197 protein-coding genes, 2 tRNA genes and 3 pseudogenes (2 of these 202 cut by a window edge) are annotated in these 230,686 nt (G+C 62.3%); 95 read left to right on the top strand and 107 right to left on the bottom strand.

The genetic code is table 11. The features are described 5' to 3' along the window. The 4 genes from B0G71_RS29755 to B0G71_RS29740 all read right to left on the bottom strand — a co-directional run. Positions 1-1,011, bottom strand: partial view of an isoprenylcysteine carboxylmethyltransferase family protein gene (locus B0G71_RS29755; protein WP_116146274.1) — the 5' portion only. It extends 258 nt beyond the left edge of the window; 1,011 of the gene's 1,269 nt are visible here — the first part of the coding sequence; it begins with the start codon at positions 1,009-1,011; its stop codon lies off the left edge, out of view. Between the two features lie 78 nt (positions 1,012-1,089). After that, complete coding sequence (locus tag B0G71_RS29750; RefSeq protein ID WP_116146273.1) at positions 1,090-2,799, bottom strand: collagen-like triple helix repeat-containing protein; 1,710 nt, start codon at positions 2,797-2,799, stop codon at positions 1,090-1,092. Positions 2,800-3,080: 281 nt separating this feature from the next. Then, a complete protein-coding gene (locus tag B0G71_RS29745) occupies positions 3,081-4,241 on the bottom strand; it encodes an iron-containing alcohol dehydrogenase (RefSeq protein ID WP_116148999.1) in 1,161 nt (386 codons plus the stop codon). Next, positions 4,241-4,549: a putative quinol monooxygenase gene (locus B0G71_RS29740; RefSeq protein ID WP_116146271.1), complete on the bottom strand. Its 309-nt coding sequence runs from the start codon at positions 4,547-4,549 to the stop codon at positions 4,241-4,243. The genes B0G71_RS29745 and B0G71_RS29740 overlap by 1 nt, the downstream gene beginning before the upstream one ends. A 500-nt stretch (positions 4,550-5,049) precedes the next feature. Between B0G71_RS29740 and B0G71_RS29735 the strand changes: the two genes are divergently transcribed. The 7 genes from B0G71_RS29735 (at position 5,050) to B0G71_RS29705 (ending at position 12,106) form a co-directional block, all read left to right on the top strand. Beyond that, complete coding sequence (locus B0G71_RS29735; RefSeq protein WP_116146270.1) at positions 5,050-5,721, top strand: RNA polymerase factor sigma-70; 672 nt, start codon at positions 5,050-5,052, stop codon at positions 5,719-5,721. Between the two features lie 128 nt (positions 5,722-5,849). After that, on the top strand, positions 5,850-6,089 hold the full coding sequence (locus B0G71_RS29730; RefSeq protein WP_106278652.1) for an MbtH family NRPS accessory protein: 240 nt from the start codon (positions 5,850-5,852) through the stop codon (positions 6,087-6,089). An 87-nt stretch (positions 6,090-6,176) separates the two neighbouring features. After that, entirely contained in the window at positions 6,177-7,199 is a 1,023-nt protein-coding gene (locus B0G71_RS29725) for a TauD/TfdA family dioxygenase (protein ID WP_116146268.1), read from the top strand. Further along, a complete protein-coding gene (locus B0G71_RS29720) occupies positions 7,196-8,062 on the top strand; it encodes an ABC transporter ATP-binding protein (protein WP_116146267.1) in 867 nt (288 codons plus the stop codon). The genes B0G71_RS29725 and B0G71_RS29720 overlap by 4 nt, the downstream gene beginning before the upstream one ends. Continuing rightward, a complete protein-coding gene (fhuB, locus tag B0G71_RS29715; protein WP_116146265.1) occupies positions 8,059-10,167 on the top strand; it encodes a Fe(3+)-hydroxamate ABC transporter permease FhuB in 2,109 nt (702 codons plus the stop codon). Before B0G71_RS29720 ends, fhuB begins: the two co-directional genes overlap by 4 nt. Next, positions 10,167-10,982 (top strand): siderophore-iron reductase FhuF, encoded by an 816-nt coding sequence (gene fhuF, locus B0G71_RS29710; RefSeq protein ID WP_116146263.1) that lies wholly within the window; start codon positions 10,167-10,169, stop codon positions 10,980-10,982. The genes fhuB and fhuF overlap by 1 nt, the downstream gene beginning before the upstream one ends. A 26-nt stretch (positions 10,983-11,008) precedes the next feature. Beyond that, complete coding sequence (locus B0G71_RS29705; RefSeq protein ID WP_116146262.1) at positions 11,009-12,106, top strand: ABC transporter substrate-binding protein; 1,098 nt, start codon at positions 11,009-11,011, stop codon at positions 12,104-12,106. 118 nt (positions 12,107-12,224) lie between these two features. On the opposite strand, the gene B0G71_RS29700 is transcribed toward B0G71_RS29705, so the two are convergent. Further along, entirely contained in the window at positions 12,225-12,665 is a 441-nt protein-coding gene (locus B0G71_RS29700) for a YciI family protein (RefSeq protein WP_116146260.1), read from the bottom strand. 232 nt (positions 12,666-12,897) lie between these two features. Next, positions 12,898-14,667 (bottom strand): cyclic peptide export ABC transporter, encoded by a 1,770-nt coding sequence (locus B0G71_RS29695; RefSeq protein ID WP_116146259.1) that lies wholly within the window; start codon positions 14,665-14,667, stop codon positions 12,898-12,900. Between the two features lie 280 nt (positions 14,668-14,947). Between B0G71_RS29695 and B0G71_RS29690 the strand changes: the two genes are divergently transcribed. The 4 genes from B0G71_RS29690 to B0G71_RS29675 all read left to right on the top strand — a co-directional run bounded on the left by B0G71_RS29690 (position 14,948) and on the right by B0G71_RS29675 (position 32,096). Next, positions 14,948-24,637, top strand: a complete 9,690-nt coding sequence (locus tag B0G71_RS29690; RefSeq protein ID WP_116146257.1) for a non-ribosomal peptide synthetase — start codon at positions 14,948-14,950, stop codon at positions 24,635-24,637. A 34-nt stretch (positions 24,638-24,671) separates the two neighbouring features. Continuing rightward, positions 24,672-29,696, top strand: a complete 5,025-nt coding sequence (locus tag B0G71_RS29685; RefSeq protein ID WP_116146255.1) for a non-ribosomal peptide synthetase — start codon at positions 24,672-24,674, stop codon at positions 29,694-29,696. 115 nt (positions 29,697-29,811) lie between these two features. Continuing rightward, positions 29,812-31,182: a lysine N(6)-hydroxylase/L-ornithine N(5)-oxygenase family protein gene (locus tag B0G71_RS29680; RefSeq protein ID WP_116146254.1), complete on the top strand. Its 1,371-nt coding sequence runs from the start codon at positions 29,812-29,814 to the stop codon at positions 31,180-31,182. A gap of 71 nt (positions 31,183-31,253) precedes the next feature. Continuing rightward, positions 31,254-32,096 carry a formyltransferase family protein gene (locus B0G71_RS29675; protein WP_116146252.1) on the top strand — a complete coding sequence of 281 codons (843 nt, stop codon included), beginning with the start codon at positions 31,254-31,256 and terminating at the stop codon, positions 32,094-32,096. A 71-nt stretch (positions 32,097-32,167) separates the two neighbouring features. On the opposite strand, the gene B0G71_RS29670 is transcribed toward B0G71_RS29675, so the two are convergent. Continuing rightward, on the bottom strand, positions 32,168-33,886 hold the full coding sequence (locus B0G71_RS29670) for an MFS transporter (protein WP_258875692.1): 1,719 nt from the start codon (positions 33,884-33,886) through the stop codon (positions 32,168-32,170). A 127-nt stretch (positions 33,887-34,013) separates the two neighbouring features. Between B0G71_RS29670 and B0G71_RS29665 the strand changes: the two genes are divergently transcribed. Then, on the top strand, positions 34,014-34,952 hold the full coding sequence (locus B0G71_RS29665) for a LysR family transcriptional regulator (protein ID WP_116146249.1): 939 nt from the start codon (positions 34,014-34,016) through the stop codon (positions 34,950-34,952). Here the strand turns inward: B0G71_RS29665 and B0G71_RS29660 are convergent. Then, the gene (locus B0G71_RS29660) at positions 34,949-37,132 is read right to left on the bottom strand and encodes a TonB-dependent siderophore receptor (protein WP_116146247.1); all 2,184 of its coding nucleotides are present in this window, start codon (positions 37,130-37,132) and stop codon (positions 34,949-34,951) included. The two genes, B0G71_RS29665 and B0G71_RS29660, sit on opposite strands and share 4 nt — an antisense overlap. Before the next feature lie 414 nt (positions 37,133-37,546). On the opposite strand from B0G71_RS29660, the gene B0G71_RS29655 reads away from it, so the two are divergent. Next, complete coding sequence (locus B0G71_RS29655) at positions 37,547-39,775, top strand: NADP-dependent isocitrate dehydrogenase (RefSeq protein WP_116146246.1); 2,229 nt, start codon at positions 37,547-37,549, stop codon at positions 39,773-39,775. Positions 39,776-39,882: 107 nt separating this feature from the next. On the opposite strand, the gene B0G71_RS29650 is transcribed toward B0G71_RS29655, so the two are convergent. The 5 genes from B0G71_RS29650 to B0G71_RS29625 all read right to left on the bottom strand — a co-directional run bounded on the left by B0G71_RS29650 (position 39,883) and on the right by B0G71_RS29625 (position 46,493). Continuing rightward, on the bottom strand, positions 39,883-40,113 hold the full coding sequence (locus B0G71_RS29650; protein ID WP_106278622.1) for a hypothetical protein: 231 nt from the start codon (positions 40,111-40,113) through the stop codon (positions 39,883-39,885). Positions 40,114-40,505: 392 nt separating this feature from the next. Beyond that, positions 40,506-41,324: an alpha/beta fold hydrolase gene (locus B0G71_RS29640; RefSeq protein ID WP_116146242.1), complete on the bottom strand. Its 819-nt coding sequence runs from the start codon at positions 41,322-41,324 to the stop codon at positions 40,506-40,508. Between the two features lie 181 nt (positions 41,325-41,505). After that, a complete protein-coding gene (locus B0G71_RS29635; protein ID WP_116146240.1) occupies positions 41,506-42,894 on the bottom strand; it encodes an MFS transporter in 1,389 nt (462 codons plus the stop codon). 141 nt (positions 42,895-43,035) lie between these two features. Further along, complete coding sequence (locus tag B0G71_RS29630; protein ID WP_116146239.1) at positions 43,036-45,288, bottom strand: acetate--CoA ligase family protein; 2,253 nt, start codon at positions 45,286-45,288, stop codon at positions 43,036-43,038. Between the two features lie 8 nt (positions 45,289-45,296). Continuing rightward, entirely contained in the window at positions 45,297-46,493 is a 1,197-nt protein-coding gene (locus B0G71_RS29625) for an acyl-CoA dehydrogenase family protein (RefSeq protein ID WP_116146237.1), read from the bottom strand. Between the two features lie 164 nt (positions 46,494-46,657). Here B0G71_RS29625 and B0G71_RS29620 point away from each other — a divergent pair, with 164 nt between their 5' ends. Next, complete coding sequence (locus B0G71_RS29620) at positions 46,658-47,509, top strand: IclR family transcriptional regulator (protein ID WP_181916845.1); 852 nt, start codon at positions 46,658-46,660, stop codon at positions 47,507-47,509. 99 nt (positions 47,510-47,608) lie between these two features. On the opposite strand, the gene B0G71_RS29615 is transcribed toward B0G71_RS29620, so the two are convergent. The 3 genes from B0G71_RS29615 to B0G71_RS29605 all read right to left on the bottom strand — a co-directional run bounded on the left by B0G71_RS29615 (position 47,609) and on the right by B0G71_RS29605 (position 50,544). Next, positions 47,609-48,949, bottom strand: a complete 1,341-nt coding sequence (locus B0G71_RS29615) for a DUF3443 domain-containing protein (protein WP_116146235.1) — start codon at positions 48,947-48,949, stop codon at positions 47,609-47,611. A gap of 30 nt (positions 48,950-48,979) precedes the next feature. Next, positions 48,980-49,495, bottom strand: a complete 516-nt coding sequence (locus tag B0G71_RS29610; RefSeq protein WP_181916844.1) for a DUF2844 domain-containing protein — start codon at positions 49,493-49,495, stop codon at positions 48,980-48,982. Between the two features lie 155 nt (positions 49,496-49,650). Beyond that, a complete protein-coding gene (locus tag B0G71_RS29605) occupies positions 49,651-50,544 on the bottom strand; it encodes a LysR family transcriptional regulator (protein ID WP_116146232.1) in 894 nt (297 codons plus the stop codon). Positions 50,545-50,644: 100 nt separating this feature from the next. Between B0G71_RS29605 and B0G71_RS29600 the strand changes: the two genes are divergently transcribed. The 5 genes from B0G71_RS29600 (at position 50,645) to B0G71_RS29580 (ending at position 55,213) form a co-directional block, all read left to right on the top strand. Next, complete coding sequence (locus B0G71_RS29600; RefSeq protein WP_116146231.1) at positions 50,645-51,949, top strand: CitMHS family transporter; 1,305 nt, start codon at positions 50,645-50,647, stop codon at positions 51,947-51,949. Between the two features lie 29 nt (positions 51,950-51,978). Beyond that, positions 51,979-53,337: an acyclic terpene utilization AtuA family protein gene (locus B0G71_RS29595; RefSeq protein ID WP_116148993.1), complete on the top strand. Its 1,359-nt coding sequence runs from the start codon at positions 51,979-51,981 to the stop codon at positions 53,335-53,337. 1 nt (position 53,338) lies between these two features. Further along, positions 53,339-53,653 carry a hypothetical protein gene (locus B0G71_RS29590; RefSeq protein ID WP_116146229.1) on the top strand — a complete coding sequence of 105 codons (315 nt, stop codon included), beginning with the start codon at positions 53,339-53,341 and terminating at the stop codon, positions 53,651-53,653. Positions 53,654-53,745: 92 nt separating this feature from the next. Then, positions 53,746-53,871, top strand: a complete 126-nt coding sequence (locus B0G71_RS42155; RefSeq protein WP_258875691.1) for a hypothetical protein — start codon at positions 53,746-53,748, stop codon at positions 53,869-53,871. A 232-nt stretch (positions 53,872-54,103) separates the two neighbouring features. Then, positions 54,104-55,213 carry an alkene reductase gene (locus tag B0G71_RS29580; protein WP_116146227.1) on the top strand — a complete coding sequence of 370 codons (1,110 nt, stop codon included), beginning with the start codon at positions 54,104-54,106 and terminating at the stop codon, positions 55,211-55,213. 132 nt (positions 55,214-55,345) lie between these two features. On the opposite strand, the gene B0G71_RS29575 is transcribed toward B0G71_RS29580, so the two are convergent. From B0G71_RS29575 to B0G71_RS29565, 3 genes are all read right to left on the bottom strand, one after another. Then, positions 55,346-56,362: a LysR family transcriptional regulator gene (locus tag B0G71_RS29575; protein ID WP_309546274.1), complete on the bottom strand. Its 1,017-nt coding sequence runs from the start codon at positions 56,360-56,362 to the stop codon at positions 55,346-55,348. A 13-nt stretch (positions 56,363-56,375) separates the two neighbouring features. Next, the gene (locus B0G71_RS29570; protein WP_181916843.1) at positions 56,376-56,525 is read right to left on the bottom strand and encodes a hypothetical protein; all 150 of its coding nucleotides are present in this window, start codon (positions 56,523-56,525) and stop codon (positions 56,376-56,378) included. A gap of 86 nt (positions 56,526-56,611) precedes the next feature. Further along, on the bottom strand, positions 56,612-57,322 hold the full coding sequence (locus tag B0G71_RS29565) for a FadR/GntR family transcriptional regulator (protein ID WP_106279158.1): 711 nt from the start codon (positions 57,320-57,322) through the stop codon (positions 56,612-56,614). A gap of 421 nt (positions 57,323-57,743) precedes the next feature. On the opposite strand from B0G71_RS29565, the gene B0G71_RS29560 reads away from it, so the two are divergent. The 3 genes from B0G71_RS29560 (at position 57,744) to kdgD (ending at position 61,553) form a co-directional block, all read left to right on the top strand. Continuing rightward, a complete protein-coding gene (locus B0G71_RS29560) occupies positions 57,744-59,075 on the top strand; it encodes an MFS transporter (protein WP_116123014.1) in 1,332 nt (443 codons plus the stop codon). Between the two features lie 132 nt (positions 59,076-59,207). Further along, on the top strand, positions 59,208-60,557 hold the full coding sequence (gene gudD / locus B0G71_RS29555; RefSeq protein WP_106278608.1) for a glucarate dehydratase: 1,350 nt from the start codon (positions 59,208-59,210) through the stop codon (positions 60,555-60,557). Between the two features lie 78 nt (positions 60,558-60,635). After that, positions 60,636-61,553, top strand: a complete 918-nt coding sequence (gene kdgD, locus B0G71_RS29550) for a 5-dehydro-4-deoxyglucarate dehydratase (RefSeq protein ID WP_116146226.1) — start codon at positions 60,636-60,638, stop codon at positions 61,551-61,553. Positions 61,554-61,697: 144 nt separating this feature from the next. On the opposite strand, the gene B0G71_RS29545 is transcribed toward kdgD, so the two are convergent. From B0G71_RS29545 to B0G71_RS29535, 3 genes are all read right to left on the bottom strand, one after another. Then, complete coding sequence (locus B0G71_RS29545) at positions 61,698-63,206, bottom strand: MFS transporter (RefSeq protein WP_116148989.1); 1,509 nt, start codon at positions 63,204-63,206, stop codon at positions 61,698-61,700. Between the two features lie 303 nt (positions 63,207-63,509). Beyond that, positions 63,510-63,965, bottom strand: a complete 456-nt coding sequence (locus tag B0G71_RS29540; RefSeq protein WP_116146224.1) for a type II 3-dehydroquinate dehydratase — start codon at positions 63,963-63,965, stop codon at positions 63,510-63,512. A 61-nt stretch (positions 63,966-64,026) separates the two neighbouring features. Continuing rightward, positions 64,027-65,403: an MFS transporter gene (locus B0G71_RS29535; RefSeq protein ID WP_116146223.1), complete on the bottom strand. Its 1,377-nt coding sequence runs from the start codon at positions 65,401-65,403 to the stop codon at positions 64,027-64,029. 234 nt (positions 65,404-65,637) lie between these two features. On the opposite strand from B0G71_RS29535, the gene B0G71_RS29530 reads away from it, so the two are divergent. Further along, complete coding sequence (locus B0G71_RS29530; RefSeq protein ID WP_116123017.1) at positions 65,638-66,420, top strand: IclR family transcriptional regulator; 783 nt, start codon at positions 65,638-65,640, stop codon at positions 66,418-66,420. Here B0G71_RS29530 and B0G71_RS29525 read toward each other — a convergent pair. From B0G71_RS29525 to B0G71_RS29515, 3 genes are all read right to left on the bottom strand, one after another. Beyond that, a complete protein-coding gene (locus tag B0G71_RS29525) occupies positions 66,394-67,500 on the bottom strand; it encodes an SDR family oxidoreductase (RefSeq protein WP_116146221.1) in 1,107 nt (368 codons plus the stop codon). The genes B0G71_RS29530 and B0G71_RS29525 overlap by 27 nt on opposite strands. A 51-nt stretch (positions 67,501-67,551) precedes the next feature. Further along, a complete protein-coding gene (locus tag B0G71_RS29520) occupies positions 67,552-68,415 on the bottom strand; it encodes an intradiol ring-cleavage dioxygenase (RefSeq protein WP_116146219.1) in 864 nt (287 codons plus the stop codon). 107 nt (positions 68,416-68,522) lie between these two features. Next, positions 68,523-69,200 carry a hypothetical protein gene (locus tag B0G71_RS29515; protein WP_106278594.1) on the bottom strand — a complete coding sequence of 226 codons (678 nt, stop codon included), beginning with the start codon at positions 69,198-69,200 and terminating at the stop codon, positions 68,523-68,525. A 461-nt stretch (positions 69,201-69,661) separates the two neighbouring features. On the opposite strand from B0G71_RS29515, the gene B0G71_RS29510 reads away from it, so the two are divergent. The 3 genes from B0G71_RS29510 to B0G71_RS29500 are packed head-to-tail and all read left to right on the top strand — an operon-like array spanning position 69,662 to position 71,084. Then, positions 69,662-70,114 (top strand): type VI secretion system tube protein Hcp, encoded by a 453-nt coding sequence (locus B0G71_RS29510; RefSeq protein WP_116148987.1) that lies wholly within the window; start codon positions 69,662-69,664, stop codon positions 70,112-70,114. After that, positions 70,111-70,503, top strand: a complete 393-nt coding sequence (locus B0G71_RS42730) for a DUF3592 domain-containing protein (RefSeq protein ID WP_116146218.1) — start codon at positions 70,111-70,113, stop codon at positions 70,501-70,503. Before B0G71_RS29510 ends, B0G71_RS42730 begins: the two co-directional genes overlap by 4 nt. After that, positions 70,500-71,084, top strand: a complete 585-nt coding sequence (locus B0G71_RS29500) for a hypothetical protein (RefSeq protein ID WP_116146216.1) — start codon at positions 70,500-70,502, stop codon at positions 71,082-71,084. Before B0G71_RS42730 ends, B0G71_RS29500 begins: the two co-directional genes overlap by 4 nt. 269 nt (positions 71,085-71,353) lie before the next feature. Here B0G71_RS29500 and B0G71_RS29495 read toward each other — a convergent pair whose 3' ends face one another. Continuing rightward, complete coding sequence (locus B0G71_RS29495) at positions 71,354-72,235, bottom strand: NmrA/HSCARG family protein (RefSeq protein ID WP_116146214.1); 882 nt, start codon at positions 72,233-72,235, stop codon at positions 71,354-71,356. A gap of 115 nt (positions 72,236-72,350) precedes the next feature. Here B0G71_RS29495 and B0G71_RS29490 point away from each other — a divergent pair, with 115 nt between their 5' ends. Further along, a complete protein-coding gene (locus B0G71_RS29490) occupies positions 72,351-73,235 on the top strand; it encodes a LysR family transcriptional regulator (RefSeq protein WP_116146213.1) in 885 nt (294 codons plus the stop codon). A 55-nt stretch (positions 73,236-73,290) separates the two neighbouring features. Here the strand turns inward: B0G71_RS29490 and B0G71_RS29485 are convergent, their stop codons facing one another. Both B0G71_RS29485 and B0G71_RS29480 read right to left on the bottom strand, forming a co-directional pair. After that, positions 73,291-73,923 (bottom strand): DUF5074 domain-containing protein, encoded by a 633-nt coding sequence (locus tag B0G71_RS29485; protein WP_116146211.1) that lies wholly within the window; start codon positions 73,921-73,923, stop codon positions 73,291-73,293. A gap of 32 nt (positions 73,924-73,955) precedes the next feature. Beyond that, positions 73,956-75,176, bottom strand: a complete 1,221-nt coding sequence (locus B0G71_RS29480) for a helix-turn-helix domain-containing protein (protein WP_116146210.1) — start codon at positions 75,174-75,176, stop codon at positions 73,956-73,958. A gap of 107 nt (positions 75,177-75,283) precedes the next feature. On the opposite strand from B0G71_RS29480, the gene B0G71_RS29475 reads away from it, so the two are divergent. The 3 genes from B0G71_RS29475 to B0G71_RS29465 all read left to right on the top strand — a co-directional run bounded on the left by B0G71_RS29475 (position 75,284) and on the right by B0G71_RS29465 (position 79,188). Further along, positions 75,284-76,051 (top strand): DUF899 domain-containing protein, encoded by a 768-nt coding sequence (locus tag B0G71_RS29475; RefSeq protein WP_116146208.1) that lies wholly within the window; start codon positions 75,284-75,286, stop codon positions 76,049-76,051. A 203-nt stretch (positions 76,052-76,254) separates the two neighbouring features. Next, complete coding sequence (locus tag B0G71_RS29470; RefSeq protein WP_116146207.1) at positions 76,255-77,892, top strand: methyl-accepting chemotaxis protein; 1,638 nt, start codon at positions 76,255-76,257, stop codon at positions 77,890-77,892. A 267-nt stretch (positions 77,893-78,159) separates the two neighbouring features. Further along, complete coding sequence (locus B0G71_RS29465) at positions 78,160-79,188, top strand: porin (protein WP_258875690.1); 1,029 nt, start codon at positions 78,160-78,162, stop codon at positions 79,186-79,188. A gap of 58 nt (positions 79,189-79,246) precedes the next feature. Here the strand turns inward: B0G71_RS29465 and B0G71_RS29460 are convergent, their stop codons facing one another. Further along, entirely contained in the window at positions 79,247-80,593 is a 1,347-nt protein-coding gene (locus tag B0G71_RS29460; RefSeq protein ID WP_116146204.1) for a sorbosone dehydrogenase family protein, read from the bottom strand. Between the two features lie 175 nt (positions 80,594-80,768). Here B0G71_RS29460 and B0G71_RS29455 point away from each other — a divergent pair, with 175 nt between their 5' ends. After that, on the top strand, positions 80,769-81,662 hold the full coding sequence (locus tag B0G71_RS29455; RefSeq protein ID WP_116146202.1) for an SDR family oxidoreductase: 894 nt from the start codon (positions 80,769-80,771) through the stop codon (positions 81,660-81,662). 225 nt (positions 81,663-81,887) lie between these two features. After that, entirely contained in the window at positions 81,888-82,595 is a 708-nt protein-coding gene (locus B0G71_RS29450) for a dienelactone hydrolase family protein (RefSeq protein WP_116148985.1), read from the top strand. A gap of 127 nt (positions 82,596-82,722) precedes the next feature. Here the strand turns inward: B0G71_RS29450 and B0G71_RS29445 are convergent, their stop codons facing one another. After that, positions 82,723-83,469, bottom strand: coding sequence for an SDR family NAD(P)-dependent oxidoreductase (locus tag B0G71_RS29445; protein WP_116146200.1), 747 nt, complete (start codon positions 83,467-83,469; stop codon positions 82,723-82,725). A gap of 52 nt (positions 83,470-83,521) precedes the next feature. Then, on the bottom strand, positions 83,522-84,418 hold the full coding sequence (locus B0G71_RS29440; RefSeq protein WP_116148983.1) for an alpha/beta fold hydrolase: 897 nt from the start codon (positions 84,416-84,418) through the stop codon (positions 83,522-83,524). A gap of 195 nt (positions 84,419-84,613) precedes the next feature. Here B0G71_RS29440 and B0G71_RS29435 point away from each other — a divergent pair, with 195 nt between their 5' ends. Together B0G71_RS29435 and B0G71_RS29430 are read left to right on the top strand one after the other, a co-directional pair. Then, on the top strand, positions 84,614-85,513 hold the full coding sequence (locus B0G71_RS29435; protein ID WP_116123032.1) for a LysR substrate-binding domain-containing protein: 900 nt from the start codon (positions 84,614-84,616) through the stop codon (positions 85,511-85,513). Between the two features lie 76 nt (positions 85,514-85,589). Continuing rightward, entirely contained in the window at positions 85,590-87,185 is a 1,596-nt protein-coding gene (locus B0G71_RS29430) for a S9 family peptidase (RefSeq protein WP_116146199.1), read from the top strand. A 128-nt stretch (positions 87,186-87,313) separates the two neighbouring features. On the opposite strand, the gene B0G71_RS29425 is transcribed toward B0G71_RS29430, so the two are convergent. Beyond that, entirely contained in the window at positions 87,314-87,916 is a 603-nt protein-coding gene (locus B0G71_RS29425) for a phosphatase PAP2 family protein (protein ID WP_116146197.1), read from the bottom strand. Positions 87,917-88,062: 146 nt separating this feature from the next. On the opposite strand from B0G71_RS29425, the gene B0G71_RS29420 reads away from it, so the two are divergent. Further along, entirely contained in the window at positions 88,063-89,304 is a 1,242-nt protein-coding gene (locus tag B0G71_RS29420) for a Zn-dependent hydrolase (RefSeq protein ID WP_116146196.1), read from the top strand. Next, positions 89,286-90,158 carry a GNAT family N-acetyltransferase gene (locus tag B0G71_RS29415; protein WP_116146194.1) on the top strand — a complete coding sequence of 291 codons (873 nt, stop codon included), beginning with the start codon at positions 89,286-89,288 and terminating at the stop codon, positions 90,156-90,158. The genes B0G71_RS29420 and B0G71_RS29415 overlap by 19 nt, the downstream gene beginning before the upstream one ends. A 74-nt stretch (positions 90,159-90,232) precedes the next feature. Here B0G71_RS29415 and B0G71_RS29410 read toward each other — a convergent pair whose 3' ends face one another. Both B0G71_RS29410 and B0G71_RS29405 read right to left on the bottom strand, forming a co-directional pair. Beyond that, positions 90,233-90,538, bottom strand: a complete 306-nt coding sequence (locus B0G71_RS29410; protein WP_116146193.1) for a panthothenate synthetase — start codon at positions 90,536-90,538, stop codon at positions 90,233-90,235. 128 nt (positions 90,539-90,666) lie between these two features. Further along, the gene (locus B0G71_RS29405; protein ID WP_116146191.1) at positions 90,667-91,299 is read right to left on the bottom strand and encodes a methylated-DNA--[protein]-cysteine S-methyltransferase; all 633 of its coding nucleotides are present in this window, start codon (positions 91,297-91,299) and stop codon (positions 90,667-90,669) included. A 290-nt stretch (positions 91,300-91,589) separates the two neighbouring features. On the opposite strand from B0G71_RS29405, the gene B0G71_RS29395 reads away from it, so the two are divergent. Together B0G71_RS29395 and B0G71_RS29390 are read left to right on the top strand one after the other, a co-directional pair. Next, positions 91,590-92,927 carry a leucine-rich repeat-containing protein kinase family protein gene (locus B0G71_RS29395; protein ID WP_116146188.1) on the top strand — a complete coding sequence of 446 codons (1,338 nt, stop codon included), beginning with the start codon at positions 91,590-91,592 and terminating at the stop codon, positions 92,925-92,927. A 79-nt stretch (positions 92,928-93,006) separates the two neighbouring features. Beyond that, on the top strand, positions 93,007-93,996 hold the full coding sequence (locus B0G71_RS29390) for a substrate-binding domain-containing protein (RefSeq protein ID WP_116146186.1): 990 nt from the start codon (positions 93,007-93,009) through the stop codon (positions 93,994-93,996). A 71-nt stretch (positions 93,997-94,067) separates the two neighbouring features. Here the strand turns inward: B0G71_RS29390 and B0G71_RS29385 are convergent, their stop codons facing one another. Beyond that, positions 94,068-94,499, bottom strand: coding sequence for a PRC-barrel domain-containing protein (locus B0G71_RS29385; RefSeq protein WP_106278552.1), 432 nt, complete (start codon positions 94,497-94,499; stop codon positions 94,068-94,070). 279 nt (positions 94,500-94,778) lie between these two features. Here B0G71_RS29385 and B0G71_RS29380 point away from each other — a divergent pair, with 279 nt between their 5' ends. Both B0G71_RS29380 and B0G71_RS29375 read left to right on the top strand, forming a co-directional pair. Continuing rightward, positions 94,779-95,951: a glycosyltransferase family 9 protein gene (locus B0G71_RS29380; protein ID WP_116146184.1), complete on the top strand. Its 1,173-nt coding sequence runs from the start codon at positions 94,779-94,781 to the stop codon at positions 95,949-95,951. A 105-nt stretch (positions 95,952-96,056) separates the two neighbouring features. Beyond that, complete coding sequence (locus B0G71_RS29375; RefSeq protein WP_116146183.1) at positions 96,057-96,467, top strand: ester cyclase; 411 nt, start codon at positions 96,057-96,059, stop codon at positions 96,465-96,467. A 74-nt stretch (positions 96,468-96,541) separates the two neighbouring features. On the opposite strand, the gene B0G71_RS29370 is transcribed toward B0G71_RS29375, so the two are convergent. Further along, the gene (locus B0G71_RS29370; protein WP_116146181.1) at positions 96,542-97,768 is read right to left on the bottom strand and encodes an NAD(P)/FAD-dependent oxidoreductase; all 1,227 of its coding nucleotides are present in this window, start codon (positions 97,766-97,768) and stop codon (positions 96,542-96,544) included. Positions 97,769-98,007: 239 nt separating this feature from the next. On the opposite strand from B0G71_RS29370, the gene B0G71_RS29365 reads away from it, so the two are divergent. Then, the gene (locus B0G71_RS29365; RefSeq protein ID WP_116123046.1) at positions 98,008-98,469 is read left to right on the top strand and encodes a MarR family winged helix-turn-helix transcriptional regulator; all 462 of its coding nucleotides are present in this window, start codon (positions 98,008-98,010) and stop codon (positions 98,467-98,469) included. Between the two features lie 132 nt (positions 98,470-98,601). On the opposite strand, the gene msrA is transcribed toward B0G71_RS29365, so the two are convergent. The 3 genes from msrA to B0G71_RS29350 all read right to left on the bottom strand — a co-directional run bounded on the left by msrA (position 98,602) and on the right by B0G71_RS29350 (position 100,054). Continuing rightward, positions 98,602-99,108: a peptide-methionine (S)-S-oxide reductase MsrA gene (gene msrA / locus B0G71_RS29360; protein WP_116123047.1), complete on the bottom strand. Its 507-nt coding sequence runs from the start codon at positions 99,106-99,108 to the stop codon at positions 98,602-98,604. 162 nt (positions 99,109-99,270) lie between these two features. After that, a complete protein-coding gene (locus B0G71_RS29355) occupies positions 99,271-99,543 on the bottom strand; it encodes a hypothetical protein (protein WP_116146180.1) in 273 nt (90 codons plus the stop codon). Between the two features lie 85 nt (positions 99,544-99,628). Then, positions 99,629-100,054 (bottom strand): Ohr family peroxiredoxin, encoded by a 426-nt coding sequence (locus tag B0G71_RS29350; RefSeq protein WP_116146178.1) that lies wholly within the window; start codon positions 100,052-100,054, stop codon positions 99,629-99,631. Between the two features lie 288 nt (positions 100,055-100,342). Between B0G71_RS29350 and B0G71_RS29345 the strand changes: the two genes are divergently transcribed. Beyond that, positions 100,343-101,479, top strand: coding sequence for an FUSC family protein (locus B0G71_RS29345; protein ID WP_116146176.1), 1,137 nt, complete (start codon positions 100,343-100,345; stop codon positions 101,477-101,479). 39 nt (positions 101,480-101,518) lie between these two features. Here B0G71_RS29345 and B0G71_RS29340 read toward each other — a convergent pair whose 3' ends face one another. Beyond that, on the bottom strand, positions 101,519-102,430 hold the full coding sequence (locus tag B0G71_RS29340) for a LysR family transcriptional regulator (protein WP_116146175.1): 912 nt from the start codon (positions 102,428-102,430) through the stop codon (positions 101,519-101,521). Between the two features lie 162 nt (positions 102,431-102,592). Here B0G71_RS29340 and B0G71_RS29335 point away from each other — a divergent pair, with 162 nt between their 5' ends. Then, positions 102,593-103,693: a nitronate monooxygenase family protein gene (locus tag B0G71_RS29335; protein WP_116146173.1), complete on the top strand. Its 1,101-nt coding sequence runs from the start codon at positions 102,593-102,595 to the stop codon at positions 103,691-103,693. Between the two features lie 42 nt (positions 103,694-103,735). Here B0G71_RS29335 and B0G71_RS29330 read toward each other — a convergent pair whose 3' ends face one another. From B0G71_RS29330 to B0G71_RS29300, 7 genes are all read right to left on the bottom strand, one after another. Further along, entirely contained in the window at positions 103,736-103,972 is a 237-nt protein-coding gene (locus B0G71_RS29330) for a 4-oxalocrotonate tautomerase family protein (RefSeq protein WP_116146171.1), read from the bottom strand. Positions 103,973-104,030: 58 nt separating this feature from the next. Beyond that, positions 104,031-104,741 (bottom strand): SDR family NAD(P)-dependent oxidoreductase, encoded by a 711-nt coding sequence (locus tag B0G71_RS29325; protein ID WP_106278532.1) that lies wholly within the window; start codon positions 104,739-104,741, stop codon positions 104,031-104,033. Between the two features lie 219 nt (positions 104,742-104,960). Continuing rightward, the gene (locus B0G71_RS29320; RefSeq protein ID WP_116146170.1) at positions 104,961-106,124 is read right to left on the bottom strand and encodes a patatin-like phospholipase family protein; all 1,164 of its coding nucleotides are present in this window, start codon (positions 106,122-106,124) and stop codon (positions 104,961-104,963) included. A 198-nt stretch (positions 106,125-106,322) separates the two neighbouring features. After that, positions 106,323-106,706: a hypothetical protein gene (locus tag B0G71_RS29315; RefSeq protein ID WP_116148981.1), complete on the bottom strand. Its 384-nt coding sequence runs from the start codon at positions 106,704-106,706 to the stop codon at positions 106,323-106,325. A gap of 77 nt (positions 106,707-106,783) precedes the next feature. Then, on the bottom strand, positions 106,784-107,227 hold the full coding sequence (locus B0G71_RS29310) for a hypothetical protein (protein WP_116146168.1): 444 nt from the start codon (positions 107,225-107,227) through the stop codon (positions 106,784-106,786). Between the two features lie 178 nt (positions 107,228-107,405). Continuing rightward, positions 107,406-108,230 carry an oxaloacetate decarboxylase gene (locus tag B0G71_RS29305; protein ID WP_116146166.1) on the bottom strand — a complete coding sequence of 275 codons (825 nt, stop codon included), beginning with the start codon at positions 108,228-108,230 and terminating at the stop codon, positions 107,406-107,408. A gap of 387 nt (positions 108,231-108,617) precedes the next feature. Then, entirely contained in the window at positions 108,618-109,490 is an 873-nt protein-coding gene (locus B0G71_RS29300) for a LysR family transcriptional regulator (protein WP_116148978.1), read from the bottom strand. A 191-nt stretch (positions 109,491-109,681) separates the two neighbouring features. Here B0G71_RS29300 and B0G71_RS29295 point away from each other — a divergent pair, with 191 nt between their 5' ends. From B0G71_RS29295 to B0G71_RS29250, 9 genes are all read left to right on the top strand, one after another. Next, positions 109,682-110,647: a sugar ABC transporter substrate-binding protein gene (locus B0G71_RS29295; protein WP_116146164.1), complete on the top strand. Its 966-nt coding sequence runs from the start codon at positions 109,682-109,684 to the stop codon at positions 110,645-110,647. 73 nt (positions 110,648-110,720) lie between these two features. After that, a complete protein-coding gene (locus tag B0G71_RS29290) occupies positions 110,721-112,334 on the top strand; it encodes a sugar ABC transporter ATP-binding protein (protein ID WP_116146163.1) in 1,614 nt (537 codons plus the stop codon). A 2-nt stretch (positions 112,335-112,336) separates the two neighbouring features. Continuing rightward, positions 112,337-113,341: an ABC transporter permease gene (locus B0G71_RS29285; RefSeq protein ID WP_116146161.1), complete on the top strand. Its 1,005-nt coding sequence runs from the start codon at positions 112,337-112,339 to the stop codon at positions 113,339-113,341. Positions 113,342-113,528: 187 nt separating this feature from the next. Next, entirely contained in the window at positions 113,529-114,461 is a 933-nt protein-coding gene (rbsK, locus tag B0G71_RS29280; RefSeq protein ID WP_404935489.1) for a ribokinase, read from the top strand. Positions 114,462-114,582: 121 nt separating this feature from the next. Further along, complete coding sequence (locus tag B0G71_RS29275) at positions 114,583-115,686, top strand: nucleoside hydrolase (RefSeq protein ID WP_116146158.1); 1,104 nt, start codon at positions 114,583-114,585, stop codon at positions 115,684-115,686. A 583-nt stretch (positions 115,687-116,269) separates the two neighbouring features. Further along, entirely contained in the window at positions 116,270-118,042 is a 1,773-nt protein-coding gene (locus B0G71_RS29270; protein ID WP_116146156.1) for a CHASE2 domain-containing protein, read from the top strand. 2 nt (positions 118,043-118,044) lie between these two features. Further along, positions 118,045-118,434: a hypothetical protein gene (locus B0G71_RS29265; RefSeq protein WP_116146155.1), complete on the top strand. Its 390-nt coding sequence runs from the start codon at positions 118,045-118,047 to the stop codon at positions 118,432-118,434. A gap of 74 nt (positions 118,435-118,508) precedes the next feature. Then, positions 118,509-120,146 carry a M48 family metallopeptidase gene (locus B0G71_RS29260; RefSeq protein WP_258875689.1) on the top strand — a complete coding sequence of 546 codons (1,638 nt, stop codon included), beginning with the start codon at positions 118,509-118,511 and terminating at the stop codon, positions 120,144-120,146. A 466-nt stretch (positions 120,147-120,612) separates the two neighbouring features. Beyond that, entirely contained in the window at positions 120,613-120,957 is a 345-nt protein-coding gene (locus B0G71_RS29250) for a hypothetical protein (RefSeq protein ID WP_147308718.1), read from the top strand. Between the two features lie 36 nt (positions 120,958-120,993). On the opposite strand, the gene B0G71_RS29245 is transcribed toward B0G71_RS29250, so the two are convergent. Then, positions 120,994-121,578 carry a nuclear transport factor 2 family protein gene (locus B0G71_RS29245; RefSeq protein ID WP_116146150.1) on the bottom strand — a complete coding sequence of 195 codons (585 nt, stop codon included), beginning with the start codon at positions 121,576-121,578 and terminating at the stop codon, positions 120,994-120,996. Positions 121,579-121,693: 115 nt separating this feature from the next. Here B0G71_RS29245 and B0G71_RS29240 point away from each other — a divergent pair, with 115 nt between their 5' ends. Beyond that, a complete protein-coding gene (locus tag B0G71_RS29240) occupies positions 121,694-122,236 on the top strand; it encodes a MarR family winged helix-turn-helix transcriptional regulator (protein WP_116146149.1) in 543 nt (180 codons plus the stop codon). A 65-nt stretch (positions 122,237-122,301) separates the two neighbouring features. Here the strand turns inward: B0G71_RS29240 and B0G71_RS29235 are convergent, their stop codons facing one another. Then, positions 122,302-123,525 carry an IscS subfamily cysteine desulfurase gene (locus tag B0G71_RS29235; protein ID WP_116146147.1) on the bottom strand — a complete coding sequence of 408 codons (1,224 nt, stop codon included), beginning with the start codon at positions 123,523-123,525 and terminating at the stop codon, positions 122,302-122,304. A 276-nt stretch (positions 123,526-123,801) separates the two neighbouring features. Between B0G71_RS29235 and B0G71_RS29230 the strand changes: the two genes are divergently transcribed. From B0G71_RS29230 to B0G71_RS29180, 11 genes are all read left to right on the top strand, one after another. Then, positions 123,802-124,332: a flavin reductase family protein gene (locus B0G71_RS29230; RefSeq protein ID WP_116146145.1), complete on the top strand. Its 531-nt coding sequence runs from the start codon at positions 123,802-123,804 to the stop codon at positions 124,330-124,332. A gap of 32 nt (positions 124,333-124,364) precedes the next feature. Next, entirely contained in the window at positions 124,365-125,843 is a 1,479-nt protein-coding gene (locus B0G71_RS29225; RefSeq protein ID WP_116146144.1) for a 4-hydroxyphenylacetate 3-hydroxylase family protein, read from the top strand. A gap of 40 nt (positions 125,844-125,883) precedes the next feature. After that, positions 125,884-126,270 (top strand): cupin domain-containing protein, encoded by a 387-nt coding sequence (locus B0G71_RS29220; protein WP_116146142.1) that lies wholly within the window; start codon positions 125,884-125,886, stop codon positions 126,268-126,270. A 2-nt stretch (positions 126,271-126,272) separates the two neighbouring features. Further along, positions 126,273-127,616 (top strand): amidase, encoded by a 1,344-nt coding sequence (locus B0G71_RS29215; protein WP_116146140.1) that lies wholly within the window; start codon positions 126,273-126,275, stop codon positions 127,614-127,616. A 60-nt stretch (positions 127,617-127,676) separates the two neighbouring features. Continuing rightward, entirely contained in the window at positions 127,677-128,912 is a 1,236-nt protein-coding gene (locus tag B0G71_RS29210) for an ABC transporter substrate-binding protein (protein WP_116146139.1), read from the top strand. A gap of 55 nt (positions 128,913-128,967) precedes the next feature. Then, positions 128,968-129,657 carry a DUF2848 domain-containing protein gene (locus tag B0G71_RS29205; protein ID WP_116146137.1) on the top strand — a complete coding sequence of 230 codons (690 nt, stop codon included), beginning with the start codon at positions 128,968-128,970 and terminating at the stop codon, positions 129,655-129,657. A gap of 49 nt (positions 129,658-129,706) precedes the next feature. After that, positions 129,707-130,477 (top strand): ABC transporter ATP-binding protein, encoded by a 771-nt coding sequence (locus B0G71_RS29200; protein WP_116146136.1) that lies wholly within the window; start codon positions 129,707-129,709, stop codon positions 130,475-130,477. Further along, positions 130,458-131,228: an ABC transporter ATP-binding protein gene (locus B0G71_RS29195; RefSeq protein WP_116146134.1), complete on the top strand. Its 771-nt coding sequence runs from the start codon at positions 130,458-130,460 to the stop codon at positions 131,226-131,228. The genes B0G71_RS29200 and B0G71_RS29195 overlap by 20 nt, the downstream gene beginning before the upstream one ends. Before the next feature lie 14 nt (positions 131,229-131,242). Further along, entirely contained in the window at positions 131,243-132,127 is an 885-nt protein-coding gene (locus tag B0G71_RS29190; RefSeq protein WP_116148976.1) for a branched-chain amino acid ABC transporter permease, read from the top strand. An 8-nt stretch (positions 132,128-132,135) separates the two neighbouring features. Next, positions 132,136-133,182 carry a branched-chain amino acid ABC transporter permease gene (locus B0G71_RS29185; RefSeq protein WP_116146133.1) on the top strand — a complete coding sequence of 349 codons (1,047 nt, stop codon included), beginning with the start codon at positions 132,136-132,138 and terminating at the stop codon, positions 133,180-133,182. 185 nt (positions 133,183-133,367) lie between these two features. Next, on the top strand, positions 133,368-133,628 hold the full coding sequence (locus tag B0G71_RS29180) for a hypothetical protein (protein WP_116146131.1): 261 nt from the start codon (positions 133,368-133,370) through the stop codon (positions 133,626-133,628). Positions 133,629-133,646: 18 nt separating this feature from the next. Here the strand turns inward: B0G71_RS29180 and B0G71_RS29175 are convergent, their stop codons facing one another. The 3 genes from B0G71_RS29175 to B0G71_RS41520 all read right to left on the bottom strand — a co-directional run bounded on the left by B0G71_RS29175 (position 133,647) and on the right by B0G71_RS41520 (position 136,107). Further along, positions 133,647-134,984 (bottom strand): HAMP domain-containing sensor histidine kinase, encoded by a 1,338-nt coding sequence (locus B0G71_RS29175; RefSeq protein ID WP_116148974.1) that lies wholly within the window; start codon positions 134,982-134,984, stop codon positions 133,647-133,649. A 108-nt stretch (positions 134,985-135,092) separates the two neighbouring features. Further along, positions 135,093-135,827 carry a TetR/AcrR family transcriptional regulator gene (locus B0G71_RS29170; RefSeq protein WP_116146130.1) on the bottom strand — a complete coding sequence of 245 codons (735 nt, stop codon included), beginning with the start codon at positions 135,825-135,827 and terminating at the stop codon, positions 135,093-135,095. A gap of 124 nt (positions 135,828-135,951) precedes the next feature. Next, a complete protein-coding gene (locus B0G71_RS41520) occupies positions 135,952-136,107 on the bottom strand; it encodes a hypothetical protein (protein ID WP_181196497.1) in 156 nt (51 codons plus the stop codon). Positions 136,108-136,347: 240 nt separating this feature from the next. Here B0G71_RS41520 and B0G71_RS29165 point away from each other — a divergent pair, with 240 nt between their 5' ends. The 5 genes from B0G71_RS29165 (at position 136,348) to B0G71_RS29145 (ending at position 141,861) form a co-directional block, all read left to right on the top strand. Then, positions 136,348-136,554, top strand: coding sequence for a hypothetical protein (locus tag B0G71_RS29165; RefSeq protein WP_116146128.1), 207 nt, complete (start codon positions 136,348-136,350; stop codon positions 136,552-136,554). A 319-nt stretch (positions 136,555-136,873) separates the two neighbouring features. Next, positions 136,874-138,385, top strand: a complete 1,512-nt coding sequence (locus tag B0G71_RS29160) for a sugar ABC transporter ATP-binding protein (protein WP_116146127.1) — start codon at positions 136,874-136,876, stop codon at positions 138,383-138,385. Positions 138,386-138,402: 17 nt separating this feature from the next. Further along, positions 138,403-139,428, top strand: coding sequence for an ABC transporter permease (locus B0G71_RS29155; RefSeq protein ID WP_116146125.1), 1,026 nt, complete (start codon positions 138,403-138,405; stop codon positions 139,426-139,428). 85 nt (positions 139,429-139,513) lie between these two features. Continuing rightward, complete coding sequence (locus B0G71_RS29150) at positions 139,514-140,452, top strand: ABC transporter substrate-binding protein (protein WP_116146123.1); 939 nt, start codon at positions 139,514-139,516, stop codon at positions 140,450-140,452. 110 nt (positions 140,453-140,562) lie between these two features. Then, positions 140,563-141,861, top strand: coding sequence for an L-fuconate dehydratase (locus tag B0G71_RS29145; protein WP_116146122.1), 1,299 nt, complete (start codon positions 140,563-140,565; stop codon positions 141,859-141,861). A 69-nt stretch (positions 141,862-141,930) separates the two neighbouring features. Here the strand turns inward: B0G71_RS29145 and B0G71_RS29140 are convergent, their stop codons facing one another. The 3 genes from B0G71_RS29140 to B0G71_RS29130 all read right to left on the bottom strand — a co-directional run bounded on the left by B0G71_RS29140 (position 141,931) and on the right by B0G71_RS29130 (position 145,049). After that, a complete protein-coding gene (locus tag B0G71_RS29140) occupies positions 141,931-143,001 on the bottom strand; it encodes a rhodanese-like domain-containing protein (RefSeq protein WP_116146120.1) in 1,071 nt (356 codons plus the stop codon). Positions 143,002-143,193: 192 nt separating this feature from the next. Then, positions 143,194-143,850: a peroxiredoxin gene (locus B0G71_RS29135; RefSeq protein ID WP_106279132.1), complete on the bottom strand. Its 657-nt coding sequence runs from the start codon at positions 143,848-143,850 to the stop codon at positions 143,194-143,196. Positions 143,851-144,206: 356 nt separating this feature from the next. Further along, positions 144,207-145,049, bottom strand: a complete 843-nt coding sequence (locus B0G71_RS29130; RefSeq protein ID WP_116146118.1) for a DMT family transporter — start codon at positions 145,047-145,049, stop codon at positions 144,207-144,209. Positions 145,050-145,175: 126 nt separating this feature from the next. On the opposite strand from B0G71_RS29130, the gene gcvA reads away from it, so the two are divergent. Next, positions 145,176-146,069: a transcriptional regulator GcvA gene (gcvA, locus tag B0G71_RS29125; RefSeq protein ID WP_116146117.1), complete on the top strand. Its 894-nt coding sequence runs from the start codon at positions 145,176-145,178 to the stop codon at positions 146,067-146,069. 413 nt (positions 146,070-146,482) lie between these two features. Here gcvA and B0G71_RS29120 read toward each other — a convergent pair whose 3' ends face one another. Both B0G71_RS29120 and B0G71_RS29115 read right to left on the bottom strand, forming a co-directional pair. Then, positions 146,483-147,085, bottom strand: coding sequence for an isochorismatase family cysteine hydrolase (locus tag B0G71_RS29120; protein WP_116146115.1), 603 nt, complete (start codon positions 147,083-147,085; stop codon positions 146,483-146,485). 243 nt (positions 147,086-147,328) lie between these two features. Continuing rightward, on the bottom strand, positions 147,329-149,005 hold the full coding sequence (locus B0G71_RS29115; protein ID WP_116146114.1) for an alkaline phosphatase family protein: 1,677 nt from the start codon (positions 149,003-149,005) through the stop codon (positions 147,329-147,331). Positions 149,006-149,488: 483 nt separating this feature from the next. On the opposite strand from B0G71_RS29115, the gene B0G71_RS29105 reads away from it, so the two are divergent. The 4 genes from B0G71_RS29105 (at position 149,489) to B0G71_RS29090 (ending at position 153,468) form a co-directional block, all read left to right on the top strand. Then, entirely contained in the window at positions 149,489-149,929 is a 441-nt protein-coding gene (locus tag B0G71_RS29105) for an SET domain-containing protein (RefSeq protein WP_116146110.1), read from the top strand. A gap of 59 nt (positions 149,930-149,988) precedes the next feature. Further along, the gene (locus tag B0G71_RS29100) at positions 149,989-151,761 is read left to right on the top strand and encodes an ABC transporter transmembrane domain-containing protein (protein ID WP_116146109.1); all 1,773 of its coding nucleotides are present in this window, start codon (positions 149,989-149,991) and stop codon (positions 151,759-151,761) included. An 85-nt stretch (positions 151,762-151,846) separates the two neighbouring features. Continuing rightward, the gene (locus B0G71_RS29095) at positions 151,847-153,061 is read left to right on the top strand and encodes a phytanoyl-CoA dioxygenase family protein (RefSeq protein ID WP_116146107.1); all 1,215 of its coding nucleotides are present in this window, start codon (positions 151,847-151,849) and stop codon (positions 153,059-153,061) included. A gap of 161 nt (positions 153,062-153,222) precedes the next feature. After that, a complete protein-coding gene (locus B0G71_RS29090) occupies positions 153,223-153,468 on the top strand; it encodes a hypothetical protein (RefSeq protein WP_116146105.1) in 246 nt (81 codons plus the stop codon). Between the two features lie 132 nt (positions 153,469-153,600). On the opposite strand, the gene B0G71_RS29085 is transcribed toward B0G71_RS29090, so the two are convergent. From B0G71_RS29085 to B0G71_RS29060, 6 genes are all read right to left on the bottom strand, one after another. Next, the gene (locus B0G71_RS29085; RefSeq protein ID WP_116148972.1) at positions 153,601-155,361 is read right to left on the bottom strand and encodes a winged helix-turn-helix domain-containing protein; all 1,761 of its coding nucleotides are present in this window, start codon (positions 155,359-155,361) and stop codon (positions 153,601-153,603) included. Further along, on the bottom strand, positions 155,358-156,647 hold the full coding sequence (locus tag B0G71_RS29080; RefSeq protein WP_258875688.1) for an MFS transporter: 1,290 nt from the start codon (positions 156,645-156,647) through the stop codon (positions 155,358-155,360). The genes B0G71_RS29085 and B0G71_RS29080 overlap by 4 nt, the downstream gene beginning before the upstream one ends. Before the next feature lie 294 nt (positions 156,648-156,941). Further along, positions 156,942-157,445, bottom strand: coding sequence for a lipocalin-like domain-containing protein (locus B0G71_RS29075; protein WP_258875687.1), 504 nt, complete (start codon positions 157,443-157,445; stop codon positions 156,942-156,944). A gap of 136 nt (positions 157,446-157,581) precedes the next feature. After that, entirely contained in the window at positions 157,582-159,819 is a 2,238-nt protein-coding gene (locus B0G71_RS29070; RefSeq protein ID WP_116146100.1) for a xanthine dehydrogenase family protein molybdopterin-binding subunit, read from the bottom strand. A gap of 24 nt (positions 159,820-159,843) precedes the next feature. Continuing rightward, on the bottom strand, positions 159,844-160,851 hold the full coding sequence (locus B0G71_RS29065; RefSeq protein WP_116146099.1) for a xanthine dehydrogenase family protein subunit M: 1,008 nt from the start codon (positions 160,849-160,851) through the stop codon (positions 159,844-159,846). A gap of 11 nt (positions 160,852-160,862) precedes the next feature. Then, the gene (locus B0G71_RS29060; RefSeq protein ID WP_181916842.1) at positions 160,863-161,411 is read right to left on the bottom strand and encodes a (2Fe-2S)-binding protein; all 549 of its coding nucleotides are present in this window, start codon (positions 161,409-161,411) and stop codon (positions 160,863-160,865) included. 386 nt (positions 161,412-161,797) lie between these two features. On the opposite strand from B0G71_RS29060, the gene B0G71_RS29055 reads away from it, so the two are divergent. Further along, positions 161,798-162,085: a DUF1330 domain-containing protein gene (locus B0G71_RS29055; RefSeq protein WP_116146097.1), complete on the top strand. Its 288-nt coding sequence runs from the start codon at positions 161,798-161,800 to the stop codon at positions 162,083-162,085. A 35-nt stretch (positions 162,086-162,120) separates the two neighbouring features. On the opposite strand, the gene B0G71_RS29050 is transcribed toward B0G71_RS29055, so the two are convergent. The 6 genes from B0G71_RS29050 to B0G71_RS41515 all read right to left on the bottom strand — a co-directional run bounded on the left by B0G71_RS29050 (position 162,121) and on the right by B0G71_RS41515 (position 166,839). Further along, positions 162,121-162,555, bottom strand: coding sequence for a YciI family protein (locus B0G71_RS29050; protein WP_116146096.1), 435 nt, complete (start codon positions 162,553-162,555; stop codon positions 162,121-162,123). 143 nt (positions 162,556-162,698) lie between these two features. Then, positions 162,699-163,943 carry a citrate synthase gene (locus B0G71_RS29045; protein ID WP_116146094.1) on the bottom strand — a complete coding sequence of 415 codons (1,245 nt, stop codon included), beginning with the start codon at positions 163,941-163,943 and terminating at the stop codon, positions 162,699-162,701. A 107-nt stretch (positions 163,944-164,050) separates the two neighbouring features. After that, on the bottom strand, positions 164,051-164,440 hold the full coding sequence (locus B0G71_RS29040; RefSeq protein ID WP_116146092.1) for a VOC family protein: 390 nt from the start codon (positions 164,438-164,440) through the stop codon (positions 164,051-164,053). A gap of 25 nt (positions 164,441-164,465) precedes the next feature. Then, on the bottom strand, positions 164,466-165,782 hold the full coding sequence (locus B0G71_RS29035) for an MFS transporter (protein WP_116146091.1): 1,317 nt from the start codon (positions 165,780-165,782) through the stop codon (positions 164,466-164,468). A 54-nt stretch (positions 165,783-165,836) separates the two neighbouring features. After that, positions 165,837-166,595 (bottom strand): SDR family oxidoreductase, encoded by a 759-nt coding sequence (locus B0G71_RS29030; protein ID WP_116146089.1) that lies wholly within the window; start codon positions 166,593-166,595, stop codon positions 165,837-165,839. Position 166,596: 1 nt separating this feature from the next. Next, complete coding sequence (locus B0G71_RS41515) at positions 166,597-166,839, bottom strand: hypothetical protein (RefSeq protein ID WP_147439569.1); 243 nt, start codon at positions 166,837-166,839, stop codon at positions 166,597-166,599. Positions 166,840-166,909: 70 nt separating this feature from the next. Between B0G71_RS41515 and B0G71_RS29025 the strand changes: the two genes are divergently transcribed. After that, positions 166,910-167,872: a D-glycerate dehydrogenase gene (locus B0G71_RS29025; RefSeq protein ID WP_116146088.1), complete on the top strand. Its 963-nt coding sequence runs from the start codon at positions 166,910-166,912 to the stop codon at positions 167,870-167,872. A 157-nt stretch (positions 167,873-168,029) separates the two neighbouring features. Here the strand turns inward: B0G71_RS29025 and B0G71_RS29020 are convergent, their stop codons facing one another. Then, positions 168,030-168,503 carry a PRC-barrel domain-containing protein gene (locus B0G71_RS29020; RefSeq protein WP_116146086.1) on the bottom strand — a complete coding sequence of 158 codons (474 nt, stop codon included), beginning with the start codon at positions 168,501-168,503 and terminating at the stop codon, positions 168,030-168,032. 465 nt (positions 168,504-168,968) lie between these two features. Next, positions 168,969-169,088 (bottom strand): annotated as a pseudogene (locus B0G71_RS42150) (haloacid dehalogenase type II); the annotation flags it as partial. Positions 169,089-169,141: 53 nt separating this feature from the next. Here B0G71_RS42150 and B0G71_RS29005 point away from each other — a divergent pair. Further along, positions 169,142-169,651: a hypothetical protein gene (locus B0G71_RS29005; protein ID WP_116146084.1), complete on the top strand. Its 510-nt coding sequence runs from the start codon at positions 169,142-169,144 to the stop codon at positions 169,649-169,651. A 27-nt stretch (positions 169,652-169,678) separates the two neighbouring features. Here B0G71_RS29005 and B0G71_RS29000 read toward each other — a convergent pair whose 3' ends face one another. From B0G71_RS29000 to phaP, 3 genes are all read right to left on the bottom strand, one after another. Then, complete coding sequence (locus tag B0G71_RS29000) at positions 169,679-170,005, bottom strand: H-NS family nucleoid-associated regulatory protein (protein WP_116146083.1); 327 nt, start codon at positions 170,003-170,005, stop codon at positions 169,679-169,681. A gap of 1,048 nt (positions 170,006-171,053) precedes the next feature. Continuing rightward, positions 171,054-171,593, bottom strand: a complete 540-nt coding sequence (locus B0G71_RS28990; RefSeq protein ID WP_309546273.1) for a hypothetical protein — start codon at positions 171,591-171,593, stop codon at positions 171,054-171,056. 153 nt (positions 171,594-171,746) lie between these two features. Continuing rightward, complete coding sequence (phaP, locus tag B0G71_RS28985; protein WP_116146079.1) at positions 171,747-172,241, bottom strand: TIGR01841 family phasin; 495 nt, start codon at positions 172,239-172,241, stop codon at positions 171,747-171,749. Positions 172,242-172,656: 415 nt separating this feature from the next. Here phaP and B0G71_RS28980 point away from each other — a divergent pair, with 415 nt between their 5' ends. Further along, positions 172,657-173,145: an NUDIX domain-containing protein gene (locus B0G71_RS28980; protein WP_116146078.1), complete on the top strand. Its 489-nt coding sequence runs from the start codon at positions 172,657-172,659 to the stop codon at positions 173,143-173,145. A gap of 135 nt (positions 173,146-173,280) precedes the next feature. On the opposite strand, the gene B0G71_RS28975 is transcribed toward B0G71_RS28980, so the two are convergent. Beyond that, positions 173,281-174,573, bottom strand: a complete 1,293-nt coding sequence (locus B0G71_RS28975) for an NRAMP family divalent metal transporter (protein WP_116146076.1) — start codon at positions 174,571-174,573, stop codon at positions 173,281-173,283. Positions 174,574-174,980: 407 nt separating this feature from the next. Here B0G71_RS28975 and B0G71_RS28970 point away from each other — a divergent pair. The 3 genes and pseudogenes from B0G71_RS28970 (at position 174,981) to B0G71_RS28960 (ending at position 177,805) form a co-directional block, all read left to right on the top strand. Continuing rightward, a pseudogene (locus B0G71_RS28970) lies at positions 174,981-175,786 on the top strand (transglutaminase family protein). Between the two features lie 427 nt (positions 175,787-176,213). Continuing rightward, positions 176,214-176,750, top strand: a complete 537-nt coding sequence (locus B0G71_RS28965) for a hemerythrin domain-containing protein (RefSeq protein ID WP_116146074.1) — start codon at positions 176,214-176,216, stop codon at positions 176,748-176,750. Positions 176,751-176,827: 77 nt separating this feature from the next. Continuing rightward, on the top strand, positions 176,828-177,805 hold the full coding sequence (locus B0G71_RS28960) for an IS5 family transposase (RefSeq protein ID WP_116140668.1): 978 nt from the start codon (positions 176,828-176,830) through the stop codon (positions 177,803-177,805). 306 nt (positions 177,806-178,111) lie between these two features. Here B0G71_RS28960 and B0G71_RS28955 read toward each other — a convergent pair whose 3' ends face one another. Continuing rightward, positions 178,112-178,621: a phasin family protein gene (locus B0G71_RS28955; RefSeq protein WP_181916841.1), complete on the bottom strand. Its 510-nt coding sequence runs from the start codon at positions 178,619-178,621 to the stop codon at positions 178,112-178,114. A gap of 103 nt (positions 178,622-178,724) precedes the next feature. Continuing rightward, positions 178,725-179,000 carry a hypothetical protein gene (locus B0G71_RS28950; RefSeq protein ID WP_116148966.1) on the bottom strand — a complete coding sequence of 92 codons (276 nt, stop codon included), beginning with the start codon at positions 178,998-179,000 and terminating at the stop codon, positions 178,725-178,727. A 306-nt stretch (positions 179,001-179,306) separates the two neighbouring features. Between B0G71_RS28950 and B0G71_RS28945 the strand changes: the two genes are divergently transcribed. From B0G71_RS28945 to B0G71_RS28920, 6 genes are all read left to right on the top strand, one after another. Then, positions 179,307-180,173 (top strand): SDR family oxidoreductase, encoded by an 867-nt coding sequence (locus B0G71_RS28945; RefSeq protein ID WP_116146070.1) that lies wholly within the window; start codon positions 179,307-179,309, stop codon positions 180,171-180,173. Positions 180,174-180,472: 299 nt separating this feature from the next. Further along, positions 180,473-181,513 carry a cytochrome c oxidase subunit II gene (coxB, locus tag B0G71_RS28940; RefSeq protein WP_116146069.1) on the top strand — a complete coding sequence of 347 codons (1,041 nt, stop codon included), beginning with the start codon at positions 180,473-180,475 and terminating at the stop codon, positions 181,511-181,513. Positions 181,514-181,546: 33 nt separating this feature from the next. Next, entirely contained in the window at positions 181,547-183,574 is a 2,028-nt protein-coding gene (gene ctaD, locus B0G71_RS28935) for a cytochrome c oxidase subunit I (RefSeq protein WP_116146067.1), read from the top strand. Position 183,575: 1 nt separating this feature from the next. Next, entirely contained in the window at positions 183,576-184,220 is a 645-nt protein-coding gene (locus B0G71_RS28930; protein WP_116146066.1) for a cytochrome c oxidase subunit 3, read from the top strand. Beyond that, a complete protein-coding gene (locus tag B0G71_RS28925) occupies positions 184,217-184,648 on the top strand; it encodes a hypothetical protein (protein WP_258875686.1) in 432 nt (143 codons plus the stop codon). The genes B0G71_RS28930 and B0G71_RS28925 overlap by 4 nt, the downstream gene beginning before the upstream one ends. 98 nt (positions 184,649-184,746) lie before the next feature. Beyond that, a complete protein-coding gene (locus B0G71_RS28920; protein ID WP_116148964.1) occupies positions 184,747-186,045 on the top strand; it encodes a cytochrome c in 1,299 nt (432 codons plus the stop codon). Positions 186,046-186,912: 867 nt separating this feature from the next. Here B0G71_RS28920 and B0G71_RS41510 read toward each other — a convergent pair. After that, on the bottom strand, positions 186,913-187,419 hold the full coding sequence (locus B0G71_RS41510) for a hypothetical protein (RefSeq protein WP_181916840.1): 507 nt from the start codon (positions 187,417-187,419) through the stop codon (positions 186,913-186,915). Positions 187,420-187,459: 40 nt separating this feature from the next. Then, on the bottom strand, positions 187,460-188,143 hold the full coding sequence (locus tag B0G71_RS28910; protein ID WP_116146061.1) for a Crp/Fnr family transcriptional regulator: 684 nt from the start codon (positions 188,141-188,143) through the stop codon (positions 187,460-187,462). Positions 188,144-188,682: 539 nt separating this feature from the next. On the opposite strand from B0G71_RS28910, the gene B0G71_RS28905 reads away from it, so the two are divergent. Next, entirely contained in the window at positions 188,683-189,087 is a 405-nt protein-coding gene (locus tag B0G71_RS28905) for a 3TM-type holin (RefSeq protein ID WP_116146059.1), read from the top strand. Positions 189,088-189,385: 298 nt separating this feature from the next. Here the strand turns inward: B0G71_RS28905 and B0G71_RS28900 are convergent, their stop codons facing one another. The 14 genes and pseudogenes from B0G71_RS28900 to B0G71_RS28835 form a co-directional block, all read right to left on the bottom strand. Beyond that, positions 189,386-190,093, bottom strand: coding sequence for a Crp/Fnr family transcriptional regulator (locus tag B0G71_RS28900; RefSeq protein ID WP_116146057.1), 708 nt, complete (start codon positions 190,091-190,093; stop codon positions 189,386-189,388). 260 nt (positions 190,094-190,353) lie between these two features. After that, positions 190,354-190,429, bottom strand: a tRNA-Thr gene (locus B0G71_RS28895). Between the two features lie 14 nt (positions 190,430-190,443). After that, positions 190,444-190,518 (bottom strand) — tRNA-Thr (locus B0G71_RS28890). Positions 190,519-191,284: 766 nt separating this feature from the next. Beyond that, positions 191,285-192,009 (bottom strand): annotated as a pseudogene (locus B0G71_RS28885) (IS6 family transposase). 66 nt (positions 192,010-192,075) lie between these two features. Beyond that, a complete protein-coding gene (locus B0G71_RS42550; protein ID WP_116148962.1) occupies positions 192,076-193,608 on the bottom strand; it encodes a methyl-accepting chemotaxis protein in 1,533 nt (510 codons plus the stop codon). Positions 193,609-193,621: 13 nt separating this feature from the next. Further along, positions 193,622-195,223: an aldehyde dehydrogenase (NADP(+)) gene (locus B0G71_RS28875; RefSeq protein WP_116146056.1), complete on the bottom strand. Its 1,602-nt coding sequence runs from the start codon at positions 195,221-195,223 to the stop codon at positions 193,622-193,624. A gap of 112 nt (positions 195,224-195,335) precedes the next feature. Further along, entirely contained in the window at positions 195,336-196,439 is a 1,104-nt protein-coding gene (locus B0G71_RS28870; RefSeq protein WP_116146054.1) for an Ldh family oxidoreductase, read from the bottom strand. Positions 196,440-196,514: 75 nt separating this feature from the next. Further along, complete coding sequence (locus tag B0G71_RS28865; protein WP_116146053.1) at positions 196,515-197,852, bottom strand: MFS transporter; 1,338 nt, start codon at positions 197,850-197,852, stop codon at positions 196,515-196,517. A gap of 142 nt (positions 197,853-197,994) precedes the next feature. Continuing rightward, a complete protein-coding gene (locus B0G71_RS28860; RefSeq protein WP_116146051.1) occupies positions 197,995-198,753 on the bottom strand; it encodes a ribonuclease activity regulator RraA in 759 nt (252 codons plus the stop codon). Between the two features lie 42 nt (positions 198,754-198,795). After that, positions 198,796-200,007, bottom strand: coding sequence for a porin (locus tag B0G71_RS28855; RefSeq protein ID WP_116148960.1), 1,212 nt, complete (start codon positions 200,005-200,007; stop codon positions 198,796-198,798). Positions 200,008-200,157: 150 nt separating this feature from the next. Then, positions 200,158-201,354 (bottom strand): L-2-hydroxyglutarate oxidase, encoded by a 1,197-nt coding sequence (gene lhgO / locus B0G71_RS28850; RefSeq protein WP_116146050.1) that lies wholly within the window; start codon positions 201,352-201,354, stop codon positions 200,158-200,160. 152 nt (positions 201,355-201,506) lie between these two features. Then, entirely contained in the window at positions 201,507-202,208 is a 702-nt protein-coding gene (locus tag B0G71_RS28845; RefSeq protein WP_116146048.1) for a FadR/GntR family transcriptional regulator, read from the bottom strand. Positions 202,209-203,242: 1,034 nt separating this feature from the next. Next, positions 203,243-204,694, bottom strand: a complete 1,452-nt coding sequence (locus B0G71_RS28840) for a PLP-dependent aminotransferase family protein (RefSeq protein ID WP_116146047.1) — start codon at positions 204,692-204,694, stop codon at positions 203,243-203,245. 64 nt (positions 204,695-204,758) lie between these two features. Beyond that, positions 204,759-206,015 (bottom strand): EAL domain-containing protein, encoded by a 1,257-nt coding sequence (locus tag B0G71_RS28835; RefSeq protein ID WP_258875685.1) that lies wholly within the window; start codon positions 206,013-206,015, stop codon positions 204,759-204,761. 546 nt (positions 206,016-206,561) lie between these two features. Between B0G71_RS28835 and B0G71_RS28830 the strand changes: the two genes are divergently transcribed. Then, positions 206,562-208,013, top strand: a complete 1,452-nt coding sequence (locus B0G71_RS28830; protein ID WP_116146044.1) for a PLP-dependent aminotransferase family protein — start codon at positions 206,562-206,564, stop codon at positions 208,011-208,013. A gap of 14 nt (positions 208,014-208,027) precedes the next feature. On the opposite strand, the gene B0G71_RS28825 is transcribed toward B0G71_RS28830, so the two are convergent. The 14 genes from B0G71_RS28825 to B0G71_RS28760 all read right to left on the bottom strand — a co-directional run bounded on the left by B0G71_RS28825 (position 208,028) and on the right by B0G71_RS28760 (position 223,728). Then, positions 208,028-208,807: a sensor domain-containing diguanylate cyclase gene (locus B0G71_RS28825; RefSeq protein ID WP_404935412.1), complete on the bottom strand. Its 780-nt coding sequence runs from the start codon at positions 208,805-208,807 to the stop codon at positions 208,028-208,030. Between the two features lie 474 nt (positions 208,808-209,281). After that, positions 209,282-210,700, bottom strand: a complete 1,419-nt coding sequence (locus B0G71_RS28820) for a hypothetical protein (RefSeq protein ID WP_147308716.1) — start codon at positions 210,698-210,700, stop codon at positions 209,282-209,284. Between the two features lie 386 nt (positions 210,701-211,086). Beyond that, the gene (locus B0G71_RS42135) at positions 211,087-211,215 is read right to left on the bottom strand and encodes a hypothetical protein (RefSeq protein WP_258875683.1); all 129 of its coding nucleotides are present in this window, start codon (positions 211,213-211,215) and stop codon (positions 211,087-211,089) included. After that, positions 211,212-211,928, bottom strand: coding sequence for a DUF2968 domain-containing protein (locus tag B0G71_RS28815; RefSeq protein WP_158608189.1), 717 nt, complete (start codon positions 211,926-211,928; stop codon positions 211,212-211,214). The genes B0G71_RS42135 and B0G71_RS28815 overlap by 4 nt, the downstream gene beginning before the upstream one ends. A 131-nt stretch (positions 211,929-212,059) precedes the next feature. Beyond that, positions 212,060-213,097, bottom strand: coding sequence for a rod shape-determining protein (locus tag B0G71_RS28810; RefSeq protein ID WP_181916839.1), 1,038 nt, complete (start codon positions 213,095-213,097; stop codon positions 212,060-212,062). A gap of 366 nt (positions 213,098-213,463) precedes the next feature. Continuing rightward, entirely contained in the window at positions 213,464-213,685 is a 222-nt protein-coding gene (locus B0G71_RS41505) for a hypothetical protein (RefSeq protein WP_116146039.1), read from the bottom strand. A gap of 3 nt (positions 213,686-213,688) precedes the next feature. After that, the gene (locus B0G71_RS28800; RefSeq protein ID WP_116146037.1) at positions 213,689-214,030 is read right to left on the bottom strand and encodes a hypothetical protein; all 342 of its coding nucleotides are present in this window, start codon (positions 214,028-214,030) and stop codon (positions 213,689-213,691) included. A 25-nt stretch (positions 214,031-214,055) separates the two neighbouring features. After that, the gene (locus B0G71_RS28795) at positions 214,056-214,304 is read right to left on the bottom strand and encodes a hypothetical protein (RefSeq protein WP_116146036.1); all 249 of its coding nucleotides are present in this window, start codon (positions 214,302-214,304) and stop codon (positions 214,056-214,058) included. A 43-nt stretch (positions 214,305-214,347) separates the two neighbouring features. Then, complete coding sequence (locus B0G71_RS42130) at positions 214,348-214,479, bottom strand: hypothetical protein (RefSeq protein WP_258875682.1); 132 nt, start codon at positions 214,477-214,479, stop codon at positions 214,348-214,350. 170 nt (positions 214,480-214,649) lie between these two features. After that, positions 214,650-214,913 (bottom strand): DUF6447 family protein, encoded by a 264-nt coding sequence (locus tag B0G71_RS28785; RefSeq protein WP_116146033.1) that lies wholly within the window; start codon positions 214,911-214,913, stop codon positions 214,650-214,652. Between the two features lie 152 nt (positions 214,914-215,065). Continuing rightward, positions 215,066-217,345 (bottom strand): DUF4214 domain-containing protein, encoded by a 2,280-nt coding sequence (locus tag B0G71_RS28780; RefSeq protein WP_116146032.1) that lies wholly within the window; start codon positions 217,343-217,345, stop codon positions 215,066-215,068. Between the two features lie 1,751 nt (positions 217,346-219,096). Further along, positions 219,097-220,566 carry a TolC family outer membrane protein gene (locus tag B0G71_RS28770; RefSeq protein WP_258875681.1) on the bottom strand — a complete coding sequence of 490 codons (1,470 nt, stop codon included), beginning with the start codon at positions 220,564-220,566 and terminating at the stop codon, positions 219,097-219,099. 1 nt (position 220,567) lies between these two features. After that, a complete protein-coding gene (locus B0G71_RS28765; RefSeq protein WP_116146028.1) occupies positions 220,568-221,932 on the bottom strand; it encodes an HlyD family type I secretion periplasmic adaptor subunit in 1,365 nt (454 codons plus the stop codon). Between the two features lie 14 nt (positions 221,933-221,946). Continuing rightward, a complete protein-coding gene (locus B0G71_RS28760; RefSeq protein ID WP_116146027.1) occupies positions 221,947-223,728 on the bottom strand; it encodes a type I secretion system permease/ATPase in 1,782 nt (593 codons plus the stop codon). A 210-nt stretch (positions 223,729-223,938) separates the two neighbouring features. Here B0G71_RS28760 and B0G71_RS28755 point away from each other — a divergent pair, with 210 nt between their 5' ends. The 6 genes in view from B0G71_RS28755 to B0G71_RS28730 are tightly spaced (at most 26 nt apart) and all read left to right on the top strand, a layout consistent with a single transcriptional unit that may run on beyond the window. Continuing rightward, positions 223,939-225,144 (top strand): glycosyltransferase family 1 protein, encoded by a 1,206-nt coding sequence (locus B0G71_RS28755; RefSeq protein ID WP_116146025.1) that lies wholly within the window; start codon positions 223,939-223,941, stop codon positions 225,142-225,144. Between the two features lie 22 nt (positions 225,145-225,166). Next, on the top strand, positions 225,167-225,970 hold the full coding sequence (locus B0G71_RS28750) for an ABC transporter permease (protein WP_241974816.1): 804 nt from the start codon (positions 225,167-225,169) through the stop codon (positions 225,968-225,970). Between the two features lie 26 nt (positions 225,971-225,996). Then, complete coding sequence (locus B0G71_RS28745; RefSeq protein ID WP_241974815.1) at positions 225,997-227,211, top strand: ABC transporter ATP-binding protein; 1,215 nt, start codon at positions 225,997-225,999, stop codon at positions 227,209-227,211. Between the two features lie 5 nt (positions 227,212-227,216). Further along, entirely contained in the window at positions 227,217-228,521 is a 1,305-nt protein-coding gene (locus tag B0G71_RS28740; RefSeq protein ID WP_116146022.1) for a methyltransferase domain-containing protein, read from the top strand. Next, positions 228,518-229,549, top strand: coding sequence for a glycosyltransferase family 4 protein (locus B0G71_RS28735; RefSeq protein WP_116146020.1), 1,032 nt, complete (start codon positions 228,518-228,520; stop codon positions 229,547-229,549). The genes B0G71_RS28740 and B0G71_RS28735 overlap by 4 nt, the downstream gene beginning before the upstream one ends. Continuing rightward, positions 229,476-230,686, top strand: the 5' portion of a protein-coding gene (locus B0G71_RS28730) for a glycosyltransferase family 4 protein (RefSeq protein ID WP_258875680.1). It continues 1,303 nt past the right edge of the window; only the first 1,211 of its 2,514 coding nucleotides appear in the window; the start codon lies at positions 229,476-229,478; the stop codon falls past the right edge of the window. The genes B0G71_RS28735 and B0G71_RS28730 overlap by 74 nt, the downstream gene beginning before the upstream one ends.

Genomic DNA, 230,686 nt, shown 5'->3' with positions numbered 1-230,686 from the left:
TCCCGAAGTAATGATCCCGCGATTGGTCAGATTCGAAAACCGCAAACCGAACGAGATGGTCGCCAGCGCATAGCACAGCAGCAATGCAACGATGACCGTACCCCACACGACTCGCACAACCGGCATCGAAATAAGCCAGTTGTCCCAGAACACCGAACCTTCGTAGCGAATGTACTGGTTCGAGATGAGCGACCAGAACGGCTGATAGCAGACCAGCGCGACGAGCCAACCCAACGTCGTCGGCTCTGCGCTGCGCACGTGACTGTCGAGTATGCGCAATGTGCACAGGTAACCCACAGTGCCGAACATCAGGTCCATCGCGAACGACAGGTCATACATAAACCGGAATGTCGCGAGCGAAAACGGCGCATTCAGCGCGGCCGTCAGCGACGCGTTGAGGTGATCCGCATTGGTGGACAGGTAGACGATCATCAGCGGAAGGAAAAATGCCTTCACCATCCACCCCGCCAGCATTTCGCGCACTGGGCGCCAGTTCGCCGGACGCTCGCCGCGAATTAGGAAGCGCGCCCATAGCAGGTACGCGTCGTCGGTTTCGCGTTGATACCGGTCCATCCACGCGAAGTAGAAAGGCGCCGCGATAAGGACATACGGCGCGAGCGTACCGAGCAGCGACCAGTACGGGTTATAGAAGGCGCCGTGATACTCGGGCAGCAGCCAGTAGAGTGCGCCGATGCCCGCGTACACCGAGGCGAGCGCCGCGAGGCGCAATTCCACGCGCACGATGCTCAGCGGCCGCAACGCATGTCTCGCGAGGCCGGCGCTCGGGCGCAAATAGACGCGCGCGACGAATAGCTCGTAAGCGGCAATGGTCGCGATGATTGCCAGACAGGCAACGGTGCTTCGCGTCGCGCCATCGAGCGAACTGCTGTCGCGCAGCAACCAGAGCGTGAGCAGTCCGACGGCGATCCCGAGCAGGCCGATCGAAAAAGGTGTCGCCGAGCGCGGCCGCGGGTCGTGCACGCGCGCGACGGTATGGAAAGTGGAGTTCATGTCATCCCTCGTCGTCATGACATTGAAGGCGGCCGGGTTATTGATTTTTTGGTGCCCGGCCGCGTGCCTGCGTAACGCTTATTTGCCGGCCGCTGCGACGCCGCCGAGCAGTCCGCCGACCAGGTTCGTCACCGGCGCGAGCGGATTCTTGCTACCGGAGCTGTTGCTGCCCGAGGCGCCGGCCGAGCCGCCAGTCAAACCGCTGATAAGGCCCGTCACCGGATTGCCGGCCGTGCCGCCCGACGAACCCCCGGCGCCGACACCGCCTGTGACGCCGGCCGTCAACGACCCGACCACGTTGACGACAGGCGCCAGCGGACTGCTCGTGCCCGACGTCCCGCCAGGCGAACCGAGCTTGCCGAGAAGGCCGGTAAGCGGCGCCAGCAGGCCGGCCGCGCCGCCGGCGCCACCCGTGCCACCCGCTGCGCCGCCCAGCGATCCGAGGTTGCCGATCAGTCCGGTCAACGGCGGGATGGAGGTGCCGCCCGAGCCACCTGCGCCGCCCAGGCCGCCAATTCCGCCGAGCGGCCCGAGCAGGCCCGTGATCGGCGCGAGCGGATTGGTGGTCGTGCCGGTGAACAGTCCGCCCGTGCTCATCACGGTTTTGCCCAACTGGCTCACGACGCCGCCGACGTCCTTGCCGACCTGATCGCCGGTGGCGCCCGACACTTTGATGCCGGCCACGTTAAGTCCGTTGCCGAGCGTGCCGAGCAGATTGTTGAGCGGCGCGCCGAGACCTGTCGTGTTGCCGAGCGTCTGCGTCGTGTTGGAGACGGTGGTGGTAATCGGGTTGATCGCCGAACTGAACTGCGTTTCGATCTGCTGGACTGGCGCACTGGTGAGCGCGGTATTCAATCCCGAGCCCACTGTGTTGACGCCGCTGCCCACGCCGCCGACGACGCTGCCCAGCGTCGACGTCACCGGGGAAAGCGGTTTCAACGGGCCGCTGCCGAGACTGTTCACCACGCCGCCGAGCGCGGTCACGGCGGCACCGGTATCGGCGACGACACCGGAAGTCGAAGTCAGCGTCGGGCCGAGCGGATTGGCGGTGCTGCCGACCGTGCCGAGGCCCGCGGCGGTGCCGTTGCCCAGCACCTTCACGCCGTTGCCGACATCGGTGATCGCGTTGCCGAGGTTCGAGGTCGTTGCGCCGTTGACGCCGGGCACCGAGGTGCCGGTGATCTTGGTGCCGGTATCGGCGGCTGTCGTGCCGACGGCGGTGATTAGATTGCTGGCCTGAGTGATGATGTTGCCGACCGGGGTGGAAGAAGTGCCCGAAGTGCCCGAAGTGCCCGAAGTGCCCGAAGTGCCCGAAGTGCCCGAAGTGCCCGAAGTGCCCGAAGTGCCCGAAGTGCCCGAAGTGCCCGAAGTGCCCGAAGTGCCCGAAGTGCCCGAAGTCCCCGAAGTGCCGGAAGTACCCGAAGTACCCGAAGTACCCGAAGTACCCGAAGTACCCGAAGTACCCGAAGTGCCCGAAGTGCCGGAAGTACCCGAAGTGCCCGAAGTGCCCGAAGTGCCCGAAGTGCCCGAAGTGCCCGAAGTACCCGAAGTGCCCGAAGTGCCCGAAGTGCCCGAAGTGCCCGAAGTGCCCGAAGTACCCGAAGTACCCGAAGTGCCCGAAGTGCCCGAAGTGCCCGAAGTCCCCGAAGTCCCCGCCCCCGACGTGCCGCCCAAACCGCCCCCGCCAAGCCCGGGACTTGGCGTGTTAAGCGTCGATCCGCATCCATACAGCGCGAGTAATGTAGACGTCGCCACTGCGATGGCTGTCCGACCAGCAAATTTCTTCATGATGTCCCCGTTGAACGACTATTGACGGGGACACTGCTGCAAGTTACACGCCAAATGCTGATTATTGCTCGATCATCCGATCAAAGCGAAGGTATATCGAAAAAATCAAACAAAATAAGAATTTATCCCGGCAGAATCGCGATTTTGCGTCTCAACGCAAATCCGTGTTCCGCGAGCGTGCTACGTAACGCGAGCGGCCGCCGTAACGATACGAAGCACGCCGTAATCCATCAAAGCAGCACCTTCGCATCGGAACGGCCGGCTCACGCCGCAAACCCGCATCAAAACGCGGCCGTATAAATCGTTAGCGCATCGGCCTCCGTCACTGGCCGCGGATTATTCACCAGCAACCGCGTCTGCAACATCGCATCGCTCGCCATTCGCTCCAGCCCGCCTTGCTCGATGCCGACGTCGCGCAGACGCGCGGGAATCGCCGTCGCCGCAATCATCTGTTCGAGCCGTTCAATCAGGGCCTGCGTTTTGCTCTCGTCACTGCCGGTGACACCGGGCACGACTACCTCTGCGAGTTCCGCGTACAACCGCGCCGCCGCTTCCGCATTGAACCGCAACACATGCGGCAGCACGAGCGCGTTCGAAAGACCATGCGGCACGTGATAAATGCCGCCGATCGGATACGCGAGCGCATGGACCGCGGCGACCGGCGAATTCGCAAACGCCTGGCCCGCGAAGGTGGCGCCGAGCAGCATCGCCTCACGCGCGTCGCGGTTGCCGCCGTTCTCGCAAGCTGGCAGCAGGTTGCGCGACAACAGGTCGAGCGCCTTCACCGCAAGCAGGTCGGAGACCGTATTCTTCAGATGCGCGGACGTGTACGCCTCGATGGCATGCACCATCGCATCGACGCCGGTCGCCGCGGTCGCGGCAACGGGCAGGCCAAGCGTGAGTTCGGCGTCGAGAATCGCCAGATCCGCGATCAGTTGCGGCGCGACCACGCCCATCTTCTTCGCTTCGCCCACCGTCACGATCGACACGGCCGTGACTTCGGAACCGGTGCCCGCGGTGGTCGGTATCTGCACGAGCGGCAGACGCGCGACCGTGATCTTGTTGACGCCGTACATCTCGCTGAGCGCCTGCTGTTGCTGCGGTGCGAGCACGGCGATCAGCTTCGCCACATCCATCGACGAACCACCGCCGAGCCCCAGCACGATTTCCGCACCGGCGGTCCGGGCCCGCGATGTCGCTTCGAGCACGATGTGTTCGGGCGGATCGGCGATCACGTCGTCGATCACGGTGGCGTCCCAGCCGTGCGCCGCGAGATCGGCGAGCGCCGGATTCAACAACCCGCTCCTGTGCAGAAAACCATCGGTGACGACGCACACCCGCGACAGCGCCGGAAATTGCGCGCGCAACAAAGCGCCGAGGCGGCGCGCGGCACCGAACTCCACAACTAACGTCGGTACTGTTTGAAACCGGAACGGGTTCATCATGGCGCGTCTCCGGACACTATATGGCTCTCGACTTCGCGCCGGTCGAGTAGCGGAATGATGGTGCCGAAGCCGAGCCGCTGGAAATGCTCGGTTTCGCGATGATCGGCGAGCCCGTCGGCGTCGCTGTACTTCTCGAGAATGACGAAGTGGTCCGGCTCCAGCGGCGAGCGGAAGAATTCGTAGTAAAGGTTCTTCGGCTCTTTCCGGGTTGCGGCGGCGAGTTCCGTAAGCGGCTTCACGATCGCGTCGCCGTTGCCAGGCTTGGCGAAAAAATGCGCGATCACCTGCAGGTAAGCATGGGCCATCAGTCACTCCAACGGGCTGAGTACATGAACGTTTTCAACGTTCAGGATCCGGATTTCACTACTCGCTGTCGCGGGGTCGAGACCGCGACAGCGCCGTCCTTCATGGGCGCAGACATCAGTTGTACCAGATTCGGAGCGGCTTGCTCCAGTGTGTCGACGCTGCGGGCAAATGTGGGGCGTTCCGTCGCGAAGACTTCGATGCATGCCGGGCGTCCCACGCGTGGGAGGGCAAGAGAGCCCCACGCGATGGCTGGGGACCAGCGCACGTGTTTCCGCTATTGCGCGGCTATCTCGATCCACGCGCTTCGTCGCCAATGATACGGATGCCTACATAATTTCACGCCTGCTAGCCGAGCCAGAAAAGGGCCGATGACCGTTATGCATCTGGAATGCATCAGACAAAGCTATTGAAAATTGTAAGGTTATTCTAAATCTTGATTGAGAATGATTCGCGTTTACGTTAGATTGGCGCTCCATCCTTGAGACAGCGGAGCGAATCTATGGCTGAGGTGCTCGTTCGGCGAGAGCCTTCAACAGCGATGCCGATATCGGTTCTCAACGCCGCAGGCGCCTGTCCACCGGTTTCGCGGCGCCCGCGCAATCACGCGCGCGCGGTCGATTGGAAGAAGGGCACGCTGCTCGACGTGCTGATCGACAACCGGCCGATGCTCGTCAATCTGGCGCGCGGCTTCGTGGGTTGCGCGAGTCTCGCGGAAGATGTGGTGCACGACGTCTTCATCAAGCTGGTCGACCTTCACGATCAGGACGCCGTGCGTCAGCCGGTCGCCTACGTCACGCGCATGGTGCGCAATGCGTCGATCGACGCCTTCCGCCGCCAGAGCCTCGAAAACACCTATCACGCCGACGAAGACGACGGCCTGCACGTGCCATCGCCGGAACCTTCGCCGGAGGCGGCGCTGCTCGTGCGCGACACGCTGCGGCACGTCTACAACGCGCTGGAGCAACTGCCGCCGCGCAGCCGCGCCGCCTTCGAAATGGTGCGCCTGCGCGAGGAAACGCTGCAAAACACCGCGCGCGCTCTCGACGTCTCGCAGACGCTGGTGCATTTCATGGTGCGCGACGCCGAGAAGCATTGCGTCGATTGCCTCGACGCCTGCAATCGCGGCGTGGCGGGCCCCGCGTTCTGCAGCGGCCGCGCGCGCCGCCGGTAAAAAAGCGCGCGCATCAAACGTCAACTGATTAGAACCAGTGCGTGAGCGAATGCCCGCGCCGCGGTGCCGGGACATGCCAGTGGGCGGTCCGGGCGCTTCCTGACCTTTCATCGACTGAGCCTTTCATCATGACGCAAGCACAGCAGACTTCCAGCGCGGCAGCCGGCGAGGCGGACGACCTCGTCTACACCGTCGTCATCAACGACGAAGAGCAGTACTCGATCTGGCCGACCTTCCGTGACGTGCCGGCCGGCTGGCGCGAAGTGGGCGTGCGCGGCCAGAAGGCCGAATGCCTCGCGCACATCGAGGCCGTGTGGACCGACATGCGTCCAGCCAGCTTGCGCAGACACATGGACGCGACGGCCTGAAGAACGCGACCGCCTAAAGCACGCGCAGTGCCATTGAGCGGATCGGCTGTGTGCCAACCGCGCCGCTTCAGCAAAAGGATTCAGAGTATGACCATGCTTTCCATGCCGCTGCCCACGCTCGCCGATTTATCGATCGAGCCGGGCTTGCCGACTGTCGTCTCGCCGCGCGCGGGCGCCGAGATGTCTTTGGAGGAAGCGGCGCCGCTTCTACGTTCGATCGTCGACGACACGCTCGAGCGCGCGGGCGGCGTGCTGTTCACGGGTTTTCGCGTGGCCTCGATCGACGCGTTTCAAAGTTTCGCGGGCTCGTTCGGGCATCCGCTGATCGGTTATGAGTTCGCTTCGACGCCGCGCAGCCAGGTGGAAGGCGCGGTCTATACCTCGACGGAATATCCGCCGCATCGCTCGATTCCTTTGCATAACGAGCAGTCGTACACGCGCGAATGGCCGCTGCGTATCTGGTTCCACTGCGCGCTTGCCGCGCACAGCGGTGGCGCAACGCCGATCGCCGATAGCCGGGCGATCTATCGCGCAATCGATCCGGCGCTCGTCGAGCGCTTTGCGAAGCGTGAACTGCTTTACGTGCGCAACTTCGGGCAAGGGCTCGATTTGCCGTGGGAGCAGGCGTTCGGTTCGGACGACCCGCGAACCGTCGAGCGGATTTGCCGCGCGCGCGGCATCGAATGCGAATGGCGCGACAGCGAAGACGGCGAACTGCTGCTGCGAACGCGCGAGCGTTGCCAGTCAGTAGCGCGCCATCCGCACACCGGCGAGCGTGTCTGGTTCAATCAGGCGAATCTGTTCCATCTTTCGTCGCTTGACGAAGACATGCAGGAGGCGCTGATCGATTCCGTCGGCCTCGAAAACATACCGCGCAACGTCTATTACGGCGACGGCGAACCGCTCGAAGCCGACGCGCTCGCGGAAATTCGCGGCGTGCTCGATCAGCAACGGATCGTGTTCCCGTGGCTAACCGGCGACGTGCTGATGCTCGACAACATGCTGACGGCGCACGCACGCGATCCGTTCGAAGGCCCACGCAAAGTCGTGGTCGCGATGGCGCGAAGCTACAGCGAAGCCGAAGGCGAAAAGCGGACGGCCGCGCAATGACGAAATCGCAGGGCGCGGCGCTTGCAGCGCATTCGCTGACGGTTGGCTACCGCGATCACGTCGTGCTCCACGGTCTGAATCTGAACATCGCGGCCGGCCGCGTCACGGCGTTGTGCGGACCGAACGGCTGCGGCAAAAGCACGCTGCTGCGCACGCTTGCCGGCTTGCAACCGGCGCTGTCTGGCAGCGTCGAAGTCAACGGTGTGCCGCTCGCTTCGCACCGGCGCCGCGCGTTGGCGCGCACGCTGACCATGCTCGCGCAGTTCAACCAGATACCCTCCGGCCTCACCGTGCGTGAGCTGGTCGCGTATGGCCGTTACGCGCACGGCGGCTGGCTGCGCGGACTCTCGCGCACCGACCACGCGGCGATCGACGAAGCGCTCGTGACCAGCGGTCTCGCCGACGACGCCGCACGCGATGTCGCCGCACTCTCGGGCGGCGAACGGCAACGCGCGTGGATCGCAATGGCGCTCGCGCAACAGGCGCCGATCGTGCTGCTCGACGAACCGACCACGTATCTCGACATCCATCATCAACTGGATATTCTGCGTGAATTGAGGCGCCTGAATCGCGAGCGCGGTTTGACGATCGTGTGGGTGCTGCACGACCTGAATCAGGCGGCGGCCTATAGCGACGAAATCGTGCTGATGCGCGCCGGCCGTATCGTCGCACAAGGCTCGCCTGATGCAATGCTCGACCCGCGTCACTTGAACGAGACCTTCAGCGTGCCGATGCTCAAGATCGCCCACCCGCAAACGGGCGCGCCGATGTGCGTACCGGCGTATGAAGGCGACTTCATGGACAACCACGCCGACGCCGCCTCCGTCCGCGAGGAAACGATGAGCAAGGACGTCGCCGCATGACGACGCTTGCCGCACGCAAACGCCTGCGCCATAGCACGCCAGCGATGGACAGCTATCGCGCGCCTGTCAAAAGCCGCGTCACGACAATCGGCGCAGCACTCGTCGCGTTGATCGTCATCGTGGCGGTGATGCGGCTTGTGCCCGGTTTCCGCACATGGCTTGCCGCGCCCGCGGGCAGCGATGCCGCGCAACTTGCCGGCATTCTGCTGTTCGACCTGAGCGTGCCGCGCATTCTGGCGGCCCTCGTGGCGGGCGGCTGCCTCGCGGTGGCCGGCACCTTGTTTCAATCGCTCACGCGCAATCCCTTGGCTTCGCCGGATCTGCTCGGCATCACCGGCGGCGCGCAACTCGGCTTGCTTGCCGCGATGCTGGTGCCGTCGCTCGCGGGCGTGGCGTCCGTGCCGCTGCTGTTCGTGTGTGGTCTCGGCGCGGCCGCGTGCGTGGCCGCGGCGGCCGGCGGCTGGCGCGCCACGCCGTTGCGGCTCGTGCTCGCCGGCAGCGTCTGCATGCTGCTGTTCTCCGCACTGACTACGCTGATTCTCGCGTTCTTCGAGCAGAGCATCGTCGGCGTGTCGTTGTGGGCGAGCGGCAGTCTTTATCAACCCGGCGCGGCGGGGCTCAAGATCGCCGCGTCCTGGCTCGTGCTGCCGCTGATCGCGTTGCCCTTCGTGATTCGTCCACTCGATCCGCTCGCCCTGGGTGACGACGCCGCAGCGGCAGCCGGCGTTCGCGTGGATGCCACCCGGCTCGCGGCGATGGTGGTCGCGGTGGGCTTCGCGAGCGTCGCGGTCAGCGTTGCCGGACCGCTGTCGTATGTCGGCCTGATCGCGCCGAACCTGCTGCGTCAAATGCGTGGCGCGAAAGCGTCGCGGCTGGCCGCGCTCGTGCCCTTGTCGGCGCTGGTCGGCGGCGCGCTGGTGCTCGTCACCGATAGCGCCGTGCAGGCGCTCGATCTCGACGCGACGCTTTCGACTGGTGTGGCGATTGCCTTCGTCGGCACACCGCTGATGCTCGCGATGATCCGCAGCGGCGCCGCGTGGTCGGGCGCGTTGCACGCCGGTCAGGAGCGCGCGGTCGCGCGAGCGGGCACGCGCTTCGTGCGCGCGATCGATGCGTGGCCGTGGCCGCTGACAGCATGCCTGTTGGTGCTGCTCGGCGTCGTGCTCGTCTGTGCGGGCGCATCGTTCGGCCCCACGACGATCGGTGTGCAGCGCTGGCTCGCAGCGTTCGATCACCGCGACGAACTCGCGCGGATGTTGCTCGACCTGCGCTTGCCGCGCCTCATCTGCGCATTGCTCGCAGGCGCGCTGCTCGCCGCGAGCGGGGTGCTGATGCAAAGCATCGTGCGCAATCCGCTTGCCGGACCGGAGGTTCTCGGCGTGACGCAGGGCGCGGGCCTCGCGACGCTCGCCGCGCTCGTGATGTGGCCGCTTGCCGCCCATTCGACGCTGGCCGCCGCTTCGCTCGCGGGTGGCGGCGTCACGCTGGCCCTGACGCTGCTGCTGAATCGCCGGCATCGCTATGCGCCGCTCGCGGTCGCGCTGACGGGCATCGTCATCGGCACGCTGTGGACGACGCTGTCGCAATGGCTAATCACGCAGCAAAGCGTGCAGCCCGCGCGCTTCGTCGTGTGGCTGGTGGGCGGCACGTACGGGCGCAGTTGGGGCGAAGTGACGACGTTGCTGCCATGGTGCGTGCTGGCCGTGCCGGTGTTCGCGCTGCTCGCGCGGCCGCTCGATCTGCTTGCCTTGGGCGACGACCAGGCCGCCTCGCTGGGCTTGCCGATCGGCGTGTTGCGTCCGCTGGTGCTGACCGTGGCGATGCTTGCCACATGCGCCGCCGTGGCCGCGGTGGGACCGGTGGGCTTTATCGGCTTGATGGCGCCGCATCTGGCGTCCATGCTCGGCGCGCGGGCTCATCGCACGCGCTTGTGGCTCGCGGCGGCGTGCGGGGCGCTGGTGCTGGTCGTGGCCGATATCGCGGCGCGTACGCTGCTGGCGCCGCGCGAAATTCCCGCTGGCGTGCTGACCGCGTTGATCGGCGCGCCTTATCTGCTTGCGCTGCTGATCGTGGAGGCTCGGCGCGAGAAGCGGGGCAAACGGTGATGCGGCAACGCGACGGCGATCAGCGCGCGCAGTGCTTCGCGCAGTTTGCGCCGGAGTCGATCGCGCATTATCTCGAGCATGTGTGGCTCGGCACGCCGAACGCGATCGAGGAAGCCGCACTCGCCGGCGACGCAACCGCGTCGCTGAGCGTGATTCGCGTCAGCGAGTTGGCCGGGTATCGCGCTGAATTGCTCGATGCAATGGTCACGCTCTACGGCGGCGAGCGCGAAACGCATGCACGCGCGTTGTTGTCGCAATGGACCAAGTACTACTTCGGTTTTGCGGCGACGGCCGGATTCGTTGCGGCAGCGTTGCTGCGTCGGCCGCTTGCGATGTCGCCGGATAAAACGCATGTCGTGCTGCGCGACGGTCTTCCCATCGCAGCGTATTTCGCGCCCGACGCATTGCAGCCGGTTGAGTGCGATCCGGCACGCCGTTTTGCGCCGCTGGTTGATCATCTGGATTCGGTGATCGAGACGCTGTGCGCAATGACAAAAATCGCGCCGCGCGTGTTGTGGAGCAACGCCGGCAATCTGCTGGACTACCTGTTCGAACAATGCGCGCCGCAATTCGATCTGACGGGCGACATCGCGTGGCTCTTCGGTCCGATCGCTGCCGATGGCGCGACCAATCCGCTGCGTCTGCCTGTGCGCCTGGCAAAACCGCGCGCCGCGAGTCTACCGAATCCGTTCAGCGCACGGCGCGTGTGCTGCGTACGTTATGAAATTCCTGTAGAGACGCAATTGTGTGGACGCTGCCCCCTGCTATTGACGATGAGCGATGCGGAAATCGCATTGCAGGCCGCTGCGCATTGACAGTGATTAAGTTAAGGACGCCCCCAATGCCACGGTCGCGACGCGAAAAGAAAGCACCGCGTTTCAGGCAGCTTTGCGCGCATGCTGTGGTGGCGGCCACGCTGTTTTCCAACGCGTATGCATTTGCACAAGGTAGTAGCGGCGCAGCGGCCACTGCAGGCACAAGCAGCCCGACTTACCCAAACACAGCACAAGCGCAGCAGCAAACCTGCAAGCCGCTCGCCGACAACCCGATCGTCTCGCAAGCCAGCCCGTCATTGCCTGCAAAGCCGAAGCGCATCGTCGTCCTCGAATTCATGTTCGCCGAAGACCTCGCAGCCGTCGGCATCACGCCGGTCGGCATGGCCGATCCCGAGTATTACCCGGTGTGGATCGGTTACGACAATGCGCGTCTTGCGTCGGTGCCCGATATCGGCACGCGTCAGGAGCCGAGTCTCGAGGCGATTGCGGCGGTCAAGCCCGATCTGATCCTCGGCGTCGGATTGCGTCATGCGCCGATTTTTGTTGCGTTAGAGCGCATTGCGCCGACCGTGCTGTTCAAATACGGTCCGAACTTTACCGAAGACGGCTCCCGCGTCACGCAACTCGATTGGGGCCGCAAGATTCTGCGCACCATCGGCTGTCTGACAGGACGCGAGGAGGCGGCGCGCGCCGTCGAAGCCAGGGTCGACGCAGGATTCGCCCGCGACGCGCAGCGCCTCGCCGAAGCGGGCCGTCGCGGCGAACAGGTAGCGTGGTTGCAGGAACTGGGCTTGCCCGATCGCTACTGGGCGTTCACCGGCAACAGCACGGCAGCGGGTGTCGCGCATGCGCTCGGGCTCGACTTGTGGCCCGCTGAAGCGACGCGCGAAGGCACCGCGTACGTGAGTTCGGAAGATCTACTGAAGAAGCCGAAGCTGACCGTCCTGTTCGTCAGTGCGACTGAAACGGACGTCCCGCTCGCCACCAAACTCGATTCGCCGATCTGGCGTTTCGTGCCGGCTCGCAGCGCGGGACGCGTCGGGCTTGTCGAGCGGAATATCTGGGGTTTTGGTGGACCAATGTCGGCGCTGCGGCTTGCCGACACGATGACAGATACGTTGCTGTCGTTGCCGGCGCCGGGTGTCAGGAAGCAGGAGCGCTAATTCGACGATGGGCCGGTTCGTGCAGAGGCCAGGCGTGGGAATCCAGCCAGCCTCCAACACGGTCCTGCCACTCCGTCCGGTAGTCGGTCCGCAATCCAATCTGCTCGGACACGAATCATCAACGGCGCTGTCTACCTTGATTGGATTCGATCTGCTGTCGCAACTGCGCCTCGCTTTCGTGAAGTTCGGACGTGAACGCTTCTCCAAAGTCAGCGGCCTCGTAGAAGGGACGAATTTCGATTTCCGAGTCGCTCGGCATCGGGTTCGGGCAGCGGCGCACCCATTCGATTGCTTCTTCCATGGACTGCACTTGCCAGATCCAGAAGCCGGCAACCAGTTCCTTGACTTTGGCGAACGGACCGTCGACGACGCTTCGATCCTTGCCGGAAAACTTCACCCGCACGCCCTTCGAACTGGGCTTCAGACCGTCGCAATCGACGAGGATGCCGGCCTTGACCAGTTCATCGTTGAATCGGCCCATCGCCGCGAACTCTTCCTTGCTGGGCAGTTGACCCGTTTCGGATTCGGGGGTTGCCTTGACCATGACGATCACGCGCATTTCGTTTCTCCTGTCAGAAAGGTCGGTCACCTGTTTCGTCGGAGGACATGCATTCGGTGACTTCAACATTACGACGATCGAATGCGCACGGAATCGACAGGCCAATGCAATGAAGGTACAAAAAAATGCGTGGAGCAAGCCGCGAAGGCGGACGATACGTCCCTATCGTTACGCGAGATACGTAAGCCCGCCGAGAGCCGGACCGCCGGCGCGTGGCGAGCCATCCTTCAGATCATCGCCCCATCGTACCGTTGGCCACCGCCGGGTTTTGCACCGCTTGTGCCGAACCATGCGTCTCGCTGACGATACTGCCGTTCTCCAGCTTCAACACACGGTCCGCGAGATGGAAGTAGCGGTCGTCGTGGCTGATCACCAGCACGGTCTTGCCGCGCGAGCGCAACTCCGGCAGCAGTTGCTCGTAGAACACCGCTTTGAACTGCGGGTCCTGATCGGCGGCCCATTCGTCGAACAGATAGAACGGCCGGTCTTCCAGATATGCGACCACCAGCGCGAGGCGTTTGCGCTGACCGGTGGAGAGCGCCCGCGTGGAGAACGCGCCGTTCACGACCTGTACCTTGTGATCGAGCGCGAGCTTCGCGACCAGGGCGTTGGCGCGGGCATCCGCCTGCGCGCGTGAGGCATCGTTCGGATCGACGATGCCAAGCAGCGCGTCGAACAGATGGAAATCGTTGAACACCGCCGTAAAGCGCTGACGATACGCGGCGCGTTCCGCGAAGCCGACCCGCTTGCCGTCTAGTTCGATCGTGCCGTCTTCGGGTTCGTAGAGACCGGTCAGCACTTTCGCGAGCGTCGTCTTGCCGCTGCCGTTTCCGCCGACGATGAACACCAGCTCACCCGGCCTGAAGGTCAGATTGACCGGCCCGACCCGGAACATCCGCTCGTCGCGCTCATGAAAGTACGAGTGTGTGACGTTGCTGAGCGTGAGCGTGCGATACGGCGCGTGCGAAGCATTTTCGTCGGGCGGCGGCGAGGTGCGCAGCGCGCCGAATTCGCCCATCACTTTCTCGATGCGATCGAGCGACACGCGCGCCGCATTCAATGTCGGCACGTTGTTGAGCAGGCCGTCCAGCGGCAACAGCATGAACAGGAACACCACCACGTAGCCCGATGCCGACGGCGCATCGGCGTGCACGCCGAGTGCCGGCCAGAATGCCGCGACACCCAGGAACACATAGAACAGGAACACGATCCAGCCGACCCCGACCGCATACGCGCTGAATGCGCGGCGCCGGTGATCTCGCACCTCGTCGATGGCCGAGCCGAGCTGGCCGTCTACGAATTGACGCGAACGCGCCTGATGCAGCTTGAGTTCCTTCGCGCCGGTGAAAAGCGCGCCGAGATAGACGAACAGTTTGTCCTGCGAGCGGCCCGCGGCTTCGAGCGAGGCGATCGCGCGCTTGTCGCCGGCGTGATAGCCGAACGAGCCGACCAGGATCGCGGCGACCGCAAGCAGGCAAACCGGCCACGACAGCCACGCCAGATAACCGAGGCAGCCGAACACGATCGAGCCGTGCATCACCAGATTGGGCAGCGCGAAGAACAGCATCGACACGTTGGTGGCGTCGTCGGTCAGCACGGACTGCACGGGCGCCGCGCCGATTCGTTCGACATCGCGCAGCTCGGCCTCGGCGACGCGCCGCGCGACGTGCTCACGCAATTGCGCCATCGTGTCTTGTGAGAGGCGTGCGAACAGCACGCCGGTGATTACGCGCGTGACGAGCGCGACGACGGCGCACACCGCGAAACGCATGGCGAGCGACATATCGGCGACGCCTGTTTGCGACAGTGCGCGGCTCAAGGTTGCCACGAGCAGCACGCTGGCGATGCCATTCAGCACGCAGGCGGTCAGCGCGATCGCGAAGGCACCACGAGAGCGTTTGAGCAGCGCCACGATCAGGCGCATGGCGGGCTTGCCCGCGGAGTGGGAGGGAGGTGAAGCGGACGAGGGTGGCGCGTCGTAGCGCTCGTTGGCAGCGGTCATCGGCAATGTGTCGCAGTGGGTCGCAATGGATCGGTGAAGGGCGGCGCATGCGGGCGTGCGGCCATCCAGCGGGGCGCAAAGACACGCCCCTCGCCTGATAGACGAATGGGCGAAGCAAACATTTACCGCGCGCGCTCATCTGCCACATCAAAAAGATGCAGTCCAAATAAAAACAGCGCAGGCGGTAAAGATTTGCGATTGCGGATCGTCACACCAATGAAGCGGCCCATTGCGGCCTGCGACTTGGCCTATGCGGCCAGTTCTAACGGATTTCATGCCCATGACGAGCTTCCCGATTGCGTTGCACCACCAGATCCACGCGATGGCGCGCATCGATCCCGATGCGCCCGCGCTAGCGTCGTTTACGCCACATACCGTGCGGCTGACGCGCGGCGAACTGGATAGCCGCGCGGCGCGCCTTGCCGCGCAACTGCGCGCGGCGGGCGTGACGACTGAAGTGCGCGTGGGCGTTTGCGTCGCGCGGTCGTGCGATCTGTTCGTCGCGTTGCTCGCTGTACTGAAGGCGGGCGGCGTATTCGTCGCGCTCGATCCGCGTCATCCGGCGGCACGCCTCGATTGGGTCGCGCGGGACGCGGGGCTCATGCACGGCATCGTCGACGGTTCCGCCGATGCGGCGATGCGCGCGCGCTTCGCGCAATGCTTCGACGTCGCAAGCGCTGCTGCGACAGATGCGGCAGCACCGCGTTTCGACGGCGATGAAGAAGAAGCGCCGGTGCATCCGCGCGCGGCGGCCTACATGATCTATACATCGGGTTCGACGGGTACGCCGAAAGCTGTGGCTGTCGAACACGGACCGCTCGCCGCGCACGGTGAAGCGCTGGCCGACTCGTTGCCGATCGGTGCAAATGACCGCGTGCTGCATTTCGCATCGGTCAATTTCGACGTTTCAATCGAAGCATGGTTAGTACCGCTAGCCGTCGGCGGCAGCGTGGTCATTAGCGACCCGCCGCCGTTCGCGCCGGAAACCACGCATGCGTTCATACTGCGCGAAGGCATCACCAATACGACACTGCCGCCCGCTTATGTGCGCGAGTTCGCGAACGTTTGCGAGCGCCTCGGCGTGCCGCCTTCGCTGCGCACGCTGCTGTTCGGCGGCGAAGCGATGTCGCAAGACAGTTTCGACGAGATTCGCCGCGTGTTCCCGGCGGTGCGTCTGGTCAACGGCTACGGACCGACCGAGGCGGTGATTTCGCCGATGCTGTGGCCCGTCGATCCGGGCATGACACCGGCGCTCGACGATGGCAACGGCTTTGCATCGCTGCCGATCGGTTGGCCAATCGGGCGGCGCGTGGCGCGCATCGACGGCGCGGCGCAACGGGGTGAAAGCGCTGAGTTGTTGCTGGGCGGCGTGTGTCTCGCGCGTGGCTACCATGGTCGCGCGGCACTCACCGCTGAACGTTTTCTGCCGGACCCGAGCGGCGAACCGGGCGCGCGGATCTACCGCACCGGCGACCTCGCGCGTGAACGCGCTGACGGCTCGTTCGATTATCTCGGCCGGATCGACGATCAGGTTCAGGTGCGCGGCGTGCGCGTCGAACCGGGCGAGATCGCGGCTTGTCTGCTGACGCATCCGGCAGTGGCCGATGCGGGTGTGCTCGCCGACACGGCTGGCGGCCGAACGCAACTGATCGCCTGCATCGTGCTGCAAGACGAACTCGACGATGCCGCGCTGCAAGCGCATCTCGCCGCGCATCTGCCGCAGGCGTGGATGCCGCATCGTTTGGTGCGCTTCGAGCGCCTGCCGTACACATTGAATGGCAAACTCGATCGCGCGGCATTGCGTGACTTCATTGCCACGATGCCGGCCGTTGTCGATGTGAATCACGTCGCGCCTCGAACCGCCACGGAAGCGCGACTCGCCGCGCTCTGGCAAACCTTGCTGAGCGATCCGGCGCCGATCGGTTGCGGCGACCGCTTCTTCGCACGCGGCGGCGATTCGCTCGCGGCGATGCAATTGCAGGCGGCGATCCGCATCGAATGGCGCGTGAATCTGCGTCTCGACGCGTTGTTCGACGATCAACCGCTGGAAGCACTGGCGCGTTTGATCGATGACAGCGAGACCGAAACGTCGGTGGGTTCGCATGCCATCGCCGTGGTGCAGACCAGCGACGCGCCGTTCGTCGACCGTGCCGCCTCGTTCGCGCAGCAGCGGTTCTGGGTGCTCGCGCAAACGGAGGACGCCGGCGCGGCATATCACGTCGCCGTGCAATGGGACGTGCAGGGCGCGCTGGAGATCGGCACGCTGCAGCGCTCGCTCGATTGTCTGATCGCGCGTCATGAGGCGTGGCGAACCACGCTGGTCGAATCCGACGACGGTATCGTCATGCAGCGCATTCATGCACGCTTGCCGGTGCCGGTCGCGCAAATCGATTTGCGCGTTCTCGGCGAGGCCGAACGCGCGTCGCGATTGGTGGAGTTGACTGAACAGCAAGTCGGCGCGGCTTTCGATCTGTCTAAAGGTCCACTCGTGCGGGCCGCGCTCGTCACGCTCACCGACAACACGCAGCGTTTCCTGCTGACCACGCATCATTCGATCAGCGACGGCTGGAGTTCACGCCGCGCTTTCGACGAACTGCGAGCCGCTTGCGCGGCGTTCGCAACGGGAAGCGAGCCGCAATTGCCCGCATTGTCTGTCCAATACGCCGACTACGCACAGTGGCAACGCGACTGGCTCGCAGCCGGTGAAGCCGACAGGCAACTAGCGTACTGGCGCGACGCATTGCGCGATGCACCCGAAGCGCTAGCCTTGCCGCTCGACCGGCCACGCTCGCCGGAACACGACTATCGCGGCGGCCGTGTCACGCTGCGTTTGCCCGTCGCGCTTTCCGAGGCCGTGCGCGAAACGGCGCGACGCGCGCAGGCATCGCCGTTCACTGTGCTGCTCGCCGCCTTCGACGCCTGGCTTTACCGATTGACCGGCACGACCGACATAGTCGTGGCCGCGCCGATCGCGCATCGGCAACGCGTGGAGACCGCGCCGTTGGTGGGTCTTTTCCTCAACACGCTTGCGCTGCGCGCGCGTGTCGCGCCGGATCGATCGTTCGCCGCGCTGCTCGACAGCGTGCGCCGTTGCGCATTCGACGCGTTCGCGCATCAGGATGTGCCATTCGACCAGGTGCTCGACGCCGTCAAGCCGCCGGTGCGGCGCGGCGACGCGTGGCTCACGGTGAAGTTCGCGCAGCAGTTCGATCTGGAGCTGTCGGCTGAATTGCCGGGCGCTTCGGTGCACATGTCGCCGGGTCTGGACCTTGCCGCCCGCTTCGACTACGCACTCGATTTCACCGACGATCCGCGCGGCATTGAACTGGTCGCCGCCTATGCGCTCGACGGTATCGAGGAAGCGACCGCCCGCGCGTGGCTGCACAGCTATGCCGCGCTCGTCGCCGATGCCGTGCGTGATCCGCGGCGCGCGATTGCCGAACTGGATTGCGCGGATGGCGCTGACTATCGCGCCGCACGGCGTGGCCGTGAATTCCAGCCGGCGGCTGACAACGTGATTGCGTTATCCGCGCGGCATGCACGTGACACGCCGGATCGCCTGGCGCTCGCGGATGCCGAGACGCAACTCACGTACGCCGAAGTCGATGCTGCGTCCGACCGTATCGCATCTGCTCTGCGGCAACGTGGGGTCGGCGTGGAGCAGCCGGTGGCCGTCTGTATCGAGCGTTCGGTGCGCTTTGCGGTTGCGCTGATCGGTGTGATGAAGTCCGGTGCTTACGTCGTGCCGCTCGATCCTGCCGCGCCGCATGAGCGTCTGGCTGCTTCCGTCGAGGCATGCGGCGCGCAATGGATTCTCACAGCGGCTAAAACGCAAGCTGAGATGCCAGTGGGCGCAGCGACCGCGCTCGACTTCGATACGCTCACACAAGCTTCTTCGTCAGCAAGTGCGGACGACACGATCGCGCACACGTCACCGCTAGCGAACCAGGCCGCCTACCTGATTTTCACCTCCGGCTCGACCGGCACGCCGAAAGGTGTCGTCATCTCGCATGGCGCACTGGCCGACTACGTCGAAGGCATGCTCGATGAACTCGCATTCGCCGCCGACGCATCCATGGCAATGGTCTCCACCGTCGCCGCCGACCTCGGCCACACGACGCTATTCGGCGCGCTCTGTTCGGGCCGCACGCTGCATCTATTGCCCGCGCAATGCGCATTCGATCCCGATCGATTCGCCCACGAAATGCGCACGCGCCATGTCGGCATTCTGAAGATCGTGCCGAGCCACTTGCATGCGTTGCTCGACGCGCAGCATCCGGCCGACGCGCTGCCCGCGTATGCGCTGGTGACGGGCGGCGAGACGCTGCCGTGGTCGCTGGTCGAGCGGATTGCGGCACTGAAGCCGGCCTGCCGCGTAATCAATCACTATGGCCCGACCGAAGCGACGGTAGGCGCGTTGACGTGCGACACGTCCGCGCCCGCGCAAGCCGCATTGCGTGCGTTGAGTGCGCGCAACGCACAAGCGGTGCCGCTTGGTCTGCCGCTGCCGAACGCATACGCTTGCGTGCTCGACAGCCACGGCGCGAGCGTACCGCCAGGCGCGATCGGCGAGTTGTATCTCGGCGGACCGGGTTTGGCGCGCGGTTATCTGGATCGCGCCGCGGCGACCGCTGAGCGTTTCGTGCCGAATCCGTTCGCGCCGGGCGAGCGTCTGTATCGAACGGGTGATCGCGTGAGGTTGCGCGCCGATCGCCGGCTGGATTTTCTGGGCCGCCTCGACGATCAGGTCAAGATTCGCGGCTACCGCGTCGAGCCTGGCGAAGTCAGTGCGGCACTACGCACGCTCGACGGCATCGCTCAGGCTGAAACGCTTGCCGTGGAGCATGAAGGGCGCTTGCGTCTGGCATCGTTCGTCGCCTTGACGAGTGGCGCCCGCTTCGACGAAGCCGCATTGCGCGCGGCGTTGAGCGCGCGCTTGCCGGACTACATGGTGCCGGCCGTGTTGCAGCATGTCGCCGCGCTGCCGGTGACCGCGAACGGCAAGGTGGATCGTGCGGCATTGCGGGTGCTGGCGGCTGCACCGGCGCCGTTGGTGGCTGCGGGCGATGCGCCGCAAAACGCAACGGAAGAAGCGCTCGCCGCAGTGTGGAAGGACGTGCTCAAAGCCGAGCGCGTGGGCCGCGACGACAACTTCTTCGAGTTGGGCGGCGATTCAATTCTGGTGTTGCAGGTGATCGCCCGTTCGCGCAAGCGCGGTGTGCGCTTCACACCGAAACAATTGTTCGATGCGCCAACGTTAGCGCAACTCGCACGTGTCGCAACGACAGTGGATGTCACCGCGCAGGCTGCGCCGGGTGTGCCGAAGTCACAGGCCGCACCCGCCAAAGGCGAGCTCTCCGCTACGCTCACGCCCGCGCAACTGCGTTTCTTCGCGCTGGATATTCCGCGGCGTGGTCACTGGAATCAATCCATCGAACTCGATACGCAAGCACCGTTCGACTTCGACGCTTTTGCGCGGGCATTCGAAACGCTGCTGACGCATCATGAAATTTTCCGTCAGCGTTTCACGCCTGTCGGCACGCAAGGCGAATGGCGTCTCCAACTGGCCGAGCGCGCATTCGAAACACTGCCGCTTGCCGCGAGTTCCGCATGCGACGAAGCCGACGCGCTAGCCCAATTCGACGCCTTGCAAAGCACGCTCGATCTGACGCATGGTCCGCTCGTCTGTGCGCTGGCCGCGCTGCTGCCAGACGGCACGACTAAGCTCTATCTGGCGATCCACCACATCATCGTCGACGGCGTGACGTGGCGTGTGTTGCTCGACGACCTGGATGCCGCCTATCGCGCCGCCTGCGAGCGTCGCAGCGTGCGTCTCGCGTCGACGGGAACAGGGGCGCAGGAATGGGCGGCGCGGCTCGCACGTGCAGCGCTCGACATGACTCACTCGCCGTTTGCCGCCGAACTGCCGTATTGGGCCGCGCTCGCCGCGCCCTACGACGATCTGCAACTCGACCGTCCGCAAGCGAGGGCGACCAACGCCGACGCGCAATCCGTGATCCAGACTATCGGCGCCGATCTGACACGCGCCGCATTGACGGAAGCGAATGCCGCATACCGCACGCAGATGATCGAGTTGCTGATCGCGGCCTTGGCGCAGTCGCTCGACATGCCCGTGTGCCGTATCGAACTCGAAGGCCACGGCCGCGAGGCTTTGTTCGACGATGTCGATGTGAGCCGCAGTCCTGGCTGGCTCACGAGTCACTATCCGGTGCAGTTCACGCTTGAAAGCACGCCGGCGGCCACGCTCGGCGCGATCAAGGACACGCTGCGCGCGGTGCCGAACAAAGGTCTCGGTTTCGGTGTGCTGCGCCACTACGGCGGCCCGGCCACGCGCGCGACGCTTGCCGCCGTGCCGCGTCCGCATGTGACCTTCAACTATCTCGGCCAGTTCGACGCGCCGCGCGAAGCGGCGCTCGTGCCGCGTTTCGGCGGCGCAGGCTGCGAACGCGATCCGGCGGGACCGATCGGCAACGCGTTGGCGATTCACGCCTATATCGACGGCGACGCCACGCGCACGCTCAAAATCCATTGGGTCTACGGAGCGACGCAATTCGAGCGCGCTACCGTGGAGGCCATCGCGCAGCGCTTTGAAAGCGCGCTCGCGGCATTGACGGCGGCATGCGCGGCGCGTCTCGCGCAACGCGGCGGTGGCGCGACGCCCGGCGACTATCCGCTCGCACGCGCGGGCGGCTTGACGCAGGCCGCGTTGGAACGCGTGCCGCTCGACTTGCGCAGCGTCGACGATGTCTATCCGCTTTCGCCGATGCAGCACGGCATTCTGTTCCACTCGCTGTTCGCGCCCGAGCAATCCACCTATGTGAACCAACTGGTCGCGACCTTGATCGAGCCGGACGTGGTGCGTCTGCGCACTGCATTCGAAGCCGCCGTGCCGCGCCACGACATTCTGCGCACCAGTTTCACGCCGGACGAAGCGACGCCGATGCAGATCGTGCATCGGCAGGCGCGTATGCCGGTGGAGATTCTCGATTGGCGCGAGCGCGGTGCGCACGCGCACGATGCATTCGAAAGCTGGCTCAGCGCCGACCGTGCGCGCGGTTTCGATCTGACGTCGCCGCCGCTGATGCGCGTCGCGCTGATCCGCATGACGGACGACGCCTGGCGCCTCGTCTGGACACGTCACCATTTGCTGCTCGACGGCTGGAGCACGGCGCGTTTGTTCGCCGACGTGCTGCGCGACTATATCGAGCCGCCGCGTCCGCAACCGTTCGCGGCGCCCGCGAAAACGCGCTATCGCGACTTCATCGCGTGGCTGGCCGCACGCGACGCCGACAGCGAGCGCGCGTTCTGGCTGCAACGTCTCGCATTGCTCGACGAACCGACGCGGGTTGCCGAGCGCGAGTCCACGAGCGGCCGCGAGCCGCAGCATCTCACGCGGCGTGAAACGATCGACGCCGCGACCACGGGGCGCCTCACCGAAACCGCGCGCCGTCTGAAGGTCACGCTCAACACGATGGTGCAGGGCGCGTGGGCACTCGCGCTGCAACGGATAACGCATCACACGGCGGTCGCCTTCGGTGCGACTGTCGCCGGCCGTCCAGATGCGTTGCCGGACGTCGATACCGTGCTGGGGCTTTTCATCAACACGCTGCCGGTGATTACCGCACCGTTGCCGCAACGCCGGGCATCGGCGTGGCTGCACGATTTGCAGCGCGACAACGCCGCGGCCGCGGAGCATGCGCATACGCCGCTCTATGAAATCCAGCAATGGGCGGGACAGGGTGGCGGCGCGCTGTTCGACACACTGGTCGTGTTCGAAAACTATCCCGTGGATGAAGCATGGCAAGGACGCGACGAGCGCGCGCTCAAACTGCGTGAATTGCGCAATATCGAAGCGACCGACTTCGCGCTCACGCTGGTGATCGAAGCGGGCGCGACGCTGACGATTGATTATGGTTACGACGCGGCGCAACTCGACGAAACGCGTGTCGCCGCGTTGCATCGCGCATTTGCCGCGTGCCTTGCGGGCTTGATCGCCAATCCGGATGCACCGCTCGGCACGATTTCGATTTCCACCGCCGACGATCTGGCCGCGCCGGCGCGTTTCAACTCGACCGCGCAAGTGTGGCCGGACACACAGCAGCAGGCGCTGCATCGCCAGTTCGAACAGAAGGCATTGGCGTTGCCCGACGCGATTGCGCTTGAATATGTCGACGCGCAAGGGCGCACGCAGCAGATGACCTACGGCGAACTCGATGCGAGCGCCGATCGCGTCGCCGCCTCGCTCGTCGAAGCCGGTGTGCGTGCGGACACAGCGGTGGCGCTGTGCGTCGAGCGTTCGTTCGAGATGGTCGTGGCGCTGATCGGCGTGCTCAAAGCGGGCGCGGCCTACTTGCCGATCGATCCCGACTATCCGGCGGACCGCATCGCCTATCTGCTCGACGACGCGAAGCCCGCTGTCGTGCTGACGCAGCCGCATCTGCTGGAAGGTGTCATGGCGGCGGTGGGCGATAACGGCGTGAAAATCTTCACCGTCGATGCACTGAGCGGCGCCGACTTCACGCTCAGCGCTCCCGTGTCAGTCGCGCCCGATCAACTTGCCTACCTGATCTACACGTCCGGTTCCACAGGCAAGCCCAAGGGCGCGGGCAATACGCATCGCGCTTTGGCGAACCGCATTGCGTGGATGCAGGACGCGTATCGCCTCGACGCAAACGACGTCGTGTTGCACAAGACGCCGTTCGGTTTCGACGTGTCGGTATGGGAGTTCGTGTGGCCGCTCGCCATCGGTGCGAAGCTCGCCATCGCGGCGCCCGGCGACCATCGCGATCCGGCGCGCCTCGTCGCGGCCATCGAAACGCATCGCGTTACTACGCTGCATTTCGTGCCGTCGATGCTCGCGGCCTTTGTCGCTCATCTGGAAGACTTTCATGCGGCGGCGCGCTGCGCGAGCATCGAGCGAATCGTCGCCAGCGGCGAAGCGCTCGCGCCGGAGCTGGTGGCGCGGGTTACCAAACAATTGCCGCACACGCGGCTCTATAACCTCTACGGCCCGACGGAGGCCGCCATCGACGTTTCGCATTGGACGTGTGATGCGCGCGATGCTGAAGCGGCGTGCGTGCCGATCGGTCACCCGATTGCCAACCTGCAATTGCACGTGCTGGACACGGCGTTGCAACCGCTGCCGCAAGGCGCGATCGGCGAACTGTACCTGGGCGGCGTGGGACTGGCGCGCGGCTACCTCGGCCGCGCCGCACTGACGGCGGAGCGCTTCGTGCCCGATCCGTTCTCGCACGGCGCGCGGCTCTATCGAACCGGCGACCTTGCGCGTCGCCGCGCGGACGGCGCGCTCGACTATCTCGGCCGCATGGATACGCAGGTGAAATTGCGTGGTCAACGGATCGAGCCCGGTGAAATCGAAGCCTTGCTGCGTGCGGCGCCGGGCGTGCACGACGCAGTGGTGATCGTCCGTGACGAGCAATTGATCGGCTACGTGGCGTGCGGTGCGGACAACGCACTCGATACGCAGGCGCTGCTCGACGATCTGCGTATGCAACTGCCGTCATACATGGTGCCTTCGTATCTGATCGAGATGAATGCGCTGCCGGTCACACCGAACGGCAAATGCGACCGTCACGCATTGCCGGCTCCCGTGCGTGGGGTCGCCTCAGAAAGCGCCGTCTGCGTGGCCGCCACGGAGACGGAGCGTGAACTTGCCGAGATCTGGAAGCGCGTGCTGCGCGTCGACACGATCGGCCGCGACGACGACTTCTTCGCGCTGGGCGGCCACTCGCTGCTCGCGACGCAAGCCAACGCGGAGGCGAATCTGCACTGGACGCTGATTCTGCCGCTACGCACCCTGTTCGACGAACGCACGTTGCAGCGCTGCGCCGCCGCGATCGACCGCGCGCTCGCCGAGCGAGACGCGCACGGCGCAGGCGATACCGCGAGCGCGATCGATGCGCTCCTCGACGAATTCGAACTGCAATGAGCCAACACGTCGGCCCGTACTGAGACCACTTAGCATGACCACTGCCAAACCGGATCTGCTGTCCCTCGCGTCACGCTTCGCGCTGTTGCCCGATGCGCAGCGCAAGGCATTTCTCACGAAACTCGACGCTGCCGGCATCGACTTTCGCGTGCTGCCGATTCCGCCGCGCGCCGAGCGCACCGCAAGCGTGCCGGCCTCGTTCGCGCAAACGCGTCTGTGGCTGCATGCGCGGATGATCGACGAACCGGCCGCGTATCACATCACCGAACGGCTGCGGCTCGACGGCGCGCTCGACGCCAACGCGCTGCGTCTTTCGTGCGATGCGTTGATCGCGCGTCACGAAGCGCTGCGTACGACTTTCGCCGAAAGCGGCGACGGCGTGTTGCAGACGGTGCATGCGCCCTCGCGCTGCCCGTGGCACGCGAGCGATGTGAGCGCGTGGCCCGCGGATCAGCGCGAGGCGCGTGCCGCCGACATCGCAAGAGCCGATGAAGCGAAGTCATTCGATCTATCGCTCGGTCCGCTGATGCGCGCGCACCTGATCCGTCTCGATGCGAACACGCATTGGCTCGCGTTGACGACGCATCACATCGTCTCAGACGGCTGGTCTTCGGATGTGATACTGGCGGAGCTGGCATCGTTCTATCGCGCGTATGCGAAGAGCGAAGCGGTGTCGCTCGCTCCGTTGCCGATCCAGTACGCCGACTTCGCTTTGTGGCAGCGCCGCTGGCTCGATGCGGGCGAACGCGAGCGACAGTTGTCGTTCTGGCGCGAGCGGCTGGATGCGAACCGTGACGTGCTGATGTTGCCGGGCGCCGCGCCGCGCCCGGCGCAGCGCAGCGCACGTGGTGCACGGCATCGTTTCGTCCTCGATAACGCGCTCGTGCAGCAAGTGAAGACACTGGCCAACGCGCAGCGCGCGACGCCGTTCGCCGTACTGCTGGCGGCATTGAGTGCGTTGCTCGCGCGTTCGGCGGGCGAACCGCAGATTCAGATCGGCGTGCCCGCGGCGAATCGCGAGCGTGGCGAAGTGGCCGGTCTCGTCGGCTTCTTCGTGAACACGCTTACGCTTGCCACGCCGGTTCCCGCGACGCAGCCGTTCGCCGCGTTGGTCGGTGCAACACAGCAAACGCTGATCGACGCCCAATCGCATCAGGACGTGCCGTTCGAACAGGTGGCCGAAGCGCTTGGCGTGGTGCGTAGCGCGAGTCATCATCCGCTGTTTCAGGTGATGGCCGCATATGGCGCGCGGCGCCGTTTGCCGTCGCTAGCGGACGTGCGCATGACGGAGTTGCCCTCCGGTGCGCCGTTCGCCAAGTTCGATTTGACGCTGAGTTTCGAGGAACGGAACGACGGCTCGATCGATGCGTACTTCATCTACGCGCTCGATCTGTTCGACGCCGATGCCATGGAGCGCCTCGCCGCGCGATTCATCGAGCTGCTGTCGAACGCGACGGCGGCATCCGCCACCGCGATTGGCGACTTGCAATGGCTGCCGGAAGCGGAGCGCGTGCAACTCGACGCATGGAATAGCACCGCCATCCCTTCTGAAACAGCATTCAGATCGGTGCATCAGCGCGTGGCCGAGCACGCTGGTGCGCGGCCGGATGCACGTGGCGTCGCGGATACGAACCGCTCGCTTACACGCGGCGAAGTGGACGCGCGAGCCTCGCGGATGGCGCAACGCCTCGTCGCGGCAGGCGTGAGCGCGGAGATGCGGGTTGGCGTTGCGCTGAGCCGCTCGGTGGATCTGCTGGTCGGTCTGATCGCGGCGCTGAAGTCGGGCGGCGCCTTCGTTCCGCTCGATCCGAGCCATCCGCGTGAGCGTCTCGCACAGATTCTCGACGATGCGCAGATCACGCATGTCATCACGGGACGCGGGAGTCTCGCTGCGCTGCCGGCGTCGGACCGTTTGCGATTGTGGCTGATCGATGAGGAACCGCATGCTGACGAGCCCTCAGCAGCGGACGTCGAGTTGCCGCGCGTGTCGCCGCATCAGGCGGCGTATGTGATTTATACGTCCGGCTCGACAGGCAAGCCGAAGGGCGTGGTGGTCGATCACGGTTCGTTCGCGCTGCATTGCGCGGCGATCGCCGAGCGCTACGGCGCGGGCGAGCGTGACGTGTTCCTGCTGTTCCAGTCGGTCAATTTTGACGGTGCGCATGAAGGCTGGTTCTCGCAATACATGTCCGGCGCGGCCGTGGCGATTACGGCGGACACTTTGTGGCCGCCCGCGCAAACCTGCCGGATGATGGTGCGCGAAGGCGTGACCATGACCTACGTGCCGCCCGGTTGCGCAACCCAACTCGCTGAATGGGCGCTCGCGCACGGTGCGCCGCCCAGCTTGCGTTCGCTAACGGTGGGCGGTGAAGCCACCTCGCGCGAGGCGTTCGCGCTGATGCGCCGGGCGTTTCCGAATGCGCGCATCGTCAACGGATACGGGCCGACCGAAACCGTCATCACGCCGATGCTGTGGATGTTCTACCCAACCGACCACACCGCGAAGCTCGCGGACAGCGCCTATTTGCCGATCGGCACGCTGGTCGGCGCGCGCTCCGCGCACGTGCTCGATGCACGCTTGAATCCGCTGCCGGTCGGCGTGATCGGCGAGTTGTATCTGGGCGGCGAGGGCGTGGGTGTCGCGCGTGGCTATCTCGATCGGCCGGCGCTCACGGCCGAGCGCTTCGTGCCGGATCCGTTCGGTTCACCGGGCGCACGGCTCTATCGTACGGGCGACCTCGTCAAGCGGCGCGCGGACGGCGTGTTCGACTTTATCGGCCGCGTCGATCATCAAGTGAAACTGCGCGGCCTGCGGATCGAACTCGGTGAGATCGAAGCACAACTCGCCGCGCACGACGATGTGCGTGAAGCCGTGGCGATCGTGCATGGCAAGGGCGCGCAAGCCGCGCTGGTGGCGTATGTGGAATTGAGCGCCGAGGCGCGTGAGCGCAGCACGCGCGCGGATGCGGCGGAGCTCGACGCGCATCTGCGTCACACGTTGCCGGATTACATGGTGCCCGCGCATATCGTCGTGCTCGACGCGTTGCCGCGCAATGCCAACAGCAAGGTGGACCGCGCGGCATTGCCGGAGCCGCAGCGAGTCGCGCGGGTCTATCAGGCGCCTGCGGCGGGACTCGAAAGCGCGCTTGCGCAGATTTTCCGCGAAGTGCTGGGCGTGGAGCGCGTCGGCCGCGCCGATCATTTCTTCGAACTCGGCGGGCATTCGCTGGCCGCGGTCCGTGTGGCGACGCGCGTGGCCGAGCGGCTCGCGCGTGATGTGCCGGTGCGTACGCTCTTCGAAGCACCGACGCTTGCGCAATACGCGCAACGGGTGCTGGCTTCGGCACGCAGCGAAGCGCTGGCCGATGCGGGCAATGACGCTTCGAGTGGCGCTTCGAATTCACCACCGATAGCGGACGCGAAAGGCATTCTGCCGCTTTCTTCCGCGCAATTGAGCTTGTGGTTCCTGTGGCGCTCGCAACCGGAGAGCGCGGCGTACAACATTCCTGTTGCGCTGCGTTTGCGTGGCGCGCTCGATGTCGATGCGTTGCGCGAAGCGTTTGCTCAAGCGGCCGCGCGACATCCGGCGTTGCGTGTGCGGCTGGTTGAACGCGATGGGCAGTTGCCGGGTCAGCGCGTGGCCGAGCCCGCGCCGTTCGATCTGCGCGTTGTCGATCTATCTGGCGATCGGTCGGACACGGCCAGCGAGAGCGCCGCTGTCGCGCTCACCGACGAAGACGCGCTCACGCCATTCGATCTGCTCGACAATGCGCCGCTCTGGCGTGTGCGCCTATTGCGTCTCGCGGAGCACGATCATGTGTTGTCGCTGCTCGTGCATCACATCGTGTCGGACGGTCAGTCGATCGATCTATGGCTCGATGACGTGCGCGCCACGTACGTCGCGATCGTGCGCGGCGCGTCGCCGAGAGCTTCGTTATTGGGAACGGCTGAAAATCGAGAGCTGGTCTTGCCGGTCGCCGCGCCGCGAGCGCGTTTGTCGTTCTGGCGCGATGCATTGGCCGACGCGCCGTCGCAGGTGCTGCCGTCACCGTCGTCGGGCCGTGCTGTGTCGCCCACCTGGAGTTGCGGCCGTCTCGCGTTGGAATTCAGCCCAGCGCTCGTGCGCCGCGCCCGCTCGATGGCGCTCGAAGTCCACGCCACCTTGCCCATGCTGCTGCATGCCGCGCTGAACGTGGCCTTCTATCGCGCGACGGGCGCCACCGATCAACCGGTCGGCGTTCTCGCCTCCACGCGCGAACTGACCGGCGAGGCCGCGCGCCGCGCGCTCGGACTCTTCATCAATGCGGTTGTCGTACGCACGCGGCTCGCGAAAACCGACACACCCACGACGCTGCTCGCCGAAGTCCGCGACGCCGCGCTCGCCGCTTATGCGCACGCTGATACGCCGTTCGCCGACGTGGTCGCGGCGTTGCGCGCTCCTCGTACTGAAGCGGCCAATCCTTTGTTCTCGGTGATGTTCAACTACCTGCGCCCAGCGGCAACAGCGGAATGCGACTGGGCCGGTCTTACGCTCGGCGATTTCAACGACGTGCGGCACCGCGTGGTGTTCGAACTGGAACTGGATGTGGTCGAGCACGCCGACGGGCGCGTGACTGGCGCCTTCTCGTACGCGAACGAGCTGGTGGACGGCCGCTTCGTCGAGATACTGACCGCCGACTATCTGGACGTGGTGCAGCAGTTCGTCGATGCGCCGCATGAGCAACTGGGCGCTTCAGCCGCGCGCTTTGCACTGGAGTCCGCCAGCGTTGCGGCCGCCACGCTGGCGAGCGTGACATCTCACGACGAAGCATCGCAACGCACGCAGGCGCTCGAACGCGTCTGGAGCGATCTCTTCGAAGGCAACACGCCCGCGCATCACGACGACCTGTTCGAAGCGGGCGCGAGTTCGTTCGACGTGGTTCGCTTCGTCGATGCCGCGCGGGCCGCCGGGCATGTGCTGGAAATCGCCGACGTGTTCGCCGCGCCGACCTTTGCACAGCTTGGGGCACGGCTCGTTGCGCGGGGATCGAGCGTCGTCGAGTTACGGGACGACGCATGAGGCCAGTAAGAAGGTCGGCAAAACCCGCAGTCAATAAAAACCGCATCAATCACGAAAGATTTTTCACCGGCCCGCGCATGCGGCGCGCCGGCTTCCACCGATAAGGACCTGCGACATGCACAGAGACACCGTATTTGATCTGATCGGAATCGGCTTCGGACCGTCGAATCTCGCGCTTGCCGTGCGCCTAGCTGAAGAGGCCGGCGTGCCGGATCTCGCGCATTGTTTCATCGAGCGTCAGCCGGGATTCGGCTGGCATCGCGGCATGCTGCTCGACGATTGCCGGATGCAGATCTCCTTCCTCAAGGATCTTGTGACAATGCGCGATCCGAAAAGCCGCTTCACGTTCATCAATTATCTGTTCGAGCGTGGACGTCTGGCGGATTTCGTCAATCTGAAGAACTTCTATCCGACGCGTGTGGAGTTCCACGATTACCTGAGCTGGGTCGCGGCGTCGTTCGACGATCGCGTGAACTACGGCCAGACCGTGACCGGCATCGAAGCGGTTAAGAGTGCAGTCAACACGAACGACGTCGAAGCGCTGCGGGTTTTCTCGCGCGACAGCGAAGGCCGCGAGTGGCAGCGCGTGACGCGGGCGCTGTCGGTCGGCATCGGCGGCGGTCCGCAGGTGCCGGAAGCCTTTGCCGCGCTCGGCACGCACAACATCGTGCATTCGTCGCAGTACCTGACGTCCATCGACCGCGCGGTCGGACCCGCGGACGGCGCGCGAAAACGCGTGGCGGTGATCGGCGCGGGACAGAGCGCGGCCGAGGTGTTCGTCGACCTGACGCGCCGCTTTCCGCACGTCGATGCGAGCCTCGTCATCCGCTCGAGCGCGCTAAAACCCGCCGACGACAGCCCGTTCGTCAACGAGATTTTCAGCCCGGCCTTTACCGATATCGTCTACGCGCAGCCACGCGACGGCCGCCGTTCGCTGATCGAGCGCTTTCGCGATACCAACTACGCGGTGGTCGATCGTCCGCTGATCGAGCAGATCTACGAAATGCTTTATCTGCAGAACGTGTCCGCCGATCCGCGGCACCGGCTGCTCGCGAACACCGGCATCGAAACGGCGGTGCGCACGGCGGGCGGCCAGATCGAACTCACATTGCGTGATCGTCTGAGCGGCCACGCGCGCGCCGAGCAGTTCGACGCGCTGGTGCTCGCGACGGGCTATCGCCGCGACACGCATTTCGAACTGCTGGATGGCCTCGCGCCGCATCTCGGCGATGCGCTTGCGCAAGGCAACGTCGAACGCGATTATCGGCTCGCCACGCCGGCGAGTTTCAAACCGCGCGTTTATCTGCAGGGCTGCTGTGAAGACAGTCATGGGCTGTCCGACACGCTGCTGTCGGTGCTCGCGCTGCGCTCCGACGAAATCGCCGCGTCGCTCGCACACCACGCGTCGCAAGACCGATCGGGCGGCCGGACACAACAGGCACAAGAAAACGCGACGAACGTGGGCGGCATGGCCTTCGCTCTTTGATAAAAGACGGCCGCTTCAGCCGTAGAAAAACCCGGTCCTGGCTTGCCACGACTCACACATAGGAAACCACTATGCCGAAGAAAAAACTCGTTTATATCTGGTCGCTGAGAAACGCAGCCGCCGACAAGGCCGGGCAAGACGTCGCGTACAAGAGCGGCACGCGCTACATGAAGTCGGTGCTGGAGTCGCTCGTCGAGGCGCTCAACGGCACCGAACTAGGCGATCAGTACTCGCTCGAAAGAGTCATTTACGACGATGACGCCGGGTCCAGCGTGGATCGCGAGAAACTGAAGGAATACGGCTTCGCTTACGAGCCGGGCAAGCGCTGGTTCTATCCGCCGAATTTGCGTGTGCAGAGCAAGCCGGTCAACGATCTGCTGCTCGCCATTCCATCGACGTACCGGCGTGAGCGGCTCGATGCGCCGGGACGACCGGCAGGCAAAAGCGCTTTCGAAAAGCATCTGCTCGATACGCTGGTGGAGTTGAAGGCCGATATCGTCGTGCTCGACGGGTTGTTGATCATTCTCGACGAACTGGTTCGGCCGGGCGCGCCGTTCTATCGCAAGATCGTAAACATTCATCCGGGCGTGACGCGCGCCGAATCGCCGTACGAGCGGCGCGGCGCCTATGCGACGCTCGATGCGCTCTACGGCGCGCGCGGCCAGAAGGTGGTCAACTGGAAGACGATGGAGACCGTGGCGGTCGAACCGCTCTATCTGACCGGCGCATCGTTTCACTATGTCGACAACGGTATCGATTCGGGCGAGGTGATTCACGACGTGCTGAATACCGAAATCGATAAGGACGATACGATCCTCGAACTGCGCTGGAACAATTTCAACCGCAGTCTTTTCCCGGCTTTGAATGAAGGGCTGGCGATGATGGCGGGCCAGAAGGTGCAAGTGGAGGCGTGAGCGGTGAGGCGGCGTGTAAGCGCCGCTCCGAACTTATTTGCTTGCGCATGGCGCCGTCGACGAAGCGCTAACTAACACGCGTCGCATCGGGCTGGTTGTTGCTGCTGCTTCGCCGGCACGGGCTTCTCGCTTTTTAGTCTTCTCGACGCGCTGGCCGAAATCACGAAACTGAGCGCGGCAAGCACCCATACGCCGACTCCGCCGTAGACCATCACCCAGCCGAAGCCCTGCATCAACGCGGCATGCACGACGCTGCCCGACGGGTCGATTTGCGCCAACGCGGGCATCCCCGTTCTGACCGCTTCGACATCGCCCGCCGCAATCTTCTCCGCGAGTCTGCCGAGCGGCGCGGTGTCGAGCGTCGTCGGCAATCGCGTCTTCAGGTTAAAGAGAATCCCGCCGACCAGGATCGCACCCATCAACGCGATGTTGATCGCGAGCGTGATCATCCGCGCACTCATATCGATGCCCGATGCCATGCCGGCGCGTTCCGCGGGAACCGCCGCGGTCGTCGTATTGGTGACGGGCGTATTGGTGAGACCGAGGCCCGCGCCCGCGATCATGCAACCTGGCAACAGGGTCCATGCGTTGGCATGCGCGGCGCCGCTGCCGTAACGCATCAGCATGAAGCCGACGCCGATCGTAAACAGTCCGACAGGTATGGCGATGCCCGAGCCGTAACGCAGTGCGAGACGTTCGCCAAGCGGCGGAAACAGCAGCGTCGGCAGCGTATAGGCGAGCAACGCGAGTCCTGCGCTCACGCTGTCATAGCCGAGGCCGATCTGGAAGTAGATCGGCAGATAGATCATGAACGGCCAGAAGCTGAAGTTCATGCCCGCCGAGCCCATCAGTGCACCGGAAAACTGCGGAATCCTGAACACGGAAAAGTCGAACATGGGCCGCGCATTGAGTTTCTCGGCAAACAGAAAAGCCACGAAGGCGACCAGCGTCGCCGCGATGATGAAGAGCGCACGCGGATTGCTGAAACCAAGCGCCGGAACCTGCGTGATGAAATACACGAGCCCGAACACCGCCAGCGACAACGTGACGATGCCGGCAACGTCGAGTGTGTGCGCATGCGGGTCGCGCGATTCCTGCACGCCGCTGAAAACGAGCGCCAAGGTCACGACAGCGAGTAGCGCGTGCACCCAGAAGACCCATTGCCAACTCGACAACGCGACGATGGCCCCGCCGATGATCGGCCCAAAGCCGAGTCCGATACCGAAGATGATGCCCCACGCGCTGAATGCGCGAGCGCGTTCGGGGCCTTCGTTGAACTGATGCGATAGCACGGCCACCTGGCAGATCAGCATGGCGCCGCCGCTCGCGCCTTGCAGCAGGCGCGCGACGATCAGCGTCGGCACGCTCTGCGCGAGTCCGCAGATCAACGAGGTGATGCCGAACAACGCGATGCCGATCACGAAGATGCGTCGGCGGCCGAAGCGGTCCGCCAGCGTGCCGGTCGCCATCAGTACGGTGGTCACCGCGAGCGTGTAGGCGTTCATGATCCACTGCATGCTTTTGAAGTCGCCGTGCAGCACGCGTTCGAGCGTCGGCAGGATCACCGGCACGCTCGAGATTTCGAGGCCGAACATCAGCGACGCAAGGCATACCGCGCCCAACGCCAAAGTGTTTTTGCGGAGCGAGAGGAAAGCGGCGCGTTGCGGGGTCTCGTCGCTCGCAACGCTTCGTGCACGATGTGCTTCGCGCGAGATCGGTTGACGTCGAACTGCTACGTTCGCGCTGGGCCGTTCTGCACGCCGTGGCGGCGCGATCGGCTCTTGTGACATGGATATTCACCTCGTTAGTCGATGGGCTCGCCCACCATGGACTGTGTAATATAGGAGGAATTCAGGTCCCGATTGACGCATGGAAATCCCGGAAATGCGTCTCCATGGGAACCAATAGGGCGAACAGATGAGCGACATCCTCGACGGCGTGACGACGTTCGTACGCGTGGTGGAAACAGGCAGTTTTGCGCTCGCGGCGGAGCGGATGAACCTGACGCGCTCGGCGGTCGGCAAAGTGATCGTGCGGCTGGAGAAGCGGCTCGGCGTGCGCCTGCTCAATCGCACGACGCGCAGCCAGAGCCTCACCGAAGACGGCCAGGCTTACTACGACCGCTGCGTGCGCGCGCTGGCCGAACTCGAAGCCGCCGAAGCCGATCTCGACTCCGGGCGACGCGAGCCCCAAGGCCGTTTGCGCGTGAGCGTGCCGCAGGCTTTCGGTCACTACTGCGTGGCGCCTGTGCTGCTCGGACTTGCGCGCAAGCATCCGCAATTGAAGATCGACATTTCTATTACCGACCGCTTCGTCGACGTGATCGAAGAGGGTTTCGATCTCGTGGTGCGCGTGGGCCCGCTCGCCGACAGCATGAGCCTCGCCGCGCGCAAGCTCGGCATGCAGCATGCGAGTATCGGCGCCGCGCCGGCTTATCTCGCGCGTCATGGCACGCCGCGCAACGTGGAGGAATTACGCGGCCATGCGGTGATCGCCTACTTGCGAGCAGGATCGGCGCAGCCGTGGGACGTGGTCGATGTGAACGGGCAAATCCGCCGCGCGCAGGTTCAGCCGCAACTCGGTTTCGACGACATGAAGGGGATTGTCGATGCCGCTCTCGCCGGTTTCGGCCTCGCATGGCTGCCGAGTTGGCTATTGGCCCGTTATGAGAAAACAGGCGAGCTGGTGACGGTGATGGAGAATTGTTTCCGGCCTGCTCAGGAGATTCACCTGGTGTGGCCCAAGAGCCGCTATCTGCCGCTGAAAACGCGCTGTGCGATCGATGCGCTGGTTGCGGAGATTCCCGCCATGATCGGGGCACCCGCCGGGGGCGCCCCTCGTTCACGCGATGCTTAGAACTGCAGCGTTGCGCTGGCTACGGCAGTGCGCGTCGGCGACGGCGCCACGTAGTAGCCCCACGCCGTCGTCCAGTAACGGCGGTTGAACAGGTTGTTGATGCCCGCGCGGAACGTCACGTCTTTGCCGGCGATCTTCGTCTCATAGCGGCCGCTCAGATCGAACGTGGTGTATGCCGGCACGAACTGTGTGTTCTGCGCATCGACTGCCTGGTTGCCGACGTACTTGCCGCCGAACGCCAGCGTCAGCGGACGCAGATACGACGGGTTGTATTCGATGCGGCCCGTCACGGTGAAGCGCGGCGCGCCGTAGATGCGCTTGCCTTCCACGGTCGGGTCGTTGACGTCCATGGCCTTCGTATCGAGCCACATCACACCGCCCAGCACGCGCCATTCGCTCGTGACCGCAAGCCAGCCGCTCGCGTCGAGGCCTTGATAGCGTTTGGTGCCGTCCTGCACGAAGATATTGTCGACGTTCGTGTAGTTGTAACCCTGATCGACGCGGAACAGCGCGAGGTTGGCACCCCACTTGGCGTGATCGGTCTTGAAGCCGACTTCGTACTGCTTGCTGCGCAGCGGGCCGAAGGTGTCCGGGTAGTTGAGGTTGGTGTTCGACGCCGCGCCGCCCTGTTCCAGCGACTCCACGTAGCTCGCATACAGCGTGGAGTACGGATCGGTCTTGAACATCAGCGCGAAGGTCGGCGTGACCGGGTCCGCCTGGTATTGCGACGACACCGCGCCGCTCGGGTCGTACACGTGCTGCTGGTATTGCGTGTAGCGCACGCCGACCAGCGCCGACAGACGCGACGTGAGTTGCACGGTGTCGCTCGCGTACACGGCGGCTTGCGTGGTGCGCTGCTGACGGTACAGGTTCGAGCTGATGCTGACTTCGTCGTTGGTCAGCAAGGTGCTGGCGTACAGATTGCCGTTGCCGAGGAAGTAGCCTTCGTTCCACCCCGTGCTGTTGCTGTACTCACTGGTTTGCGTCAGGAAGCCCGCGCCCACCACCACGTCATGCTTGATGCTGCCAGTGTTGAAATGGCCTTGCACCATGCCGTCGACGTTCTGATAGAAGTAGCGCGTCAGGGCCGCATAGAGCGTGTTCGAGTAGTTGCCTGCGGGGTCGGTGACGAACAGGAAGCTGTCCGAATTAGTGCGGTTCTCCTTGGCGAAGCGGTACTTGATGCTCGCATGCCAGTTTTCGGAGATGCGGTAATCCAGGCCCGTGCCGAACGAGGCCATCTCGGTCTCGTAGTAGTTCTGCGGTTGCGTGAGCGCGTGGGTGACTTTGCTCGCGTCGGGAATGCCGCCGGCGTCGGCGCCGAACATCAGGCCGAACAGCGTGCCGTTGGTTCTGCGCTTCTGGTAGAACGCGTCGGCGCTCCAGGTCAGATCCGGCGTGATGCGGAAGTCGAATGCGAGCGACGCGACCTGGCGGCGCACGTGGCCGTGGTCTTCGGCGGTGTTGCCGTTTTCGTTGGCGAGGTTCAGGCGATAGCCGAAACGGTCGTCATTGCCGAAGCGGCCGCCCAGATCCACCGCCTCGCTGAACACGCCGGCCGACTTGTAGCCGACCGAGACGCTGCGGTACGGCGTGTCGGTGGGGCGCTTCAACACGTAGTTCACGATGCCGCCCGGCGAGCCGAAGCCGTACATGAAGCCCGACAGGCCCTTGAGCAATTCGACCTGCTCGAACGGCTCCAGTGAGAGGTCGGTATCCCACGACGGGAAAGTCTGGCCGTCCACCTTGATGCTGTTCAGCGTGTCGATCGGCATGCCGCGCACGGTGAACATCGAGTTTTCGCTGACACCGTTGTCGCTGATCACCGAGACCGCCGGATCGTACTTGTACAGGTCATTGGCGGTCGTCGCGAACAGGTCCTGCGCTTCGTCGCTCGTCACGACGTGGGTCGAGAACGGCGTGTCCACCTGCTTGCGCGAACCCAGCGCGCCCGCGCTGATTGTGTCGGCCTGCGCCACGGTAGTGTCTTTCGACGCCGAGACGCTCACGGCTGGCAGCGTCGCGCTGGCGTCGCTGGCCGCGACCTGCGCCCAGCCCGAAGTCGACAGCGTGGAGAGCGTCAAACCGACGCTGGCCAGAAGCCCCGCGCTCAGCAGCGAGGGAGTGCGGCGTTGGCCGCGCACAAACGCCGGTTTGCCGGCGACAAAGAATATCTGCATGTTGTTCGAATTGGACAGAGTGACGCCTGTCACGCACCCGGAAAAGTGCGAAACGGCCTCAGCGACAGCGAGTGGTTGGAGTAATCGAAATGTAAGAACACAGGTGCGTTTAAATGGTAATGCATCTGATTCGCATTAACAATATATTTGTTGCGAGTTCTGAGTCATCTATAAGACATCTGTCATAAGACGATGCTAAATCGGCCCAAAGCCTTGTCTGGCGGGGCTCGACCCTCTTGGTGGCGTTTCCGGGATATGTTTGTTTAGCAGCGAGTAGAGGAAAACACGCATATACTCACGGCTTGGCCGTAGAAAGTAGTGCCGTGCGTCGCGCCGCAATGTTGTTTTGCCGCAACGTGCTGGTCGGCACCGCCGAACGCTCTGTCTAACACTTCACCTAGCAAAGCACCGAACATGTCCACACCGCCGAAGATCATCTACACCCTGACCGACGAAGCGCCTGCTCTGGCGACTTACTCGCTGCTGCCGATCGTGAAGGCGTTCACGCGCTCGTCCGACGTGATCGTCGAAACGCGCGATATTTCGCTTGCCGGCCGGATCATCGCTGCATTCCCCGATTACCTGAGCGCGGAACAGAAGGGTCCCGACGATCTGGCGGAACTGGGTGGACTCAGCACGCGTCCGGAAGCGAACGTCGTCAAGCTGCCGAACATCAGCGCGTCGGTGCCGCAACTGAAGGCCGCGATCAGCGAACTGCGCGATCAGGGTTACAAGCTCCCGGCGTATCCGGACGTCGCGAATACCGACGCCGAAAAAGACGTCAAGGCGCGCTACGACAAGATCAAGGGCAGCGCCGTCAACCCGGTGCTGCGCGAAGGCAATTCGGACCGCCGCGCGCCGCTGTCGGTCAAGAACTACGCACGCAAGCATCCGCACAAGATGGGCGCGTGGAGCGCGGACTCGAAGTCGCACGTCGCACACATGAGCGGCGGCGATTTCTACGGCAGCGAAAAGTCGGCGCTGATCGGCGCAGCCGGTTCGGTGAAAATCGAACTGACGGCAGCGGACGGCTCGAAGACGGTGCTCAAAGAAAAGACGGCCGTGCAAGCGGGCGAGATCATCGACGCTTCGGTGTTGTCGAAGAACGCGCTGCGCAGCTTCATCGAAGCGGAAATCGCGGACGCGAAGGCGAAGGGCGTGCTGTTCTCGGTGCACCTGAAGGCCACCATGATGAAGGTGTCGGATCCGATCATCTTCGGTCACGTGGTGTCGGTGTTCTACAAAGACGTGCTGAGCAAGCACGCCGACGCGTTGGCGCAAGCCGGCTTCAACCCGAACAACGGTATCGGCGATCTGTACGCGCGCCTGAAAGATCTGCCGGCTGAAACGGTTGCCGCGATCGAAGCCGACATCAAGGCGCAATACGAACAGCGTCCGCAACTGGCCATGGTCAATTCGGACAAGGGCATTACCAGCCTGCACGTGCCGAGCGACGTGATCGTCGACGCGTCCATGCCGGCCATGATCCGCGAGTCGGGCAAGATGTGGGGCGCGGACGGCGCGCTGCACGACGCCAAGGCGGTGATTCCGGACCGCTGCTACGCGGACGTGTATCAGGCGGTGATCGAAGACTGCAAGAAGCACGGCGCGTTCGATCCGGTCACGATGGGCACTGTGCCCAACGTCGGCCTGATGGCGCAAGCGGCTGAAGAATACGGCTCACACGACAAAACCTTCCAAATCCCGGCAAACGGCGTGGTTCGCGTGACGGACGCGGCCGGCACGGTGCTGATCGAACACCAGGTGGAAGCAGGCGACATCTGGCGCATGTGCCAGACCAAGGACGCGCCGGTTCAGGACTGGGTCAAGCTCGCGGTCAACCGCGCCCGCGCCACCAACACGCCGGCCGTGTTCTGGCTCGACGCGGCTCGCGCGCACGACGCTCAGATCATCAAGAAGGTCGAGCAATACCTGAAGAACCACGACACCACCGGTCTGGACATTCGCGTCATGACGCCGGTCGAGGCGACCAGGTTCTCGATCGAGCGTATTCGCGCCGGCAAGGACACGATTTCGGTCACCGGCAACGTGCTGCGTGACTACCTGACCGACCTGTTCCCGATCATGGAACTGGGCACGAGCGCGAAGATGCTGTCGATCGTCCCGCTGATGGCCGGTGGCGGCATGTTCGAAACCGGCGCGGGCGGTTCGGCGCCGAAGCACGTTCAGCAACTGGTCGAAGAAGGTTTCCTGCGTTGGGACTCGCTGGGTGAATTCCTGGCGTTGGCCGCGTCGCTCGAACATCTGAGCAGCGCGTATCACAACCCGAAGGCGCAGGTTCTGGCCAAGACGCTGGATCAGGCAACTGGCAAGTTCCTCGACAACGACAAGTCGCCGGCGCGCAAGGTTGGCGGTATCGACAATCGTGGCAGCCACTTCTACCTCGCGCTGTACTGGGCGGAAGCACTGGCCGCGCAAACCGAAGACGCGGCGCTGCAGGCGCAGTTCGCCGGCGTGGCGAAGGCATTGGCTGAGAACGAGGCGAAGATTGTCGAAGAACTGGCTGCGGCACAGGGCAAGCCGGTGGATATTGGCGGTTACTATCGTCCGAATGTCGAACTGACGAGCAAGGCCATGCGTCCGAGCGCCACGCTCAACAAGATCGTGGATGCGATTGCTTAAGGCACTGAGGCCGTAAGCTGCAAAGAAGCAAGCGGTAAACATGACGATGGCGCTTTCGAGCGCCATCGTCGTTTCTACGCCGACGTGGACAATGGCCATGCAGGCCATCACACGTGAACGATTTCCCAGTCGCTGAGTTTCTCGGGAATCTCGAGCGTCGACGTGTCATCGGCTTCCGAGAGATGCGGGCAGATCAAGCCGCGCGCGAGGTCGTCCGCTGCCTGTTGCGGGCTGGCAAATTCACCGAGCGTTTCATTGCCGTAGGTCGCCTCCCAACCGTCCTGGCCCGGCAAAATATAGAAAGCACCCTGATTCGAACCGAAGCGAAAGCCTTTCATTTTTAGTCTCCCAAGTACCATTTAAAAACCGCGGTGCCGTGGCGGCTTCGTTCCAGAGGTTGGGATTCTTCAGACAGTGTTTCGTCTCTTCCCACTCCGCTCGACTACTGAAGCGCCGGCTCTTGTAAAAGAGTCTACGTCAGCATGCAGCGGCGCAAGTGGCTGTTAGATGCTTCGTTCCATCAAAAATTATTGTTTATAAATAACGGATTATCTCTACTGTTTCACGATATGCAACGTGGGGCGACATTGCGAAATGCCGAATTTGTGCCACGCACCACGATTTTTTACGAAGCGCGCGATCGTTCCGCATCGTGAAATATTGAGGGTTTTGAGCGACGCTTGCACCGAAGCGCGGCAGCCGGGAGACGCGGAGAGCGCCGCCGTCTTGTTCAATGTGCAATCCGGCGCAGGAAGTCCAGCACCACGCGATTGAATTGCGCGGGCCTTTGCAGCGGCGCGAAATGGCTCACGCCGGGCAGCAGGATCAACTCCGCGCCCGGAATGCTGCGCGCGAGATAGTCGGCGTGTTCCGGCCTGATGAACTCGTCGTGCTCGCTCTGCACGATCGCGACCGGCACGCGAATCTTTGTCAGATCGTCGGCGGAATAGTTGGGCTCGGTTTTCATCATCGCGCTGACCGCGCCGACAAACGCTTCGAACTCGCGCGGTGTCGCCGATAGCTGCGCGTAGTCTTTGGCATGGCGGCTGAAGCAGCGCTCGATCGCGGGCGTGGGTACAAACGGTTTGGTGCCGCTCGGATCCATATTGCAGCCGAAGAAGAACACGCCCGCTACGCGCTCAGGGGCGGTGGCACCCACCACCATCGCGACGCAGGCGCCGTCGCTCCAGCCCACCAGCGCGGCGCGTTCGAGTTGCAGCGTATCCATGACGGCCAGCAGGTCGGACGCCATCAGTTCGTAGTGGTAGGGCCGCGCGTCGCGGGTGCTGCGGCCGTGGCCGCGGCTGTCGACGACCACCACGCGATGCCCCGCGTCGAGCAGCGCCGGAACCTGATAGCCCCAATTGCCGCTGTGTCCGAGACCGCCGTGCAGCAGGATCACCGGCGCGCCTGCGCCATACGATGCGTACCAGATTCGCGCGCCTTCGTGCTCGACGTAGCCTTCGTCGCTCGGGACCGGCCGCGGCGCAGCGCCGTGGGCTTCGAAGCGTTCGAGGTCGTCGTCGTGAGGGTGGGTGGAGGGTTCCATTGCCGTTGTCTCCGCTGTGTCGACCGGAGTTGGCGCTTTTAGCGCGCTACTCCGGTCCTTGCAACATGCTGCGTTGTGATTCGCTAGGTTGCCAGCGTTGCCATCAGAAGATCAACAGACCTACGACATTCTGCATTCGGGCGGTGTGGGCACATCTTCCTTCGTCCCCACACGGCTCTTTCTAGTGACGCGTCTGTCCGAGCCCGGTCTGTGCCGCCGGATTGCCGCCAGTCGCGCCCACTGCGAGCTTTCTGCCCGGCGCGGGGAACACCACCAGCATCAACACGACGCCCGCGAGCAAAACAACAGCCAGTCCGATCAATCCATATTGCGCGCTGCCGGTCTGCGTCTTGACCCAGCCGACGAACGCCGGACTCACGAATCCGCCGGTGCCGCCGAGACTCGTGATCATCGCAATACCGCCCGCCGCCGACGAGCGCGGCAGGAAGGTCTGCGGAATCGTCCAGAACACCACGAACGACCCATACGACGCCGCTGCGGCAAGCGCCAGCAGCCCGACGCCGAGCGTGACGTTATGGCCGGCGGCGGGCAACAAGGCAAACGCCAGCGCGGTCACGCAGGCGCTCACCGCGACGTGCCAGCGCCGCTCCATGGTCCGGTCCGAGCTGGCGCCCACCACGTAGGTCCCTAGCGCCGCCGCGATGAACACCAGCGCCGACAACAGGCCCACGTCCAGCACGTTGGCGACGCCCAGATCGCGGATGATGGTGGGCGCCCAGAAACCGATCGCGTTGAACGGCATCATCACCGCGAAGTAGACGAGCGCCGCGAGATAAACGTGCGGGTTGGCGAGCGCGCCGCGCAGTCCGTCGAGATGGCCGGTCTGTTTCGCCTTTTCGTCGGCGGCGAGTTCACGTGAGACCAGCGCTTTCTCATGCTCGTCGAGCCAGCTCACATCGTCCGGCTTGTCGCCGAGCAGGAGGAAGGCGACGATGCCGAGCGTCACCGCCGGCACGCCTTCGAGCAGGAACAGCCACTGCCAGCCGGGTAAGCCGCCCACGCCGGCCAGCCGCGTCATGATGAACCCCGACATCGGGCCGCCGACAATCCCGGCCACCGCCGTCGCCATCATCAGGAAGGCGGTGACGCGAGCGCGCCGCGCGCCCGGAAACCAGCAGCTCAGATAGAAGATGATGCCGGGGAAGAAGCCCGCTTCAGCCACGCCGAGCAGGAAGCGCATGGCGTAGAACTGCGTCGGCGTGCGCACGAACATCATCAGACTCGACACCAGCCCCCACGCGAACATGATGCGTAAAAGCGTGCGGCGTGCGCCGATACGCTGCATCCACAGATTGCTCGGCACTTCAAAGAGCACGTAGCCGATGAAGAAAAGGCCCGCGCCCAGACCATATGTCGACTCCGAAAAACCGAGGTCGTGCATGAACTGAAGCTTGGCGAAGCTGATGTTGACGCGGTCGATATAGCTGATCACGTAGCAGAGAAACAGCAACGGAATCAGCCGGAAAAAGATCTTGCGATAAGTGCGTTCGACGTCGACGGACGTGTTGTCGCCGGATGTCGATGCGTCTGAATGCGAATAGCCGTGCATGATGGTCTCGCGCGAAAAATGCCAACTGCGGTGAGCGTCGCCGTGTCTGTCGTTACGTGCTGCCACATGTCTCGCAACAGCGTTGCGCGTCATGCGGCGGCCCGGCGGCGCCCGATCTCAAAGCGGCCCGGCGCCGCTGCACTATCCGTCCACCACGGCCGGCGCGCAATGCTCGCTTTCGTGCATGGCGCCGGTGCGGTCCGCAGCGTCGTTCGAGTCAGCAGCGCGCGGCAGCAGGCGCGCCAAAGCGTCGCCGGCGCGCACGCCTTTGCCCGCGGGCAGCACGAAGAGCGGATTGATATCCAGTTCACGCAGGCTCGCCTGCTGATCGAGCGCCATCGTGGATAGCGCGACGATGGTCTCCACGAGCGCCTCGATATCGCCGGGCGGCTTGCCGCGCACACCGTCGAGCATCGCGAACGAGCGCAGCTCGCGAATCATCGCGTGAGCGTCCGCATGGGTGACCGGTGCGAGCCGGAAGCTCACGTCCTTCAGCACTTCGGCATAGATACCGCCGAGCCCGCACATGACCGCCGGTCCGAACGACGCGTCGTTTTCGATACCGACGATCATCTCGATCGCATCGCGGATTTCCTCCTGCACCAGCACGCCCTCGATCCTCGCGTGCGGCACATGACGGTGAGCGTTCCCGACGATTTCGTCGAAGGCGGCGGCCAGCGTCGCTTCATCGCGGATACCGACCCGCACGGCACCGGCTTCGGTCTTATGCGCGATGTCCGGCGACTGCACCTTGATGACCAGTGGAAAACCGATTGCCCGCGCCAGCGCGCATGCTTCGTCACGATTCTGCGCGAGCCCGCTTTTCGGGACATTGATGCCGTAGTCGCGCAGCAGCGCTTGCGAAGCGTGTTCGGTCAGATTCAGGTCGCCATGCTTGCCCTGACTATCGACCAGCAACGCATGCGCGTGCGCGACGTCGTAGCGACGCAAAGCTCGCGGCATCGGATCGCGCGCCTCTGCCCGCGCGCGACGCGCCTGCGCATGATCGGACAACGCGGCGAAAGCGCGTCCGCAACGCACCGGCGTCGCGTACAGAGGCACACCGTGCGCCTCGATCGTCTCGTACGCTTCGCGGGCCATGTCGCGGCGCGCATTCCAGGCGAGCATCAGCGGCTTGTCGATGCTGCCGTAGACGCGCACGATCGCCGTGGCCATCGCCTGCGCGACTTCGCCGCTCGCTGCCGCGGCCATGATCGCGATGGCGTCGATATTCGAATCGTCGGCGATGATCTGCAAGGCGTCCGCGAAAATTTTCGGCTCCGCGAGGATGCCCGCGGTCAGGTCGATTGGATTGTTCAGCGAGGCGAACGCGGGCACGATCGGCTTCAGGCGCTCGAGCGTCGCTGCCGACAACGCGGGCACCGACATGCCGCGCTCAGCGCAGGCGTCGGTGATGAGAATGCCGGCGCCGCCCGAGAGCGTGACGACCGCGATCCGCTTGCCGCGCGGCAGGCGTCCGGCTTCGAACGCGCGGGCGTAGTCGCCGAGGTCGGCGACGTCGCTCACTTCGATCACCCCCGTCTGACGGAAGGCCGTGCGATACAGCGCCGAGGCGCCGCCCAGATTCGCCGTATGCGACGCGGCGGCCTTGGCGCCGTCGGCGGTGTTGCCGACCTTCCAGGCGAGCAGTGGTTTGCCCGCGTCGAGCGCGCGGTTCGCCACGCCGACCAGCCGTCCCGCGTCTTTCAGACCTTCGATGTACGTCGCGATCAGCGAGGTGTGCGGATCGGCGATGCACGCGTCGACGAGATCGAGCAGGCTGACATCGGCCTCGTTGCCAGTCGTGATGAAGTGCCGCAAGCCGATGCCCAGTTCGTCGGCCATGAGAAGCAGCGCGCAACCGAAGCCGCCGCTTTGCGAAATCAGCGACAGGCCGCCGCGCCGATAAGCGACGCCGAAGGGCGCGCCGAATCCGGCGTAGACATTTGCGCCCGTACTGACGAAACCCTGACAGTTCGGTCCGATCACGCGAATGCCGTGAGCCTTCGCGATGTCCGCGCATTCACGCTGCAGCGCGGCACCCGCTTCGCCGGCTTCGGCGAAACCCGAGCTATAGACGATGGCAAAGCCCACACCTTTTTCGCCGCACTGACGCAGCATGTCCGGAACGCGGCGCGCGGCGACGAGGATCAGCGCGAGATCGGGCGTGGACGGCAAAGCGGCGATGCTGTCATGGCACGCGACGCCGTCGATCCGCGCATATTTTGGATTCACCGGATAGAGCGTGCCCTGGTAACCGTGCTGCATAAGAAAGCGCATCGGCTGGCCGCTGATCGACTTCGGATCGTTCGACGCGCCAATGATCGCAATGGAGCGTGGCTCGACAAGTCGGCCGATATCGAGCGCGCCGGCGTCATGGGTTGCTGGGTTCATGGCGGTCCTCATGCTGCACACGCGGCGTCGGCGCGAACTTTCGCCTGATCTCGCTCGGCGGCGCGCCGCAGCGTGATCTTCGCGATGTTCAATTGATGAATCTGCGTGGTGCCTTCATAGATGCGAAAGGCGCGGACGTCGCGGTAAAACCTTTCGACCGCGTTGCCCGCCAGATAGCCGCGTCCCCCGAGCATCTGCACCGCGCGATCCGCGACGCGGCCGCACATTTCCGAGGCGAACATCTTGCACATCGACGCCTCCAGCGCGACATCCTCGCCGGCATCGCGCTTGCGCGCGGTTTCGAGGATCATCGAGCGCGCGGCGTAAATTTCAGTCTGACATTCGGCGATCAGCGCCTGCACGAGCTGGAATTCGGCCACGGGCTTGCCGAACTGCTCGCGCCGCGAAGTGTAGGCGAGCGCTTCTTCGAGCATGCGCATGGCCGGTCCTGTGCATAGTGCGGCGAGGTGGATGCGCTGTTTGTTCAGCACCTTCATCGCGGTGCGGAAACCCATGCCTTCCTTGCCGCCGATCAGATTGGCTGCCGGCACGCGGCATCCTTCGAACACGACGTCGCCGACCGGCGAGCCCGCCTGGCCCATCTTGTCGTATGGCGCACTGGTGGAAAGACCCGGGGTGCCACGCTCGACGAGAAACGCGGAAATGCCGCCCGCGCCTGGCGTGGCCGGCTCGGTTCGCGCCATCACGGTGAAGAGATCGGCAATCGGCGCATTGGTGATGAAGCACTTGCTGCCGTCGAGAATGTAATGATCTCCGTCGCTCCGCGCCGTGGTGCGCAATGCCGTGGCGTCCGAGCCTGCATCCGGCTCGGTCAGCGCGAAAGCGCCGGTGAACTCGCCGGACGCGAGCCGCGGCAGATAGCGCTGTTTCTGCGTGTCCGTGCCGTCGGCGACCAGTGCTTCTGAACCGATGCCGGTGTTGGTGCCCACCCGAGCGCGAAATGCCACCGACGCCTGCGAAAGCTCAAACGCGCCGCGCACCAACTGCTCGGTCGACAGCCCGGCGCCGCCGAAATCGCGCGGAATGCTCCAGCCGAAATAGCCGAGCTCGCGCATGCGTTGAACGAGGTCGGCCGGTACGGCGTCCGCCTGTTCGATTTCGTTTTCACGCGGGATTGCTTCGTCGCGGACGAACTTTGCGACGCCCGCGAGCATTGCGTCGAAGTGTGAGGAATGGCTGGTCATGCTTGTCTCCGTCATGTGAGTCGCTTGTCTAGGTCGATTTGTGACTTCACTATCGAAGATTTACCGGCAGTCGGAGCGATTTGTTCGACTATGCAGAACAGAGTTTGGATATGCAGAACGCGGAGCGCAGAATAGGCCATCACGGAGAAGAGAGAGCAACAGCGATGGCAGCCAACAGCAAGCAGTCCGATGCGGCGGCGCTCACCGGCGATTACCTGGATTCGAAAGCTCGCTACGTGCCGGACGAATTCGACGGCGACCGCCAGTTCGCCACCACGCTGGCGCGCGGCCTCGACATCCTGCATTGCTTCACGCCGCGCGAATCGCAACTCGGCAATGCCGAATTGGCGGCGCGCACCGGCATGACCAAGGCGACGATTTCACGCTTTACCTACACGCTCACGCGACTCGGCTATTTGCGCGTCAATCGGATGAATAACAAGTTTCAGCTCGGCTCGGCCGTGTTGTCGCTGAGTTATCCGTTGCTTGCGAGCATGAGCGTGCGCCAGATCGCGCGGCCGTCGATGAAGGAGCTGGCGGATCAGATTCGCGGTTCAGTTTCGCTCGGCATGCGTGACCGGCTCAACGTCGTGTATCTGGAAAGCAGCCGCAGCAGTACGCCGCTTGGAATGCCGGCGGATATCGGGCTGAGCTATCCGATCGTGCGAACGGCGATGGGCCGCGCGCTGCTTGCGGCGCTGCCCGCTGAGCGGCGCGAGGCGCTGTGCAATGAAATCGCGGTGAAGTCGCCGCATGAATGGAGCACCTTCCGCGAGCGCGTACTGAGCGCAATCGACTATTTCTACGAGCGCGGCTTTTGCGTGTCCTACGGCGACCTGCGTCGCGAGATCCATGCCGTCGCCGTGCCGATGAAGCCGTCAGCCGATGGCGAGATTCTCGTTTTCAATTGCGGCGTGCCTTCTTATCTGCTGAAGGATAATCAACTGGAAGGCGATATCGGGCCGCGGCTCGTTTCGATGGTGCGCAGTGTGGAAGGGGCGATGGGAATTTACTGAAAAGGATGAAACCCGGCACGCAGGCCGGGTTTCATTTTTATCGCGCTGTTGTCACCGCATGGCGGATCGAGCGTCATTCACAAGCGGGACGACCGTCACTTAACTCGAAACATAAGCCACATACGGCCCCGTCCCGCCCCCCGACGATGCACGCCCCGAAATGCCGTAATACACATGACGGCCATAAAAGAACGGCAGACCGAAGTCGAACTGCCGGGTCATGTAGATCCCGAGATTATTGAACGCGTTATTCCCCGATGAAGTCAGCGTCGCGCCGTTGGCAATATTGAAGCCGAGCGACACGCTCGCCGGATTGGTCCCGACCAGCGTCGAGGTACGGCCCACGGTTGCGGTCGGAATGTAATAGCCGGACGACGTGTCGCGAGGGATCGTCGTGTCCGGAAAGAACATCACCGTCGAGCCCGAATCGAAGAACGTCTGCGTGAACGTGGTGCCGCCATATGACGACGTGAAGTCGCCGTTCAGATCCGTTCGGAAAATCGGCGCGCCCGTGCCGTTCAGCACGTTATTGGCCTGCGTGTCGATGCCGAACACGAGCGTGCCTTGAGCGGTCGCGCTACCGCTGTCGGACACCTGCGCCATTTCCAGAATCACACCGTTGTTATCTTGCGCGAACCGTGCGACCGGATTGCTGATCTGCTTGGAGACCGGCACCGAGACCGCGTTGCCCGCATTGGTGTAATAGAACTGCGAGAGCACCGTCAGCGCACACTGCGAGCCGCAGTCCACCGGGCTCACGCCGATGCCGAGAATGCCGTTCGCGCCGAGATCGGACGCGGCGGCGAGCGGCCGGCCCACCTGGCACTCGCTCGGCGCGGCAATGGTCAGCGCCGAATCGCCGATCACCTGGATCGGCACCGAAGCGGCAACCTCGCTCGACAGCCCGATGTCCGCGAGATGCACCGAACCCCATGCATAACCGCTGCCGAACAGTGCGCATTCAGCAAGCGGCAGGCCGCTCGACTGATCCGTTTCGGCGGTGAGCGCGTTGAAGGTGGAGGTCGGGATTGCGGAGCGCACCACACGCAGCCCGAACGAAGCCGTATCGACGATCACATTGGGAATCGTCGTGCAACTCGTGCTCGCGTTGGAGCCGGGGGCGCAGAGCTTGACGCTGACCATCGGCTGGTTGTGAATGCCCGTTCCGCTTACCGTCACCAACATCGTGTTGCCGGGACCGACGGGTGTGGGCACGGCAGACGCATCGACGGCGAGCGCGTTGGAGCTCGAGTCGCCGGTCGAAGGGTTGGACGTCGTGCCGCCGGGCCCCGTCGGCGCACTGGCGGCAGCCGGTGCATTAGCCGGTGCATTAGCCGTCGAGTTGCTGCTGGAGCCGCCGCCACCCCCGCCGCAGCCGGCAAGACCTAACGCCAACCCGAGCCCGAGCCCCGCGGCAATAACCCTTGCGATTTTGCGCACTGTTGTTCTCTCTCTAATGATTTTAATGAGTTACTTGATATCGTCAGCGCTCACGCCTTGCGGCAGCGCTTGCGGTAAATAGGCGCGTCCCACGAAAGCGCCCATATGGCCGCCGGTCTCCACGACCAGCGCCGACTGATGCACGACGGCGGGCCCGTAGCCGCCGCCTTGCGTGGCGTGGGCGTCGGTGAGCGCCTGGACATACGACGGGAAGTAAGCGGCGAGCAGCGTCTTGAGCGGCGGCATGGTCGGGCCTTCCCAACTCAAGGCAAACACCGTATTGCCCGCGCTGATGTACTCGCTTACGACGGTGCCCGAGGGCAGCGTGGTCTGGCTCACGGTGTAAGCCGCCGAGGCCGCACTGCCGCTGGCGGCGAAGCGCGCCACTGCCGCGTTATTCTGGCCGGCCGCCCCTGCGCTCGCGCTGCTGGCCGTGACCGCATAGGTCGGTGCGGCGCCCAATGCGGCATACGCCGGAGCGGCCAGAGAGACGAGAGCGAACGACGCTGCGGCCACCGCGAGCATTCGAAATTGACTCGTTATCATTTTTCGCATTCAAAGTTTTGGAGAATACGCGAGAGCGGATTTACCCTCGAGCTCGCACGCAGCCGATACTAGCGCGAGCGAATTCGATTAAATAAGACGATTAATGGCGATAATCGGGCTCTGTTTAAAAATGAAAGGTAACGGACGTCCGTTATTCAATCCGCGCCGAGCTTCTCGATCAGCATCGCCACGAAGGTTTCCGTAACCGGCGGCAGCGTCCTGCCGCGCTTTTTGATGAGCGCGATAGGGCGAGTGAATGCGGGGTCGTCGACCGCGCGCACGATCAACTCGGGCTCCGCCCTGACTTCGCGTGCCGACTCCGGCAAGATCGTTACGCCGAGGCCGGCGCGCACCATCGCCACCGCGCTCATCATGTAGGTCGGCTCGCACGCGATCTCCGGCGTGCAGCGGGCGTTCGCGAAAGCGCTATCGACCACCGCCCGCACACTCGTGCCTTGCGCGGTCAACACGAGCGGCGCGGCGGCGAGATCGGCCAACGTGATGCGCCGCCGCCGGGCAAGCGCATGCCGTTTCGGGAACACCGCAACCAGCCGGTCGATGCCCGCATGCAGCACCTCGAAAGCGGCATCGTCGAGCTGGCCGCCGGTCAGCCCGATGTCGACCTCTTCATTGCGCACCAACGTGTTGACCATGCTGGCGACCACGTCGCGCACATGAAAGCTCACGCGCGGCACGGCCTTCTTGATGTCCTGCACGAGTTCGGGCAGGACGCTGGCCGCGAACGTCGGCAAACAGGCGATCCGTACCGTGCCGCTTGCGCCAACGCCCAGCGCGCGCGCGTCGATCAACACATGCTCCATGTCATGCAGCGACTTCTGTAGCAGCGGCAGCAGTTCACGGCCGGTCGGTGTGAGCGCGACATTGCGGCTGTTGCGGTCGAACAGGCGCATGCCGACCGTTTCTTCGAGCCGGCGAATCTGCACCGTCAGCGCCGGTTGCGACAGATGCAGCCGCGTCGCCGCGCGCGTGAAGCTGCCCGTTTGCGCGACGGCGATAAACGCGCGGATGTCCCGAAGATTCAGATCCATGATGGTTTGTAATTGCTGCGATCAAATCATTTCAATTGATTTATAGCCGCTTTGAACTTACGCTGGATCGCAGTAAAAAACAATCTTTGGAGACAAGCACATGCTGCCATTACTGGGGCTCGCAACCATCGTCGTGCTGCTCGGCGCGATTCTGTCGAAACGCATGTCGCCGCTGGTGGCGCTCATCATCGTGCCGATTGCGGCGTCGCTTATCGGCGGCTTCGGGTTTCAGACCAGCAAGTTCGTGATCGACGGACTCAAGAATCTCGCGCCGGTCGTCGGCATGTTCGTGTTCGCGATTCTTTACTTCGGCACCATCACCGACGCGGGCACACTCGATCCGATCATCGACCGCATTCTGCGCGCGGTCGGCACGCGGCCCACGCGCATCGTAATGGGCACCACGCTGCTCGCGCTGCTGATCCATCTGGACGGCTCCGGCGCCGTGTGTTTTCTGGTCACGATTCCCGCCATGCTGCCGCTCTACGATCGCCTGAAGATGGACCGGCGCGTGCTGGCCGCAGCGGTTTCGATGGCGGCCGGCATCAACTTTCTGCCGTGGACGGGGCCGATGATTCGCGCCTCCGCGTCGCTGCATCTGCCGATCTCGGCGCTGTTCAATCCGCTGATTCCAGTGCAGGCGATCGGCCTCGCATTCGTGTTCGGTATGGCGTTCTGGCTCGGCCGGCGCGAGGAAAAGCGGCTCGGTCTCACGGCCGCGAGCGGGTCGGTGCCCATGCCCAAACGCGAACTGACGTCCGAAGAACAGGCGCTGCGCCGGCCGAAAAACTTCTGGTTCAACATCGTGCTGACGCTGGTCGTGCTCGGCACGATGGTCGTGATGGGCGAGAAGATTCCGCCGGCGATCATGTTCATGGTCGGCCTGTGCATCGCACTAATGGTCAACTATCCGAACGTGGACATGCAGCGCAAACGGATCGACGCGCATGCCCGCGCGGCCTTGATGATGGCGGGCATTCTGCTGGCGGCCGGCGTGTTCACCGGCGTGATGCAAGGCAGCGGCATGCTGAAGGCGATGGCGCAAGCGGCGGTCGGTTTCGTGCCGCCCGCGATGGCCGGCCATATTCCCGTCGCGCTTGGCTTGCTGTCGATGCCGCTCAGCATGTTGTTCGATCCTGATTCGTTCTACTTCGGCGTGCTGCCTGTAATCGCGGAAGTGGCCGGCCAACTCGGCGTGCCCGCGGTGCACGTCGGCCAGGCCGCCTTGCTCGGCCAGATGACCACCGGCTTTCCGGTTAGCCCGCTGACACCGGCCACGTTTCTCGTGGTCGGCCTGTGCGGCATCGATCTCGCCGACCATCAGAAATTCACGTTCCCCTTGCTGTTCGGCGCGTCGATCGTCATGACGATTGCCTGCGTCGTGCTGGGGATATTCCCACTGTGAGCATCACTGAACGAACGGATGTGACCAGCATGACAGCCACTCAATTTCAACGGACCGTACGCATCGGCGCGGGCGCGGGTTATTCCGGCGATCGTATCGAACCGGCGGTCGAACTGGCGGAACACGGCGCGCTCGATTACCTCGTCTTCGAGTGCCTCGCGGAGCGGACGATTGCGATCGCGCAGCAGGCGCGCAGCAAGGACCCCGAGCTCGGCTACGACCCGTTGCTCGAAACGCGCATGAAGGCGGTGTTGCCGGCCGCGTTGCGCAACGGCGTGCGGATCATTTCGAACATGGGTGCCGCGAATCCGCTCGCGGCGGCGCGCAAGACCGCGGAAATCGCGCGCTCGCTCGGTCTCGGCGACGTGAAGATTGCCGCCGTCACCGGTGACGACGTGCTCGACGTGGTGAGTCAGGGCGATTTCAGTTTCGTGGAATCCGGAGAACGTGTCGCGGACTACAAGGAGCGGCTCGTGTCCGCGAACGCGTATCTCGGCGCGAGCGCGATCGTCGATGCGCTCGCGGCCGGTGCGCAGATCGTGTTGACCGGACGCGTGGCCGATCCTTCGCTGTTCGTCGCGCCGCTGATTCACGAATTCGGCTGGCGCATGGACGACTGGCAGACGCTCGGCCAAGCGACCGTGATCGGCCATCTGCTCGAATGCGCGGGGCAAATCACCGGCGGCTATTTCGCGGACCCGGGCTTCAAGGACGTTCCTGACCTCGCGAGACTCGGCTTTCCGATTGCCGAAGTCGGGCAGGACGGCGCCGTAGTCATCACCAAGCTCGCGCAAGCCGGCGGACGCGTCACTGAAGCGACGTGCAAGGAACAACTGCTGTACGAGATTCACGATCCGCAGCGCTATCTGCAACCGGACGTGGTCGCGGATTTCTCCCAGGTTCGCGTCGCGCAGGAAGCGCCGGATCGCGTTCGCGTGAGCGGCGGGCGAGGCACGCCGCGCACGGATACGTTGAAGGTGTCGGTTGCTTATTTCGATGGCTATATCGGCGAAGGGCAAATTTCCTATGGCGGTCCGGGCGCGTTGGCGCGTGCGCGGCTCGCACTCGATATCGTGCGGGAACGGCTCGTGTTGACCGGCGTAGAGACGCGTGAGTTGCGCTTCGATCTGATCGGCGTGAACGCATTGCATGGCGAAACCGCAGCAGTTGGTTACGCCGAGCTGTACGAGGTACGAGCGCGAGTGGCGGGGCGCACGGCCTCGCTCGCGCAGGCCGTGCAACTCGGTAACGAGGTGGAGACGCTATACACCAACGGTCCGGCAGGCGGAGGCGGCGTCACGAAGTCGGCGCGCGAAGTCGTCGCGGTGCAATCGGTTTTGCTGTCGCGCGAGCATGTGACACCGGCGTTCTCGATGGTGGAGGCGTGAGATGAAATTACGTCAACTGGCTCATTCGCGCACCGGCGACAAAGGCAATACGCTAAACATCTCGGTGATCTGTTACGACGCGAAGCATTACGAACATCTACGCGCGGTACTGACGCCGGAACGCGTGAAGGCGCACCTGCGCGATGTCGTGCAGGGCGACGTGGTGCGCCATGAACTGCCCACGATTGCAGCGTTTAACTTCGTGCTCGGCAATGCGCTCGGCGGCGGTGTAACGCGTTCGCTCGCGCTCGATGCGCACGGCAAGTCGCTGAGTTCGGCGTTGATGGATCTTGATGTCGAGGCGCCCGCCTCGTAGTGCGCTGATACGTTCGCGGCTGCCCTCAGGCGTCCGCTTCTTCCCAGGGCGGCACCGCCTCGATCGCGCCCGGCTCGCTGGCGGGCGGCGCGGTGGTCGATCACCTCAGCATCGCCTCGATGACGCACTTCGGCGGCTTGCTCGCGATGCTCAGCCTGCTCGTGATCATGACGTTCAGCACACGTCACGCGAGCCTCAAGCACGTGCTCGACAAGTAACCGGCGCGCTGTTGGAACACAGTTGCCACGCCATTGAAACAATCGGTGACGGCTGTGCAGTCCAGCAGGCGCAAGGGTTTCAGCGCATTGCGGACTGCAGGCTCCCAAGTCTTCGGAGCCGCGGCCCGTTTTTCTCGATGATCCGTGCCTATAGATTGTCAATCAACGCCAGACAGCGTTCGCAACGCTCGGCGGCAATCATTCCCCGGATCACATCGAGAGAGAAAACATCATGAGCAAGCTCTTTACGTCGGTCAAAGTAGGACCCTATGAATTCGCGCACCGCGTGGTGCTCGCACCGCTGACCCGCATGCGCGCCGAAGACGGCGCGCGCCCCGGCCGCCTGATGGCCGAGTATTACGCGCAGCGCACGACAGCCGGCGCATTGCTGATCGGCGAAGCGACCATTGCCGCCGTTGAAGGCAACGGCTACCTCGGCGCGCCCGGCCTTTACGACGACAGCCAGATCGCCGGCTGGCGCGAAGTCACCGACGCGGTGCACGCGAAGGGCGGCAAGATCTTCCTGCAGCTCTATCACGCGGGACGTCAGTCGAACGCTGAGTTGCAGCCGCAAGGACGGCGTCCGGTGGGGCCGTCGGAAGTGCTGCATGGCGGCGTCGCTTACACCACGGCCGGCTGGATTCCCAACACGCCGAACCGCGCACTGGAGATTGACGAGATCGCCGGCATTGTGGAGAGTTTCCGCACCGCGGCTGAACGTGGCGTGAAGGCCGGCTTCGACGGCGTCGAATTGCACGCGGCGAACGGCTATCTGTTCGACCAGTTCCTGCAGGACGGCAGCAACAAGCGCACGGATATCTACGGCGGTTCGTTCGAAAATCGCGCGCGCCTTTTGATGGAAGCGACCCGCGCCGTGATTTCCGTGTGGGGCAGCAACAAGGTTGCCGTGCGTCTCGGGCCGAGCGGTTCGTGGGGCGATATGTCGGACAGCAATCCGGTCGGCCTTTTCAGCTATGTCGCCGCTGAACTGGCCAAGCTCGATCTCGCTTATCTGCATCTGATCGAGCCGCGCATCGCCGGCAATGTCGAAGATGAGAGCCGCAATCCGGAACCGGTCGCCGCGCAGACGATCCGCAAGCACTATGCGGGGACGATCATCGCCGCGGGTGGTTTCAAGCGCGATTCGGCGGAAGCGATCCTCGTGGACGGCGACGCCGACCTCGTCGCATTCGGTCGCGACTTCATCGCCAACCCGGATCTGCCGGAACGGCTGCGCCTTAATCTGCCGCTCAATGCATATGACCGGCCGACGTTCTTCGGCGGCACGGAAGTGGGCTATACGGACTATCCGTTTTATGAGGAAGAGGCCGTGAGCGCATAAGCTCGCTGAAGGCGCGAAGCAGGATGTCTCATGGAAGCCGGTGTGCTCAGTATATTGCTGAATATGCCGGCTTTTTCGCGCGGGGCGGTACGCATTTGAAAGCGCCCGGGCGCCGACAGGCTTCATTCACATTCAAGCGTGGCCCGCGCCACGCGCCGCCGCCGCGGAAACCGGAAACAGATGCTCGCTCAGATAATCGACGAAGACTCGCGCTTTAGGCGAGATCTGACGCCCGGAAGGCCACAGCGCGCGAAACACAGTCGGCGTATCCGTGTACGTTTGCAGCACGGCAACCAGCGTGCCTCCCGCGAGCTGCGCGCGTATCGTGAAGTCCGGCACGCAGGCGAGGCCCAGGTCCTGTTCGGCGAGCATGGTCAAGGGCTCGACGGCAGTGGCGATGGCTGTGGTCGGAAGGTCGATGTTCAGCAACTCGCCGTCGCGCATCAACGGCCAGCGCCGCAGCTTGTTGGTAGTGGGGAAACGATGTTGCAGGCACGCGTGCTCGCGCAGTTGCTCGGGCTCGCTGGGTATGCCGCGCTGCGCGAAGTAGGCGGGCGATCCGACGATCACATGCCGGTACGTGCCCATCGTGCGCGTGACGAGTGTGGAGTCGATCGCGTCGCCGGTGCGGGTCACGACATCGAAACCTTCTTCGATCACATCGACCATGCGGTCCGAGAAGTCGATATCGAGCACGATGTCCGGGTACGTCTTCATGAAAGCCGCGATCACCGGCATCATCAACGTGCTCACCATCGGCATGCTGACGCGCAGCAGTCCGCGCGGCGCGGCATTGGCGAGCGCCAGTTCGTTCTCGGCCGCTTCGATTTCTCCGATGATGCGCTGACAGCGCGTCAGAAAGGTCGCGCCTTCGGGCGTCAACGCGATGCTGCGCGTGCTGCGGTGAAAGAGCCGCACGCCGAGGCGTCCTTCGAGCCGCGAGATCGCCTTACCCACCGCCGACGACGAAATGCCCAACTGGCGCCCCGCTTCAGTGAAGCTGCGGGTTTCGGCGGCGCGCACGAACACGTTGAGCGAGCCGAAGCGATCCATCGCGCCGGGCGAAGCGCCGCTCTCGCCGTTCACGGTCTGCGCGGGTACGCGCGCCGTGGCTGCGGCAGGACGATCTGGCTGATCGGGCTGCGTCATGGGAAGCTCCTTGTCAGGCCCGCTGCAAAACGCTGGAAAACAGCACTTCCTTCAGATTGACGACCGGCGCCGGATCGCGCTGCGCTTTGGCGAGCAGAAACGTGCCTTGCATCGACGACACGATGAACGTGGCGAGTTGCTCGCAATTCGTGTCGGCTCGCACCTCGCCGTCCGGTTGGTATTTAAACCAGTACGATTGTATTTTTTGTGGGATGAAAGGCGGCAGCGAGCCACCGGCTTAAAGGCGAATCAGCCGCTCGCCTGGCTCAACTCGTGCGCGCGGCGCAGCCGTTCGCGGCTATTGCTCAGGTGCATGCGCATGGCGGCGCGCGCATCGTCCGGGTCTTGCCGTTCTATCGCGCGATAGATCATCTGATGCTCGCTGAGCACGTTGCGCAAATGCTCGATATGGTCGAGTTCCGCGATTTCCGCTGAGCCCAGACGCGTGCGAGGACTCACCGCGCGGCCAAGCTGGCTGAGCACGTCGAAGAAATAGCGATTGCCGCTCGCGCGTGCGATCTGCAAATGAAACTCGATGTCGTGCGCGAGCGTATCCGTGCTGCCGCGCTCGAGTTCGGACTCGAAACGCTCCAGCGCGGCGCGCATCTGCTTGAGATTCTGATCGGTGCGGCGCGCCGCGGCGAGCGCGGCGGAGGCGGCCTCGACATCGATGCGGAATTCGATGATCGCCATCACGTCCAGCATGCTGGAGAGATCGGCGGCGGGCAACTGCATGGTTTTTTCCGTGGCCGGCTCCAGCACGAAGGTGCCGATGCCGTGACGCGTCTCGACCACCTTGGCCGCCTGCAGGCGCGAAATCGCCTCACGCACCACGGAACGGCTCACCGAGAGCTGCTTCATCATCGCGACTTCGGTGGGAATGCGGTCGCCCGGCCTCAGGGCGCCGCGGCGGATTTCATCGGAAAGGGTGGCCACCACCTTCTCAGTTAGGCTGCTCATTTCTGTGGCTGGTTGATTGTTCTGCTGGAAATGCGCACGTTGCGCGTGCGAGTCGCGACGTGTGACGCTCGGTATAGCCATCATAGCGTTTGTCCGGACGAGAACGATTTGATTCTCGCGTTGACGATGGTTTGCGGGGACGAGTTTCAGCTCCGGCGTGTGCACCAGACAGCACGCTAATCTCCAATGAAGTCGGACGTCCTATTTATTGTCATCACTCTTTCTATTCGACACCAGGCTCCGCTTGGGAACGGCTGAAGCGGCGCGATTGCAGGGTAAACACTGCATTGGAAGGCAGCGTGCAATCACGGTAGACTGTCGTCAGACAACGTATCACGAGTTTGGCGCGCGAGTCAGCGATCCTGAACGCGCCGTGTTGCGCTCGATCAGGCCGCCGGAGCGGCCGAAACTGGAGACAATCTTGACGTCTGCTCTCACCACCGCCGCCGATCCGCTCGAATCAGCGGTCTCCAAGGTCAAGCGGCACGTGCTGCCGCTGTTTCTGATCATGTTCATCGCGAACTACATCGACCGCGTGAACATCGGCTTCGTCAATTCGCACATGCAGACCGATCTCGGTATCGGCGCCGCGGCTTACGGCCTCGGCAGCGGCCTGTTTTTTATCGGCTATGCGCTGTTCGAGGTGCCGTCGAACGTGTTGATGCAGAAGTACGGCGCGCGCGCGTGGCTCACCCGCATCATGGGCACATGGGGACTGGTCGCGGCGGCGATGGCGTTCGTCTGGAACGACACCTCGTTCTATGTGTTGCGCTTTCTGCTCGGCGTCGCCGAAGCCGGCTTCTTTCCCGGCGTGGTCTTTTACTTCACGCAATGGCTGCCGCAGAAGGAACGCGGCAAGGCGGTGGCGGTTTTTCTCGGCGGCTCCGCGCTTGCGTCGGTGTTGTCCGGTCCGATCACCGGCAGTCTGCTGTCCATTCGCGGCTTCGGTTTGCACGGCTGGCAATGGATGTTTCTCGTCGAAGGCGGTTTTTCGATCGTATTGTGCGCGGTGAGCTGGACGCTGCTGAAGTCGCGTATTCGCGATGCCTCATGGCTCACGGCCGAAGAGCAGCATGTGTTGCAAACGTCGATCGCGGCGGAGCAGGCGGAACGCGAGGCGCATGGCGGCGCGCATCTGCCGGCCTTGAAACTGCTCAAGGATCCGCAGATTCTGCTGTTCTGCTTCCTGTATTTCGCGATTCAACTGACCATCTACGCGGCCACCTTCTGGCTGCCCACGATCATCCGCAAAATAGGCGGCCTGTCCGACTTCGAAGTCGGCATGCTCAACGCGATTCCGTGGCTTATCGCCATGTTCGCGATGTACTGTTTCGCGTTGTTGTCGGCGAAATGGCGCTTCCAGCAAGCGTGGCTCGCCGTGGCGCTCGTCATCGCAGCGTGTGGGCTGTTCGCTTCGACTTCCGGTGATCCGGTGCTGTCCTTTGTGGCGATCTGTTTCTCGGCGATCGGCTTCAAGGCGGCGGCTTCGCTGTTCTGGCCGATCCCGCAGGGTTATCTGGACGCCCGCGTGGCCGCGGCGGTGATCGCGCTGATCAACTCGGTGGGCAATCTCGGCGGGTTCTTCGCTCCGGCGGCGTTCGGTTATCTGCAGCAGCACACTGGTTCGATTACCGGCGGCCTGTACGGCCTCGCGGTGGCTTCGTTGATCGCGGCGGCGGCCGGTTTCCTCGCGCGCAACCGGCGCGTGAATCACGCCGCGCTGCCGGAATCGCTCCAGCATAAAACTCACTGACTACACTGATTGACAGAGCCGCCCAGTATGCGTCACGTCATTGCCAGTTTCCGTCCGGTGCCGCTATCGAGCGCGCTCGCAAAGCGCCTCGATTTCCGCCGCCCGGCTCACTAATTCATCGGGTCCAACCTCATGTCCACGAAACCTTCCGAATCGAACGCTACGCCGGTCGTCACTGAACTGCGTGTCGTGCCCGTTGCCGGGCGCGACAGCATGTTGCTCAATCTGAGCGGCGCGCACGGCCCGTTCTTCACGCGCAATATCGTCATTCTGCGCGACAGCGCGGGACACACCGGCGTCGGTGAAGTGCCGGGCGGCGAGAGTATCCGCAAGACTATCGACGACGCGCGTCCGCTCGTCGTCGGTCAGTCGATCGGCAATCTGCAAGCGGTCCTGAACAAGGCGCGCACGCAATTCGCCGACCGCGACGCCGGCGGCCGCGGTTTGCAGACCTTCGATCTGCGCACCACCATTCACGCGGTGACCGCGCTCGAAGCCGCGCTGCTCGATCTGCTCGGTCAGCATCTCGGCGTGCCCGTCGCCGCATTGCTCGGCGAAGGCCAGCAACGCGACGAAGTGGAAATGCTCGGCTATCTGTTCTATATCGGCGACCGCAAGAAAACCGATCTGGAATATGCGAGCGGCGCCGAAGGCCGCGACGACTGGGAGCGCGTGCGTACCGAAGAAGCCATGACGCCCGAGGCGGTGGTGCGTCTGGCCGAAGCTGCGCAAGCGCGCTATGGCTTCAACGACTTCAAGCTCAAAGGCGGCGTGCTGTCGGGCGACGCCGAGATCGAAGCCGTCACCGCGCTCGCCGAACGTTTCCCGAAAGCCCGCGTCACGCTGGACCCGAACGGCGCCTGGTCGCTCGCCGAAGCGGTGCGCCTGTGCCGCGATCAGCACGACGTGCTCGCCTACGCGGAAGATCCGTGCGGCGCGGAAAACGGTTATTCAGGCCGCGAAGTGATGGCCGAATTCCGCCGCGCGACCGGCTTGCCGACGGCGACCAACATGATCGCGACCGACTGGCGCCAGATGGGTCACGCGATCCAGTTGCACTCCGTGGATATTCCGCTGGCCGATCCGCATTTCTGGACCATGCAGGGCTCGGTGCGCGTCGCGCAGATGTGCAACGACTGGGGCCTCACGTGGGGTTCGCACTCGAATAATCACTTCGACATTTCGCTCGCGATGTTCACGCACGTGGCGGCCGCCGCGCCCGGCAAGATCACCGCGATCGACACGCACTGGATCTGGCAGGACGGCCAGCGTCTGACGCGAGAGCCGCTGCGGATTGTCGGCGGCAAGGTCAAGGTGCCGCAGGCCGCGGGGCTCGGTATCGAACTCGACATGGACGAGATCGAGAAGGCGCACGCGCTTTATCAGCAGCACGGCCTGGGCGCGCGCGACGACGGCGTGGCCATGCAATACCTGATTCCGAACTGGAAGTTCGATAACAAGCGTCCGTGCCTGGTGCGCTAATCCAATCGATGATCCGTGTGGTGGCGCGAATCACCTCGCGCGTCCACCACGCCTGACGTCTTGAACGCCATACACGCCATGACTTCACCTCAAGAACTCAAAACCATCGTTTCCGAAGGGCTGCTGTCCTTTCCCGTGACCGACTTCGACGCACACGGCGAGTTTCGCGCCGACACCTATGCTGCGCGCCTTGAATGGCTCGCGCCCTACGGTGCGACTGCGTTGTTCGCCGCGGGCGGCACGGGCGAATTCTTTTCGCTGACGAAAGCCGACTACACGAACGTGATCCGCACGGCGACCGACACCTGCCGGGGCAAGGTGCCGATTCTCGCGGGCGCGGGCGGGCCGACGCGCGTCGCGATCGACTACGCTCAGGAAGCCGAACGTCTTGGCGCAAGCGGCGTGCTGCTGATGCCGCATTATCTGACCGAGGCCTCACAGGAAGGCATCGCGGCGCACGTCGAGCAGGTGTGCAAGGCCGTGCCGAATATCGGCGTGATCGTCTACAACCGGGCGAATTCGAAGCTGAACGCGGACATGCTCGAACGTCTCGCGGACCGCTGTCCGAACCTGATCGGCTTCAAGGATGGCGTAGGTGAAATCGAAGCGATGGTGACGATTCGCCGGCGCCTGGGCGACCGTTTCTCGTATCTCGGCGGCCTGCCGACCGCGGAAGTTTATGCGGCGGCGTATAAGGCGCTGGGTGTGCCGGTGTATTCATCGGCGGTATTCAACTTCATTCCGAAGACGGCGATGGAGTTTTACCGCGCGGTCGCTGCCAACGATCATGCAACGCAAGGCAAGCTGCTCGACGAGTTCTTCTTGCCGTATCTGGCAATCCGGAATCGTCGCGCGGGTTACGCGGTGAGCATTGTGAAGGCGGGCGCGAAACTGGTAGGCCACGACGCCGGCCCGGTACGCGCACCGCTGACCGATTTGACAGAAGAAGAAATCGCGCAACTCGATGCGCTGATCAAAAAGCTCGGCGCGCAGTAAACGGACGCTGGATCTGCGCCAATACAACGCCGCGATGTTCGCGCGGCGTTTGTCTCAACGGTTCGACCGACCGCTGGGATTCCCACGCAACGACGGCGACCGATAGGGTCTCTACGCGGCCTGCGCCGAGACCCGTCGCCGCCTTCAACTCTTGCGAAACACCACGTGAGAGATCCGCTGCACCAGCAACGCGGCCGCCAGCGCAGCGACCGCCGTCAGCCACACGCCGATGTGAATCGACTGCACCAGCGCATCGCGCGCCGTGTCGATCAACGCGAGCGTATTGAGCCCTGATGGCTTCATATCCGCGATCAGCTTCAGACGCGACGCTTCGTCGATGAGAATGCGCAGATCGACAAAGCGAGGCCGCCATTGCGACGCGGCCGGTTCGCCGATCACGCTCATCGTGCGCGTGACCACGTCGCGGTAATGGTGCTGCACCACCGTCGCGACAATGCTCGTGCCGAGCATCCCGCCCACCATGCGCGTGGATTGCAGCAGCGCGGTCGTGATGCCGAAGCGCTCGCGTCCGGCAATTTCCTGGCCGAACACATTCAGATTGTTGAGGATGAAGCCGAGGCCGATGCCGACAGCGGCCATCGGCAATTCGATCCAGACGTGCGGTGTGTCCGGATTCGCAAACGCCAGCGCGATGGCGGCGAACAGCAGCAGCGCGAAACCGATCGACAAAATTTGCGTGGGCTTCTTCATGTGAATCACGATGCGCGTATTCAGCAGACTGCCGAGCGCGATACAGGCGGCGATGGGCGTCGCCAGCAGGCCGGCCTGTTGCGGCGACAATCCGAAACCGCCTTGCAGCAGCAGCGGCGCGAAGAAAATCAGCGAGAACATCACGAAGCCGGACAGCATGCCGAGCGTAAAGAGCGTGACGAGTTGCGGGTCGTTGAACAGGTCGAGCGGAATGATCGGGTGAGTGGCGCGCTTTTCGCAGATCAGTAGCGCGATTGCGCCCGCGATCACGCAAGCGGCCAGCGTGAGATTGCCGGCGGTCAGGCCGTTCTTCGGCACGGATTCGATAAAAGCCTGCAGGCCGCCGAGCACCGCCGCGACCAGCGCCGCACCGAGCCAGTCGATTTTGACTTCGCCTTCATGCGGACGCCTGAAGGCCGGCAGATGCGCCCAGATGAAATACAGCGCCGCCGCGCCCACCGGCAGATTGATCAGAAAGGTCGAGCGCCAGCCCCAGTGTTCGCTCATCCAGCCGCCGAGCGACGGTCCCGCCGCCGTGCCGATGCCGTACGCGGCGGCCATCACCACTTGCCAGCGCACTCGTGCGCGCGGATCGGGAAACAGATCGGGAATCGAGGCGAACGCGGTGCCCACCATCATCCCGCCACCGACGCCCTGCAAGCCGCGCGCGATCACGAGAAACAGCATGTCGTTCGCGACACCGCAGAGCACCGACGCCACCGTGAACGTGATCACCGCGGCGATCACGAAACGCTTGCGGCCGAAGTAGTCGCCGAGTCGCCCGAACACCGGCACGGTGACCACCGAAGCCAGCAGATACGCACTGGCGATCCACGCGTAGTACTCGAAGCCATGCAGCTCGGCGACGATTGAAGGCAGCGCGGTGCTGACGACCGTCTGATCGAGTGCGACCAGCATGTTGACGAGGCCGATGCCGAGCATGGCGAACAGGGCGTTGCGGAACGGCAGGGCAGTGGCAGTCGGATTCACGGATCTGAGGGCAAGGCGTTTCAAGGCGGACGCTGCGCGGCCGGCGCGGGTCAGGGTCTTGACGACGGTGTCCTCTAGTTGTCTGACCTCTTGCAACGGATTATACGGGTTTCCCCTTAATCAAAACTATTCGCCGGGACGTCAGGCAGAAAAATGCCGTGCGCGGGCGGCACGGCATGGCGAGTGGGTGAGGCGGCAAGCGGCACTTGAGTCGCGCGCGTGCCGGGCGGCCCCACGCATGATGCAGTCTCAGCGTCAGGCGAAGCTCGGACTTTTGCCGAGCGCCATCGCCATCGCTTGCAGCGCGACGAGATAGCCGTTCGCGCCGAGTCCGCAAATCACGCCGGTGGCCGCGCGCGAAATCAGCGAATGGCGATAGGTTTCGTCGCGCTTGTGGATGTTGGTGATGTGCAGTTCGATCACCGGTCGCTCGATCAGCTTGACCGCGTCGAACACCGGCACCGACGCGAACGAAAAGCCCGCGGGGTTGATGATCACCGCGGCATCGCGCTCGAACGCTTCCTGTAGCCAGTCGACCATGGTGGCCTCGCTGTTGGTCTGGCGGAACTCGCATTGAAGCTCCAGCCGGACCGCGAGCGCCTCGACCTGCTGCTGGATTTGCGCCAGAGTAGTCGTCCCATACAGATGCGGCTCACGCTTGCCGAGCATGTTGAGGTTCGAGCCATTCAGTACATATACGAGTTCAGTCATTGTTCGATCGCCTGTTTGCAAAATTTCCGTGATTCAGCGCGACGCCGCAGCGCCGCGCGTTTTACGTGCGGTGGCTGTTGCTCACACTCGCCGTCGCGAAGTCCGCTTCGCCCGTGACGGCCGCCGTCGAGTCGGTGCGGTTCATGTCGATGCCGAGGGTTTCGCGCGCCGTCAGGATCATCACGAGCGAAATCACGTTGAAGACCACGCACACGGCGACGACGCCCCACGGCGAGCCGTTGCACACGGAGAAGAGCCACACGGCCAGCACCGGCATCGGACCGCCCGCCACCAGATTCGCGCCGGTATAAGCGAGCGCCGAGCCGGAGTAGCGCACATTGGTCGGAAACGCTTCGGCGAACGCGACCGGCTGAATGCCGCTTTGAAACTGCGTGAAGCCGAGGAAGAAGCCCATCGCCGCGAGCATCGGCACAAAGCTTTTGGTGTCGAGAATCTGGAAGTACACGAAGAGCATCAGCAAGGTTGCGATTGAACCGATCGCAAGCGCCTTCTTGCGGCCGATCTTGTCGCTCAGCATGCCGCCGGCAAGCGCGCCGACGATCGCGCAGACATTCGCGCCCATCAGCAGCAGAAAGCCGGTTTGTTTGGGGATGGCGAGCGTCTTCGTGATGTAGCTGAGCGAGAACACCACGATCAGGTAGAAGATCGCCGCGGGTCCGCAGAAGAACAGCATCCAGCGCAGCACGGTTCTCCAGTGCAGGCGCAATGCGTCGCGCAGCGGGCTGCCCACGTGTGCGACCTCCGTTTTACGCAGCGCGACGAAGGCGGGCGTCTCGCTGACTCGCAAGCGGATATACACGCCGACCACCACCAGGATGAAGCTCAGTATGAAGGGAATGCGCCAGCCGTACGAGTCGAATGCCTGCGCCGACATCGTCGATGACAGCAAAAGCAGCACGCCGTTGGCCATGATCTGACTGAGCGGCGAGCACAGACCTAGCAGCCCGGAGTACTTGCCGCGCCGGTCGGCGCTGGCGTGTTCGATCGCCATCAATTGCGCGCCGGTCGACTCGCCGCCCAGCGCGAAGCCTTGCAGAATGCGCAACAGCACCAGCAGGACCGGCGCCCAGACGCCGATGCTCGCGTAGGTCGGCAGCAGGCCCATCAGCATCGAGGCGAGGCCCATCACCGTGACGGTGCCGAGCATGAGGTTGCGTCGCCCGAGCTTGTCGCCCAGATGGCCGCAGATGATCGCGCCGAGCGGCCGCGCCGCCAGTCCCACGCCGAAGGTCGCGAGCGAGGCGAGCAGGGCGGAGGTCGAATCCATCGACGGGAAAAACAGCTTGGGTAAAACCGTGGCGGCCAATGCGCCGTAAAGCGTGAAGTCGAACCACTCGAGCGCGGTGCCGACGGCCGCCGCCGTCACCGCTCGCGTGCGCATCGCAGCATGTGTGCCTTGTTGTGCGTCCTGAATCATGTTGTCTCCTTAACCGTCGCCGCACGGGGTGCAGGTCGCTAGCGATGAGCGCTGCTGACCGTTTCCCGCTCTCTTGTCTGATCGATGAACTCGGGGCGCTCACTCGCTGTGTGCTTCGCGCCGCCTTGAAACCAAGGTTAGCACCCCTAGGTGGGATACCGTTCCAGGGTGGAATCTCATCTCATAATGTGCAAAACTGGCGGCGCGAAAACCTCGGAAAAGATGGAGACCGGCATGCCAGGCGTTACGGAACGCACTCTCGCGGTACTCGAATTTCTCGCCGCGCAAATGGAGGGCACGCCGCTCGCCATGATCGCGGACGAGCTCGATATTCCGCGCAGCGCATGCCATCGGCTGCTCGTCGATCTGAAGCAATGCGGTTATGTGCGGCAGTTGCGGGAGCATGGCGATTACGTGCTCACTACCAAGCTCGTCGGTTTGGGGCTCGGGTTTCTCGCGACGTCCGGCATCGTCGACATCGCGCAGACGATGCTCGACCGGCTCGCCGAGACATCCGGCGAGCTGGTGCGGCTGGCAATCGTGGACGGCGACCGGTTGACGTGGGTCGCGAAGGCGCAAGGCGCATTAAAGGGCTTGCGCTACGACCCGGACATGGGCATGGACACGATCCTTTCGTGCAGCGCCACGGGCCATGCATGGATGATGACCATGACCGACGAACGCGCGCTCGAACTCGTTTCGCGGCAAGGTTTCGGACAACCGAAGCAATACGGTCCCAACGCGCCGACCACGATCAGCGGCCTGCTGAAGTTCGTGCACGCCGCGCGTGAAAAAGGTTATGCGACGATCAACGAGGTGTTCGCCCCCGGCATGACGGCAATGGCCGCCCCCGTGCAGCGGCGCGGCTATCCCGCGATGGGCGTGATCAGTATTGCCGGGCCGCTCGTGCGGCTCGACGAAAAACGCATGGCCAGCCTCGGCTCGACACTGCTTGCGGCGGCCTCGGAACTCGCCGCAGCGAGCCATGCGTCACCTCTGTTCAATCGAGGCCGCTAGCCGCGTGCGCGTATCGCTGGGAATGATGCGCTCCGCCTTCAAGCGCTCGAACAGCGCGAAGAACGAGTCGGGCGTGCTCTGGTAATCGAGGAAGCCTGCCTGCCGGCTCTTTGTCATATCCGTGAGCACTTCCATCGGCCGGCCGAGGTCAGCGTCGGTGTGCCACCACGAGGCGAGCTTGCCGATATCGGCCTCCTTCAGATCGAAGCGCGCGGCGATATCGGCCCATGCCTTGCCGGCGTCCTGCATGCGGCCTTCGAGCGGACGTGTTTCGCCATCGAACGGTACGGCTTCGATCCCAAAGTAGCCGGCGATTTGCGACCACATCCATTTCCAGCGGAACACGTCGCCGTTGACCACGTTGAAGTCTTCATTGCGCGCATTCGCGGACGTGGCGGCCCACTCCAGGTGACGGGCGAGCAGGCGCGCGTCGATCATGTCGGTGAGGCTGTTCCATTGCGCTTCAGAGCCGGGGAAGATGAACGGCTGGCCGGTCTGCTTGCACAAGGTTGCGTAGACGGCGAGCGTCACGCCCATGTTCATTGCGTTGCCGAGCGCGAAGCCGATGATCGTGTGCGGACGATGCACGCTCCAACTGAAATCGTAGCGCTGCGCGGCGTCGAATAGACGGTCTTCCTGCTCGTAGTAGAAGTTGTCGACCGGCTGGCGCCCCTGTTCCTCGCGAAACGGCGTGATGGGCACGGCGCCGGTCGCATACGCTTCGAACGGGCCGAGGTAATGCTTCAGTCCTGTCACGAGCGCGGCATGTTCGAGCGTGCCCGATGGACCCACGACGTCCATGACGTGACGCACCATCGCGCCGTTCACGCGAATGTTGTCTTTCTCAGTTGCCTGCCGCGACCACGCGGTCAGGAACACATGACTGAATGCTTTGCCCGCGAGTGCTGCGCTGACAGACTCGGCCGATTGCAGATCCGCCGTGATCGATTCGATCGCCGGCGACACCGGCGTGCGCCCGCGCGAAAGTCCGGCGACGTGCCAGCCGCTCGAAAGCAGCTGGTCCGCAAGATTGCCGCCGACAATGCCGCTTGCGCCGATGATGAGTGCTCGTTTTTGCATAGGAGTAAAGCTCGGTAAGGGATGGCTGCTGCGATAAGAGAGTGACCCGCCTCACGCGGATGGGTTCAGCACAAAATCGAATTCGAGCGTGCTGAACGGCGTAGTCACGGACATACCGTCCGGCGCCGTGCCTGCCTCATGGTGCTTCCACTGTGCAACGAGCGACGAGCGAACGCCGAATACCGCGTCCGAATCGAGGTACTGATCGCCTTCGCGGAACACGTGGGTCACGAGGCGCTCATAGCCTGGCGCCGTGATCATGAAATGCAGATGCGCTGGACGCCACGGATGCCGGCCGAGCGCCGCGAGCATACGCCCGACTGGTCCGTCGTGTGGAATCGGATAAGGCTCGGCGACGATCGAACGGAAGTGATAGCGCCCGTCGGCAAGACTATGGAGCACGCCTCTGGCGCGATGCGTGTCGTCGCCGGCGTGTTGCACGTCATAGAAACCGTCCGCGTCGGCTTGCCAGACTTCGATGCGTGCATTGGCCACCGCTTCGCCGCCCGCGCCCTTGACGGTTCCCGACACGAAGCACGGTTCGCCGCGCGCGCCGTTGGACACGTCGTCGCCGTTTTGATAGGCGGGCGCGCCTTCGACGAAAAACGGCCCGAATACCGTCGCTTCCGTGCAGCCCGGCGGCTTGCGGTTCGCCATTGCCGTGACGAGCATCGACAAGCCGAGCGTGTCCGAGAGCAGGATGAATTCCTGGCGTTTGTCGTCGGTGATATGGCCGACGTCGGTGAGGAAACGAATGCCTTGTTCCCATTCGCTCTCGGTAAGATTCACCTCGCGTGCGAACGCATGCAGATGCTGTACGAGGCTCGTGACGATGGTTTTCAGCCGCTCGTCGCCAGCGTGCGCGTGACGCGCCAGAACGGCTTCGGTGATCGTGTTTTCGTCGAGATTGCGCATGACCGTGGCGTCTCCATCCTGTCGGTCATGCGATTATCGGCTTGTTTGGAAGTGGGCGCAGGCAAGCGGGTTGTGCTGCGCGCGCCGTGCGGATCGACAGCTTGAAATCAGTGCTTATTCCACCAGTCGGTGGCTTTCTGTTTATCCCAGGCTGGCAGCACTTCACGATCGATCGACGCATTGGTCAATGCCGGGAAGTCTTTTTTGAACGCCGTCACGTCGTTGTCGAACTGATCGCTCACGCTGATATCCCACGTCCCGCCGCTGAAACCAGCAACTGCCTGATCGACCAGCGGAATAACCGGTCCCGCGCGCAATTCACCCTCTTTACGTTCGACGATCGTGGCGTCGATATGGCCGAGATACACGATCGAATTCGGTTTGATGTCGACCACTTCGTGAAGCGGCGTAAAGAACATGCCGTGGAACGGGAATATGCCGCTTTGACCGGTAATGCCGCGCATCACATATTTGCCCGGCGCCAGCGGAAGACGAATGAAATAGTGATTACCGGTGTCGCTCGTCGTGGTGGCCTGGTCGTCGAACTTGAAATTCAAACGGTCTTCGCGCGAGTCGGCCGCGCCGCGCTCCATATTCACGACGATAGGACTCGGCTGATAACTTGTGTGATAGGCGTTCTTGAGCGTCACCGTCATTAACGCGTACGAGTTTTTCGTGGTGTCGACCGAACTCGTCGATGTGGTCGGCGACATGGGGGAAACTGTCGCGCAGCCTGACGTTAATAGCGTGCCGGCAATGGCAAAGAGTGCGATGAACTTTTTCATTACGGATTGAAGGGAGTGTGGTTTGTACTGGCTCAAAATTAGAGTTGTTTATGCAGCGTGAATGATGTGGCACACGGCGCATGCCGTGTAAACGGCAGAGGAATCCAGAACTTGAGGGATGTTTTTTATTCGTGGACTTAAGAAATTTCGCAATCGATCTAATTGCTGGTCCCGAGGGCCGCGCTCGACCGCGTTAACTTTGTCTCGCTGACATGCCGTCCGCGTTCGGTCTCAGGGCATGAAGTATGTCGCACATCATCTACGTTCGACCCACTGGCGCACGCTCAATTAGCCTCGATTTTTCGGACACGTCCGATAGCGACGTTTTCCTGGCCTCACTGATGATGACGCGGCGTTAAGCGAAATTCCGACCCGCTTGGGTTTCTGGCCGCGATGCAGTTCGGTATGTTCGGGCATCGCTAATAATAAAAGGACTTTACGTGGCGGATATTTTCATCAAGATGAACGGCATTGCCGGCGAGTCACAAGACGCAGTGTATGCCGGGCAAATCGAAGTAAGCAGTTGGCGCTGGAAAATGGCGCAACAGTCTTCAATGATGTCTGGCTCGGGCGGAGGCGCCGGCAACGCAACTATTAACGATCTCCAGTTTGTCCACCAGATCGACCGGGCAAGTCCCAATCTCATGCGCTATTGCTTGACAGGCAGACACATTCCAGAGGTCGTCCTTACGGTACGAAAGTCTGGAGGCGTGCCGCTTGATTTCCTTGTAATCAAGATGGGCGACGTTGTTATTACGTCTGTCGAGCCGATCGTATTCGATAACAACTATCACGAACACGTGAGCCTGTCTTTCTCGCGAGTGAAGCAGGAGTACAAGCTGCAAAGCAGTCTTGGTGTAAGCGCTGGCACCGTGACCGCGAGTTTCGATATTAAGGAAAACCTGGAAAGATGAAACGTTCGCGTAACTATGTCGCACTCGCGATAGGGCTTTGCCTGGCAACCGGCGCTGCCGTATACGTGTACTCAACCATTGAGTTTCGTCTTTCGTCCGTCGTGACAACCGGCGAGGTAATTCGCCTGAATGCTGGTGGGCACCATCCGCAAATAGCATTCATTGCAAAGGATGGGCGGCGTTACGAGCGGCCAACTGGTACAACGCAGTCCTTCGAGGTTGGGGAGGGTGTCCTTGTCCGATATAGCGCCGATGATCCGGACGGGTCGGCCATGATTGACAGTATTGTCGATCTGTGGCGATGGCCGCTATTCGTTGTAGTGCTCTCAGCAGTTTTTGTCGTTACAGGTTTGCGCGGAGAGCCTTTCGACAATTGGAGAGCCCATTGAAGATCCTGAGAAAAAGCAAATGGAAATTCAATACAAGTGCTGGCGCGGGGGTTGGCTACGGTTCCTTTAATGCAGAAAGCGGGATGTTCGTACTTGATGACACTTCCGGCCATTCTTGCCAATATCTTTACACCGGGTTTGGGCCGACTTTCTCGCGTGAAATCACCTCGTTACTTCACCTACCGAAGCTTTCGCTCCCGAAAATTATCATCAAGAAAGATGATTTGGGCGGTTCAGGATCAACCGCCGGTTTTGATAGTGTAGGTGCGCTGTTCCTGACCGAGACATTCAAGGGAAACGACTTGGGCGACCCTAAGAGCCTTGAAGGTGGGACGGTCTATCTTGAAGGTGCAGCTGGCTATCTGTTCGGCGCCACCGGCTCACTGATGATGCTGGGCATCAATCGTGATCTTCTACTTATGGGAATCGTCAAACCGGACTTTATCGGGGTAGCGATTCGAAGCGCACCGGCGCTGCTGGTAATGGCCGGCGATAACGGAGGGCTGCAAAGCAGCGCTGGCTTCGGTTTTTTTATCGGCGGCATGAAGTTTAAAGGGCTGTACTCCAACGATGCTCCATAGGAGGATATTTTCTCGAAGTTTCACTTTGACGGGCCCTTTTCTTCCCACGAAGCGACACCCGGTTTCAGGCAGGCCACGCCCGTCGAACCTGAACCTTCATGAACAAATCGAGTACGCGGCGCGCGGCAAACGCAATAGCATGGTACGAAGAGGGAGCGTTTTGTCGGTCATGAAGCATGGCCGTTTTTTGTCCTATATCGTGTACCAGCAGTCGGCTTGCCGCGTGCATCAATCGATAGTGGATGGCCGCGCGTTGCTACGGTCAGTCGTTAGCTCTTCGCCCAGGCCGCCGCCATCTCCACCGCGAAGTCCCGATAAGACCGCGGCTGCCGTCCAAGCAGCGTCGCGAGATGATCGATTTGCGCTTGCGATGCGACCGCGCCGTCCTGCTGATAGCGGCTCATCATCAAACGCATGTCGTACACGAGCCAGCCCGGCGCGGCGGCCTTCAGACGCTGTTCAAGCACGTCGAGATCGTCGCCGCCGTAGCGCACGGTGCGTCCCAGCGCTTCGGCCCAGATCGACGCCACGGTCTCCGACGTGATCGCATCAGGCCCGACCAGTTCATACGTCTCGCGCGGCAGACGGCTTGCGGCCAGCTCGCGGCGCAGCAACTCGCGCGCGGCGGCCTCGCCGATATCACGCACATCGACCATCGAAATACCCTTGGCGCCGATCGGCATGCCGTACACACCATGCGTCAGCAACGGCTCTTTCTGGCGCACGTCGTTCTGGATGAAATACGCGGGACGCAACACGGTGGCTGGCAGATCGCAGTGCTCGATCATGCGCTCCACCGTGTGTTTGCTGGTGAAGTGCGGCACGTCGACATACTCGGCGCCCTTGAACACCGACAGATACACCACGCCCTTCACGCCGGCTTCGCGCGCCACGCTCAGGGTCTGCAGCGCCTGTGTCAGTTCATCCGGGGCATTGGGCGCGAGCAGGAACAGCGTGCTGACGCCGTTCATCGCACGGCGCAAGCCGTCCAGGTCGGACAGGTCGCCTTGGAGCGCGGTGACGCCGTCCGGGAATTGCGCTTTTTCCGGGGTGCGAGTCAGCGCGCGAACTTGCGCGCCGCCGCCCGCCAGAAGATGTTCGAGAACCTGCTTGCCGACGACGCCTGTACTACCGGTTACGAGGATTGCCATGACTTTCTCCTTGGTTGGCTGGGCTGGAAGTCAGCCCGTAGACACACAATAGATGTTCCGTTTTCATAGCGAAAGTGCAAAAATCCAGACACCTCGTCTCATATTTGGAACGATCATGGATTTGACGTCATTGGCGGATTTCAATGCGGTTGCGCTGCACGGCGGCTTCGGCCCGGCCGGCCGGGCGCTCGACCGCCCCAAGGCCACTCTCTCGCGACGCGTGGCGGAACTGGAAGAAGCGCTTGGCGTGCGGCTGATCGAGCGGGGCTCGCGCACGTTGCGGCTGACCGAAGAAGGTCTCGTGCTGCACGAGCGCACGCGGGGTTTGATGGCGGAGATTCAGGAGGCAGGCGAGGCGGTGGCGTCGCGCGCGCCGGTGCCGCGCGGACGATTGCGGATCAGCGCGCCGGTTGTGTTCGCGCACGTGGTGCTGGTGCGGATCGCGACGCGTTTTGCGTTGGCCTATCCGCAGGTCGAACTCGAACTGGTTGCGGAAGACCGCGTTGTCGATCCGGTGGAGGACGGCTACGACATGGTCATTCGCATCAATCCCGCGCCTGACCAGCAACTCGTGGGCCGGCGCATTCTCGGCGACGAACTGCTCCTGGTTGCTGCACCCACGATGTCGATACCTCCGTGGGCCGCTGGCGAGGCTGCCGCGTTGGCGGTGCCTGCGGTCGTGCTGGCTGCGGCGTCGGCGAATGCGACGTGGAGCGTGCGCACGGAAAACGGTCTGAGATCGCTCGCGCCGACGCCGGTGCTGCGGCTCTCATCGCTGCTGATGGTGCGCGACGCGGTGCTCGATGGGGTGGGCGCAGCGATGTTGCCCAAATTGCTGGTCGAGCAGGATGTGACAGCGGGACGGCTCGTTTGTTGGGGTGTGGCGGATGGACCGGCGGTCGAGATCTGGGCGCTCTACCACTCGCGGCGCTTGCTGAGCGCGAAGGTGCGGGCGTTCATGGATCTGCTGCAGGACTTGCCGGGACGCGAGCGCAAATAGACTGATGCAAGTGCCGATTGCGGCTTGCTTTTGCAATCGGCACCACCCCACAACTTCACTTAGGTCGCCGCACCGCCCGCACCTTGCCGCTGCTCCCGCCGCCGCAAAAGAACCGATCGCCGCCGTCGGATTCGAGTCCCGACACGCTGACGCCGGACGGCATCTCCAGCCGCTCCTGAACTTCGCCGGTGCGCGGATCGATGCGCCGCAATTCGCTTTCGTCGCCCTCCCACGTGCCATGCCACAGTTCACCGTCGACCCACGTGACGCCGGTCACGAAGCGATTGGACTCGATGGTGCGCAGAATCGTCCCCGTCTGCGGATCGACTTGATGGATCTTGCGCTCCCGATACTGTCCGACCCACAGCGTGCCTTCGGCCCACGCGAGTCCCGAGTCCGTACCGCCGCCCGGCGCGGGAATCGTGGCGAGCACGCGGCCGGTCTTGGGATCGATCTTCTGGATACGGTCCTCGGCAATCTGGAACAGATGCTCGCCGTCGAACGCCGTACCCGCGTGCGCAGCGACATCGATCGAGCGGACCTGCTTGCCGCTCTCCGGATCGAGCGCGTTCAACGCGTCACCCGACGCGAACCAGACGTGCTGGCCGTCGTACGTCACGCCATGCACGCGTTCTATGCCTTCAAAAGGTCCATACTCGGTGATGATTTCGGCGGCTGATCGTTTCATGACTTGTCCCTCGTGGTTTTCGTGTTGCCATCCTAATCAATCGGCAACGGGGCGGGGAGTAACAAGGTCGTCGTGAATCCAGGCATGGGCGGCGTCATCCAGCGACGCGCGCGACCTCGGCCCAGCGACTGCACCTTGTCTTGCGCCACGAGCGTATCGAGGCTCCGCTGCACGGTGCGCTGGCTCGCGCCGAGCGCAAGCGCGAGGGCCGAACTCGACCACGATTCTCCGTCCGCGAGCAAGGCCAGCACGGGCGCATGTTTGTCTTCGACAGGCCGCGCCAGCACGACCACCTCTTGCGCGTGTCGCGGCACCAGCGCGAACCCGCACCGCGTCGCGCTCACGCCGGCTACTGTGCGAAGCACCGAACGCAGCCGCCCGAGTTCGACCCGCAGGCGCGCGCGATGCGATTCGTCGGCGGCCTTGGCCCTGAAAGCTCGCGCAACCAGCACGTCGCGCGATACGTCCGCGGGCCACGCTTCGGCCAGTGCGCGAGCGAGCACGAACAACACCGGTCGGCTGGCGAGCGAGATCACCGTTCCCGAGTCGCGCACCACGTGACGGCACGCGTCCACGATCAATGCTTTCGATGCCAGCAGCGCTTCCACCTCGTCGAGCAGCAACGGACGTTCCTCGCCGCGCGCGAGCAGTCGCGCAGCGGGTGCGTTCAGAACGAGCGCTGCGTGGTCGACCTCCGCGGTCAGAGCAGGAATACCCGCGAGACCCGCTGCGCGCCGGGCTCGCTCCAGTGCGGCGCGTGCCGCTTTGGTCTGAAGGCGGCGCAGCGCAACACCGGCCACCACCAGTTCGTGTGCGGTTCTCAAAGCGGGCGGGAACGGCGTGGGATCGAGTCCGGCGAGCGCGCGTTCGGCCTCGTCGAGACGCCCGATCAGCAGCAGGCGCCGCACCGCGAGATAGCGCGCATGCGCGCCGTTGAGCCGGTCGCCGTGCGCTTCGAGCGTGGCGCGCGCAGATTCCAGTGCCTTCGTGGGCCAGTTCAGATCACGCGAGGCGAGTGCGATCTCGGCCTCGGCGACGACACAGCGCGCGCGGGCTACCGGTTCTCGCGCACCGAAGGCACGCGCGGCGCTGCGCAAGAGCGCCTTCGCCCGGACCAGATCGCCGAGCTGCGCCATGGCGATGCCGCGCAGCGCGAGCGCGGGCGCGTCGTCGCGCAAGGCGACGCGATTCAGCGCGCCGAGCGGATCACCCGCGGCGAGCGCGCGCGCCGCCGCCGTGACTAGCGAGTCCATGGTCGAGGTGAATCACGCCACACTTGTCACTCCCATCGTTCGAAGCCCGGGGCTAATCTAGCACGACCCACCCACAGCACTTCGCATAGCGAAGCAAGGAGGCAAGCATGACGACGAAACACAGCATCGGCACACGGGAAGAATGGCTGGCCGCGCGGCTCGAACTGCTCCAAGCGGAAAAGGCGCTCACGCGGCAGAGCGACGAACTGGCCCGGCAGCGGCAAGCGCTGCCCTGGGTCCGGATCGACAAGCCCTACCGGTTCGAGACCGATGAAGGCAGCGCCTCGCTGGCCGATCTCTTTCGGGGACGCTCCCAGTTGCTCGTCTACCACTTCATGTTCGGCCCCGACTACGCTGCGGGCTGTCCGTCGTGTTCGGCGGTCGCGGACGGGTTCAATGGTTCCGTGGTGCATCTGGCGAATCACGACGTCGCCATGACGGCGGTATCGCGGGCGCCGCTCGCGAAGCTGCAGGCGTACAGGCGGCGCATGGGATGGACATTCCCGTGGGCGTCGTCGGCGGGCAGCGACTTCAACTTCGACAGCAACGTCTCGTTCACCGAGCAGCAGCAGCGCGAGGGAAGCGTCGAATACAATTACCAGCGCGGCGGCCATGCGATGGATGCGACACCCGCGCCGGCGCCCGTGGTCGAGTTCGCGACTGCCTGCGGAACCGACGCGCCCACGTATTCGCTCGACCGGCCCGGCATGAGTGCGTTCGTGCTCGAAGACGGCGCCGTGTACCACACGTATTCCACTTACGGACGCGGCGTGGACGCACTCTGGGGCATGTATCAATGGCTCGACCGCGCGCCCAAAGGACGTAACGAAACGGGTGTGTGGTGGCGCCGGCGTGACGAGTATGAGAAGCACTGAGGCAACCGCGAGCCGAAGGCATTGCGATAGCTCAGGCTCACTCATTCCCTGCAAAGGGTTTGTCTCTACACAAAAGATGCGCGCGTTTGCCGATAAATGAATCGGGTGGTCGCAAACACGCAACGGCGCGCCGATGCCATATCGGCACCTGTTGCCATGACGCGGCCCGGCTCGATCATTCGATACCGACGTGGGGCGCGTGCATGGTCCGATTCAGTTTCACACAAAAGCTCTGGCTGCCGCTGGCCGTCAGCCTCGTGGCACTTCTCGCCGTGTCGGTGTCGGCGGCGTGGCTGTCGCGGCAGACGCGCATCGAGGAGCGTAAAAACGATCTCGTGAACGTCGCGCATGTCGGACTCAGTATCGTGACGGAATATGCGGCGCTGGCGAAGAGCGGCGCGCTTGGCGAAGCGGACGCCCGCCGGCAGGCGCTCGAACGGCTGCGCGGCATACGCTACGGCGAGGACGGCTATTTTCTCGTCATCGATTCGACGCCGCGCATGGTCATGCATGCTATGAAGCCTGCGTTGAACGGCAAGGATCTCGCCGGTACCGCGGATGCCGACGGCCGTCACCACTACGTGACGTTCGCCGCCGTCGCGCAGAAGCCGAACGGCGGCTTCGTCGATTATGTTTTCCCGCATCCGCAGGACCCGCCCTCGGCTGCTGTCGGCAAGATCGGCTACGTGGTGCGTTACGCGCCGTGGGACTGGATCATCGCCACGGGCGCTTACGTGGACGACATCGACGCCGCGTTCAAGGAATCGCTGTATTTCGTCGGCGCAATCTTTGCGGTCGTGGCGCTGCTGCTGTCCGCGCTTGTCTCGCTGACCAATCGCAGCATCCGGCGCACGATCGGCGGCGATCCGGTCTACGTTGCGCAAGTGGCCGGCGAAATCACTCAGGGCAACCTCGCCATTCCCATCAACCTCCGTCACGGCGACGAGTCGAGCCTGCTGCACACCATGCACCTTATGCGCGACGCGCTCGCCCACACGATCGAACAGATCAAGGGCGCGGCCGACAAAGTGGCGACGGGCGCGCGCGAGATTGCCGGCGGCAACACCGATCTGTCGGCGCGCACGGAGAATCAGGCGGCATCGCTCGAGGAAACCGCGGCGAGCATGGAGCAAATGACGGCCATGGTCCGGCAAACGGCGGAGAACGCGCAGACAGCGAGCCAGCTGACCGCCGGCGCGGAGCAGATCGTCAATCGCGGCGGCGAGATGGCGGCGCGAGCGGTATCGACGATGCAGGAGATATCGACAGAATCGCACAAGATGGTGGAGATCATCTCGGTCATCGAAGGCATCGCGTTTCAGACCAATATTCTCGCGCTGAACGCGGCGGTCGAAGCGGCCCGGGCCGGCGACGCGGGGCGTGGTTTCGCGGTCGTGGCCGGCGAGGTGCGCACGCTCGCGCAGCGCAGCGCGGCGGCAGCGAAGGAAATTCGCACGCTGATCAGCCGGGCGGTGGACAAGGTCGGGACCGGCGCCGAGTTCGTCGGGCAAACCGGCGCGACGATTCACTCCGCGCGCGAGGCCATCGCCAAAGTGTCGGGCGTCATGCGCGATATTGCGGCGGCCGCCGCCGAGCAAAGCGCCGGTATCGATCAGGTCGGCGACGCCGTCACTCAGATGGATAGCGTGACGCAGCAAAACGCGGCGCTGGTCGAGCAGGCCGCGGCGGTGGCGCAGACGCTGACCGAACAGGCGAGGCTGCTGCAGGTGTCGATCAGCCAGTTCAACTTGCAGCAGCGAGGTCCTGGCGAGGGAGCCGCGCCGTTGCGAGTCCATAGGTCGGCAGCGAAAGAAGCGCGCGGAGTTGCAGCCATCGTTTGAACGTTATACGGTCCTAAGCGTACCTGAGGGCTCCGAATTCACTGCGCTGAAAATTGCAATCCGGCTCAGGTCTGTTATGTTCGCTGCTGGACCGTTCAAGACCTCTTCACATTCCACTCGTGATGCGGCGGTGAGCGTCCTCATTCCGGAACATATGTTCGACGTGCCCATGGAGGACTGCATCTGGTCGGTGCCGCGAAAACTCAACTCGACAAGCCGCGGCGAACGTGGCATCCGGTGGCGCAGGTGGCGGCCTGGAGCCGTTACGTGGGCTGGCGCGCAGGCGTGGCAGGCGCGGCGCTGTTATTTTGCTTGCAGAGCGTGGCGGCCTCCAACGGCGGCACGGGCTCCGTCACGCTGTACGGCGTGCTGGACACCAGCCTCGAAATAACCGACCCAGGGTCCGGGTGGACTCCGCGTCTGGACTCGGGTGCGTATCGCGGCTCGCGGGTCGGCTTGCGGGGCAGCGAGCCGCTCGGCAACGGCACCGATATCATCTTCACGCTGGAAAACGGCTTTAGCTCGGTCGACGGCACGCTTCAGACTCCCGGTGTTCTATTCAATCGTCAGGCGTGGATCGGCGCGCGCAATGCCTGGGGCGAGGTGCGCTTCGGCCGGCAATATTCGCCTATCTACATCCCCTTCAAAGGCGGCCTCGATGCGTTCGGCGCCGGCACGATCGCGTCCGGGCTGAACAACCTGTCGAAGATCACGCCCTATGCAAGCAACGCGATCGAGTACCAGTCGCCGGTCGTCGGCGGCTTCAGCGCAACCGTGATGACGGCCACGCGCGATCCGTCGGAGAAAGACGGCAACGGCATCGACGGCTACTATGTGACCGCCGCCTATCATCTGGACAACTTCAGGCTGCTATACGCGCGACAGCAGACACACGGCGCGGGCTCGCTGCGGGCGAATCTCGGCGGCGCGACCTACGCGATCGACAAGGTGCGTGTGTGGCTCGCGTTCTTTAACGGCGATGGCGGCACGCCGCTCTATCACGGCGCGGGTGGCTCGCTCTCGGCGCAGTACAGCTTTTCTCCGATTGCTCGCGCATCGCTCGGCTATGCGCATGTGCGCGACTATACCGGCGCCGGTGCGAGCGCCGACCAGTTCAGCGTGGCGTTCGAATACAACTTTTCACGGAGTTTGCTGTTCTATTTCAGCGGGGCCTATCTGGCGAATCACGACAGTGCCAGCTTCACCCTGCGCGGCGTCAACGTGACCGGGCTGCCGGTCGCGTATCCCGGCGCGCCGGTCAAGGGCGTGCAGCTTGGCGTGCTGGAGCGGTTCTAACTCGCGGGACCGGAGTGATCGCAGTTGTGCCGCCGATAAACGGTCGGCGGATTCGCTGCTATTGCGCCGGCCGCGTGCCGACTGCCGCGCCGCTATCGGTTCGCGGCACCACACGCCAGACCGCATCGCCGACGTCGTCCGCCACCAGCAGCGCCCCGCGCGCATCCACCGCGACACCGACTGGCCGACCCACGGCGTGACCGTTGGCGGTCAGAAATCCGCTCAGGAAATCTTCCGGAGCGCCAGCGGGTTGGCCTTTGACGAATGGGATGAACACCACCTTGTAGCCGCTATACGGCTTGCGATTCCACGAGCCATGCTGACCGACGAAAGCACCGCCGCGATAATGCACGGGGAACAGCGTCCGGTCGTAAAAAACCAGTCCGAGCGACGCGGTATGGTTGCCGAGCGCATAGTCCGGTGCGATGGCCGTGGCGACCAGGTCGGGGCGCTGAGGTTTGACGCGCGTGTCGATATGCTGGCCGTAATAGCTGTAGGGGAAGCCGTAAAACGCGCCGTCTTTCACGGCAGTCATGTAATCGGGCACGAGGTTGTTGCCGAGGTCGTCGCGCTCGTTGACTGCGGTCCACAGCGCGCCACTGTCGGGCTGCCAGGACAGTCCATTGGGATTGCGCAGCCCTGTCGCGAAGGGCCGCATCTGGCCCGACGCCACATCGAATTCGAGAATCCGTGCGCGGCCGGCTTCGGCGTCAATGCCGTTTTCTCCCGCGTTGCTGTTTGATCCCACCGTCACGTAGAGATGCTTGCCCGATCGGTCGGCCAGAATGTTTTTGGTCCAGTGATGATTGATCGGCCCAGCCGGCAGATCAGCCACCTTCACGCCAGGTGTTGCGATCTGCGTCGCGCCGGGCGTGTAGTCGAATCGCAGAATGGCGTCCGTATCTGCGACATAGAGTTGATTGCCGATCAGCGCCATGCCGAACGGCGAGTGCAGGCCACTGAGGAACACCGTCTGCTGATCGGCGACGCCGCTGCCGGTGGTATCGCGCAATAGCACAATACGGTCGGGGCTCGGCGTGCCCGCTCCCGCGCGTTTCATCACCTGTTTTCTGACCCAGCCGAATATGCCGCTGCCTTCGTCGTGCTGCTCGGGTGCATTGCTTTCCGCTACGAGCACGTCGCCGTTCGGCAACGTGTAAAGCCAGCGCGGGTGAGCCAGGTCGCGGGCGAATTTCGTCACCACAAACCCGTTTGGCGCGGTCGGGAGGAAGTCGGAGGCCGCTGGCTGAACGGGCGCGATATTGACCGTGGTCATCAGCGACGATTCTGGCGCCGGCAATACCGGCGACGGGCCAAAGCCGGTATCGGTGGGACTCGACGGCCCCGCCGCGCACGCGGCGAGCGGCAGCAGCATGAATAAGGCAAAGCGATTCAACTGATGCATCCCGCGCTCCGGACATTGAAGATGTTCGTTTTATCGTGCGTAAGTTCAGCAAGATGCTTGCCTGACATCTGAATGGCTGATCCTGTTAGTGCGTATACCCCTAAAACGTCACTACTTCATCTGTGAAGGAAACGCGCCGATAGTCGACCTTCGTTTTCAACCGGAGGGTCTTACGATGCGCGTCTTTGTTACCGGAGCGACTGGATTCGTCGGCTCCGCCGTGGTTGCCGAACTCATTGCCGCCGGACATTCGGTGCTCGGCCTTGTACGCTCGGATGCCGCAGCCGAGTCTCTGGCCAGGGCGGGCGCGGAGGTCCAACGCGGTTCGCTCGAGGACCTTGATAGTCTCAAAGCCGGAGCGGCCGCTGCCGACGGCGTGATTCATACGGCCTTCAATCACGACTTCTCCCGATTCGCGGAGAACTGCGAACTGGACCGGCGCGCGATCGAAGCGCTCGGCTCCGTGCTCGTCGGCTCGGAGCGTCCGCTGCTCGTGACGTCCGGGGTCGCGTTGCTGGCGTCGGGCCGCCTCGCAACCGAGGACGATGCGCCAGTGCCGCGCTCCGATGCCTATCCCCGCGTGTCGGAGGCAACGGCAGCGTTGCTGGCGGCGCGTGGCGTGCGCGCGTCGGTGGTTCGTCTGCCGCCGTCGGTGCATGGTGACGGCGACCATGCTTTCGTTCCGCATCTCATCGGGCTGGCGCGTGAAAAAGGCGTCTCAGCCTACGTCGGCGAAGGTCTCAACCGCTGGCCGGCGGTGCACCGGCTCGACGCCGCCCGCGTCTACCGCCTCGCGCTCGAACGTGGCGAGGCCGGCAGCCGGTATCACGCTGTTGCCGAGGAAGGCGTGCCACTCAAGGAGATCGCCACAGTGATCGGCCGGCGCCTGAACGTGCCGGTCGTCGCGCAAACTGCCGATGAGGCAGCCGACCATTTCGGCTGGTTCGCGTTGTTTGCCGGGTTGGATGCTCCGACTTCGAGCGAACAGACGCGCAAGCTGCTGGACTGGGAACCTAAGCAGCCGGGCTTGATCGCCGACCTCGACCGGCCGCGCTATTTCCAGCCTTGAAGCGCGACTCGCCGCTGCGGATTTTTGATGGCCGCGGATTCCATTGACGACGCGGCGCGGCTTTTCATGGCGTTGCAACTCGATCACGTCAAGCTGATGCCGGGCAGCAAATCCTTCGCTGCGCGGCGCGCTGTTCGTACCGGCCGCCCGGTCGCGGCAGCGGGCGAGCAGAACCTGCCACGCTGGGACTATGCTAGCGCTTTCGTCTACTTCGAGGAGCGACTGATGACACAGACAGCAGGTTCGATGATCACCTTTAGCCGGCCCGACGGCCAGCAGATCCAGGGCTATCTCGCCAAGCCGCAGAAGCTGGAGGGTGCGCCCGCCATCGTGGTGATTCAGGAGTGGTGGGGCGTCAACGAACAGATTCGCGGCGTGGCTGACCGGCTCGCGCAGGCCGGCTATCTGGCGCTGGTGCCCGATCTCTTCCGAGGCAAAACGACGGTGGAAGAGGAAGAAGCCCACCACCTGCTCGACGGCCTCGATTTCGGCGACGCCGCCACGCAGGATGTACGCGGCGCCGTCCAGTATCTGAAGCAGCATGCGACGACTGTCGGCGTGACGGGTTTTTGCATGGGCGGCGCGCTGACCCTGCTCGCGCTTTGCAATGTCCCCGAAGTGTCGGCCGGCGTGGTCTGGTACGGCTTCCCGCCGCTGGAATATATCGACGCCTCGAAAATCAAGGCGCCGCTGATCGGTCACTGGGCGCTGCAAGACGACTTCTTCGTGCCTGAAACGGTGGACGCGCTGGAAGCCAAACTGAAGGACGCGAATGTCGACGTCGAGTTTCACCGCTATCTCGCGCACCATGCGTTCGCGAACGAAACGGCGGTCGGCCCGGGCCGTATTCCGAGGACGCAGTTCGATCCGGTGTGGTCGCAACTGGCCTGGGACCGCACGCTGACGTTTTTCGGCCGCACGTTATGGAAGTAAGCGGCTCGCTTGCCGCTTGAGACGCGCACCGGATCGCGCCGGCGAAGCTCACTGAATGCCGCCACGCATGGGCGGCGTTCCGGAAAGTCTTCCCGGCACGATCACGAACCGAATCGCGTGCACGGACTCAGAGCTTCGAACCGCCGTCGACGTGCAACGTTTCGCCTGTGACCCAACGGGCGGCATCGGAGGCGAGAAAAGCCACGGCACCGCCGATGTCATCCGGTTGCGCCACGCGCTTGAGCGCCTGCATACCCAGCGTCGCCGCGCGTCCCGTGTCGGTCTTCGTGAAGTTCGACATATCGGTTTCAACCACACCCGGCGCGACCGCATTCACGCGAATGCCACGTTCACCGAGCGCGGCGGCGAAATGCTTGACGAGCGTATCGACCGCGCCCTTGGTAGCGGCGTAGGCCGACAGCGTGCCGACCGCGGCGCGCGCCGCGAGCGACGACAGCAGCACCACGCTGCTGCCCTTGCACATCACCGGCAACAACTGCTGCACGAGGAAGTAAGGCGCACGCACGTTCACGGCGAACAGATCGTCGAAGTCCTCGACGGTCGTGTCCTCGATGCTGACTCCCTTCGAAATCCCGGCGTTGGCCACCAGAATATCCAGCCGATGACCGATCACGGCGCGAACCTGTCTGGCGAGCGTATGCGGGCCATCCGCCGCGCGCAGATTAGCGGCGACTTTTTGCGCATTGCCGCCGGCCGCGCGAATTTCCGCGACCACGGCATCCGCCTCTTTCTCGCCGCTGCTGTAGTGAACCAGCACCTGGGCGCCGGCCCTGGCGAGCGCGAGGGCACTGGCGCGGCCGATGCCGCGTGAGGCGCCCGTGACGAGCGCGGTTTTTCCTGTGAGGTCGTTCATGGTGAGACTCCTTCGAGTTGATTTGGGTGCGAGGCAATCAAGGTGGTGAGGCTCAGACCGCGGACCCGCTGTCGGCGAGGAACTGCGCGACGTGGGCCACAAAACGCTCCGGATACTGGTACAGCGAACCGTGGTTGGCATCGGGATAGATGATCAACTGCGCGTTCGGCAGGTTCTGCTGAAGAATCCACGAGTTGATCGAATAGATGATCACGTCGTGGTCGCCGTTGACGACGAGCGTCGGTTGCCTGAGGGCCTTCAGATAGTCGAACGGGTTCTCACGCGGCGCGCCCCATTTGGCGAGCGCCGCGAGCTGGGCCGGCGCGACCTTCTCATTGGCCTCGGGGTCGCGTCCTTCGCTACGCTGGCGGAAGCGCTGCAGGAAGCGGCGGCCGGCGGTCTGGCTCGCATCGGAAGGCGCAAAGTGCACACGCAGCCACAGATCATCCGGTTGCGCATACGCTGCGCTGAAAATCTCCTGAGCCTCGGGCGTCAGCGATTGCATCGCCTCGCCGCTGCGCGGGCCGGTGCCGATCAGGATCACGCGGCGCACCAGCGCCGGTTCGGCAATCGCCAGCGTCTGCGCGATCAGGCCGCCCATGGAAAAGCCCAGCACGTCGACCTGCTCGAGGCCGAGCGCCTTGATGAACGCGGCGGCATTGGCGGCCATCTCTTCGATCGACTCCGGCACCTCGCCGGACGTGCTCGAAATGCCGGCGTTGTTGAACAGAATGACTTCGCGATCCTGCGCGAGGCCGTCCGTCACGGCCGGGTCCCAGTGGTCCATCGTCCCGGTGAAATGGATGTTGAACACCAGTGGCACGCCGCCCGACTTGCCGAAACGGCGATAGGCGAAGCGGATGCCGTTCGCGTCGACATAACGGGTCGGCGCGGTCTGATGGGTATGGCGGGTCGTGGTGGCGTCGTTCGAAGCGGCAGTCTGGGTCATTTCCGGTTCCTCGTCGATATAGATGGAAGGCATGGAGTGCGGGTGCGCGTCGAAAGCCGGGGTGTCGGTCAAGCGGTCCCGCGCCGCGCTGCATGAGAGGTAATGTAGTGGGGGCTTGTGCAAAGGAAAAAGACTTTGTAGGCTGACGGGCATGCCTGTCAGGCATGCCGTTTGCGGGCAACTCTAAGAGGATTTATGGAGCTTCGACATCTGCGGTACTTCGTGGCCGTCGCCGAAACGGGCAGCCTGACGGTGGCGGCGGAACGCCGTCTGCACACCTCGCAGCCGTCGCTGAGCCGCCAGATTCGCGATCTGGAAGACGAAGTCGGCGCGGAGTTGTTCAGTCGCAGCGCGCGCGGCGTCGAGTTGACCGCGGCTGGCAAAGCGTTCCTCGACCACGCGCGGCTCGCGCTGTCGCAAGTCGACGCCGCCACCGAAGCCGCGCGCCGCGCCTCACGGCCCTCCAGGCAGGTTTTCGCGCTGGGCTTTCTGACCGGCCAGGAAATGACGTGGCTGCCTCGCGCCATGCAGGTGTTGCGCGACGAACTGCCGAATATCGAGGTCACGGTGTCGAGCCACTATTCGCCGGACCTCGCCGACGCGCTTGCGCGCGGCAAGCTCGACCTTGCGTTTCTGCGTGCCGAACCGGGCTTCGATCTGGACTATCGGGTGGTCAGTAGCGAGAAGCTCATCGTGCTCATGCCGAGCGATCATCGCCTCACCGAGCGCAGTGCGATACGGCCCGAGGACTTCGCCGGCGAAACTTTCATCATGGCGTCGAACAAGGCGCGCGTGCTGCACGATGTGATCCAGCGCTATCTGCACGAAAACGGCATCGCGGTCGCGCCCGAGCACGGCGTCGACAACCTGGCCATGGCGATGTCGCTGGTCGCCTCCACGCGCGGGCTCGCGTTGATGCCCGAGTATGCGACCAACCTGCTGCCGTGGTCGGTGGTCAGCCGGCCATTGGAAGGTGAGACGCCGACCGTCGATCTCGTGATCGGCTATAGCAGGTCGAATACATCGCCGGTGCTGAAGCTGTTTCTGTCGAGGGCCGACGAGTTGTTGGCGCACGCCAGTGGCGAATCGGGCTGAGGCCGCCGGTTTACCTATACTCCTGTCACTCTGCAAGGCCGCCACTCGTCGCCATACCAACAAGACGGAGCCTCACATGTGGGTAGCTGTCCGAAGCGCGGCCCTCGGGTTGCTGGCATGTTGCGCGTTGGGCGCGTTGGGCGCGTGCGCCGGCGCGCCCGCCGATTCCCGCTGCGGCGAAGCGTGCGGTTCCCGCGGCCAGCTTCTCGATCATCGCGTTACGTTGAAGCTGAGCGCCGCGGAGTTTGCGAAATTGCTGGCGTCGAGCGCGGGCGGGCGGCAGCTCGTGCGGATAGCCGGCGCGCCCGCATGCGGCGTTGAGATCGTGAGCTTTCGCTACCGGACCATCGGCGGTGCGGGCGAGCCCACTCAGGCGAGCGGTGCATTGATGATCCCGTCAGGAAGTTCGGCGGCATGCAGCGGACCGCTGCCGCTCATGCTCTATGCGCACGGCACCACCGCGTATCGCAACTACAACCTCGCCGATATCACGCGAACGGACCCGGGCAACGGCGACGGTGCCGGAGAGGGCATCAGCGTGGCGGCCATGTATGCGGTGCAAGGCTATATCGTGGTGGCGACCAACTATGCGGGCTATGCCGGCTCCGATCTCCCCTACCACCCGTATCTCAACGCGGACCAGCAATCCGCCGATGTGATCGACTCGCTGCGAGCGGCGCGCGCGGCGCTCGCGGACGTGAAGCCCGAAGCAGGCACGCAAGAAAACGGCAAGCTGTTTGTCACCGGCTATTCGCAAGGCGGCTTCGTTGCAATGGCAACGCATCGGGCGCTGGAGGCGGCCGGCGTCAAGGTGACGGCGTCCGCGCCGGGCTCGGGGCCGTACGCACTCGCCGCCACCGCCGACGCGCTCATCGAAGGCGAAGTCAACCTGGGCGCGACGCTCTTCTCGACACTCATCGTGACGGGTTATCAGCATGCTTACGGGAATATCTACCGCCAGCCCGGCGACTTCTACGAAGCGGCTTACGCGCCGGGTATCGAAACGCTGCTCCCGAGCTTGCAGCCGCTCAACACGCTGTTCAGCACGGGCAAGCTGCCGTCCGCGCATCTCTTCAGCAGCATGCCGCCTGCGCCGCAGTACGCATCGGTCACGCCACCGGGTTCGCCGCCTTTGACGCCGCCGGTCCTGAAACCGCTCTTTGCCGCGGGCTTCGGCGATGCCAACCTCGTGCGCAACGCCTATCGCCTGACATTGCTGGAGGATGCCGCCGCCAATCCCGATGGCGCGTTTCCCAACCCGAGCCTTGCGATGAAACCGGCAGCAAATCCGCAGCATCCGTTGCGCCAGGCGTTCAAGCGCAACGACTTGCGCAACTGGCTGCCGCGTGCGCCTGTTTTGATGTGCGGCGGCGCGTCGGATCCCACCGTGTTCTTTTTCAACGCGCGCATCGAGCAGGCGTATTGGCAGAACGCCAACGTGCCCGCGAGGCTCACGTCCGTGCTGGATGTGGACTCGCCGGTTGCCGGGTCCGACGATCCATATGCGCGCGTCAAGCAGGGTTTCGCGGGCGCGAAAGCAGAGGTCGCGAGTCAGGCCGTGGCGCGAGGTGCGGCCGACGGCGGCGCGTCAGCGGTGCTGCGGGCGTATCACGGCGAACTGGTGGCGTCGTTTTGCATGGTGGCGGCGCGAGCGTTCTTCGCCAATTTTTGAGCGCACGCCACCCGCGCGTTTTCGCCGCGTTTACGACATCTCGCCGAGCGATTTTCGGGGCGCTGGCGCGATAGAACGGCGGGTTGCCACAACGTGCGTGAACTCGCGCTTGCGCGTCGAATCATCGTCTAAAGCGACAGCCAGCCGCGTTCGATTGGCCACGCCAGCAACTTGCGATACAGCGCGATGAGTCCGCGCGTCGTGCTCGGGCCGGCGAGCCGCCACGGTGGCGCGACCAGGACGAAAGCCACGCCCGCCACGACAACCGCGCCCGCCATGTCGAGCGGAAAGTGAACGCCGACGAAGATGCGCGCCCAGGCAACCGCGAGCCCGGACAGAACCATGAGCGAGCCATACCGTTTCACGCCGCCGAGAAGCAAGGTCAGCGCGATGCTCGCGAAGATCGTCCCGTGATCGCTGGGGAACGAGGGATCCGGTGCGTGGTCGAGAAACGTATGGCCGATGCCCAGCACGAACGGCCGCGGATGCGGCCACGCCAGGCCGATGAGCTGATTGATGCCGAGCGCGAGGAGCGTCACGCAGCACGCGCGCAGGGCGGTTTCGCGCTGACGTTCGTCGCCGGAGAGCCACATTGCGATCAGGCAGAGCGGCACGAGATAGATGAGGTAGTCTGCGATCGAACGCGCGAGGTCGATGCACCAAGCCGGTGTCGATAGCGTCGCGTCAATCATGAGGAAAAGCGCCTGGTTGAACGCTTCAAGTGTCTGCATAGGGTGTGTTTCTCGATGGATGCCGGCGCCACTCCGGCGCGTCGATGTCGAAGGATGGTAACGGGCCAACCTTAGGAAACGCTTAGGCCATGTAATCTGTCGATACAGCAGGGCAACATGAACCGATATTCGAAGGAGACGAGAACGTGGTGAGGATCGATCCGGACCGCTTGCTGAGCGATCTCAAACAACTGCGCAGCTTCGGCGCCACCGGCCCAGGCGTCGTTCGGCTGGCGCTTTCGCCGGTGGATCTGGCGTCGCGCGAATGGCTGGCCGGGCGCATGACGGAGGCCGGACTCGAGGCCGTGATCGACGGCGTGGGGACCGTGTTCGGACGCTCGCGCAAAAGCGGGCCCGCGCTCGTGATCGGCTCGCATACCGACACGCAGCCGACCGGCGGCTGGCTCGACGGCGCGATGGGTGTGATCTACGGCCTGGAGATTGCGCGCGCGCTCGCGGAGAACGAGACGACGCGTCACCTCGCGGTGGACGTCGCATCGTGGATCGATGAAGAAGGCACGTTTTCCGGCCTGCTCGGCAGCCGCAGCTTTGTGGGCGACAACGTCGACGAAACGATTCGCGACGCCACGAATCGGCAAGGCCAGCGCCTCGAAGACGTGCTCGCCGCCGCGGGTCTGGCCGGGCGGCAGCGTGCGCGCTTCGAGCCGGGGCGGCAGGTCGCTTATCTCGAACCGCATATCGAGCAGGGCGGCCGGCTGGAAGCGGCGGGCAAATCCATCGGGGTCGTCACCACGATCGTGGGGTTGCGCGAATTGCGGCTGCGCTTCACGGGGCAGCGCAATCATGCCGGCACGACGCCCATGGCAATCCGGCGCGACGCCGGCGCGGCGCTGGTCGCCTTTATCCCGCAGATGAACGAAGCGTTCGCGCAACTCGCGGATGCCGATACCGTCTGGACGGTGGGCCGCATCGACCTCGACCCCGGCTCGCTGAGCGTCGTGCCTGGCGCAGCGCAGATGTACCTGCAATTCCGCGACGCGAACGCCGCGCGTTTGCAGGCGATGGAAGACAGGCTCGCTGAGCTGGCGCGGGACCTCAACGCACGCGGCTCGGTGAGCGTCGAGCTGGCGACCATCGACGAACCGATGCAACCCGTAACCATGCACGCGGCGCTCGCGGATCATCTCGCCCGCGCCGCCGAAGCGGTGGCGCCCGGCCAGTGGATCCGCATGCCGAGCGGCGCCGCGCACGACGCGCAGGTCATCGCCCGCTGCATGCCGGCTTGCATGATGTTCGTGCCGAGCATCGGCGGCGTGAGCCACGATTTCATCGAGGATACGGCCGAGGCGCACATCGTTCTCGGTTGCCAGGTCGCGGCCACGGCTGCGGCGGCGATGCTGGAGGAGCAATGGGCGAAACGATCGTAGGCGAATCAGGCGGTTTCGTCGTGCGCACGATGTCGGCCGGGGATGTCGCGTTGGCGGTCGAATGGGCCGCGCAGGAAGGATGGAACCCCGGCTTGCACGATGCCGAGTGTTTTCGTGCGGCCGACCCGGACGGGTTTTTCATCGGCGAATGGCGCGGCGAACCGGTGGCGTGTCTATCCGCTGTCGCGTACGGTGAGGACTTCGGCTTTATCGGTCTCTATATCGTGAAACCGGCGTTCCGCGGTCGAGGCTTCGGCATGCGCGTCTGGCAGCACGGTATGGACTATTTGCGAAACCGCAATGTCGGTCTGGACGGCGTGCTCGCTCAGCAGGCGAATTATAGGAAGTCCGGATTTCAGCTGGCCTATCGCAACATCCGCTTCCAGGGCGTCGCGCAGGACATCGCGCAAGGCGAGTCTTACGTGGACTTGCTGCATGCTTCGGCGTTGCCCTTCGAATCGCTGAACGACTACGATCGGCAATGCTTTCCTGCCGCGCGCGAGCCCTTTCTCGCTGCCTGGTTTGCGCAGCCTGGCGCGATGGCGAGAGTTGCGATGCACGACGGGCAGGTGGTGGGCTACGGCGTGCTGCGTCGTTGTTTGACGGGCTACAAGATCGGCCCGCTCTTCGCCGATAACGACGAGATAGCCGCCCGTCTGTTCGCTGCGCTGACGTCGAGCATTGCCGGCGAAGTGTTTTTCTTCGATGTGCCCGAGATCAACGTCGATGCGATTGCGTTGGCCGAGCGGCATGGCATGACGAGCGTATTCGAAACCGCGCGGATGTACACGCGGGAACAACCGGCCCTATCTATTGAACGCGTGTTCGGCGTGACTTCGTTCGAACTGGGCTGATCACAGCGAGGTGCTGCAAGTTGATGTTTGTGCAGCCATCGGCGTTCTACGCCGCGAACCGCCGATGGCAAGCGTTATTTCCACTTCGAGCCGAGAGTCTCCAGTCCCGCTTTCATCAGGTCTTCCGGCAACATCGCAATGCGCAATTCGCAGTCGGCGTTGAATTTCAGAAACCACGGCTCTGCGAGCGCGGGAATCGCCGACGCGTTGTCGACATCCACCACGACGACTGCTCCGCGCGCTCCGCTCTGCTCGGTGAAGTAGACGGCCTCCGGTTTTATTTCTTCCAGTATCTTCCCGATCACTTGCCCGACGGTGCCATCACGCACCATGGTATTGAACGGTTCGTGCGGGATTCGTATGTTGAGAAGCATGCGCATGTCATTCTCCTGTTGACGCCCAATGGGCTTCTTAAGGATAGATGCTTTATGCGGGCCGTAAGACGATCTATCACGCAGCGTTCAACGCGACGCAGTGAGTCCGCTGCCATCGCGGACCATGCACACAGTCAGTTTCCGAACAGTGACGCTTGCGTGCCGCGGCTCGGCGCGTGACGCGCGGGTTTCGTCTGAGCTTCGGACTTGACCTGAGTCTTGACCGTCACCCTTTCTTCGAGCGCGAACATGTCCGTTTGCCCGTCCGCTTCCGCTTCGAACGAAGTCTGTCCAGCCTCGAGCGACAGCAGCAGCATCTTGTTCGCCAAGCCGCCCGCAAACCCGGTCAAATCACCTGACGCGCCGATCACCCGATGGCACGGCGCCACGATGGAAATAGGATTTCTGCCGTTCGCCGCGCCGACCGCCCGCACCGCGTTGACGTTGCCGATCTGCGTCGCGATTTCCGAGTAGCTGCGCGTCTGGCCGAACGGTATGGTCAACAACGCGGCCCACACCTGCTTCTGAAAGTCCGTTCCCTGGAACGTCAGCGGAAGGTCGAATTCATGGCGCGTGCCGGCGAAGTACTCGTTCAGTTGCCGTTCGGTCTCGATCAGCACGGGCCGGTCATTTGCTTCGATCAGCTCACCAAGACGTACGCGGTTCGGCTTGTCGTGCTCCCACAGAATGGCGGCGAGGCGCTCGCCGTTTGCAACGAGTTTCAACTGGCCGACGGGCGAGTCCATCAACTTGTAGGCGTATGTCACTTTGCTTGTTCCTGACTGGTTGGAGGCACAGAGGCGCGATGCGAGTCTGCGAATACGCGCGCGAGGCGCGCCGAATATCCGACAGTGTGAGCCTCGCTCTCTCTGATTGCGCTCCGGATCTTGCTGTCCAATTTCTCGCGACCGATGTCGGCCGGCGGCTGATTGCTCTGGATGGGACGATGCATCACTGTACAACCCTTTTCAAGCATTTTCGCGCGACGCTCGCGACTCAGTAGAATTGATACCTTCGATTCGAAGCGCACCGGCAACCGGACCCCTCTTCCACGACTGTGACGACGACACTTGATCAACTGCGGGCCGGCCAGCTCGCGGGCACGCGCCGGCTGAAACTGGCTTGCGGCCTGACCGAATTTCCGCGCGAGATTTTCGACCTCGCCGACACGCTGGAAGTTCTCGACCTGTCGGGCAACGCGCTCACCTCGCTGCCCGACGATCTGCCACGTCTGCGCAAGCTGCGCATTCTCTTCGGCTCCGACAACCCGTTCACCGAATTGCCCGAAGTGCTGGGACAGTGTTCCCAATTGAGCATGGTCGGCTTCAAGGCCAACCGCATCCGGCAGGTATCCGGCAAAGCGCTGCCACCGCAATTGCGCTGGTTGATCCTCACGGACAATCAGATCGAAACGTTGCCAGCCGAGCTCGGCCGCTGTGCGCAACTGCAAAAGCTGATGCTGGCGGGCAATCGTCTGCGAGCGCTTCCCGAGGAATTGGCCGCCTGCTCGCAGCTCGAATTGTTGCGGCTCGCCGCGAACCAGCTCGATGGACTGCCTGACTGGTTGCTGCGTCTGCCACGATTATCCTGGCTGGCATACGCCGGTAATCCGTTCAGCGAGGCGCTCGAAGCGGCAGCGCTGATCGACACGCCGAGCGCCGCGATTGCGTGGCATGATTTGAAACTCGAGGCGCCGTTGGGCGAGGGCGCCTCCGGCGTCATCTATCGCGCGGCGCTTGCGGGCCGGCACGGCGCGTCCCGCTCTGTCGCGGTGAAACTGTTCAAGGGCGCGGTGACTAGCGACGGTCTACCCGACTGCGAAATGGCAGCCTGCATTCGCGCGGGCGATCATGCAAACCTGATTCCGGTAGCGGGGAAAGTGAAGGATCATCCCGCCGGCACGCACGGCCTCGTGATGGAACTGATCGATCCGCGATTCACGAATCTCGCCGGTCCGCCGAGTCTCGAATCCTGCACGCGCGATATTTATGGCGCCGACACACGCTTCGATATGGCTTCAGCGTTGGGCATTGCGTACGGTATCGCGTCGGCGGCGCGTCATTTGCATGAGCAAGGCATCATGCATGGCGATCTGTACGCGCACAATATCCTGTACGGCGGACAGGGGCGTGCGTTGCTGGGAGATTTCGGCGCGGCGTCGTTCTATGCTCTGGGCGATCGGAGTATCGGCCTCGCGCTTCAGCGCCTTGAAGTCAGAGCCTACGGTTGTCTGCTTGAAGAGTTGCTCGAACGATGCGAGTGGCCGGAGGCGTCGGCGAACAGTCGGGCGCTGCTGGTGGAGTTGAAGGACAATTGCTTGAGCGAGGCGACCGACAGCCGGCCGTTGTTCGATGAAATCACCGCGCGTTTGCTCGCGCTGATGAGCGATCGATGAACGGCGGGCACCGCCATAGCCTCACTTCGTCTGACTGCAACACTTCGATTCGTCAGCGCGGCCCAGAAGGAGAGATTCGATGATGGAGAAGACGCCCCGACGGATGTCCTCCTGGGGGATGCGTCGCCGCGTGGTGTTTGCCGGCGCGCTGGCCGCGGCCGGTATCGGCGGCGCGGCCGATGCAGCAGTTACACCGGGCAGCAAGCTGAAGATTGCGCTCGTGCTGAAGTCGCTGGGCGACCCGTTCACGGTGGCGATGGCGACCGCCGCGCAGAACTACCAGCAGCATTACGCCTCGCAATTCGATTTGACGGTGCGCGGCACGGCCACGGAAAGCGAAACGACTGGGCAGATCCGCATGGTCGAAGACATGATCAAGGCGAAGATGAGTGCGATCGTTCTTGCTCCGACCGATTCGAAGGCGCTGACGGCGGTTGTCGCGCGCGCGATCAAGGCGGGCATCATCGTGGTTTCGATCGACAATCCGCTCGACGAGGCGTTTCAGGACGCGGCCGGCATTTCCGTGCCCTTCGTCGGTCCGAACAATCGCAAGGGCGCGCAGCAAGTGGGCAACTATCTGGCGCAGCGGCTCACGACGGGCGATCAGGTGGGCATTATTGAAGGCAGTTCAGCCGATCGCAATGCACAGCAACGCACGGACGGTTGCCGGGATGCGATGAATGCCGCGGGGATCAACATCGTCGCGGTTCAGGCCGGCGACTGGGAATATGGGAAGGGCCGCGACGCCGCCTCGAAAATGCTCGGCGATCATCCGCAGATTCGCGGGCTGCTGTGCGGCAACGACAATATGGCCATGGGCGCGGTCGACGCGATTCGCGACGCGGGCCGAACCGGCGGCGTGTACGTCACCGGCTACAACGATATCGATGCGATCAAGCCGTTGATCGCCGACGGCCGCGTGCTCGCCACGGTCAATCAGTTCGCCGCCAGGCAAGCCGTGTTCGGCGTCGATGTGGCGTTGAAGGCGGTGACCGAACAAAGAAAGCAGAGCGAATTGTCGAGTGTGATCGAGACGCCGCTGCAGCTTGTCACCGCCGCGAATCAGTAGCCGCGCGAGCCGTCGCAAACCTGCTGCGAACGTGAGCGGTTTCACGCTCGCATCGGCGCATGTCACGTCGATTATTCCGCCTTGACCTTGCGCGGCTTGGTGGCTTTTTCGAGTTTGTTGTATTCGAACTCAGGCACCGACTTCAACGCATCTTTCGTCGCACCGGCGAGGAACAGGTTGCCGTCGCGGATCTCGAAGTGATCCACCGGGATCGCCACATAGTGCTTGCCCATGCCGAGGAAGCCGCCCACCGACACGATCGCATACGTCGCCTTGCGGTCCGGCGAAATGATCACGTCGTAGATGCTGCCGATCTTGTCGTTCAGATCGTTGTAGACCGGCTCGTCGACCAGCGCGCGCCGCACGCTCCAGCCCTTCAGCAGCGCATTGGTTTGCTCGACCGTGCCGCCGAGCGGTTGCAGTCCGGCAATCTGCGCATAGGCGCCTTGCGAGGCGCAGATCGCGGCGAGAGCGGTTGCGCAGATCAGTGTTTTTGCTTTCATTTTCGGCTCCTTGTTGTCTGTTTAGCGGTCAGCTTCATAGCCCCTTATGCGGAAGCACGTGACGTGCCCGGGTGCCGGCGTGAGGCGTCATTCGTGCTCCGCGATCAGGATTCGCGCAGTCCTCGGCTTTGTACGCCCGGCCACAGAGCGCAGTGCGGCAACGATGCACAATCGGCGTGATATTCGGGCGGCGCCCGTGGCGCACCTGCGCCCGGCGCGCCCGCCGGCGCGAACCGAGACGCGACGAGGGCGGCCACCGCCTGCCGCATTGGAGAAGCAATGGGTTGGAAAAATCTGCTGATCGAAGCGCCGGTCTGGTTGATGGGCCGCTTCCACCCGCCACGGTTCGATCCGGCTCGCGACACGCCGCGCGAGATTCTCGTGCTGCGCCCGAACGATTTCGGTGAACTGCTCACCACCACGCCGCTCTTCGAAGCGCTGCGCACGCGCTTTCCGACGACGCGTCTGATCGCCGGCGTCGGTAGCTGGGGGCGTCCGATACTGGAGAACAATCCCTTCGTCGACGAGATCGTGGAGATCGACGCGCCCTGGAACAACAAGCTGGTCGAGGACCGCTCGCACGCTAACGTGCTGCGTTTTCTGTGGAAGTCCCCGCAGGTCGCCGCACTGCGCGCGCGCGGCGGCTTTGATGTAGGTATCGACGTGCTCGGCAGCTACATGGGCGCGCTGTTGATGATGCGCGCGGGCGTGCGGTATCGCATCGGCGTGCGCGGCTATCGCGGCGGTTGGAGCGGGTGCCAGGCGTTTATCGAATTCGCCGCCCGGCAATGCGGCCGCGCCGCGCTCGCGCAGGGCGAACTGCTCGGCGCAACGGCGCTGCCGCAAGCGCGCCCGCAACTGTTCCTCACCGACGACGAGCGCGCCACCGCCGCGCAAATCTGGAGTGCGGGCAACGTGCCGGGGCGTCGCACCGTGCGGTTGATCGTCGGCGTTGGGGCCGGCGTGCCGACCAAAGCATGGGACGCGCGCCAAGTCGGCGCCGCGCTCTCGCGGATCGCGCAGACATTGGAACAAGCCGGCGAGGCGTGCGACATCGTGATCGTCGGCAGCGAAGCGGATCAGGCGCGCGCCGCCGAGGCGATCTCCGCGGGGGGAGCGGGTGTGCCGGTCCGCTCGCTCGCAGGCGAGGTGTCGATGCGCGTCATGTTCGCTCTCACCGAAGAGGCCAACGTCGTGCTGACGAACTCGACGATGCTGATGCACGTCGCGGCCGCGTTTCTCCGTCCGACCGTCGCCGTGATCGGCGGAAGCATCACCAGACCCGACAGGCACGATGCCATATGGGGTTATCCGCCGCCGTATCGCAGTGTGTCGCCTGAGCAGTATGTCGCGGGCGAACATGCGCGGAACTGGCCGAGCGTCGAGCGGGTCGTGCAAGCGGTGCTGGAGGCGGTCGACACGCAGCGGGCGCGAGTCGGCGCGGCAGCCTGAGGCCGTGCTGCCGCTGCGGCTTCCGCACCGTTTTATCCACGGCGGTAGAATTTAAATTCTTCCTGCCTCGCAGCACGGACCTTGTACAAGGACGGAGCCATTGCCGTGGACACGCCTGACCTCTACACCCTCTACCGGGACTACATTGGCTGCCTGAACAAACAGGACTGGCCGAACCTCGGGCAGTATGTCGACGACAACGCGCACTACAACGGTCAGCGCATCGGCTTATCCGGCTATCGCGAGATGCTGGAGAGAGACTTCCGCGAAATTCCCGACCTTTATTTCAACATCCAGTTGTTGATTTCCGATCCGCCTTATATCGCCAGCCGGCTCGGCTTCGCCTGTACGCCAGTGGGCACGTTCCTCGGCCTCGCCGTCAACGGCAGGCGCGTTTCCTTCACGGAGAACGTGTTCTATCAATTCCGCAATGGAAAGATCGAGCAGGTCTGGTCGGTGATAGATAAGGCGGCCATCGAAGCGCAACTCAAGCCACCGGCGCCGCCTGAACATTAAGCCGTTAGTTTTGCGGTCACGTGTCCCTGCCGCACCGGTCACCTTCGTCCGCGTTGCACACCAGCTCCGCAGATTCAGCGAGCCGTGACGGTTGGCGGCGGTGCCTGCACGACAGGCGCGGCGGCTTGCAGGATGTCGTCTCGAAGGCCCGTACGCGGCGGATAGATGCGTATGCAATTGATGGTCTGTTTGGTCGCTTTGGCGGCGTCGCCTTCGGACACGAGATGCCGGTCCCAGCCCTCCGTGTACACGGCGCCCCACGGACCGAGATCGAGAATGGTCGTGTACCAGTCGATATGAAGCGGCAGCATCTCGCCACCGAGCAGATCGCAGACGACGTTGTGACCGGCGTAGCGCCCCATCGGCCGGCTGTGCTGGCATGACATGACCGATGGCCGCGCGCCGTCGATCAACACACGCGCGCAGTCGCCGGCTGCGAATACATGCGGGACGTTTTCGACGCGCATGAAGGCATCTACCGGAAGGCGTCCAAAAGGATCGAGTGTCACGGGAATTTGCGCGGTCAACGCGTTCGCGCGCATGCCGCCGCACCAGATCACCGTGGCGGCATCGATGCGCGTGCCATTCGTGAGCTCGACGCCGTCGGCGTCCACCGACTGCAGGGATACGCCCGCAAGCATCTCGACGCCAAGGGCGTTCATGGCACGCTCGATGACAGGCTGCGCGCCGCCCATCGCCTGGCCGATCTTCGCCGAGCGATCGGCCAGCACGACATGGACGGCGTCTCGATGCGCGTCGCCCGCGATGCCGCGCAAGCGCGCCGGCAGTTCGGCCGCCAGTTCGATACCCGTCAAGCCGGCCCCAACCACGACGGCCGTAAACGGACTCGCCGCACTCGCGAGCGTCGGCAAGCCGCGCAAGTGCGCCGCGAGTTTCGTTGCGCCTGAGAACGTATCGACGTCGAACGCATGCTCGGTCAAACCGGGAATATCGGGGTGGACGAGTTGGCTGCCCGCCGCGATGACGAGCCGGTCGTAGGCAAGCGTCTGCGTCAGCCCTTGGGTCTGAACGGTGATGCGGCCGTTGGCCGAATCGATGCCCGATACCGAGCCTTCGACGAGCCGCACACCAATCGGCCCGAGAACATCGGCGAGTGGCACGCGCGTCTCGTCCAGATTCTGTTCGTAGTTCCGCACCCGGATACTGTGATACGGCGTGCCGTTGATGACGACGACTTCCACCTGATCGGCGGGCACGCGCAGTTCGTCGAGTTTGCGCGCCGCGCCCACCGCGCTCCACAGTCCGGCGAAACCTGCGCCGATCACCACGATCCGCTTCAAGACGTTCTCCTATGGAAATCTTGCGTGGACCTTCAGGTGCCCGGCGCAGCGGCCGATTTCAGGGTCATGTTGGTCCGCGCTGGTAGCTTACTCGCGACAAAGCGAACGCTGAAGCCGATCGTCAGTGCTCCTCCGCCATGTTCGACGCCATGTCCGACGATTTGAGCGACTGCGATATAATCGCATGCGATGTATAATGCCGCATGCGAGGCGTGAGCCTCTACCCAACGAGGACGCAGATGAAATCCACCGACCAACCCGCTTCCACGGATGTGAAGCTCTCCGACTTCCTGTGCTTTGCGGTCTATTCCGCGAACCTGGCATTCGGCAAGGCCTACAAGCCGATTCTCGAAGAGCTTGGGCTGACATACACGCAATACATCACGATCATCGCGCTGTGGGAGGAGGACAACCAGACTGTCAGCAGTCTGGGCGAGAAGCTGTTCCTCGAGTCCAACACGCTCACGCCGATCCTGAAGAAGCTGGAGGCGGCAGGTTATGTGGAAAGACAGCGGGACCCCGAAGACGAGCGTCAGGTGCGAGTAGGTCTCACGAAAAGTGGCCGGCGCTTGCGCGAAAAAGGTCTGAACATGGACCTCGTCGAGGCAACCGGCCTCGCGCCGGACGAGTTCTCGAAAGTCCAGAAGGCGATCGTGACGCTGCGCAACAATCTCGTCAAAGCGGTTCAGAACGGGGAATGAGCGGCGGATCGTGCGATCCATGCGCCCGTCATGAGGCGCGTTGCCAAACGGAAAAGCCCGCGGACGATGTCCGCGGGCTTCTTGTTTTCTGCGCCACAAAAATGCTCGACCGTTTAGCGCTGATTTCAGGCTTCAGCCGCGCTCGGGCAGCTTCCAGTTCGGGCGAACGAAGTGGCACGTGTAGCCGTTGGGAATGCGCTCCAGATAGTCCTGATGTTCCGGCTCGGCCTCCCAGAACGGGCCGGCCGGAGCGACTTCGGTGACCACCTTGCCGGGCCAGAGATCGGACGCCTCGACATCGGCGATGGTGTTCTCAGCCACCCGCTTCTGCTCATCGTCGAGATAGAAAATGGCCGAGCGGTAGCTCATGCCGACGTCGTTGCCCTGGCGGTTCTTCGTCGTCGGATCGTGAATCTGGAAGAAAAACTCGAGGATCTTGCGATAGCTGATCTGGCTCGGGTCGAACACGATCTCGAGCGCTTCTGCGTGTGTGCCGTGGTTGCGGTAAGTGGCGTTGGGCACGTCGCCGCCCGTGTATCCCACGCGCGTGGACAGCACGCCGGGGTAGCGGCGCAGTAGATCCTGCATGCCCCAGAAGCAGCCGCCGGCCAGAATGGCGGTTTCGGTTTGCGTCGTCATTTCAGTCCAATCCTTTCGTCAGTGGTTGGCTCGCCGTCTATCGGATGCGATCCCGCAAGCATGCCAGAGATCGGCCTGGCTAGCCGACCGGCAGGCAAAGCCCATCACGCCGCCATAGGCATGCGTAGCCGGCCGGGACGTTGGCGCGGCCGGCAGCGCGCCTCAATGGCGTGCGTAAAGATTGTCGTGAGGAGCGACCACGGCACGGCTGCCGGATTCCGACTGACCAGAGGCGACACCGCCATATGCCGCTTGCGAGCCAGCTGCATCGTCGTTGGTCGCGGCGACGGTTTGCGCGCTCTGGCCGCGTTGCGACGCCGGGGCGCCGACCGAAGGCCGGTAGAACGGAGCCGGACCGTAGCCGCTGGCGAACGCGGGCGCGGCGGTGGAGGCAGAAAGTGCGAGGAGCAGTGCAGCAACGAGTTTGGTTTTCACGGTGAAACTCCGCTTAAAAAATGTTCGATGAGGGGCGCTAGCCTTGCCGGATCGCGCCCAGAGATGCCGGTTCAGTGAGGGAATCTCAGGCTACGTTGACGACAACGTCGATGTTTCCGCGCGTGGCTTTCGAATACGGGCAGATTTCGTGGGCTTCATGCGCGATGGCCTCGGCGATTTCGCGCGCCACGCCCGGCACGCTGACGTTAAAGCGCGCCTGGAGCAAATACGCGTCGCCGGTCATGCCCAGATCGACCTCGATTTCCACGGACAGATCGGACGGCAGCGTCACTTTCTTCGCTTGGGCGACGAGGCCGATCGCGGAGATGTAACAGGCCGACCAGGCGCCTGCGAACAGTTGTTCCGCGGTCGGATGCGCCTCTACAGCCGGGAACGCGATGTCCGCACCGGCGCCTTTGGCTGCCGACAGATTGAGGTTGACGCGACCGCCGCGGCCGCTGAACGTGGTGTGGGTTTTGCCGGTGAGCAGGACATTTTCGATCTTGGTCATGATGAATTCCTTGAAGGACAGAGCTGTGAAGTTGCTTTAAATCGCATGCGATGTAATCGCATGCGTCGAATAGTGGACGAGAAGTTTCGCCTTGTCAAGCGCATAAGATTAAATCGCATGCGATTTTTATTGTCCGAGACGACGGGCGGCTGCCGGCCTAGGCGTGCGCTTGACTGACTTGGCTGGCGGCACAGCCGCTGACAACGATTTCCGAGCGGTCCGGGCGTTCCGATCGACTAGACTACGAGGTAGCTCAAATCCCACGCGCACCACGCCGTAAAGCGAAAGATGATCCCGGAGGACGACAAGCGAGTCGGCGCCGATGCGCAAAGCCGCGCGGCGAGCGATGGCGTTCGAGGCGAACCCGCGGGCGAGCGTCGGCGCGGCGTCCTCAGCCTCGCGACGACATGGCTGGATCAGTTCGATCCCGGCACGCATCGCCGGATCAAGGGACTGCGGCTCGTCACCGCGTACGGAATCGCCGCGGCGCTCGGAACGTTGCAGGATGTCACCCACGGTTTGCCCGGTGCGACGCTGGTCGGTTCGCTGGCCGGCAACTTCGCGCTGTGGGCCAGCGTCTCGGAGGCGCGCGTTTCCCGGCCCGAGTCCAGCCGCGACCTGGCCTTCCTGTGCGCCGCCGCCGTGCTCGGCGCGGCCATGTTCATCGCGTTCGCTCCACTCCTGCAGACCATCGGCGCGGCCGGCCCCGAGCTGACGCTCGTCACGGGCGCGTTTCTCGTCGGCTACCTCAAACGCTTCGGCATTCTGGGCGCGGGAATGGGCTCGCAAATATTCATCGGCCAATTGCTGGCCTACAACGTCCATCTGATGCCTGTCGACATGCCGGCCGTCGTGGTGGCGGGGCTGATCGCCATGCTCGCGTCCATTGTCCCGCGTCTGCTCAGCGGTCCGGCGGAACGTCCGGCCATGACGGTGCTTTCGGCCGTCAACGTGCCGGATCGGTGGAAAGTGTCGGCCGAACTCATCATGGGCCTGCAGGCGGCGAGCGGCGCGCTGGCCGTGGTCCTTTTGAACGAGACGATCGGACTCAAGGAGTCCGCCTGGGCCATCACGGCAAGCACCTACGTGGTGGCGGGTTCGGCGAGTGGCACGGCGCAGCGGGTGCGCCGACGGATCATCGGCACCCTGGTCGGCGTTCCGCTGGGGCTGGCCTGCCTGCCGCTCGTCGAGCATGTGCCGCTGCTCGCCTGGGCCGCCGTCGCGGCCGCCATGATCGTCTACGCGATGGCGTTGCCCGAGCGCTATGACGTCGCTTGCGGGGCGTTCGCCTTCACCTTGATCGTGACACTGGCGATTGGCGGCGTGCACTCCATTTCGTTTCTTGGCGCGCGCGCGTGGGAGACGCTGCTCGGCGGAGTGGTCGGCCTGCTGGCGGCGAAGTTCATCTTTCCGCTGCGCGTGTGACGGGTTGTCGAGGGGAGCGTCGCGCGATGATCCGTGCGCCTACGATCCCAGCTTTTCCATCAGGAAGTCGACGAAACTGCGCACGCGCGACGACAGGTGCCGCGCATGCGGATAAAGCAGCACGAACGGCCGCGAACAGCCGCCATAGGGAATGAGCAGTTCCTTGAGCGTTCCCGCCGCGAGGTCTTTCTCGACGATAAACCGATAGGTTTGAAAAATGCCCGCCCCGTGACGCGCGAGCGTGGCCCCGGCAAGCACGTCGCCCGACGACGTGTATCCGCCGCTCGTCATCGTCTCGACAACCTCGTTTTCGTATTTGAACAGCCACGGGAGATTGCGGCCGGTGCTCGGCAACGCGTATTGGACACAGTCGTGATTGACCAGGTCGTCCGGCGTTTTCAGTTTGGCGGCGCCACGCAGATAGGCCGGCGAGGCGACGACCACCAGTTCGGCGTCCTCGATCGTGCGCGCAATCAGCCCGGAGTCTCCGGGCGCCGCGCCGCGAATGGCCAGGTCGAAGCCTTCCTCGCCGAAGTCGATGTTGCGATTGCTGAGATGCGTTTCGACGGTGACGCCCGGATAGCGTCGGCGAAACTCGGCCAGCAAGGGCAGCACGCGGTAGTGTCCATACGGCGTCGGCATGCTGATGCGCAGCACGCCGGTCGGCGCGGTTTGCTGTCCGGTCGCTTCACGCTCGGCTTCGGCGAGCTGGGCCAGCGCCAGACGACATTGTTCGAAGTACCGTCGTCCCGCATCGGTGAGCCGGATCTGCCGGGTGGTCCGCACGAACAGTCGCACGCCGAGGCGCTCCTCCAGACGCGCGACAGTACGGCTGACGGCGGCCGGTGTGACGCTCGCGGCGTTCGCGGCCTCGGTGAAACTCTCCAGTTCGGCCGCCAGGCAGAACAGTTCGATACTGCCCAGAAGCACATCTTCAAATTGGCGCTGCATGGTCTCTCGGCGAAGTGCCTGATGGCGCGGTCTGGTGCGAGGCGGAACGCCGCATGGAACGGCCGCAATGCGAACGCAGCGGCTCTGCCGCGTTCGGCGCGGAACAGGGGTTCGTACGGAATATCAGGACTATATTGTAGTGAGACTCGATGAGGAAGCGACATGACCAATCAGACAGGCAAGCGTGCCTTGCTGCCCTTGCTGGGCATCGACAAGCCGATCGTTCAGGCGCCTATGGCGGGTGTCAGCACGCCCGCACTGGCCGCGGCCGTTTGCAACGCAGGCGGCCTGGGCTCGTTAGGCGTCGGAGCGATGAACGCCGACGGCGCGCGCAAGGTGATCAGGGAGACGCGCGCACTGACGGGCAAGCCGTTCAACATCAACGTGTTCTGCCATCAGCCTGCGCAAGCGGACGCGGCGCTCGAGCAGCAATGGTTGCGCTGGCTTGCGCCGCATTTCGAAAAGTACGGAGCGACGCCACCGGCGAAGCTGTCGGAGATCTACACGAGCTTCCTTGCGGACCCCGCCATGCTGGCGGTTTTTCTGGAGGAGAAGCCGGCGATCGTCAGTTTTCACTTCGGCTTGCCGCCCGCCGATGTCATCGCCGAGTTGAAGCAGGCGGGCATCACGCTGCTCGCCAGTGCGACCAATCTGGAAGAGGCGGCGCAGGTTGAAGCGGCGGGTGTGGATGCGATCGTGGCGCAAGGTGTCGAGGCCGGCGGGCACCGCGGTGTCTTCGACCCGGATGCATTCGACGACCGGTTGGGCACGTTCGCCCTGACGCGTTTGCTGGTCAGGGAATGCCGGCTGCCGGTGATCGCCGCCGGCGGCATCATGGACGGCGCCGGCATTGCGGCGGCGCTCGCGCTCGGCGCTCAGGCCGCGCAGCTTGGCACGGCCTTCGTGGCGTGTCCGGAAACGTCGATCGACGAGGGTTATCGTCGCGCATTGCTCGGCGAGGCGGCTCGCCGTACGACTTTCACGGCGGCGATCTCCGGGCGGCTGGCGAGAAGCATGGCGAACAGCTTCACGGCGCTCGGCGCCGACGCGCGTTCACCCAGTCCGCCCGCCTATCCGATCGCCTACGATGCCGGCAAGGCGTTGAATGCGGCAGCGAAGGCGCAAGGGGAGTTTGGCTACGGCGCGCACTGGGCAGGCCAGGCCGCGGCGTTGGCAAGGTCGTTGCCAGCAGCGGAACTGATGGCCCAACTGGAGCGCGAACTGAAGCAGAGCATCGAGCAACTGCGGCAGTTCGCGAACTGAAAACCAGATGGCTCAACGGGTTGAGCGACCCCGTTCCGACGCTCAACCTGGCTTCTGGGCGAGCTGCTTGCGATAGGCCTCGACCGGCAAGCCGCCCCAGCCCCAGTTCTCGGTGTCCACTTCCTCGATGACCACGAAGGTCGCCGCGAGCGGCTTGTTCAGCACGTCCAGCAGCACCTGACTGACGCCTGCGATCAGCCTGGCTTTTTCGTCGGCCGTGACGGCATCGTTGCCGGGTCTGGAACCTTCGCGGGTCACCTGAATTGTGACGATAGGCATGGCGTTCTCCGTAATCCTCGGTTGACGCGGAGGGCGCCGGTTGGCGGCGCCCTGGCGATCAGTGGCCTGCGCTCTGGCCGCCGTCGACGTGCAGGATTTCGCCGGTCACGAACGGCGCCGAGTCCAGGAACAGGACAGCGTTCACGATATCGCTCATTTCGCCCATATGTCCGACAGGATGCAGTGCGCCGAGCGCCGCATGAGTTTCTTCCGCATGCATCGGCGATTTGATGATGCCCGGCGACACGGCGTTCGCGCGGATGCCCTTCTTCGCGTATTCGATGGCGAGGGACTTGGTGGCCGCGTTCAGGCCGCCTTTGGTCAACGAGGCCAGCACCGACGGCACGCCGTCGATGGCGTGGTCGACGAGACTCGTCGAAATGCTGACTACGTGGCCGCTGCCGTTCTTTTCCATCTCCGCGATGGCAAGCTGCGTGATGAAGAAGAAGCCGTTGAGGTTCACCGCAGTGACCTTTGCGTAGTCTTCGGCCGTATAGCTGGTGAAGGGCTTGGCAACGAAGATGCCGGCGTTATTGACGAGCGTGTCGATGCGGCCAAAACGGGCGATGGCTTCACGGATCACGCGCTGCGCGGTGGCCGGGTCGCCTATATCGCCTGCCACGGTCAGGACGTTCGGATCTTCCGAGGGCTTGACCGAACGTGCGGTTGCGACCACGCGGTAGTCGAGCTTGCGAAACGCGTTGACCAGTTCGGCGCCGATGCCTTGCGATGCGCCCGTGACGACAACGACTTTTTGTGATGTGCTCATGGCTGAATCTCCGGATAAGTAACTTGGGATCAAATGCTGATCGGGCCAGTGGCTCCGATAGGTATGAAATCTAGGCGCATCGGCGCCGATCTCGAATACCCGCCATGGACAAACAGTCTTGCGTGCCAGGTACAAATAGGATTTGCGGTGAGTGAGCAGGCGCGCACGGCCTACGCCGCGCCCGAGGTCGCGAGTCGCTGCTTGCGGCGCTGACGCGATTTATTGCCGGCTTTCCGCCGATGCCATGCGAAAGACCGAGAGGCCTTCCATCGGATCCAGTGCTTCCCGCCATGGCGCGCGCTTCAGCATGCGGACCGTGTCTTCGTAACCCGCGAGCCAGCGCCGTTCGATGCCGGCCGAAGAGAAATCGATGTCCCTGTTCAGGTCGTCGTTATCGAATGCCGGTGCGTCGAGTTCCAGCACGCGCATCGTCGTACCGCAGCCCCAGCCGAGCAGATCGCGCACCTCCGGATCATTCCGTGTCTCTTCAGGCAGATGCTGGCCGAGCTCGCGGATCACGTGACGCAAGCGGTGAATCTGCTTCTGCCGATCGAGATGACTCTCCGCGCGGCTCGAATACTGAATGTCGCGTTGCCGGCTCATGACCTGCAAGATCGACTCCGGTTCCGGACCGCTCGAAGGCCACAACTGCACCGAAAAAATCACCGAGTCGCGCCGCGGCCGGTCATCGAGCACGGCTTCGAGCGGCGTATTCGAATAGATGCCGCCGTCCCAGTACGATTCGCCTTCCAGTTGCACCGCCGGGAAGCCGGGCGGAAAAGCGGCGGAGGCCATCACGTGTTCGACGTCCAGCAGCGCATCGCGATTCGTAAAGTAGCGCATGCGTCCACTGCGGACATTGACCGTGCCGACGGTCAGCCGCGTCCTCTTCTGGTTCAGGTAGTCGAAGTCGACTAGCGAAGCCAGGGTTTCGCGCAGCGGCCCGGTCGAATAGAACGCGGCCTGATCGGAGCGAACGCGTGTCTGAAGGCCCGCCCACGACTGCAGCCGTGGCGTGAAAAACGACGGCACGCCTTGAGTGACCGTGGTGAAATCACGCAGCCAGTTCGCGAGTCCCGGCAGCCAGTCCGCCGCTCCGATGCCCTGACGTGCCACGCCGTTCCAGAACTGAGTCAAGCGCGCCATGCGATTCTCAGGCAGATTGCCGGCGATGATCGCGCCGTTTATCGCGCCGATCGAAGTGCCGATAACCCAGTGAGGCTCGACTTTGCCGTCATGAAGGGCTTGGTACACGCCCGCCTGGTAAGCGCCGAGGGCGCCGCCGCCCTGAAAGACCAGCACGATCTGGCCGGGAATGTCCGGTGCGGTGTCCGATCCGCTGGTTGCGCCGGTCTGATGTTCGACGTGCGTTTCGTTGCCCATGACGAAGTCTCCCGAACACATGCTGCGGTGCCGCTGATTCTGCCACTGAAGTGGTCGATCAGGGCGCCGTGCAATGGCGGAGCCAGTTCCATGATCCAGTGAGTGCTCGATGGCCTGATCCAACGGGCGCTCGACCAGAACAAGAATCTCGCCGTCGCGGCCGCGCGTGTGAGCCGTTCAATCGAACGATGCGACGCGCTACGCTTTCGGCAGCTTGGATTTCTTGCCGCGTGCACGCGGCTTCGGCTCGACGCCTATACGTGAATCGCGGGCGAGCACCAGCGCCGTCAATTGTTCAGCGACGGTTTCGAATGCAGGATCGTCCTGCGTTATGTAGAGCCATTTGCCGAGCACCGGATGCGGCCGCAAAGTCGGCATCTCATCAATGAGCGCGGCGTGACGCTCGTGCGACGTGCACACCAGCAGGCCATTCCACGGCTTGTCGCGATCCGCGGCAATCAGGCACAAAAGCCCATCGATATAAGCGGCGTCGCTGCCAAACATCCGCTTGCTGATGTAAGTCGGATCGCGCTCGAACGCGTCGAAGACCCAGATGAGCGAGTTGCGGACGGACGAAGGCATCGGCGTGAAGACCTTGGCGGCGTGGGCGATGAGGAGCGAAAAGCATAGCACCACAGCGCTCGGCCGCCTGTCTACAGTCAATTGGTGCAAATTACCGCGGTCAGCAGCAATGGAATGACCGAGTGCACCTTGGCGGTGCTTCCGGCCGCGCGCACGCGCGTTTCGACCGACTCGCTCGGCGCGGACAACACGACGCCGTATAACGGGCCCGCGAGCGCCTGGCCGCGGCCTTTCTTGAACATCCCGTCGTCCGGCTCATAGCCGAGCACGGCGTACACGCGAAAGCCAAACGCGGTCATGTCGCTGCCGTGCACGGGACGAAACGCGTTGACGGAGTTCTTGTCGACCCGCATGGGATTAGACTCGATGTACTTGTCGTCGATGAGTTCCGTAATGAACGCGTGAGGACGCGCCTGGCAGTCGAATTGTGCGTCGAGCGCGTAGGCGTGCGATGCCGCCGGGCAGAAGCCGACGCTTGAGACGAGGAGTGCGGCAAGCACTCTGAAAGGACGAAGTTCCATAGCTGACATGCCCGAGCTGCGGGCGTCGGCAGACTCAACGCACGCTAGACATCAGTCTCTCATGGCTACGCGAACTGCGTACGTTCGTCAGCGAACGATGACGGCGTCGCAGCTCGATGCGCACTGCGGCGTTGTCGATCGCCCGCATGCCCTTTTCGCCACCTCACGACACCTCAACTCACCTGCGGTTCTCAAACAGTTCGTTGAGTTGCGAGCCCGGCGCCGCGCCGGCGAAGCCGTCGAAGCGGCCTTGAGCGAGCGACTGCGCGGCTTGCATGAAACCGCCCCACGCCGCGCGAGCCAGCGCTCCGCCGACGCTGATGCGCCGCACGCCGAGCGCGGCCACGTCCTGCAGCGTGAACGCCGACGTCGAGCCGATCAGCAGATTGACGGGCTTCGGCGCCACGGCGGCGACCACCGCCTCGATCTGTTCGCGCGTCTGAATGCCCGGCGCGTACAGACAGTCGGCGCCGGCCTCCGAATAGGCCTTGAGTCGCGCAATCGCGTCGTCGAGATCGGGCGAGCCGGCGAAGAAGTTCTCCGCGCGGCCGACCAGCAGCGTATCGCCGCCGTTTTCGTCGATGGTGCGGCGCGCGGCGCTGATCCGTTCGACGGCGACTTCGATGGAGAAAAGCGGCGCGGCGGCGTCGCCCGTGGAGTCTTCGATCGACAGGCCGGCCACGCCGGTTTCGATGGCGAGCCTGACACTTTCCGCGACCTCGTTCGGCGTGCTGCCGAAGCCGTTCTCGAAGTCCGCGTTGACGGGCAGGTCGGTCGCTTCGACGATCTTACGCAGATGCGCGAGGATCGCGTCGCGCGGCAAGCTGTTGTCGGCGTGTCCGGTGGACCAGGCAAAGCCGGAACTGGTCGTGGCCAGCGCCTGGAAGCCGAGCGAATGCAGATAGCGCGCGCTGCCGGCATCCCACGGATTGGGCAGCACGAAACAACCGGACGTATGCAAGGCTCTGAACGCGGCGCGCTTCTCGGCGACGGTGCGGGACATGGCGTATCTCCTGAAAACGGACGAGCCTGAGCTGCCCGTGCTGGTTATGCGACCTCGAGGTCCACGACCGGGAAGTCGGTTTCGGTGTCCGCCGGGCGCGGATCGCCGGCGTGATGGACGTTGTGCATGCGATGGATGCTGGTTGCGGCGGGTTCCATCATCCGCGAAATCGTTGTTGCTGTGTGCGACATACGCAGGTTCGGATGGGCTTCTCCGCTCGCCGCTCCGGAGCGCGCCTTTCGACACGCAACGGTGAGGCAACTCCGTGACTTCCCCGATTCCTGTTGCAGCAGCCGGCGTCGCAGTACCATGAGGCACGATCGCGCTCAGTTTCGCGCAGGTTAGCCGTAACCGGCCGATACGTTGGCGTTCGTTCGTCAGGCGGCGTCAGCGGAAAATCTCGGCAATCAGGTTCGCCACGGTCCGGATGCGCTCACTGTCGCGCAGCGCCGGATGCAGCACCATCCACACGTCCTGATCGAGCGCCTTGATGTGCTTCTCCACGCAGACGAGATCGCTCGTCGTGTCGCCGGCTAGCTGGGCGAGTATGCCGAGTCCTGAGCCCCCCAGCACACCGTCGAACACACCCATGCCGTAGCTGCTGCGCAGCGACGGCGCCGGAGCGCCGGGCAGCGCCTTCAGCCATTGCGTCGCCGGGTGATCGGGCTGACGGTCGTCGTAGCCGACGAACGACAGCTTCTCCCACTCCTTCTTCACGATCGCGGCCTTGTGGCGCAGATAGTAGTCGCGCGAGCCGAACAGCCCGAAGCGGATCCTGCCGATCCGGCGAACATAGAGATCACCCTCTTCGGGGCACTCGGACCACAAAGCGATGTCCGCCTCGCGCCGCGCAAGGCTATAAGGACGCCGCGAAGTCAGGACTTCGATCGCGAGTCCGGGCAGCCGGTCCTGAAACGAGCCGAGCAGCTTCAGCAGAATGTACGACGGCCATTCGACGGCGTTGATCCGCACGGTGCCATGCGCGGGCGCGCCGCCGTTCACGTCCGCGGCGCGTTCGATCTGGTGCGCCAGGTCCTCCATCTGCTCCGCCCAAGCCAGCACCTTGGCGCCGAATGCCGTCACGGTACAGCCCGACGGCACGCGGTCGATCAACGGTTCGCCCAGCCGCCGCTCAAGCTCGGTCAGGCGGCGCGACAGGGTCGGCGCGCTCAGGTCGCACGCCGCGGCGGCCGAGCGCATGGTGCCTTCACGGGCGATCGCCACCAGAATGCGCAAGTCGTCCCAATCCACGTGTTCCATTTTTGAAACGATCAGTTTTGAAATTTGACATAGCATAACGCAGTTCGCGAGGATAGCATTGGAGCTGGCCACACTTGCCCAGCATACGGGACGACCCTGATGGATCAGCCAGTGGCGGCAAGTGCGGCGTTCCTACCTATCACACGACTCAACGGCTCTCAGTAGACCGAACGAGCGATACGGAGACATCAATGATTCGCCATTTCCTACCGGCGCGCCGTCGCGCCATCGCAGCCGGCGCAGCTTTCCTCGCTGTGTCGATTTTGCCGATGCCGGCAGCCTTCGCCCAGGCCGCCCATAAACCGAAAGTCGCGCTGGTGATGAAGTCGCTCGCCAACGAGTTCTTCCTGACCATGGAAACGGGCGCCAAGGATTATCAGAAGCAGAATCCGGCGAAGTTCGACCTCGTCACCAACGGCATCAAGGACGAGACTGACACCGCGAACCAGATCCGCATCGTCGAACAGATGATCGTTTCGAAGGTCGACGCGCTGGTGATCGCGCCGGCTGACTCCAAGGCGCTGGTGCCGGTGCTGAAGAAAGCGGTCGATGCCGGCATCATCGTGGTCAATATCGACAACAAGCTGGACAACGACGTGCTCAAGTCGAAAGACCTGAACATCCCGTTCGTCGGACCGGATAACGCGAAGGGCGCACAGAAGGTCGGCGACTACCTCGCCAAGCACCTGAAGGCGGGCGACAACGTCGGCATTATCGAAGGTGTCACGACCACAACCAACGCGCAGCAACGTACGGCCGGCTTCAAGCAGGCCATGCAATCGGGCGGCATGAAGGTCGTCGCGCTGCAATCGGGTGAGTGGGAAATCGACAAGGGCAACGCCGTCGCGAGCCAGATCCTCAATGCGAATCCGGACGTCAAGGCCTTGCTGTGCGGCAACGACAACATGGCAATCGGCGCCGTGTCGGCCGTGCGCGCGGCCGGCAAGACAGGCAAGGTGCAGATCGTCGGTTACGACGACATTAACGCGATCAAGCCGATGCTCAAGGACGGCCGCGTGCTCGCCACCGCTAATCAATACGCCGCCAAGCAGGCAGTGTTCGGCATCGACACGGCTTTGAAGGCGCTTTCCGAACACAAGAAGCAGTCTGAATTGTCCGGCGTCGTCGAAACGCCGGTCGATCTGGTCACCAAGTAAGACGGGTGCAAGGTGTGGCCCGCTCCGTCAAGGGGCCACGCCGTCTGATTTCTGTCCAGCCTGAATCAATCTGATGTCCACTCCAATTTCATCCCCTGCTGACGCCGCCCCCGTGCTGCGCGTGCACGGCATCGGCAAGACCTACGCCGAGCCCGTGCTCGCCGATGTTTCGCTCGAATTGCACGCGGGCGGAGTACTGGCGCTGACCGGCGAAAACGGCGCGGGCAAGAGCACCTTATCCAAGATTATCGGCGGCCTCGTCACGCCGACCGCGGGTTCGATGACCCTCGGCGGCGCGGCCTATACGCCGGCCAGCCGCAAGGACGCCGAGGCGCTTGGCGTGCGCATGGTCATGCAGGAGCTGAACCTGCTGCCCACGCTCTCAGTGGCCGAGAACCTTTTTCTGAACCGTCTGCCGCGGCGCGGCATGTTCGGCTGGATCGACCGCGCCAAGCTGCGCGAGGATGCACGGCATGCCATGGCGCAAGTCGGCCTCGATGCGATCGACCCCGACACGCTGGTCGGCACGCTCGGCATCGGGCATCAACAGATGGTCGAGATCGCGCGCAATCTGATCGGCGATTGCCGCGTGCTGATTCTCGACGAACCCACCGCGATGCTGACCGCCCGCGAAGTCGATCTGCTGTTCGAGCAAGTCGAGCGGTTGAAGGCGCGCGGCGTCGCGCTGGTGTACATCTCGCACCGGTTGGAAGAATTGAAGCGTATCGCGAGACGCGCTGCCGTGTTGCGCGACGGCCGGCTCGTACATGTCGACGAGATGGCCAATCTCACCACCGACCGTCTCGTGACCCTGATGGTCGGCCGCGATATCGGCGACCGGATCGACCTCGGCGAGCGGCGCATCGGCGAGGTGGCCTTCAAGGTCAACGGCATGACGCGCGAGCCGGTGGTGCGCGACGTGTCCTTCGAGGTCAAGGCTGGCGAGATTTTTGGCATCAGCGGACTGATCGGCGCCGGGCGCACGGAGTTGATGCGGCTCATCTATGGCGCGGACCGCGCGGACGCGGGCACCGTGTCGATCGGTCGCGAAGGCGGCGCGCTTGAGCCTGTGGCGATCGCTTCGCCGTCTGACGCTGTGAAACACGGCATCGCGCTGATCACGGAAGATCGCAAAGGCGAGGGTCTGTTGTTGACCCAACCGATTGCCGCCAACATTTCGCTGGGCCACTTGCGTTCGGTGTCGAGCAAGGGCGTGGTGGACGGCCGTCGCGAAGCGGCTTTGGCGCACCAGCAGATCGACGCGATGCGCATTCGCAGTTCCGGGCCGTCGCAGCCTGTGTCCGAGTTGTCGGGCGGCAATCAGCAGAAGGTGGTGATCGGCCGCTGGCTCGCGCGCGATTGCACGGTGCTGCTGTTCGATGAGCCGACGCGCGGCATCGACGTCGGCGCGAAATTCGATATCTATGCATTGATGGGCGCGCTGGCTCGCGAAGGCCGGGCGCTGGTGGTGGTATCGAGCGACCTGCGCGAATTGATGGCGATTTGCGACCGGATCGCGGTGATGTCGGCGGGACGCATGACGGGCCTGTTCGAGCGCGGCAACTGGACTCAGGACGCGCTGCTGGCGGCGGCATTCGCGGGCTACGCCACGCGCGATGACATGTTGCACGAGCCGATCGAACCCGACGCGAAGGCGCCCGACGAAAGTAAATTAGTGGAGTATTGAGCATGACCGTGGAAACCAGCCTGCCTACGCTGCAGAACGAACCACCCAAAAACGCAAAGCCACTTGGCACGCGACTCGGAGTGTCGAACTACCTTGGATTGCTCGGCGCGCTTCTCGGGATGATCGTGCTGTTCTCGCTGCTCAGTTCGCACTTTTTGACCTACGACACGTTCAGCACGATCGCCAACCAGATTCCCGATCTCGTCGTGATGTCGATCGGCATGACGTTCGTGCTGATCATTGCCGGTATCGATCTGTCGGTCGGCTCGGTGCTGGCGCTCGGCGCGGCGCTTACGAGCGTCGCGGCCTTGCAGTGGCATTGGCCGGCGCTGCCCGCGGCCTTGCTCGGTATGGCGGGCGCGACGCTGACCGGCTGCGTGACCGGCGCGATCACCGTGGCGTGGCGGATTCCGTCGTTCATCGTGTCGCTCGGCGTGCTGGAGGCCGCGCGTGGTCTCGCGTATCAGTTGACCAACTCGCGCACGGCTTATATCGGCGATGCCTTCGATTTCCTCTCCAACCCGGTGGCGTTCGGCATCTCGCCGGCTTTCATCATCGCCATTGTGGTGATGGTCGCCGCGCAGTTCGTGTTGACGCGTACCGTCTTCGGACGCTATCTGGTCGGCATCGGCACGAACGAGGAAGCGGTGCGGCTCGCGGGCGTCAATCCGCGGCCTTACAAGATCGCGGTGTTCGCGATGATGGGACTGCTCGCCGGCCTCGCTTCGCTGTTCCAGATTTCGCGGCTCGAGGCGGCGGATCCGAATGCCGGGCAGGGTATTGAATTGCAGGTGATCGCGGCGGTGGTGATCGGCGGAACGAGTTTGATGGGCGGGCGCGGTTCGGTGACGAGCACATTCTTCGGCGTGTTGATCATTTCCGTGCTGGCTGCCGGCCTTGCGCAGATCGGCGCGACCGAGCCGACCAAGCGCATCATCACGGGAGCTGTGATTGTCGTGGCTGTCGTGCTGGATACTTATCGAAGCCGGCGTCGTCGTGCCGGGTAACTGTGAACGTCCCGTGGATGGTCAGCAGCTTTGCATGGGACCGGAGTAAGTGCTAAAGCGCTAACTCTGGTCGACCGCTGTGCATGGGACCGGAGTAAGTGCTGAAGCGCTAACTCTGGTCGACCGCTGTGCATGGGACCAGAGTAAGTGCTAAAGCACTAACTCTGGTCGACAGGAGAAAATGAAAGTGTCAAAAGAAACGAAGCAAGGCCGGGTGCTGGTAGTGGGCAGCATCAATACGGATCTCGTCGCGCGGGCACCGCATTTGCCGCGCCCCGGCGAGACGATTGGCGGACATGAGTTCTCGCAGGTCGCCGGCGGCAAGGGCGGCAACCAGGCGGTTGCGGCCGCGCGCATCGGCGCGCAGGTGGCCATGGTCGGATGCGTCGGCAAAGACGCGAACGGCGCGCAGCGCGTCAAGGATCTGGAAACGGAAGGGATCGACTGCAGTGGCGTGGAGGTCCACCCGGGCCAGCCGACCGGTGTCGCCATGGTGACGGTGTCCGATGACGGGCAGAACACGATTGTCGTGGTCGCCGGCAGCAACGGCGAACTCACGCCGGAAAGCGTCGCTCGCCATGAAGCTGCCGTCAAGGCTTGCGATGTCGTGGTGTGCCAACTGGAAACGCCGTGGGATTCTGTTCACGCAACGCTCGCGCTCGCTCGCCGGCTCGGCAAGATCACCGTGCTGAACCCGGCGCCGGCGACGGGGCCGTTGCCGGCGGAATGGCTGCCGCTAGTCGACTATCTCGTGCCGAACGAGGTCGAAGCCGCCATCCTGGCCGGCCTGCCGGTCGAATCGCAAAGCGGCGCGCGGCGCGCGGCGACGGAGTTGCAACAGGGCGGGGCGCGCAATGTGATCGTCACGCTCGGCGCGCAGGGGGCGTATCTGCTGGTGGAAGGCGGCGAGGGCATGCATTTCCCCGCGCCGCAGGTGCAAGCGGTCGATACGACGGCGGCCGGCGACACTTTTATCGGCGTCTTTGCCGCGCAACTCGCCTCACGGCAGCCGCTGGAAAGCGCGATCAGCCTCGCGCAGCGCGCGGCGTCGATCTCCGTGACGCGCGCGGGTGCGCAGCCTTCGATACCGACACGCGCGGAAGTCGACAGCGCGGCCTGACACGGATGCCGTTTGTGACATGAGGCGCTCCGGATTGCCACTTTTGATGGCTCGACGTTGATTTATCGGCACCATCTCACGATGGTGTTCCCTTGTTAATCACGCTCTCCAATGGACGAACATGAAATCACAATACGTAGGCATGCTGATAATGTCGCTAGGGGTGGCTGCGTGTGGAGGCAGCATATCGACCACTGATCCTCTCGCCAATGCGCCGAAGGTCATCATCGATTCAGACTTCAACACGATGGGCGACGACGGCCAGCTTTTCGCCATGACCACGCAGTTGATGGGGCAGGGCAAGGTCAATCTGCTCGGACTCACCGTCGTTACCGGCAACGACTGGTTGCTGCAGGAAGAGTCGGATGCGCTCAAGGCAGTGGAACGGATGGGCGTGCAGAACGTCGTGGGGGTGTACGGCGGCGCCCGTTATCCGTTGCAATACGACGTAGCGAGTATTCGCGCGCAGCAGGCCGCCAATCCGAACGGCTACTTCGGCGCGTGGAGCCGGCCCGAGCCGACTCAGCAGTCTCAACTCGTTGCGCCGCCGGACGGGTTCGCGGCGTCGACGAAACTGCAGGCACAGGGCGCGGCGGATTTCATGATTCAGACCATCAAGCGCTATCCGAACCAGGTCACTATTCTGGAGGTCGGGCCGCCGACTAACCTTGCCACGGCGATCATGAAGGCGCCGGAGATCGTGCCGCTGATCAAGCGAATCGTCTACATGGGCGGCGCAATGGCGGTGCCGGGCAATGCGAATGCCGTGGGAGAACTCAACTGGTGGTTTGATCCGCTGGCTGTGCGCACGGTATTGCAGACGTCGATTCCACAGGCCGTGATTCCGCTCGATGTGACGAATACGGTGCCGCTGACACAAAGCGTGTATGACCAGATCGTCAATAATCCGAGCAAGCAGACCGCGGTGACGAGGGCGTACGGGATTGCCAATGCCGGGGCGTTCGCTAGCAATACCGATCTGTTCGATACGTTGACGATCGCGTATTTCCTTGATCCTGCTTGCGTAACGCAAACAAAGAGTGCGTATCTGGATATCGATACGACGAGCGGTGAAGATCAGGGGCATGTGAAGGTATATCCGGACCAGCCGGGGGCAGGGGCTTCACCGCAGAAGATCACTTATGTCACGGAGTTTGATAACAACCGGTTTTTTGGTCTTTATGTGGATCTGTTGACAAGGCCGGTGCCGATTGCGTTGCCGTAAGGTGATGGGTAAGCGTCCTGAGCCGGGAACGTTGCAGAGGCACACGCTCCCCGTTCGGACTTGATGGACGAGTTCTTCCAAGGGGCGTGCCATAGTTTCTGGCTGGTCGTCCGACTACTCAGCGCACCCTCGCCCAGTAGGGAGACGCCGCCCATTCCATTTTTCTCTTCAGCGCTCGCTTGATGCCACGCCGGTCGCAAAAGACAGTGCGCCGAGCTCAATTGCCGATCTGGCGAAAACGCGTGGCCACTGAATAGTCTTTATCCGCCAGTCGTACCTGCTCCGAACATCGTTTGCGACCAGGGTTGGTGCGCAGGAGACTAATGGCGGCGAATGACTAACTATCGGCCGATGTGCCGGCGCTGACCCTGCCAGCGCGGAACAAAAGCAGTGGCAGAATCTTAGTCATCCAGACGAAAAAATCCAGGTTGCGGTCCGCGAACGACTTTATTCATACGTAAGGTGTTCACGCCCCGGACGCTTCGCCTCGCGTTTACCCGACGAAAATTAAGCTAACGTAAAGATAGAGGATTTTCTAGACTCCTTTCTGTTGTTTCGTTCCTCTGACATTTCAGGCCGGACAATGGCGAAGCAGAAGGAAGAACAGGGGCATAAAGATGCGAAGCACGAAGGCGGCGGCTTTTGGCATTTGTTCGGCCGGGCTGCTCTGTCGGTAGTGCTGGGTATTGTGCTTGCTTTTCTGCTGCCCACACGGTTTGGCGAGGAAATGGGCGCGCAGACGATGGCGCGCTATGCGGCGCCGTTCTCAGGCTATCTGTTTGACCGCGCACGAGCGAAAGTGGTCGATAACAACCGGGTCGATTGGTACAGCAAGAGCATCACGGTACTCGTAATCGATGCCGAGGTTCTCCGTGCTTGCAAAGAAGGCTGGCCGGCTCATTATTCTTTTTACAGCTGGCTTCTGCAATATCTCAACAGGTTTCCGCCGAAGGGTGTGTTCATCGACGTGATTCTTTCCCAGTCCAAGGGGCAGGATGCCGCGAAACGCAAAAAAGCCAAGGAACTCAAGGATCCAGAGGAACCCGAATGTCGCGATGAAACCGTTGATACTGGTCCGATCGGGACATTGGACGAGTCCGACTTCGACCACTTCAAAAACGCGCTCATGCGCCTGACATCGCAGAATAATGTACCGGTGTTTCTGGCTGCTCGGCGAACGATCGAAAACACGCTCGTCACCAACCCGGATCTCGACAGCGATGACGACTTGAAGAAACTAAAACGTGTTGGCATTGAGTTCTCTGCCCATTCGGTCGACCGGCTGGCATGGACTTATCCACTCGTATATCCCAAGGACGAACGGCCTGGCAAAAAAAAACCGAGCCCCGAGCAAACCGCGCACAGTGTGCCGGAGCAACCCGGCACTTCGGAAGGCGACTGTCCACGGAGCGCCGCCTTCTCGATTTTCAAGGAGTTGTACCACGGAACACTTGATGTGCCGTGCACCGAGGCTGCATTCATGTCGGTCACATGGCCGCTCGACACGGCGGCATACGGCTTGCATTGGCACGAGTCCATGGACGGGGAGCGGGAAGAGCGTCACGGGATTTGGCCGCGAGTGGATTCCAGGGACGGCGACGAGGACATGTACTGCACTTCGAACGAGAGTCAGATCAAACTCTTGTGGCGGGCGGAGGCACGTGCGTTCTTACGTCCATTGAGCCGGCCGCTCTGCGTGCACTATCGGACTATTCACGCGAGCCAGTTACCAAAGCATATGGGTGACGGACCGAACGTTGCGACACCGAACGATCTGGAACTCAGCGACGCTGAACTCAACGACGCGTTCCGGGGCCGCTTCGTGATGATTGGCACGTCGTTCGCCTATTCCAATGACCTCGTGCTCTCCCCTCTTCAGGACCGTATTCCTGGCGTGTTTCTGCATGCCGCCGCGCTCGACAATCTCTTGAGCTATCCCAACGATCTGGAAAAGGTCGAGGCTTGGGAGCTCAAACTCAAAATGCCCCTCAGCCGGTGGGGCAAGATTCTCACTCTTGGCATCGTCGGTTTCATTGGGTTCTTCATCATTGTGAGCATCAAGAAGAAAGTCAGGAAGGTATTTGCGGAGTTTCATCACGAGCGCACGCATTGGAGAAAGCGATTCCATCCGCACTGGTGGATCGCGAAGTCGATCACGGCCGGTTTCAATATTGCATTGTTTGTGATCAGCCTAGCTGTGCTCGTGTCGTTCGGCGTGGCGATGATCCTGTTCGGCGCCTGGATGGATATTCCATTTCTCGTCGTGGCGCATATCCTCGCCTGCGCTATTGCAGTCGAATCGCTCGAGTGGAGCGAACATCTGTTCAACTGGATCACCGACAGCAAGGAGAAGTGATCATGCAAGAAGTTCGAGATGCCCGGCAGCGGGTCAAGCGCGCCTTGCTGGCTGCAACGGCGGTCGTAGCGTTCGCTGCGACGGCAGGCGGCTACGTTTTTGCTCAAACACCGACTTATGTCGATGCGCTGAAACCTGGCGCAGCGGTGAAGCTTTACAGTGCGCCAGACACCAAGAGCAGTTCGGTGGACGCAGACGCCAAATCACTACCGCTTCCCATAGCGGGCGCGTCCCAAAAGGGCTTCTATCCCGTGAAAATCGGCCAGACGACATATTGGGCAGACGGCATGGCTGTGAAGATCGTTCGCAACGTGCAGGCCCGCTGCAGCCAATCTGCTGGCGTCCAGGCCGCCGGCACGCTGGGCGCTGCAGCCAACCGGTGTGGTAACTGATCATGCGCACCGGACGCCGATACTTTTGTGGTGCATGCGCAAGCCTTCTGCTTGGAGCGTGCGCGGACGTCAAAATGCCGGGCGGCTTGTCGAACCTGGGCATTGTTGGCGGCGGTTCCGCGAAAGGACCGACGCTCGACACCGTCGGATCTCTTCCGCCGCCACCCGCTCGCGATTGGCCCGACATCAGGCTAGATCTGATGAACGCGCGCGCCGACGGCTGGGGCCTCGTGCCGATGCCCGAAATGGAAGCGTACCTGAACGGCCTGCTCGCAACGATCAAGAAAACCGCGGGTACGCCAAACTATTCGGGCTCAGTGCATATCATCTCGGAGAATGGACTCAACGCAAACTCGAGTCCGGGCGGGAACATTTTTGTGTCCGTGGGCTGGCTGCAATCGGCCGAATCGGAAGATGAGATATTTGCGATCCTCTCTCATGAGTTCGGCCATATCTACCTCAATCATCACGCGATCTTCGACGCGCGCACGGCCGGCGATACGTCGCTTGCCATTGTGTCGCTCGCCTGGACGGTGACGAACAAATCACCGACGTCCAGTTCATGGAGCGGCGTGGACAATATCGCGGTAGTGCAGACGCTCGGCACGCGAGTGCTGTTCCCCGCCTGGCAACGCAGCGTGGAGGAGCAGGCGGATCGGTTCGGCGCGACGATCAGCTTGCGTTGCGGCTATTCGTATGTCGACGGTTTCAAGGCTTTCTTCGAGCGCGTCATAGCATACGATCAGGATGCCAAAATACGACGTCAGAAGCTGCATGAAAAGCAGCTGCAGGCAGGGCGGGAGAAGGCGGGTCAACAGGCTGCGGCGCAGGCACGCGCCCAGCCGGTCGCGCCGGTTGTCGGCGGTGGCGCAGCACAAACGGTGAACCAGCTCAGCAGCATAGGCGAGTTGCGTGACGCGGTCTCACAGTACACTTCCGCGCGTGCGGGGGCGCAGGCGAGCGTCGCGGAGAATCTCTTCGACGCGCGCGCGGTGATCGACGACCAGATCTCGGCCCAACTCGAAACGCTGCACGACGATCACGGCGATCCGGCCGCTCGCGAAGATAACCTGACCGAACTCGTGCGCCCGATGCTCGGAGACAAACGGCCCGAGCCGCGCATCGAGCCGTGGAACGCCGCTCGAAAGCGCGGCTCGACCGCGCTCATTCTGGCTCACTATAAAGCCATCTCCGAGATGCAGGATCTGCAGGCAGCAGGTAACTACTCGCAGGCGCTGCAGGTAGCGACAACGGTCGCATCCGGTCCCACAGCGGACCATGCCTACCCCGTGTTTCTCCTGTCGAATCTGATGACGTTATCACGGTCTGCGCCGTCTGATACGCAGACGCTGGTGCTGCGGCGCAATCTCAATTCGCGCGACCGCTCATGGGCGGTACAGACTAATCTTGCCAATCGCATAGGGCAGAAAGACCCGAAGCAAGGCGAAGCGTTTTTGCTGCAACAGTTCGAGTACTTCGGCAGGACGTCGGTAACCTGGCCGAGCGTGGTCTCGTGGTATCGCGAACACGGAGATATCAACCACGCCAAGCAGTTGGCCACCACATGCTGGACAGAGCATCCGGAAATGCGTGCGGCCTGCGTCGCCGCTTCGCAGGCTCCGGCGCAAAACAAGAGCGACGCTCAGACAGGCGGGTTCAGTAAGGCTTTCGACAAGGTGCTCGATCAGGCGAAGGGGCTGTTGCCGAAGTAATGGATCGGGTGACCGTGTGTCGAGGTGAACGCGGCAATCACCAATGAAGTGCATTACCCGGCGGCCAATGTGCGCGCACGCAGGCGCGCTCACTTGACCGTCGACCATCTCTCCCTCTTAGTTTGCCGAGAGCAACTTGAGTCCGATGACCATATGGTCGACACGAAATTTCTGCCCGTGGCGCATCGGCATTCAATATCCGTGGATGCGGACACGAGTGCTTTAATTGACAAGCTCCACAGCTACTCACGTGTCGATGTACCCACGTGGCTATAGCATCAATCTTCGGCTAGTGCCAAGTCAAACAGATCGCGCTTCGTGCGAATGCCCAGCTTTGCGAACGCTCGTTTTGCATACGACTCCGCGGTGGAGAGCTTGACGTCCAGGTAGCTCGCGGCGTTCGGAATGGCCTTTCCAGCGAGCAGCAACTTGCAGACAACTGAGTCCAGCCGGGACAGGTGTGGTCGTGCCGCGCGAAGACGGCTGGTTATTGCACACTAACCATTTCCTCGACCGCGCATTCAGTGTGGGCGAACGCGTGGACGAGAATTCGACAACTCGCTTGCGCTTCGAGCATCTTCAGCGGGTTGTGCCGCAGATGATCAGCGATAATCTGGCCGTTCGTGCGGACACCATGTGCGGGGTCGACGGCGACGCGTCGCCGGTTTGCTCTCACCCGGACATGACGCCGGCTGATATTCAGCGTTGGGAAACCTTACTCACTGTCGGGATCGACACTGCAAGCCGCGCTCTCGAATACGCGGCCGCGAATCCGTACGGCCTCTCCCAAAGCGGCCTCGTGCATTTCTAGTCCGGGTACAACCTGTCGCCGGACAGAAGGACATACTTAATCGAAGGCGGCGGGTTGCCCGAACGGCAGGGCAAATGCAGCGTCCGAATGCATGGTGATAAAGTGCGCCAGCCTGTCTTGTAGCTCAATAGGCGGAAGCCACGGATAAAGCAAGGCGCCTTGCAGTGCGCTCAACTTCTCCGCATGCGGGTCGGGCACGGCATCCATTCGTTCAATGTGAATATGCAGTTGGACGACCAGATCCTTGCCGCCCGTTTCGCTACCGAAGCGCCACCGGTACATTCCTTTCCCGATCCGAAGCGACCCGGTCTCCTTCTGCCGCATGACAACAAGCCACGGCATCGAACAGGCTCGACCTTCATCCACCTGTGGCTTTGTGCACACGTAGTAGGTTCGGCACCTGTCGAAGCGTTCGCCGAAGTCGGCCACCAGCGTCGTGGCGATCGCGGGCGCGCCGTTTACGCGACGGGGAAAATCGATGTCGCCCGTTGCAATTGAAAAGGTCAATTCAGCGTCGGGCGAGAAGCATTCGGATATCAACTCCGGGCGATTCAGGTCCTTCGCACGAAGGTAGCATTCAAGAAGTGACCGAACGGACGAAGTTGGAATGGCGGTGTTCATGTATGAGCCTCAGAACGGGAGCGAGAGGGGCGGCTGCGGCGGGGCGTTCTAACCTTTGAAGTATAATTACCTTTCAAAGGTAAAAGCGCGTACGGCACCCAGGAGTGAAGATGTTATGGCAAAGAATCATGAGGAGGTTGTTCTGACAGTAACAAACCCGGCCTGTCTGGTCGACGGCTCGGACGCGGAGTTTCGGCATCTGGTCAACGGATTGCTGCCGTTTGCGGCGCGCTTACTGTCGGTTCGGGATGGGTTCGGCACGCTGATCGGCCTCACGGGAATTCAGTATTCGTTGCTGATCGCCATTGCCCAGCTCTCGCACGACGATGTCGTCACGGTTAACCAGTTGGCCGACCACCTGCATTTGAGCGGAGCGTTCATTACCATCGAAACCGGCAAACTCAAGAAACTGGGCTTGATCGACAAACGGTCTCATCCCGAAGACAAACGGAAGATGCGGCTGACTGTCACCGCAGCGGGTTCCAGGTTGCTGAAAGAGCTTGCCACGAAACAGCAGCATATCAATGACGTGCTGTTCGAAGGCGTGACCAAAACCGAGTTCAAGGTGCTGTGTTCGGTGGTGGATCGGCTGGTCGCCAATGGCGATCGCGCCACGCTCGATCTTTCTCACCTGATCGCGCGACAGGAAAAACGCTGACGATTCGCGCAACGCTACCTGCCACGAAAGAGCGAATCGGCGCCGTGACCTTTCGCGCAGCCCGCTCAGTGGGCGGCCCATTGAATCGTGCTCAGATCGATCCCTTCGAGATGCATGTCCCAGAGCGGACTCAGCGCGCGCAGCTTCGTCACGGTGTTCTGAACCTGCAGAATCACCTGGTCGATTTCTTCCTCCGTGGTGAACCGTCCCAGCGTGAAGCGGATCGAACTGTGCGCCAGCTCGTCGCTGCGGCCGAGCGCCCGCAAGACATACGACGGCTCCAGCGAAGCCGACGTACAGGCTGATCCCGACGAGACCGCGACTCCCTTTATGCCCATGATCAAGGATTCGCCTTCCACGAAATTGAAGCTGACATTCAGGTTGTGCGCAATACGGTGCGTCATGTCGCCGTTGACGTAGACCTCTTTCATCTCTGTCAAACCTGCCAGCAGCCGGTTGCGTAAAGCCTCGACGCGGCGGCTCTCGGACACCATCTCTTCCTTTGCGATTCGAAATGCTTCACCCATGCCGACAATCTGATGGGCAGGTAGCGTTCCGGAGCGCATTCCCCGTTCATGTCCGCCGCCATGCATCTGTGCTTCGATCCGAATGCGCGGCTTGCGGCGCACATACAGGGCACCCACGCCTTTCGGGCCGTACACCTTATGAGCCGTCACGGTCAGAAGGTCCACGTTCAGCGCGTTCACATCGATGGCAATCTTCCCCGCGGCCTGCACAGCATCGCAATGAAACACGATGCCTTTCGCGCGGCACATGGCGCCGATGTCGGCAATGGGCTGCACGACGCCGGTTTCATTGTTGACCATCATGACGGACACGAGAACCGTGTCGGGTCGTATTGCATTTTCTAGCGCGCCCAGATCCAGCAGACCATCCTGCTGAACGTCCAGATAGGTCACTTCGAAACCCTGTCGCTCCAACTCGCGGCACGTGTCCAGTACCGCTTTGTGCTCGGTTTTCACCGTGACGATGTGCCGGCCCTTTCCCTTGTAGAAGTTGGCCGCGCCTTTGATCGCCAGATTGTTGCCTTCGGTCGCGCCGGAGGTCCAGACGATCTCTCGCGCGTCGGCCCCGAGCAACTCGGCAACCTGTGTGCGAGCCGTTTCTACTGCGTCGTCCGCTTCCCACCCGTAACTGTGGCTGCGCGATGCAGGGTTGCCGAAGCTCTCGTTCAGGAACGGAAGCATGGCTGCGACGACTCTCGGATCGACCGGAGTCGTTGCGCTGTAGTCCATGTAAATCGGGCGGGATGACTGCTTGGTTTGCATTGTTTCTATTCCATAAGGCCCGGTCGATTCGTATCGGGTGAATGCCGGCAGATGCAGCGAACGGAGTGTAGCGCGGAGTCGAGCGACTCCTGACCAACATCCATCCAGCGAGTAGGGTCGTCGTTTTCATGCCATCTTCAAATCGGGGTTTACGATAGCTTGATTAGCTTTATTAAACAGCATGTAATAAAAGCTAAACAACAAAGCTAATAAACAACGCTTTGTATGATGAATTCTAGTATCGCCCGGTCGGCGGTGCACTGGAAGGAGGCCGAGATGAGTGAAAGCACCATGACGTCCGATGACAAGGTGGACACGCAACGCCAGTTTCGAACGGCATTGTCGATGTTCGCGACTGGGGTGGCCGTGATCACGGCGCCTAGAAACAATGCGCCGCCCATCGGTATCACCGTGGCGTCGTTCAATTCCGTTTCGCTCGATCCGCCCTTGATTCTGTTTTCCGTCGACCGGCGAAACCTGAGCTTGCCCGACCTGAGCGCGGTCGGAACCTACGCGGTGAACGTGCTCGAAGAAGCCCAGCAGGATCTGTCGAATCGATTCGCGAAGGCGAACAGCGACAAATGGCGAGGCATGCCGGGCGTTTCGGAAAAACGCGCTGAGGCGGTTCTGCTGCCCGACTCGCTGGCCACTTTCGAATGCGAACCCTATGCGCAGTACGACGGGGGAGACCACGTCATCTTCGTCGGACGCGTCAAGAAATATCAAACCCGGTCGGAAGGTCGGCCGCTTGTCTTCTTCGGTGGCCGATACCACACGCTCAACGGTGCGCACCAGCCTTGCGCCTGAGCGCATAGCCGCCCCAATTTCTGGAGAACATCATGATCAAGAACGGCACTCAACATATTGCGTCGCTGCGCGACGGTCGGCAGGTCTACATCAACGGCCAGGCCGTCGGCGATGTGACGGCACATCCCGCGTTTCGCAATTCCATTCGCAGCTACGCGAATCTGTACGATTTCCAGGCTCGCCCGGAGAACGTTGAAAAGATGACCTTCGCGTCGCCGGATACCGGGCGTCGCATCAGCAAGATCTGGCAACTGCCGACTTCGTACGACGAACTGGTCGAGCGTCGCTCCGCGCTCGAAGCGTGGACGGAACTCCACTATGGCTTCATGGGCCGTTCACCCGATCACGTCGCATCGTGTATCTCGGGCATGTATATGGGCATCGACGTGTTCGAGCAGTACGATCCGGCGCGTGCCGGCGCCTTGCGGGATTACTACAAATACGCACGCGACAACGACCTCTTTCTCACCTATGTGATCGTCAATCCGCAGGCCAATCAGGCCAAGGCGGCGCACGAGCAGGAAGACAAGTATCTGGCGGTCGGCATCGTCGATCAGGACGCGGAAGGCATCACCGTGCGCGGCGCGAAGATGCTCGCCACCAGCGGCATCATGGCAAACGAGGTTTTCTGCAGTTGCATCCAGCCGCTGCGCCCAGGCGACGAGATGTATGCGTTGTCGTTCGCCATACCCATGAACGCCAAGGGTATGAAGGTGATGTCGCGCAAATCGTACGAAGAGAACTCGCCCTCGGTTTTCGACAACCCTCTGTCGAGCCGATACGACGAAAACGACGCAGTGCTGTACTTCGACGACGTCAAGGTGCCGTGGGAGCGCATCTTCGTGGCCGGCGACGTGGCGATGTGCGCGAAGCAATTCCACGCGACACCCGCGCACAGCTATCAGAACTACCAATGCCAGGTACGCCTGATGGTCAAGTTGCGCTTCCTGGTCGGTGTGGCGCTGAAAATCACGGAAATCAATGGGACTAACAGCTTCCCGCAAGTCCGCGAAACGTTGGGCCAACTCGCTTCTGAAGCGTCGATGGTGGAGGCGTGGGTCTACGGGATGGAAGCGAAAGGCCGGGTGGAGAAGGGCTATTTCGTGCCCGACCGCAACATGCTTTACGGCTCGCAGGTGGTGACGCAGCAACTGTATTCGAAGGTGCTCAATACGCTGCGCGAACTCGCGGGCGGCGGAATGATCATGTTGCCGTCGAGCATTCGCGACTTCGAAAATCCGGACCTCCTGCGCATCATCGAGAAAACTCAGAAATCGCCGGTCTGCAGCCCCGAGGAACGCGTCAAATTCTTCAAGCTCGCGTGGGACGCCGTCGGTTCCGAGTTTGCCTCGCGTCACAACCAATACGAATTGTTCTATGCGGGGGCGTCGTTCGTGACGAAGGGCCACGCATTCCGCACGTACGACTGGCCGCGCGCGACGGGCCTTGTCGACGATCTGTTGTCGACCTATTCGCTCGGCGCCGAACTCGCGACGCTACAGGCCGCCTGATTTCACATTGCATCGATTCCAACTCACACAGGAGAGCAGCATGGCAATCAACAAACTTCATGACGAGTTCCGCACGCTGGAAATGCAGCGGGGCTGGCAATTGCCTGAAGGCTACGATCCCGCGTCTGGCGCGCAGGAACTGATTCTTTCCGGTTCGCTGGATACGGACAACAAGAAAGGCAGCCGCACGCGTTTGCTGCGCTTGCCTGCCGGACTCTTTACGAAGAAACCGTTCGTGCACGACTACTGGGAAGAAGTGTTTCTGGTGGAAGGCGATCTTACGGTCGGCAACGATGAAGCCGGTCAGGGTGGCACATCGTTCAAGGGCTACACCTATGCGGTGCGTCCGCCCGGCGCCTACCACGGTCCGTTCAAGTCGGAAAAGGGCTGCGTGCTGCTCGAGATTCACTACTTCGATCCGGCCTGATCATGTTGCCCGCCATCGACGCCCTGCTTATTCGGCTCGGCAATAGCCATCTCGACGCACAGGCCCTGCTCGCCTCGTGCCTCGAGAACATCGAGGCCGATGCGGATGAGGGCCGGAGGGTCTTCCCGCATGGCATCAGTCCCGCGGCGGTCACGCAGGCGATGACTAGCGATGCGCTGCGTCGACACGGCATTGCAGGCCCGCTCGCGGGAATCCCGATCTCGGTCAAGGACTTGTTCGACGTGCAAGGCGAGATCACCCGGGCGGGGTCGCGCATTCTGCCCGAGCAGGCAGCCGTGCGCGATGCCGTCGCGATTGGCCGGTTGCGGACGGCCGGCGCCGTATTCGTGGGCCGTACCAACATGACGGAGTTCGCGTACTCGGGTCTGGGCATCAATCCGCACTACGGCACGCCGGCGAATCCGTTTGATCGCGAGGCGGCGCGCATTCCAGGCGGGTCTTCGTCCGGAGCGGCAGTGTCAGTGGCGCACGGCATGGCGGCGGCCGCAATCGGCTCGGACACCGGCGGCTCGTGCCGGATTCCCGCGGCCTTGTGTGGCGTGACCGGTTTCAAACCCACCGCTTCGCGTATCTCGCTGGATGGCGCGGTGCCGTTGTCTTCCAGTTACGATTCGGTCGGGTCGCTGGCGCCGAGCGTCGCGTGTTGTGCATTGATCGATTCGGTCATGGCAGGTGACGCGGACGCGCCGACGCCGCTTGCCTCGGTGCGTGGCTTGCGGCTCGCCGTGCCGACGAAGCTGGTGCTCGACGACATGGACACACACGTGGCCAGCGCCTTTGAGCACACGCTCTCCAGACTGACCGCAGCCGGCGCGATTCTGCGAGAAGTGGAATTCGACAGCTGGAACGCACTCGCCGAGTTGACGCAGCACGGCGGTCTTGTGGCAGCGGAGGCGTGGGCGTGGCACGTCAACATGATCTGCAGCCAGGCGAATCAGTATGACCCGCGGGTTCTGTCCCGCATCCGTTTCGGCAGCCAGCAAAGCACAGCCGAATATCTCCGCACCAAAACGCGCCGTTCGCTGCTGTGCAAGCAGGCTGACGTCGAATTGCAGCCGTTCGACGCCGTGGTGTGTCCAACGGTGCCCACTATCGCGCCGCGCATCGCGGATCTCGCCGACGAGCGTGTCTACACGTCCGCAAACCGGCTGCTGCTGCGCAATCCGTCGATCGCCAACATGCTAGATCTGTGCGCCTTGTCGATTCCCTGTCACGAGGTGGGCCGCGCGCCCGTCGGCGTGATGTTGATGGGGCGGCATATGAGCGACCGACGCCTGCTTGCGGTCGGCGCAGGTGTCGAGGCAATTCTGCGTCAAACCGGCTGACAACGCGCACGGGGTCAGCCGTCCGGCACCACGCTCGCTATCCATATCAAGGAGAAGTCCATGTTCAAACGTCTCGCGCTTACTGCCGTGCCAGCCGCGGCCATGCTATGCGCCGCTCTATCGCATGCTGCCGAACCGGCCATGACCAATGGTGGGGTAGTGAAAATCGGTGTGCTCACCGATATGTCTTCCATCTTCTCCGACATCGGCGGAAAGGGTTCGGTGGTTGCTGCGCAGATGGCGGCGGAGGATTTCGGCGGAAAGGTCAATGGCGTCCCCATCAAAGTGATCAGCGCCGATCATCAGAACAAGACCGATGTGGCCGCCACTGTCGCGCGAGACTGGTTCGATAACCAGCACGTGGATATGGTCGAGGACTTGTTGCCGTCATCTGTCGCGCTGGCGGTGTCGAACGTGGCGAAGGAAAAGCATCGGATCGCCATTGCGAGCGGCGCCGGGACCACGCGTCTCAGCAATGAAGACTGCTCGCCGTACACGATTCAATACTCGTACGACACGTATGCATTCACCACGAGTCTCGTGAAGTCGATGGCGCGCAGCGGCGACAACACATGGTTCTTTCTGACCGTCGACTATGCGCTCGGCGCGTCGCTGGAAAAGGATGCGACTGCCGCGCTGACCGCATCTGGCGGCAAAGTGGTGGGCAAGGCAAAGCATCCGATCAACTCGTCGGATCTGTCGTCTTATCTGTTGCAGGCTCAGGCATCGAAAGCAAAAGTGATCGGCCTCGCCAACGCGGGCAGCGACACCGTGAACGCGATCAAGACGGCCCGCGAATTCGGTGTGATCGGGCAAGGCAAGCAAAAGATCGCGGGCCTGCAGTTGTTTATCAGCGACATCAACAGTCTTGGCCTGCGGGCGGCGCAGGGAATGATGCTGACCACGCCTTTCTACTGGGACCGCGACGACGCAAGCCGCGCCTGGTCGCAACGCTTCTTCGCGAGAACCGGGCGCATGCCGACGCTGGTCCAGGCGGGCGTCTATTCGTCGACGCTCCATTACCTGAAAGCCGTCCAGGCGAGTGGAACCGATGCGGCCGATACCGTCATTGCGCAAATGAAGAGGACCCCGGTCGACGATTTCTTCGCGAAGAACGGCACGATTCGCGCCGACGGCCTGATGGTTCACGACATGTATCTGGCCGAGGTCAAGAGCCCGCAACAGTCCAGGAAGCCGTGGGACTACTACACGATCAAACAGGTCATTCCGGCGCAGGAAGCGTTCGCGCCGCTCAGCGCGAGCCGCTGCACGCTCGTCACCGCGAAAGCCAACTGAATCGAATTGCGTGTGCCGAAGCATCGAACGGGCACACGCCTACAAGGAGTCTGTGATGAAAGCAATTTCGTTTGAGGTCGAAGACAGTCACGGTTCGTTCGAGCGAACCATTTCGATCGACACATTGGTTATCGCCGGCTGGACCGGTCGCGATACCGTCGCCATGGAAAACCACATTCGTGAGCTGGAAGAGTTGGGAGTCAAGCGCCCGGCTTATACGCCCGTCTTTTACCGCGTCGCGGCCGAACGCCTCGAACCGACACTGAAGATCCAGGCGACCGGCACGCAGAGCAGCGGCGAGGTGGAGTTCGTCCTGTTGAAAGACGCGGGCGAAACGTTCGTCGGTATCGCGTCCGACCACACCGATCGCGAAGTGGAGACCTACGGCATCACGGTATCGAAGCAGATGTGCGGCAAGCCGTGTTCACGCAAGCTCTGGCGCTTGAGCGAAGTCGCCGGTCATTGGGACGATCTGGTGCTGCGCTCCTACGCGACGATCGACGGCGAGCGTGTGCTCTATCAGCAGGGCAAGGTGACAGCCATGCGCGCACCACAGGATCTGCTCGACGAGTTTGCCCGCCGGGACGGCCGCTTCGTGGATGGCACGGCGATGCTCTGCGGCACGCTCGCCGCGTTCGGCGGCATCAGGCCGGCCGAGCGCTTCGACATCGAACTGGAAGATCCGATCCTGCGGCGCTCATTGACGCATAGCTATGCAATCGAGACGCTCCCCGTGGTCGGCTGAAACCCTCTTTTTTTACAACGCACGCGTCCAATGGACAAGGAGAGCGGGTATGGCACACACCGACCTGATTCTTGAAACCAGCAGCCTCACCAAGTCGTTCAACGGCTTTACGGCTGTCAACGCCGTCGATTTGTGTGTCCGGCGCGGCACGATCCACGCACTGATCGGGCCGAACGGCGCGGGCAAGACGACTTGCTTCAACCTGTTGACCAAGTTTCTGACGCCGACGTCCGGGCAGATTTTCTTCGACGGTAAGGAGATCACGAGCGCGGCGCCGGCTTCGATCGCACGACGCGGCGTGATTCGATCGTTTCAGATCTCCGCAGTGTTTCCGCATCTGAGTCCGGTTGAGAACGTGTGTGTTGGTTTGCAACGCGCGCTCGGCGTGTCGTTCCGTTTCTGGATGAGTAGCGCGGTGCTGGGCCGACTCAGGAAGCGCGCGCTTGAATTGCTCGATGAAGTGGGCCTGGCCGCATTCGCCGACGTTAAAGCCGCCGAACTTTCATACGGCCACAAGCGAGCGCTCGAAATTGCCACGACGCTCGCGATGGATCCGGTGCTGATGTTGCTCGACGAACCGACACAAGGCATGGGACACGAAGACGTGGACCGGGTCACGGCACTCATCAAAAAGGTCTCGGCGGGCCGAACGATTTTGATGGTGGAGCACAACATGAAAATCATTGCCAGCATCTCGGACGCGATCACTGTGCTCCAGCGTGGGGAGATTCTCGCGGAAGGCGCCTACGAAGTCGTCGCCGCCGACCCTCGCGTGCGGGAAGCCTACATGGGGACCGAAAATGGATCGCTTGAACACTGAACGCCTGGAGAGCCAGTCGTCGGCGGACAGTCAGCCAGCGCGTGCCGACGTTCTGAATATCAAGGGACTGCATGCGTGGTACGGGGAATCGCACATTCTGCACGGCGTCGAAATTCGCGCGGCACGCGGCGAGGTAGTCACGTTGCTGGGACGCAATGGTTCCGGCCGCAGCACGACGCTCAAGTCCGTCATGGGTTTGACCGACGCGCGTCGCGGGTCGATCTGCGTGAACGGCAGGGAAACGATCGGGATGCCACCGCAAGGCGTCGCGCGATTGGGAGTCGGTTACTGCCCGGAAGAGCGCGGTATTTTCGCCGGTTTGTCGTGCGAAGAAAACCTGCTGCTGCCGCCGCGGTTGCCGGTGTCGAACGCGACTGGCATGTCGCTTGAAGAAATCTACGAGATTTTTCCAAACCTCGCGGAACGCAGAGCGAGTCAGGGCACGCGCCTGTCGGGCGGCGAGCAGCAAATGCTGGCCATTGCGCGGATTCTGCGCACAGGCGCCAACCTGTTGCTACTCGACGAAATATCGGAGGGACTGGCGCCCGTAATCGTGCAGACGCTGGCGCGCGTCATCACGCTTCTCAAGTCGCGCGGCTTCACGGTGCTGCTGGTCGAGCAGAACTTCCGGTTTGCGGCGCCACTTGCCGACCGCTTTTACGTGATGGAGCACGGGCAGATCGACGAAACATTCGACGCAGCCCTTCTTCCCGAAAAGACGGGTGTGCTTCAGGAACTGCTCAACGTTTGAACAGGAACATCATTGTGGAACTCTTTGGTATTCCGCTTGCGGCGTTCTCCAGCCAACTGGTCATCGGTCTCATGAACGGCTGCTTCTATGCTGTCTTGAGTTTGGGCTTGTCCCTCATTTTTGGGCTGCTGAACGTCATCAACTTCACGCACGGCGCGTTCTTCATGCTCGGGGCGCTTTTCGCATGGATAGGCACGAACTATCTGGGTCTCGGCTATTGGCCAATGCTGATCGCCGCGCCGTTCGTGGCGGGCGCGTTAGGGGCGCTCGTCGAGCGGACCATGCTGCGCCGGATCTACAAGCTCGATCATCTTTACGGACTGCTGCTCACATTGGGCCTGACGCTGATCATAGAAGGACTGTGCCGGTCCTTTTATGGCGCATCGGGCATGTCTTATTCCGCGCCCGAAGGGTTGATGCAACGCATGCAGTTGGGTTTCATGGTGCTGCCCGCGTATCGAGGATGGGTGGTGGTGGCGTCGTTGCTCGTGTGCGCCGGAGTCTGGTGGACGGTCGAGCGTACGAACCTCGGTGCGCTGCTCCGGGCGGCGACAGAGAACCCCAAGCTAGTCGCGGCATTCGGCGTCAACGTGCCTGCCATGGTTACGTTGACATACAGCGGCGGCGTGGCACTCGCCGCGCTGGCCGGCGTGCTCGCAGCACCCGTCATGCAGGTGTCGCCGCTGATGGGCCAGAGCGTGATCATCACCGTGTTTGCGATTGTTGTGATCGGCGGCATGGGGTCGATCGCGGGATCGGTCATTACCAGTCTGTGCCTTGGCCTGATTGAAGGGCTGACCAAGATGTTCTATCCGGAAGGGTCCGCGACGGTTGTATTCGTGATCATGGCGCTCGTGCTGCTCGTGCGCCCAAGCGGTCTGTTTGGCAATTCGAAGTGAGGCACATCATGCGAAATTGGATTGTAGGGGTTGTGGTGTTGGGCGGTTTGGCCGTCGCTCCGTGGCTGGGCGCCTATCCGGTGTTTTTGATGAAGCTGATGTGTTTCGCACTGTTCGCGTGCTCGCTGGATTTGCTGCTCGGTTATGTCGGCTTGCTGTCATTCGGGCACGCGGCGTTTTTTGGCGGGGCCGCTTTTATCGCGGGCAGCGCCATGCGGGACCACGGCTGGCCTCCGGAGGTGGCGTTGCTTCTCGGTACCGGTGTGGGCGCGGCGCTCGGGTTGATATTCGGGCTTTTCGCGATTCGCCGCAAAGGAATCTATTTTGCAATGGTGACGCTGGCCTTTGCGCAGATGCTGTTCTTTTTCTGCGTTCAGGCGCCGTTCACGGGTGGTGAAGACGGTTTGCAAGGCGTGCCGCGCGGGCGTCTGTTCGGTGTGCTTCCGCTCGATAACGATCTAACGCTGTATTTCGTGATTCTGTCGATCACGGCGGTCGTCTTTCTGTTTCTTGGCCGCGTCATTCATTCTCCGTTTGGAAGAATCCTCACGGCGCTGCGCGAGAACGAAGCGCGGACTATTTCGCTGGGTTACGACGTGGATCGTTTCAAGCTACTCGCGTTCGTACTATCAGCGGCAATAGCGGGGCTTGCCGGTGCGATGAAGACGCTGGTGCTGGGTTTCGCGACACTCTCGGATGTGCATTGGTCGCTATCCGGCACGGTCATTCTGATGACGTTGATCGGTGGCCTTGGAACGCGGCTGGGTCCGGTGGTTGGGGCGGTGATCGTCGTCGTGCTGGAATCCAGGTTGGCTGCGTTTGGCGGCTGGCTGGCCGACGTGACGCAAATTGCCTGGTTTCAAGGGTTGGGCGAGTCGGTCAGCGTGTTGACCGGCGTGATGTTCGTCGCCTGCGTGTTGCTGTTCAAACGCGGCATCGTCGGGGAATGCGCGCAATGGCTGGAGCGGCGCAGGCGCGTGCAAGCCCTCGGCGCCGCACGCCCGGCGCAGCACGACGCAGTGCGGACAGGGCTGGCCGAAGGGCAAGGCGGGTAATTCGAACTCCCTCATTCAGCGCTAATTCTGGGCGCGCAATATGTATTCGTGGCTGGCCGGGGTACTTCGTAAAGAACCGCCGTTCAATTGGGAACGGAGTCGCGAATAACCGGCCAACAACTTCGCGATAGCGCGAGCCGTATTCCATACCCAGAATGAAGCGGGAATTTCGAAGGAGAAGGACCATGAACAAGTTTTTGCGTAACACACTGATTGCCGGCATGATCGCTTTGCCGACTGCGGCGTTCGCACAGTCCGCCGCGCCGATCGATGAAATGCAGGTCGAAACGGTGGCCTATGAAGTGATCGGTATCGATTCGCCGCAGATGTCGGCGCATACGGCTGCGGCTCTCGGCAGCAACGGCACGCATGCGAGTACAGCTCCCGCCGAATTGTTGCATCCTGGCTATGACGTAGGCCTGAAGTCGATTTACTTGCGTCACTAAAACCGGATATGAAACGCATCAACCGGCACCATCCGGCTCGATCGGCAAACTGACCGTCGCAACGATGCCGGACTGCCCGTCATCGCGATTGCGCAGCGTTACCGTCCCGCCGTACCGCGTGACAATCGCTTTCACAATCGATAGCCCGAGCCCACTGCCTTCAATGTCCGTATTGGCGCGAAAGAACCGGTCGAACACGCGGGGCAGCAAGGTTTCGTCGATACCGAAGCCGGTGTCCTTCACTTCGACAGAGACCATGCCGTCGTGCACGCGGGTCGACAAATCGATCGTGCCGCCGTCGGGCGTATAGCGAACCGCATTGCTGACGAGGTTCTTGATCACCGTGCCGATGTCGAGTTCGATTGCGCGCACGTTGGCGCTGACCATTTCGTTCGCGCCGATATCGATGCCACGCTGCATGGCAATCGGCAGCACGTCGGAAATAGCGTTGACGACGGCGGCCGCGACATCGACGCTGACCATGGCCCGTGTCAGCGATTGACCGACCGGCGGCGCGTCCGCGCGCGCGAGCCGCAGCAACTGCGAAATCAGATTGCTGCTTCGGGTGATGCCGCCCTGGAGCGCGCGAAACCGTTCCTGATTACTGGGCACAATGTCGCGTTGCAGATTATCGGCCTGCAATTGCAGCGCCGTGAGCGGCGTGCGCAACTCGTGCGCGGCGTCGGAAATGAATTTGCGTTCACTCTCGATAGAGCGGGCAAGCCGCTCTATCATCAGATTGATCGAGCGGATGAAGGGCAGCAATTCGGTGGGTACACGGGCGAGCGGCAGCGCCTGCAGATGGTTCACATCGATAACGCGGACTTCGTTGCCAAGCCGGTTCAGTTCCCGCAACGAATGATTCACGACGAGGATAACAGCGGCCCACACGAGCGGAATGAACACGACGATCGGCCAGAGCGTCTTCGTCGCGGCGGTCGCCTCGATCTCATGACGTACTGAGAGGCGTTGCGCGACCTGCACGGTCTGAGCGCCGCCGCGAGCCGTATAGATCCGCCACCGTTCGCCATTCACTACCGGCGACGTGAAGCCTGCGGCCGCATCGCGCGGCAGGAGCAGCGATGGCTCGGTGGTTCGCACCGGCTGCGTCTCGCCATCTTTCCAGATGACGATGAAAATATCGCGCGCGTCTTGCGATCCGCGCGCCGGCACCTTCGGAATGCCTTCGCCGAAGCCGATTCGCAAACGCGATGCGACCTGTTCCATGCGCAGGTCGAGCACCGCGCTCATGCCGGCCACGCAGAACTGGTAGGAACTGACGCCCTGCAGAATGGCGAACAGGCTCACCACGGCGCCAATTGCGATAACGAGCTGGTTGCGGAGCGATTTGAGCATGTCTGTGGGCGACAAGAGGAACGAGTGACCAAAACGCGAGAGCGTGCGCGCCATCATCGCATTAACGCCAGGGTGGGCGCTCCGGCATCGCGACGTGAGGCCGCCCGCTCATTTTCGGCCTTTGCCTGCGGGGTCGGCGGGAACGATCTGGACATGCTCGATCGCGGCTTCCACCAGATCTTCGGCGTTGCGCATACCGTCGGCGGATGCGGCCAGCGCATTCAGGCGTCCGTCGATGAGAAGCAAAGCCAGCCCGTGAACGTACGCCCACGCCGCGGTCATGGCAATGGCCTGGGCCGCAGTGATTCGGCCTGACGAGGATCTATCTTCCCCGGCGCGGTCGGTGGGCGCGCTGACCACGCCGGCCAGGGCGCGCGCGGACGCTAGCCGCGCCTGCACGAGGGCGGGGCGCGCCGCGTCGAGCATTTCGCTGCGCGACATGAGGTGCAGCAAATCTGGATTGGCCACCGCAAAGCTCACGTAGCCGCGGGCGATGGCTTTGCGCCGCGCCTGGCCCGCTTCGATACCGTCTGCCTGCGCCGGCATCGTCGCGGCGAGCCGCCGGTGTCCGCTGGCGGCGAGTTCGCTCAACACGCCGGCGGTATCGCCGAAATGATGCTGGGGCGCCGTATGCGATACGCCGGCTTCACGTGCAATGGCGCGCAACGTCAGGCCGCGAATGCCGTCGCGCCGTAGCACGATCTCCGCCGCTTCAAGCAGCGCATGGGGCAGCGCGCCGTGATGATAGGGTTTCTCGCGTGACGCATGGTCGGCTGAGGTTCGGGCGGGGGCTGCGGCTTTAGGTGAGGTGGACGTCTTGCGGCGTGACGTTGCTTCTTGCATGGTCGCTGGTCGTGGACAGTATTTTTACAATGAAAAGATATAGTGACCGGCTGATAGGGAAAAGTCAAAGACGAGCGAGCGCATCACGCTGCGGGCCATGTTGTACCAGTCGGGCAAGATAGAGTTACAGCGGTAAGATCCGGCCGGCATCACGATGTTTGACGACATGCCGGTGTGTCTCGCCGGCCACGCCGACCAGCAACAGAAAGATCGAACCGGTGGCCGCGGCACTCGCGCTCGCCACTGAGATATCTATGAGCCATTCAAGGAAGTCGGCCATGGGTCGTCCCTTTCGTTACCATGGCGATGATCGTATCGGCCTTGAATTAGTGGTGAATTAGCGCGGCGTCAGGCTAACGTATGCTTCGCGCCAGGCGGGCGCGATACCGCGAGCCAGGCCGTGCGTCGCCAGACGGCCTGGACCATTGTCGGCCGACCTGGTAGCATCACGCGCAGAGACGCCGTGGCTCGTGGCTAGTCGGCAGCCCTGCAACTCGCTGGACATCTGGATAGATTGGGTATGGAAAAGAAAAGCTCGCGGATTCGCCGGGAAGCGCTGTGCCCGCCGATTGGCGCGCTGCTGCGCTATCAGGCGCGCATCGTACGCGTCGTGGCCGAAGCGCGCGGCCAACGGGCGATGATCGAATCGCTCGACACCACGGGCCGCACGTTTGTCAGCACCGTGAAATGGAACAGCCTGCGCGAACTCGGCGCCCAACTGTTCTGATAGCAAAGGCCGTCGAATCGGCCTGAAATGAGCGGCAAATCAAATAGTGGGAAGCCAGTGTGCGGCGCATTGGCCTCGTGATATTAGGGAATGCCTAAGCTTGAGCCGGCGGCGTCCAGCGTCGTAAAATCGTCGCACATCGATTTGAGGGCCCAGCAATGCGTCTGGCTTCTCGTTGCGATTTCAACCGCGCCTTGCACCGCCCGTCTTTGCAGTCCGATACCCGGCGGCGCCCGGCCCCGCGGCGTTCCATGCTGTTTCAATCCGCTCCTCGCAATGAGGCTGGCGGCGCTCGCGGATTTGTCGTTCGATCCGCATCATGACCCCGCTCATTTCCGTCAAACGGCTCAACAAGCGCTTTCCTGGCGTGAGGGCGCTTCACGAAGTCCAGTTCGAACTCATGGCCGGCGAAGTCCATGCGCTAATGGGTGAGAACGGCGCCGGCAAGTCGACGTTGATGAAAATTCTCGCCGGCGTGTACACACGGGACACCGGTGAAATTCTCTATGACGGCCAGCCGGTCGATTTCCAGAGCCCGCGCGAGGCGCAGGCCGTGGGCGTCGGCATCATTCATCAGGAACTCCAGCTGATGAACCATCTGAGCGTCGCGCAGAACATGTTCATCGGCCGTGAGCCGCGTGGACGCCTCGGCCTGTTCCTCGACGAAGACAAGCTCAACGCACAAGCTCACGACATACTCGCCCGCATGCACGTGACTCTCGACCCGCGCGCGGTGGTCGGCACGCTCACTGTCGCGAGGCAGCAGATGGTCGAAATCGCCAAGGCCTTGTCGTTCGATTCGCGCGTGCTGATCATGGACGAACCGACTTCGGCGCTCAACGACGCCGAAATCGCCGAGCTGTTCCGCATCATTCGCGAGCTGAAGAACCGGGGCGTCGGAATCATCTATATCTCGCACAAGATGGATGAGCTGAAGCAGATTGCCGACCGCGTCACCGTGTTGCGCGACGGGGAATATGTGGCCACGGTCGCGGCGAAAGACACCACCGTGCAAGCGATCATCGGCATGATGGTCGGGCGAACCTTGACCGACGCCGCGCCTTCCCAGCACGTCCCCAACGAAGGCGAGGTCGCCCTCGAAGTCACCAGGCTGAATGCCGGCCCGCTGGTGAGAGACGTGAGTTTCGCGCTGCGCAAGGGCGAGATACTGGGTTTCGCGGGCTTGATGGGCGCCGGCCGCACCGAAGTCGCCCGCGCGGTGTTCGGCGCCGATCCGATCGAGTCGGGCGAGATCGTCGTGAAAGGCGTGAAGGCATCGATCAGGAATCCGAGCGATGCAGTGGCGCGCGGCATCGGCTATCTCTCGGAAGACCGCAAGCGTTTCGGCCTCGCTACCGGCATGAGTGTCGAATCGAACATCGTGATGTCCAACTTGCGCAAATTTCTGTCGCTGAATTTTTTCCTGCGCCGCGCGCAGATACGCAAGACCGCTGCCCATTTCATCAATCTGCTCGGCATTCGCACGCCTTCCGCGACGCAGGAAGTGCGGCTGCTGTCGGGCGGCAATCAACAGAAAATCGTCATTGCCAAATGGCTCGAGCGCGACTGCGACGTGCTCTTCTTCGACGAGCCGACGCGCGGCATCGACGTTGGCGCCAAAAGCGAAATCTACAAGCTGCTGCGCGCGCTCGCCGACCAGGGCAAGGCAATCATAATGATTTCGTCGGAACTGCCGGAGATCCTGCGCATGAGCGACCGCATCGTCGTGATGTGCGAGGGCCGCATTACCGGTGAACTTTCAGCGGCTGGGGCGACCCAGGAGCGCATCATGCAACTGGCGACGCAGCGCGAACCCCTAAACGCGGCGTGAGCCTCGAGAGGTCTTTCATGACATTGCCATCGGATGCATCGGCGCTGGGTAATAAAAAGACGTTTTCGGGCCTGAGAGCCCGCGTTTTCACGCCGACCGCTTTGCAAAAGCTGCTCGCCTTCGGGAGCCTGATTCTGCTGCTGGTGTTTTTCAGCTTCGCGTCTCCCGCGTTCATGCAGATGGACAACATGCTCGGGATTCTGCAGGCAACGGCGGTGAACGGCGTGCTGGCGATTGCCTGCACGTTCGTCATCATTACCGGAGGCATCGACTTGTCCGTGGGCACGCTGATGACCTTCACCGCGGTCATTTGCGGCGTGTTCCTGACCTACTGGCATCTGCCGATGTGGACCGGCGTGCTGGCCGCGATCGGCACCGGGGCGATCTGCGGGACCGTTTCGGGCACGCTCACGGCGAAAATGAAAATACCGCCGTTCATCGCCACGCTCGGCATGATGATGCTGCTGAAAGGGCTGTCGCTGGTTGTCTCGGCCGACAAGCCGATCTATTTCACCGACACCGAAAACTTCTACATGATCTCGCAGGATTCGCTGATCGGCGACCTGTTGCCGAGCCTGCCCGTGCCGAACGCGGTCCTGATTCTATTTTTCCTCGCGGTGGTGAGTTCGATCACGCTCAATCGCACGGCGCTTGGCCGGTATACCTTTGCGCTCGGCAGCAATGAAGAAGCCGTGCGTTTGTCCGGCGTGAATGTCGACCGGTGGAAGATCGCCATTTACGGCCTGAGCGGAGCGATTTGCGGCATTGCCGGGCTATTGATCGCCTCGCGCCTGAATTCGGCGCAGCCGGCGCTAGGCCAGGGTTACGAACTCGAAGCGATCGCGGCCGTGGTGATCGGCGGGACGTCGCTGAGCGGCGGCGCGGGCACGATTCTCGGCACGATCATCGGCGCGTTCATCATGAGTGTGCTGACCAACGGTCTGCGCATCATGTCGGTCGCGCAGGAATGGCAGATCGTGGTGACCGGTCTCATCATCATTCTCGCGGTCTATGGCGATATTTTGCGGCGCAAGAAAAGCTGACGCGACACGGAACAGGATAAGGAATGGAGCGCCATAAGCTCCCCAACGGCTGAAGTTGATAGCCCATCTTAGGAGGAGAAACACCATGTTGAAAAGAAAACTAATCGGTGTCGTGGTCGGCGTTGGCGCTCTCGTTGGCGGGACGAGCGTGACATACGCGGACACCTATATCCCGCTTATTTCGAAAGGGTTCCAGCATCAGTTCTGGCAGGCCGTCAAATCCGGCGCCGAACAATCGGCCAAGGAGCACAACGTCAGGATCACCTTCGAGGGGCCGGAAACCGAAGCCATGGTCGACAAACAGATCGACATGCTCTCGGCCGCGCTCGCCAAGAAGCCGCAGGCACTCGGCATCGCCGCGCTCGATAGCAAGGCGGCCATTCCACTGTTAAAGCGCGCCCAGGCCGGCAAGATACCCGTGATCGCTTTCGACTCCGGCGTGGACAGCGATATTCCGCTGACGACTTGCGCAACGGATAACCTCGCGGCGGCCGCCCTCGCTGCCGACAAGATGGCCGAAGCGATCGGCAATGCCGGCGAAGTCGGCGTGATCGTGCATGACCAGACAAGCCGCACCGGCATCGATCGCCGCGACGGCTTCCTCAATGAAATGAAATCGAAGCACCCGAACATCAAGATCGTCTCGGTCCAATATGGTGGCGGCGACCATTTGAAGTCGGCGGAAATCGCCAAGACGATGATCCAGGCCAGCCCCAATCTCAAGGGCATTTTCGGCGCGAATGAAGGCTCGGCGGAAGGTGCCGCGATCGGCGTCAAGGAATCGGGCAAGAAGCTGGTGCTGATCGGCTACGACTCGGGCAAGGAGCAGAAGGACGACATCAATTCGGGCTTGATGGCCGGCGCCATCACGCAGAACCCGGTCGGCATCGGCAAGTGCGTGGTCGACTCCGCGGTGAAGGCGCTGAAGGGCGAGAAGTTGCCGAAGAAAGTCGACACGGGCTTCTACTGGTACGACAAAACGAATATGACCGATCCGAAGATCGCAGCCGTGCTCTACGATTGATCGCCGCCGCCTGATGCGGCGCGAGGGAAGGGTCGCGGCATCCCTTCGATGCCACGGCCCTCTTGGCTATTAGACCGAAGTCGATGGCTGTCGCAGAGGAGTGTGTTCAGATGCCCACGATCACCAGGCTGTCCGTCCGTGACATTCGGTTTCCCACCTCGCGTTCGCTGGACGGCTCCGATGCGATGAACGCCGCGCCGGATTACTCGGCCGCCTATGTCACGCTCGAAACCGATTCGCCCGACGCGCTCACCGGCCACGGCCTCACCTTCACGATCGGACGCGGCAACGAGATTTGCGTCGCCGCGGTCGAGGCGCTGGCTCCGTTGATCGTCGGTAAAAGGCTTGAGGATATCGCCGCGAACATGGGCGCTTTCTGGCGCGCGCTGACGTCGGATAGCCAGTTGCGCTGGATCGGGCCGGACAAGGGCGCGATTCATCTGGCGACGGCGGCTGTCGTCAACGCGGCCTGGGATCTGTGGGCCAAGGCGGAGGGCAAGCCTGTGTGGAAGTTGCTTGTCGACATGAGCCCCGAAGAACTCGTGCGCTGCCTCGATTTCCGCTACGTGACCGATGCGATCACGCCGGAGGAAGCCATTGCGATGCTGCATCGCCATGCGAAGACGCGGGGCGAACGCGAAAAGGAAATGCTCGCGCAAGGCTATCCCGCCTATACGACATCGGCGGGCTGGCTCGGCTACGACGACGACAAAATCCGCCGGCTCGCGCGCGAAGGTGTCGCGCAGGGCTGGACGCACTTCAAGCAGAAGGTGGGCGGCAATCTCGACGAGGACATGCGCCGCGCGCACATTCTGCGCGAAGAAATCGGCGATGGCCGGAAGCTCATGATGGACGCCAACCAGGTGTGGGATGTCGACGAAGCGGTAGCGAACATGCGGCGCCTCGCGGAATTCGATCCGTGGTGGATCGAAGAGCCCACGAGTCCCGACGACATTCTCGGCCACGCGGCCATCCGTCAACGGCTTCGGCCGATCGGCGTCGCGACCGGCGAGCACTGTCATAACCGGGTGATGTTCAAACAGTTGCTACAGGCGCAGGCCATCGACTTCTGCCAGGTCGATAGCTGCCGGCTGGGCGGTTTGAACGAGGTCATCGTCGTTCTGCTGATGGCGGCGAAATTCGGCGTGCCGGTGTGCCCGCATGCGGGTGGTGTCGGATTGTGCGAGTACGTCCAGCATATTTCGCTGTTCGACTATATCTGCGTGTCGGCCTCGCTGGAAAACCGGGTGCTGGAATACGTGGATCATCTGCATGAGCATTTCGTCGACCCGGTCGTGATCCGCAATGGCCGTTATATGCCGCCGCAGCGTCCGGGTTACAGCATCGAGATGCATGCGGCGTCGCTCGACGAATATCACTTTCCGGAGGGGGCGGCGTGGAAGAGGTGAAACGGCGTTCGCCCCTGGTTCGATAACTTGGCGCGTCGCCGGCATTGAAGGCCTGCATCGACTACACCGCTATACGCTGCCGTTCTCAACTACACGGCCTTCCGCGCGCCAGCGCAGCATGCCGCCGGGAAGGTTGGCCACCCGCTCGAATCCGGCCTGGCGCAGCATGACCGTGGCTTGTGCCGAGCGTCCACCGGCCCGGCACACCGTCACGATCGGGCGATCCTTCGTCAGTTCCGCGGTCCGCCCGGCGAGCTCACCCAATGAAATGAGCCTGGCTGCCGGAATGCGTCCCAACGGTCCGTTGAACTCTTCAGGTTCCCGCACATCGACTATTTCGACCGCAGGCAGATTTTCCTCCAGCCACTGAGCGCTAATTTCCCAGATGCCGGCAAAGCTGCAGGTCAGCGGCGCCCAATCGGGCTCGCTCATCTGCGTGGGGACGCTCGCCGCGAGGCCGCATTTCAGGTTCGCGGGCACCGCTACGTCGATTTGCTTCGGATGCGGCAGGTGCAGGTTCGTCATGTATCCGGTGAAATCGTCTTCGCACAGTTCGCCGCCGAGGCGTGGATTGAAGCGCCGCTCTTCGCCCACGCTCGTGACCGTCAAACCGCGATAGTCGTGAGCCGGGTAGAGCAGGCACGCGGCGGGCAGCGTGAAAATCTGCGCATGCACCGCGCGAAACAGGGTGTGCGCGTCGCCGCGCTGGAAATCCGTGCGGCCCGTGCCTCGGATCAACAGGCAATCGCCGGTGAACGCCATGGTTTCGTTGTCGAGTACGAGCGTGATGCATCCATCGGTATGGCCCGGTGTCGCGCGTACCATCAGGTATCGTGAGCCGAACTCGACTTTGTCGCCGTGGCTCAGATAGCGGTCCGCGCCTTCGGCGCCGCTCGCCGCCGAAATCGCAATGCGGCTGCCTATGCGGCGATTCAGCATCCACGCACCGCTCACGTGATCGGCGTGGACGTGGGTGTCGATCGTATAAAGCAGATGCAAGCCGAGTTCTTCGATCAGCGCGGCATCCCTGCGCACCTGTTCGAACACCGGATCGACCAGCACCGCCTCTCGCGTCGTGCTATCGGCAAGAAGATAGGTGTAGGTAGACGATTGCTGATCGAATAGCTGCCGGAAGATCAACACGTTTTCGCTCCGCGGCGCGCTCCCGCGAGCGCTTGAGATGGCGGCCCATGCGGTGTCGCCGATTACCCCACCGGCAGTCCGGTTGGGCGCTGCCCCGCTCGGAGGTCCGGGCGCATGAATGTACCCGGACTCACCTCGCGCGCCGGACGCTTTGCACTGTCCGGCGCGCGTCGCTCCAATCCGCGCGTGTTACTTCGGTTGCTCGACGTACCGCAGATAAGGCTTCACGGTTTTGAAACCCTGCGGATATTTTTGCTTCGCGGCGTCGTTGGAAACAGATGTTGGAATGATGACGTCTTCACCCGGCTTCCAGTTGACCGGTGTCGCCACCGTGTGTTTCGCGTTGAGTTGCAGCGCATCGAGCAGGCGCAATACTTCGTCGAAATTGCGGCCCGCGCTCATCGGATAGACGAGCATGGCCTTGACCTTCTTGTCCGGGCCGATAAGAAACACCGAGCGTACGGTCGCGTTGTCGACGGCGGTGCGCGGGCCGCCGCCGCTCGCTTCGGGATGAATCATGTCGTAGAGCTTCGCGACTTTCAGGTCGGAGTCGCCGATCAGCGGGTAATTGATTGCATGGCCCTGTGTCTCGGCGATGTCCTTGACCCACTCCGTATGGTCGCTGACCGGATCGACGCTCAGCCCGATAATTTTCGTGTTGCGCTTATCGAATTCCGGCTTGAGGCCTGCGAGGTATCCGAGTTCCGTGGTGCAAACGGGTGTGAAATCCTTAGGATGCGAAAACAGGACTGCCCAATGGTCGCCGATCCATTCGTGAAAATGGATCGTCCCTTCGGTGGTTTCCGCTGTGAAATCGGGAGCGTCTTCTCCTAATCGAATCGACATCATTAGTCTCCATAGGTCGGGTGCAGGGTTCGAGTGCCACGGTCGAAGCGAGGTCCGCCGGGCTGCCGGAGTATTGAATGGCGATAGGACTGTCTCGAGATTACTTCCGGCCGGTTGCACCGTACCGCGCCGGAATAGCGTCTACGGCGTGCAGCGGAGTCTGTGGCTTCCCCGGATAGCCGTGATACGGGACAGACATCGAGACGCGCCGCGAACCGCATCTATAGCGTAGAACAAAAAAGACTTTTGTAGTTAGCGGACTGTAGGGCGAATCCGCCGTCGTGGCAGCGAAGTTGCTTGTACTCCGAAGAAAAGGAGCGCGTGCTTCGATTTGGGCGGGTCGCGATCCTGTCTGATCAAAGCCCTAAACAGACCGCCCCTGCCGCGACGATCAGGCACGCGAGCCAGCGCCTGGCGCTTACCGCTTCCCGCAAAATCACGCGCCCGATCAGCACCGCGAACACCACGCTGGTCTCTCGCAACGCGGACACCGCACCCATCGCGCCTGACTGCATCGCCCAGATCACGATGCCATACGCCGCGATCGACACCAGGCCGCCAGCAAGCGACAACCCGACGGCGACGGGCTCCGCTCTCACGGGTGTCCACAGAGCCTCGTGCCCGCGCATCGCGACGAACAGCACCGGCATCAGCCAGTAGAACATGAACATCCAGGCGGTATAAGCGAGCGGTTCGCCGCCGGATAAGCGCACGCCGATGCCGTCGATCACGGTATAGAGCGCGATCGACGCACCCGTCGCCAGCGCGGCCAATACACCCGCGCGCGACACGCGCCCGCCCTGCAGCGCGAGTGCGATGATGCCGCCCGAGATCAGCGCGACCCCGAGCGCGTGCAAGGGGCCGATCGCCTCATGCGCGAAGAGCGCCGCGCCGAGTGTGACGAGCAGCGGCGACGAGCCGCGGGCGATCGGATAGGCCTGCGCCAGATCGCCGCGACGATAGGCTCGCACGAGGCAGACGTTGTACACGATATGCACGAGCCCCGACGCGGCGACGTACGGCCAGGCCGCGTCGGCGGGCCGAGGCGTGAATACGATCACGAGGGTGGCGACCGCGGCGATGGCGATACTCATCCACGTCATGGAGAGGAAGCGGTCGCGGTTGCCGTGCAGCATCGCGTTCCAGCTCGCGTGAAGCAAAGCGGCAATGAGGACGAGACCGCCGGTGTAACTGAGCATGCGGGTTCAGGACAGGAAAAGAGTGTGGGCGAGCCAGAGTTAGCGGAGCAATAAGAAGCTTATCTATCTTGTAGCGCAGCCACAAACCAGTTAAATTGGCGGTTCGCGTTAGATAAACTCTTGCGAATGAAGCGAACACTGCCGCCGCTCAACGCCCTGCGCGCCTTCGAGGCCGCCGGCCGTCTCGGCAGCTTCAAGGAAGCCGCCGCCGAACTGCACGTGACACACGGGGCAGTGAGCCAGCATGTGCGCGCGCTCGAAGAGTGGCTTGGTGCATCGTTGTTCGAACGGCACAACCGGCGCGTCGCATTGACGCCGGCAGCGAAGGCTTATCTGGCGGAAATCGGTCCTTTGTTCGAGGGGCTCTCGCAGGCCACGGCCCGATACGGATTCCCTGAAACGCTCTCCCGGACACTGTCCGTGAATGCGCCCGCGAGCTTCACCTTGCGCTGGCTGGTGCCAAGACTGACGACCTTCCGCGCCGCGCATCCCGACGTGGACGTCAGTGTGCACACATCGAACGAGTCGTTGGAGAGTCTGAAGGAGACATACGACGTGATCGTCCGGGGCGGCCCGGACACGTTCTATGGCTATTCGATGCGGCCTTTCCTGTCCGAGGAGCGAGTGCCTGTTTGTAGCCCGGCGCTCTTGCAGCGCCTGCCGCTCCGAACGCCGGACGATATGCGGCAGCACACGTTGCTGCATACGTCGAGTCTTCCGCGGGTCTGGCCGGACTGGCTGGCGAGCGCGGAGGTTCCAGCACTCAGGCCAGCCGCCGCGCTGACCTTCGACCACTTCTTTCTGACATTGCAAGCGGCCATCGACGGGATCGGCGTCGCGATGGGACCGACCGCTCTGATCGCCGACGACCTCGCGGCCGGCCGGCTCGTCGCGCCGTTCGCCGGTCCTCGCTTGCCGTCGCGAAGCTATTGCACTTACGTTCCGGATGCGAAGTCGGCGGATGAACTGGTCGTGCTGTTCCGCGCATGGCTCGAGCGCGAAGGATGCGCTCACTCATGAACGTCGAAAGGAACCCGCCTGGACGCGTCCCTGTCGACCTGGTAGCATGAGATGCTGTGCGCGCAGTGTCTGTCGAATCAGGAGCGGTCTTATGCGGAAGCGGAAGTTCGCAGGAAAGATGACTGGAGAATCGAGTCTGCCGGAACTGCTGAACCGGCTCGAGTTGGCATTGGCTGGCATGCGCGATCACACGTCTGTCTGCAAAGCACTGTCGGATCTCAACAGGCGCCTCGGCTCCGCCAGCGAGCAAGCTTCCGTATGTAGCGGCCGACCCACGGCCTCGCGGCGCCCGCGCCCGCGCCAAATGGCAATGCAGTCTTTACCGCTGTTTTCTTGAACGCCAAAGATCGATCTGAATAGCGCATAGCGGAGCGGCTGACTAGCATGGGAAACCGAAAAAACGTCAGCACACGCTAGGCGAGCAACAACAAGGCATCAGCGAGCGACAATACTGTCGTGCGCGAATCGAAGGCCGTTGAAAACAGATGATCGTGCACGACCTGATCCGGGTCGTAACAGCAATCCTTGACCGTCAATAAGCGGAAGTCCGCGTCACTCGCGTACGCAACCGACGACAGCACCACGCCGGTCGACGCTATCCCAACCATGATTAGCGTATCGATCCCCTGCGTGGAAAGCCGCGCCTGCAGGTCGGTACCGAAGAACACGCTGGCACGATGCGCGGTGATGAGCGGTTCAGTAGCCAACTGGCCGAGTTCGGGCGCGATCTCGTCGTCGACGAAGAGGCCTGGTTGCTTGATTCCCTGCCCGTTTCTGTTCAACGGACTGACTTCCGGATAGCCGGGACTGAAGTGGATCCTGGCGAAATAGACGCTGACACCTTTGGCCCGCGCGGCGTCGCACAGCTTGCGCGTATTGGCGAGCAGAGAAGGTGCGACTGATGGAAATAACCGCATGATGTCCGTCTGATAATGCATGACCACCAGAGCGGTTCGCGCGGGCACGATAGCTGGAATCCGCATGTCGAGACTCTGCGTCGCGGCGGCGCTTTCCATGCCTTGTTGATGATCTGCCGGAGCGGCGGGTTCAGATTCAAGGCGTGGCGGCATAAGGGCTACGCGATAGCGAAAAAGAGCCCGACTCTAGCACGACCGCGTGCGACTGAGCGGCCGGCCTGGAACTCTCCAGGCCGGCCACAGGCCACCGACGACACGACATGGAAGCGTGGAAGGTCCAAAAGAATCGCGACGCATCGCTTATTTGCCGTGGCCCATTAGCGGCAGAGTGCCGCCATTCGCCTAGAACCGCTCGCGATCGAACTCCGGCAGCGCGCGCGTTCCCTCAATAGCGACCGAGTGCAGCAGCTCAGGCTCCAGATCGAGCAAACGCAGGATCGTCGGCGCAACCTGGGTGGTCAGTACGCGCTCGTCGTTCACCTGTCCCGCGTGACGGGCGTGAGGCACGTAGACCACGAGACCGAGATGGCTGTCGTCGGGAGCGTTGCCGCCGTGCTCTTCGTCCTTGGTCGCGCTCGACGTATAGATGACCCCGGGGTTCGGCTGAACGACGATGTCAGGCGTGCGTCCGCGTGCCGGATCGCCGAACCGGCCGGCCAGTTGCGGGCCATACAGAATGTACGCTTGCGGGCCGTCCGCACAAATTCCCGGTGCGTTGCAGCTCAGGTTGTCCTTCAAGGTCTTCACGACAGCCGGCAGTTGGCGTTGATCGCGCAACCAGATCAGGCCGACGTCGTCGGTCTGCACGAACCCCGTGCCGGCGAGCCCGGTTCCGTCATTGAGGTTGCCGCTCTTCGTGCTGTTCTGCCCGAAGTTGCCGTTCGGATCCAGATAGTTGTTTGCTTCAAGCAGTTTCGAGAGTGTGTCGCCGTTCTTCACCAGCTTCGAATGGTCGGTCGGAGATTGCCCGTGCTTCGCCGTGACGATGATCGCCGTCGACGAATACAGGTCGCGTTGCTTCAGTTCGGCCACGATGCGACCCAAGGCGTTGTCCAGATAGGCAATCGCGTTGGTTACCTGCGGACCCGGCGTGAAACTCGCATCCAGATAGCCGCCTCCATTCGCGACCGTTGCCTTCTGGGCGACGCTCAAAGTCTGGAAGTTGGTCCCAAACAGGGTGGGCACATCGGCGCCGGATCGGCCAGTCGAATCCTTGCCGTCAATTTCATCGATCAGCGACTGCACATGGAAATTGTCGAACTGTTCCGTGTGCGTGTAGACGTCGGTGTAGTTCGTGTTGGTGGCGGGATCGATCGAATTGATCTCCGTGCGGGAAAGATCGTCGACGCCTGTGCCGGAAGGTCCATTGAGCCAGTCGTAGCCCCACGCATGTTTGTCCGCCCAGGCAGTGCGAGCGCCTTTCACGTTGCGTTTGACCACTTCGAAGACCGTGTTGGTCTTCACATAGTTATGCGGATAGACGGGCGTACAGACGCCATTGAGCAAAGCGTGCGGAATGGCCTGCGGATTGAACGCGCCGCCACCGTCGAGATGCGTCAGTGCGCCGCCGTTCTCGCCGTCGATGCCGGTAGTCTCGTCGAATACGACATTCCAGCCTTGCTTGCCGGTGCAATGGCTATCGGACGGCGCGTAGAGCGTGCGGTCATAGGATACGTCGTAGAACAGGCCCGCGGATTTGGGTGAGCCACCGGTGACGAGCGCAGCGAGCCCCGGGAACGAATCCGAAAGGCCGGGCGTGTGCGCGTTGGTGTAGGTCGTCCCCGCCTTCGCCAGCAACGCAAGATTCGGGCATGCATTCGATCCGACGCAGCGTGCAACATCCTGTTCGTGCAAACCGTCGAAGCTGATCAGCAGCACATGCTTCACTGACTCATGGTGATGATCACGATGATCGTGCTCATCGGCCGCCGTGGCGCCTGCCGGGTGCAGCGCCGCAAGCAGGACAGCGCCCAGGCCGACGGCGATTTGCGTTCGCTTCCAGATTCTGATCGTCTTCATTTCCCGTCCTTTAGGTTGCTGCGGAATATTTGGTAATCCGGGAAAGAATGTGCAGTGGAATTGAGTCGTCTGGATGAAGCGACGCTTTCGATTCCATAACCCATTAGCAATTGCTGCGATGGGAAAAAGGATGCGCGAAATAAGGCTATTACGTCAGGTTTCCTTAAGGAATGGATGATCTATTGAGATGTTCATCTATCACCGCGTGCGGCCATTTGGGTCAATCCCGTTGGCCCAGTTCACCGAACATCCCGACGAGACAGGCTCTGAAAATCCTCACGCGCCGGCTGAGGTAGCGATTGCGGGGATAAAGGACGTGGAAGGGTACGGCGATGGTTCCGAGCCGTGCAGGAACGATATCGATCTCCATGTGGCGACTGTCGTTCGACATGACGGCCATGTGTGCCGAAAGCCGGCACAAAATCATGCAAGCGCGAAATTGCACTCGTATACACTGGTGTGTCAATCAATCAAGGAACCAGTATGCGGCGCGTGATCGTACGGCGGTCGTCAGTCCACGGAAAGGGTGTGTTCGCGATGCGGCCGCTCGCGGCGGGTGAGTGCGTGCTTGAATACCGGGGCGAATTGACGAGCTGGCGGGAAGCGGTGCGCCGGCATCGGCGCGAAGGTGTCGCTGGGCACACGTTTCTTTTCGGCCTGTCGGACGGGCGCGTGATCGACGGAAGCCGCGGAGGCAATAGTGCGCGATGGCTGAACCACGCCTGCGCGCCGAACTGCGAGACCATTGAGGATGATGGCCGCATCTTCATTCACACGATCCGGCCGATCGAGGCGGGCGAGGAGCTGTTTATCGAATACCTGCTGACGACCGACGATCCCGCGGACGAGGACGTTCGAGCCCAATACGCTTGCCGGTGCGCTGCGGCCGGTTGTCGTCGGTCGATGCTGGCGGATGTCGCGTGATTCAGCCAACCGATGAGGTTGCACGGACTCAGTCCGCTGCCGCCACTGTTTCGAAGACGTTGTCGCCGTCATCCCGTATCGGCCCGCTCTTTGCGTTATTTCCCTTCCTGCGCCCCTATGCCGGCCGTTGGGCGCTCGCGTTTCTCGCGCTGGTGAGCTCGGCGGGCGCCACGCTGGTTTTGCCGGTGGCGTTCAAATACCTGATCGACCGTGGCTTTGCCGCGGGCGATCGGGGGCACATCGACCGCTATTTCCTCGCGCTATTTGTCGTATCGCTGGTACTGGCCGGCGCCACGGCGCTGCGCTTCTACCTCGTGTCATGGCTCGGCGAGCGGGTCACGGCCGACTTGCGGCGCGCGGTCTACGATCACGTGCTGAGCATGAGCCCGCAATTCTTCGAAACCACGCAGACCGGTGAAGTGCTGTCGCGACTCACTGCGGACACCACCCTCATCCAGACCGTGGTGGGCACGAGCTTGTCGCTGGGATTGCGCAACTTCTTCCTGCTGACCGGCGGCGTGGCGATGCTGGCGGTGACGAGCCCGGTGCTGTGCGGCTACATCCTCGCGACGCTGGTCGTGGTGGTCGCGCCTATCGTGATCTTCGGCCGCCGCGTGCGACGGCTCTCGCGCGCAAGCCAGGACAAGATCGCGAACACGAGCGCGCTGGCGGGCGAGGTGCTCAATGCCATGCCGACCGTGCAGTCGTACACGCAGGAGCCTTTTGAAACGCGGCGCTTTGCGGGCGCGGTGGAGGCGGCCTTCGAGACCGCGCTCACACGCATTCGCGCGCGCGCCTGGTTGACCGCCGTGGTGATCGTGCTGGTGTTCACCGCCATCGTATTCGTGCTGTGGCTCGGGGCGCAGGCGGTGCTGGCCGGGCGCATGACGGCGGGCCAATTGTCCCAGTTCATTCTCTACGCAGTGTTCACTGCCGGCGCCGTGGGCGCCGTTGCCGAAGTATGGGGCGATTTGCAGCGCGCTGCCGGCGCCACCGAACGTTTACTGCAATTGCTGGCGGCGCGCTCGCCGGTGGTCGAGGCCGAGACGACGGTCGCGCTGCCGGCGCGAGGCGAGGGCATCCGCTTCGAGGATGTCAGCTTCTCGTATCCATCGCGCCCCGGCATTGCGGCGCTTTCCGCACTCTCGCTCGAGGTCCGCCCCGGTGAACACGTGGCACTGGTCGGTCCGTCCGGCGCGGGCAAGACCACGCTGTTCCAGTTGCTGCTGCGCTTTTACGATCCGCAAGCCGGTCGCATTCTGATCAACGGCGTCCCCACGCGTGACGTGCCGCTCGTCGAATTGCGCAAGGAGATCGGCGTGGTGCTGCAGGAATCGGTGATTTTTTCTGGGAGCGTGCTCGACAATATCCGCTATGGCGCGCCGGGAGCCACGCTCGCGCAAGTGCAACGGGCCGCCGACATGGCGGCCGCGGCCGGCTTTATCGAAGAACTCCCGCAGGGCTACGACACCTTTCTCGGCGAGCGCGGTGTGCGGCTGTCCGGCGGGCAGCGTCAGCGCATCGCGATCGCTCGCGCGATCCTGAAGAATCCGCCCATCCTGCTGCTGGACGAAGCGACCAGTGCGCTCGATGCCGCCAGCGAACGGCTGGTGCAAAAGGCGCTGGACAATGCCGCGCAGAACCGCACCACACTGGTCATCGCACACCGCCTCGCGACCGTCCAGCAGGCCGACCGCATTGTCGTGCTGGAACAGGGGCGGATCGTCGCGCAGGGTCGTCACGCCGAACTCCTCCTGAACTCGCCGCTCTATGCTCAGCTTGCTGCATTGCAGTTTGGCGAGCAGGTGGGGCAGACCGCGCCCGCGCAATGACAGCGGTCGGCTCATGCGTCGATCCGTCATGCACCTGGCGAGTGCATCGACGTGGCGCTATCCTTGACGTACAGAGGAGGGAGACATGGGCCACAGCCAGGATCGCATCGAAAAGCGCGAGCAGAGTTGGTACCGCGAGCGCGATTGCGCTTTAGATGAATTTGTCGCGCTGTTGGAGGGCGATGACCACGGCCCGACCCGCTATGCGTCGGAAGTCATGCAGCGGATTCCCATTTACGACTGTCCACAACTCGATGGCGTGACACGCGATGCATCGCACAGAGCGCAGTTGCAGGCGGAATGGGCTCGCGTCCTTCACGATGGCGCAGGGGTGCTGGTGCTGCGGCGCGCATTTGTCGATACCAGACCGGTCGACGATGCCACGGCCGTCTTCGAATCCATTATTCATAGTGAGCGCGAGCAAGGCTCCAGTGCGGCAGACCATTTCGCAAAGGCAGGCGCGAATGACCGGATCTGGAATGCCCAGGAGAAGCTCTGCCTGAGAGCGCCCGAAGTATTCGCGCAATACTTTTCAAATCCAATGCTGATGATTGTGTCGCAAGCGTGGCTCGGACCGTGCTACCAGATGACGTCCCAGGTCAACGTAGTTCGACCGGGCGGCGCTGCTCAGCAAGCGCATCGCGACTACCACCTCGGATTCCAGACGGCTGACAAGGCCGAACGCTATCCCGCGCATGTCCATCGCATGTCCCCCTTCCTCACCTTGCAGGGCGCGGTTGCGCATAGCGCCATGCCGGTCGAGAGCGGCCCGACGAAGCTCCTGCCGTATTCGCAGCGCTATGACGAGGGATATCTGGCGTGGCGCCGGGCCGAATTTCGCGAGTATTTCGAGGACCATTTCGTCCAGTTGCCCCTCTCCAAGGGCGATGCCGTGTTCTTCAGTCCCGCGTTATTCCATGCGGCCGGCGAAAATCGCACCACGGACGTACAACGCATGGCGAACCTCTTGCAGGTCTCATCGGCTTATGGCCGGGCGATGGAAGTGCTCGACCGCACGCGAATGTGCGAAGCGTTGTATCCGGTACTGCACGAGCGCCGCGCTTCGGGGCGGATAAGCGACACGGAAATTACCGCGGCAATCGCATCCTGCGCTGAGGGATACCCGTTCCCTACCGACCTCGACCGCGACCCGCCGGTCGGCGGGTTGGCGCCGGAAAGCCAGCAGGAACTCATGCATCGCGCACTCGACGAGGATTGGGATTCGGCCCGATTCACGCTCGCCTTGAACGAGCAGGCTGCGCGACAACGTTCCGCCGATCCGCAATCGGGTCCGCGTTAACAATTTCTTTAGACTCAGTCGATGGTGCAAAAGACGATCTGATCGCAGGATTGACAAAGCGATAGCAACGCGACGCCGCATCTTCGCGGGGACCGTCCGGGATCGCCTTACGGCCGGTCATGCACTGACCGTTTTCGCACTTTTGGGAAGGAGAAATTGACATGAAAACGCTTCGAATCGTGGCGCTCTGCGCGATCGGCATGTTCGTGGGACAAGCGTGGGCGCAAGACAAACCCGTACCATCGGGAACCGCGCCGTCTGCTCAGGATGTCGGCGGCGTCAGCGACGCATCGAGGGGTGAGACGGGAATGGCAATGAATCCGGCGCGGCAGTCCTATCCGGACCTCAACACCCTGCAATCCCCGGAGCAAAGCCGTGTGGCGGCCAATCCGTTCCGCCACCATTGACTGCAGCGCAACAGCTTTGCGCGACCGCGCGTTACGCACGGTGAGTGCCTGTGAATACACTCGTCGCGCGTAACGGTGGCACGCTAAAGTTCGGAGCGGGACCGTCCGGCTTGACGGAGCCGGGCTCCGGGATCAGTAGCCGATACGCTTTTCGACGTTGCGGAATCGCCCCATCGACCGATAGCGATGAAACCATGCGTTGGTACGAAGCTCGCACAGGCGCGGCGAATGCTCCGCAAGCGCCAGGTCGAGCCAATGAAACATCTCGTCCGGCTGGTCGAGCCGTGCGTAAATTTCCGCAAACAGAAACGGCGACGTATAGCGCCTTTGACGCCTCGCCGTCAAATCCTGCAAATACCATTGAAGGACTTTTTGATAGCCGCCGGCCTCCCAGATCGTGCGAATAGTCTCTGCGCGAGCGAATTCGCCGCACCGTGTTAGCGCGTCGATGGTCGCGTCGACTGCCTCCTCGTATTGACCCTGCTCTTCATACGCGGTCGCCAGCAGTTGATAGACGAGCGGGGAGCGATTGCCACGCCCGGCGTGCAGGCACTCGCGAATCACTTCGTCGTATTTGCCTGCCTGTACGAGTCCGAATACGCGCGATCCTTCGAACCCTAGCGGGTCGACCTTTTCGGCTCGCTCGAACTGTGCTCTGCCTTCCGCTTCTCGCCCAAGCACCAGCAGCAGGCGTGCATATAGGCGGCACGTTTCAGCGTGGCTTGGGTTCAGCCGCAACGCTTCGAGGAACTCTTCTTCGGCACGCCGCCAGTCCCAGTCATAGAAATAGTGCACGCCCGCTAGCGCCTGGTGGGCTTCAGGAAGACTGGCGTCCAGTTCCAGTGCTTGCAACGCCGCCTGCCGCGCTAGCGGATGGCCCTCCGACGGCGCACAGACTCCATGCGTTGCCGTGGCACCTAAAACGTTCGACATCCCCACATATCCGAGCGCGTAAGTCGGGTCCCGTTCTATCGCGCGCTCGAAGTAGCCGCGCGCGCGCACGAAGTCCTCGTCGCTCAGCGCGTGATGCGCGGCAAACCCCGCATCGAAGTGCACGCGGCGCGTCCAGTAGTAACGGCCGCGCAGATACGCATCGTGTGCCGCCGGATCGACCGGCAAACGTCTCGTCAGCATGTGCCGCCGCTGTGCCGCGAGCGCGGGTGACACCTCCCGGGCGAGCGCCGCTCCCACCTCTTTCTGGATTTCCAGCGCGCCACGCGACATCGGTTCATACGCGCGGCTCCAGATCTGCACCTGATCGAAGCAGCGGATCAATTGCGCCAGAATGCGGATCCTCACGCCGTCGCGCTTGAGTGCGCCTTCCAGGACATAGTCGATCGACAACTCGCGCGCGATCTCCGCAATGCTCATGCTGACCCGTCTGCAGTGGGCGGCAGTCGTCCTCGAAATGACGAGGATGCGCTCTGGATCGAGCATGCCGATGCTGGCGGAAGTTTCGTCAGCCAGTGCATCGCAGAAGCTGTTCTGGCCGGAATCGCCGGTCTGGTTTTCGAACGGCAGAACCAGTATTCGCGCGGCTTCCTGTGGAGCGGGTACCGGCTCCTCCGGCATCGGCCGCACGTTATTCAGTCGATAGCCTTTGCCCTTCACCGTGATGATGTGCTGCGGATTGACCGGGTCGTCGTGCAGCGCCACGCGGATTTTCCGGATTGCCGTATTGATGCAGTTGTCCGTTTCCCGATACGCATTCGCGCCCCACAGTGCTCTTACAATATCCGCGCGCGTGACGAGTTGCCCGTTGCGGGATGCCATCAGGATCAGCAGTTCCATCGGCAGACGCTCGAGGCTGACCTTCTCACCCGCGCGGCGCAATTCGTAGCGCTGAATGTTCAACTCGACATCGGCAATCCGGATGGATTCTGGCGTGTTCATCTGCGCTCCTGCCATCGCGAGTTCCTGCTCACAGCGACTATGTCGGGGCGCCGCCGCTCGCGCTTCATTCCGAATGAAGCCGCGAATGCAATCGCCGAGCACAACACCATGACGAGCGCGGGTGCGGGCATCCAGTGCAGACCGGAAACGAGGAAATTTGCCGCGAGCGGCGTCAGTCCCAGCGACGCGGACAGACCGAGATTCATGGCCGTCGCAACGCCGCTGAACCGGACGTCGACGGGAAACATTTCTGCAATCGCGCACGCGAAGGTTCCGTTGGCGATCGAACTGACGACGCCGGCCATCAGGAACAGCGCGGGCAGGCTCGCATAGTGCCGGGCGGCCGCGATGAAGAAGAAGGGCGCGAAAAGCGCGGACAGGACGGTTCCCAACCTGAACACGTAGCGACGCGGCAACAGGTCGCCAGCGTGCGCCGTCACGAGAATGCAGGCAGCTACGGCGATCAGATAGCACGTCTGGGCACTCGCGATCTGTTGCGTGTCGTATTGAAGCTTTTGCAGATGACCCGGCGCGAAGCCGATAAAGATGCCGCCCGACGCGCCCGCCAGCAGCGACGCGGCAGCGCCTGTCATCAGGGGAGCGAAATGGTTGCGAAGCAGGACAGCAAGAGGCTCGCGGTGGCGGGCGCCGATGGCCTGCGCGTACTCGTCGGTCTCCGCAAGCGTACGCCGCAAAGCAAAGCTCAACAGCCCGACCATTCCACCCAGCAGGAAGCCGATCCGCCATCCGAACGCGTTGACTTGCCCAGGTGTGAGCACCCATTGCATGGCAAGATTCATGCTCGTCGCCAGAAGCAACGCGAGATTGACCGCGACGAACACGATGCCGCACAAAAGCCCCGGCCTGCCGCGCGCGGTTTCGACCGCGTAAACGACCGCGCCCGGCAATTCACCGCCGACGCAGAGGCCCTGTATGAGCCGCAGCACGAGAAGGAGCGCCGGGGCGGCCGCGCCCCATGCCGCGTATGAAGGAAGTATTCCGATGAGAAGCGTCGAAACGGAGGCGATCATTGCCGACGAGACGAAGACGAGGCGCCGCCCGTGCGTGTCGCCGAATCGCCCGAGGAGGATGCCGCCGACCGGTCGGGAGAGATAGCCAATGGCCAGCACCGTGAACGACAACGTCTCCACCGGTACGCCGGTTACTGTCGGAAAGAACTCGCTGCCGATGCTTTTCGCAAAGAATCCGAAGATGACGAAATCGAACACTTCGAGCGCTCCCCCCGTGCTGGCGACCAGGATGGTCCAGCGTTGGTGCGCTGTCATCGAGCCTTGTCCGAGTAGGGGCGAATCGTCGAGCATGGAAATCCCTGATATCGCCAGGCATAACTATTGTTTTAAGCGGAGGCCGCGGCGGAGGGACGTGTTAAGCCGCCACCGTGTCCATCACACTTCGAGGACGGTGCATGATCGTTCTGGCTTAAATATGATGGACGACAATTCGCTTACAAGAAAGGTCTTTAGATTCGCCTTGTGGTTCCTGATCGACGAATCGACGTGCGCCGCATTCGGGACTGGGCGCTGGCGATGGAGGTTATGCACCGCAAGTTGTGCTGCTGCTTACTTCATTCGTTGCCACACGACTTTCGATGCACCATATCCGAAACTCCCGGGCGTGACGTAGGTCAGCCGGTCCCCATCAAGGGTGAATGGGCGCCGTTGCACATCGCCGTCCCAGTTCGGAAAGGTACTTTTCTGAATGTGGAAAACGATCACCTGTCCGGCCGGATCGACGGTATAGGTGCCAAAGTGCGCGAAGTTGCCCTGGACGATGCGCTCGTTCTCTTCGGAGGTACCCGACAAGCGGTTACCCGATGCGAACTTCGGCAAGTCCCCGCGAACGCCAAGCAGAACGTAGCGCCCATCGCTGCCGAAGATGAGTTGCCCGTACGGATGCGGACCGAGCACTTCGACTTCGCTGCCACTTCTCGAGACGGTCAACGAGACCAGAGACCATGAACCCGCCACGCCAGGCGCCGCCTGAGCAAAAGTCTTTGGCGCAGCGAGACATAGCGCGAGGGCCACCAGCACGGCAGCCCTCAGGGTTTGCAGCAAAGGAGTCATGGCGTTCTCCGGCACGCGCGAGGGCGGAACCATTCCCTTCGACTATCGGCGTGCGATGCCTGGTTCGTCTTCGATCATCGCAAGACAAGCTAATAGCATAGCTTTCCCGGCCACGACTTCCAATGAACATCGGTCCTCAAGTCATTTCCGCCGCCAGCAGATCTTCGATCATGATCGGCAGCTTGCGCACGCGCACGCCGGTCGCATGACAGGTTGCGTCGGTGATCGCCGCCGCGATGCCCGCAAGCCCGATCTCCGCAATCCCGCGAGCGCCGAGTTCGTTGAACACGGTATCCGGATGATCGAGAAAGGTCACGTCGAGTTCGGGCGTGTCCGCGTTCGTCGCAACGACGTAATCGGCCAGGTTGCTATTGATCGGTGCGCCCGTCTGTTTGTCGTACGTGGTGTGCTCGAACAGCGCCATGCCGACGCCCATCACGACTGCGCCTTCGATCTGGTTGCGCGCGGCGCGCGGGTTGACGATGCGTCCTCCATCGATCACCGTGACGACGCGGCTCACGCGCAACCGCGCGATCTCCGGTTGCCACGTGACTTCGACGAAGTGTGCGCCGTACGAATAGATGGAGAAGCGTTTCTTCAGCGGATCGTCGAAGCCGCCCTTGGCGCTGCCGCTGCCCGACGCGGCGCGCATCTTCGCTGCTTCGAGAATCTGGCCGAACGGCACGCCGCGCTGCGGCGCTTCGCCCTTGCGATGCACGTGTCCCGCGCTGAACGCGAGTTCGTCCTCACGTGCGCCTTTGAACGGCGAACCGTCGACGGTCGCCGCACGCGACAGCAAAATCTTGCTGGCCGCGCGCACCGCATCGAGCACGGCGGGAATCACCGATGCCGTCGCCGCACTGCCACCCGAAATCGGTCCCAGCGGCAACACGGAATCGCCGAGACCGACCTCGATGCGCGCGAGCGGAATGCCGGTTTCTTCGGCGACCAGTTGTGCGAGCACCGTGTACGTGCCGGTACCGATGTCCTGCGTGCCGCATACGACCCGGGCGCTGCCGTCCGCTCGCAGATCGACGTCCGCCGCAGCGGAGAAGCGCAAGCCTGGCCAGACACACGCGCCGACACCCCAGCCCAAGGTCAGACCGTCGCGCTGCATCGAGCCGACACCCGGCGTCCGCTGCGACCATCCGAAGCGCTCGGCGCCGGTGCGCAAACATTCGACCAGATGCCTTGAAGAGAAGGGCAAACCCGTGCTCTCGTCCACGCGCGGTTCATTGCGCAACCTCAACTCGACGGGGTCGAGGTTCAGCACATGCGCCAGTTCGTTCATCGCCGATTCGATTGCGTACAGGCCGGGCACGGCACCCGGGCCGCGCATCGACGTCGGCGAGCCGACGTTGCGGCGCGCAAGGCCCGAGGTCACACGCAGATTCGGCGTGCTGTAGATGAGCGGCGTGACTTCGCCACAGCTTTCCTGGTACTCGTCGGCGATCGCGGTGTGGTTGACGTAGTCGTGCTGCAATGACGTGAGCTTGCCGTCGCGGTCGGCGGACATTCGCACGCGCTGCTGCGTGACGGGGCGATGGCCGACGTTCTGAAACATCATCTTGCGGCTCACGACCAGCTTCACCGGACGGCCCATCTGACGCGTCGCCGCCGCCGCGAGCAGTGTGTGCGGCCACATCCAGAGCTTGCCGCCAAAGCCTGATCCAAGATAGCGGGAGATCACGCGGATCTTTTCCTTCGGCACGCCGAGCATCTGCGAGAGCGTGCCCAAATGGACCGTGATGGCCTGCGTGGTCTCGTAAAACGTGTAGTTCTCTCCATCCCAGTCCGCGATCGACGCGTGCAGTTCGATCGGGTTGTGCGTTTCCGTCGGCGTTACGTAGGTTGCGTCGAGCGTCGCCGGCGCAGCGTCGAACGCACCGTCCGGGTCGCCGCGCTCGCTCTCAACCTTGGGCTTCTCGTCGGCCTCGAGTTCGTCGCGCACGTCGTGCGGCGTGACTTCGTAGCGGGCGGCGATCGCCGCCGATGCCGCGCTCGCCGCTTCGAAGGTATCGGCGATCACGACAGCGATGTACTGGCCGTAGTAGCGGATGATGTCGTCCTCGAAGGGCGGCCGCGCTTCGTCGACGTAGCCGGTCTCCATCGAGTTGCCGGAGATCCGGTAGAAGCGGCCGATATTGTCTCGATGCAGCACCGCGTGCACGCCGGGCATCGCCTCGGCCTCCGCGATATCGAGCGACACGAGCCGGCCGCTGGCGATCGTGCTGCACACGGGCACAGCTATCAGCAGATCGGGCAGATCCACGTCGGAGGTATAGATAGCGCCGCCGCTGACCTTCAGCGGTCCGTCGACGCGCGCTTGGGGCTGTCCGATCACGGACAGCACGGAGTCGGGCATGGTGGACATGGTGCGTTCCTTTCGATGGACGGTTCAGGGCGTCGCGGCCGTAGCCTGGGTCAGTGCATGGACGATGCAGCGGCGCGCGAGTTCGACTTTGAAGCCGTTCTGGCTTTGCGGCTTCGCATTTGCAAGTGCGGCATCTGCGGCCTTGCGGAAGGTTGCGGCGTCGGGCGTTGCGCCGCGCAGCACGGCTTCCGCTTCGAGCGCGTGCCAAGGCCGCGTGCCGACGCCGCCGAGCGCGACGCGCACATGCCCGATGCGTCCACCGTCGAGCGTCATGACCACGGCGGCCGACGCCAGCGCGAACTCGTACGACGCGCGATCGCGCAGTTTCAGATAAACGGAGCGGGCACCTGCGGGAAGAGGCGGCAGTGTCACGTGCGTGATGAGGTCGCCTGCGTCGAGCACGTTCTCACGCTGTGGCGTTGCCCCCGGCAACACGAAGAAGTCGTCGATCGCGATGCTGCGCGCGCCGTTCGTCCCTTCGATGTGAATGGTGGCGTCTAGCGCGGTCAAGGCGACGTTCATATCGGACGGGTTGGTGGCGATGCAGGCGTCGCTGGCGCCGAGAATCGCCAGCGTGCGATTGAATCCCTGGATGGCCGGACAGCCCGAGCCCGGCTCGCGCTTGTTGCATGGCATCGCAGTATCGCGAAAGTAGACGCAGCGCGTGCGTTGCAGCAGATTGCCGCCGGTCGTCGCCATGTTTCGCAATTGGGCTGAGGCTCCGGCGAGCAGCGCCTGCGACAGCACGGCGTACGGCGTACGGATCAGCGGATGCAATGCGAGGTCGGCATTGCGCGCCGTCGCGCCGATCTTCACGCCGCCGTCGGGCAGCGCTTCGATAGTGTCTAGCGGCAGCCGGCTGATGTCGATAACCCGCGTCGGCCGCTCCACGTTCAGCTTCATGAGGTCGAGCAAGGTCGTGCCGCCCGCCAGAAAGCGTACTTGTGCGCCTTGCTGGGCCGTTGCCGAAGTTGCGCCCGCCGCGATCGCGTCACGCACGCCGTTGGCGCGCGACAACTGGAAGATTTCCATGATGGCGCTCCTCAGGACTGGCCGCGCACGCGCTGGATCGCCGCGACGATATTCTGATAGGCGCCGCAGCGGCACAGATTGCCGCTCATCGCTTCGCGCACTTCCGCGTCGGCGGGCCCGACTGCTTCATCGAGCAGCGCGACCGCGGACATGATCTGGCCCGACGTGCAGTAGCCGCATTGATAGCCGTCGCATTCTACAAACGCGGCCTGCATCGGGTGCAGTGCTTCGGGCTGACCGATGCCTTCGATGGTGGTGATTTCGTCGCCGGCGTGCGTGCCGGCGAGCGACAGGCATGCGTTCACACGCCGTCCGTTCACGTGCACGGTGCAGGCGCCGCATTGGCCGTGGTCGCAACCCTTTTTGGTGCCGGTGAGGTGCAAGTGCTCGCGCAGCGCATCCAGCAGCGTGGTGCGCGGATCGAGCGACAGCGTGTAGAGATTGCCGTTGACGGTCAACTCGACAGGCATCGTCGCGTTCGCGGAAGGCTGGCGGCTGGTTCGGGCGGCGTCGGGATCGGCGCTCTGTTGCGGGGTCTTGGAGGCGGTCTGTTGCATCATGCGTTCTCCTCATGGCGAGAGAGGCCACGATCCGGCGACAATGGGCGCGGCCGGGCGGCGGGCTGAAGCGGGATTTGGACCCATTGGCGAACGATTCGCCGGGTATCGGGCATTCGGGTAGCGTGCGTCGCAACACGCGTCGCGCACGCCAGATGATGGTGCAGCAAATCTGATGCCCAGGTGCGCCGCCGCGGAAAGTGGGGCGACACACGGTCTACCGACGCGCTCGTCGAAGCGATTCATGCCACGACAACTCGATAGCTATCGCGACGCCAGAATGGAGGATGCAATAAGGTTCGACTATGCGCCGACGCTGCGTATCGCGATCCAATAGGCTCGCAGGGGAACGTCGTGCGCATCTTCACCACACTTCAGGAGCGTACGTTATGGCGACATTTATCGTCTTCACGAAGGAAAGCACGCAGGATCAGGCTGAACTCGACATCTATCAAAGCAAGGTGGGCGAGACTTTCAAGGGTCATCCCGTCACGATCCTCGCTGCCTATGGACCCCAGCAGGTTCTTGAGGGCCACGCGCCTGAGGGTGTGGTGATCGTGCAGTTTCCGTCAACAGAAGCCGCGCGTGCGTGGTACGACAGCCCGGCGTATCAGGAAGTCGCTCAGCACCGGTTCGAGGGCGCGCGTTACCGCGCGGTTCTCGTCGAAGGCGAGTGACGAGAGGCGGCAACGATCGCGCGTGCAGAGGTCTCTTACTCTTTACTTTGCCTCGATTCGATCTGCTGCCGAAGCCGCTCTTCGTTTTCCTGAAGCTCGGGCGTGAACGCCTCGCCAAAATCCGCAGCTTCGAAGAACGGACGAATTTCGATTTCGGAGTCGCTTGCCATCGGGTTCGGGCAGCGGCGCACCCATTCAATCGCTTCGTCCATTGATTGCACTTGCCAGATCCAATAGCCCGCGATCAATTCCTTGGTTTCGGCAAACGGACCGTCGACGACGGTTCGGTCCTGGCCGGAGAATCTGACGCGCGCGCCTTTCGAGCTCGGCTTCAGTCCGTCGCCGCCGAGCATGATGCCGGCCTTGACCAGTTCCTCGTTATATCGGCCCATCGCCTCGATAAGTTCCGTGCTGGGCATTTCGCCGGCTTCGGATTCGGCGGTCGCCTTGACCATGACCATGACGCGCATTGGGATTCTCCTGTCTAAAGTTGGGCCCCGGATTATGTGGAAGATGTTCGGTGCCTTCAATCCCACGACGAACGAACGGGCGCGAAATCGACAGTCGCATCGAAAGTTTTGTGTTTTTACCCAAGATCGGGCAAACGCGCTTCTCAGCGCTCAACCACCTTGAATACCCGATTCTTGTCGAGCGTAGCTGGGTCGAGCGCCTTCTCGCCGCCTTCAGCGGGCAGCGCGGGGCTGACGTCTTCCAATGCGCGGCCTGTGTAGCGGCCCCGTGGCCGAATGACCTTGCCGACCCGGAGTTGCTCGATGCAATGCGCCAGCAAGCCCACGCTCCGCGCCGTTGCGAATAGCGCGAACGACGCGTCGCGCGGCAACGCCAACTGCGCCGCCAATGCGGCAAGCGCAATGTCGATATTCGGCCTGAGGCCGGTCAGTTCGACCACCTTGTTGATGAACGACGTGAGTTCTCGAGGCGGATCGAGCACCTCGAGCAATGCGGCCGCCCGCGCATCGCCGTCCGGGTAGAGGTGATGCCCGAATCCTGGAATGGGCGTAGCCGACTGCAAATGATGCACGACGACATGCTCCGCGCCGAGTCTCCCGACGTCGTCGAACACGGCTCTCACGCGGCCTGACGCATCGCCATGCAGCGGGCCGGAGAGCGTCGCGAGCCCCGTGAGCAGGCATCCCGGCAAGGATGCGCCGGTGGAGGCGGTAATTCTGGCGGCGAACGCCGAACTCGTCGTCTCGTGGTCGGCCACGAGGACCATGGCGCGGCGGATGAGTTCGGCGCCTGCACGGTCCTGGCCCCAACCCAGCGCGAGCCGTTCATGCGTGGGTTGTGCATTCGCATCGCGGCGCGCGCCAAACGCCTGCGCGATCAGCGCCACGAGCCGGCCTGCCTCGACATGCAGTGCACTGTCGGTGCGTCCGAGGGTGGAATGACCGCAGGCCGCGAGCGCCGCCAGCGACGTGAACGCGCATTGCCGGCCGCGCTCGTCGCCCTGTAGCGGCAGGTCACCGGGTTCGAAGGAGACGGGCCCGCGCGCGTTCCAGAGTATGGCCGCCACGTCTTCGAGCGTCGCCGTGTCCGAAAGCCGGATGCTATCCCGTCCGCGGTAATACGCCCGCCCTTTCGAGAAGGTGGTGATGCCGCTGTAAATGCACGGCTCGGTGCCGAATATGGTTCCGGCGGCGAGCGCCTCGCGCTTGCGTCCAACCTGTTTTTTGCGGCACAGACCGGCCACGTCTTCCGCACGATAAAGGCTCTTGCGCGGGTCATTCGGATCCGGCATGACCGCGATGTTGCCTCGACTGACGTACGCATAGATAGTTTGCGCCTGCACGCCGAGTTGTCGAGCCGCTTCAGTCAGCGTGATCCAGTTTCGCATGGGATGGCAGGCAAGGTGATGCAGCGGAACGGGCAGCAGAGCCGTTGCCAGGCGGATCGCGCCGTACCTTCGAGCGCAACCGGTCGAGCGTCAATATTGACGGCTTTTCAGGTAAAAGTCATCTCGGCGGGTCGCCGCTCAAGGATCTCGACCAGAATGTCCCCCGGCGAACGCACGAAGCAGGCTCTCACGCCGGGGCGAACCTGCCTGATCGGCTCGACGATTTCCGCGTCGCAGCGCGACAGATGCTCGAACGCGGCGTCGAGATCATCCACGACCACACCGAAATGATCGATGCCCTGTTTTCGCTCGCCATCGGCGCGGCCGGTTTGCGCGCTCGCCAACGCCGTGATGAAAAGGTTGATGCTGCCGATGCGCAAATCCACCCGCCCCGGACGACGCACGATCTCGGCGTTCAGACAGCGCGCAAACCATGCGGCGGTGGCTTCGGCGTCGGCCGAGCACAGTTGCAGATGATCCCACTTGAATTCAATCATACGATTTCACCGATGGTCAGAGGCATCATAGTTCGATGCGGGAGAGTTTCCCCAGCAGCACGGAGTACGAGAACGCGCCGAGCAGGCATATCGCGCCCATCAGGTTGAGAGCCCAGTAGAAATGGCCGGTGTGGTGAGTGATATAGCCGATCATGAGCGGTGTCGTCACGCCCGCAATATTGGCCGCGAGGCTGGTGATGCTGCTGGTGAGTCCCACGTATTGGCGCGGCGCGATTTCGGAAACGGCGGCCCACGACATCGACCCGACACCCTGCGCGAAGAACGCGATAGTCAGGATGGCGATCACCGCCTCGTTCGACTCGACAAAATTGACGAGCATGATCGATGCTCCCAGCAGCGTGCCGATAATGAGCGGCGTCTTGCGTGCCGTGGAAATCGATACTCCGCGTCGAATGAAAAAATCCGAGAGGGAGCCCGCTAGGAGAATGCCGGCCGTCGCACCGATAAAGGGGAGTGCCTGGAAAATGCCGACCTTGATCATCGACATGTGCCGCGCTTCGATCAGATAGGTCATGAACCACGTGGTGAAGAAGACAAGCAACGTGTTGTTGCAGAACTTGCCCATGCAGATGGCGAGGATCTGCCGGTAACCGAGCAGCTTGAGCGCCATACGCCAGTCGAACTTCTCGCGGGGCTTGCGCGCAGCCGTCGAGCCGTCGCTGATGTATTGAAGTTCGGCGGCGTTCACACCCGTGTGCTGATGCGGATCGCGATAGACCCGGTACCAGACAAGACTGAATAGTATGCCGACGCCGCCCGTGACGTAGAAGACCATGCGCCAGCCATACGCGGCGGAAATCCACAGCAACAGGCCGGTGAACAACGGCGTGCCTATGTATTGCCCCATGACATAGACGCTGGTCGCGAAGCCGCGCTCGCGGGCGGGAAACCACAACGTCACGGCGCGCGCGTTCGAAGGGAACGCCGGCGCTTCCAGCGCGCCGATGGCGAGCCGCGAACCGAGCAGCATGTGATAGCCGCTCGCGAGACCTTGCGTCAGCGTGGCGAACGACCAGCCGACGAGGGACAGCGCATAAGCGACACGCGAGCCGAGAATGTCGGTCAGTATGCCGCCGGGCACCAGCCCGATGGAGTAGGCGAGGCCGAATGCGGCAAACAGCTCGCCCATCTGCATCTTGTCCAGCGCGAGGCCTTTCGAGAGGCCCGGCGCGACGATGCCGAGCGCCGACCTGTCCACGTAGTTGAGGATGGTTGCCGCGAGCAGCATCGAGAGCACGACGTATCGCACTCTGGAGCGCTTCGTGGTATCCGCGTAAGCCGGGTTTCGCGCCGACAATGTTTGTTCGTCTACGACTTTCATCGGTGTCTCCAGTACATTGGCCGGTTGTTCTTTTTATAGTGGCGTGAGGGCGGTTTATCCGCGGCCGACGAACGGCATCGCGCTCGCCATGATGGTCATGTTGAGAACATTGGCTTCGAGCGGAAGACTGGCCATATGCACGACGGCGTTCGCGACGTGCGTCACATCCATTCTTGCTTCAGGCGCCATGCGTCCGTCCGCTTGCAGTACGCCGCGGTTCATGCGTTCCGTGAGCGATGTGGCCGCATTACCGATATCGATCTGGCCGCAGGCGATGTTGAACGCACGTCCGTCCAGCGCGATCGAGCGGGTGATTCCGGTGACGGCATGTTTTGTCGCCGTATAGGCGATGGTATGCGGCCTCGGCGAGTGAGCGGAGATCGATCCGTTGTTGATGATTCGTCCGCCTTGAGGAGACTGCGTTTTCATCAAGCGATAAGCGGCCCGAGCGCACAGAAAGACGCCGGTCAGATTGGTGGCCACGACATCGTTCCAGAAATCGGCATCGTAGTCTTCCAGCGGCACGGCGCCCGCGTTGCGGCCTGCGTTGTTGAAGAGCACGTCGAGCCGGCCGAAGGTCTCGGCTATGCGCGAAAACGCGTGCTCGACCGATGCCGCGTCGGCAACGTCGGCCTGGAATACATGCGCTTCTCCACCGCCCACGCCGATGGTTTCCTTCGTTTCCAGCAGCGGCTCGGCTCTGCGCCCGATCAGCGCAACGGCGAATCCCGCATTGGCGAGCGCCACGGCGGCGGCGCGGCCGATGCCGGAGCCGGCGCCGGTCACAGCAGCAAATTTCTTCGATGCAGGCATTTCACTTCCTCTCGACAGTTCGGTTGAACACGGGAAGCAGAGTTGCATTCGCGCTATCCGTCGAGCAATCTTGATTCATTGAATCAACATCTGGGCGCCTTGCCGATGGGGCGCGCACCAGGGTTTTCCTGATGCGCGTGTTGCCGGCAGCGCGCGGGTTCGGGCTGGGAAGAAAACGAATCGCAACGTGCAGGGTGCGCTGCGAACGAATAAACGGGTGAATCGTTTTCGATAGTTGATTCATCGAATCAACATTGACGGTCCCGCTCGCGGTTTCGTAGTCTCTCGACGTCTGCCTACCCCAAGGAAACATCATGTCGGAAAATAACCGCACCAGGCTGTTGATTGCGCGAAAGGTGCCCACAGCCGTGGCGAATCGCGCGAAGACCGAATTCCATGCCTTCGTGACCGAGTCCGATATGGACGCGTGGTCTGTCGTCGACTTTTGCAAAAAGCACGAGACGCCGGCCGTGTTGATCGGGAAGAAGTCCGGTTTGCAGGCAGAGCATATTGCCGCGCTGCCTTCGACCGTGAAGATCATTGCGAACGCCAGCGCCGGTTTCGATCACATGGACGTGGCGGCCGCCCGCGAGAAGGGAATCGTCGTCACGAACGCACCCGATGCGTTGACCGAATGCACGGCCGATTTTTCCCTGCTGCTCGTGTTGGCGGCCTGCCGGCGCGCGTCCGAATATGAACGGATCATGCGCAACGGCTGGGGCAAATCATTCGGGATGACCGAGATGCTGGGTATGCGCGTGAATGGCAAGACGCTGGGCATTGTCGGATTCGGGCGTATCGGACGCGCGGTCGCGAAGCGTGCGCAGGGGTTCGGCATGCGCGTGATCTATACGGACATCAACCGTGCGGCTGCGTCGCTGGAAAATGGCGCGACCTTCTACAGCAGTCTCGACGACATGCTGCCGCACTGCAACGTGCTGACGCTGCATGTGCCGGGCGGGGGCGCCCCGTTGATGACGAAAAAGGAATTTGCGCTCCTGCCGACCGGCGCGGTTTTTGTCAACGCGGCGCGTGGTGCACTGGTGGACGAAGACGCGCTCTACGAAGCGCTGACTTCGGGACATCTATTCGGCGCAGGGCTGGACGTGTACCGGAATGAGCCCACGGTCGATAAGCGGTTCGCCGGACTCGACAATGTGTTCCTGACGCCTCACATGGCGAGCGCCACGATGGAGACTCGGGATCAGATGGGTTTCACGGCGCTGGACAATGTTGCCGCCGTGCTGGATGAGCGGCCTGCCTTGAATCCGGTCTGACGTTCGCTGCCTCGAATACCTGTCGGGCCCGCTCCATTCGAATACGGCTTATGGATTGTTCGGTGCGCTTGCGCCCACCGCAATGAGGCGCGGTGGGCGCAAGCGCTGGAGCGACAGACTAGCCGTCCGCCCGGCACGGCTTACCTGTTGGTGTTATTCAGTGTTCGCTCGGTCTGATGGCAGGGTCGCTTTCCACCACGTCATGGGTCGCTGCCCAGTACGGCTGGCGATTGTAGTAGCTGTAAGTCGACTCTCCCCACTTCGCGTCTGCCATCGTCGGCCAGTGGTCTTTGTCGAAACCCGGGTCGTCTTTCAGACGCTGTGCGGTAATGTCGACGAAGAAGCACTTCTGGTCCGTGTCGAGCGTCAACGCACTCCATGGAATGGCGTGCAGGGTGGAACCCATTCCGAGAAAGCCGCCCTCGGAAAGTACCGCGTAGGCGATACGTCCGTTCCTGACGTCCAGCATGATGTCCGAAATTTTCCCGACGTGTTCGCCGTCAGAGGACATGACCTTGTTCCCGTCGAGCGTTGCCGCGGCCATGATGTCCGGTCCCGGCCCTTCGCCGATACCACCACCGACTATTTCCGCTCCGCGGCCGGTGTCACCTTGCGGGTTGATTGAGCCCATGATTTACCTCCTTCGAAAAAGGTAATCCAGTGGCGCGCAAGCGGCGTTCCTGAGTGGAGCAGGTTGGTGTCAGGTCTTTGAGTCGACCCAAATGCGGCCCCAGACAGTGGCGTAATGGATTGCCTGTTCATGGTCGTAGAACAGGTCCAACGAGGCGAAAGCTTGCGGCGGCCGTCCTGGCTGTTCGATAACGAGGTCGGCGGAATGCAGACCATCGCCAGTCGGCGTCGTACTTGCGCGGAGACCATACCCGCGATGAAAGCTGATTCTGGTGGCCGGTGTGTTCGGCAGAATTTGCATTTGATTTTTTGGGGTAGCGACACCCCGCGCTCTCTCAGTGGCGCGATTGTCCCGTCAATATGTGAAGGCTCGATGACGAGAATTCGATTGCCGCTGGAAGCAATTTGTACGACAAAATGCCGGTGCGTGTAAGCCGAGCCGCTATGTCGGGCAGCCGGGGAAATCTCAACTCTGTTCAGCATGCAGGCCCCTCTGTTGGCCTGGGCCGTGTTCGACCCGGCGCACGATGAACGCCGTTTTCAAGCCACATCGACGTGCCGCTGCGAGGTCGCCGTTGGAGTAAGCTGACTGTATTAGAGGCGCGCCATGCCGCGCCGTGTCAGACTGTGGAGCACGTCATGAAAACGCTCGACGCAACGTCGCGCACGGGCCGCGTCGTTGCGTTGGTGGTCTCGTCCGCCGCTTTGTCCGGTTGCTACTACTACGTGCCGTACGGCTACGTTCCCTATGGCGGTGTGCCGACGGTCGCCGGGCAGCAATATCCTTTCTCGACGGCCGGCACAGCGGCAGATGGTGCGGTTGCGTCAGATGCGACGGTGGCCACGAACACCTATATCGCCCCAGCCGTGCCCGTCTACGTCGCGCCTGCGTATTACCCGGTTGCGTATCCCTACTACGGCTCGCCCGCGTGGTGGGGCCCCTCAGTGTCACTGAGTTTCGGCTATTGGGGCGGCTGCTGTTATGGAGGCGGCCGATACGGCTACTGGGGTCACCACGGCTACTGGGGGCACGGATATCCGGGCGGTTGGGGCGGTCATGGCGGCTGGGGTGGCGGCGGATATCCAGGGCACGGTATGGGCGGCGGCCACTACTATGGCGGTGGCGGAGGCCACGGGCGTTCGCATTGAACGCCCGGAGCGACGCACCCTGTCAGATCAGGACGCCCGAACTGTCGCGAGGCGTGTGCCCGCGAACGGGTCACGACTCCAGTCGATGACAGGCCGTTGACGGCTAGCCGATGTCGACGGTTTGTCGATCGCAAAGTGCGCCAGTGATTGCCCAGCGCTCGTGGCTTGCTTAAGCCACTGCGGCATGTCGCCCTTGCCGTCCCAGGTGTCGCCGAAAGCACTGCGATATCGCGCCGACTTTTGACGCGCCCTGTCTTCGGCGATTGCCGCCTTGAGGTCGCCCACCTTGATGCCCACGGTGGTCATCTTGCGGCGCAGATAAGCGATCATGCTGAGGCGTTTCTGCTCGTCCATGTCGTTCCCCTTCGAAGTTCCAGCCTTGTAGCGGGCTCGTGTTGTCTTGCCTTGCCGACACGTCCCGTCACCACACAATTCGGATGTGGGAAGTATCGTGTCGACGAAAGTCGGTGTCGATGTGCGATTTCTGAAAACACTGTTGCAGGCAGAGTGCAAAAACTTTCGCGACCCTTGATGACAGCTCCGATCTCGACGCGCCACGAAAATCGCTGCCGTGTTGTGTGGAGGTATCGGGTCAAAAAACATTCGCTTTCGTTTCGACTTTCTGCGCCCTATAACGTATTTGCAGGGGCGACTATTGCGTGTCGGTGGGTCCATGAAATCCATCGACATTGCCTGTTCGCACGCCATCCCGCGTCCACAGACCTTCGCTTGGCGCACTGCGCTTCGCTTCTTCCCAATTGCCTGAAACTTTGGCCTCGGGCGATTGGCCCACGGATTCGAAGACGGCTTCGCATCCGTACATCCTGTATAGATTTGAACCGCGCGACACGCGAATAACCAATCACATGGATGGAACTCAATCTAGCTTAAGGAGCCGACATGAAATTACGATCGATGGGTGCTTCTGCTTTCGGATTGTTTATTGTGGCGGGGTTGGCGTATGCGCAAAGCATGCCCGATGCTGCACAACCCGCCCCCCAGCAAAGCGCCGCAACTCAGGCTGATTCTTCGCCCAGTAGGGGGATGGAGGCCTACGGCGGCACGCCGGATACCCGTATGCAAAGCGGCGCGAGACATGCCAGGTCGTGCAGGGTGGACCCGCAATGCAACGTTTTTTTCGGGGGCAGCTAAAACCAGCCGGCGGCGCGCGAGTCGGCAGCAGACGGTCCTGTCTGCTCGCGTCGGAAAAGGGACCGGCACCGCTGGGCGGGCTGGCCGGCTCCGCTTTTCATCCATTGAGGTTCGCGCGCGTTCTGGTATGACAGGTGTTTGGATAGGCGAAGCGTCCGCCGGCTTCAGGAGCCGGCGGAAAACGCTTTGCGCTCCGAGTTTGAGTGCTCGGGAATCTTGATCTCGAGGTATGGGCCAGCAGCGGCACGCGTCAGGACGTCGACCGTGGTCCGGGCCAAGGCCAGCCTCTTTTCTCATCGCGCGCATTGACTTCCGCGGCCGGCACGACCTTAGCCGGTGCGTCGACCGGACCCACCTCATTAGGGACATCGCGCAATGGTTCAGCCGGAGCGTCTTTACTATGATTCGACAGTCCGGTGCCGAACCAATTTACTTTCTTCCGGAGGTAGCCGGCATACGCATTCCAGCCCTCGGGATTTCCGTCGAACAGGTTCCGCTGAACGGCCGATGCCAGAGCGTCACGGTTGAGTTCCGCCGCGAGCAACTCACTCGGCCATAAGAAAAATGAGCGGCCGACGTGTGTGCTGAATTCGGCCACCGTCATTGTCGGTGCCAAGGCTTTGAGGAACGCGAAGTCCTGCAGTGAAGCATGTTTCTGCACAAGATGGGCCACTGCGGCGCCCGGTTCGTTCGCGTCGTTTAAACAGTTCAACGCGGCGAGAATGTCGCCCAGGTGAAGCAGCAGTTCTCGTCGATCAAATCGATCGTCGATCGCAGAGTGTCCGGTCATTTCGTCCTTGGCTGAAGTGCGCTGTCTCGTGGTGCTGTTCTGAAGCAACCCTACGCAGCGTTAGTCGCTTCTCGATACATCCGGTTCAGGAAAAAGAAATGCGAACCGAAGTTCGCATTGGTAGACACAAAAAGTCTGGAAAGACGCAGGGTCTTAGTGAACGGCGGACACGCTCGTCACGAACTGCTTGGCGGCCTTGTTAGCCGATTCATACGTTGCATTCGCTGCCGAGAGAACCGAGTTCCACGCGGCAATAGCGGATTCGCTTCCTGCCGGCGTGTTCTTCTGAAGGCTTTCCACGAAACCTTGCGCGTCCCGTTGGAACTGCTGGCCTTGCGCGGTCGCTGCGGCGGAGATTTCGCTCTGAACGCCGGACACGATTTCATGAACCTGGCGGCCGTATGCCACCACCTTTTCCGCCACAGGCTGGGAGAGGCTTGCTTGCAGCGCGAACAGCGCGCCCGGGTTGCCCGCTGAAAGTGCTTTGGTGACGATTTCCTGGTTTTCGGCGAGGACCGCTTTGCCAACTTGCAAATTCAACGCGACCAGCTGCTCGAAACCTGCAAATGCTTTGTTCGTCAGGCCGAAAAGCGCCTCGAGGCTGGACTGTTGGGCGGCAACCAATTGTTGGGGAATAAGCGTGCTCATCACTGCTCCGTAAAGGTAAGGCGGCAAGAGTGCGAGGGGCTCTGAATGAAAACAAAACCGCGCGCCAAGAGGGGAAACGTAAATTGCTGCGCTGCAACAAAACCCATTGTACGGGGGAATATTGGGATGTCAATCGGTTTCGTCGTGTGGTCGAAGAATTTCTTTGCGGCTGCCAGTGCACCTCTCGCAAGACGACGCCAGCCGGGCCTGATGACGCGGGCTCCGTTGAATCAATTCGCCGCTACGCTGTCTGGACAGAGGTCACGGCCCAAGCTCGACGGACTGCGACGATGAGTGCTCGGGTGGCTAAACTACGGTTTCCCGGCAGTGCTGTGACGGACGCCGAATCATTGAGGCCGCACTCACGCATCGCCCCAGGACACCCTCTTGATATGAAAAACAAAGGAGAGAATGCATGCCGAGCGTTGAACGAGCACGATCAGCTACGCTTATCGACTCTATCTGGCGCATGGTGCTTCGCCTCGGATTCCAGCTCGCTCGCGTCTGGTGGCACGTTCGGCGGCCTCGTCACGAAGGCGCGCTAGTAGCAATCTACGTCGGGCGCTCGCTATTACTCGTGAAATCGTCGTACCGGGCCGAGTGGAATTTTCCCGGCGGAAGCGTGCGGCCCGGTGAGGCTCCTGATGCGGCAGCGCGGCGCGAAATGGAAGAGGAAATTGGCCTGTCGTCTGGCACACTAGTCGCCGCGGGCAGTGTTTTCGGCGTTTGGGATGGGCGAAAAGACCAGGTGCATTTCTTTGAACTGCACCTCGATCGCATGCCGGAGTTGCGGCTTGATAATCGTGAGATTGTCGCCGCGCATCTGGCATCGCCAGAGGAATTGCACGGCATCGCGCTGACGAAGGCGGTCACTGCGTATCTTGGCAAGAATGTCCGCGGTTAGTCGGTCCTTTTCCTGTTGGGCCATCTCGACGGCTCCAGGTGACGGGCGATAGCCGGCCGGTCACGCCTGATCTTGTCCTTGGCTGCATGCGATCAAACGACACCTGCCTCGCTCGGCTGAAGTCGATTGGCGCGCTCAGCCTAGCCACTTGCATGCGAATTCAGCGACCAGCGCCGCGCCTGCAAATACCGTGGCAAGCCAGCACAACGCGCGCAAAGTCCAATGCGCACTGAGATCGCCCACTGCCGAACGTTTCATGCTCAGCAGCACAAGCATCACCATGACAGGCGTAGCTGTAGAGCCGTTGAGCACAGCGCTCCAGTAAAGCACCCGCACAGGCTCGATCGGCACGAGCGTCAGTGCCACGCCAATCATGACGCCAAGCGCCATCACGACAAGCAGCGCCCGCGCAACCGGCCGGTTGCGTTGCCTGCCGGCGCGCCGGTCCCGCGCACTCACCGCGGCGTTGGCCGCGGACCCGGCGAGGGGTGGCAGCGCGAGCAGCCCCGTACCGATGAACGCCAGCCCGAGCACGTGCGTCGCATATCCACCAGCTAGCGGCCGCAGTACGCTCGCGGCATCCTGGACGTCGACAAGACCATGGCCGCTCACGTGAAGTGTCAACGCGGCCGCTGCCATGATGAATAAGCCAATGGCGTTCGAGAGGATCGTTCTGACGAGCGTGTCGCCGCGCAATTTCTTCAACTGAAGGTCGCTCCGTGCGCGGTCCGGGACGGCCGCTTGAGGCGAGTGTTCTTCGATCTGCTGTTCGGCTTGGGCGAACAGCAGATACGGGCTGATTGTCGTACCCAGCACCGCCAACAGCATTTTGAAGTAGTCGACGCTCCATGTGATTCGCGGCACGACCGCGTGTAGAGCGAGCGTTGTCCATGACGGATGGCTTGTCAGCGTAACGCCGACGTATGCAAACAGGCACGCTGCGAGCCACTTGAGAATCCGCGCATAGCGCGCGTAGGGCACGAACCACTGGAGCGCAATCGACAGCATGCCGAAGACCGCGGCGAACAGCGGTACTGAACCGTGCCATAGGAGTTGCGCGCCGACCCCCATCGCGACGACGTCGGCCGCGATATTGAGAATGTTGGCAACGAGAAAGCGCGTCACGGCGAGATAGAACAGGAGCCGCGAATAATGCTCGCGCATGTTCAGCGTCAACCCTTTACCCGTCTGCGCGGCGATTCGTGCCGCGACAAGCTGGAACGCCACCATCGATGGATACGACAGGGCACACATCCACAGCATGTCGTAACCGAATTGCGCCCCGGCTAGCGAATACGTCACCACACCGCTAGGGTCGTTGTCTGTGGCGGTTGAAACCAGTCCCGGGCCGACATGGGTGGCCCACGAATGCGCCGGCAACTCGTCGCGCGCATTCACACTTCGTTCATGTTCGCCCGCTGCAGACATGGTTCTCCTTGCGCCGCCGCTGGCAAAACCCGGCCGTCTCGTGCGACTGGCTTACCTTCGCTGACGCTTATCTTTGGTTGTTGCCGGGATGCCATTCAGGCGGCCGCATTCGTGCTGTTCGTTAAGTCAGGTGATTGCCGCCAGTCGCGCCATACGCCTCGCCTGTTATCGAGTCTCTACTGCTGCGACGCCAGCAGCATTTTGCTTCGACGCACTTTTTGTGCCGGACTTGTTGCCGTGCCGTGCCGGTATTCCTCCGGAGAGGGAGCGCCAATTGGTTGTGTCCGAGCGCTTTTCCGCGCGCATGAGGACAGTCTCCCGCAGGATCGACCGTGCGCTGGGAACGAGCGTTGCTCTTCCCCTATGGTTACCGCCTTGTTCACAGTGCCGCCGAAAAAGGTAATCGAATGAAACTTCGCGTGGGTTATGAGTTGGTGTACGAGTGTGCGCAATCGACGCCGATGCTTCTGATGCTGAATACGCACAGCTCCCGCGCTCCAGACATGGTCGTTCCTGATCACGTCATTACGCATCCCTGGGTTTCGCTTCGGCAGTATCACGACTCGTTCGGCAACCTTTGCACACGTCTTACCGCCCCGCCCGGGGTGCTCACGCTATCGGCGCGCGGCGTATTCGAGGTGCCGCCGCATCACGAGCTAATCGGGTCCAACAACTATCAGAACGCAGTTGAAGAGTTACCCGACGAATGCTTGATGTTTCTGCTCGGCAGCCGCTACTGTGAGACTGATTTGCTTTCGGAGGTTGCGTGGCAAATGTTCGGCCACACGCCGCTCGGCGGAGCTCGCGTCCAGGCGATTTGCGACTTCGTGCACAGCCATATCCGCTTCGACTACAACTGCGCGCGGCCCACCAAAACAGCATGGCAAACGTGGCAGGACGGTGTCGGCGTCTGCCGCGACTACGCGCATCTCGCGGTCGCGCTGTGCCGTGCGATGAACATTCCTGCGCGCTATTGCACCGGCTACATCAGCGATGTGGGTCTTCCGCCTCCCTATCCACCGATGGACTTCTGCGCCTGGTTTGAGGCGTATCTGGGAAACAGCTGGGAAACTTCGATCCGCGGAACAATGCGCCGCGCACGGGGCGCATCCTGATGGCACGCGGCAGGGATGCCGCCGATGTCGCGATCAGCAATACGTTCGGACCGACGTCGCTTACCCGATTTATGGTCGTTTGCGAGCCAGATGGATGAGCGCTGAGCGGTCGTTGCCGGTATCGTCGCCGACGGTTTATGTCCCGGCCGATAATCAAAAGATGAAGGCGCGTCGTCATCGATTGGCTGGTGGTTTCAACGAGCAGGGAGCGGGAATGGTCGTTGCGGGCGCATTCTTTCAAGTCTTCAGGAAATGATAAAAGTGAGATTCGAGGCAGTCTGTGAGAAGCCTGCGGAATTAGGTCGGCTCGAAAACCTGATCTTATGAATTGATCGGGCGAGAGCCGGCCGAAGCGTTTCAGGCGCCACGCGTCGGTCGCCTGGCGCCTGACCGAATCTTGAACTTCGTGTCGCCTCCCACGTCGCGTTAAGTCCCACGCTGAGTAGGCACGCGGGTTGCGAAAGATCGTGCTGAACCGCTGCAAGCAGCCGCGTTGCAGTCAACCCTATAGCCGAGGAGATCGACATGGAAACCACGAAACAGGACAAAACAGAAACGGGCTCGGGCGCGCTCGACGCGCTCGCTTTCCTCGAGGCCGAACATCGCGCTGTGGAAAAACTATTCAAGGCATTCGAGAAAGCAGCCGACGACGATCTTGAAGCAAAGTCGGCGCTCGCGCAGCGTGCCTGCGAAGAGCTTTCCATTCACACGATGCTCGAAGAGGAGTTGCTTTATCCGGCCGCCCAGGAAGCGTTACCTGACAGCGACGCGATAGACGTCGAGGAAGCCTATGTCGAACATTTCCTCGTCAAGACCTTGATCGCCAAATTTGAAACCATGAAGGCTGGCGACAAGGGCTTTGATGCGACCTTTAAAGTGATGAGCGAGATGGTGGGCCATCATGTCGAGGAAGAAGAGGAGGAACTCTTTCCGGAGCTGCGCAAAACTAGCTGCAATCTCCGCGCACTGGGTGAAAAAATGGCCAAGCGTAAGGCGGAATTGCAGAGCAAGCTGGATGCGGCAGGTAGCAGGCTGGTCGGCGACAGGTCACTTACTGCCTAAGGCAACGCTGATTAAGTCCACCGATCCGGTACGTCAAGCGTTATAGAGATCGGATTGAATGAGGAAGGCGAACCAGGATGAAGCAGCAGACGCTGGCGATGGCAGCCGATCAAGGTGCGGGTTTTGAGACGCACCGCAAACGCACGCGGCGCGACGAGTTTCTCGACACGATGAATGCGATCGTGCCATGGGCGCAGTTGTGCGCGGTGATCGAGCCGCACTATCCGAAACGCGGCAATGGCCGCCCGCCAATTGGTCTGGAGCGCATGTTGCGGATTCACTTCATCCAGCACTGGTTCAATCTGGCCGACTTCGCCTGCGAAGAGGCACTGTACGACAGTGCTAGCCTGCGTCGCTTTGTGGGTATTGATCTGGGCTGCGAAGCCGTGCCGGACGCGACGACGCTGCTCAAATTCCGGCGCCTGCTGGAGACCCACCAACTGGGTGAGCAGCTCTTCGCCGAAGTGGGCCGGGTACTTCAGGCCAGCGGCATGAAGCTCAGGAGCGGCACCATCGTGGACGCCACGATCATCGGTGCGCCGAGCTCGACAAAGAATGAACAGAAGGCGCGCGACCCCGAGATGCATCAGACCCGCAAGGGTAAGCAGTGGTACTTCGGCATGAAGCTGCACATTGGTGTCGATAGCCAAAGCGGGCTGGCGCACAGCGCAGTGCTCACTCCGGCCAACGTGCATGACAAGCACCCGCTGCCGCAATTGCTGCACGGCCAGGAGCAGCGCGTCTACGGCGACAGCGCCTATGCGAGCCAGAAAGACCTGATTCACGGCAAGGCGCCGAAGGCACGCGACTTCACCAATCAGCGGACGCGTCGTGCGGGCGGAGAAGTCGACGAGGTGCAGCGCGGCAGGAATCGCAACAAGTCGAAGATCCGGGCCCGGGTCGAGCATGTCTTTGCGGTCGTGAAGCGACTATGGGGATTTACGAAGGTGCGCTATCGCGGGTTGGCAAAGAACGCCAACCGGGCGTTCGTCGCGCTCGCGCTGGCCAACGTCTACCTGTCGCGCAGGCAACTGACGGCATCGGTACGCCCATAGTGGGCCAAAGGCGGGCAAAGTGCCCGCCCACAAGGCCCGCGAGGGCCGCAAAGCAACGGCGCAAGCTCGGCCTCATGACTTGACGACGTTCAAATTGCTAACGCGTCGCCAATTTCGCGGCTTGTTCAGTGTAGCCCTAACTCCGGATGCGCGATAACCGGCGCATGCGAGCCACGCTTTGGGACGATGCCCATGGCGCAACGGGCGCTGCGCTATCAATTGCCGATACTGCAATAGAGCGAGATTTTCAGCGGCTGCGAACGCATTGACGCGACGCGCCGCCCCTTTATCTTCCCCGCTCTGCATCTATTCCGCTGCTACAACGCTCGTACCGGGCGAAGCGTTCTTCGCGATGTTCTCGGCGAATTCCAGTGCGTCACGCTGATACCGCTGGTGCTGGGACGGCGCGGTTGCAGACAACGCAGTCTGAACGCCTGACATGATTTCGTAGACGTGACGGTTATATGCCGCGATTTTCTCCGCAGTGGGCTTTGCGAGGCTTGCCGATAACGCAAACAGTTCTTCGGGCCTCGAGGACAACGCCTTGGCCATCAACGCCTGGTTTTCAGCGAGCGTCGCTTTGACCACCTGCAGATTCAACGCGGTCAGCTTTTCGATGCCATCGAACGCGTTGCTCGAGAACGCGAATAGCTGCGTGATAGCAGCGGTCTGTGTGTCGGCCAAACGTAGGGGGTTTAGTGTATTCACGGATGCTCCAGATGGGAGAACGACGAGTGTTTGAAGTTGGATGAATTTGCGGGCGCGTACCGCGGGCAAAACAATTCCTGCGGTACAAGCAAAGGTAAATTCTGGCAAATGGGGCTCCTCGACGGAGCCCCTCTTACGTCCAAATCGCGGCGGCATCAAACTAGCGCGAATCAAACGAGCCGACCACGGGCGATGTCAATCGGTACGTTAATCAGTTTCCGCCGGAACCAGGGTTTGTAGCCGACGCCGGCGTGGCGGCGCTGGGCTTCTTATGCATCATCTTCTTGTTCGAGGTGGCTCCGGAAGTCGCCATGCTGTTTGTCCCGGAGGCGCCCGAAACCGTGTCAGTTGAACTGTTTGCATTGGGCTTACTCATGCCAGTTCCGCCTTGACCCGCGGCTGCCCCTCCGCCCGCGCCTTGTGCATAGGCGCTTCCTGAGATGGCTACAAATAGTGCCGAAATGAAAATACCTTTTGTGACTTTCATAAGAGTCTCCTCAAACATTTAGCAGTTGCCGGGATCGGCACAACGTCCGCGTCTCCATTCGCGCAATTCCTGTGCCGTGAGCGGGGGGCGCCGCCGCACCGCGAAATGAACATGCCGATTTCTCCTTGCGGTAGGTCGTAGGCCTCTGCATTCACATCTGGCGTATCGCGTCGGGAGTCCGTATAGCCGCGTGTCTGACGGTGGTTCGGCTCGGCGCCCCACGCGGGCCCGAACGTTGCTGTGAGCAAGCTAGCTGCGACCTGCCAAGGCACACCGCTTACGTCATTACTGCTTCTGGAGATTGTCATGACCGACACGCATCGTCCTACGCCACCTTTTCCCGATCAGCAGCAGGATCAGACACCCGGACAAACCGCGCCGATGAAGCCGCAACCGGATCACGGCGAGAAGTCGTACAAGGGTTCGGGCCGCCTTGCGGGCAAGGCGGCCATCATTACCGGTGGCGACAGCGGCATTGGCCGTGCCGTCGCGATCGCGTTCGCGCGCGAGGGCGCGGACGTGTTGATCAGCTACCTCAATGAAGACGACGATGCGCGTGAAACCGCGCGCTGGGTGGAGGAGGCTGGCCGCAAGGCGTTGCTGCTGCGCGGTGACATCACCAACCCGGCGCATTGCAAGGAGATCGTCGAACGGGCGGTCGAGGCATTCGGGCGGCTCGACGTGCTGGTCAACAATGCGGCCTATCAGATGAGCTATCCATCGCTCGAAGATATTAGCGACGAAGAATGGGACAAGACCTTCGATACCAACATCGGTGCGATGTTCAGAATTACGCGGGCCGCGTTGAAGTATATGAAGCCTGGCGCCTCGATCGTGAATACGTCGTCGATTAACGCGGATCATCCGAATCCCGGGTTGATCGCCTACGCGACTACCAAGGGCGCGATTCAGAATTTCACTGGCGGCCTGGCTCAATTGCTGGCGGAGCGGGGCATACGGGCGAACTGTGTCGCGCCGGGTCCGATCTGGACGCCTTTGATTCCGTCGACCATGCCGGCCGAGAAAGTGCAGAAGTTCGGCGAACAGGTGCCGATGAAACGCCCGGGTCAGCCGGCCGAACTGGCCGCAGCCTATGTGATGCTGGCCTCCGATGAAGCCAGCTATATCTCGGGCGCAACGATCGCGGTGACGGGCGGGGCGCCGATTATCTGAGCCGGTGAAGCCGTCATAGGAATTACTCCGGGCAGGCGTTGCTTCGATCGGCTGATTGGCGCGAGCGAGCAAGCAAGCAGGGGAGCTTTCGTGCGCGTCGCCTGGACCGCGACGCATGTTCCTTGCAAATGGCAGACGGCGCATTCACATCGGCTTGGAGATAGTTGGCATCGGCAATCGAAGACCTCGTCGTCGCGGCGCGGCCCGATATTTGCTGCTGCGTCCTTACACCAGCGCAGCGTTTTTGCGCGCGGTAGTTCGACTGCGGATCTGTCGGCGGGGGCCAAGAGGAGACATGCATGCGATTGACGACGGCTGTTGCCCAACGCGTTTTTGTCGGCATTCGTTTCGTTGCTTTGACTCTGTCGGCTACGAGCGCTCAAGCCCGTCCGAGCGCGCCACTCAACTATTTCCTCCACACCGCGGGACCCGCCGCCGCGCCGACCATGCATTTAGGCTGGCTCATGGCAGGTGTTTCAGTGACGGTGACAGTGGTCATTGCAGGCTTGCTGATCGCCGCGATCGCTCGCAAACGTCCCACCGCCGCCAGCGATTCGCTTAACGCCGAATCCGGCGGCATGCGCTGGATTTATATCGGCACGGGCGTTTCGTCGGTGGCCTTGCTGGCGATGCTGGTCTATATCCTCATCACACTGCAGGCGGTCGCAACGCCTGCCACGCATCCTCAGTTGACCATCAGCGTGACTGCTTACGACTGGTGGTGGAAAGTCGACTACGCCGACGATCCCGATCCCGCGCGCAACTTCAGCACGGCCAACGAGATCCATATTCCCGTCGGCGAACCTGTAAAGATAGCGTTGAAAAGCGCGGACGTCGTGCACGCTTTCTGGGTGCCGCGACTGGCGGGCAAAACGCAGACGATCCCCGGTCAGACGAACGAGCAATGGATCCAGGCCGATCGAGCGGGCATTTATCGCGGGCAATGCTCGCAGTTCTGCGGCGCACAGCATGCGCACATGGCGTTTGAAGTGGTCGCACAGAGTCCGGCGCATTTCAACGCATGGCGCGACGCGCAGGGAAAAACGGCGGTATCCGCGGCTGACAGCAGCGTCACGGCGGGCCGTCATCTATTCGCCGAGCGCTGCGCCGGTTGCCACACGATTCGCGGCACGGACGCGGACGGTCGGCAAGCGCCCGATCTCACGCATCTGAACTCGCGTCGTCTGATCGCGGCGGGTGTGCTGACTAACACGCCGGATCATCTGCTCGACTGGATTCAACACGCGCAGTCGATCAAACCCGAGTCGTTGATGCCGAGCATCGCGCTCAACGCGGGCGAAGCCGCGGCGCTGTCGGCCTATCTGGCCACACTGCATTAAACCCTTGGCCCGCAATCAGAGGAGCGTCCTTTAATGTCCGATAACGCGAGGCCCGCTCTAACGGCACCCACACGGCAGGCCGCGTGCGAAGCGCTGCCGCTCGAGCGCACGCCGCAGTACGGCCGCGTCATGCCCGGCAGTGCCGGAGAAAAACGTCTGCACGAGATATGGGAAGCGCCGCCGGGATGGCGCGGCTGGCTCTCCACGGTCGATCACAAAACCATCGGTCTGCGCTATCTGGTCACCGCTTTCATTTTCCTGCTGATGGGCGGCATCGAAGCGCTCATCATGCGCATTCAACTGGCGCGGCCCAATGCGACGGTTCTCACGCCCGAGCAATACAACCAGCTCTTTACGATGCACGGCGTGACGATGATCTTCCTGTACGCATTGCCGGTGCTATCCGGTTTCTCGAACTATTTGTGGCCGCTGGTGCTCGGTTCGCGCGACATGGCGTTTCCGCGCCTGAATGCGCTTTCGTACTGGGTGTTCCTGTTTGCCGGCATTTTTTTGTATGCGAGCTTTCCGACCGGACAGGCGCCGGATGCCGGCTGGTTTAACTACGCGCCGCTCTCCGGTCTCGAGTACAGCACCGGACCGAACATCGACGTCTACGCGCTCGGCATGGTGCTGCTCGGCATCTCGACAACGGTCGGCTCGATGAACTTCGTGGTCACGTTGCTACGCATGCGCGCGCCAGGCATGTCGCTGGATCGCATGCCGGTACTGGTGTGGGGCACGCTCACGGCGTCCGGAGGGAATCTGTTGGCGGTGCCGTCGGTGAGCCTGGCGTTCTTTCTGTTGTGGCTCGACCGGCGCATCGGCACGCACTTTTTCGACGTGCTGAACGGCGGACGTCCGCTGCTATGGCAACACCTGTTCTGGATCTTCGCGCATCCCTGGGTCTATGCGGTCGTGCTGCCGGCCATGGGTATCGTCTCCGATGCGTTGCCGGTGTTTTGCCGGCGTCCTCTGGTCGGCTATGGGCCCGTCGCGCTATCGACCGTCGCGACGATGGTGATCGGTTTCGTCGTGTGGATTCACCATATGTTCGCAACCGGAATTCCTGCGCTCGCGCTATCGTTTTTCGGCGCTGCCAGTATGGTGATCGCGATTCCAAGTGCGGTCGCTACCTTTGCGTGGATCGCGACGATCTGGACGGGTCGGCCGGTGTTTCGCGTACCGTTTATGTTTTTCGCGGGCTTCGTGTTTCTGTTCGTGGTGGGCGGCGTGTCTGGCGTGATGACCGCTGCCGTCCCGTTCGACTGGCAGCTCACCGACACGTACTTCGTGGTCGCGCATTTGCATTACGTGCTGCTCGGCATCAACGTGTTTCCCGTGATCGGCGGCATCTATTTCTGGTTTCCGAAATTCACCGGCCGGATGATGAGCGAACGGCTCGGCAAGTTCGGCTTCTGGGTGTTGTTCGCCGGCTTCAATATCGCTTTCTTCCCGATGCATATCGCAGGTCTACTCGGTATGCCCAGGCGTATCTATACGTATCCCGCCGATATGGGCTGGAACACCGTGAATCTCGTTACGTCGCTGGGGTCGTTTCTGTTCGCCGCGGGCGTGCTCATTTTCATGATCGATCTGCTCGTCAGCCTGAAGCGCGGCAAGCCGGCCGGCGACAACCCGTGGGACGCGCCGACGCTCGAATGGTCGGTGAGTTCGCCGCCACCGCCTTACAACTTCGCCGTGGTGCCGACGCTGGCGAGCCGTCATCCGTTATGGGAAGGCCGCATCGAAGAGCCGGGTGTCACGCTTCACACGCGCTCGCGACTGCATGAAGGCTATCTGCTTGCGCAGGGCCGCGAGGCGCTCGGCACAACCGCGCTCGAAGCGAATCCCGACGTGATCCTGAAGATGCCGGGCGATTCATACGCGCCGTTCTGGCTTGCGGTGTTCGCGACGCTGGTATTCGCGGGACTCGCGATGAGCGCATGGACATTTGCCGGCGCGATGCTGCTGGGGTGCGCGGTGTCGATTGTCGTGTGGCTGTGGCCGGAACGTGTGTTGATCCAGCGCGAACCGGCCAGCGTTCAAGACGCGGGAGGCTGACGTGAGCGATGCCGTGGACTTGAGTCAGACCGCCGCCCAGCCGGCTGAGCCCTTGCCGATCGGCAGTGCGGGCGAGCGCTCGGGCGGCTGGTGGGGCTGCCTCACGTTGATTGCGACTGAAGGCGCGTTGTTTGGCTATCTGATCTTTTCGTATCTCTATCTGGCCTCGCAGAGTACGCAGCGATGGCCGCCAGAAGGCTTGCCGAAGCTCGGTCTCGGCATTGCAAACACGATCATTCTGCTGTCGAGCAGCGTGTTCGTCTGGTTGTGCGAGCGCTGCGTGAGGCGCAAGCGCTTGAGATGGGCCATGGCCTCGATGACGGTGGGCGTCCTGCTCGGAATCGTATTCGTGGGCATTCAACTGCTCGAATGGCACGATCATCCATACGGCCTGACGACGCATCTGTATGGCTCGCTGTATTTCACGATCACAGGGTTCCATATGGCACACGTCGTGGTCGGCATCATCGTGTTGCTGTTCTTGCTGCTGTGGACCGCGCTGGGCTATTTCGACGAAAAACGCTGCGCGGCGCTGACCATCGGCGGCCTGTACTGGCATTTCGTGGATGTCGTGTGGTTGTTCATCTTCAGCACGCTCTATCTGACGCCGTATCTGTTTCGGAATCTGTCATGGCCGGGAACATGAAACCGACGTTGCGCGCCGAACCATCTGCCGTGCCGACCCCGCCCATGCGGCGCGTGCTGGTCGGCCTGCTGGTCGCGCCGTGCGCATGGCTCGCGCAGATGGTTATCGCCGAGACGCTGGCCGCGCAAAGCTGCTATCCACTCGATCAGCCGCTGTCGTCCCCGGCATTGCCGTGGATGCGTTCGGCGCTCGTTGTCATCAGCGCGTTATGTCTCGCGGCCGGCGCGTTCGGCGCGCTGACGGCCTGGCGAAACGTTCGTCGTCTCGAAGCGGCGAAGGAGGGCGCCCCGGGCGGCATAGGCCAGAGGCGAAGCGGACTCGACGCTTTTCTGACACGTATCTCGGTGATGTGCAGTGCGCTGTTTCTGTTCGCGTTGATTGCAACTGATATGGCATTGGCGCTCGTGTCGCCGTGCAAGTGGTGGTGACCATGCGCGCCCCTAATCCGTTTGTTTCACCAAGCCGCAAAGGGCCGCACGGGCGATGGTTTCGGCATGGCCCGCGCGTTGCCGTTGCGATGCTCGCCATGACGCTCGGCGCGCTTGCTTGCGGCTACACAGCCGACTCCGCACCCGCCAATGCGACGCCGGCCGACGCCGCGCAGATCGCACGCGGTGCGTATCTCGCGAAGGCCGCAGACTGCGCAGGCTGTCATACGGCCGCGCCACGCGTCATGCGGCCCGGCGCCGCGCCGACTCCGGCGACGCCGTTCGCCGGCGGTCTCGGCATGGCCTCGCCGTTCGGCACGATCAATTCGTCGAACATCACGCCGGACCCGCAGGCAGGTATCGGTCTCTATAGCTATGACGACTTCGCACGCGCGTTGCGCGACGGCGTTGCGCGAGGCGGCAAGCGGCTCTATCCGGCGATGCCGTACCCATCGTTCACGAAGATCGACGATGACGATATGCACGCGCTCTACGCGTATTTCATGCATGGCGTGCAGCCGGTGGCCACACCCGCTCCGCCAACCCGATTGCCGTTCCCGTTCAACCAGCGCTGGGCGCTCGTGTTCTGGGACTGGGCGTTTCTGCCGAACGAGCGCTTCAAGCCGGAAGCAGGGCGCGACGCGCAATGGAATCGCGGTGCGTATCTCGTGCAATCGCTGGGTCACTGTGGCGCGTGCCACACGCCACGCGGGCCGGCTTATGAGGAACGCGGCTACACCGAGGCGAGTCCGCTGTATCTGACGGGCGGCACCAACGATCACTGGTTCGCACCGAACCTCACGGCCGACCCCGGTTCGGGCTTGGGCCGAAGCTCCGCAGCGGACATCGCCGCTTTCCTGAAGCACGGCCACGGCGGCGGCCTGGTGACGTTCGGCAGCATGGTTCAAGTGGTGGAAGACAGCACGCAGTATCTCAACGATGCCGACCTCGCGGCCATTGCCACTTATCTGAAGAGTCTGCCGGCGCGCGCTCAGAGCGGACACTTCAATGCGAATTCGCGCGGCGCGCTACAGACCGCGCAGGCGCTGAAGACAGGCGATGTCGAGCGGCCCGGCGCCGGCATCTACGCAACCTATTGTGCGCGCTGCCATCAGTCGAACGGCGCGGGCCTGCCGCAAAAATATCCGCGCCTTGCGGGCAATCCGGCCGTGCTCGCTCCACAAACGACCTCGCTGGTTCGTCTGCTCGTGGAGGGTGGCGGCAGTCCGAGCACGGACGGCGGCCCTGAACCGCGCAAGATGCCAGCGTTTGCGGACAAACTGACCGATAGCGAACTCGCGCACGTTCTGACTTTCATCCGTAATACGTGGGGGAATGCCGCCGAGCCCGTCGCGGCCCATGACGTGACCGCGGTGCGGCATGCCTTGCATAAATAGAGGCCGTGGAAGGCGTATCAAACGATCCAAAAGCGTTGACGGTACGTACGACGCGTGAGCGGGCGCCGAGGCAGGGACAGGTCGGGTCATCGGCAATGTACTGTGGCCCGTCCGAATGCATTTAGCTCACACGGAGCGTTGCGCAATAAAGCAGAAGCTGAGTTTTTCGATCGACCCTGCTTTATTTGTCGATCACTGATAAATAAAGCATAAGCAGACAAAAAATAAACCAAAAGTTGAACATCAGATCGGGCTCGCGGTCCGGTGCATCAGACGCTGAATAAACCAAAAGTCTGCAATCATTTGCGGAAATAGAGCAGAAGATCGCGAGTGGCTGGTTTGGACAAGAAGACTGCAGAGTTGCGGAAGCTTCTCTTGGGGTTGTCAGCCCACGCCTTGAACGAGAATGCTCGGATCATGGCGTCGAAAAATCCTGCTGCACGTTGAACTTGGAAATCAAGCGTCACGACGAGCAGGAAGCTGCGTGGCGCGGGATTCCACAGATTCTCAGCGATCGGACCGGACGATCGACTTCGCTGAAACCGGAATCGTTGGAACGTGGGGACCATCTGCCGCTAGCGCGCTATTCGTCCGCCAAAAACGGCCGCCAGCAGAAAGAGGGCAAAGCCAATCTGGCAAGCATGCGCGCTTTCTAGCTTGCGCGTCCCGGAGAGCAGATTTTCCAGACAGTGTCTGGAAAATCGCCACCGGCGAAAGACGTGGTCGACGCCACGGCAATGCGCCCGAATACATGACGCTCGCCGGCCTTTTTCGCTGCCATCGTCGGCCTATGTGCGACTGCTAACCGAGCACCACAGAAACGGTACGCCGCAAGTGTACGGACCGGGTACAGCGAATGGTACGACGTTAGAGGACACCGGCAGTGACAAACACCTCATTCGGAACGAAGGTTTTGTTTCCGGCGACGGGTGTTGCGGTCCAGATTGTCGCCAAAGGTGCAGAGCGGCGGATTGACGAACCGTCACCGAAGACCTGCTCGTCGGTTTCTGAACCGGATGCGCCGTGAGAGGCGCAGAGCACGAAATGAGTTTCCTCATTGCGCGAATGCCCGCTGCCCTCTGAAATGCGCCGCACAGGGCGCGGGATGGTGACTGGCTGAAACGGGTGGCGCGCTGCCGGCCACAGTCTGGCGCGCTTCAAACTCCGTGTGTCCACTGCACGAGACGGAAGCGCCACCGAAACGGTATGCCCCAAGGTGTAGATGGCGGACGTGTTTCGGCCTCGCATAACTCCAATGTCCAGTCGCGGAAACTCCGGGAGCAGCGCTCCGCGATATCGTTCGTCATGTCCGGCATTTCCCGCGTAGTAGCAAGTACCTTTCGGGTAACGAAATGGGCCATTTTCGACGATCACTGCTGACCTGCGGCTTGATCAAAAAATTGAAACAGCCAGCCTATCCATTGCCCAGCGCGCGCAATGCATCTGGGTCGAGTATGCGGATACGGCGACCCTCCTTGGCAATGAGACCTCGAAGTTCCAGCGACGAAAGCACCCGTGAAACTGTCTCTCGACTCACCTTCGCCATCGCAGCGATTGTCGCCTGACTTGGCGGTTTAGCCGGCGCTGCATCCAAATCAGCAGGGAAATCCAGCTCGTCAACGATCACCGCAGCAACACGCGCAGCGGCGCGCGGAAATTCACGCCTGCCGTGGCAATCGACCAGGCGTCCAACCACGGACGCGAGAAGGCCGTTCAGCGCGACTGACACTCGAGGCTCGCTAAGTATTTGGCGAGCGAGCGTCCGGCCTATTATTGCTACCGTGCTCTCACGATTGGCTATCACATTGACGTTACTTGGGCGGTTCGAAATGATTGGAACCGCTCCCGTGGATCCACCGGCGGAGACAGTGCGGATGGGTGCTTCGTCGCCTTTCGCCGATAGACTCGACACTCTTAGCTGCCCCAATAGAACGAGCAACAGCGGTGATTCGACCTCCCCTTGAAACGTCACATAGGCACCGCTTTTGAAGTCCATTACCCGCGCAGCGTTCGCAAGAAGCTCAAGTGTTTTTGCATCCGTTGTAGCGAACAACGTCTGTTGTGCCAGACTGGCCTTCAATTCTATTATTTTCTTCATTTCATTCTTGGTAACTGCCGAAAGTTACCGAATATCAGGAGTTTGACACCGGACACGTGTCATTCTCGTTTTCACATCTGATGTTTCCGGCGCCCACGGCTGGTCGATCGACTCGGCACAAGCCCGCGCGGTTCGCAGTCTCGCGGTAAAAGATCATAAAAAATAGACTCAGATCGATACGACAAAACCGTATCAGCCACAGGCCAATTGGCATTTCGACCGACTGGACACCTTATAAGGACACGATTGCTGTGGCCGATCCGCGGTACAAAGCGTTGACTGATGAATTGTTGCCTGTCATGCAAGAACAGTTGCCGACGCCCGACTCGGCGTCGTGACATGGCGGCATAACCTGATCAAGCTACGACTGAGAATTGCGCTGGCTGTCTTCGATCCTCGCCTCGCGTCTCCAATCGAGTTCCGACCAGGCCCAGATTGCGCACCCGACGAGTGACCAGAACAGCGGCGCTCCCTGGATCGGGTAAATTGTCCAACCAAGAAGTTCCGCGCATTTCAGTAATAGCTCAGGTAGAGAAAGAATGCTCGCCGCGATCCAGGCTGATCCGAACCTGCCGATGCAATTCCAGAAGGCGGTGCTCGACCAGCAGGCGCAGTTCGCGCAGATCGCCGCCGATGTCGAGAAGGCTGAACTCGTCGCCGATCAGGCCAATACCGCGGTGGTCAACCAGACGATGCAGGTCGAGGCGAAGGCGGACCACTGGCCGACCTATGCATGGCGGCCGTTCGTCGGATTCTGTTTCGGACTCGCATGGATTGGAGCGTACTTCATCATCCCGCTACTGCGCGGCTGGTGGCCGAACAATGCTCAGCAGAGCATCCCGCCCGAGGCGTGGATTGCAATCGGTGGCGTGCTCGGCGTGGCGAGCTTCTTCCGCGGGAAGATGCAGAGCGACGCGCGCGTGACGAGTGACGACCGCGGGTGATGTTGGGGTTCATCGCGCGAGCGAAGTGGGCGTGAGAACTAGTTCACGATAGTGAGCGCCGTCACCGAAAGCTGGTCAGAATCCGTCGAGAATTGAGTTCTCTCAGGTGCGCGACGTGGCTCTCGGAAAGTCGCGCGTCATTTAGGTCGGGCGTCGCCGCCCGGCTCTTTTTCAAGGCGTTACAAGCATATGTGCGGGCGCTGAAAGAGCAGGGGGGTTATCGAGCGCGCGACCTTCGGCGACATGGAGACGCATACCGGATTGTCGCCGTGTCGCCAACGTGTGAGATTTGCCGTCGTCAGGAAACGCTGTCGTCCAAGGTTTCGTCGGCTAAGGCGAGCCCGCTGAATATGCTGCGGTCGAGAACCCGAAGCCGCTGTCCTTCTTTAATAACCGCTCCGCGCTGCATAAGCGATTTCATTGCACGCGAAACGGTTTCGCGACTGACGTTCGCAGAGGTGGCTATGGCCGTCTGGTTCGGAAGCTCGATCAACGGCTGCGTGCCGTCAGGAGATTCATCTAGGGCCGCGTTTATGATGGCGTAGACGCGCGAAAACGCGCGCGGCATCGACAGCGTCGACTGACCGCGGACGGCTCGATGAAACTTGCCAGAAAGAATTGACAGTAGAGCAACTGCGACGCTCGCGTCGCAAAACAGCTCGCGTGCCTGCGCCCTGCTTATCACGCCGACGACGCCGCTCGTCAAGGCAGTCACTGACGCGAGCACGGGCGTGTCCAGAATGATCGCGCTTTCGCCGAACGACTCGCCAGCCTTTATATAACTATAACCGGTCTCATGCCCGGCTTCCGATACGCTTGAGGCGTGCAATTGCCCCGAAATCACGAGAAAAAGGGGCGAATCTGAGTCGCCGTGATGTACGACGATGTCGCGCGCCTTGACCTTACGATAACGAGCACACCGCCGGACGCGAGCGAGGACGTCTTCACTGGCGTTCTGAAAAAGCCATTGCTCTCGTAGCAGCGATGTCGACGGACTTGAGTGCATATCTTGTCTTCATAAAAGCGGACGCGAGTCTACATCTTCTTTCGAAATCTTGCATTCAGAGCTGCGCAGTGGAATTTACCGAGCGAATGGAGTCGCTTGGCTTGTCGCCGGCCAGTTGCAGTTTGCAGTCGGGACAGGACAGACTAGGTTCGGAACCGGGGCTATCGACCCGGGCTCGCGGGGAAGCGATGCAACAGCCATACGGCACTGCTGGATAGCGAAAGGCCGCGCAAACCTCCCGTGGCCCGTCGCCTGAAATGTGGTGCCCCCTGTCTGATTCGAACAGACCACCTCATGATTACAAGTCAAGTGCTCTACCAAATGAGCTAAGGGGGCGAAAACTTCATTGTTGGGGCCCATGGGCAGGATCGAACTGCCGACCTCTCCCTTACCAAGGGAGTGCTCTACCACTGAGCCACATGGGCTTGCTATTTCCGCCTGATACTGGAGCGGGAGACGAGGCTCAGGGCCTTACCGGCCGGAGCAGGATCATACAGTATTAGTTGTGCTGATGGAACCGCGATAGAACTGTTCTCTGCGCCGAATTCACCGCGCTGGGGGGCGGGCGACTGGAGACCTTGGTGACATGGAGGCCCGTGCCAGATTATCGCCGGTGTCATGAGGAAGCCGTGTTCGCCTGCCGTGTCCGAACCGCCCGATACCCGTTCCTCCATAGCCGGTCTGTATGACTGTCCGCAGCCGACCGACTGGGCACCTTATCAGGACACGGTTACTGTGGCCGATCTGCGGCACAAGGGCTTTTATGACGGGTTGTTGCCTGTCATGCAATGTACAAGTCGGGACGTCATCGGACAGGCACCGTCAGATCCTGCGAAGGCTGCTCAACCATGCAAGTGCGAAAGACGGCACCCGACCCTCAACCGCCGTTCAGGCCCGCGCAAATCACCGACAGCTTCCGGATCGCAACGGCCGTTCGGCTCGACACTCGGTCCTACAATTCATCGGCCGATGAAGTCTCTTCTGCGGCGCGCCGCAAAAAATGGCGGCGACCGCAAAGTCAAAGTCTGTGCTGGCGCTGGGCGGCGCAACGAGGGGGATGCCCTGCCCGAGGTCTTAGTCTGCGTGTGCGCGATCGAACGCCCACACTTCAAGGAAACCCATCAACTCGCACGGTATTGTCAACTTGTTGAAGGGCGCGCAGGCAAGATGTATAACATAAGGACAACAAATTTATGCGGCAATGCGATCCAGCATCGGATTGTCCGTTACGGTTTCCCACACCTCGAACGCCTGCTTGCGGGCCCGCCGTTTCTGTTGCGCGTTCTCGTTGTAGCGGCAGTGCATGAACAGGTTGCTCACCTGAGCATGGACCGACGTGAATCGTTGCAGATGGCGCGCCGGCTTGAAGCGCCGCATCACCTTCTCGCGCACGCGTGCGGGCTGGTGCGAATTCTCCACCCGGTTGTTCAGTCCTATGTGCCGCCGATGCTCGGCGTTCAAGCCCAGTTCGTGCTCGCCGCCGCGTAGCTGCGCAGTTTGTCCGTTACGATCACGCGTGGGCAGCCGTGGCGCCTGAGCAGCTTGCGCATCAGCCGGTTGGCCACCACCTTGTCGCGGCGGCTCTGCACCAGCACATCGAGCACTGCGCCTCGCTGATCGATGGCCTGCCACGGCCAATGCTTCCTGCCGTTGATCGTCACGACCACCTCATACAGGTGCCACTTGTCGCCGCGCCCCGCTGCTGTCGAGCGGATACGCTTCGCGATCACCAGACCGAACTTCGTTGCCCAGCACCGCACCGTTTCGTACGTAAGCTCGATTCCCTATGCGGCCAGCATCTCCTCAACCATGCGCAGGCTGAGCGGGAATCGGTAGTACAGCCAAACCACGTAGCTGATGATATCCGGCGGAAATCGATAGCCCTTGAACGAAATCGGCGCCTCGGCGACGGCCAAACGCAGACGGAAGCTTTCTTCATGCCTCGTTATATTCGTCGACCCCGGCGCCAATTTGACAATACCCTAAATCCTGAACACCGCCACCGTCTCTTTCAACATTCGCGCCTGTTCCTCGAGCGACTGGGCCGCTGCTGCAGCCTCCTCGACCAACGCGGCGTTGTTCTGCGTGACCAGATCCATTTCCGCGACGGCGCGGGCGACCTGCTCGATTCCCGTGCTTTGCTCCGACGAAGCGGCCGAGATCTCGTCCATAATGTCCGCCACGCGCCGCACGCCGGTGAGGATCGCCTGCATGCGGCCGCCTGCCTCGGTGACCAGCGTGCCGCCCGCCTGTACTTTTTCGCTCGACGTCTCGATCAGTTCCTTGATCTCTTTTGCGGCAGCCGACGAGCGCTGCGCCAGCATGCGCACCTCGGCCGCCACCACCGCGAAACCGCGTCCCTGTCCTCCGGCGCGCGCAGCTTCGACTGCCGCATTGAGCGCCAGAATATTGGTCTGAAACGCGATGGCATCGATAATCGCGATGATGTCGCCGATACGGCCCGAACTCTGATCGATTTCTTTCATCGTCGTCACCACCTCGCCCACCACGGTGTTGCCGTGATCCGCCGTGTTGGCCGCATTGGCAGCGAGAGCCTGCGCCTGACGTGCATTCTCGGCGTTATGCCTCACCGTGCCGGTCAGCTCTTCCATGCTAGCGGCGGTTTCCTGTAACGACGTAGCCTGCTGTTCAGTACGTGCGGACAGATGGAGATTCCCTGAGGCGATCTGCTGGGCCGCCGTGACGATCGCATCGCTTGCGTGACGCACCGTTGTGACCGTGCTTACGAGGCCGTCGCGCATTTGCGAAAGACCGTGCAGGAGCATGCCCATTTCGTCATGCGAACGCGCTTCGATCCGCTGCGACAGATCGCCCGTCGCGATCCGGTTGAAGTGTTCCAGCGCTTCACCAAGCGGACGGCCGATCGCGCGGCGCAGCGACACGAAGGTGAAGACACCGGCGAGCAGCCCAAATACGACGGAGGCGATAGTTACTACACGAAAGCGCTGGAACCTCGCTTCCGAGTCATCGTACTGTGCCTTTGCCTGATCGCGTTGAAACTGCTTGAGATCAGCGCTCACCGTGACATAGTCCGTATTGGCCAGCGCGATTTTCTTCAACGCGACTTTGACCGCCGCATCGTCCATGCCCTTGACCGAATCCGCAAAAGCGTCCAGTTGGTTTTGCACCTGGCTGCGCCTGGCACTGACCGCGGCGGCCAGACGGTTTTCGTCTGATGTGGCAGGCAAGGCCAGATACTTCGTCCACGCATCCATACCCTGCCCTCTGAGCATGCGGTAAGTGGCAACGTCTTTCTCGACCGTCGGGGCGGCCGGATCGAAAGCGATGCGGTCGACGGTCGTGCGCTCGCGGCTGATCGCGAGTTCCGCGTCGCCGATCAGCCGCGTGCTGGCGAGCCGGTTCGTGTTGGTCTCGCGGTTGGAGTCGTTGCTGCTCGCCATACCCGCTACGCCGAGCGCGCCGATCGCCGTCAGCAGCACACACAGGAAAAGTATCGCGGCGCCTAGACGCGCTCGTATCGACAGTTTTGACATGACGCGAACGTCCTTAGCGAGCGGGTGCACAATCAAGAGAACGCTGGGTCATCTCTCCATCGACGAGCCGCATCAGATTGAGCGGGTTGGCATTCTTCAGCGCGTCGGGCAGCAACTCGTCCGGATAGTTCTGATAGCACACCGGCCGCAGGAACCGGTTGATCGCAAGCGTGCCGACCGAGCTGCCGCGCGCATCCGAGGTCGCGGGCCATGGGCCGCCGTGAACGATCGCGTCCGACACCTCGACGCCAGTCGGATAAGCATTCACTAACAGGCGGCCAGCCTTTTCCTCGAGCCGTTCGATCAGCTTGCGATGCGACTGCAGATCGCCGCGCGACGCGAGCAGTGTGGCCGTCAACTGGCCGCGCATCGTCGACGCGAAACGCAGCAGGTGTTCCGCACTGTCGAGTTCGACCACGATCGTAACCGGTCCGAAGATTTCTTCTTCGAGCGGCCGGCTCGGATCGAACAGCAACGCGGCATCGGCGACAAACAGTTGTGCGGCGGCTTGCTGGGTTTCACCTTGCGCGGCTGCGAGCAAGGTAATGCCTGCGTGATTCGACGTGCGTTCGAGGCCCGCGCGGAAGTTGGCGAAGATGCCCGGATTCAGCATGGTCTGCGGCGCCTGCCGCTCGATCGCCTTGCCGAGGCTGTCGATAAATGCGCTGAATTGCGGCGAACGCACGCCGACCACGAGGCCGGGACTTGTGCACAGTTGGCCGCAACCCGTCGCGACCGAGGCCGCCAGTTCATTGGCAAGCGCCGCACCGCGCTCGCGCAAGGCGCCCTCCAGCACAAACACCGGATTCACGCTCGACATCTCCGCGAACACCGGAATCGGTTGTTCACGCGCTGCCGCAAGATCGCATAGCGCCCGCCCGCCGCTCAGTGAACCGGTAAAGCCGACTGCCTGAATGCCAGGTGCCTGCACGAGGCGCGCGCCAACGCGTTCGCCATAGATCATGTTGAAGGTCCCCGCCGGCATGCCGGTCTGTCGCACCGCGCGCTCGATTGCATCCGCCATGCGCTCAGACGTCACCAGATGGCCGGAGTGCGCCTTGACCACGACCGGGCAGCCGGCTGCCAGTGCGGAGGCAGTATCGCCGCCAGCAACGGAGAACGCCAACGGAAAATTGCTCGCGCCGAAGACCGCAACCGGGCCGACGCCAATCCGGTATTGCCGCAGATCGGGACGCGGCAATGGTTGCCGCTCAGGCAACGCCTGGTCGATGCGCGCGCCGTAGAAATCACCCCGGCGCAAAACCTTCGCGAAGAGTCGCATCTGGTTGCTGGTGCGCGCCCGTTCTCCGGCGATGCGCGCGTTCGGCAACGCGGTTTCGCGCATCACGTCGGCAATGAAATCGTCATCGAGAGCATCGATCTCCGCTGCAATTGCCTCAAGGAAATCCGCACGAACGCTCGACGGCAGCGCCCGATAGTGCGGGAAGGCCGCCGCCGCGGCCTCGACGGCTGCGTCGATTTCAGCGTCGGTCGCCTGCGAAAAAACCACCGGATAAGTTTCGCTGGTCCATGCCGAGAGACTGTGCAGCGAGATATCGCCACGCGCGCTGCGCTGGCCGCCGATGTAGTTGTGGCCGAGAATGGTTGCTGTCATCTGGTTTTGTGCTCGTTGCAAATGGCGTGGTGTGCAGCGCTCGCAGAGCGTTGCGTTGCGCGCGCCGCTAGAGTCAAGGTGGCGAGGCTCAGCCGGTGCCCTGGGCTCAGACTCAAACAGTCAGCAGGAAAGGCGCGCCCGCGGCCTTTGCGACTTCGCGGATCTTCTCGCGCAACGAATCGGGCATCGGAATGCCCTCCACGCTGCGCGCGGCGCGCGTGAGACGCTCAGGGTCCCCTGGGATCAATACAGGCTGCGACGGGTCGGCGGGCTGGCTTTCGCGCAGCGCGGTGATCACCGAGTCGAGATCGGCGTGGTATTCCTCGATCGGACGGAACGCCGCCGGATTCATCGCAAGGAAGAAATGGCCGATGTTGTCCGGCTCATCGCTCCTTTGCGTGCGGTTACGCACGGGCGAGAACGAACCGCCGCCCAGCGTGCTGCCGAGAATCTGCGCGAACAGACCGAGCCCGTAGCCCTTGTGACCGCCGAGTGTGTTGCCGTCGCCTCCTAACGGCGCGAGGCCGCCACCGAGGCGCTCGAACAGCAGCCGGTAGGCTTCGGCCGAATCGGTCAGCGGGTTGCCGTTCGCGTCGAGCGCCCAGCCCGGCGGCAACGGCTTGCCCTGCAACGCGTACACCTTGACCTTGTTCGACGCGACCACGCTGGTCGACATGTCGAGAATCACAGGCGGATGCCGGCCCGCCGGCGTAGCAAAGGCGAACGGATTGGTGCCGAGCATCGGCTCGGCCCCGAAAGTGGGCACCACCGTTGCAAGCCGGGTCGAGCACGACACCATCGCGATCAGTCCGCGTTCGGCCGCCATTTCCGCGTAGTAGCCCGCCGCGCCGAAATGCTGCGAGTTGAACACGGAGACCGCGCCCATATCGCACGCCAGCGCTTTCTCGATGGCCAGTTCCATCGCCATACGCGACGTGGGGTGTCCCATCGCCGCATTGCCGTCGATCAGCGCGGTGGTCGCGGTCTCGCGTACGATACGCGGGCTCGCCTTCATGTCGATCTGACCGGCGCGATACAACTGGTCATAGAACATCAGCATCGAGATGCCGTGCGAGTCGATGCCCTTCAGATCGGAATCGATCAGGATATCGGCCGAAGCCGCGACCTGCCCGGGCGACATGCCCCAGGCTTCAAGGATGACCTCGATTTGCTGCCGTGCGATTGCCGCCCCGACGCGGGGCATAGTGTCTGCCATGACTGACCTGCTAAACGAAAGAATTAAATCGAAAAAAAATGGGCCGGCGCGTTGCGTTGAGTTAAGCGTTAAATGTTATTGCGCGGTGGACATGGCTTCTGGCCCGTCGCGGCCGGCAAGACCAAGCCGCACCCAGACCACCAGCGCGCCAGTGCCGAGCAACAGCAGGCTAACGGCGGGCACGAGCATCGGCGCGGACGTGCTGCCCGTTACCTTGCCGACCCAAGGCATGATGTTTTGTGCAAGAAAACCACCGACGCTCGAGCCCGCCGCGATCACCGCGAGCGCCGCCGCGCCACCTGCACCCTTCATGAATGAGGCCGGCAGCAAGCGCGGCGGCAATGCCCAGAAACACGGGATCATCAGATACAGACACGGCGCGCCGAGCGAGAGCGCGGCGAAACGCACCGCATTGCTGAACGGCCCGACGCTGGCGACGAAGCACAGAATGCCGAGCAGTGCTGCGCAGAACGCGGCGGTCAGCACGCGGCGCGGCGTTTTCAGACGGCGCGGCAACCACAGCAGCATCAGCGATGTGATGAACCACGGAATCATGTTGAGCATGCCGTTGACGCTGCTCGTCACGCCGAAGCCTTTGACGAGGGTCGGCAGCCAGTAGGCGATGCCGTAGATCGCGATGGAGATGGTTCCGTAGCCAACGCTAAAGAGCGCCACCGTCACAAGCGCGGCCAATGACCAGCCGTCGCCGCCGGCGAGGCGCGCCGCGGGTGGATCCGCACGCAGCCGGCTTTCGACGACATCTTTCTCGCGAGCCGTCAGAAAGTTGGCGGAGCTCGGGCCATCGGGCAGGCAGTACAGCGTGACGAAGGTCAGCAGTAAGGCAGGCGTGCCGGTGGTCAGAAACACCCACTGCCAGCCGGCAAGACCCGCGACGCCATGCAGTTCCAGTGAGAAACCGCCGATTAGCGAGCCGAGCATGTTGCCCATGCTGCTGCCGAGTGTCAGCAAGCCGACGATGCCGGTGCGCTGCCGTTCAGGAAACCACATGCCGAGATAGAGGATGATCCCCGGATAAAGACCGGCTTCCGCGGCGCCGAGCAAGAAGCGCAGGATCTGGAAGGCCAATGCAGAAGGTGTCCACGCGAGCAACAGCGTCGCGACGCCCCACGTCAACATGATCCGCGAGATCCAGCGGCGCGCGCCAAAGCGATGCATCAGCAGATTGCTCGGCACCTCGCAGACCAGATAACCGATGAAGAACAGCGACGACGCAAAGCCGTACGACGCCTCGCTCATCCTCAGGCTGCTGAGCATCTGCAGCTTGGCGAAGCCGATATTGGCGCGGTCGATATACGCGACCAGGAAAATGGCAATCAGCAGCGGCACGAGCCGCCACGCTATGTGCGTAAAAAGTTGGTCTTCACTGCTTCGATCGGTCACTGTCGTCTCCATGCCGGACCGCTTATGCGCGGTCCGTTGTAAATGCTGATGCGAGTGGTTTCGTACGGCCTCGCCGCACGGAATCATTTGTTAGAGCGGCCACCGGCGCTCGCGCGATTGCATCATTGCGCGGCACAGGTAACCGCTTCCTTGCTTATAGTCCAGCCCCGTTTGCAGACGGGCTCTTTTTCCATGCCTCGAAGTCGGCGCGCGTCGCCTCGTCCGGCGGGTACAGTCCGAGGGTCGAGCGGCCGGCGCGCACCTGTGCGTCGACCCAATCTTCGAATACCGTCATCGCGGCAGCTTCTTCAGCGATCTCGTTGGCCAGATGCGCCGGAATCACCACGACGGCTTCCGCATCGCCGACGATGATGTCACCCGGATACACCGCCACGTCGCCACACGCGATCGGCACGTTCAGATCGACCGCATGGTGATGAATCAGGTTGGTCGGCGCCGACGGCCGCGCTTGATAGCATGGAAAGTCGAGCTTCTGCAAATCCGGCGTATCGCGAAAGCCGCCGTCGGTGACGACGCCGGCCACGCCGCGCAGCATCATCCGCGTGATCAGAATGCCGCCAGCCGAGGCCGCGCGCGCGTCCTTGCGCGAATCGACCACCATCACGTGACCAGATGGAATCTCCTCGACGCCGCGGCGTTGCGGATGGCTGCGGTCCGAGAACACGCCAATGTGATCGAGATCCTCGCGGGCCGGAATGTAGCGCAGCGTATACGCTTCGCCAACCATGCGCGCGGCCGACGGGTTGACCGGCAGCACGCCTTGCACGCAAACGTTGTGAAGACCGCGCTTGAAAAGCGCAGTGGTCAGGGTCGCCGTGCTGACATTGCGCAAGCGGGCGCGGTTCTCGTCAGTGAGCGGGCTCGGGATAGTCACTGCGGTCGCTGAGGTCACAGATTTACTCCTGGTTTCGGTGAAATGGTGGCCGGCCGGGCGTCAGAACTTGTGGCGAATCGCGAAACGGACCGTCGCCTGCTGGTTACCCGACGCAGGCGTCAGGCCATTGAGCGAGGCGCGCGCTGCACGCCCGGTCGAATCAGTGCCCGACGCGTGCTGCAAAACGCCGATCAGATAGAAGTCGGTCCGCCTGGAGACGATATAGTCGGCACTCAGCGAGCCTTGTTGGTACTTCGCGTGATTCGCGCCGCCGCCGTCGGTGTAGTTGTAGGCTGCGCCGAACGAGAGCGCCGGCGTCAGCCGATACTGGAGATTGACTTCCGCGCTGTTGAAGCTTGCAGTGCCGCCCACGCCCGCCGGATTGAGCGCCGACACCGCGCCGCTCAAATGCTTGAATTTCGTGTTCGAGTAAATCCCGCCGAGGGTCGCCGAGCCGATCACGTAGGTGGCGCCGGCGCTGATGATCTCTTCGCTTTGCGCCGACGCATAGCCGTTGATCACCGGCGAGCTGCCGAAGTTGTTGGTGGCCGCCGTCGCGCCGACTGCCGTGCCGAAGAAAGACGCATTCGGATTCCGCGCATTCAGGTAGCCGACGCCGACCGTGAGCGGCCCGCCAGCGTAACCGGCGCCGAGCGAGTAGATCTGGTTGCCGGCCATGCTGCCCGGCACGCCGCCGAAGCTATACATGCCTTCCGCGGTGAAGCCTCCATAGCTGGCCGTACGGTACTTGACCGCGTTATTCACGCGATTGGTATTGTTGAGGTTGTCGAGGTCGCCCGGATGCGCGCCGATGCTGCCTGAGAACATCGCGCTCGGCATCAGCGGATGGATGTAATCGACCACCGGATCGTACTGACGGCCGAGCGTGACCGTGCCGTACGGGCTCGAAACCCCCACATACGCCTGGCGGCCAAACAGCAGCGAACCCTGGCCCATCTTGCCGTTGTTCACGTCGAACCCGCTTTCGAGCACGAAGATCGCCTTCATGCCGCCACCCAGATCCTCATTGCCGCGCAGGCCCCAACGGCTGCCGCTTAGAATGCCGCTCGAGAGGCTGTACAGGCTGTGGCCATGCCCCGGGTTCGTTTGTACGTTGCTCGTGTAGTTGACGCCCTCGTCAATGATGCCGTATAGCGTCACGCTGCTTTGCGCGTGAACTGCTGCCGGCGCTCCCGCAACGGCAAGCGCGGCGAATGCGAATGCCACGTGTGCGGCGAGAGGTTTCGAGGAGGTTGCGAGGAACTTATGCACTGCGAGGTCTCCAGTCACTTTTTTCAATGTAGCGAGACGTTGTGCTTCGCCGATGCGCGGCGCACACAACAGAAAATCCAACGAGGCGATGAACGGCCTCGTCGGCGGAAAAGGTGTTGTCCAAACAGCGTGCCGATGGGTGCGGGTCAGTTACGCGGCCTTCAGAATGCGATCGGCGATCATCGAGCCGATCGGCATGGCGGAGGTCGCGGCCGGCGAAGGCGCATTGCACACGTGCACCATGCGCGGTGTGTCGGCGAACAGGAAGTCGTGTACCAGCGTGCCGTCGCGCATCACGGCTTGCGCGCGAATGCCGGCTTCGTAAGGCAGCAGATCGTCAACGGTCAGCGACGGGCAGTATTTGCGGCACTGCTCGAGATAGCCGCGCTTGAACAGCGAGTTCTTCATCTCGCCCATGCCCGAGCCCAGGTTGCGCCAGATGGTTTTCCAGAAGCCGGGGAAAGCGGCGTATTCGGCGACGTCGCGCAGATTCACGGAAAGCTTCGGATAGTTTTCGCGGCCGAAACCGAGAACCGCATTCGGTCCGACTGTCACGCTACCGTCGATCATTCGCGTCAGATGCACGCCGAGAAACGGCAGGTCCGGGTCGGGAATCGGATAGATCAAATGACGCACCACGTCGTTCTTCGAGGCCGGCAAGCGGTAGTACTCTCCGCGAAACGGCACGATCTGGTGATCGATTTTCACGCCCGCGAGCCTGGCTAGCCGGTCCGATTGCAGGCCGCCGCAGACCACCAGCTTCTTCGCCCGCCATTGCTGTTCCGCCGAGCCGCCGACGGTGACGTAATCGCCCAACTCGGCAATCGACGTGACCTGCGTGCCGAGGCGAATTTCGCCGCCTGCTTTCCTGATAACGCGGGCCATCGCTTCGCATACCTGACGGTAATCGACAATCCCTGTCGCATCGAGGAACAGGGCACCCAGACCGACGATGTTCGGCTCATGGCGCTGCAACTCGGCGGCGTCGAGCCGCTCGACGCGCAAACCGTTCTGTTGCGAGCGCGCGTACAGCGCTTCCATGCGCGACAACTCGAGCGGATTCGACGCGACCAGCAGCTTGCCGCACACATCGAACGCAATGGCATGCTCTGTGCAAAACTGCTTGGTTGCCTCGGCGCCGCGCTTGCACAACTCCGCCTTCAGACTGCCCGGCTGGTAGTAGATGCCCGCGTGAATCACGCCGCTGTTGTGCCCGGTCTGGTGTTTTGCGAGCGTGGTCTCCTTCTCGAGCAGCAGCAGCGAAGCCGTAGGCTCCCGTTGCAGCAACTCCATCGCCGTCGCGAGACCGACAATGCCGCCACCGATGATGCAAAAGTCATATGTCATGTTTTTCTTGTTCGCTTCTACTTTGCGGATTCAGCTAGTTGAACGCTTTTTCGTCCGCTTATCAGGTTGTCTGACTAACTAGCCAAAAAAGAGCATCGTCTCGCGGGCTTGAGCGCAGGGCCGCGAAGGTCCGCGCTGCTTGCCTGCTATCGTCAATCGCTAGGGGGTAACTCGATTTTCTGGCGTTTGGCTGCGGCACGCAGATGCCGCTCCGCCGATTCGGCGGCGCCCCGATGGTCGCCGCGCTCGATCGCCTCATACAGCTCGCCGTGCTCCTGGCGCGCGTAGTCACCCGCGTGGCTCGCCGTGTTGGCCCATTGTGCGCGACGCACCGCCACCAGTTGGCCGCGCAGGAAATCGTGGAACGCGACGAAATACTCGTTCTTGGTGGCTGCGGCGATGGCCCGGTGAAACGCGACATCGGCTGCGGAAGCCGCGTCGAAATCAAGGCGTTTCTTTTCCATCTCGCGGATCGCATCGCTCATACGCTTCAGATCTTCCGGGGTACGTCGACGCGCCGCGGTCATCGCCGCCTGGGTTTCGATCCACAGACGCATTTCGAACAGTTGCGCAAGATCCAGCTTCCGGTTGCCGCCGCTCGGCAACCGGAAAACCGTACCCGACGGCGTCTGCGAAATGAACGACCCTGCGCCGCGCCGGGCAACCAGTACGCCGTCCGACTTCAACTGCGCGATTGCCTCGCGCACGACTGAGCGGCTCACGTTGAGCCGTTCCGACAGTTGCTGCTCCGTTGGCAGGCGCGACTCGGCAGGAAAATGACCAGTATCAATTTCCGCGCGAAGTGCGCTTACCACACGCTGCACAAGCGAATCGGGACGTTCAAGCTCAAGCATTAACAGGATCTCGTTTGATCAGGTTGTCAGACAATAGCGAACTACTCATGCGGTGTCAAGCAATGGCCGAATTTCCACGCTCTCCGAGCACATAACATTCGCTTCAGCCCTGCGCCGCAGGCGTAGACTGCGCCCGCCATCGGACAGGCCATGCCGTCGTCCCTAAGCGCCGCTCCTAGGCCCGATCCGCGATTAAACGGCCGACGAGGCGTTCATTCAACCCGCCTCAGCGACTCGACGGTCCCCTTGCTCGCTGCCACCCGGCGCCGAAAACGACCAGCCACTAGTTGCAGGTTTTGATGTGATCGGCCATGACGGGGTTTCGGCATGTCGTCAGGATTGCAAACGGTTGAGACCAGACTGAATTGAAAACCGGATTAAGGTGATAAAGGGAAATGGGGCAAGGCACGCGTGAGTTGGATCACGACGCGCTGCGCCGGAACTGATACCCGAAGGCTTCAGCCACTTCGTTACCTCCATGACTGCTCCGGTTGCTTGCGGCTGGAGCGGTTGCCGGGCGGGGCTTAAACCCGCTGGAAAGCGCCACCTTTTCACGGCGTACGCCCGGAGCGGACCTTGCGACCCGCGACTCGTCAATGGCAGCTTTCTGGAGATGTTGTTGGTAAAGTCGCTGCCCGTCTTTCTCGCGCGGTTTCTGGGGGTCTTCTTACCCCGACCGATCTTCGCGCGCGGTTTGTAGACCGACCTGAGAGGTCGATTTTTTCGCTAGCGGATCGCACACGCCGTATAGCGGCTTTTTCAACAGCATCTGGGTTCAACGGACATCCCCGCCTCCCCGTCTGGTGCGCCGTTGAGCATGACATGAATCTGCGGGTGCACTGGCCCACCGCCTACGTTAGCGTGAGTCCGGCCTGGCGACCTCGATGGATCGCGCTGGGGAGTCCGGTTCCGGCGACAGGAGAACCGTTTCCACAGTCCCTCGGCCGACTGCCGCCAGACGCAGGTCACAGGCGGCCTCGGATCCTCTTCGCTCCATCTGGCATCGCCTTCAATCATGGCTCCTCGTCTGCTATTTATTCCGCTCCTTCGCGCTTGGTATGCCGTGCTGTCCGTTGCTCAGCCATTGCTCGCCTCGCCAGCATGCCCAACGTGTGGATCTCCTTTTCAACGTCGGGGGTCCACGGACGGCCATAGTTAAGCCGGATGTGACGGCGAAATTCGTGGCCGCATGAAAAGATTGCACCGGGCGCTATCGCGATTTCGTGCGCTTCCGCCATCTCGAACAACTGCAATGCCTCGACTCCTTCTGGAAGTTCCACCCATAGAAAGAATCCGCCCGGCGGCCGGACCACTAATGTCCCTTTGGGGAAGTACCTGACGACCGCGTCCACCATCCGGCTCTGAAGGGACGCCAGTTCGCGGCGCAGTTTGCGTAGAAGCCGGTCGTAGTCCGCATGCTCGAGGTAGTCGGCAATTGCGCATTGTGCGGGCACGGATGCCGGGGCCATCGTCAGCCAACGCGCGTGCTCAACTCTCGCCGCGTATCTTCCCGCCGCTACCCAACCGAGGCGCAGTCCAGGCGCAAGGCTCTTCGAAAACGAACCGCAGTGCAGCACGAGACCGTTAGAATCGAAGCGCTTTGCCGGATAGGCTGGCGCCAAGCCAAAATGCAGTTCGCGAAATACGTCGTCCTCAATGAGCGGCACGCCATGTTTTGCCAGCAACCTTACGAGCGCCTCCTTCCGTTCATCGGAGAGCGTCGCGCCGGTAGGCTGATGCAGCGTCGTCATAAACCAGCAAGCCCGCACCGGATACTGCCGCAACGCCTCCGCTAATACGCCGAGGTCGAGTCCATAATGTGGATCGACAGGGATTTCCACGGCCTTCAGATGCAGGCGCTGAACCGCATCTTGTACACCATGGAAAGCGGGCCGTTCTATTGCGATGGTGTCGCCAGGCCGCGTCAGTACCTGCAGACAGAGTACCAGTGCATCGAGCGCGCCACTCGTCACAACCACCTCGTCGATTGGAACGGTAACACCTGTGACAACGTAGCGCAGGGCGATCTGGCGACGCAGATCTGCTTCCGCCTTTCCCGCCGACAAGGTATTCCGGGAACTCGCCATCCTCTGGGTTGCCGCAGTTAACGAGCGCGAGATCCGGCCAAGCGGGAACAGTTGGGCACTTGGCTCCGAAGAGCCAAGGCCGGGATGCGCGCATCGACGTTGAGCCTTAATGAAGCGGACAATCAGGCTGTCGCCATCAGCCTTATCAATACTGCGCTTTGAAACAATCGCTTGAGATTTCATCGCCGCAGGCCGACTTGCGACGAAATAACCCGACCGAGGTCTTGCGACGATCAGGCCTCGTCGTTCGAGAGTGTAGTAAGCCTGGAAAACGGTTGAAGGGCTCACACGGTACGAAGTGCTCGCCTGGCGCACCGACGGGAGCCGCACACCGGGTTCAAGCGTACCGTTCGCAATCAGGTTTTCGAACTCCGTCGCCAGTTGGAGATAGCGCTTCATTATTATGTCACGCTAATTAAATAGAGCTGTTCCAGCTTGCTCCGGTTGCAGGTGAACGCCTCATTTAGAAATTTCGAACCCGCCAGCCGAGCACGGTTGCGGCTCCCGCTGGCTTTGAGGACGGAGCGTTGGCGGCCTCCAGAAATACCTTCAGCCGGCTGGCGCCGAGTGCACGGCTATAGAAGAACCCTTGACCAAACTCGGCACGGCTCGCCCGCGCGACGTTGTGATGCGCCGAGTTTTCAATGCCTTCGACCACGACCACGGCGCCGATCTCATGGCCCATGCTCGTCAACGCATTGAGCTGTCTGGAGCGCTCATCGGGATCCATTCCCAGCACGTCCCTGTCAATCTTCACCATCTCAAAGGTCATGTCTGCCGGCAGTTCAAGTCCGACGTCAGTGGGACGCACGGCCGACAGGGCAAAACGTATTCCTTTATCACGCGCCTGCGCCATCATCGGGATGAGACGTTTTTTGAACTTCCTCGCGCTGCCTGCTCCGATCTTTAGTATTAGCGGTGGAAGACCGAGGGAGCCAATGTCGCCCAGGTCTGCAATGAAGGCGGAACTTACCAGGTAAGAAGCGGGAGCGGTAACGCCGAGGTAGAGCGATTTCGGAGCGCCGATTTCCCGCAGCTCCTGAGCGGCACGCGACAGGACGAATCGCGTCATCGGTCCGATCAAACTACTGTTATCAATGAACTCCATATAGTGAGCCGGGCCCAACGCGCCGTACTTCTGGTTGTCCCATCGCAACAACGCTTCGACGCCGACGCACCTGGCGCGCCTCACGCCAACGACGGGTTGGTACTCAACATGGAACTCGCCGCGACGCAGGCCTGCACGCGCAGCACGCAGCAGCGACTTGTCGTGGCGAAACCACCTTTTGAGGGCCCAACCGACAACAACGACCAGGACGGCCACCAGGAGCGGCCACAATGTAAAGTCCAATATGGTCGATACTGAAATATGCTGCGTAGCAGGGCTCGCCAAAGGCTGCACCAAGTCGAGTGTGTCGGTGCTGCTCGAAGGCGAGATCGCTCGCGTTTCACAACCCGTACCCGATGAGCAATCCGGGGGCGACATCGTTAGTCCTTCCGGCGACTGCTCCGACCGGTCGGCCCGCGAAGCGATACCGGCCACCGCGTTAGAGGCCAGAAAGCCGCCTCGCACTGCCGCAGCGTGGTCGCGGGTTTGCCACGGCAGGTCCCTAAGCAGCGCCATAACGTTCGGTGCCGATCTGGTGCTTGCAGCAGCGGTGCCGATGGCATCGGCACGCATGTCGTCCAGGGAATCGCAAGTGTTAGTCAGCAAGGGCATCGGGCCTGCGTCCGGTCCCGCAAGTGCTGCGGGAGCAACGGGCAACTGCGCAATGAACGCGCAGGCTGAGCCGAAGCGAACCGGGGGCGCTGGTGGACCAGCCAGCCAGTCCGTCAATTGTTTCCAGACGTCGCGTTCAAACGTAAGAATGCGACTGGAACCGGTACTGGCCGGACCTGCAAGAGCGAGCGAGGTGCCTGCGCAGATGACCAGGACGCCTGCCAACCCTTGTCTTGAGGCACGACGGAGCGCGATGAAGGCGCTGCGCCTGATAGTTGATGCCGGGAACCCCAATGCCATTGATTTATCGCTAAGAGAATTAGGCTTGAAAATCGTTGTCGATCGGACCGCTACGCGTACGCGAAACATCGAAGCAAGTGGAACCGGTCTGCGCGCACTTTGCCAGCGTGTGTGCGTCCGCAATAGAAGCAGATTGCGAAAGAAAGGCCGTATCAGATCGAAAAGTAGCTATCTTTTAACTGTGGGTGTATGTGCTAGCGGGGCGGGTCCGATGTCCGCGGTGGTGTTTTCTGTGAGGAGCACAAGTTGAAACGGTACGAGCGGTTAGCCGACCAACTCAGCGAGCTCATCAAGCGCGGTGATCTGCCACCCGGCGCGCGTATTCCTTCGGTTCGCGCCGCGTGCAAGGCATGGGGCGTGAGCCCCGCGACGGTATTTCGCGCCTACTACCTGCTCGAAAATAGGGGCATGGTCAAGGCGCGCCCGCGTTCCGGCTATTTCGTGTCGTCGATTTCCAGAGAATCACCGCGTCAAAGCGCCGAAACCTCGCTGGGTACCGACCCGAAGACCGTCAACATCGCCGACCTCGTCTTCGAGGTCCTCAAGACGATCAGGCAGCCCGACACTGTCCCATTTGGTTCAGCGTTCCTGAGCCCTGCGCTGTTTCCAATGGCGCGCGTCGGAAAGTCGTGCGCGACTGTCAATCGCTCAACGCACCTGGCCAGCATGGTTGACGGACTGCCGCCGGGGTACGAAGGATTGCGCCAGCAGATTTCGTCGCGTTACCTGATTGCAGGGATGACGGTGCCAGTCGACGAGATCATCATTACGAGCGGTGCACTCGAAGCCCTGACGCTAAGCGCCCAGTTGCTCGCCGCTCCAGGCGATGTGATCGTGATCGAAAAGCCGACGTTCTATGCGGCGCTGCAAGCTATCGAGCGTCTGAGACTTAACGTAGTGGAGATTCCCGTTGACCCGGTGGAGGGGCATGATCTGGATGCGCTCGCGCGTGCGCTGCAGCAACATCCGGTTCGCGCCTGCTGGTTCATGACCTCGTTCCACAATCCGACCGGGGTGACACTGGACGATTCCAGGAAGCAGGCGCTGGTTGATCTGCTCGCCAGACACGACATACCGCTCATCGAGGATGACGTCTACAACGAGCTGCACTTTGGCCCGGACCCGGTGCGTCCGGCCAAATTCTTCGACCGGAAAGGTCTTGTCATCCATTGTGGATCGTTCGCGAAATGTCTTGCGCCCGGATATCGTATCGGCTGGGCGGCAGCCGGAAGGTTCGCGGGTGGGCTGGAACGTGCCAAATGGATGACCAGTCTATCGGCCAGCATGCCGGCGCAGCGCGCGATCGCCGACTATCTGGAGCATGGCGGCTATGAACGTTTCCTGCACAAACTGCGTCGCGAGTTGGCCCTTCAGCAGTCGCAGATGCTCGACGCGATCAGCCGGTATTTCCCGGCCAATACGATGGCGACAAGGTCTGACGGCGGCTATTTCACATGGGTGGCGCTACCGGATCACGTAGACTCGATACAGCTCTTCCAGGCTGCCCTCAATAGTGGCATCAGCGTCGCACCGGGAGCTATCTTCTCTGCGGATGGCGCCTTCCGACACCGTGTGCGTCTGAACTATGGATACCCGTGGTCGGCACGGCTCGATAAGGCGGTCGCGACACTAGGCGCCCTGTGCGCCGATGAATCGCGATGCGGCGCAAAGCTGGCCGGTCCGGTTCAGCACGCATGAGACGGGCGTTGATCTCAACCCGGCACGCCGATCCGTGAATCGTGAAGCTCATGCACGACTATACGCGCCTTGCCCGCGACCTTCGCACGATACATTGCGGCATCCGCCGCGCGTAACAAGGCTTCCCCGCTCAATGAAGCTGCCTGGCCGCGCAGCAGCATGCCAATACTGGCCGATAACTGGATGACCTCCGCCCCAATCGTTACGGGCTGGCTCAGTGTCAGCAGGATTGCACGTGCAATTCTCTCCAGTGCAGCCCGATCGATTGCAGGGCCGGTCAGCAGCACCGTGAACTCATCCCCGGCATGCCGCGCGACCAGATCCCCGCCACGCACGCAGCGGCTGATCCGGCGCGCGGTTTCAACCAGTACTTCGTCGCCGCACTGATGCCCGTATGTATCATTCACGGCCTTGAAGCCGTCCAGGTCGATAAACATGATGGCAGCCACACCGTCGCCACCTGCTGCGCACGCCTCATCCAGCCTCTCGAGGAACGAGCGTCTGTTAGGCAGGCCGGTCAGCGCGTCGTGGAACGCCTGATGCCGCAGGCGATCGAGCAACGCCGTTCGTTCGGTCACATCCTGCACCAGCAGGTAGTACCCGTCGGCAGACGGATCGTGCACGCGACGCGGCACCAGCACACCACGCAGGACACGTTGACTCCCGTTAAGCGTCGCCCCAACCTCGTACTCGACCCTTTCGCCGCTGAGCACGCGCTGGACGTACGGCTCGATGGCCCTGCGACTGCCTGAGCGATAGTCGAGGTTTCCCGGCGATGGCCTTGATCCGGCCATCGCGGCGACAACGGGGGTTGATCAGGGCCGGCGCGCGTGGACGCGCCGGCAATGCCTATGGCTCCCCATGCCGCTTAGTAGACGAACGGCATCGATAGGCGATCGGTTTGTATAACCGCTAGCCGAAGCGTGCCGTGAAGCAACTTGTCGCATGGATCACTGGCGTGCGATGTCCCGTCCGCCGCCGACCGACTGGGCACCTTATCAGCACACGGTTACTGTGGCCGATCCGCGGTACAAGGCGTTTTATGGCGGGTTGTTGCCTGTCATGCAATGTACAAGTCGGGACGTCATCGGACAGGCACCGTCAGATCCTGCGAAGGCTGCTCAACCATGCAAGTGGCGAAAGACGGCACCCCACCCCGAACGGCCATTTAAACGGACCGTAAGCGGTCATCCATCGAGCAATGAACCGGTCAAGGATATTCGAGAAATTGGTCACTGGAGAATCAACCCCGCACAAAGATTACGCACCTATCGGCGTGCCAGCGTCCCGCGATAGCCGGCAAACGCAGCAAGAGGCAATTCGGTCGCTGGGTTGAACGGCTGCCATGCAACGTCGGGGGCATTTTCGAGCACTGAACCAACGTGTGGTGCACCCAGCGCGATGCTCAAAGACGGAAATGTCCAGTTCCAACTGGCTGGGTGCTGGTCCAGCCGATGCACGCTGGCCGGCACCAGTCCGTCGTCGCGTCTGGCTGCCCAGTCCGTGACCTGGCCTGCATAATCGCGCCACACGTCGGTGCCGGCCAGATCGACGGCTAATGGTGCAATGGACACCACAGCGAACCACAGTGCTGCGCCGAACGTGACTTTGCGCGCTTCGCCCCCCCATACACTGAGGGCAATGAGCGGTGGCAACCATAGCAGCGTCAGCACGCGCGAGTCGAAGCTGATGTGGGCATTAAAGAGATCGAACCGTTCGCGCCAGCATAGATAACTGATCGCGACCAGCACCGTACCCAGCGCTGCACGTGCTTTGGGTTTTCGCAGCCCGATAACAAAGCACAACGCTGCGAGCATGCTCGCGCCGAGTACCGGGTTCTGCCCCGTGTGCTGGATCCCGTGCAGGAAGGCACCCCGGTTGGCCAGATCACGTGGATAAATGATCCAGTACGCCGCGATGGCAGCACCAAGCGCCCATAGCGCAATACATAGGCCTAGCAGACTGAGTGTCACGTAACGTTGCTGCCGAACAAGAGCAGTCAGGTGCGCGCGTGAACGGGTTAGCAGGATCAATCCGAAGAGCGCAAGTGTGACCGCTTGGGTTTCGTACATGCGCGTGAGCAGCACAGATAGTGCGACTGGCAGCAGCCACGCGGTCGCTGAAAACCGGCCCGGCTGCAACAAGTACGCGAGCATGGGCCACGCGAGCGGTAACAGAAACTGACTTTCGCCGATCAACAGAAAGTCGTTCGGAAGTGTAATTGACAGCATGCCGAACAGAAAGGCAGGTAGCAGCGCGACGGGCGCACCTTTTTTTACCTGCATGCGCACAATCAGATAGGCGAATATGAACGGCAACAGATAGCCGAGGCCGAAAATGAAGCGCAGCAGTGTGGCATTCTCCAGGCCGCAGTGAAGCGCAAGCACTATCGGCCATTGGCCTAGGTCGTACGAAAACTGTCGCGACCACGCGATATGGCTCACATCGCGTGAGCGCAGGATTTCAATGAAGAACGATGCTCCATCGGCAGAGAACGGTTTGTTCGACAGGACTGACCATACCAGCGTTATGAGGATCGCCGCGGCGAGACAGTCGATCGGCAGCAGCGGCGAATAACGGGACTTTGGGTGCAGGTTGGGTGAGGCTAAGGTCACGCGGATAGTTTTTATAGGAGTGAGTCGGGTATGGGGGGCTTTGTCGACATCTGTGAACATCGACATTGACATGAAAAAGTCCCACCCATTTCTGGTAAAACGACGGATCCGCTACAGCTCAGCGTAATCGGGCCAAGGATGGATCATACAAGGCGCTCCCTCAGATCGCCAACGTGCTCGGCAGAGTGTCCATTTGGTTGCCGATGAACTCGTACACTTCGGATTGTCGGCAATCCGGGCGGAGATGTCGAAGACCCGTTTCTGGCCGCGTGCCGCCTCATGCAATGGGCAGAATGGCATCCAGCTCGCCAGGGTGACGCTCCATGTATTTCGGGAGCATGCACGAGCATACCGACACCGCACGATCAGGCGCTGGCGTTTCGACTTTGCGTCGTGGACAAAGAAGGCGTCGTGACCATATCCGTCGCGGTGCGCAAAGGGATCGGACATTCTTTGTTTCAGGTGAATTCCGTTTCCGCGTCCGCCTGTGCATCGCGCAAATAGGCCAGCAGGTTGCTGCGCAGCAGCCACGGGGTTCTGACGCCATGAGGCGGCTCTTCACGCACCCTCGAATCCGCATGGTTCACTGCGCCGTCGCCAACGTGTCGCTTTTGGTGTGTTGAGCGTGTTTTCTGGTCTTGTGCAATCGTGCCGGATGTTCCGGCGGGAGCCCCAAATTGGACGCGATCTGCAGCCCAACAACCTGACGCCTGATTTGCGAGAGCTTCTTGCGCGCGTCCTGATCTTCGGCCTTCAGGTTCTTGACCTGCTCTGCGGCCTGCGCTTGCTGTGTGGCGATTTCGTCTCGCTGCGTCTGAGCGATCTGGGCGTCCGCCTGTAGCTGTTGTGCCTTGATTTGCGCCTGCTGGATCAACCGCTGGGTCGCTACTTCCTGCGCTGCCAGCTCAGCGCTCCTCTCTTGCGCGGCGGCCAGGCGTTCGGCCTGCGCCACAAAGTCGGCGTATATTGCATCAGCCCGTTTCTTGTTCTGCGTTGTGATTACCCGCCAGTAAGTATTTTGCTGCGAAATCGCGACATAGTAGGCTAGATCGCGACCGAAAAATGACAGCGTCGCGCTGTAGTTGCCAGCCACAGTCGAGCGAAGCGGCGTCACTCGTCCCTGTTGGACAAGTTGGGTGAGTGTCGAAATGTCACCGCCCGTTTGCTCGCTAGCCGATGCGGCCGTCGCGGACAGATTTGCGGGAGCTGAGCCGACTGACTGCCCTAACGGCACCTGTACAGTCGCATCGGAAGCGCCCGAAACAGCTGCGGCCTCGTTAGCATGGGCGCCGGACAGCATCTGGACTGCGGTTAACGCCAATGTCAATGCGGTGAAGCGGAGCGATTTGGTTCGTGTGTGTCGCATGGCCGTGTATTGATTCAGAGAAATACGCTAAAGAAAATTCTGGGCGATGTGTGTTGGTGCGCCCGCTACGCAAAGAAGTGAGAATCGAGCGTATCGATCGCGAGCCCGGTGCCGCGAATAACGCACGTCATCGGTTGTTCAGCGACCGCCACGGGCAGTCCCGTTTCCTCGCGCAGGCGTTGATCGAGGCCTCTCAGCATGGCGCTCCCGCCGGTCAGCATGAACCCGCGATCGGCGATGTCGGCTGCAAGCTCCGGCGGGGTGCTCTCCAGAACGCGTCTTAGCAGTGACACGATTTGATCGAGCGGCTCGATGAACGCTTCATATACCTCTTGGCTCGATAGTGTCATGGAGCGCGGGACGCCTTCGGCCAGGCTGCGGCCGATCACGCCCGTAAAAAGATCGTCCTTGGGTGGAAGTGCGCCGCCGATCTCCAGCTTGACTCGTTGCGCGGTGTGCTCGCCGATCAGCAAACCGTGCGTGCGGCGAACGTAGTTGACGATGGCCTGGTCAAGCGTGTCACCTCCCACGCGGGCGGATGCCCCGCGCACGACGCTGCCGAGCGCAATGACGCCGATCTCAGTCGTGCCGGCGCCAACGTCGACGACCATGCAACCCGTCGCTTCGGAGATGGCGAGTCCGGCGCCGAGGGCTGCGGCCAGCGGCCTCGCGAACAACGCAACGTGGGACGCACCGGCACCGTGCACCGCTTCCTTAAAGGCGCGGCGCTCCACCTGGGTCGCGCCGCCCGGGACGGTGACGGTGATTCGTGCCGCGTTCGTCAGCCGTCGGCCTTTGCGAGCGTGACGCACGAATTGCCGGATCATCTGCTCGCTTGCCGGGAAGTTCGAGATGACGCCGCCCCGGATTGGCGTGATGGCTTCGATGTTCTGCGGCAGCCTGCCGAGCATTCTCCTGGCTTCGTCACCCACGGACACTGTCGGACGCCCGCCCGCTCTTAACGAGTCGCGTCCATGAGTACACAGCACAGATGCTTGACTCAGGACCAGGCCGGCCCCGGAGATATGAATTCGCGTGTTTGCCGTTCCTACGTCGAGGGCAAGTTCCGCTGGGCGGAAGCGCAACAAGCGCCCTATCGACATGAAAAGTGCGTAGCTGTAAGCCGATCATCCATTCTTGACTTCGCCGATGAGTTGTTATGTGGTTATGTGTGCGTACGCAACCATTTTCCAATGAAACGAAAATCTTGCGTCAACGTCGTAGTTATCGGCCAAGGTTCACAATTCTTTAATTTGCACGAAGGCTCAACGCATCGAAAACCTCTCAAACTGGATGTGTTTTTTGAAGATTGTCGACGCTTCACGAGACACACTAGAGTGACCGATTATGGCCGAACTGAGACCGACGACTGACAGCGGCTGTCGAATCAAGTCCAGACTTCTACACATGCAAGCACAGTTGCCGATGCCCGAGTCGGCGTCGTGACATGGCGGCATAACCTGATCAAGCTACGACTGAGAATTGCGCTGGCTGTCTTCGATCCTCGCCTCGCGTCTCCAATCGAGTTCCGACCAGGCCAAGATTGCGCACCCGACGACTGACCAGAACAGCGGCTCTCCCTGGATCGGGGAAATCGGCCAACCAAGAAGTTCCGCGCCTTTCAGTAAAAGCTCCGGTAGAGAAATAACGCCGAGTATTCTGATCAGCGTCCGTAGCGTCGTTTTCTTCACTGACTACTCCCTGGATACGGTCGATTTGCTTTGGAGTCGATCATGCACTCGCGTGCCAAGGTGCGGCCGGTCTTGATGGACACCTTCGTTGCCAGTCTCAGCGAGCCGTTTTACGTCCGAAGCGAACACCGCTGCGCTCAGGTCGCGCATCATCTGGCGTGCCTGCTCCGGCGCCAGCCGGAAGCCGTGTTCGCCAGCGGCGATAGAACCGTCCGATACCCCTTCTGCGGACAGGCGCATTGCGATATGCGCGCTCGTCGAGTCAATCTGCCAGTCGTGGACCGGTACGTGCGAAGAAGCGTGGGCGTCTTCCGCCACCGGCGTGAGGTTCGTTGCGTCTGACATGTTTGTCCGGGAGCGATGACGGCGGCTATTCGGCGCCCTCGGCACGCCGGGCCAGATCGGCAGTGCGCTGCAGCTCGAGTTCCAGCAGTGCCAGATTCAGTCCGGAAATCAGCTCGTGGGCCTGGTCTGGCGTCAGCTGAACTTCGTGCTGTCTGAGGTCGCTTATGAGAGAACCTGAAAGCGCCCGGCCGGAAAGATGAACGGAGGCCTGCTCGCTCGTTGATTCGGCGTGAACCTTCCAGCGCCCTACGGGGATAAGTAATGGTGGCATCATGCGTTCTCCCGCATGCCGTGGGCGGGTGCCTGTAGCGTCTGATTCATATTCGTCCAAGCGCCTCCTCAATGCGGTCGAAGATGGCACGCTGCTGCGGATCGTCCAGGGATAGACTCTCCTGAATGGTTTTCAGGGTGCCGATGAGGATCCAGTTCGTCTTCCATAGCGCTAGCATGTGTGCCTCGTAGTCAAGCGACTGGCTCCGATTGATGCTGTGCATATCGTGCATGAGGTGGAGTGGTTAAAGACGACAGTGGTTGTTGCGGAGAACTTTGCCGGGTTATCCAGGTTGGCCTGCAACTTCTCGTCCCGCAGCGCTTCGACGGTCCGTCAGCCTCGCGTGTCTCATTCGGCCTTGGCTTTGGGCTTGCGTGGCGAACGTGGCTTCTTCTCGGGGGCTCGCACCTCGGATGCACTACCCTTGACGGCAGTCACTAGCGCGTTGCTGTAGGCATTGCGGGCGGTCTGAGCAATAGCCAGTCGCTGCTGCAGGCGGGCGATTTCGACATCGACGACCTGGATGTTCTGGACCTGCGCGTGGGCTTCTGCGGACAGCTTGGCGGTGGCGTAGTTCGTGCCGTTCAGGGTGATGTATTCGGGTAAAGACATGGAATTACTCGGAAAAGGGTGTTTTCATGTAAGCGAAAAACCCCCGCTGCCTTTTGAGTAGCGGGGGTTTGATTCAGCCAAGCGGCTAGAGGACGGTCAAGAACGCGTGGAACGCTTGACCTGACCTCTACCTGACTTTAGCGGTATTGCCTTTACGCCAAGACAGCCGTTGCGCCGGTGATATGCGTCGTGCTCAGGTCGATTGCACCCGTCAGCTTCACGACCGTGTCGGTCGAGGCGACGGTCGCGTGGGCAGCCGATTGGCTCTCCACCACGTACGTGCTACCACCGTACTGGAACCAGTTGACCTGCGCGTTCGTCGTGCCATCGGCCAAGGCGTTCACCGCCGTGTTCAGAGCAGCCGTGAACGAACTAGCCGAAGCAACATTGACAGCCGTGCTGTTGAATGCGGCCGTACCATGCACGCCAAGCGTCAGCGAATCCGAACCCTTCGCGAAGTCAGTGATCGTGTCCATCTGGCCAGCTGCACCGTAAGCCGTGGCACCAACCTTGAAGTTGTCAGCACCGGCACCACCCGTCAGCGTCGACGACTTGGCACCTGCAGTGATCGTGTCGTTGCCCGAGCCACCGATGATGACGTCGCCTTGGTTGCTACCAGTAACCGTGAGGCTACCGGTGAACGCGCTCGCGTCGATCTTGTCGCCGGTCGTGGTGCCTGCGGCGACGCTCAACGTCAGGTTGTCGGAACCCGTGACAACGATCTTCGCATTGTCGTTATTCGCGAATGCGATCGTGTTTGCAGCCGTGCCGTTCGACGACAGGTTGATGGTGCCGAAGCCCGTCGTAACGGTACCGACGTTCAAGCCTGCCGACTTGGCTGTGCCGATGTTCAGGTTCAACGTCTGGGCGCCAACAGAAGCGCCGAAGTTGTCCGTCGTCGATGCAGCGGTGATGTCGACGGTACTTCCATCCGCCATGTTGCTAATAACGTTGGCGCCGGTGTTAGCGACTGCGAAGTGGTTCGCGAATCCAGCAGTGATCTGCGACGCGTCGACCGTTGCAGCCGAGTCCAGTTCCAGAATCTGGAAGTTCTTCGTCGCGTTGAGGGCAGTGTAGACAGAAGACGACAGAGTCGCATCGTTGATTGCCAGTGTGTTGACGCCGGCGCCACCATCCAACTGTGCACCCGAAGTCAGCGTACCGAATTCGGTTGCTGCCACCTTGAGCACGTCGTTGCCTGCGCCGCCCGTGAACGTGAAGCCTGCGAGCGTAACTGCACCGTGCGCGTCGAGCGTCACACCGCCAATATCCGCGCTTGCATTCACCGCCTTCACCGTACCGATCGACTCCGTCAGCGTCAAGGCCTTGTCGCCAGTCACGTTGATCGTCGTCAGTGCACCACCGGTGTTGGTCAGCGAGATAGCGTCAGCTGCGCCCGTCGCCGTCAGGTTCAACGTCGTGACCTTCGAACCGCTCAGGTCAAGCGTGTTCGCCGCCGCATTCGAAACGTTGCTCAGCGTTACCGATTCCGACACATCCGTCGTCGATGCGATGGTGTACGTGCGACCGGTCGTCGTGTCGTTGGACAGCGTGAAGCTCTGGTTTGCGAGCGTGAAAGTCGTGGCTGCTGCCGCCGGAGCGTCGATTTGCAGCGACGTCACGCCTGCAACCTTCGAGACGTCGACGCTTGCGCCAGCATTGTTGATCCACAGATTCTGGACGTTCGTCAGGCCCGGCAAAGCTTGACCGCCTGCGAGGCCATCGCTATAAATCTTCAGCGTGTTGACGCCGCCAGCGCCGTTGATCGAGTCCGCCACGCCGCTCGTGTACTTGCCCGAACCGGCGGTGTTGTCAGCGACGAACACATCGTTGCCGCTCGTGCCCGTCAGCGTATCCACACCCGTAGTGAGCGTGAACGTCTGTGCTACCGCGCCCGTACCGATGTTTGCGACCGTCGTCGACAGAGCTGCGGTTGCCGTAGCTTGCGAAGTCGAGTCGACAACCGATGCGACCGCTGCGCGAGCGTTGTTCGCTGCTGCGTTGCCCGAGTAAGCGACTTGACCAGCAGCCGACTGGGTCAGCGCTGCGGTGAACGAGTCAGCGTAGCCCAGCTTTGCAGTCAGTTCTGCTGCGTCCGTACCAGTTGCACCGTTGTAGATGTTCAGAGCGACTGAAGCGAGCGTGAATTGGCCGTTGACGATGCCATTCACGTAGAAGTTCAGACCGGTCACGTCAGCAGCACGACCAAACAGCGTTTGATAGATCGCGTTGACTTGCGCGGCCGTGCTCGAGCCGCCATAGAGAGCGGTCGACTCAGCCGAGTTACCGAATGCGTTGATGATCGAATTCAGGTTGCCGTTCGCAGCGGTCAGCTGGTTAACCCAGTATTGCTGACCTGCCGGGTCAGCGGGGCGGCCGTAATAGGCCAGATATGCTTGTTGTACTTGTTCGGCGTAGGACAATGCGGCCATTTGAACATTCCCAATAAAGGTTTATCTGAATCACACGTGTGACGCGTCGGCAATTCCATGCTGTGGCAGGAGCCGACTTGCCTATTACTGGCAATAAGTCCCTAGCCCACGACACCGACAACGCATTGCGGATTTTCCATGTCCGGCGCAGGCAATGTGTGATGTGGCTCACAAATTCGCAAATAGCTAATGAAAGTTTCGGACGCAGCGCATGAAAGAGATAAGCGAACGAGTCAGACGAGGAAATGCAGACTTCCAGAGGGGTCGCACGCCTGAAGAGATAGAGTTGGCAGGGCATTACCCCGGATCGGCGGGCGCCTTCACAGTGCTTCGGTCGCCGATGAAGAGAAACAATCCGTCGCCTCGCTCCAGATACCAGCAGCCTAGGGAAATGAGGAGGCTAAGAGACAGAAAAGCGCGTTGGTGCCGGCACTCCGCTTCAGATGTGCACGTCGGGAGCATCCGGCGCAGTATTCTTTATGGTAAAGCGGTTCTACGCCGACGGACAGCGCACCGATTTCATGGAGCCGGAAATGAAAAAGCAGCCCACGTGTTGTACGTGGGCGCAAAACCTCCGTCCTGCCGAGAGTGCGGACGGGCGACCATCACTACGGTCAGCCGCCATTGAGGTAATCCGAGACCTTCCGGTTGACCGACCGGGGTGAGCGCGGGCTAAAGCTAAAAAGCCCACATTCAGTGTCCATAGTAATTCAATGACCCGTTATTTCTTGTGACGGATATCACAGATCGAAAAATTTGCTGTCGACGTAGTCGAAAAGGCTCTCACCAGCGGCGAATTTAGCCGCTATGCAAAGCGTGAAAAACGCGCCACTTACATGCGTCCAGAAGACGTTCCGGGAAACGCGATGTGGTCGTCGCAAAGGGATTTACGGGGAAAGCTGGAAGCCAATGAATGCTGCGTAACGCAAAGAGCGGCCGCTTAATACATTCACCCGCGCGACTAGTTTCCGACGAGGCCATAGGCGCCGAGGAGAAAGTGGCTAGGCAGTCCGGATGAGTCTTGCTCCCGAGCGTCTGGCTCAGATGTCGGATCTGCCAGAACCTGTGATCCGGCTTCTGACGCCTGCTCCTCTAGCACCCAACTGGCGTTGGAGTGTTCCAGTGTACCGTTGAGTTCCCGGATGAGATCCACTATCCGCTCGCATTGCAACAGGTAATGTCGCGTGCTTGATGAGCGGACGCGGTCACCTGACTGGTCAGCCACGGAGAACGACAGACGCACATGGCCCGGCACTGAGGCTGGCTCAATGGTCCAGCCGACAATGCAGCATTGCGGACCGCATCGCTTGCGTGACGCTCTTTCCTTGGTGTTCGAATGAGATGCCATAGGCCTATTTCAAGGAGTGTGCGCAGCAGCAAGCTGACCAACCGCTTAGCTGATGCGCAAAAGGTCCCCTAATTTAGAGCAGGTGTCGACGGAAGATTGTGCGGACGGGCACAATTTAAAGTTAAATGGCAACGGCTGTCCGCTCATTAATGCGGCAATGCAAGGTTCGTTGCGGAGGAGGGCGCTTGCATCCGACTGGGGTCGGTAGAAGACCCCGCCTGAGCAGATCAAACGATAGGCGGCCGGGGAGACCACATCGCCGCAGATTCAGTACACCTGCCGGTGCTGAGTGCGCCGACTCAGCAGCGACTGTCATGCGGTGCCGTCGACGCATGCCGCACCGGCGAGGCGGTGCCTGAATCCCGCCCAACCGCGGAAAACCGAGCGGGCGAGGTGTCGATGTTCAGTGTATGAGCGGCATCGACCTTGTAACATTCGCCATCTGGGCAGATGGAACGAACCACTGCGCGATTTCATACAGATCCTGTGGCGTCAGCGTCCCTGCCGCACGTTTGAGTTGCAGCTCGGCCAGCAGGTACTGATAGCGCGCGCGCGCCAGATCCCGCTTGGCCTGATATAGCTGCTGTGTCGCTGTCAGTACGTCCAGATTCGTGCGCATGCCGGCCTGCACGCTTTTTTTCGTAGCCGTAATCTGCACGGTGGCGGACTCCACTGCACTTTCGAGCGCACTGATGCGTGTCAGGCTGCTGACGCACACGTTGTACTGCTTGCGTAAGTCGAGTAACACCTTGTCGGTTTTGTCCTGCAACTCGAACTCCGCCCGCTCATAGTTAGCCTGAGCCTGTTGCGACGAGGCCTGCACAAGGCCGCCTGAATACAGCGGTATCGTCACCTCTACGCCGATCGCCTTGGTCAAATAGCGCTGGCCGATGGTCTCCACCGTATTAGACTGGTTCTTGCCGATACTGGCGACCAGATCGACGCGCGGATAAAAGCCCGCCTTTACAATTTTAACCTGCTGCTGCGCGGCCTCCAGAGAGTGCCGTCCGGCGATCAGCTGGGCGTTGTTCTCAAGAGCAATATCCCGCCATTCGTCGAAGCCAACGGGCGAGGGCAGCGTCGGCCGATAGTTATCATTCAGCCGGTCAAGACCGGCGACGTCGAGCGAAGCCGGCAGGCCCGTCATTGCCTCGAGTGTATGCGCTGCATTGTCGACAGCGTCGCGCGCATCGACTACGTCTGCCTGTGCGAGTTCCGACTTCGACTTGGTCTCCAGGATGTCCGTGCGCGTGCCTTCGCCGTTCCGGAACATCGCCTGGTTGCCGGCGAACTGTTCGTCAAACGCCTTTTTCTGGGCCGTTGCGAGTGATAGCTGCTCCTGAGCAAAGACGGTATCCGTATAAGCGCCCAGCACGCGCACGAGCAGTTCCTGCTTGCGGTCGTCGAAGGTCGCATCGCCAGCGAGAGCTGTTGCTTTGCCGTAACGGTAACGCGCTACGCCTTCAAAGTTGATCAGGGATTGGCGCAGTGAAAGACCCTCGGAATACGCTCCATAGACCTGGTGAACTGAAACGTCGCCCTGTGGCTGTCCAAAATACGTCGTACCGGTCACATCGCGGTACTTGGCGTAGTTCGCCGACACGTTCGGCAGCAGGTATGAGCGGCCAATTGCCACGTTGGCATCATCGGCCTCTTTCTGTTTTGCCGCTGCTGCGAACACCGGATCGTGACCTAGCGCAGCGTCATAGACCTCTGCCAGACTGAGTGCGTGCGCCGTGCACGGTGCGATCAGCGCTGCACTAAACGATATTGCAAGCGCGATAGCATGCAGTTGGGGCGCCGTACGGATAAGCCGGCGTGAACAGGTGGAGATCGACCTGCGTCCCGTCAAGGTTATAAGCACACGTTGCACGTCAGTCCTCCGTCAACGCGGTGTGCGAGCGATCGATGAGCGGCTTGAGCAGATAGCTGAGCATGGAGCGCTGGCCGGCATTGACGAACATCTCAACCGGCATCCCGGGCCTCACGTTCAGATTCCGCAGCAGTTTCATGCCCTGCGGCGTCACCTTGGCGCGAACCCGGTAGTACGGTGCGCCCGTGTGGTCATCCACCAGACGGTCTGCCGATACAAAGGTGAGGACGCCCGGTATCTTCGGCGTACTGTTCTGGTTGAAGGCGGTAAACATCATGTCGACCGGCAGACCCTTGTGAACCTTGTCGATCAGGTTGACCTGCAACTGGCCTTCCACTTCGAGCGGCTCGCCGCTGGGCACCACCTCCATCAGCTTCGCGCCTGCTGCGACCGTGCCGCCGTCGGTGAACACGTTTACGCCCACAACCGTTCCGTCGACCGGAGAGCGGACCTCTGTGTTGGCGAGTTGGAACTCGCTTTCAGCGAGACGGCTTTTCAGGGCCCCGGTGTCGCGCTGCACCTCGCTAAGCTGGGTGCGGACATCTTTCATGTAGTCTTCCTGCATCTGCGCGATGTGCAGGCGTGCTTCGGCCATCTGGCTTGCCAGCTGTCCAGTGGTGCCAGTCTGTCTGGAGATGTCGCTATTGAGGGCGGCCTCCTGACGTTCAAGGTCCTGAAGCTTGCTGCGCGGCACATACCCCTCGCTCGTGAGCTGCCGCACGCCGGCCAGCTGGTCCCGCAGCGTCTTGCGTTCTGCCAGTTGCTGTACCTGGGAGTCGCTCTGGCCTGCCAGCTGGGCGCGATAGCCCGCAATGTTTTCCGCCAGCGCGCCGACCGACGCTTTCAGTGCCAGCCGGCGTGTGATCAGCAGTTGCTGTTGCAGCCTGACGTCATCTTCGGCCTCTTCGTCATGCGCTGCGACACGATCCATCAGCTCGGGCGGAAACGCTATTTCTTTCGCGTTCGTCGCTTCCGCGACGAGGCGTGCCTTCATTGCGAGCTCTGTCAGGTATTGCGAACGGACGGTGGCGGCCTGGGACCTCGTCTGAACGTCGTTCATCCTGACGAGCACCTGGCCTGCCTTCACTTCATCACCGTCCTGCACGAGAATCTCGCGGATGATGCCACCCGTCGGATGTTGGATTGTCTTGCGATTGCCGGTCACGACCACCGTACCCTGAACTGCAGTTCCCTTGCTGAGGGGAGCGAATGACGCCCATAGCAGCGAACCTACGATGCCCACCAGCACGACTGTCCAGCCGAGTTTCACGTATCGCGATTCGTCGACATCAACCACGGGCGGCAATGCAGTGCCGAGCACCTCGACGGCGGGCACCGCCGCCTTCCTGCTTTGAAAATTGAACATGGAAACCCTGCAGATCAGACGGTCGCCTCCGCCGTGTCAGCGGCGGACGGTTGGGGATGTTCGGGCTGGGTCGGGCCCGCGGCGGCAGGTTGTGCAGTTGCCGTCTGGGCCGGAGCGTTCTGCAACGCAGCCAGCACGTGTGCAGTCGGGCCGTACATCCTGAGCTGACCCTCCACCAGGAGCAGCAGCTTGGTGGTCGCCGCAATGATGCTCGTGCGATGGGTGATCAGGACAACGGTCTTGCCCGCGGCCTGCAGGCGCTCGATCGCCTGCTTCAGTGCTGCCTCGCCCGTCTCGTCGAGATTCGAGTTCGGCTCATCGAGTACGATAAAAGACGGGTCGCCGTATAACGCGCGGGCCAGTCCGATACGCTGTTTCTGGCCGCCGGACAGGCCGGCTCCCCTGTCACCCACTAGCGTGTCATAGCCCTGCGGCAAACGCAGGATCATCTCGTGAACGCCCGCGAGCTTTGCCGCTTCGATGACCTTGTCAGATTCAATCTGGCCAAAGCGCGCAATGTTTTCGGCGATTGAGCCGCCAAACAGTTCGATGTCCTGTGGCAGGTAACCGATATGCGGGCCCAACTGATCCTTGTCCCACTGGTAGATGTCGGCTCCGTCAAGTCGCACCGTTCCGACAGCGGCGGGCCATACGCCCACCATGAGCCGCGCGAGTGTGGACTTGCCGGAGGCGCTCGGCCCGATAACGCCCACGATGTCGCCCGCGTCGATGTTGAACGACAGGCCGTGCACCACAGGCAGACGCGAGCCCGGTGCCGCGGCACTCACCGCCTCGAGCGTCAGGCGACCTGTCGGGGGCGGCAGACTCATGCCGATACGGCGCACCGGGTTGTTCTCGAGCAGATCGACGAGGCGGTCATATGCACTTCTCGCGCCACTCCACTGACGCCAGACCGAGATCACCATTTCCAGCGGGCCCAGAACCTTGCCCATCAGGATCGAGCCGGCGATCATCATGCCCGGGGACACCTTGCCTTCAATCGCGAGCAGGGCGCCCAGTCCCAGGATCAGCGACTGCAGCGACAGGCGGAAAAATTTAGTGACATTGCCGACCATCGCGGCTTTCTCGCTGGCTTCCGCCTGCCGGGCCAGAAAGCCGGCGTTGAGTATCGACCAGCGCGACATCAGGTTGGGCAGCATTCCCATGGCTTCGATGACTTCGGCGTTTCGCAGGTTCGCGGTCGCAAGCGAACTCGAGCGGATCGACAGCGCGGTTGCTTCGGCCAGTGGACGACGCGAGACCCGTTCGTTGGCAATAGCGAGCGCGATGAGAACGACGGATCCCGCCAGCGAAAACACGCCGAGCCAGACGTTGAACAGGAAAATGACTGCCAGGTAGATGGGAAACCACGGCGCGTCAAAGAACGCGAACAGTGCGTTGCCCGTCACGAACTGGCGGATCGTGGTCAAATCGTTGAGCGACTGACCTGCATTGACGCCCTGCTGCTTGAGGTTCGTCTCAAACGCCGCCGTGTACACGCGACTGTTCAGATGCATGTCGAGCTTGCCGCCCACCCGTATCACGATGAAGCTGCGTACGTACTCAAGCACGCTCGAGAACGCATACATGCCCAGCATCATCAGCGTGAGCATCGCGAGTGTGACGCCATTACGGCTGGGCAGAACACGATCGTAGACCTGCAGCATGTAGAGCGACGGCACGAGCATCAGCACGTTGATGAGCATGCTGAAGATCCCCACCGTGCGGAACACACGACGGTAACCCAGCAGCGCCTGAATGATTTCGTTCGACGGTACCCGGACTTTCTTGGTCATTTGCTGTTGCCGCGCTAGCTGATCGCGACACCTCCCGACTGGTCTGCAATTTTGATCTGTTGGTTATTCGACACCGCAGCGTCGGCCCCTTGCGAAGGCGCTCATTCTGATCCATCGAGCCCGGCAAAAATGTGACGGCTGTCACATCAATTCAGGAAAACAAGCCCGATACTTGCGCTGCTTCCAGAATCCCCTCTTTGCAGGCAGCCGATGCTCACAAATCATAATTCCGACGCGCAGCTCAATATCGCAATGGGAGGGCGTGCGTTGCTTACGCCTCTAACCGGTATTGGGCAATACGCGTCACATCTCGCCCGAGAATTTGTGCAACGGGGACATCAGGTGCGGTTTTTCTATGGAACGCACTGGTCTACATCGCGTGAGAAGGGTGCCGTCACATCCTCCGCCGGGGGGGGAGGGGAAAGGTCATTGCGTACGGCGGCGGCGGGGAGTGCCAAGCGCTTTGCGCGCCGGTTCGTGCCCGGCATTTACCGTTTCATGCCGCATGTCGAACAGTACCGCTTTGATTCGGGAATACGGCGGCAGCGCGTCCCGCAGGTCTATCACGATCCGAACTTCATTCCGTTCCGGTTTCGCGGCCCCACGGTGATTACTGCACATGACGTATCCTGGGTACGCTATCCCGAGTACCATCCGGCACATCGCCTCGCGCTTCTGCGTGCCAACTTTCCGCGCGCTCTCGAGCAGTCCGACAGGATCATCGTGGTATCGGATTTTGTGCGCGATGAATTGCAGGCCTGTTTTCCAGTGCAGCGCGATAAGATCAGAGTCGTCTATAACGGCGTCTCGACGCGCTTCCGGCCGCATTCTTCCGATGCGACCTCTGAGGTACTGGCACGGTACGGCCTCGTGCACGGTCACTATTTCGCTGCAGTGGGCACGCTCGAGCCGCGCAAGAACCTTCATACCGTGCTCGCAGCACATGCGCGCCTGCCGGTCGCGGTGCGTTGCAATTTCCCGCTGACTCTCATTGGTGTGGAGGGGTGGCTGACCGACTCACTTCACCTCGCGCTGGAGCATGGCCTGCGCGAGGGTTCCGTGCGCAGACTGGGCTACGTATCCGACGATGACATTCCGGTCCTGACTGCGGGCGCACTTGCGATGGTATATCCGTCGGTCTATGAGGGCTTTGGACTGCCGGTATTAGAAGCAATGGCATCCGGCGTCCCGGTGCTGTGTTCGACGGCCCGCGCTTTGCAGGAAGTGGCGGGCGATGCCGCGGTCATGCGCGACGCAGCCGATGTCGAAGGCTTTACTGAAGCCATGCAGGCTCTCATCGACGACAGCGCGCTGCGCGAACGGCTGATCACAGCCGGAAGCGTTCGTGCCCGCAGCTTCAGTTGGCAGCGTACTGCCGACGAAACCCTTGCCGTCTATCGCCAGATCGTCGCCTGAGAGCTTCAGACGGGACAGGCGTATGCCCACCTTCAATCTGTTCATGCATACATTAAGAACCAGTCTTGCGCATGTGCTGCTCCTCTCGCGCCAGGATCTCATTGACCGGCACCGCGAAAACGCGCTCGGTGCTGCGTGGCTGCTGATCCAGCCTTTGACGTTTGTCGTGCTGTTCAGTACTGTGTTTTCCCGCTTCATGCGCACACGGATCGGCGCGGACGCGGATCCCTATCTGTATACGGTTTATCTGATTGGCGGGCTTCTCACATGGAATCTCTTCGCTAACCTGCTGAACCGGCTGACGCCTGTTTACGGCTCAAAGGCGCACCTGATCCGTAAAATCAGCGTCGACCTATGGATCATGCCGCTTCATATCGTGCTCGCCGAGTGGGCTGTCTACGGCATTACCATGGGTTTTTTCGCCGTCTTCCTGATAATTATCGGTCACCCAATCGGTGTGCAGTGGCTGGTACTGCCCGTCATCGCGCTGTTGCTAAGCGCGTTTGCGTACGGGGTTGGCATCATCCTCGGTACCCTCGACGTTTTTATTCCTGACATCAAGAACGTCCTTAACATACTCCTGCAGTTCGGGTTCTGGCTGACACCGGTGGTCTATCTCGCATCGATCCTGCCGGCTTGGGCCGCAAAGGCGATGCACCTGAGCCCGATCTTCTGGGCCATCGATGCCGTGCACGGCATCGTCGTGTGGCATCAGTATCCGCCAGCAAAGGAGCTAATCGGACTCGCTCTGGCCGCGTGCGTCAGTCTGCTCGCGAGCCGCCTGCTGCTGGACCGGCTGCAATCGGATTTGAGGGATACGCTGTGACAGGTCGTGTGCAGAGAGGTTCGCCGGTGCTGGAGGTCCAACGGCTATCGAAGCGCTTCAAGATCTACAACCGGACCGCTGACCGCCTTCTAGAAGGCCTTTTCGGAAAGACGCGGCATCGCGTGCATGTTGCCCTCGATGACATTTCGTTTTCGCTCGGTCAGGGCGAGGCGATTGGCGTGCTGGGACAAAACGGTGCGGGCAAGTCCACGCTACTCAAACTGGTGAGCGGTGTGCTGATGCCCGATGCTGGAACGATCGAACGCCGTGGACGCATCGCCGGCCTGCTGGAGTTGGGCACCGGTTTCGACGGCAGTCTGTCGGGTCGCGAAAACATTGCCGTGAACGCAAGACTGATTGGGATGACCAGCGCGGAGATCGAGGAACGATTCGACGCGATCGTTGCTTTTTCCGAGTTGGCCGGCTTCATTGACGCGCCGTTGCGGACCTATTCGTCCGGAATGGTCATGCGGCTCGGGTTTGCCGTGGCCATTCACGCGGACCCCGTCTGCTTTATTGTCGACGAGGCACTGGCAGTGGGCGATGCGCGCTTTCAGCAGAAATGCCTGAAGCGCATTCGCGAATTCCGCGATAAGGGTGGCTCTATCCTATACGTGTCTCACGACATCAATTCGGTAAAGCTGCTCTGCGATCGGGCGATTCTGCTTTCGGAGGGCACCATCGCGTACGACGGGTTGCCCGACGAGGCCGCGCAGATCTACTACAGACTGATTGCCGGGATCGATGACGACGCGCCGCAGAAGGATGAGTCCACGCCCGAGTCGTACGGCGCGTTGAGCACGCGCATCCGCAACGTGGTGCTGTCAAACCGGCTTGGCCCCGCAACGCGCTTTGCGTCCGGCGAAGAAATCACTATCGCACTCGAATGCGAGTCAAAACAGACTGCCGAGCTATCCGTCGGGATTCTCATTCGCGACCGCTTTGGTCAGGACGTCTTCGGCACCAACACCGCCCTGCTTCGCGAGGCGGCACACTTTTCGGCCGACGGCCGGGTAAGTTGCCGCTTCTCGCTGCCGTTGAATTTCGCCCCTGGCAAATATACGGTGACCGTCGCACTGCATTCCGACGATACCCATATTCATGATTGCCAGCACTGGTGGGATGCTGCTGCGGCGTTCGAGATCGCCGGCTTCAGCAACGTTCCTTTTTCCGGACTGTGCTATGTGCCAGTCCGTTTTGAGCAATCCCCGGTACGAAACTTCGTAGAACCCACGTTTTAAGAACTATGACCAACGCGGTACTCCAAGATCTGATTGCGCGTGTCAAGGCCGAGGCGGCCGCGCATGCCTCCCCTGATGACACGGGCAATACGCTCGCCCCGGATCGTCCGGTCTCCGCCTTCGAGCCGGTGCCAGGTGCCGCCGACCTTGCAGGGCGGAATGCCATTGAACACCTGCTCGTTACTGACAACGAGGAGTTCGTGGACGGTGCATACCGGCTCCTGCTGGCGCGTGAAGCTGATGCAACGGGTCGCGCCACTTATATGGAGCAGATTGCGCGCGGAGTTAGCCGGCTCGTCGTGCTGGCCAAGCTGCGCATGTCTGCGGAGGGGCGTCGTGTTGCAGTGCCGGTGTCGAGGTTAAGCGCCCTTATTGCTGCCGCGGCGGCAGACCAGTTGCTGCGACGCGTGGGCCTGGGAGGGCTGGCCCGGCGTGCAGGGCGAACTGCCGATGGCCTCTATGCACGCTATGTGCTGCGGCGCTCGCTGCCCGCATGGCGGGCCCGCTTTGAAAACACCGTTGGGGTCGTGCTGCGACAAGGCCGGCAGATCGAACAGTTATCGCAGCGCTTCGTCGAGTTGCGCGAGGACCTCGTTCCGACGCCCGCAGTGTCGCCGGAAACCATCGACGCCTATTACCTTGCGTTCGAGGATGCCAATCGTGGCACCCGCGAAAGTGTGCTTGCAAAGCTTGCCATCTATAAAGACTGGCTTGCGACGTGCGTGCCGCGAGCAGATGGCCTGACCCACGAGATCGTGGATGTGGGCTGTGGTCGCGGTGAATGGCTGGTCTATGTCAGGCAAAACGGCCGCGACGCGATTGGTATTGATGTCAACCGCGTGATGGTGGATGCCTGCCTCGCACAGGGACTGAACGTGCGGTGCACGGACTCACTTACCTTCCTGCGTAGCCTGCCCACAGGCTCGGTCGCCGCCGTTACCGGCTTTCATATCATCGAGCATCTGCCGTTTGACTATCTGTTCGCGCTCGTGCAGGAGAGCTATCGTGTGCTGGTGGAGGGCGGCTCGGTCCTGTTCGAGACACCCAATCCGGAGAACGTACTGGTAGGCAGCCACACCTTCTATCACGACTTCACGCATCGCAATCCGATCACGCCGAGCGCGATCTCGTTCCTGCTCAAGTATCACCGCTTCGAGGAAATTGACATCATTCGCAGCAGCCCTTACCCGGAAGAGGCGAAGGTGCCGGGCAACGATCCCCTTACCGAGCGCGTCAACGGGCATTTGTGCGGTCCGCAGGACTTCGCGGTACTGGGACGCAAGAGAGCGGCAGATGGGGGCGAAGCGTGAAGATTCTCGTGACGGCCAACCTTGTGCCGTTCATGCACGGGGGCGCTTCCTACCATATCGCGGGTGTGGTGCAAGCGTTACAGCGGGCTGGGCATGATGTCGAGCTGTTACGCCTGCCGTTCCGGTTCTCGCCCGAACAGGATATTGTGCGGGCCATGGAACACGCTGCGTCACTTGATTTCGTGCGCCCCAACGGCGTGACGATCGATCAGGTCATCAGCTTGCAGTTCCCCGGCTATGGAGTCGTTCATCCCGATCACCGGATTTGGGTGATGCACCAGCACCGCGCTGTCTACGAACTGTACGACGCAGCGAAGGCCTCCGCGGAACTTACCCGGCTGCGCGCACAGGTCACCGCGTTCGACAATGCGGCGCTCTCACGTGCAAATCGCGTGTTCGCCAATTCCGGGCGCGTCGCTGCACGGCTGTCCGATTTCAACCGGATTACCGCGACGCCGCTCTATCATCCTCCGGCGCACGCCGAGTCATTCCGGCGCGAAGACGCTTTGCCCTACGTGTTCTTTCCCAGCCGTCTGGAAACGCTCAAGCGTCAGTCGCTGCTGATCGAAGCGGCGAAGCGCATGCGCTCGTCGCTGAAGATCGTGCTTGCTGGCGACGGTGGCCAGCGCGATGCGCTTCGCGCGCTGATCGAGCGGCATGGTGTCGGCGATCGCGTAGCGCTGATCGGCCATGTGACCGAAGCGGAGAAGCGCGCCTTTTACTCGCGCGCGCTGGCCGTTGCGTTTCCCGCTTTCGACGAAGACTACGGATATATCACGCTGGAAGCGATGCTGTCCTCAAAGCCTGTCATTACGTGCACCGACTCGGGCGGGCCGCTCGAGTTCGTTCGCCACGGTGAAACAGGCTGGGTGGAACAACCAGACGCCGACGCACTGGCCAGACGCCTGGACTGGCTCGCGGAGCATCCACGCGAAGCCGCCGAAGCGGGGCTTCGTGGCCGCGAAGCTTACCAGGCAGCGGATATCTCGTGGCATCACGTCGTCGACGCGCTTACCCAACCTCTTTAACCGGTTTTACATGAGAATTGCCATTGTTGCACCGAGTCCGGTGCCGTTTGTGATCGGGGGCGCCGAGAACCTGTGGTGGGGGCTGCTCGAGGCGTTCAACGCGCGTCCGGGGATCCAGGCGGACCTGCTCAAGGTGCCGAGCCCCGAGCGCAACATGGGCGAGCTGCTGGCCAGCTATCGCCACTTTTCGCAGCTCGACCTCGATCATTTCGATCTGGTCATCAGCACCAAGTATCCGGCATGGGCAATCCGGCACCGTAATCACGTCGTGTATCTTCAGCATACGCTGCGCGGACTCTACGACTGTTACCCGCCGGGCATGCCCACGCACTTCGATGAGGGCGACCTGCTCGCGCTCGGCATTCCGGCGCGGATCGTGAGCGCGCTCGCGAACTACCGCGCAGCCGATCTCGAATTCAAGGATCTCCTCGATGCACTCGACGCCGCCTGGCAGCGCTCGCCGCAGGCACCGTGCTGGGCCTTTCCCGGGCCCGTGACACGCGCCGTTATCCGTCTGCTCGACGCAGTTGCGATGCGGCCGGACAAGATCGTGCACTACGCCGCGATTTCCAGCGTTGTCGCGGCGCGTGAGGGCTATTTACCGCCCGGTGTAAAGGTGGCGGTTCATCACCATCCCACGGGTCTCAAAGGTCTTGAATCCGGACCGCAGGAGACTCTTTTCAGCGCAAGCCGTCTCGACCCGGCCAAGCGGATCGATCTCCTCATCAACGCGTATAGGCAGAGCGGAGTCGACGTGCCATTCCGCATAGCTGGCAGCGGCCCCGATGAAGCGCGGCTGCGTGAGGTGGCGGCGGGACACAGCGGCATACACTTTCTCGGCCGCGTTCCTGATACCGTGCTGGCGCAGGAGTACGCGCGGGCCGTTTGCGTGCCGTTCGTGCCACGCGACGAAGACTACGGCCTGATCACGCTGGAAGCAATGCTGTCGGCAAAACCGGTTCTGACTACGACGGATTCCGGCGGTCCGCTCGAACTGATCGAGCATGAGCGCTCGGGACTGGTCGTCGAGCCAGAGGTGGCCGCGCTGGCGGGCGCAATGCGACGCATCTGCACTGATTTGCCCAAGGCCCGCGATATGGGTCTGGTGGGCCATGCGCGTGCGGCCCGCCTCGACTG

The sequence above is a fragment of the Paraburkholderia sp. BL27I4N3 genome, assembly GCF_003386115.1.
In the GTDB taxonomy this organism is placed as follows: domain Bacteria; phylum Pseudomonadota; class Gammaproteobacteria; order Burkholderiales; family Burkholderiaceae; genus Paraburkholderia.
The sequence above is the reverse complement of the archived record's forward strand: the minus strand, read 5'-3'. Positions and strand labels throughout refer to the sequence as shown.

Bases quoted from the DNA above. Each gene is read 5' to 3' on its own strand.
- B0G71_RS29290 (WP_116146163.1), top strand. From the start codon at position 110,721: ATGTCCACTCCAATTTCATCCCCTGCTGACGCCGCCCCCGTGCTGCGC.
- B0G71_RS29210 (WP_116146139.1), top strand. From the start codon at position 127,677: ATGTTCAAACGTCTCGCGCTTACTGCCGTGCCAGCCGCGGCCATGCTA.
- B0G71_RS29565 (WP_106279158.1), bottom strand. From the start codon at position 57,322: ATGAGCAGCCTAACTGAGAAGGTGGTGGCCACCCTTTCCGATGAAATC.
- B0G71_RS29670 (WP_258875692.1), bottom strand. From the start codon at position 33,886: ATGTCACAAGAGCCGATCGCGCCGCCACGGCGTGCAGAACGGCCCAGC.
- B0G71_RS28810 (WP_181916839.1), bottom strand. From the start codon at position 213,097: ATGTCGATAGGGCGCTTGTTGCGCTTCCGCCCAGCGGAACTTGCCCTC.
- B0G71_RS29105 (WP_116146110.1), top strand. From the start codon at position 149,489: ATGCGGCGCGTGATCGTACGGCGGTCGTCAGTCCACGGAAAGGGTGTG.
- B0G71_RS29575 (WP_309546274.1), bottom strand. From the start codon at position 56,362: ATGACGCAGCCCGATCAGCCAGATCGTCCTGCCGCAGCCACGGCGCGC.
- B0G71_RS29265 (WP_116146155.1), top strand. From the start codon at position 118,045: ATGCAAGAAGTTCGAGATGCCCGGCAGCGGGTCAAGCGCGCCTTGCTG.
- B0G71_RS29435 (WP_116123032.1), top strand. From the start codon at position 84,614: ATGGAGCTTCGACATCTGCGGTACTTCGTGGCCGTCGCCGAAACGGGC.
- B0G71_RS29235 (WP_116146147.1), bottom strand. From the start codon at position 123,525: ATGCAAACCAAGCAGTCATCCCGCCCGATTTACATGGACTACAGCGCA.
- B0G71_RS29145 (WP_116146122.1), top strand. From the start codon at position 140,563: ATGCCCACGATCACCAGGCTGTCCGTCCGTGACATTCGGTTTCCCACC.
- B0G71_RS29130 (WP_116146118.1), bottom strand. From the start codon at position 145,049: ATGCTCAGTTACACCGGCGGTCTCGTCCTCATTGCCGCTTTGCTTCAC.
- B0G71_RS28900 (WP_116146057.1), bottom strand. From the start codon at position 190,093: ATGCACTCAAGTCCGTCGACATCGCTGCTACGAGAGCAATGGCTTTTT.
- B0G71_RS29725 (WP_116146268.1), top strand. From the start codon at position 6,177: ATGACCATGCTTTCCATGCCGCTGCCCACGCTCGCCGATTTATCGATC.
- B0G71_RS29545 (WP_116148989.1), bottom strand. From the start codon at position 63,206: ATGCTCGGCATCGGCCTCGTCAACATGCTGGTCGCACTCGATCAGACG.
- kdgD (WP_116146226.1), top strand. From the start codon at position 60,636: ATGACTTCACCTCAAGAACTCAAAACCATCGTTTCCGAAGGGCTGCTG.
- B0G71_RS29490 (WP_116146213.1), top strand. From the start codon at position 72,351: ATGGATTTGACGTCATTGGCGGATTTCAATGCGGTTGCGCTGCACGGC.
- B0G71_RS42730 (WP_116146218.1), top strand. From the start codon at position 70,111: ATGAAACGTTCGCGTAACTATGTCGCACTCGCGATAGGGCTTTGCCTG.
- B0G71_RS29095 (WP_116146107.1), top strand. From the start codon at position 151,847: ATGGGCCACAGCCAGGATCGCATCGAAAAGCGCGAGCAGAGTTGGTAC.
- B0G71_RS29320 (WP_116146170.1), bottom strand. From the start codon at position 106,124: ATGGGCAACGAAACGCACGTCGAACATCAGACCGGCGCAACCAGCGGA.
- B0G71_RS29075 (WP_258875687.1), bottom strand. From the start codon at position 157,445: ATGACTCCTTTGCTGCAAACCCTGAGGGCTGCCGTGCTGGTGGCCCTC.
- B0G71_RS29310 (WP_116146168.1), bottom strand. From the start codon at position 107,227: ATGGAACTTCGTCCTTTCAGAGTGCTTGCCGCACTCCTCGTCTCAAGC.
- B0G71_RS41520 (WP_181196497.1), bottom strand. From the start codon at position 136,107: ATGGCCGACTTCCTTGAATGGCTCATAGATATCTCAGTGGCGAGCGCG.
- B0G71_RS28910 (WP_116146061.1), bottom strand. From the start codon at position 188,143: ATGAAGAAAATAATAGAATTGAAGGCCAGTCTGGCACAACAGACGTTG.
- B0G71_RS42130 (WP_258875682.1), bottom strand. From the start codon at position 214,479: ATGCTAGCGCTATGGAAGACGAACTGGATCCTCATCGGCACCCTGAAA.
- fhuF (WP_116146263.1), top strand. From the start codon at position 10,167: ATGCGGCAACGCGACGGCGATCAGCGCGCGCAGTGCTTCGCGCAGTTT.
- B0G71_RS29135 (WP_106279132.1), bottom strand. From the start codon at position 143,850: ATGTCGATTCGATTAGGAGAAGACGCTCCCGATTTCACAGCGGAAACC.
- B0G71_RS29080 (WP_258875688.1), bottom strand. From the start codon at position 156,647: ATGACAGCGCACCAACGCTGGACCATCCTGGTCGCCAGCACGGGGGGA.
- B0G71_RS29245 (WP_116146150.1), bottom strand. From the start codon at position 121,578: ATGAACACCGCCATTCCAACTTCGTCCGTTCGGTCACTTCTTGAATGC.
- B0G71_RS28800 (WP_116146037.1), bottom strand. From the start codon at position 214,030: ATGTCAGACGCAACGAACCTCACGCCGGTGGCGGAAGACGCCCACGCT.
- gcvA (WP_116146117.1), top strand. From the start codon at position 145,176: ATGAAGCGAACACTGCCGCCGCTCAACGCCCTGCGCGCCTTCGAGGCC.
- B0G71_RS42550 (WP_116148962.1), bottom strand. From the start codon at position 193,608: ATGTCAAAACTGTCGATACGAGCGCGTCTAGGCGCCGCGATACTTTTC.
- B0G71_RS28980 (WP_116146078.1), top strand. From the start codon at position 172,657: ATGCCGAGCGTTGAACGAGCACGATCAGCTACGCTTATCGACTCTATC.
- B0G71_RS29730 (WP_106278652.1), top strand. From the start codon at position 5,850: ATGACGCAAGCACAGCAGACTTCCAGCGCGGCAGCCGGCGAGGCGGAC.
- B0G71_RS29480 (WP_116146210.1), bottom strand. From the start codon at position 75,176: ATGGACTCGCTAGTCACGGCGGCGGCGCGCGCGCTCGCCGCGGGTGAT.
- B0G71_RS29700 (WP_116146260.1), bottom strand. From the start codon at position 12,665: ATGCGCGTGATCGTCATGGTCAAGGCAACCCCCGAATCCGAAACGGGT.
- B0G71_RS29430 (WP_116146199.1), top strand. From the start codon at position 85,590: ATGTGGGTAGCTGTCCGAAGCGCGGCCCTCGGGTTGCTGGCATGTTGC.
- B0G71_RS29610 (WP_181916844.1), bottom strand. From the start codon at position 49,495: ATGATAACGAGTCAATTTCGAATGCTCGCGGTGGCCGCAGCGTCGTTC.
- ctaD (WP_116146067.1), top strand. From the start codon at position 181,547: ATGTCCGATAACGCGAGGCCCGCTCTAACGGCACCCACACGGCAGGCC.
- B0G71_RS29055 (WP_116146097.1), top strand. From the start codon at position 161,798: ATGGCGACATTTATCGTCTTCACGAAGGAAAGCACGCAGGATCAGGCT.
- B0G71_RS29035 (WP_116146091.1), bottom strand. From the start codon at position 165,782: ATGAAAGTCGTAGACGAACAAACATTGTCGGCGCGAAACCCGGCTTAC.
- B0G71_RS29390 (WP_116146186.1), top strand. From the start codon at position 93,007: ATGATGGAGAAGACGCCCCGACGGATGTCCTCCTGGGGGATGCGTCGC.
- B0G71_RS29060 (WP_181916842.1), bottom strand. From the start codon at position 161,411: ATGATGCAACAGACCGCCTCCAAGACCCCGCAACAGAGCGCCGATCCC.
- B0G71_RS28975 (WP_116146076.1), bottom strand. From the start codon at position 174,573: ATGTCTGCAGCGGGCGAACATGAACGAAGTGTGAATGCGCGCGACGAG.
- B0G71_RS29385 (WP_106278552.1), bottom strand. From the start codon at position 94,499: ATGAAAGCAAAAACACTGATCTGCGCAACCGCTCTCGCCGCGATCTGC.
- B0G71_RS29365 (WP_116123046.1), top strand. From the start codon at position 98,008: ATGAAATCCACCGACCAACCCGCTTCCACGGATGTGAAGCTCTCCGAC.
- B0G71_RS29185 (WP_116146133.1), top strand. From the start codon at position 132,136: ATGCGAAATTGGATTGTAGGGGTTGTGGTGTTGGGCGGTTTGGCCGTC.
- B0G71_RS29580 (WP_116146227.1), top strand. From the start codon at position 54,104: ATGAGCAAGCTCTTTACGTCGGTCAAAGTAGGACCCTATGAATTCGCG.
- B0G71_RS29450 (WP_116148985.1), top strand. From the start codon at position 81,888: ATGACACAGACAGCAGGTTCGATGATCACCTTTAGCCGGCCCGACGGC.
- B0G71_RS29460 (WP_116146204.1), bottom strand. From the start codon at position 80,593: ATGCATCAGTTGAATCGCTTTGCCTTATTCATGCTGCTGCCGCTCGCC.
- B0G71_RS28865 (WP_116146053.1), bottom strand. From the start codon at position 197,852: ATGGAGACGACAGTGACCGATCGAAGCAGTGAAGACCAACTTTTTACG.
- B0G71_RS28815 (WP_158608189.1), bottom strand. From the start codon at position 211,928: ATGCTGTCCGGCGCCCATGCTAACGAGGCCGCAGCTGTTTCGGGCGCT.
- B0G71_RS28925 (WP_258875686.1), top strand. From the start codon at position 184,217: ATGAAACCGACGTTGCGCGCCGAACCATCTGCCGTGCCGACCCCGCCC.
- B0G71_RS28785 (WP_116146033.1), bottom strand. From the start codon at position 214,913: ATGTCTTTACCCGAATACATCACCCTGAACGGCACGAACTACGCCACC.
- B0G71_RS29600 (WP_116146231.1), top strand. From the start codon at position 50,645: ATGCTGCCATTACTGGGGCTCGCAACCATCGTCGTGCTGCTCGGCGCG.
- B0G71_RS29300 (WP_116148978.1), bottom strand. From the start codon at position 109,490: ATGGAACACGTGGATTGGGACGACTTGCGCATTCTGGTGGCGATCGCC.
- B0G71_RS28990 (WP_309546273.1), bottom strand. From the start codon at position 171,593: ATGACCGGACACTCTGCGATCGACGATCGATTTGATCGACGAGAACTG.
- B0G71_RS29630 (WP_116146239.1), bottom strand. From the start codon at position 45,288: ATGAACCCAGCAACCCATGACGCCGGCGCGCTCGATATCGGCCGACTT.
- B0G71_RS29510 (WP_116148987.1), top strand. From the start codon at position 69,662: ATGAACGGCATTGCCGGCGAGTCACAAGACGCAGTGTATGCCGGGCAA.
- B0G71_RS29740 (WP_116146271.1), bottom strand. From the start codon at position 4,549: ATGGCCCATGCTTACCTGCAGGTGATCGCGCATTTTTTCGCCAAGCCT.
- B0G71_RS29115 (WP_116146114.1), bottom strand. From the start codon at position 149,005: ATGAAGACGATCAGAATCTGGAAGCGAACGCAAATCGCCGTCGGCCTG.
- B0G71_RS29025 (WP_116146088.1), top strand. From the start codon at position 166,910: ATGTCGGAAAATAACCGCACCAGGCTGTTGATTGCGCGAAAGGTGCCC.
- B0G71_RS28960 (WP_116140668.1), top strand. From the start codon at position 176,828: ATGAAGCAGCAGACGCTGGCGATGGCAGCCGATCAAGGTGCGGGTTTT.
- B0G71_RS29515 (WP_106278594.1), bottom strand. From the start codon at position 69,200: ATGAAAAAGTTCATCGCACTCTTTGCCATTGCCGGCACGCTATTAACG.
- B0G71_RS28875 (WP_116146056.1), bottom strand. From the start codon at position 195,223: ATGACAGCAACCATTCTCGGCCACAACTACATCGGCGGCCAGCGCAGC.
- B0G71_RS29625 (WP_116146237.1), bottom strand. From the start codon at position 46,493: ATGACCAGCCATTCCTCACACTTCGACGCAATGCTCGCGGGCGTCGCA.
- B0G71_RS28750 (WP_241974816.1), top strand. From the start codon at position 225,167: ATGCCCACCTTCAATCTGTTCATGCATACATTAAGAACCAGTCTTGCG.
- B0G71_RS29175 (WP_116148974.1), bottom strand. From the start codon at position 134,984: ATGCTCAAATCGCTCCGCAACCAGCTCGTTATCGCAATTGGCGCCGTG.
- B0G71_RS29745 (WP_116148999.1), bottom strand. From the start codon at position 4,241: ATGAACCCGTTCCGGTTTCAAACAGTACCGACGTTAGTTGTGGAGTTC.
- B0G71_RS29750 (WP_116146273.1), bottom strand. From the start codon at position 2,799: ATGAAGAAATTTGCTGGTCGGACAGCCATCGCAGTGGCGACGTCTACA.
- B0G71_RS29415 (WP_116146194.1), top strand. From the start codon at position 89,286: ATGGGCGAAACGATCGTAGGCGAATCAGGCGGTTTCGTCGTGCGCACG.
- B0G71_RS29020 (WP_116146086.1), bottom strand. From the start codon at position 168,503: ATGGGCTCAATCAACCCGCAAGGTGACACCGGCCGCGGAGCGGAAATA.
- B0G71_RS41515 (WP_147439569.1), bottom strand. From the start codon at position 166,839: ATGAATCAACTATCGAAAACGATTCACCCGTTTATTCGTTCGCAGCGC.
- B0G71_RS29170 (WP_116146130.1), bottom strand. From the start codon at position 135,827: ATGCAAGAAGCAACGTCACGCCGCAAGACGTCCACCTCACCTAAAGCC.
- coxB (WP_116146069.1), top strand. From the start codon at position 180,473: ATGCGATTGACGACGGCTGTTGCCCAACGCGTTTTTGTCGGCATTCGT.
- B0G71_RS29330 (WP_116146171.1), bottom strand. From the start codon at position 103,972: ATGCCTATCGTCACAATTCAGGTGACCCGCGAAGGTTCCAGACCCGGC.
- B0G71_RS28920 (WP_116148964.1), top strand. From the start codon at position 184,747: ATGACGCTCGGCGCGCTTGCTTGCGGCTACACAGCCGACTCCGCACCC.
- B0G71_RS29160 (WP_116146127.1), top strand. From the start codon at position 136,874: ATGACCCCGCTCATTTCCGTCAAACGGCTCAACAAGCGCTTTCCTGGC.
- B0G71_RS29220 (WP_116146142.1), top strand. From the start codon at position 125,884: ATGGCAATCAACAAACTTCATGACGAGTTCCGCACGCTGGAAATGCAG.
- B0G71_RS29295 (WP_116146164.1), top strand. From the start codon at position 109,682: ATGATTCGCCATTTCCTACCGGCGCGCCGTCGCGCCATCGCAGCCGGC.
- B0G71_RS29635 (WP_116146240.1), bottom strand. From the start codon at position 42,894: ATGCACGGCTATTCGCATTCAGACGCATCGACATCCGGCGACAACACG.
- B0G71_RS29540 (WP_116146224.1), bottom strand. From the start codon at position 63,965: ATGACTGAACTCGTATATGTACTGAATGGCTCGAACCTCAACATGCTC.
- B0G71_RS29640 (WP_116146242.1), bottom strand. From the start codon at position 41,324: ATGGAACCCTCCACCCACCCTCACGACGACGACCTCGAACGCTTCGAA.
- B0G71_RS28870 (WP_116146054.1), bottom strand. From the start codon at position 196,439: ATGGCAGACACTATGCCCCGCGTCGGGGCGGCAATCGCACGGCAGCAA.
- B0G71_RS29005 (WP_116146084.1), top strand. From the start codon at position 169,142: ATGAAAACGCTCGACGCAACGTCGCGCACGGGCCGCGTCGTTGCGTTG.
- B0G71_RS29240 (WP_116146149.1), top strand. From the start codon at position 121,694: ATGGCAAAGAATCATGAGGAGGTTGTTCTGACAGTAACAAACCCGGCC.
- lhgO (WP_116146050.1), bottom strand. From the start codon at position 201,354: ATGACATATGACTTTTGCATCATCGGTGGCGGCATTGTCGGTCTCGCG.
- B0G71_RS29045 (WP_116146094.1), bottom strand. From the start codon at position 163,943: ATGCGAAACTGGATCACGCTGACTGAAGCGGCTCGACAACTCGGCGTG.
- B0G71_RS29225 (WP_116146144.1), top strand. From the start codon at position 124,365: ATGATCAAGAACGGCACTCAACATATTGCGTCGCTGCGCGACGGTCGG.
- phaP (WP_116146079.1), bottom strand. From the start codon at position 172,241: ATGAGCACGCTTATTCCCCAACAATTGGTTGCCGCCCAACAGTCCAGC.
- B0G71_RS28825 (WP_404935412.1), bottom strand. From the start codon at position 208,807: ATGGCCGGATCAAGGCCATCGCCGGGAAACCTCGACTATCGCTCAGGC.
- B0G71_RS29285 (WP_116146161.1), top strand. From the start codon at position 112,337: ATGACCGTGGAAACCAGCCTGCCTACGCTGCAGAACGAACCACCCAAA.
- B0G71_RS29695 (WP_116146259.1), bottom strand. From the start codon at position 14,667: ATGACCGCTGCCAACGAGCGCTACGACGCGCCACCCTCGTCCGCTTCA.
- B0G71_RS28835 (WP_258875685.1), bottom strand. From the start codon at position 206,015: ATGCCCTTGCTGACTAACACTTGCGATTCCCTGGACGACATGCGTGCC.
- B0G71_RS29350 (WP_116146178.1), bottom strand. From the start codon at position 100,054: ATGACCAAGATCGAAAATGTCCTGCTCACCGGCAAAACCCACACCACG.
- B0G71_RS29520 (WP_116146219.1), bottom strand. From the start codon at position 68,415: ATGCGCAATCTCGACGAAAACACGATCACCGAAGCCGTTCTGGCGCGT.
- B0G71_RS29445 (WP_116146200.1), bottom strand. From the start codon at position 83,469: ATGAACGACCTCACAGGAAAAACCGCGCTCGTCACGGGCGCCTCACGC.
- B0G71_RS29675 (WP_116146252.1), top strand. From the start codon at position 31,254: ATGCCGAAGAAAAAACTCGTTTATATCTGGTCGCTGAGAAACGCAGCC.
- B0G71_RS29655 (WP_116146246.1), top strand. From the start codon at position 37,547: ATGTCCACACCGCCGAAGATCATCTACACCCTGACCGACGAAGCGCCT.
- B0G71_RS29475 (WP_116146208.1), top strand. From the start codon at position 75,284: ATGACGACGAAACACAGCATCGGCACACGGGAAGAATGGCTGGCCGCG.
- B0G71_RS29040 (WP_116146092.1), bottom strand. From the start codon at position 164,440: ATGATTGAATTCAAGTGGGATCATCTGCAACTGTGCTCGGCCGACGCC.
- B0G71_RS29665 (WP_116146249.1), top strand. From the start codon at position 34,014: ATGAGCGACATCCTCGACGGCGTGACGACGTTCGTACGCGTGGTGGAA.
- B0G71_RS29150 (WP_116146123.1), top strand. From the start codon at position 139,514: ATGTTGAAAAGAAAACTAATCGGTGTCGTGGTCGGCGTTGGCGCTCTC.
- B0G71_RS29335 (WP_116146173.1), top strand. From the start codon at position 102,593: ATGACCAATCAGACAGGCAAGCGTGCCTTGCTGCCCTTGCTGGGCATC.
- B0G71_RS29705 (WP_116146262.1), top strand. From the start codon at position 11,009: ATGCCACGGTCGCGACGCGAAAAGAAAGCACCGCGTTTCAGGCAGCTT.
- B0G71_RS29315 (WP_116148981.1), bottom strand. From the start codon at position 106,706: ATGCCTTCGTCCGTCCGCAACTCGCTCATCTGGGTCTTCGACGCGTTC.
- B0G71_RS29410 (WP_116146193.1), bottom strand. From the start codon at position 90,538: ATGCGCATGCTTCTCAACATACGAATCCCGCACGAACCGTTCAATACC.
- B0G71_RS29325 (WP_106278532.1), bottom strand. From the start codon at position 104,741: ATGAGCACATCACAAAAAGTCGTTGTCGTCACGGGCGCATCGCAAGGC.
- B0G71_RS29180 (WP_116146131.1), top strand. From the start codon at position 133,368: ATGAACAAGTTTTTGCGTAACACACTGATTGCCGGCATGATCGCTTTG.
- B0G71_RS28740 (WP_116146022.1), top strand. From the start codon at position 227,217: ATGACCAACGCGGTACTCCAAGATCTGATTGCGCGTGTCAAGGCCGAG.
- B0G71_RS29440 (WP_116148983.1), bottom strand. From the start codon at position 84,418: ATGACCCAGACTGCCGCTTCGAACGACGCCACCACGACCCGCCATACC.
- B0G71_RS28840 (WP_116146047.1), bottom strand. From the start codon at position 204,694: ATGAAGCGCTATCTCCAACTGGCGACGGAGTTCGAAAACCTGATTGCG.
- B0G71_RS29165 (WP_116146128.1), top strand. From the start codon at position 136,348: ATGGAAAAGAAAAGCTCGCGGATTCGCCGGGAAGCGCTGTGCCCGCCG.
- B0G71_RS28845 (WP_116146048.1), bottom strand. From the start codon at position 202,208: ATGCTTGAGCTTGAACGTCCCGATTCGCTTGTGCAGCGTGTGGTAAGC.
- B0G71_RS28755 (WP_116146025.1), top strand. From the start codon at position 223,939: ATGCTCACAAATCATAATTCCGACGCGCAGCTCAATATCGCAATGGGA.
- B0G71_RS29605 (WP_116146232.1), bottom strand. From the start codon at position 50,544: ATGGATCTGAATCTTCGGGACATCCGCGCGTTTATCGCCGTCGCGCAA.
- B0G71_RS29525 (WP_116146221.1), bottom strand. From the start codon at position 67,500: ATGCAAAAACGAGCACTCATCATCGGCGCAAGCGGCATTGTCGGCGGC.
- B0G71_RS29485 (WP_116146211.1), bottom strand. From the start codon at position 73,923: ATGAAACGATCAGCCGCCGAAATCATCACCGAGTATGGACCTTTTGAA.
- B0G71_RS29535 (WP_116146223.1), bottom strand. From the start codon at position 65,403: ATGATTCAGGACGCACAACAAGGCACACATGCTGCGATGCGCACGCGA.
- B0G71_RS29195 (WP_116146134.1), top strand. From the start codon at position 130,458: ATGGATCGCTTGAACACTGAACGCCTGGAGAGCCAGTCGTCGGCGGAC.
- B0G71_RS29260 (WP_258875689.1), top strand. From the start codon at position 118,509: ATGCCGGGCGGCTTGTCGAACCTGGGCATTGTTGGCGGCGGTTCCGCG.
- B0G71_RS29000 (WP_116146083.1), bottom strand. From the start codon at position 170,005: ATGGACGAGCAGAAACGCCTCAGCATGATCGCTTATCTGCGCCGCAAG.
- B0G71_RS29200 (WP_116146136.1), top strand. From the start codon at position 129,707: ATGGCACACACCGACCTGATTCTTGAAACCAGCAGCCTCACCAAGTCG.
- B0G71_RS28760 (WP_116146027.1), bottom strand. From the start codon at position 223,728: ATGACCAAGAAAGTCCGGGTACCGTCGAACGAAATCATTCAGGCGCTG.
- msrA (WP_116123047.1), bottom strand. From the start codon at position 99,108: ATGACGACGCAAACCGAAACCGCCATTCTGGCCGGCGGCTGCTTCTGG.
- B0G71_RS29680 (WP_116146254.1), top strand. From the start codon at position 29,812: ATGCACAGAGACACCGTATTTGATCTGATCGGAATCGGCTTCGGACCG.
- B0G71_RS29595 (WP_116148993.1), top strand. From the start codon at position 51,979: ATGACAGCCACTCAATTTCAACGGACCGTACGCATCGGCGCGGGCGCG.
- B0G71_RS29690 (WP_116146257.1), top strand. From the start codon at position 14,948: ATGACGAGCTTCCCGATTGCGTTGCACCACCAGATCCACGCGATGGCG.
- B0G71_RS29155 (WP_116146125.1), top strand. From the start codon at position 138,403: ATGACATTGCCATCGGATGCATCGGCGCTGGGTAATAAAAAGACGTTT.
- B0G71_RS29120 (WP_116146115.1), bottom strand. From the start codon at position 147,085: ATGGAAAGCGCCGCCGCGACGCAGAGTCTCGACATGCGGATTCCAGCT.
- B0G71_RS29305 (WP_116146166.1), bottom strand. From the start codon at position 108,230: ATGTCCCGCACCGTCGCCGAGAAGCGCGCCGCGTTCAGAGCCTTGCAT.
- B0G71_RS29660 (WP_116146247.1), bottom strand. From the start codon at position 37,132: ATGCAGATATTCTTTGTCGCCGGCAAACCGGCGTTTGTGCGCGGCCAA.
- B0G71_RS29470 (WP_116146207.1), top strand. From the start codon at position 76,255: ATGGTCCGATTCAGTTTCACACAAAAGCTCTGGCTGCCGCTGGCCGTC.
- B0G71_RS29530 (WP_116123017.1), top strand. From the start codon at position 65,638: ATGCCAGGCGTTACGGAACGCACTCTCGCGGTACTCGAATTTCTCGCC.
- B0G71_RS29085 (WP_116148972.1), bottom strand. From the start codon at position 155,361: ATGAACACGCCAGAATCCATCCGGATTGCCGATGTCGAGTTGAACATT.
- B0G71_RS29685 (WP_116146255.1), top strand. From the start codon at position 24,672: ATGACCACTGCCAAACCGGATCTGCTGTCCCTCGCGTCACGCTTCGCG.
- B0G71_RS28950 (WP_116148966.1), bottom strand. From the start codon at position 179,000: ATGAAAGTCACAAAAGGTATTTTCATTTCGGCACTATTTGTAGCCATC.
- gudD (WP_106278608.1), top strand. From the start codon at position 59,208: ATGTCCACGAAACCTTCCGAATCGAACGCTACGCCGGTCGTCACTGAA.
- B0G71_RS29215 (WP_116146140.1), top strand. From the start codon at position 126,273: ATGTTGCCCGCCATCGACGCCCTGCTTATTCGGCTCGGCAATAGCCAT.
- B0G71_RS29275 (WP_116146158.1), top strand. From the start codon at position 114,583: ATGAAATCACAATACGTAGGCATGCTGATAATGTCGCTAGGGGTGGCT.
- B0G71_RS29455 (WP_116146202.1), top strand. From the start codon at position 80,769: ATGCGCGTCTTTGTTACCGGAGCGACTGGATTCGTCGGCTCCGCCGTG.
- B0G71_RS29720 (WP_116146267.1), top strand. From the start codon at position 7,196: ATGACGAAATCGCAGGGCGCGGCGCTTGCAGCGCATTCGCTGACGGTT.
- B0G71_RS28945 (WP_116146070.1), top strand. From the start codon at position 179,307: ATGACCGACACGCATCGTCCTACGCCACCTTTTCCCGATCAGCAGCAG.
- B0G71_RS29345 (WP_116146176.1), top strand. From the start codon at position 100,343: ATGATCCCGGAGGACGACAAGCGAGTCGGCGCCGATGCGCAAAGCCGC.
- B0G71_RS28965 (WP_116146074.1), top strand. From the start codon at position 176,214: ATGGAAACCACGAAACAGGACAAAACAGAAACGGGCTCGGGCGCGCTC.
- B0G71_RS28795 (WP_116146036.1), bottom strand. From the start codon at position 214,304: ATGATGCCACCATTACTTATCCCCGTAGGGCGCTGGAAGGTTCACGCC.
- B0G71_RS29205 (WP_116146137.1), top strand. From the start codon at position 128,968: ATGAAAGCAATTTCGTTTGAGGTCGAAGACAGTCACGGTTCGTTCGAG.
- B0G71_RS29380 (WP_116146184.1), top strand. From the start codon at position 94,779: ATGGGTTGGAAAAATCTGCTGATCGAAGCGCCGGTCTGGTTGATGGGC.
- B0G71_RS29270 (WP_116146156.1), top strand. From the start codon at position 116,270: ATGGCGAAGCAGAAGGAAGAACAGGGGCATAAAGATGCGAAGCACGAA.
- B0G71_RS29650 (WP_106278622.1), bottom strand. From the start codon at position 40,113: ATGAAAGGCTTTCGCTTCGGTTCGAATCAGGGTGCTTTCTATATTTTG.
- B0G71_RS29090 (WP_116146105.1), top strand. From the start codon at position 153,223: ATGAAAACGCTTCGAATCGTGGCGCTCTGCGCGATCGGCATGTTCGTG.
- B0G71_RS29620 (WP_181916845.1), top strand. From the start codon at position 46,658: ATGGCAGCCAACAGCAAGCAGTCCGATGCGGCGGCGCTCACCGGCGAT.
- B0G71_RS29070 (WP_116146100.1), bottom strand. From the start codon at position 159,819: ATGTCCACCATGCCCGACTCCGTGCTGTCCGTGATCGGACAGCCCCAA.
- B0G71_RS29230 (WP_116146145.1), top strand. From the start codon at position 123,802: ATGAGTGAAAGCACCATGACGTCCGATGACAAGGTGGACACGCAACGC.
- B0G71_RS29050 (WP_116146096.1), bottom strand. From the start codon at position 162,555: ATGCGCGTCATGGTCATGGTCAAGGCGACCGCCGAATCCGAAGCCGGC.
- B0G71_RS28905 (WP_116146059.1), top strand. From the start codon at position 188,683: ATGCTCGCCGCGATCCAGGCTGATCCGAACCTGCCGATGCAATTCCAG.
- B0G71_RS29065 (WP_116146099.1), bottom strand. From the start codon at position 160,851: ATGGAAATCTTCCAGTTGTCGCGCGCCAACGGCGTGCGTGACGCGATC.
- B0G71_RS28765 (WP_116146028.1), bottom strand. From the start codon at position 221,932: ATGTTCAATTTTCAAAGCAGGAAGGCGGCGGTGCCCGCCGTCGAGGTG.
- B0G71_RS28820 (WP_147308716.1), bottom strand. From the start codon at position 210,700: ATGTCAATGTCGATGTTCACAGATGTCGACAAAGCCCCCCATACCCGA.
- B0G71_RS29030 (WP_116146089.1), bottom strand. From the start codon at position 166,595: ATGCCTGCATCGAAGAAATTTGCTGCTGTGACCGGCGCCGGCTCCGGC.
- B0G71_RS28780 (WP_116146032.1), bottom strand. From the start codon at position 217,345: ATGGCCGCATTGTCCTACGCCGAACAAGTACAACAAGCATATCTGGCC.
- fhuB (WP_116146265.1), top strand. From the start codon at position 8,059: ATGACGACGCTTGCCGCACGCAAACGCCTGCGCCATAGCACGCCAGCG.
- B0G71_RS29495 (WP_116146214.1), bottom strand. From the start codon at position 72,235: ATGGCAATCCTCGTAACCGGTAGTACAGGCGTCGTCGGCAAGCAGGTT.
- B0G71_RS29425 (WP_116146197.1), bottom strand. From the start codon at position 87,916: ATGCAGACACTTGAAGCGTTCAACCAGGCGCTTTTCCTCATGATTGAC.
- B0G71_RS29340 (WP_116146175.1), bottom strand. From the start codon at position 102,430: ATGCAGCGCCAATTTGAAGATGTGCTTCTGGGCAGTATCGAACTGTTC.
- B0G71_RS29735 (WP_116146270.1), top strand. From the start codon at position 5,050: ATGGCTGAGGTGCTCGTTCGGCGAGAGCCTTCAACAGCGATGCCGATA.
- B0G71_RS29590 (WP_116146229.1), top strand. From the start codon at position 53,339: ATGAAATTACGTCAACTGGCTCATTCGCGCACCGGCGACAAAGGCAAT.